Origin of the sequence: Streptomyces sp. NPDC015220 (assembly GCF_043079345.1) — a bacterium.
Classification (GTDB): domain Bacteria; phylum Actinomycetota; class Actinomycetes; order Streptomycetales; family Streptomycetaceae; genus Streptomyces.
The window spans coordinates 1-230,686 of record NZ_JBIBUK010000004.1 but is presented as its reverse complement, the minus strand read 5'-3'; the positions used below and the strand labels follow the sequence as shown (position 1 = coordinate 230,686).

General features: G+C 72.3%; 192 protein-coding genes and 5 pseudogenes (1 of these 197 cut by a window edge). 94 read left to right on the top strand and 103 right to left on the bottom strand.

What is annotated here, in order from left to right; all coding sequences use genetic code 11:
- Window positions 1-283, bottom strand: partial view of a diaminopimelate decarboxylase family protein gene (locus ACF061_RS12560; protein ID WP_392266827.1) — the beginning only. 1,382 nt of this gene lie to the left of the window's left edge; 283 of the gene's 1,665 nt are visible here — the first part of the coding sequence; its start codon is at window positions 281-283; the stop codon falls past the left edge of the window.
- Window positions 284-827: 544 nt separating this feature from the next.
- On the opposite strand from ACF061_RS12560, the gene ACF061_RS12555 reads away from it, so the two are divergent.
- Window positions 828-2,060 carry a GNAT family N-acetyltransferase gene (locus ACF061_RS12555; protein WP_392266826.1) on the top strand — a complete coding sequence of 411 codons (1,233 nt, stop codon included), beginning with the start codon at window positions 828-830 and terminating at the stop codon, window positions 2,058-2,060.
- Window positions 2,061-2,182: 122 nt separating this feature from the next.
- Window positions 2,183-2,347, top strand: coding sequence for a hypothetical protein (locus ACF061_RS12550; protein ID WP_392266825.1), 165 nt, complete (start codon window positions 2,183-2,185; stop codon window positions 2,345-2,347).
- 50 nt (window positions 2,348-2,397) lie between these two features.
- Here the strand turns inward: ACF061_RS12550 and ACF061_RS12545 are convergent, their stop codons facing one another.
- Window positions 2,398-3,234 (bottom strand): EamA family transporter, encoded by an 837-nt coding sequence (locus ACF061_RS12545; protein ID WP_392266824.1) that lies wholly within the window; start codon window positions 3,232-3,234, stop codon window positions 2,398-2,400.
- 119 nt (window positions 3,235-3,353) lie between these two features.
- Between ACF061_RS12545 and ACF061_RS12540 the strand changes: the two genes are divergently transcribed.
- A complete protein-coding gene (locus ACF061_RS12540; RefSeq protein ID WP_392266823.1) occupies window positions 3,354-3,938 on the top strand; it encodes a helix-turn-helix domain-containing protein in 585 nt (194 codons plus the stop codon).
- A gap of 182 nt (window positions 3,939-4,120) precedes the next feature.
- On the opposite strand, the gene ACF061_RS12535 is transcribed toward ACF061_RS12540, so the two are convergent.
- Window positions 4,121-4,696 carry a TetR/AcrR family transcriptional regulator gene (locus ACF061_RS12535; protein WP_392266822.1) on the bottom strand — a complete coding sequence of 192 codons (576 nt, stop codon included), beginning with the start codon at window positions 4,694-4,696 and terminating at the stop codon, window positions 4,121-4,123.
- A gap of 77 nt (window positions 4,697-4,773) precedes the next feature.
- Between ACF061_RS12535 and ACF061_RS12530 the strand changes: the two genes are divergently transcribed.
- Together ACF061_RS12530 and ACF061_RS12525 are read left to right on the top strand one after the other, a co-directional pair.
- Entirely contained in the window at window positions 4,774-5,970 is a 1,197-nt protein-coding gene (locus ACF061_RS12530) for an FAD-dependent monooxygenase (protein WP_392266821.1), read from the top strand.
- A gap of 294 nt (window positions 5,971-6,264) precedes the next feature.
- Window positions 6,265-7,212, top strand: coding sequence for an SDR family NAD(P)-dependent oxidoreductase (locus ACF061_RS12525; RefSeq protein ID WP_392266820.1), 948 nt, complete (start codon window positions 6,265-6,267; stop codon window positions 7,210-7,212).
- Window positions 7,213-7,385: 173 nt separating this feature from the next.
- On the opposite strand, the gene ACF061_RS12520 is transcribed toward ACF061_RS12525, so the two are convergent.
- Window positions 7,386-9,458 (bottom strand): HelD family protein, encoded by a 2,073-nt coding sequence (locus ACF061_RS12520; RefSeq protein ID WP_392267038.1) that lies wholly within the window; start codon window positions 9,456-9,458, stop codon window positions 7,386-7,388.
- A 717-nt stretch (window positions 9,459-10,175) separates the two neighbouring features.
- A complete protein-coding gene (locus ACF061_RS12515; RefSeq protein WP_392266819.1) occupies window positions 10,176-10,799 on the bottom strand; it encodes a TetR/AcrR family transcriptional regulator in 624 nt (207 codons plus the stop codon).
- Between the two features lie 166 nt (window positions 10,800-10,965).
- On the opposite strand from ACF061_RS12515, the gene ACF061_RS12510 reads away from it, so the two are divergent.
- The 3 genes from ACF061_RS12510 to bla all read left to right on the top strand — a co-directional run bounded on the left by ACF061_RS12510 (window position 10,966) and on the right by bla (window position 13,858).
- A complete protein-coding gene (locus ACF061_RS12510; RefSeq protein ID WP_392266818.1) occupies window positions 10,966-11,751 on the top strand; it encodes an SDR family NAD(P)-dependent oxidoreductase in 786 nt (261 codons plus the stop codon).
- Between the two features lie 232 nt (window positions 11,752-11,983).
- Entirely contained in the window at window positions 11,984-12,748 is a 765-nt protein-coding gene (locus ACF061_RS12505) for a glucose 1-dehydrogenase (RefSeq protein ID WP_392266817.1), read from the top strand.
- Window positions 12,749-12,898: 150 nt separating this feature from the next.
- Window positions 12,899-13,858, top strand: coding sequence for a class A beta-lactamase (bla, locus tag ACF061_RS12500; protein ID WP_392266816.1), 960 nt, complete (start codon window positions 12,899-12,901; stop codon window positions 13,856-13,858).
- 241 nt (window positions 13,859-14,099) lie between these two features.
- Here bla and ACF061_RS12495 read toward each other — a convergent pair whose 3' ends face one another.
- Entirely contained in the window at window positions 14,100-15,518 is a 1,419-nt protein-coding gene (locus ACF061_RS12495; protein ID WP_392266815.1) for a sulfatase, read from the bottom strand.
- 185 nt (window positions 15,519-15,703) lie between these two features.
- Entirely contained in the window at window positions 15,704-15,799 is a 96-nt protein-coding gene (locus ACF061_RS12490; RefSeq protein ID WP_392267037.1) for a putative leader peptide, read from the bottom strand.
- A gap of 358 nt (window positions 15,800-16,157) precedes the next feature.
- Between ACF061_RS12490 and ACF061_RS12485 the strand changes: the two genes are divergently transcribed.
- Entirely contained in the window at window positions 16,158-17,135 is a 978-nt protein-coding gene (locus ACF061_RS12485; protein WP_392266814.1) for an intradiol ring-cleavage dioxygenase, read from the top strand.
- 417 nt (window positions 17,136-17,552) lie between these two features.
- Window positions 17,553-19,355 (top strand): bifunctional metallophosphatase/5'-nucleotidase, encoded by a 1,803-nt coding sequence (locus ACF061_RS12480; protein ID WP_392266813.1) that lies wholly within the window; start codon window positions 17,553-17,555, stop codon window positions 19,353-19,355.
- 330 nt (window positions 19,356-19,685) lie between these two features.
- Here ACF061_RS12480 and ACF061_RS12475 read toward each other — a convergent pair whose 3' ends face one another.
- The 5 genes from ACF061_RS12475 to ACF061_RS12455 all read right to left on the bottom strand — a co-directional run bounded on the left by ACF061_RS12475 (window position 19,686) and on the right by ACF061_RS12455 (window position 25,458).
- Window positions 19,686-19,976, bottom strand: a complete 291-nt coding sequence (locus ACF061_RS12475) for a hypothetical protein (RefSeq protein ID WP_392266812.1) — start codon at window positions 19,974-19,976, stop codon at window positions 19,686-19,688.
- Window positions 19,977-20,144: 168 nt separating this feature from the next.
- Window positions 20,145-21,446 carry a hypothetical protein gene (locus ACF061_RS12470; protein ID WP_392266811.1) on the bottom strand — a complete coding sequence of 434 codons (1,302 nt, stop codon included), beginning with the start codon at window positions 21,444-21,446 and terminating at the stop codon, window positions 20,145-20,147.
- A 357-nt stretch (window positions 21,447-21,803) separates the two neighbouring features.
- Window positions 21,804-22,565, bottom strand: a complete 762-nt coding sequence (locus tag ACF061_RS12465) for a GNAT family N-acetyltransferase (protein WP_392266810.1) — start codon at window positions 22,563-22,565, stop codon at window positions 21,804-21,806.
- 303 nt (window positions 22,566-22,868) lie between these two features.
- Window positions 22,869-24,701, bottom strand: a complete 1,833-nt coding sequence (locus ACF061_RS12460) for a cholesterol oxidase substrate-binding domain-containing protein (RefSeq protein ID WP_392266809.1) — start codon at window positions 24,699-24,701, stop codon at window positions 22,869-22,871.
- Window positions 24,702-24,984: 283 nt separating this feature from the next.
- The gene (locus ACF061_RS12455) at window positions 24,985-25,458 is read right to left on the bottom strand and encodes a GNAT family N-acetyltransferase (RefSeq protein WP_392266808.1); all 474 of its coding nucleotides are present in this window, start codon (window positions 25,456-25,458) and stop codon (window positions 24,985-24,987) included.
- A 265-nt stretch (window positions 25,459-25,723) separates the two neighbouring features.
- Here ACF061_RS12455 and ACF061_RS12450 point away from each other — a divergent pair, with 265 nt between their 5' ends.
- Entirely contained in the window at window positions 25,724-26,215 is a 492-nt protein-coding gene (locus ACF061_RS12450) for a response regulator transcription factor (RefSeq protein ID WP_392266807.1), read from the top strand.
- 172 nt (window positions 26,216-26,387) lie between these two features.
- On the opposite strand, the gene ACF061_RS12445 is transcribed toward ACF061_RS12450, so the two are convergent.
- The 4 genes from ACF061_RS12445 to ACF061_RS12430 all read right to left on the bottom strand — a co-directional run bounded on the left by ACF061_RS12445 (window position 26,388) and on the right by ACF061_RS12430 (window position 31,150).
- The gene (locus ACF061_RS12445) at window positions 26,388-27,026 is read right to left on the bottom strand and encodes an ABC transporter ATP-binding protein (RefSeq protein WP_392266806.1); all 639 of its coding nucleotides are present in this window, start codon (window positions 27,024-27,026) and stop codon (window positions 26,388-26,390) included.
- A 51-nt stretch (window positions 27,027-27,077) separates the two neighbouring features.
- Window positions 27,078-29,183 (bottom strand): hypothetical protein, encoded by a 2,106-nt coding sequence (locus ACF061_RS12440; RefSeq protein WP_392266805.1) that lies wholly within the window; start codon window positions 29,181-29,183, stop codon window positions 27,078-27,080.
- A gap of 156 nt (window positions 29,184-29,339) precedes the next feature.
- A complete protein-coding gene (locus tag ACF061_RS12435) occupies window positions 29,340-29,627 on the bottom strand; it encodes a lactococcin 972 family bacteriocin (protein ID WP_392266804.1) in 288 nt (95 codons plus the stop codon).
- 470 nt (window positions 29,628-30,097) lie between these two features.
- Window positions 30,098-31,150 (bottom strand): hypothetical protein, encoded by a 1,053-nt coding sequence (locus ACF061_RS12430; RefSeq protein WP_392266803.1) that lies wholly within the window; start codon window positions 31,148-31,150, stop codon window positions 30,098-30,100.
- A 374-nt stretch (window positions 31,151-31,524) separates the two neighbouring features.
- On the opposite strand from ACF061_RS12430, the gene ACF061_RS12425 reads away from it, so the two are divergent.
- The 3 genes from ACF061_RS12425 to ACF061_RS12415 all read left to right on the top strand — a co-directional run bounded on the left by ACF061_RS12425 (window position 31,525) and on the right by ACF061_RS12415 (window position 34,613).
- Window positions 31,525-32,604 carry an alkene reductase gene (locus tag ACF061_RS12425; protein WP_392267036.1) on the top strand — a complete coding sequence of 360 codons (1,080 nt, stop codon included), beginning with the start codon at window positions 31,525-31,527 and terminating at the stop codon, window positions 32,602-32,604.
- 477 nt (window positions 32,605-33,081) lie between these two features.
- Window positions 33,082-33,678: a DinB family protein gene (locus ACF061_RS12420; RefSeq protein ID WP_392266802.1), complete on the top strand. Its 597-nt coding sequence runs from the start codon at window positions 33,082-33,084 to the stop codon at window positions 33,676-33,678.
- A gap of 254 nt (window positions 33,679-33,932) precedes the next feature.
- Window positions 33,933-34,613, top strand: coding sequence for a phosphatase PAP2 family protein (locus ACF061_RS12415; RefSeq protein ID WP_392266801.1), 681 nt, complete (start codon window positions 33,933-33,935; stop codon window positions 34,611-34,613).
- Window positions 34,614-34,625: 12 nt separating this feature from the next.
- Here the strand turns inward: ACF061_RS12415 and ACF061_RS12410 are convergent, their stop codons facing one another.
- From ACF061_RS12410 to ACF061_RS12280, 27 genes are all read right to left on the bottom strand, one after another.
- A complete protein-coding gene (locus ACF061_RS12410; protein ID WP_392266800.1) occupies window positions 34,626-35,960 on the bottom strand; it encodes a glutamate-1-semialdehyde 2,1-aminomutase in 1,335 nt (444 codons plus the stop codon).
- Between the two features lie 7 nt (window positions 35,961-35,967).
- Window positions 35,968-36,519 (bottom strand): dTDP-4-dehydrorhamnose 3,5-epimerase, encoded by a 552-nt coding sequence (gene rfbC, locus ACF061_RS12405; protein WP_392267035.1) that lies wholly within the window; start codon window positions 36,517-36,519, stop codon window positions 35,968-35,970.
- 11 nt (window positions 36,520-36,530) lie between these two features.
- Window positions 36,531-37,805 (bottom strand): polysaccharide pyruvyl transferase family protein, encoded by a 1,275-nt coding sequence (locus ACF061_RS12400; RefSeq protein WP_392266799.1) that lies wholly within the window; start codon window positions 37,803-37,805, stop codon window positions 36,531-36,533.
- On the bottom strand, window positions 37,802-38,749 hold the full coding sequence (locus tag ACF061_RS12395; RefSeq protein ID WP_392266798.1) for a glycosyltransferase family 2 protein: 948 nt from the start codon (window positions 38,747-38,749) through the stop codon (window positions 37,802-37,804). Before ACF061_RS12395 ends, ACF061_RS12400 begins: the two co-directional genes overlap by 4 nt.
- Window positions 38,746-40,056, bottom strand: coding sequence for a hypothetical protein (locus tag ACF061_RS12390; RefSeq protein ID WP_392266797.1), 1,311 nt, complete (start codon window positions 40,054-40,056; stop codon window positions 38,746-38,748). The genes ACF061_RS12395 and ACF061_RS12390 overlap by 4 nt, the downstream gene beginning before the upstream one ends.
- 5 nt (window positions 40,057-40,061) lie before the next feature.
- Window positions 40,062-41,345, bottom strand: a complete 1,284-nt coding sequence (locus tag ACF061_RS12385) for a DUF4910 domain-containing protein (protein WP_392266796.1) — start codon at window positions 41,343-41,345, stop codon at window positions 40,062-40,064.
- Window positions 41,333-42,358: an NAD-dependent epimerase/dehydratase family protein gene (locus tag ACF061_RS12380; RefSeq protein WP_392266795.1), complete on the bottom strand. Its 1,026-nt coding sequence runs from the start codon at window positions 42,356-42,358 to the stop codon at window positions 41,333-41,335. The genes ACF061_RS12385 and ACF061_RS12380 overlap by 13 nt, the downstream gene beginning before the upstream one ends.
- Before the next feature lie 3 nt (window positions 42,359-42,361).
- A complete protein-coding gene (locus tag ACF061_RS12375) occupies window positions 42,362-43,009 on the bottom strand; it encodes a PIG-L deacetylase family protein (protein ID WP_392266794.1) in 648 nt (215 codons plus the stop codon).
- Entirely contained in the window at window positions 43,006-43,833 is an 828-nt protein-coding gene (locus ACF061_RS12370; protein ID WP_392266793.1) for a glucose-1-phosphate cytidylyltransferase, read from the bottom strand. The genes ACF061_RS12375 and ACF061_RS12370 overlap by 4 nt, the downstream gene beginning before the upstream one ends.
- Complete coding sequence (locus ACF061_RS12365) at window positions 43,830-45,065, bottom strand: class I SAM-dependent methyltransferase (RefSeq protein WP_392266792.1); 1,236 nt, start codon at window positions 45,063-45,065, stop codon at window positions 43,830-43,832. Before ACF061_RS12365 ends, ACF061_RS12370 begins: the two co-directional genes overlap by 4 nt.
- Entirely contained in the window at window positions 45,062-46,306 is a 1,245-nt protein-coding gene (locus ACF061_RS12360) for a glycosyltransferase (RefSeq protein ID WP_392266791.1), read from the bottom strand. Before ACF061_RS12360 ends, ACF061_RS12365 begins: the two co-directional genes overlap by 4 nt.
- Window positions 46,307-46,313: 7 nt before the next feature.
- Window positions 46,314-47,540 (bottom strand): O-antigen ligase domain-containing protein, encoded by a 1,227-nt coding sequence (locus ACF061_RS12355; RefSeq protein ID WP_392266790.1) that lies wholly within the window; start codon window positions 47,538-47,540, stop codon window positions 46,314-46,316.
- Between the two features lies 1 nt (window position 47,541).
- Window positions 47,542-49,062 (bottom strand): right-handed parallel beta-helix repeat-containing protein, encoded by a 1,521-nt coding sequence (locus tag ACF061_RS12350; RefSeq protein WP_392266789.1) that lies wholly within the window; start codon window positions 49,060-49,062, stop codon window positions 47,542-47,544.
- 179 nt (window positions 49,063-49,241) lie between these two features.
- Window positions 49,242-51,263 (bottom strand): alginate lyase family protein, encoded by a 2,022-nt coding sequence (locus ACF061_RS12345; RefSeq protein WP_392266788.1) that lies wholly within the window; start codon window positions 51,261-51,263, stop codon window positions 49,242-49,244.
- Window positions 51,260-53,449 (bottom strand): bi-domain-containing oxidoreductase, encoded by a 2,190-nt coding sequence (locus ACF061_RS12340; RefSeq protein WP_392266787.1) that lies wholly within the window; start codon window positions 53,447-53,449, stop codon window positions 51,260-51,262. The genes ACF061_RS12345 and ACF061_RS12340 overlap by 4 nt, the downstream gene beginning before the upstream one ends.
- A gap of 16 nt (window positions 53,450-53,465) precedes the next feature.
- Window positions 53,466-55,400 (bottom strand): asparagine synthase (glutamine-hydrolyzing), encoded by a 1,935-nt coding sequence (gene asnB / locus ACF061_RS12335; protein WP_392266786.1) that lies wholly within the window; start codon window positions 55,398-55,400, stop codon window positions 53,466-53,468.
- 3 nt (window positions 55,401-55,403) lie between these two features.
- The gene (locus tag ACF061_RS12330) at window positions 55,404-56,957 is read right to left on the bottom strand and encodes a Wzz/FepE/Etk N-terminal domain-containing protein (protein WP_392266785.1); all 1,554 of its coding nucleotides are present in this window, start codon (window positions 56,955-56,957) and stop codon (window positions 55,404-55,406) included.
- Entirely contained in the window at window positions 56,954-58,321 is a 1,368-nt protein-coding gene (locus tag ACF061_RS12325) for a Wzz/FepE/Etk N-terminal domain-containing protein (protein ID WP_392266784.1), read from the bottom strand. The genes ACF061_RS12330 and ACF061_RS12325 overlap by 4 nt, the downstream gene beginning before the upstream one ends.
- Window positions 58,318-59,580, bottom strand: a complete 1,263-nt coding sequence (locus tag ACF061_RS12320) for a glycosyltransferase family 4 protein (RefSeq protein WP_392266783.1) — start codon at window positions 59,578-59,580, stop codon at window positions 58,318-58,320. Before ACF061_RS12320 ends, ACF061_RS12325 begins: the two co-directional genes overlap by 4 nt.
- Window positions 59,570-60,889: a nucleotide sugar dehydrogenase gene (locus ACF061_RS12315; protein WP_392266782.1), complete on the bottom strand. Its 1,320-nt coding sequence runs from the start codon at window positions 60,887-60,889 to the stop codon at window positions 59,570-59,572. Before ACF061_RS12315 ends, ACF061_RS12320 begins: the two co-directional genes overlap by 11 nt.
- A 73-nt stretch (window positions 60,890-60,962) precedes the next feature.
- A complete protein-coding gene (locus ACF061_RS12310; RefSeq protein ID WP_392266781.1) occupies window positions 60,963-62,441 on the bottom strand; it encodes a sugar transferase in 1,479 nt (492 codons plus the stop codon).
- Between the two features lie 619 nt (window positions 62,442-63,060).
- The gene (gene tatC, locus ACF061_RS12305; protein ID WP_392266780.1) at window positions 63,061-63,999 is read right to left on the bottom strand and encodes a twin-arginine translocase subunit TatC; all 939 of its coding nucleotides are present in this window, start codon (window positions 63,997-63,999) and stop codon (window positions 63,061-63,063) included.
- Window positions 64,000-64,176: 177 nt separating this feature from the next.
- Window positions 64,177-64,458: a Sec-independent protein translocase subunit TatA gene (tatA, locus tag ACF061_RS12300; protein ID WP_392266779.1), complete on the bottom strand. Its 282-nt coding sequence runs from the start codon at window positions 64,456-64,458 to the stop codon at window positions 64,177-64,179.
- A gap of 637 nt (window positions 64,459-65,095) precedes the next feature.
- Window positions 65,096-65,548, bottom strand: coding sequence for a hypothetical protein (locus ACF061_RS12295; RefSeq protein ID WP_392266778.1), 453 nt, complete (start codon window positions 65,546-65,548; stop codon window positions 65,096-65,098).
- 118 nt (window positions 65,549-65,666) lie between these two features.
- Window positions 65,667-66,095, bottom strand: a complete 429-nt coding sequence (locus ACF061_RS12290; RefSeq protein ID WP_392266777.1) for an ATP-binding protein — start codon at window positions 66,093-66,095, stop codon at window positions 65,667-65,669.
- 870 nt (window positions 66,096-66,965) lie between these two features.
- The gene (locus ACF061_RS12285; protein ID WP_392266776.1) at window positions 66,966-67,754 is read right to left on the bottom strand and encodes an anti-sigma factor family protein; all 789 of its coding nucleotides are present in this window, start codon (window positions 67,752-67,754) and stop codon (window positions 66,966-66,968) included.
- Window positions 67,755-67,779: 25 nt separating this feature from the next.
- Window positions 67,780-68,382 carry a sigma-70 family RNA polymerase sigma factor gene (locus ACF061_RS12280; protein ID WP_392266775.1) on the bottom strand — a complete coding sequence of 201 codons (603 nt, stop codon included), beginning with the start codon at window positions 68,380-68,382 and terminating at the stop codon, window positions 67,780-67,782.
- Window positions 68,383-69,421: 1,039 nt separating this feature from the next.
- Here ACF061_RS12280 and ACF061_RS12275 point away from each other — a divergent pair.
- Genes ACF061_RS12275 through ACF061_RS12260 form a run of 4 tightly spaced genes read left to right on the top strand, consistent with a single transcriptional unit; the run spans window position 69,422 to window position 71,468 of the window.
- The gene (locus ACF061_RS12275; RefSeq protein ID WP_392266774.1) at window positions 69,422-69,739 is read left to right on the top strand and encodes a plastocyanin/azurin family copper-binding protein; all 318 of its coding nucleotides are present in this window, start codon (window positions 69,422-69,424) and stop codon (window positions 69,737-69,739) included.
- Window positions 69,736-70,737, top strand: a complete 1,002-nt coding sequence (locus ACF061_RS12270) for a metallophosphoesterase family protein (protein WP_392266773.1) — start codon at window positions 69,736-69,738, stop codon at window positions 70,735-70,737. Before ACF061_RS12275 ends, ACF061_RS12270 begins: the two co-directional genes overlap by 4 nt.
- A complete protein-coding gene (locus tag ACF061_RS12265; RefSeq protein ID WP_392266772.1) occupies window positions 70,734-71,186 on the top strand; it encodes a hypothetical protein in 453 nt (150 codons plus the stop codon). Before ACF061_RS12270 ends, ACF061_RS12265 begins: the two co-directional genes overlap by 4 nt.
- Before the next feature lie 9 nt (window positions 71,187-71,195).
- Window positions 71,196-71,468 carry a hypothetical protein gene (locus ACF061_RS12260; RefSeq protein ID WP_392266771.1) on the top strand — a complete coding sequence of 91 codons (273 nt, stop codon included), beginning with the start codon at window positions 71,196-71,198 and terminating at the stop codon, window positions 71,466-71,468.
- 144 nt (window positions 71,469-71,612) lie between these two features.
- On the opposite strand, the pseudogene ACF061_RS12255 reads toward ACF061_RS12260, so the two are convergent.
- From ACF061_RS12255 to ACF061_RS12245, 3 genes and pseudogenes are all read right to left on the bottom strand, one after another.
- Window positions 71,613-71,826, bottom strand: a pseudogene (locus tag ACF061_RS12255) (GNAT family N-acetyltransferase); the annotation flags it as partial.
- Window positions 71,827-71,908: 82 nt separating this feature from the next.
- The gene (locus tag ACF061_RS12250) at window positions 71,909-72,913 is read right to left on the bottom strand and encodes an amidohydrolase family protein (protein ID WP_392266770.1); all 1,005 of its coding nucleotides are present in this window, start codon (window positions 72,911-72,913) and stop codon (window positions 71,909-71,911) included.
- Between the two features lie 69 nt (window positions 72,914-72,982).
- Entirely contained in the window at window positions 72,983-74,707 is a 1,725-nt protein-coding gene (locus ACF061_RS12245; protein WP_392266769.1) for an FAD-dependent oxidoreductase, read from the bottom strand.
- A 224-nt stretch (window positions 74,708-74,931) separates the two neighbouring features.
- Between ACF061_RS12245 and ACF061_RS12240 the strand changes: the two genes are divergently transcribed.
- The 3 genes from ACF061_RS12240 (at window position 74,932) to ACF061_RS12230 (ending at window position 78,506) form a co-directional block, all read left to right on the top strand.
- The gene (locus ACF061_RS12240; protein WP_392266768.1) at window positions 74,932-76,200 is read left to right on the top strand and encodes a cytochrome P450; all 1,269 of its coding nucleotides are present in this window, start codon (window positions 74,932-74,934) and stop codon (window positions 76,198-76,200) included.
- A 634-nt stretch (window positions 76,201-76,834) separates the two neighbouring features.
- Entirely contained in the window at window positions 76,835-77,380 is a 546-nt protein-coding gene (locus ACF061_RS12235) for an EF-hand domain-containing protein (RefSeq protein WP_392266767.1), read from the top strand.
- A gap of 454 nt (window positions 77,381-77,834) precedes the next feature.
- Entirely contained in the window at window positions 77,835-78,506 is a 672-nt protein-coding gene (locus ACF061_RS12230) for a hypothetical protein (RefSeq protein WP_392266766.1), read from the top strand.
- A 249-nt stretch (window positions 78,507-78,755) separates the two neighbouring features.
- Here the strand turns inward: ACF061_RS12230 and ACF061_RS12225 are convergent, their stop codons facing one another.
- Both ACF061_RS12225 and ACF061_RS12220 read right to left on the bottom strand, forming a co-directional pair.
- Complete coding sequence (locus ACF061_RS12225; RefSeq protein WP_392266765.1) at window positions 78,756-80,342, bottom strand: multicopper oxidase family protein; 1,587 nt, start codon at window positions 80,340-80,342, stop codon at window positions 78,756-78,758.
- Entirely contained in the window at window positions 80,339-80,749 is a 411-nt protein-coding gene (locus ACF061_RS12220; protein WP_392266764.1) for a hypothetical protein, read from the bottom strand. Before ACF061_RS12220 ends, ACF061_RS12225 begins: the two co-directional genes overlap by 4 nt.
- 68 nt (window positions 80,750-80,817) lie before the next feature.
- Here ACF061_RS12220 and ACF061_RS12215 point away from each other — a divergent pair, with 68 nt between their 5' ends.
- The 8 genes from ACF061_RS12215 to ACF061_RS12180 all read left to right on the top strand — a co-directional run bounded on the left by ACF061_RS12215 (window position 80,818) and on the right by ACF061_RS12180 (window position 87,720).
- Window positions 80,818-81,273: a MarR family winged helix-turn-helix transcriptional regulator gene (locus ACF061_RS12215; RefSeq protein WP_392266763.1), complete on the top strand. Its 456-nt coding sequence runs from the start codon at window positions 80,818-80,820 to the stop codon at window positions 81,271-81,273.
- 260 nt (window positions 81,274-81,533) lie between these two features.
- A complete protein-coding gene (locus ACF061_RS12210) occupies window positions 81,534-81,956 on the top strand; it encodes a hypothetical protein (RefSeq protein ID WP_392266762.1) in 423 nt (140 codons plus the stop codon).
- A 447-nt stretch (window positions 81,957-82,403) separates the two neighbouring features.
- Complete coding sequence (locus ACF061_RS12205) at window positions 82,404-83,075, top strand: TetR/AcrR family transcriptional regulator (RefSeq protein ID WP_392266761.1); 672 nt, start codon at window positions 82,404-82,406, stop codon at window positions 83,073-83,075.
- 7 nt (window positions 83,076-83,082) lie between these two features.
- Complete coding sequence (locus ACF061_RS12200; RefSeq protein WP_392266760.1) at window positions 83,083-83,862, top strand: SDR family NAD(P)-dependent oxidoreductase; 780 nt, start codon at window positions 83,083-83,085, stop codon at window positions 83,860-83,862.
- 24 nt (window positions 83,863-83,886) lie between these two features.
- Window positions 83,887-84,927: an NAD(P)-dependent alcohol dehydrogenase gene (locus tag ACF061_RS12195; RefSeq protein ID WP_392266759.1), complete on the top strand. Its 1,041-nt coding sequence runs from the start codon at window positions 83,887-83,889 to the stop codon at window positions 84,925-84,927.
- A gap of 635 nt (window positions 84,928-85,562) precedes the next feature.
- Window positions 85,563-85,904, top strand: a complete 342-nt coding sequence (locus ACF061_RS12190) for a YciI family protein (RefSeq protein ID WP_392266758.1) — start codon at window positions 85,563-85,565, stop codon at window positions 85,902-85,904.
- Between the two features lie 22 nt (window positions 85,905-85,926).
- Window positions 85,927-87,147, top strand: coding sequence for an RNA polymerase sigma factor (locus tag ACF061_RS12185; protein WP_392266757.1), 1,221 nt, complete (start codon window positions 85,927-85,929; stop codon window positions 87,145-87,147).
- A 96-nt stretch (window positions 87,148-87,243) separates the two neighbouring features.
- A complete protein-coding gene (locus ACF061_RS12180) occupies window positions 87,244-87,720 on the top strand; it encodes a hypothetical protein (RefSeq protein ID WP_392266756.1) in 477 nt (158 codons plus the stop codon).
- Between the two features lie 82 nt (window positions 87,721-87,802).
- Here the strand turns inward: ACF061_RS12180 and ACF061_RS12175 are convergent, their stop codons facing one another.
- Together ACF061_RS12175 and ACF061_RS12170 are read right to left on the bottom strand one after the other, a co-directional pair.
- A complete protein-coding gene (locus ACF061_RS12175) occupies window positions 87,803-88,720 on the bottom strand; it encodes a GNAT family N-acetyltransferase (RefSeq protein WP_392266755.1) in 918 nt (305 codons plus the stop codon).
- A 698-nt stretch (window positions 88,721-89,418) separates the two neighbouring features.
- Complete coding sequence (locus ACF061_RS12170) at window positions 89,419-90,171, bottom strand: SDR family oxidoreductase (protein ID WP_392266754.1); 753 nt, start codon at window positions 90,169-90,171, stop codon at window positions 89,419-89,421.
- Window positions 90,172-90,319: 148 nt separating this feature from the next.
- Here ACF061_RS12170 and ACF061_RS12165 point away from each other — a divergent pair, with 148 nt between their 5' ends.
- Complete coding sequence (locus ACF061_RS12165) at window positions 90,320-90,898, top strand: TetR/AcrR family transcriptional regulator (RefSeq protein ID WP_392266753.1); 579 nt, start codon at window positions 90,320-90,322, stop codon at window positions 90,896-90,898.
- Between the two features lie 229 nt (window positions 90,899-91,127).
- Window positions 91,128-92,342 (top strand): MFS transporter, encoded by a 1,215-nt coding sequence (locus tag ACF061_RS12160; RefSeq protein ID WP_392266752.1) that lies wholly within the window; start codon window positions 91,128-91,130, stop codon window positions 92,340-92,342.
- Window positions 92,343-92,476: 134 nt separating this feature from the next.
- Here ACF061_RS12160 and ACF061_RS12155 read toward each other — a convergent pair whose 3' ends face one another.
- Window positions 92,477-93,082 carry a TetR/AcrR family transcriptional regulator gene (locus ACF061_RS12155; protein ID WP_392266751.1) on the bottom strand — a complete coding sequence of 202 codons (606 nt, stop codon included), beginning with the start codon at window positions 93,080-93,082 and terminating at the stop codon, window positions 92,477-92,479.
- Between the two features lie 86 nt (window positions 93,083-93,168).
- Here ACF061_RS12155 and ACF061_RS12150 point away from each other — a divergent pair, with 86 nt between their 5' ends.
- The 8 genes from ACF061_RS12150 (at window position 93,169) to ACF061_RS12115 (ending at window position 103,825) form a co-directional block, all read left to right on the top strand.
- Window positions 93,169-94,098 (top strand): NADP-dependent oxidoreductase, encoded by a 930-nt coding sequence (locus ACF061_RS12150; RefSeq protein ID WP_392266750.1) that lies wholly within the window; start codon window positions 93,169-93,171, stop codon window positions 94,096-94,098.
- A gap of 811 nt (window positions 94,099-94,909) precedes the next feature.
- On the top strand, window positions 94,910-96,385 hold the full coding sequence (locus ACF061_RS12145) for an MFS transporter (protein ID WP_392266749.1): 1,476 nt from the start codon (window positions 94,910-94,912) through the stop codon (window positions 96,383-96,385).
- On the top strand, window positions 96,378-98,369 hold the full coding sequence (locus ACF061_RS12140) for an alpha/beta fold hydrolase (RefSeq protein WP_392266748.1): 1,992 nt from the start codon (window positions 96,378-96,380) through the stop codon (window positions 98,367-98,369). Before ACF061_RS12145 ends, ACF061_RS12140 begins: the two co-directional genes overlap by 8 nt.
- A 73-nt stretch (window positions 98,370-98,442) precedes the next feature.
- Entirely contained in the window at window positions 98,443-98,565 is a 123-nt protein-coding gene (locus ACF061_RS12135; RefSeq protein WP_256257095.1) for a hypothetical protein, read from the top strand.
- A 109-nt stretch (window positions 98,566-98,674) separates the two neighbouring features.
- Window positions 98,675-100,639 (top strand): RiPP maturation radical SAM C-methyltransferase, encoded by a 1,965-nt coding sequence (locus ACF061_RS12130; protein ID WP_392266747.1) that lies wholly within the window; start codon window positions 98,675-98,677, stop codon window positions 100,637-100,639.
- Between the two features lie 33 nt (window positions 100,640-100,672).
- Complete coding sequence (locus ACF061_RS12125) at window positions 100,673-101,341, top strand: DUF5825 family protein (RefSeq protein ID WP_392266746.1); 669 nt, start codon at window positions 100,673-100,675, stop codon at window positions 101,339-101,341.
- A 512-nt stretch (window positions 101,342-101,853) separates the two neighbouring features.
- The gene (locus tag ACF061_RS12120; protein WP_392266745.1) at window positions 101,854-102,990 is read left to right on the top strand and encodes a hypothetical protein; all 1,137 of its coding nucleotides are present in this window, start codon (window positions 101,854-101,856) and stop codon (window positions 102,988-102,990) included.
- A 310-nt stretch (window positions 102,991-103,300) separates the two neighbouring features.
- Window positions 103,301-103,825, top strand: a complete 525-nt coding sequence (locus ACF061_RS12115; RefSeq protein ID WP_392266744.1) for a hypothetical protein — start codon at window positions 103,301-103,303, stop codon at window positions 103,823-103,825.
- Between the two features lie 455 nt (window positions 103,826-104,280).
- Here the strand turns inward: ACF061_RS12115 and ACF061_RS12110 are convergent, their stop codons facing one another.
- The gene (locus tag ACF061_RS12110; protein ID WP_392266743.1) at window positions 104,281-106,593 is read right to left on the bottom strand and encodes a discoidin domain-containing protein; all 2,313 of its coding nucleotides are present in this window, start codon (window positions 106,591-106,593) and stop codon (window positions 104,281-104,283) included.
- Window positions 106,594-107,387: 794 nt separating this feature from the next.
- Between ACF061_RS12110 and ACF061_RS12105 the strand changes: the two genes are divergently transcribed.
- The 8 genes from ACF061_RS12105 to ACF061_RS12070 all read left to right on the top strand — a co-directional run bounded on the left by ACF061_RS12105 (window position 107,388) and on the right by ACF061_RS12070 (window position 120,225).
- The gene (locus ACF061_RS12105; protein WP_392266742.1) at window positions 107,388-108,803 is read left to right on the top strand and encodes an ABC transporter substrate-binding protein; all 1,416 of its coding nucleotides are present in this window, start codon (window positions 107,388-107,390) and stop codon (window positions 108,801-108,803) included.
- A gap of 91 nt (window positions 108,804-108,894) precedes the next feature.
- Window positions 108,895-109,854: a carbohydrate ABC transporter permease gene (locus ACF061_RS12100; protein WP_392266741.1), complete on the top strand. Its 960-nt coding sequence runs from the start codon at window positions 108,895-108,897 to the stop codon at window positions 109,852-109,854.
- Window positions 109,855-109,870: 16 nt separating this feature from the next.
- The gene (locus ACF061_RS12095; RefSeq protein ID WP_392266740.1) at window positions 109,871-110,746 is read left to right on the top strand and encodes a carbohydrate ABC transporter permease; all 876 of its coding nucleotides are present in this window, start codon (window positions 109,871-109,873) and stop codon (window positions 110,744-110,746) included.
- A 110-nt stretch (window positions 110,747-110,856) separates the two neighbouring features.
- Window positions 110,857-112,461 carry a glycoside hydrolase family 13 protein gene (locus ACF061_RS12090; RefSeq protein ID WP_392266739.1) on the top strand — a complete coding sequence of 535 codons (1,605 nt, stop codon included), beginning with the start codon at window positions 110,857-110,859 and terminating at the stop codon, window positions 112,459-112,461.
- A gap of 382 nt (window positions 112,462-112,843) precedes the next feature.
- Window positions 112,844-113,854, top strand: a complete 1,011-nt coding sequence (locus ACF061_RS12085) for a LacI family DNA-binding transcriptional regulator (protein ID WP_392266738.1) — start codon at window positions 112,844-112,846, stop codon at window positions 113,852-113,854.
- A 705-nt stretch (window positions 113,855-114,559) separates the two neighbouring features.
- Window positions 114,560-118,843 carry a discoidin domain-containing protein gene (locus ACF061_RS12080; protein WP_392266737.1) on the top strand — a complete coding sequence of 1,428 codons (4,284 nt, stop codon included), beginning with the start codon at window positions 114,560-114,562 and terminating at the stop codon, window positions 118,841-118,843.
- Between the two features lie 365 nt (window positions 118,844-119,208).
- Complete coding sequence (locus tag ACF061_RS12075; RefSeq protein ID WP_392266736.1) at window positions 119,209-119,907, top strand: class I SAM-dependent methyltransferase; 699 nt, start codon at window positions 119,209-119,211, stop codon at window positions 119,905-119,907.
- 36 nt (window positions 119,908-119,943) lie between these two features.
- Window positions 119,944-120,225, top strand: coding sequence for a hypothetical protein (locus ACF061_RS12070; RefSeq protein WP_392266735.1), 282 nt, complete (start codon window positions 119,944-119,946; stop codon window positions 120,223-120,225).
- A 119-nt stretch (window positions 120,226-120,344) separates the two neighbouring features.
- Here the strand turns inward: ACF061_RS12070 and ACF061_RS12065 are convergent, their stop codons facing one another.
- The 4 genes from ACF061_RS12065 to ACF061_RS12050 all read right to left on the bottom strand — a co-directional run bounded on the left by ACF061_RS12065 (window position 120,345) and on the right by ACF061_RS12050 (window position 125,591).
- Entirely contained in the window at window positions 120,345-120,986 is a 642-nt protein-coding gene (locus ACF061_RS12065) for a class I SAM-dependent methyltransferase (protein WP_392266734.1), read from the bottom strand.
- A 385-nt stretch (window positions 120,987-121,371) separates the two neighbouring features.
- Window positions 121,372-122,169, bottom strand: coding sequence for a methyltransferase domain-containing protein (locus ACF061_RS12060; protein WP_392266733.1), 798 nt, complete (start codon window positions 122,167-122,169; stop codon window positions 121,372-121,374).
- Window positions 122,166-124,064, bottom strand: coding sequence for a prenyltransferase/squalene oxidase repeat-containing protein (locus ACF061_RS12055; protein ID WP_392266732.1), 1,899 nt, complete (start codon window positions 124,062-124,064; stop codon window positions 122,166-122,168). Before ACF061_RS12055 ends, ACF061_RS12060 begins: the two co-directional genes overlap by 4 nt.
- Before the next feature lie 264 nt (window positions 124,065-124,328).
- Window positions 124,329-125,591: a cytochrome P450 gene (locus ACF061_RS12050; protein ID WP_392266731.1), complete on the bottom strand. Its 1,263-nt coding sequence runs from the start codon at window positions 125,589-125,591 to the stop codon at window positions 124,329-124,331.
- A gap of 293 nt (window positions 125,592-125,884) precedes the next feature.
- On the opposite strand from ACF061_RS12050, the gene ACF061_RS12045 reads away from it, so the two are divergent.
- The 6 genes from ACF061_RS12045 (at window position 125,885) to ACF061_RS12020 (ending at window position 131,695) form a co-directional block, all read left to right on the top strand.
- The gene (locus ACF061_RS12045; RefSeq protein WP_392266730.1) at window positions 125,885-126,820 is read left to right on the top strand and encodes a prenyltransferase; all 936 of its coding nucleotides are present in this window, start codon (window positions 125,885-125,887) and stop codon (window positions 126,818-126,820) included.
- Between the two features lie 43 nt (window positions 126,821-126,863).
- Window positions 126,864-127,907 (top strand): type III polyketide synthase, encoded by a 1,044-nt coding sequence (locus tag ACF061_RS12040; RefSeq protein WP_392266729.1) that lies wholly within the window; start codon window positions 126,864-126,866, stop codon window positions 127,905-127,907.
- Window positions 127,904-128,815, top strand: coding sequence for an SDR family NAD(P)-dependent oxidoreductase (locus ACF061_RS12035; RefSeq protein ID WP_392266728.1), 912 nt, complete (start codon window positions 127,904-127,906; stop codon window positions 128,813-128,815). The genes ACF061_RS12040 and ACF061_RS12035 overlap by 4 nt, the downstream gene beginning before the upstream one ends.
- A complete protein-coding gene (locus ACF061_RS12030; RefSeq protein WP_392266727.1) occupies window positions 128,812-130,101 on the top strand; it encodes a nitroreductase/quinone reductase family protein in 1,290 nt (429 codons plus the stop codon). The genes ACF061_RS12035 and ACF061_RS12030 overlap by 4 nt, the downstream gene beginning before the upstream one ends.
- A gap of 1 nt (window position 130,102) precedes the next feature.
- Window positions 130,103-130,771, top strand: a complete 669-nt coding sequence (locus ACF061_RS12025) for a class I SAM-dependent methyltransferase (protein WP_392266726.1) — start codon at window positions 130,103-130,105, stop codon at window positions 130,769-130,771.
- 474 nt (window positions 130,772-131,245) lie between these two features.
- Window positions 131,246-131,695, top strand: coding sequence for a winged helix-turn-helix transcriptional regulator (locus ACF061_RS12020; protein ID WP_392266725.1), 450 nt, complete (start codon window positions 131,246-131,248; stop codon window positions 131,693-131,695).
- Window positions 131,696-131,770: 75 nt separating this feature from the next.
- Here ACF061_RS12020 and ACF061_RS12015 read toward each other — a convergent pair whose 3' ends face one another.
- Window positions 131,771-131,953 (bottom strand): hypothetical protein, encoded by a 183-nt coding sequence (locus tag ACF061_RS12015; protein WP_392266724.1) that lies wholly within the window; start codon window positions 131,951-131,953, stop codon window positions 131,771-131,773.
- Window positions 131,954-132,459: 506 nt separating this feature from the next.
- Between ACF061_RS12015 and ACF061_RS12010 the strand changes: the two genes are divergently transcribed.
- From ACF061_RS12010 to ACF061_RS11990, 5 genes are all read left to right on the top strand, one after another.
- Complete coding sequence (locus ACF061_RS12010) at window positions 132,460-133,260, top strand: alpha/beta fold hydrolase (RefSeq protein WP_392266723.1); 801 nt, start codon at window positions 132,460-132,462, stop codon at window positions 133,258-133,260.
- 152 nt (window positions 133,261-133,412) lie between these two features.
- Window positions 133,413-133,913, top strand: a complete 501-nt coding sequence (locus tag ACF061_RS12005; RefSeq protein ID WP_392266722.1) for an SRPBCC family protein — start codon at window positions 133,413-133,415, stop codon at window positions 133,911-133,913.
- 392 nt (window positions 133,914-134,305) lie between these two features.
- Window positions 134,306-135,457, top strand: a complete 1,152-nt coding sequence (locus ACF061_RS12000; RefSeq protein ID WP_392266721.1) for a serine hydrolase domain-containing protein — start codon at window positions 134,306-134,308, stop codon at window positions 135,455-135,457.
- Window positions 135,458-135,859: 402 nt separating this feature from the next.
- Window positions 135,860-135,973 (top strand): hypothetical protein, encoded by a 114-nt coding sequence (locus tag ACF061_RS11995; protein WP_392266720.1) that lies wholly within the window; start codon window positions 135,860-135,862, stop codon window positions 135,971-135,973.
- Window positions 135,974-136,368: 395 nt separating this feature from the next.
- On the top strand, window positions 136,369-137,598 hold the full coding sequence (locus ACF061_RS11990; protein WP_392266719.1) for an MFS transporter: 1,230 nt from the start codon (window positions 136,369-136,371) through the stop codon (window positions 137,596-137,598).
- 219 nt (window positions 137,599-137,817) lie between these two features.
- On the opposite strand, the gene ACF061_RS11985 is transcribed toward ACF061_RS11990, so the two are convergent.
- The 5 genes from ACF061_RS11985 to ACF061_RS11965 all read right to left on the bottom strand — a co-directional run bounded on the left by ACF061_RS11985 (window position 137,818) and on the right by ACF061_RS11965 (window position 142,748).
- The gene (locus ACF061_RS11985; RefSeq protein WP_392266718.1) at window positions 137,818-138,387 is read right to left on the bottom strand and encodes a rhodanese-like domain-containing protein; all 570 of its coding nucleotides are present in this window, start codon (window positions 138,385-138,387) and stop codon (window positions 137,818-137,820) included.
- A 294-nt stretch (window positions 138,388-138,681) separates the two neighbouring features.
- Complete coding sequence (locus ACF061_RS11980; RefSeq protein WP_392266717.1) at window positions 138,682-139,425, bottom strand: sulfite exporter TauE/SafE family protein; 744 nt, start codon at window positions 139,423-139,425, stop codon at window positions 138,682-138,684.
- Window positions 139,422-139,805 (bottom strand): rhodanese-like domain-containing protein, encoded by a 384-nt coding sequence (locus tag ACF061_RS11975; protein ID WP_392266716.1) that lies wholly within the window; start codon window positions 139,803-139,805, stop codon window positions 139,422-139,424. The genes ACF061_RS11980 and ACF061_RS11975 overlap by 4 nt, the downstream gene beginning before the upstream one ends.
- A gap of 44 nt (window positions 139,806-139,849) precedes the next feature.
- Window positions 139,850-141,208 (bottom strand): rhodanese-like domain-containing protein, encoded by a 1,359-nt coding sequence (locus tag ACF061_RS11970; RefSeq protein ID WP_392266715.1) that lies wholly within the window; start codon window positions 141,206-141,208, stop codon window positions 139,850-139,852.
- A gap of 1,105 nt (window positions 141,209-142,313) precedes the next feature.
- Window positions 142,314-142,748: a VOC family protein gene (locus tag ACF061_RS11965; RefSeq protein ID WP_392266714.1), complete on the bottom strand. Its 435-nt coding sequence runs from the start codon at window positions 142,746-142,748 to the stop codon at window positions 142,314-142,316.
- A 153-nt stretch (window positions 142,749-142,901) separates the two neighbouring features.
- Between ACF061_RS11965 and ACF061_RS11960 the strand changes: the two genes are divergently transcribed.
- Window positions 142,902-143,792, top strand: a complete 891-nt coding sequence (locus ACF061_RS11960; protein WP_392266713.1) for a N,N-dimethylformamidase beta subunit family domain-containing protein — start codon at window positions 142,902-142,904, stop codon at window positions 143,790-143,792.
- On the opposite strand, the gene ACF061_RS11955 is transcribed toward ACF061_RS11960, so the two are convergent.
- On the bottom strand, window positions 143,773-144,957 hold the full coding sequence (locus ACF061_RS11955) for a hypothetical protein (protein WP_392266712.1): 1,185 nt from the start codon (window positions 144,955-144,957) through the stop codon (window positions 143,773-143,775). The genes ACF061_RS11960 and ACF061_RS11955 overlap by 20 nt on opposite strands.
- 254 nt (window positions 144,958-145,211) lie before the next feature.
- On the opposite strand from ACF061_RS11955, the gene ACF061_RS11950 reads away from it, so the two are divergent.
- Complete coding sequence (locus ACF061_RS11950; protein ID WP_392266711.1) at window positions 145,212-145,643, top strand: ASCH domain-containing protein; 432 nt, start codon at window positions 145,212-145,214, stop codon at window positions 145,641-145,643.
- A gap of 268 nt (window positions 145,644-145,911) precedes the next feature.
- Here the strand turns inward: ACF061_RS11950 and ACF061_RS11945 are convergent, their stop codons facing one another.
- Window positions 145,912-146,538, bottom strand: a complete 627-nt coding sequence (locus tag ACF061_RS11945; RefSeq protein ID WP_392266710.1) for a CGNR zinc finger domain-containing protein — start codon at window positions 146,536-146,538, stop codon at window positions 145,912-145,914.
- A 21-nt stretch (window positions 146,539-146,559) separates the two neighbouring features.
- Between ACF061_RS11945 and ACF061_RS11940 the strand changes: the two genes are divergently transcribed.
- The 9 genes from ACF061_RS11940 to ACF061_RS11900 all read left to right on the top strand — a co-directional run bounded on the left by ACF061_RS11940 (window position 146,560) and on the right by ACF061_RS11900 (window position 155,535).
- Complete coding sequence (locus ACF061_RS11940) at window positions 146,560-147,546, top strand: VOC family protein (RefSeq protein ID WP_392266709.1); 987 nt, start codon at window positions 146,560-146,562, stop codon at window positions 147,544-147,546.
- Between the two features lie 312 nt (window positions 147,547-147,858).
- Complete coding sequence (locus ACF061_RS11935; protein WP_392266708.1) at window positions 147,859-148,797, top strand: ketopantoate reductase family protein; 939 nt, start codon at window positions 147,859-147,861, stop codon at window positions 148,795-148,797.
- Window positions 148,798-149,406: 609 nt separating this feature from the next.
- A complete protein-coding gene (locus tag ACF061_RS11930; RefSeq protein ID WP_392266707.1) occupies window positions 149,407-150,597 on the top strand; it encodes an ATP-binding protein in 1,191 nt (396 codons plus the stop codon).
- Window positions 150,594-150,992: a roadblock/LC7 domain-containing protein gene (locus ACF061_RS11925; RefSeq protein ID WP_392266706.1), complete on the top strand. Its 399-nt coding sequence runs from the start codon at window positions 150,594-150,596 to the stop codon at window positions 150,990-150,992. The genes ACF061_RS11930 and ACF061_RS11925 overlap by 4 nt, the downstream gene beginning before the upstream one ends.
- Window positions 150,989-151,360, top strand: a complete 372-nt coding sequence (locus tag ACF061_RS11920; RefSeq protein WP_392266705.1) for a DUF742 domain-containing protein — start codon at window positions 150,989-150,991, stop codon at window positions 151,358-151,360. The genes ACF061_RS11925 and ACF061_RS11920 overlap by 4 nt, the downstream gene beginning before the upstream one ends.
- Window positions 151,338-151,931: an ATP/GTP-binding protein gene (locus tag ACF061_RS11915; protein ID WP_392266704.1), complete on the top strand. Its 594-nt coding sequence runs from the start codon at window positions 151,338-151,340 to the stop codon at window positions 151,929-151,931. Before ACF061_RS11920 ends, ACF061_RS11915 begins: the two co-directional genes overlap by 23 nt.
- Window positions 151,932-152,051: 120 nt before the next feature.
- Window positions 152,052-153,362, top strand: coding sequence for a cytochrome P450 (locus ACF061_RS11910; RefSeq protein ID WP_392266703.1), 1,311 nt, complete (start codon window positions 152,052-152,054; stop codon window positions 153,360-153,362).
- Between the two features lie 101 nt (window positions 153,363-153,463).
- The gene (locus ACF061_RS11905) at window positions 153,464-154,723 is read left to right on the top strand and encodes a cytochrome P450 (protein WP_392266702.1); all 1,260 of its coding nucleotides are present in this window, start codon (window positions 153,464-153,466) and stop codon (window positions 154,721-154,723) included.
- Window positions 154,720-155,535 (top strand): enoyl-CoA hydratase/isomerase family protein, encoded by an 816-nt coding sequence (locus ACF061_RS11900; RefSeq protein WP_392266701.1) that lies wholly within the window; start codon window positions 154,720-154,722, stop codon window positions 155,533-155,535. Before ACF061_RS11905 ends, ACF061_RS11900 begins: the two co-directional genes overlap by 4 nt.
- A 98-nt stretch (window positions 155,536-155,633) precedes the next feature.
- Here the strand turns inward: ACF061_RS11900 and ACF061_RS11895 are convergent, their stop codons facing one another.
- The 3 genes from ACF061_RS11895 to ACF061_RS11885 all read right to left on the bottom strand — a co-directional run bounded on the left by ACF061_RS11895 (window position 155,634) and on the right by ACF061_RS11885 (window position 159,618).
- The gene (locus ACF061_RS11895; RefSeq protein ID WP_392267034.1) at window positions 155,634-157,379 is read right to left on the bottom strand and encodes a SpoIIE family protein phosphatase; all 1,746 of its coding nucleotides are present in this window, start codon (window positions 157,377-157,379) and stop codon (window positions 155,634-155,636) included.
- A gap of 422 nt (window positions 157,380-157,801) precedes the next feature.
- Window positions 157,802-158,722 carry an NADP-dependent oxidoreductase gene (locus ACF061_RS11890; RefSeq protein ID WP_392266700.1) on the bottom strand — a complete coding sequence of 307 codons (921 nt, stop codon included), beginning with the start codon at window positions 158,720-158,722 and terminating at the stop codon, window positions 157,802-157,804.
- 257 nt (window positions 158,723-158,979) lie between these two features.
- A complete protein-coding gene (locus tag ACF061_RS11885; RefSeq protein ID WP_392266699.1) occupies window positions 158,980-159,618 on the bottom strand; it encodes an HD domain-containing protein in 639 nt (212 codons plus the stop codon).
- Between the two features lie 458 nt (window positions 159,619-160,076).
- Between ACF061_RS11885 and ACF061_RS11880 the strand changes: the two genes are divergently transcribed.
- Window positions 160,077-160,880, top strand: coding sequence for an aminoglycoside 3'-phosphotransferase (locus tag ACF061_RS11880; RefSeq protein WP_392266698.1), 804 nt, complete (start codon window positions 160,077-160,079; stop codon window positions 160,878-160,880).
- 399 nt (window positions 160,881-161,279) lie between these two features.
- On the opposite strand, the gene ACF061_RS11875 is transcribed toward ACF061_RS11880, so the two are convergent.
- On the bottom strand, window positions 161,280-161,861 hold the full coding sequence (locus ACF061_RS11875; RefSeq protein ID WP_392266697.1) for a helix-turn-helix domain-containing protein: 582 nt from the start codon (window positions 161,859-161,861) through the stop codon (window positions 161,280-161,282).
- Window positions 161,862-162,186: 325 nt separating this feature from the next.
- Here ACF061_RS11875 and ACF061_RS11870 point away from each other — a divergent pair, with 325 nt between their 5' ends.
- The 5 genes from ACF061_RS11870 (at window position 162,187) to ACF061_RS11850 (ending at window position 167,774) form a co-directional block, all read left to right on the top strand.
- Window positions 162,187-162,984, top strand: coding sequence for an aldolase (locus tag ACF061_RS11870; RefSeq protein WP_392266696.1), 798 nt, complete (start codon window positions 162,187-162,189; stop codon window positions 162,982-162,984).
- The gene (locus tag ACF061_RS11865) at window positions 162,984-163,937 is read left to right on the top strand and encodes a dihydrodipicolinate synthase family protein (RefSeq protein ID WP_392266695.1); all 954 of its coding nucleotides are present in this window, start codon (window positions 162,984-162,986) and stop codon (window positions 163,935-163,937) included. Before ACF061_RS11870 ends, ACF061_RS11865 begins: the two co-directional genes overlap by 1 nt.
- Before the next feature lie 656 nt (window positions 163,938-164,593).
- On the top strand, window positions 164,594-165,772 hold the full coding sequence (locus ACF061_RS11860) for a Cmx/CmrA family chloramphenicol efflux MFS transporter (protein ID WP_392266694.1): 1,179 nt from the start codon (window positions 164,594-164,596) through the stop codon (window positions 165,770-165,772).
- 459 nt (window positions 165,773-166,231) lie between these two features.
- Entirely contained in the window at window positions 166,232-166,798 is a 567-nt protein-coding gene (locus ACF061_RS11855) for a DUF4097 family beta strand repeat-containing protein (protein ID WP_392266693.1), read from the top strand.
- 325 nt (window positions 166,799-167,123) lie between these two features.
- Complete coding sequence (locus ACF061_RS11850; RefSeq protein ID WP_392266692.1) at window positions 167,124-167,774, top strand: HAD family hydrolase; 651 nt, start codon at window positions 167,124-167,126, stop codon at window positions 167,772-167,774.
- A gap of 273 nt (window positions 167,775-168,047) precedes the next feature.
- Here the strand turns inward: ACF061_RS11850 and ACF061_RS11845 are convergent, their stop codons facing one another.
- Together ACF061_RS11845 and ACF061_RS11840 are read right to left on the bottom strand one after the other, a co-directional pair.
- Window positions 168,048-169,034 (bottom strand): NAD-dependent epimerase/dehydratase family protein, encoded by a 987-nt coding sequence (locus tag ACF061_RS11845; protein WP_392267033.1) that lies wholly within the window; start codon window positions 169,032-169,034, stop codon window positions 168,048-168,050.
- A gap of 303 nt (window positions 169,035-169,337) precedes the next feature.
- Window positions 169,338-170,255: an SDR family oxidoreductase gene (locus tag ACF061_RS11840; protein ID WP_392266691.1), complete on the bottom strand. Its 918-nt coding sequence runs from the start codon at window positions 170,253-170,255 to the stop codon at window positions 169,338-169,340.
- A 283-nt stretch (window positions 170,256-170,538) separates the two neighbouring features.
- Between ACF061_RS11840 and ACF061_RS11835 the strand changes: the two genes are divergently transcribed.
- A complete protein-coding gene (locus ACF061_RS11835; RefSeq protein ID WP_392266690.1) occupies window positions 170,539-171,513 on the top strand; it encodes a LysR family transcriptional regulator in 975 nt (324 codons plus the stop codon).
- 330 nt (window positions 171,514-171,843) lie between these two features.
- Here ACF061_RS11835 and ACF061_RS11830 read toward each other — a convergent pair whose 3' ends face one another.
- The 5 genes from ACF061_RS11830 to ACF061_RS11810 all read right to left on the bottom strand — a co-directional run bounded on the left by ACF061_RS11830 (window position 171,844) and on the right by ACF061_RS11810 (window position 179,370).
- Complete coding sequence (locus ACF061_RS11830) at window positions 171,844-172,740, bottom strand: RNA polymerase sigma-70 factor (protein WP_392266689.1); 897 nt, start codon at window positions 172,738-172,740, stop codon at window positions 171,844-171,846.
- 260 nt (window positions 172,741-173,000) lie between these two features.
- Window positions 173,001-174,191, bottom strand: a complete 1,191-nt coding sequence (locus tag ACF061_RS11825; RefSeq protein WP_392266688.1) for an NAD(P)/FAD-dependent oxidoreductase — start codon at window positions 174,189-174,191, stop codon at window positions 173,001-173,003.
- A 289-nt stretch (window positions 174,192-174,480) separates the two neighbouring features.
- Window positions 174,481-175,893, bottom strand: coding sequence for a hypothetical protein (locus ACF061_RS11820; protein WP_392266687.1), 1,413 nt, complete (start codon window positions 175,891-175,893; stop codon window positions 174,481-174,483).
- 1,511 nt (window positions 175,894-177,404) lie between these two features.
- Entirely contained in the window at window positions 177,405-178,592 is a 1,188-nt protein-coding gene (locus tag ACF061_RS11815) for an FG-GAP-like repeat-containing protein (RefSeq protein WP_392266686.1), read from the bottom strand.
- A 211-nt stretch (window positions 178,593-178,803) separates the two neighbouring features.
- Window positions 178,804-179,370 (bottom strand): CGNR zinc finger domain-containing protein, encoded by a 567-nt coding sequence (locus ACF061_RS11810; protein ID WP_392266685.1) that lies wholly within the window; start codon window positions 179,368-179,370, stop codon window positions 178,804-178,806.
- A gap of 88 nt (window positions 179,371-179,458) precedes the next feature.
- Here ACF061_RS11810 and ACF061_RS11805 point away from each other — a divergent pair, with 88 nt between their 5' ends.
- Window positions 179,459-180,373, top strand: a complete 915-nt coding sequence (locus ACF061_RS11805; protein WP_392266684.1) for an alpha/beta fold hydrolase — start codon at window positions 179,459-179,461, stop codon at window positions 180,371-180,373.
- Window positions 180,374-180,619: 246 nt separating this feature from the next.
- On the opposite strand, the pseudogene ACF061_RS11800 reads toward ACF061_RS11805, so the two are convergent.
- Window positions 180,620-180,766: pseudogene (locus tag ACF061_RS11800) on the bottom strand (AraC family transcriptional regulator); the annotation flags it as partial.
- A gap of 60 nt (window positions 180,767-180,826) precedes the next feature.
- Window positions 180,827-181,402 carry a hemerythrin domain-containing protein gene (locus ACF061_RS11795; RefSeq protein WP_392266683.1) on the bottom strand — a complete coding sequence of 192 codons (576 nt, stop codon included), beginning with the start codon at window positions 181,400-181,402 and terminating at the stop codon, window positions 180,827-180,829.
- A gap of 915 nt (window positions 181,403-182,317) precedes the next feature.
- On the opposite strand from ACF061_RS11795, the gene ACF061_RS11790 reads away from it, so the two are divergent.
- The 3 genes from ACF061_RS11790 to ACF061_RS11780 all read left to right on the top strand — a co-directional run bounded on the left by ACF061_RS11790 (window position 182,318) and on the right by ACF061_RS11780 (window position 187,347).
- Window positions 182,318-182,485, top strand: a complete 168-nt coding sequence (locus tag ACF061_RS11790) for a hypothetical protein (protein ID WP_199808327.1) — start codon at window positions 182,318-182,320, stop codon at window positions 182,483-182,485.
- 1,159 nt (window positions 182,486-183,644) lie between these two features.
- A complete protein-coding gene (locus ACF061_RS11785) occupies window positions 183,645-185,741 on the top strand; it encodes a DUF4157 domain-containing protein (RefSeq protein ID WP_392266682.1) in 2,097 nt (698 codons plus the stop codon).
- 178 nt (window positions 185,742-185,919) lie between these two features.
- Window positions 185,920-187,347 (top strand): NAD(P)/FAD-dependent oxidoreductase, encoded by a 1,428-nt coding sequence (locus ACF061_RS11780; RefSeq protein WP_392266681.1) that lies wholly within the window; start codon window positions 185,920-185,922, stop codon window positions 187,345-187,347.
- A 249-nt stretch (window positions 187,348-187,596) separates the two neighbouring features.
- On the opposite strand, the gene ACF061_RS11775 is transcribed toward ACF061_RS11780, so the two are convergent.
- From ACF061_RS11775 to ACF061_RS11745, 7 genes are all read right to left on the bottom strand, one after another.
- On the bottom strand, window positions 187,597-188,907 hold the full coding sequence (locus ACF061_RS11775; RefSeq protein WP_392266680.1) for an alpha-glucosidase/alpha-galactosidase: 1,311 nt from the start codon (window positions 188,905-188,907) through the stop codon (window positions 187,597-187,599).
- Window positions 188,904-189,860, bottom strand: a complete 957-nt coding sequence (locus ACF061_RS11770) for a carbohydrate kinase family protein (RefSeq protein WP_392266679.1) — start codon at window positions 189,858-189,860, stop codon at window positions 188,904-188,906. Before ACF061_RS11770 ends, ACF061_RS11775 begins: the two co-directional genes overlap by 4 nt.
- Window positions 189,861-189,905: 45 nt before the next feature.
- The gene (locus tag ACF061_RS11765) at window positions 189,906-190,799 is read right to left on the bottom strand and encodes a carbohydrate ABC transporter permease (RefSeq protein WP_392266678.1); all 894 of its coding nucleotides are present in this window, start codon (window positions 190,797-190,799) and stop codon (window positions 189,906-189,908) included.
- Window positions 190,796-191,734 (bottom strand): carbohydrate ABC transporter permease, encoded by a 939-nt coding sequence (locus ACF061_RS11760; RefSeq protein WP_392266677.1) that lies wholly within the window; start codon window positions 191,732-191,734, stop codon window positions 190,796-190,798. The genes ACF061_RS11765 and ACF061_RS11760 overlap by 4 nt, the downstream gene beginning before the upstream one ends.
- Before the next feature lie 12 nt (window positions 191,735-191,746).
- The gene (locus tag ACF061_RS11755) at window positions 191,747-193,075 is read right to left on the bottom strand and encodes an ABC transporter substrate-binding protein (protein ID WP_392266676.1); all 1,329 of its coding nucleotides are present in this window, start codon (window positions 193,073-193,075) and stop codon (window positions 191,747-191,749) included.
- Between the two features lie 754 nt (window positions 193,076-193,829).
- Window positions 193,830-194,072 (bottom strand): hypothetical protein, encoded by a 243-nt coding sequence (locus ACF061_RS11750; RefSeq protein WP_392266675.1) that lies wholly within the window; start codon window positions 194,070-194,072, stop codon window positions 193,830-193,832.
- A gap of 3 nt (window positions 194,073-194,075) precedes the next feature.
- The gene (locus ACF061_RS11745) at window positions 194,076-194,390 is read right to left on the bottom strand and encodes a PfkB family carbohydrate kinase (RefSeq protein WP_392266674.1); all 315 of its coding nucleotides are present in this window, start codon (window positions 194,388-194,390) and stop codon (window positions 194,076-194,078) included.
- On the opposite strand from ACF061_RS11745, the pseudogene ACF061_RS11740 reads away from it, so the two are divergent.
- From ACF061_RS11740 to ACF061_RS11730, 3 genes and pseudogenes are all read left to right on the top strand, one after another.
- Window positions 194,356-196,652: pseudogene (locus ACF061_RS11740) on the top strand (DUF4158 domain-containing protein); the annotation flags it as partial. The gene ACF061_RS11745 and the pseudogene ACF061_RS11740 overlap by 35 nt on opposite strands.
- Before the next feature lie 163 nt (window positions 196,653-196,815).
- Window positions 196,816-197,895 carry a tyrosine-type recombinase/integrase gene (locus ACF061_RS11735; protein WP_392267032.1) on the top strand — a complete coding sequence of 360 codons (1,080 nt, stop codon included), beginning with the start codon at window positions 196,816-196,818 and terminating at the stop codon, window positions 197,893-197,895.
- Window positions 197,896-197,921: 26 nt separating this feature from the next.
- Complete coding sequence (locus ACF061_RS11730) at window positions 197,922-199,994, top strand: tyrosine-type recombinase/integrase (protein ID WP_392266673.1); 2,073 nt, start codon at window positions 197,922-197,924, stop codon at window positions 199,992-199,994.
- On the opposite strand, the gene ACF061_RS11725 is transcribed toward ACF061_RS11730, so the two are convergent.
- Window positions 199,995-200,477, bottom strand: a complete 483-nt coding sequence (locus ACF061_RS11725; protein WP_392266672.1) for a hypothetical protein — start codon at window positions 200,475-200,477, stop codon at window positions 199,995-199,997.
- A 126-nt stretch (window positions 200,478-200,603) separates the two neighbouring features.
- Here ACF061_RS11725 and ACF061_RS11720 point away from each other — a divergent pair.
- A pseudogene (locus ACF061_RS11720) lies at window positions 200,604-201,219 on the top strand (Tn3 family transposase); the annotation flags it as partial.
- A gap of 730 nt (window positions 201,220-201,949) precedes the next feature.
- On the opposite strand, the gene ACF061_RS11715 reads toward ACF061_RS11720, so the two are convergent.
- The 3 genes from ACF061_RS11715 to ACF061_RS11705 are packed head-to-tail and all read right to left on the bottom strand — an operon-like array spanning window position 201,950 to window position 205,196.
- Window positions 201,950-202,882 carry a tyrosine-type recombinase/integrase gene (locus ACF061_RS11715; RefSeq protein WP_392266671.1) on the bottom strand — a complete coding sequence of 311 codons (933 nt, stop codon included), beginning with the start codon at window positions 202,880-202,882 and terminating at the stop codon, window positions 201,950-201,952.
- Entirely contained in the window at window positions 202,786-204,063 is a 1,278-nt protein-coding gene (locus tag ACF061_RS11710; RefSeq protein WP_392266670.1) for a hypothetical protein, read from the bottom strand. The genes ACF061_RS11715 and ACF061_RS11710 overlap by 97 nt, the downstream gene beginning before the upstream one ends.
- Complete coding sequence (locus tag ACF061_RS11705) at window positions 204,060-205,196, bottom strand: tyrosine-type recombinase/integrase (RefSeq protein WP_392266669.1); 1,137 nt, start codon at window positions 205,194-205,196, stop codon at window positions 204,060-204,062. The genes ACF061_RS11710 and ACF061_RS11705 overlap by 4 nt, the downstream gene beginning before the upstream one ends.
- Before the next feature lie 26 nt (window positions 205,197-205,222).
- Here ACF061_RS11705 and ACF061_RS11700 point away from each other — a divergent pair, with 26 nt between their 5' ends.
- The 3 genes from ACF061_RS11700 (at window position 205,223) to ACF061_RS11690 (ending at window position 207,254) form a co-directional block, all read left to right on the top strand.
- A complete protein-coding gene (locus ACF061_RS11700) occupies window positions 205,223-205,384 on the top strand; it encodes a hypothetical protein (protein ID WP_392267050.1) in 162 nt (53 codons plus the stop codon).
- 322 nt (window positions 205,385-205,706) lie between these two features.
- Complete coding sequence (locus ACF061_RS11695; protein WP_392266668.1) at window positions 205,707-206,357, top strand: LysE family translocator; 651 nt, start codon at window positions 205,707-205,709, stop codon at window positions 206,355-206,357.
- Between the two features lie 48 nt (window positions 206,358-206,405).
- Window positions 206,406-207,254 carry a PhzF family phenazine biosynthesis protein gene (locus ACF061_RS11690; protein ID WP_392266667.1) on the top strand — a complete coding sequence of 283 codons (849 nt, stop codon included), beginning with the start codon at window positions 206,406-206,408 and terminating at the stop codon, window positions 207,252-207,254.
- Window positions 207,255-207,281: 27 nt separating this feature from the next.
- On the opposite strand, the gene ACF061_RS11685 is transcribed toward ACF061_RS11690, so the two are convergent.
- Window positions 207,282-208,256: a tyrosine-type recombinase/integrase gene (locus ACF061_RS11685; protein ID WP_392266666.1), complete on the bottom strand. Its 975-nt coding sequence runs from the start codon at window positions 208,254-208,256 to the stop codon at window positions 207,282-207,284.
- Between the two features lie 269 nt (window positions 208,257-208,525).
- On the opposite strand from ACF061_RS11685, the gene ACF061_RS11680 reads away from it, so the two are divergent.
- Window positions 208,526-209,125: a hypothetical protein gene (locus ACF061_RS11680; RefSeq protein WP_392266665.1), complete on the top strand. Its 600-nt coding sequence runs from the start codon at window positions 208,526-208,528 to the stop codon at window positions 209,123-209,125.
- 12 nt (window positions 209,126-209,137) lie between these two features.
- On the opposite strand, the gene ACF061_RS11675 is transcribed toward ACF061_RS11680, so the two are convergent.
- The 4 genes from ACF061_RS11675 to ACF061_RS11660 all read right to left on the bottom strand — a co-directional run bounded on the left by ACF061_RS11675 (window position 209,138) and on the right by ACF061_RS11660 (window position 211,469).
- Window positions 209,138-209,833 (bottom strand): hypothetical protein, encoded by a 696-nt coding sequence (locus ACF061_RS11675; protein WP_392266664.1) that lies wholly within the window; start codon window positions 209,831-209,833, stop codon window positions 209,138-209,140.
- Between the two features lie 227 nt (window positions 209,834-210,060).
- Window positions 210,061-210,387 carry a helix-turn-helix domain-containing protein gene (locus ACF061_RS11670; RefSeq protein WP_392266663.1) on the bottom strand — a complete coding sequence of 109 codons (327 nt, stop codon included), beginning with the start codon at window positions 210,385-210,387 and terminating at the stop codon, window positions 210,061-210,063.
- Window positions 210,384-210,755 carry a tyrosine-type recombinase/integrase gene (locus ACF061_RS11665; protein ID WP_392266662.1) on the bottom strand — a complete coding sequence of 124 codons (372 nt, stop codon included), beginning with the start codon at window positions 210,753-210,755 and terminating at the stop codon, window positions 210,384-210,386. Before ACF061_RS11665 ends, ACF061_RS11670 begins: the two co-directional genes overlap by 4 nt.
- Before the next feature lie 105 nt (window positions 210,756-210,860).
- Window positions 210,861-211,469 carry a hypothetical protein gene (locus ACF061_RS11660; protein WP_392266661.1) on the bottom strand — a complete coding sequence of 203 codons (609 nt, stop codon included), beginning with the start codon at window positions 211,467-211,469 and terminating at the stop codon, window positions 210,861-210,863.
- An 874-nt stretch (window positions 211,470-212,343) separates the two neighbouring features.
- On the opposite strand from ACF061_RS11660, the pseudogene ACF061_RS11655 reads away from it, so the two are divergent.
- From ACF061_RS11655 to ACF061_RS11645, 3 genes and pseudogenes are all read left to right on the top strand, one after another.
- Window positions 212,344-213,570: pseudogene (locus ACF061_RS11655) on the top strand (Gfo/Idh/MocA family protein); the annotation flags it as partial.
- Between the two features lie 90 nt (window positions 213,571-213,660).
- Window positions 213,661-214,551, top strand: coding sequence for an SIS domain-containing protein (locus ACF061_RS11650; protein ID WP_392267031.1), 891 nt, complete (start codon window positions 213,661-213,663; stop codon window positions 214,549-214,551).
- Window positions 214,552-214,682: 131 nt separating this feature from the next.
- The gene (locus ACF061_RS11645) at window positions 214,683-215,528 is read left to right on the top strand and encodes a ketose-bisphosphate aldolase (RefSeq protein ID WP_392266660.1); all 846 of its coding nucleotides are present in this window, start codon (window positions 214,683-214,685) and stop codon (window positions 215,526-215,528) included.
- A gap of 234 nt (window positions 215,529-215,762) precedes the next feature.
- Here the strand turns inward: ACF061_RS11645 and ACF061_RS11640 are convergent, their stop codons facing one another.
- From ACF061_RS11640 to ACF061_RS11605, 8 genes are all read right to left on the bottom strand, one after another.
- Window positions 215,763-216,674 (bottom strand): NAD-dependent epimerase/dehydratase family protein, encoded by a 912-nt coding sequence (locus ACF061_RS11640; RefSeq protein WP_392266659.1) that lies wholly within the window; start codon window positions 216,672-216,674, stop codon window positions 215,763-215,765.
- Window positions 216,671-217,807 carry a cytochrome P450 gene (locus tag ACF061_RS11635; protein WP_392266658.1) on the bottom strand — a complete coding sequence of 379 codons (1,137 nt, stop codon included), beginning with the start codon at window positions 217,805-217,807 and terminating at the stop codon, window positions 216,671-216,673. Before ACF061_RS11635 ends, ACF061_RS11640 begins: the two co-directional genes overlap by 4 nt.
- Window positions 217,804-218,007: a hypothetical protein gene (locus ACF061_RS11630; protein ID WP_392266657.1), complete on the bottom strand. Its 204-nt coding sequence runs from the start codon at window positions 218,005-218,007 to the stop codon at window positions 217,804-217,806. The genes ACF061_RS11635 and ACF061_RS11630 overlap by 4 nt, the downstream gene beginning before the upstream one ends.
- Complete coding sequence (locus ACF061_RS11625) at window positions 218,004-219,482, bottom strand: class I adenylate-forming enzyme family protein (protein ID WP_392266656.1); 1,479 nt, start codon at window positions 219,480-219,482, stop codon at window positions 218,004-218,006. Before ACF061_RS11625 ends, ACF061_RS11630 begins: the two co-directional genes overlap by 4 nt.
- Complete coding sequence (locus tag ACF061_RS11620; RefSeq protein WP_392266655.1) at window positions 219,482-220,222, bottom strand: glycosyltransferase family A protein; 741 nt, start codon at window positions 220,220-220,222, stop codon at window positions 219,482-219,484. The genes ACF061_RS11625 and ACF061_RS11620 overlap by 1 nt, the downstream gene beginning before the upstream one ends.
- Window positions 220,219-221,247 carry a 3-oxoacyl-ACP synthase III family protein gene (locus ACF061_RS11615; RefSeq protein ID WP_392266654.1) on the bottom strand — a complete coding sequence of 343 codons (1,029 nt, stop codon included), beginning with the start codon at window positions 221,245-221,247 and terminating at the stop codon, window positions 220,219-220,221. The genes ACF061_RS11620 and ACF061_RS11615 overlap by 4 nt, the downstream gene beginning before the upstream one ends.
- Window positions 221,244-221,933 (bottom strand): alpha/beta fold hydrolase, encoded by a 690-nt coding sequence (locus ACF061_RS11610; protein WP_392266653.1) that lies wholly within the window; start codon window positions 221,931-221,933, stop codon window positions 221,244-221,246. The genes ACF061_RS11615 and ACF061_RS11610 overlap by 4 nt, the downstream gene beginning before the upstream one ends.
- Window positions 221,934-222,323: 390 nt before the next feature.
- Complete coding sequence (locus ACF061_RS11605) at window positions 222,324-223,442, bottom strand: DUF1152 domain-containing protein (protein ID WP_392266652.1); 1,119 nt, start codon at window positions 223,440-223,442, stop codon at window positions 222,324-222,326.
- Window positions 223,443-223,687: 245 nt separating this feature from the next.
- On the opposite strand from ACF061_RS11605, the gene ACF061_RS11600 reads away from it, so the two are divergent.
- Window positions 223,688-225,070, top strand: a complete 1,383-nt coding sequence (locus ACF061_RS11600; protein WP_392266651.1) for an STM4012 family radical SAM protein — start codon at window positions 223,688-223,690, stop codon at window positions 225,068-225,070.
- Window positions 225,071-225,159: 89 nt separating this feature from the next.
- On the opposite strand, the gene ACF061_RS11595 is transcribed toward ACF061_RS11600, so the two are convergent.
- Window positions 225,160-226,086, bottom strand: coding sequence for a DMT family transporter (locus ACF061_RS11595; protein WP_392266650.1), 927 nt, complete (start codon window positions 226,084-226,086; stop codon window positions 225,160-225,162).
- Between the two features lie 521 nt (window positions 226,087-226,607).
- Here ACF061_RS11595 and ACF061_RS11590 point away from each other — a divergent pair.
- Window positions 226,608-227,270 (top strand): hypothetical protein, encoded by a 663-nt coding sequence (locus ACF061_RS11590; RefSeq protein ID WP_392266649.1) that lies wholly within the window; start codon window positions 226,608-226,610, stop codon window positions 227,268-227,270.
- A 970-nt stretch (window positions 227,271-228,240) separates the two neighbouring features.
- Window positions 228,241-228,627: a DUF4267 domain-containing protein gene (locus tag ACF061_RS11585; RefSeq protein WP_392266648.1), complete on the top strand. Its 387-nt coding sequence runs from the start codon at window positions 228,241-228,243 to the stop codon at window positions 228,625-228,627.
- A gap of 362 nt (window positions 228,628-228,989) precedes the next feature.
- Here ACF061_RS11585 and ACF061_RS11580 read toward each other — a convergent pair whose 3' ends face one another.
- The gene (locus ACF061_RS11580; RefSeq protein ID WP_392266647.1) at window positions 228,990-229,712 is read right to left on the bottom strand and encodes a dienelactone hydrolase family protein; all 723 of its coding nucleotides are present in this window, start codon (window positions 229,710-229,712) and stop codon (window positions 228,990-228,992) included.
- Between the last annotated feature and the right edge of the window lie 974 nt (window positions 229,713-230,686).

The following is a 230,686-nucleotide window of genomic DNA, read 5'->3' as shown; positions in this document are numbered from 1 at the left end:
CGCTGCCGGAGCCGGTCCCTGCTGCCTCGGGGCGGAGGTGTTCGCGCGAGGTGCGGGGTCCGGACACGGACCCGGCGATCCGCCGCGGCACCGCATCGGCTTCGGCGCTGTCGGCGCCGGTGGTGCGGGGAGGCCGGCCGGCCTCGATCGGCTCCCGGCGCCGCCAGGCGCGGACCGTCCGGTCGCCGATGCCGAGATCCGCGGCGGTCCGTGCGGCACGACGGCCCGCGGCGATCAGGTCGAGCACCTTCCGCCGGAACTCCGGCGGGTACTGCTTGGGCATGGGCAGCGGCCCTCCGTGCGACTGGGACCAGTAATCCTCCAGCAACCCGACTCCGGGCAACAACGGGAACATCCGTGCGGCCCGGGACCGGCTGCGAGCCCTGTGGCGGCGGGGTCGCAGCCGGCCACCGGTACGCCCAGGCGCCGACGCAGCCTCCCGAACCCGCCGGTCTCCGACCGCCGCGCCGTCGGACTCCGTACGCCGCACGGCTCGGCGCGGATGATGCCGGCGCCGGGGAGTCGCGGCGCCGTCGACGTCGGCGCCGGCGAGGTTCGCGTGGAGGAGGTGAGCGTGGGTGAGGCCGGCGCCGGTGACGTCGGCGCCGCGCGCGTCGGCCTCACGGGTCCGGACACCGCCCACCGCCCACCGCGACCCGCCCCCGCCCCCGGGGCCGGGCCGGCACCGGGCTGTGCGTGACCGGGCCGTGCCGTGACCCGGCCACGGGCTGGGCCGTTATTCGTTTGACCGGGCCTCGGGTCGACGCTGCACTGTGGCGGGCGCCATGGATCGTGAGTGCCGGTATCCCGGGGAGGCAGCGGCAGCGATGGAGATCCGTCCCACGACCGATGAGGACCTCGACGTCTTCGTCGGCACACTTCATACCGCGTTCGGGCGCTTCCCGGAGACCCCGGCCGAGGACGGCGGCGGGGTCTGGTGGGCGGCGCTCGAAATGGACCGCGGCCTGCTCGCCCTGTCGGAGGACGGGCGGCCGGTCGGCACCGCCGTGGCGTACTCCTTCGAACTCACCCTGCCCGGTGAGGTCCTCGTCCCGGCCGCGGGGGTGAGCGCCGTCGGCGTCCTGCCCTCGCACCGGCGCCAGGGCGTGCTCAGCGCGATGATGCGGCATCAGCTGGCCGAGTTGCGGGCCCGAGGAGAACTCCTCTCCGTACTGCTGGCCTCCGAGGCCCCGATCTACGGCAGGTTCGGCTACGGACCGGCGACCGGCACGCGGCGGCTGACGGTGCCGCGCCACCAGGCCGCCCTCGCCCTCCCCCGGGCGCGCGGAACGGCCGCCCCGGCGGCCGGGTCGGACACGGGCTCGGTCGAGGTGCTGCGGCGTGCCGAGTGCGGCGAGATCCTGGAAGAGGTCTACGACCGGTACCGCCGCGCGCGGCCCGGCGCACTGTCCCGGCCGCACCGCTGGTGGGCCTCGCGCGCGGGGCAGCCCCCGATCTCGTCGGCGCCGCGCCACATCGCCGTCCACCGGGACGCCGACGGCGTCCCGGACGGGTACGCCAGCTACTCGATCGACGAGCCCGACACCTTGACGGTCGACGAGACCGTCGCCATCGACGACGCCGTCTTCACGGCCCTGGCCCGGTTCGTGCTCGGACACGACCTGGTCACCCGGGTCGTGTTCAAGCACGTCCCGCCCGAGGACCCGCTGCGCTGGCAGTTCGCGGACTTCCGCGCCGGCCAGGTGAGCGGCGAGACCGACTGGCTCTGGGTACGGCTGCTGGACGTCCCGCGTGCGCTGACCACGCGCGGCTGGTTCACGGACGGCGAACTGGTCCTCGACGTCGACGACCCGTTCCTCGGCGAACACGGCCGCTACCTGCTGACCGTCCGGGACGGCAAGGCCGGCTGCGTCCCGACGGACCGGGAGCCCGACCTGTCCCTGGACGTGCGCGACCTGGGCGCGGTCTACCTCGGCGGCACCGCCCCGAGCACGCTCGTACGCGCCGGACACATCCGGGCCCACCGCCCGGGCGCGGCTCCCCTCGCCGACGCCCTCTTCCGCGCCGACCGCCCCCCGCACTGCCTGCACTGGTTCTGACCGCGCGCTCGCGGCCCCCGCCCGGGCCGCCCCTCTGCCGGGACGCCGGCCGATCGCCCTCCGGGTGCGGTGCTCCACCCGGCGAGGGTGAGTCCACCGTCGGACGACGTGCTCTCCCACACGTGTCCGTCGTTTCCGACGCAGGAGATCAGGACGCGCTGCTGGTCGGCGTATCGCGGTGGGCGCGTCTCGCCCTTGCCGCGGCCGGCGAGCCGGCGGGCGACGCCGGTGCGCCGCTCGACGCCGTCGCGGTCGTCGTTCCGGGTCTCGCCCGCGCACCTCGGTGACGTCCGGGCGCGGACCGCGGAGACGGCGGACACCGGTGCGGTGACGGGGGTCAGCTCAGGGCGAGGAGACTGACGGCGACGGCGGCGGTGCCCAGGCCGATGAGCTGGCCGAGGTGGATGCGCTCGGCGAGGACGCCGCGGGCGAGCAGGACGGTGCCGGCCGGGTAGAGGGCGGTGATCACGGCGACCACGGCCAGGTCGCCGCTGCGGGCGGCGAGCAGGAACAGCAGGTTGGCCACCGAGTCCAGTACGCCGGCCGTCGCCGACATCGCGTACGCGGGCTTCTCCGCGCCCAGCCGCCGGTACATCAGCCCGGCCGCGGCGAGGGTGACCGCGGAGGAGACGGCGCGGCCGGTGACCAGCGGACCCACGCCGCTGTCCGCCGGCGCCTGGTGCAGGCAGACCAACTGCAGGGCGATGGCGGCCCCGGCACCGAGGGCCAGCAGCAGCGCGGTGCGCGAGGGGCGGGCCGACTTCGCCCCGTGCCCGGCGCTGACCAGCACCACCGCCGCCAGTGCCAGCGGCAGGCCGATCATCCCGGCCGGACCCAGGTGTTCGCCCTGCAGCAGCCCGACGCCCACCGGCAGCATCGCCGAGATCAGCGCGGTGATGGGCGAGAGGACGTTCATCGGGCCGATCGCCAGCGTGCGGTAGAGCATGGCGAACGCGGCCGCCGAAGCGACGCCGGACGCCGCGCCCCAGCCCAGGGTCGCGGGGGCGAAGGAGGCGCCGAGGAAGGGCCACAGCAGCAGCTCCACGGTGAGCGAGGCCGGGGCGGCGATCATCACGGTGCGCAGGACGTGGGCCTTGCGGGCGCCGAGGCCGCCGAGGAAGTCGGCGCATCCGTAGGCCAGGGAGCTGCCCAGGGCCAGCAGCAGAGCGATCACGGGTACATCCCTTACTATCAGTAGAACGACTGAACCGTACAACGCACCGACCGGGGTTCGTCAACCGAACGACCGTGTGGTGCACTGCACTGGTCCACCTGACTGGAGGGGAGAAACCGATGGCCGAGACCGAAGCGGCGCTGCGGACGCTCGCGCACAACGTCAGGGCGGCCCGTACCCGCGCCGGGCTGTCCCTGGACGAACTCGGCCGCCGCGCGAAGGTCAGCAAGGGCGCCCTGGTAGCGCTGGAGAAGGCCCAGGGAAACCCGAACTTCGCGACCCTGGTCCGTCTCGCCGACACCCTCGGCGTCTCCGTCTCCGCCCTGATGGAGGGCCGCTCCGAGGAACGCGTCCGGGTCGTGGGCGCCGATGCCGTCGTGCCCCTGTGGAAGGGGGAGCACGGCAGCGAGGCCCGGCTCATGCTGACCACCGGCGGTCCGGCGGCCACCGAGGTCTGGCGCTGGACGCTGGAGCCCGGCGAGGAGTACCCCAGCCACCCCCACCAGGCCGGTGTGGTCGAGACCGTCAGTGTCACCGCCGGACGGATGGTGCTCGTGGTCGACGGCGCCGAGTACCCGGTCAGCGCCCAGGAGACGGCCACCTTCGACGCGGACACCGCCCACACCTACCGCGGCGCCGGTGACGAGACCTGCCACCTGATCATGACCGTCCACCTGCCGCCCGGCCCCGGCTCCGCGGGCTGACCCGCGCGGTCGGGCGGTCCCGGAGCGGCCGCGACCGCGGCGAGGCGGCGGGTCCGGCCGTCATCGGCGTGCTTCGCCCACATCCGGGCGGTGGCGGGGCGGAGGCCGGACCGGCCGGCGACGGCAGCGAGCGGCGGTGCGGTGGCGGTGGTGCCCTTCCGTGCCGGTCGGGGCGGCGCCGGTCAGGGCGTCCAGGTGCGGATCAGGCCGAGGAGGGTCCGGCGTAGCTGCCCGGGGGTGAGCCGATGCGGCGCCGCCGCGGTGAGCTGGTTGAAGAGTATGCCGTCCAGGAGGGCCGCGAACGCGTTGGCGTGTGCCTCGGGGTCGGGGGCGCCCGCCGCGGCGAGCACGTTCTCGGCCACGGCCCGGTGGCGACTGCCCGCGGTGTGCAGGGCGGCACGGAGCTCTGGACGGCGGGGTGCTTCCAGGGCGAGTTCGTAGCGGGCGAGCATGCGTTCGCGTCCGGTGGTGGTCCAGTGCTCGATGAGGTTCGCGGTGGCCTCGACGATCTGGTCGAGGCTCGCGGGTCCGGTGAGGGCGGGGCGTTCGTCGATCTCGGTGATGTCCAGTTCGGCCAGACGCTCCACGGTGGCCCGCAGGAGCTCTTGGCGCGTCCGGAAGTAGTACGAGCAGGAACCCGCCGGGACTTCGGCGGTCTGGTCGACCGCGCGGTGGGTGAGTCCGCGCATGCCGGAGCGGGCCAGGGTGCTGATCGCCGCGTCGGTCAGCAGCCGCCGTCGGTGGGTGGTCCGGGTCACTGGTTTCCTTCCTCGTCCCCCTCTGCCTCTACAAGTGTAGAGTCGAGCTGTCCACTACAGGTGTAGAGGGAGTTCCGATGGCCAAGTCACAACACGTCGGCGGTGCCGGTGAACGCTCCGCGCTCGTGGTCGGCGGCGGGATCGGCGGTCTGGCCGCCGGCCTCGCGCTGGCTCGGAGCGGCTGGCGGGTGAAAGTACTGGAGCGCGCCGCCGCCTTCGGCGAGGTGGGAGCGGGGCTGTCACTGTGGCCCAACGGAGTGCGCGCGCTGGACGCGCTCGGCGTGGGAGACCAGGTTCGCGAGCAGGCCCTGGTCGAGACCCGGGCGGGAATCCGGAACAGGTCCGGCCGCTGGCTGTCGCGCACCGACACCCAGGAGCTGGCAGACCGGTTCGGGCCGGTGGTGATGATCCACCGTGCCCGGCTGTTCGACATCCTGCGTACGGCCCTTCCGGCAGGGGTGCTGTGCGGGGACTCCGCGGTCACGAGGGCCGACCTGCGCGGCGGGCGGGTAGAGGTCGAGCACGGCAGGGGCGTCTCGCGGGCCGATCTGCTGGTGGCCGCCGACGGGATCGGTTCCACCGTGCGGCACTCGCTGTGGCCGCAGGCTCCGGCGCCTCGGTACGCCGGGTACACCACATGGCGCGTCGTCGTCGACACGGGTGAGCGCCTGTCGGCCGGCGGCGAGAGCTGGGGGCGTGGTGAGCGAGTGGGGATCGCCCCGCTCGCAGACGGTCGCACCTACCTCTTCTGCGTCGCCAACGCCCCCGAAGGACAGCGCAGCCCCGGCGGGGAACTCGCCGAGCTGCGCCGGCGCTTCGGACGCTGGCACGACCCGATTCCCCGGTTGCTGGCGGCCGCCGACGAGGAGGCGGTGATGCGCCACGACATCCATGCTCTGCCGCCGTTGGCCAGTTTCGTCAACGGGCGCGCGGCGCTGCTCGGTGACGCCGCGCACGCCATGACCCCGAATTTGGGCCAGGGGGCCAACCAGGCGTTGGAGGACGCGGTCACCCTGGCCGTGCTCCTGGAGGCGCATCCGGACGTGGAGTCCGCGCTGAGCGCCTACGACCGGCTCCGACGCCCCCGCACCCGACTGATCGCCCGGCGCTCCCACCGGATCGGCGTCGTCGCCCAGTGGCACTGGGCCCCCGCCACCGCCCTGCGCGACCTGACGCTCCGCATGATGCCCGGCCCGGCCGTCCTCGACGCGCTCACTGCGATCCTCGGCTGGCGGCCGCCCGACCGAGAGGACCTCATCGCTCACACCGGCTGAGGCCCGCGGCGGCGAGGACGCCCAGGGGCGGCGGCCGGACGAGGCTCACACGGGTGCACACGCCCCCCGGGGCCGCCCCTGCCGCACCGCGCGATCCCCATGACCGTGACCCGACACCGGGGGAGCGGGCCGGCCCCGCGGGAGGCGAACGGGCGGAGCGCAGGGACGACACCCGGCTGTCGGTGATCCGTAGGTGATGTGTCGGTTCCCGCTGGAACCGTGGGCGACCAGCCGTTCCTCCCCGGGGAGCGGCCATGACCGTCTCCTCCGTCCAGAACAAGGGAGCCTGCCGCCATGTCACCCACCTCCTCCACGCCCTGGGACGTTCACCGGCTACCGCGTGCGCGGGGCAGCGTCTTCCTGGTCACCGGCGGCAACGCGGGCATCGGGTACTTCATCGCGGAGCAGCTCTGCGCGACCGGAGCCACCGTCGTGCTGGGCAGCCGGGTTCCGGCGAGAGCCGAAGCCGCCATGACGTCGATCCGCTCGCGCGTGCCCGGCGCGCGGGTACGTGCCGTACGGCTGGACCTCGCCGACCTGTCGTCGCTCGGCGCGGCGGTGGAATCCCTCGGGGTGACCGCTCTCGACGCGGTGGTCCACAATGCCGGCGTCGCGCTCGACGACCCGCCACGTCGCGAGACAGGGGACGGTCATGAACTCATGTTCGGCACGAATCATCTCGGGCACTTCGCGCTGACCGGCCGGCTGATGCCGCTGCTGTCGGCCGCACCCGCGGCACGCGTCGTGACCGTCGGCAGTTTCGCGGCGAAGTCGGAACGGCTGGACCTGGACGACCTCCAGTCCCGTCGGGACTACCGGGCCAAGCGCACCTACGGACGATCCAAGCTGGCACAGATGTACTTCGGGCTGGAACTCGACCGCCGACTGCGCCGCCTCGGCAGCCCGGTGCAGAGCGTGGTGGTCCATCCCGGCGGAGCCCTGGACTCCCTCACCCCCTCACGACCGCCGGTCCATGTGCGAAGCCTCGGCGCGCGGCTGCGCGCGGCACCCGCCGCACTGCTCGTCCAGGGCAAGCACGCCGGCGCGTGGCCCGCGGTCCGGGCGGTGCTCGACCCGGCCGTGCGAGGCGGACAGTTGTGGGGACCGCGCCTTTGGAGTCTGCGCGGCGCACCCCGACGAGAAGCGGTGTGGAGCCAGCTCGCCGACACCGCCGTCGCGGCGCGGCTGTGGGACGCCGGCCGCGACCTGACCGATATCGACCCCGGCGGACCGCGCGGATAGACCGGGCGGGCAGGCCCGCGGCCGACCGGTCCGCTCGCGACGGCCGGCCGGGAGGCTCGGGTGATCCCCGCCGCCACGGCGTCCGAGGGGAGACGGCGAGCGGCCCCGGGCGCGCGGGCCGGTGTCCGTACCGTGCCGGGTGCGCCCGCGGCGACGACGCGGGCGCCGAGTCGTCAGGCGGGCTGGACGGTGATGGTGCACAGGCGCTTGGTGGCCCGGGTCAGGGCTACGTACAAGTCCCTTTCCCCACCGGGGCGGTTCGTGATGATCTCCTCGGGGTTCAGGACGACGACCCCGTCGAATTCCAGGCCGCGTGCTTCGGACGCCGGCACGATGCGCGCGTGGTGAGCGATGCCCTGGGCCGTCAGCTCGCTCACCCTGGTGTCCGCGCAGATCACTCCCAGGAGTTCGCCCGGGTGCGCGGTGCTCTGGGCGCGGAGTTCCCGGAGGACGGCGGTGACCAACCCGTCCGCAGGCGCGGTCACAGTGCGAGGGCTCTCACCGCTTCGCAGTGACCGTGTGGGCTTCTGGTCCGGAGCGATCCGCGTGAGCAGGTCCCGGACGCTCTCCAGGATCTCCTGCGTGGTGCGGTAGCTGACGGTCAGGTCGTGCAGTTTGAACCGCGGTCCGACGTGGGGGCCCAGTGCCTCCTTCCAGTCGCGTGCTGTCGCGACCGGGCCCGCCTGGGCGAAGTCACCCACCAGCGTCATCGACCTCGACGGGCAGCGGCGGACGATCATCCGCCACTGCATGGCGGTCAGTTCCTGCGCCTCGTCGACGACGACGTGCCCGTACGTCCGCTCGGGTGGGCCGTCGACCAGGCTCGCCGCCTCGTCCAGCAACGGCACATCGGCTTCGGTCCACGGGTCGTCCGGACCGCGCAGCAGGAGGGACCGCTCCTGCGCGGTCAGGCGGGGAAGGCGCTCGGCGAGAGCGCCGGCGTTCGTCAGCAGCGCCTTCACGAGGTCACCGGGTACCAGACGCGGCCACAACACCTCGACCGCTCGGTCGACGCCGGCGTCGTCGAGGAGATCGGCTCGGATGGCGTCCAGGTCCAGCTCGTGGACCGGTCCCGGCTCGGCCGCACCTTCGACGCGGCGCTGGGCGGCTCCCGTGAACCGGTCGAGGTCGATGCCCGTCATCCTTTCGGCGTCGGCGTCGATCTGTTCCAGGAGGTCGCCCATGTCTCGTTGCATCGCGTCGGTGACGGCGTCGACCAGGAGCTCTTTGAACACCTGGCGCGCGGGGTTGTGCCCCTGTACGGCCGCCACGGCGGCGTCGCGTGCCGTGGCGACCTCCCCGTCGGACAGGTGAACCAGTTCCTGTCCGACCCGCACGGTGAGGTCACCGGTGGGGGCTTGGTGGACGCGCAGCAGGCCGGCCAGGGCGTCGGCGAGGTCGGAGCTGCCCTTGAGACGCGCCGTGTCGAACGGGTCCACCGCGTCCGTGGACACTCCGGCCAGTTCCCGGCAGGTCGCCAGAACGACGTCGTTCTCTCCCAGCGAGGGAAGGACCTGGGAGATGTAGTCGAGGAACCGGGCGTTCGGGCCCACCACCAGGACCCCCTCCTCCGTGGCGCGCGGGAACGCGTACAGGACGTAGGCCGCCCGGTGCAGCGCGACCACCGTCTTGCCGGTGCCGGGGCCGCCCTGCACCACGGTCACGCCGCGGTGGGCGGAGCGGACGATCTCGTCCTGCTCGGCCTGCAGCGTCGCGACGGCCGCGTGCATCCTGCCCGTACGCCGTGCCGACAGAGCCTCGGTCAACGGGCCGTCCCCCACGACGTCCTCGTCGGTCGGGGCGGTTCCGTCCAGCAGTTCGTCGCTCACCGAGACGACCGTGCGCTCCTCGAGGCGCAGGTGCCGGCGCCGCCGCAGGCCCATCGGGTGGACCGGTGTCGCCTCGTAGAAGGGCCGCGCCGCGTTCGCGCGCCAGTCCAGGAGGAGAGGCAGGTCGTCCTCCTCCGTGTGCAGTCCGATCCGCCCGATGCGCAGGGCCGTGCCGTCCGTCCAGTCGATGCGCCCGAAGACCAGCCCCTTTTCGGCGCCCTCCAGCCGGCCGATTTCCTTGGCCAGACGCTCGGCGGTGATTTCCCTCTCGTATGCCTCACCGGCGCTTTCAGCCGGGGCCTTCAGCACACTCGCTCGGTGCACTCGCGCCTCGGAAATCCGCTTGGTGAGCAACGCGTACAAGGAGGACACATAATCCTGCTCCGACGCAACCGCACGCGCGGCGGGATCATTCATCTTCGACAACGGTGGACTCCTTCGATTCGGGCCACACCATACGGTCACAGTTCCCTGAAGGTAAGTCTTGACTTGCCTGGTGAAGCCATGTCCTTACGACTGGATCCATGGCGGCCGAACGTGTGGCGTAGCGCGAATTCCGCCGTTTCGTAAATCGCTGGTTGCGCTCCCGATGACCGCCTGCCTCATGGGCCGGCCCGCCCTTGGGCGCCGGCGATATTCGCCGCGCTCGGGAAAAGCGGGGGAATATTCGGCGGGGCGACCGGCGCCGTCGAACCCACCGCCAGGGGGCATCTGGTCGATTCATCCGGCGACCCGACCGAGGGGACGAGCACAGAATGGCTCACGCCCTCGACCGGTCCACCACTGTCCGACCCGTGCCGACGACCCCACCTCAGGACCGCAGCACCACGTAGCCGTCGGTCGCGGCCGACCCGGAGAACGGATCGGAGGATCGTTCGACGACGGGCGGCCGACACGTTCGATGAAACCGTGCGTTCCCGGGGTTCGCGGCGCCTCGAATCCCATCAGATCCGATGGTGATCGCTGACAGGGTTTCCCCGGGCACACGGACGGTGTGCCGGCGGGGGAGCGCGGCGGACGGACGACGCGGCTGCCCGGCAACGAGTCGGTACGCGTACTCGGTCGTTCCGCCGCCCTCCGGCGAGACGGCGTGCCGCGGGGTGCGAGCGTCGCCGGAGGGGTGGACCCGGGTGGCTACGGGCCGGTCGTGCCGGCGAGCCGGCGCAGGCAGCGCACGGCGAGCGCGGCGGGGGAGTCGGGTCCATCGGTCCCCGCGTCGGTCGCGGCCCAGGTCTCCAGTGCGATACGGATCGCGTCTGTCGCGGCGGCCGCGGCGAGCCTTACCTCCAGCGGTTCCATGTCCGCGCCCGCGAGCCGGGTGATCACCGGAACGAGCCGTTCCTCCGATTCCTGGTTCACCCGGTACCAGACCGCCCGCAGCGCGGGGTCGTCCGCCGCGGCCCGCAGCAGCCCGCGGGTGCGCAGCAGCCCCTGGACGGCCTCCTCGTCCGGAGTGGCCAGCGCCTGCTCGACCGCGGTCTCCAGCGCCCGGGGCAGTGCCGTGCCCGGCTCGGTGGCCTCCAGCAGCGCCCGCCAGCGGTCGGCGCCGGTGGCCAGCAGCGGGCTCACCGCGTCCTGCTTGGAGCGGAAGTAGCGGTAGAAGGTCCGCAGCGCGACCCCCGCCCGTCCCGCGATCTCCTCGGCCGTCGTGCCGTGCGGACCCCGGGTGGCGAAGAGTTCGGCCGCCGCGTGGGCGATGTCGAGCTGTGTGGCGGCCTTGCGGCGCTCGGTCAGGGATGGGGGCGGCTTGGTGCTCACCAGCAGAAGGGTACGCTCCGCGACCCCGGTGAGGCATGCAGTGACAATGTGGCAAAACGTGCCACCCGGGCGTAACGTGAAGGCCGTCGAGAACGCCGGCGGATCAGAGAGCCGGCGTCACACGGCCGCGCCGCGGCAGAACGGCCGGCCGGGTCTGGAGTTACGAATGAACCGTTATGAAGGCCGGCGCACACTGATCACGGGCGGTGGCTCGGGCATCGGTCAGGCCACCGTGCTGCGCATCCTCGCCGAGGGCGGCGCCGTCGTGGCCGCGGACGTCAGCGAGCAGGGGCTGCGGGACACGGTGGAGAAGGCCGGGGCCCACGCCGACCGGCTCACCACGCTCGTCGTCGACATCGCCGACGAGACCTCGGTGCGCGAGGGGGTCGCCGCCGCGGTCACCGCGCTCGGTGGTCTCGACGTACTGGTCAACGCGGCCGGGATCCTGCGTTCCTCGCACACCCACGAGACGAGCCTGGAGGCGTTCACCCGCGTCATCCAGGTCAACCTGGTCGGCACCTTCCTGGTGATCCGCGAGGCCCTGCCCGCCCTGCTCGAAGGCCGGGACGCGGCGGTCGTCAACTTCAGCTCGACCTCGGCGATGTTCGCGCACCCCTACATGGCGGCGTACGCCGCGAGCAAGGGCGGCATCCAGTCCATGACGCACGCGCTCGCCGCCGAGTACGCGAAGCGGGGCATACGCTTCACCGCCGTGCAGCCCGGATCCATCTCCTCCGGCATGACCGACGGCAGCGGCGCCAGTGGGCAGAGCACGGGCCCGGGGCTGCCCGAGGACGCGGACATGAGCCTGTTCATGAAGCTCTCCCCGGCGCTCGGGCAGGGCTTCGCGGGCCCCGAGACGGTGGCGTCCGTGGTCGCGATGCTCGGCAGCGAGGACGGCAGGTTCGTCACCGGCACCGAGATCCGGATCGACGGCGGCACCCACTTCTGACGGCGCCGCGCACGGCGTGCCGCCCCTGCCGGTGGGCGGACGCCGACGGCCGTCCGAGGGCGCACGCCGCCCACGCCGGGCACCGAGGCGGCCGCCAAGCCGCGGGAGCCGCCCGGCGGAGGAACCGGCACACCGGCCGGGAGCCGGCCGGCGGGGCGCGGCGCCCCGCCGGCCGCGTGGCCCACGACCACCCGGCGTCCAGCACGCCGACTCGACACCCAGGGAGCGAGACATGAACGACCTGACCGGCAAGACCGTCGTCATCACCGGCGGGGCCCGCGGCCTCGGAGCCGAAGCGGCCCGGCAGGCGATCGAGGCCGGAGCCAAGGTGATGATCACCGATGTCCTGGAGGACGAGGGCGAGGACACCGCCGCCGCGCTCGGCGCCAACGCCCGCTTCCTGCGCCACGACGTCACCTCCGAGGAGGACTGGCGACAGGTCGCCGACGCCACCGTCGCCGAGTTCGGCGGCCTGCACGGCCTCGTGAACAACGCCGGCATCTCGACCGGCCGGCTCCTGGAGTCGGAGTCCGTGGAGTACTTCCGCAAGGTGCTCGACATCAACCTCACCGGTGTCTTCATCGGCATGAAGACCGTGATTCCCGCGATGCGGGAGAACGGCGGAGGGTCGATCGTCAACGTCTCCTCCGCGGCGGGGCTGATGGGTCTGGCGCTGACGGCCGGTTACGGCGCCTCCAAGTGGGGCGTACGGGGCCTGACGAAGATCGGCGCGGTGGAGCTGGGCACCGCCCGGATCCGGGTGAACTCGGTCCACCCGGGCATGACGTACACCCCGATGACCGCCTCCGTCGGCATCGAGAAGGGCGAGGGCAAGTACCCCAACACGCCCATGGGCCGGGTCGGCGAGCCGCACGAGATCGCGAGCGCCGTCGTGTACCTGCTCTCCGACGCGGCCTCTTACGTCACCGGCGCCGAACTCGCGGTGGACGGCGGCTGGACCACCGGTCCGACCGTCAAGTACGTCATGGGGCAGTGAGCGCCGACGGCCGGGCGAGCCGACTCGGCGGGCGGTCCGCTCGCCGTCCCGGCGGCGCGGGGGGCCCGGCCAGGTGACATATCAATTGGTTATGGGCCGTTGACGGTTCACTCTTGGACATGAGCGGGATCCTCTTGTTTGTCTCTGCGCATGACCACTGCGAATCCCCTGCCGCGGCGCGGCCTGTTCAAGGCCGGCGCCGCCCTGTCCACCGTCGTTCTCACGCCCGTCGCGGCGGGCTCGGCCGCCGCCGCGACGAACACGTCCGCCACGACCGGTGCCGCGACGGCCGGGCCGACGGAGTCCGCCGGATCGAGTGCCGCCGAAGCCGAACTGCGCGCGCTCGAACAGCGGTACACCGCGCGTCTCGGTGTGTACGCCCGCAACGTCCGCACCGGCCAGGTCGTGTCCCACCGGGCGCGGGAGCGGTTCGCGATGTGCTCAACCTTCAAGACGTTCGCCGCCGCGGCGATCCTCCGCGGGGAGGGCGGCTCGGCCTCCTTGGAGGAGGTGGTCCCCTATCCGCCGGCCGAACTGGTGCCGAACTCCCCGGTCACCGAACAGCACGTGAGCACCGGCATGTCCGTGGGCGACCTGTGCGCGGCCGCGATCCAGCGCAGCGACAACGCGGCCGGCAACCTGCTGCTGCGCCGGATCGGCGGGCCGGCCGGTCTGACCCGCTTCTTCCGTTCGATCGGCGACTCGGTGAGCCGGCTCGACCGCTGGGAGCCCGAGCTGAACACCGCCGCTCCCGGCGACGTGCGCGACACCACGACCCCCCAGGCGCTCGGCACCGGCTTCGAACAGCTGACGCTGGGCCGGGTGCTGGCCGATGCCGACCGGGAGCAGCTCGTCACCTGGCTCAAGGGCAACACCACGAGCGCCGAACGCTTCCGGGCCGGCCTGCCGCACGACTGGGTCGTGGGCGACAAGACGGGCACCGGCGACTACGCGTCCGCCAACGACATCGGCGTCGCCTGGACCACCCGCGGGACACCGCTCGTCGTGACGGTGCTGACGTCGAAGCCGACTCCGGACGCCTCCGTGGACAACGCGCTGATCGCCGATGCGGCCCGTGTCGTGGCGCGCACACTCGCTCCGGGCGAGTGAGACCGGCCCAGCCGTGAGTCGCACACCGGGGCACGCCCTCGAAGGGGGTGACGGACCCCGGACCGGGAGGTGGTGACGCCCGGCGACCGGGAGGTGTGGTGACGCCCGGCGTCCGCGCCACCGACGCATGCGCGAGGCGCCGCTCCACGCCCACCGCCGGTGGGCGCGGGGCCGGCTCCGCTCATGGGGGGCGGTGCGCCGGGCCGGCGCACCGCCCCCCGCGGCCGTTCCCGCGGTCCGGTCAGGTCGCCGAGTAAGGCAGCAGTGTGCCGTTGATCCGCTCCCAGGCCGACTTCAGTTCGGCGAGCAGCGCCGGCCGGTCGGCGGCGAGGTCGGCCTGCTCGCGGGCGTCCGCGGCGAGGTCGTAGAGGTGGTCCCTGCCGTTGGCGTCCTGGTAGTACTTCCAGTCGCCGCGCCGCAGCGCGCGGTTGCCGCGCACCCGCCAGAACAGGTCGCGCTCCGGGAGCCGCTCCCCGCGCAGCAGGTAACCGGCGAGACTCTGCCCGTCCAGTGGGTACGCCGGGTCCGGCCGGGCACCGCCCAACTCCAGGAGGGTGGCGGTCCAGTCGGGGGAGTAGACGGGCTCGTGACTGACCTGGCGCCCGTCGACCGCGGCCGGCCACCGCAGGACGGTCGGCACCCGGATGCCGCCCTCCAGCAGCTCGGACTTGCCGCCGCTGAGCGGCCACTGGTAGGAGAAGCGCTCGCCGCCGTTGTCGCTGGCGAAGACGACGACGGTGTTCTCCTCCTGTCCGGAGCGGCGCAGCGCGGTGAGCACCTCGCCGATCGACGCGTCCAGGTTCTCCACCATCTCCCGGTACTTCTCCACCGAGCCGCCGTCGGTGTGCTGGAGGCCGCCGAGCACGTTCCCGGCGCGGATCTTCGCGGCGATCCGGGCGGCCGTCTCCTCGTCGTCCTCGGTGAGCCACGGCCAGTGCGGGGTGGTGAAGTTGAGGTTCAGCAGCCAGGGCCCCTCGTGGTGGCGGCCCACGTAGTCCACCGCCCGCTCGGTCAGCACCGTGGTGTAGTAGCGGAGGTCCTTGTAGGCGGCGTCGCCCTCGTACAGGTCGTAGTCGCCGAGCTGCCCCAGTTTCGAGAAGTACTCCAGCGCGCCGCCGAAGTTGCCGAAGAACTCGTCCCAGCCGGACTTGGTGGGGCTGTAGTCCGGGAGCCAGCCGCAGTGCCACTTGCCGATCAGCGCGGTCGCGTATCCGGCCCGCTTCAGCAGCGAGGCCAGGGTGGGGTGGTTCGGGTCGAGGCCCTGCGTCCTGCTGCCGATGGGCTCGGCCAGGCCGCCCCTGGTACGGCCGGGATAGCGGCCGGTGTAGAGGCTGAACCGGGTGGGGGAGCAGGTAGCCGAGCCGGAGTAGGCGTCGGTGAAGCGCACCCCCTGGGCGGCCAGCCGGTCCAGGTTCGGTGTCCGGATGTGCGGAGCGCCGTAGGAGGAGAGGTCGGCCCAGCCCAGGTCGTCGCCGAGGATGAAGAGGAAGTTGGGCCGTCGGCCGGGCCTGCTCCCCGTCCTGGCCCTGAAGGGCCGCTCGGCCTTGCCCTGGGCGGCCGCGGGCGACGCCGCCGCGGCGGGGCCGGCGACGGCGGTGACCGCGCCGCCGCCCACCAGGCCACCGAAGGTACGACGGGGAATTCTTGATATGTCGGGCATGCGAAATCCTTGCTCGGGCGGCCCCCGTGGCGGGGCGCGGGTCAGCAGGCGGAACAGCAGCGCGCACACCGCACGGCGGGCACGGCGACGGGGCCGCGTGCGCGCGGGGCGTGCGGAGACGGTGTGCGGAAGGACCCCCGGTGGACGGGGAGTTGGATCACCGGTGGGTGAAAGGCCCGGTGGGCTCAGCGACAGAGGGCGCTGGACTGCCGGCACAGATCGACGTGCCGCCGCGCCACGAGCGCGGTGCACGCACTTCGACGATCGGTGGACGGCCTCATGACCAGGGAGGCTGCCAGTGCGGCAACCGGCGCGTCAAGCGATGTCCGCATCGCGGGAAGCCCGGCCGGAGTCCGCGCCGCGCCGGTGCGGCCGCCCGGACGGCGTGCGGGATTCGCCGCGACGCTCGCCGCAGTCCGAGCCGCACCGGTTACGTCGGAGCGTCGGCGGGGTGTGTCGCGCGGACGCCGCCGTTCGCGTCCCCACAGATCGGACGGCGCCCGGGACGGGAGGCGTTCACCGAGGAGCGGCCGGGTGCTCCGCGGCCGGCCGGCGTCGTCGGCAACCGGCCAGAGGTTGACCGGATCGGGGCGGCTGATTCACAGCACCGTCACAGGAGAGGTCCCTAGTGTCGTGCGCATGACCAATTTGGCTCATGACGAACCCGACAACGCCGCCGTCTCCCAGCTGTTGTCGCGCCGCCGGATGCTCGCCCTCGGCGGCGCCGGCGCCGTCGCACTCACCGGCATCGGCGCCGTCGCACACGCCGCCGGCCAGGGCGCCTCCACCGGCTCCGGCGTCCTCGACGCCGCGAAGGCCGCCGCCACGGCCTCCGGCACGTGCATGCAGCTGACCACCGAGCAGATCGAGGGCCCCTACTACATCGACTACGAACTCTTCCGCAGGAACGTCGTCGAGGACCGCACCGGCGTACCGCTCATCCTCGTCCTGCGCGCGGTGGACGCCGCGACCTGCGAGCCCATCCGCGACTCCGCCATCGAGATCTGGCACTGCGACGCGTCCGGCGTCTACTCCGGCTACACCGGGACCGGCAACGGCGGCGGCGGTACGCCTCCCGGCCCGCCCCCGGGCACCCCGCCCACCGACCCGCCGACGGGCCCGCCCCCGGGCGGCGGCGGTGGCCACGCCACCCCGACGGACGACCTCACCTGGCTGCGTGGCATACAGATGACCGACCACCAGGGCTTCGTCACCTTCCGGACCGTCCTGCCCGGCTGGTACACCGGGCGCGCCGTCCACGTCCACACCAAGGTGCACACGGGCGGCACCCGGACCTCCGCCGGCTACACCGGCGGGCGCACCTGCCACACCGGGCAGTTCTACTTCGCCGAGGACGCGGTGAAGGCCACCGAAAGCATCGCGCCCTACTCGGCGAACACCGCGACGCGGGTCACCCTCGAACAGGACGGCATCTACCCGAAGACCGGCACGAAGGGCGGCCTGCTCCACCTGCTCTACGACCACCGGCACATCGAGCGCGGCGTCGTCGGCAGCATCACCATGGCCGTGGACCCCGCCGCCACCAACGAAGGCGGCGGTCTGCCGGGCGGTGGCACGCCTCCCGGTCCCGGTCCCTCCCCGTCCCCCAGTGCCTGACGGCCCGTAACGCGGGCCCGCTCGACGTACGGGCCGCCGGCGGACGGGACACCCCTCGTGCCGACGGCCCGTACGGCCAACCACCCTCCTCCCGCGGTCGGTCGATCACCGACCGCGGGACCGGCCGGCGACCGGTACGCGTGTCATCGCGTGCTCCTGGCCGCGCCGAGGACCGGCCTCGCCGCAGCGCTCCCCCCGGGTCCCGCCGGGTCCCCTCGGGCGGATCGCGCAGGCGAAATCCCCGCCCCGGCCTGCCCCGCACCGCACCGCCCTGCTCCATGCCGTGCGGGGCGGGTCTCTTCACTTCGGACACGAGTGCAACCTGCTCGTAACCCGCTACCCCCTGTTCGTGCTACGCGCGTTGACCATAGGCTCCGCACAGCCCCTCAACCGCCTCGTACTCATACAGGGAGACCCATGACCCACCCGACCACGCCAAGACGGCGCGCCTACCGTGTCCTTGGGGCCGTCGCTGCTTTGGCCACGGCCGGTGCACTGACCGCCGCCGCTGCGCCGGCGAGCGGAGCCCCGGTGGCCCAGCAGGGGCACAACGGGCCCACGGTCGACGTCCAACTGCTGTCGTTCAACGACTTCCACGGGAACCTCGAGCCGCCGGCCGGTTCCTCCGGGCAGGTCACCGAGACCCAGCCGGACGGTACGACGAAGAAGATCGACGCGGGCGGCGTCGAGTACCTCGCGACCTCGCTGCGCACGGCGCGCAAGGGCCACCCGTACAGCGTCACGGCCGCGGCCGGCGACCTGATCGGTGCGAGCCCGCTGCTCTCGGGCCTGTTCCACGACGAGCCGACCGTCGAGGCGATGAACAAGCTCGACCTGGACGTGACGAGCGTCGGCAACCACGAGTTCGACGAGGGCGCGACCGAACTCGCCCGCATCCAGAACGGCGGCTGCCACCCCAAGGACGGCTGCTACGAGCCCGGCCGGACCTTCAAGGGCGCCGACTACCCGTATCTCGCCGCCAACGTGACGGACGAGAAGACCGGGAAGCCGATCCTCAAGCCCTACTGGGTGTGGAAGCACAACGGCGTGAAGATCGGCTTCATCGGCGTGACGCTGGAGGGCACGCCCGACATCGTCACCGCCGAGGGCGTCAAGGGACTGAAGTTCCACGACGAGGTCGAGACCGTCAACAAGTACGCCGACATCCTCGACAAGCAGGGCGTGAAGTCGATCGTCGCGCTCATCCACGAGGGCGGCGAGCCCGCCTCCGCCTCGTACAACTACGACTGCGACTCCCCGGGCGCCGGCGCCGGCATCTCCGGGCCGATCGTCGACATCGCCAAGAACATCACGCCCAAGGTCGACGCGCTGGTCACGGGCCACACGCACCAGGCGTACGTCTGCACGATCCCGGACCCGTCGGGCCGGCCGCGCATGGTCACCTCCGCGTCCTCGTACGGGAAGCTGTACACCGACACCACGCTGACCTACGACCGCCGTACGCAGGACATCGTCCGCACCAGCGTGAAGTCCGCGAACCACGTGGTGAGCCGTACCCAGCCGAAGGCCGCCGACATGACGGCGCTGATCTCGCGCTGGAACGCGCTGGCCGCGCCGGTGGCCAACAAGCCCGTCGGGTACATCTCCGGTGACATCAACGGACGCGGGGCGACCACTCCCGAATCCCCGCTCGGCGACCTGATCGCGGACGCCCAGCTCGCGCACGCCAAGAGCCTCGACCCCAAGGCCGTCCTGGCGCTGATGAACCCCGGCGGCATTCGCTCCGACCTGGTCTACAAGGCGAGCGGCGGCGAGGGCGACGGCGTCGTGACGTACGGCGAGGCGTTCACGATCCAGCCGTTCAGCAACACGGTGAACCTGGTGGACCTCACCGGGGCGCAGCTGATCACGGCGCTCCAACAGCAGGTCAGCGGTCCGAACGAAGCCTCGCCGAAGATCCTCCAGATATCCGGCGGCCTGACGTACACCCTGGACCTCACCAAGTCGGGCGCGGCCCGCGTCGTCACCGACTCCGTTCGGCTGAACGGGGCGGCGATCGACCCGGCCGCCACGTACCGGGTCGCGATGAACTCCTTCCTCGCGGGCGGCGGCGACGGCTTCACCGAGCTCGGCAAGGGCAAGAACCCCCTGGTCGGCGCGGACGACCTGAAGGCGTTCAACGACTACCTGACGGCCACCTCCTCGGCGACGAGCCCGATCGCGCCTCCGGCGGCCGACCGCATCACGATCGTGAGGTAACGGCGGAAGCGGGACGGGCGCCCCGTCGCGTCCGTGGGGGTGCGCCCGATACCGCGCCCGTGACGCACACCGCGCCGGCCCGGCCCCAGCCGGGCCGGCGCATTCGCGCGGCCGGGAACGACTGATTCACGCGAAGTCGCCGCGCCGCGGCTCCCCGCCGCCACCGCCCGGGAGCCGCCGGTCGCCGTCGTCAGTGTCCTGGGAGGGGCCGAGGCCGCGGGCCAGGCCGTCCGCGGTGAGGTAACGACTGCGGACGGGGGCCATCGGCCGGCGCGCCTGATCCGTCGTACGGAACGCCCCACTTCATGCCCCAGGTCCGTCGGGTCCCGATCAGGATTGATCGGGACCCGACGGACTCGTTCGCGCGTTCGTGTCGTCCCCGCCCTCGCCCCCGCCCTCGCCCTCGCCTCCGCCCTGGCGGTCCCGGCCGTTCTCCGGTGGCCCGGTGAGCCGGGTCGCGAGGCGGTAGGTGACCGACGCGTCGCGGTACTCCTCGCCGGCGACGACCTTGTCGGGAAGGTTCCCGCGCTCGCTGCGGGACGTCGAGGTCCGCTTCCCGGTGCCGGGGAAGCCGACGGCTGTCAACGGGTCCTCCACGAAGCGGAGGCGGTCGGAACGCACCGTCGCCTGGAACTCGATGTCCGGGTGCGGGTGCGGGTGCGGGTGCGGGTGCGGGTGCGGGTGCGAGGTCGGGTCTGGGGCCGGGGTCGGGTGTGTTGGGCCGGGGGCCGGGGTCGGTCTCGGTTTCGACGCCGGCCCCGTGGCGTCCGGCGCCGGCCGGCGGGCCGTTCATGGCGGCTCGTCCGACTCCTCGGCCGCGCGGCGGCGACCGGGCCGGGGCGGCAGCTTGCCGTCCTCGCCGCGCACTCGGCGTCCGCGGGTGCCGCCGTGACTCCGGACGGCCGGGTCCCGGTGCTCGTCGTCGGGCCCCCGCGCCCCGCTCCGTCCGGGGCGCGCGGTCCGGCGTGCGGTGCCCCTCGCCGTATCCGGCACCTCCGCGACGTCCGTGACATCCGCGACGTCGGGTACGTCCGTGACCTTCGGTACGTCCTCAACGGCTCCGGCGCCTCGTCCCGCCGTAGTCCCCACCACGTCGCCGCCGCCACGCGCTACCTGCCCGGCCGTGCTCGCCGCGACGTCACCGGCCGCCTCGCCGGTATCGGCGACGACCCCGCTCACCCCGCCCGCGGCATCCTCCACGGTGCGCCCCGCGCCGCGGCCCACGTCACCCACGGCACCCCCGGCGCCCCGCCCGACGTCCCTCACCGCCCGACCGGCACCGCGGCCCACGCCCTCCACCGCCTGGCCGGCGCCGCGGCCCACGTCCTCGACCCCACGGCCGACCCCGCGGCCCACGTCCCGCACCCCCTCGCCCGCTCCGCGGCCCACGTCCCGCACGGCGGAGCCGGCTCCCCGGCCGATGTCGCCGACGGCTCTCCCCGTGCCCGCGCCCAGCTCACCGACGGCCTGCCGCGCCCCGCCGCCGATGTCCTGCACGGCCGCACCGACTCCCCGGGTCAGGTCCTCCAGGATCTGCGGGTTGCGGTCGAGCGTGGTGAGGACCCGGTTGATGATCAGCGCCACGTTGTCGAGACGTACCTTGAGCTGGGCCTGTGCCTCCACTCCCGAGATGCCCAGGTGCACCCGGCCCAGTGCGACGTCGGCGCCGACGTTCAGCTTCAGCAGGTCCAGCACCTCGGCCTGGAGCGATACATGCGCCCGCAGGTTCTCGACGTCCAGGTCGATCTCGTCGACCTTGAGCAACGGGACATCGAGGTACACGTCGGGCTCGGCGTCGCCGGCCCTCCTGCTGACCACGGCCTCGTCCTCCGGGACGGCCGCCGCCTCGTAGGTCTCGTCGCCAGGGGCTGCCGCTTCCTCGTCGGCGTAGGCGGCGGCCGCGCGGTCCTCGTCGGGGAGGCCGGGCTGCTCGGGGTAGTCGTCCCGATGTTCCTCGTAGTACTCGGGCTCCTCGTCGTCGTATCCCCCGGACCCGGTGTACTCGACGGCGCCCTCGGCGTCGTCGGGTTCACCGTCGCGCACGTCGTGCTCCTCGAGGGGACCCTCATCGTCCTCGGCGCTGTCACGCATCACCGAGCCTCCGCTGGTTCGCCGGACGTTTCGTCCATTCTGAGGCGGTATGCGGATCGGTGCACGGGCGGTACGACACGTCCGGGTACGACCGGGTACGACCGGGTACGGCGCGTCCGGCGTCCGAGCCCTGTCCGCGCCGTCGGGGACGCGCCTCCGGCTCCGCCGACCCGGCCGACCCGGCCGACCCGGCCGCCCCGGCCGCCCCGGCCGCGCTCCGCCCTCCGCCCGTCTCGTTCGGTGGCCCCCCGGGCTCCTCCTCACGGCGCCCGTCAGGAGTCACTCGACAGGTCCGTCGGCCTGTCCCCACGATCGTCGCCGGAGACGGCGGTGCGTGAACGGCGGGTCCTCTCGTGATCACCCGCGTTCGAAGCAGTGCGAGCGCCCGATGACGGAGAAGCCGCGACGCTCGTACCAGTGGCGCGGCCAGTCCGTCGCATCGGCGGTCAGGAAGCGGATACCGCAGTTCTCATCGGCAGCCGAGCGCAGCGCGGTGGCCAGGACGGCATCGGCATGACCGCGCCTGAGGTGGTCCTCCGAGGTGACCAGGTCCTCGATCTGTGCTGTGCCCGATCCGGCGTCCACATAGAGGTCGGCCCATGAGGCGACCTCCCCCTCCTTCGTGCGGGCACCGATGAAGCGGACGATGTCGGCCCCGCGCCTGCGAGCCTCGCGCCGGTCGACAAGGTGGCGTACGACCTCGTCGTCGACGTCCGGAAGGAGATCCCGCCATCGCCGGGTGAGGGGGGCGCGTATCGCGTCGAGGTCCACCTCCTCAGCGGGCCCTCCGGCCGGAACCGGGCCCGTGTGCAGCATGACCAGATGGGTGGAGTGGGTGTATCCGGCCCGGATCAGCGGCTTTGCGCACGCCCTTCCGACTTCGTCGTCCAGGACCGAGACCATTCGGTGTGGGAGATGGCCCAGCGCTTCCTCCACGACGGTGGGCAACGCCTCGGGATGCACCGCCGTGTCGATGACGACCTGGTTGTTCGCGCGGGAATGGGAGAAGGCGTCGTCATATACGGCGAACCCGCCCGGTAGGTCGACGAGGCGCCCGGCCTGTCGGCGGGCGAAGGCTGACAGGAAGGCGTTGATCCGCTGAAGTTCCGGGCTCTGCATGCGGGGAGCCTATGCAGCCGTGACCGTGGCCGCCTGCGAATTGCCTCAGCCGGAACGCTGCCCGGAGGCCCCGGAGGCCCCGGAGGCCCCGGAGGCCCCGGAGGCCGCTCGGCCACCTCGCCCTCGTGACCCGCATGGAGATCGAGCCGCCGTCACCCGCCGTCGGAACGAAGACCGCGTGTGATCGGCCGGACGAGTCCTGGTCGGAACCCGGACGGCTGCCTGTCGCGGGGGCGCCGGCGCGGGTGGCCGTCACCGCGCCGACGCCGGGGGGCCGCGCCGGGAGTCCCGCCGCCCGCCCGCTCAGCGCAGCAGCGCGTCGAGGAACGGGCTGGACAGTACGCGGTGCGGGTCGAGCCGGTCGAGCGTCGCGACCGCCTCGTCCCAGCCCGGGCCGCCTCCGGCGCGCTGGCTGGCGGGGATGGCGCGGGTGAGGACGTCCGGGTCGGACCAGGCGGCGGTGTCGCTGTAGGCCCAGCCCTTGGACCACTCCACGCGAACCGTCGCCCGGTCCCCGTCCAGGGTCAGGAGGAACTGCTCGATGTCGCGGTAGAAGCGGTGCAGGGCGGGTGTCGTCGGCAGGGACAGGACGTCGATCCACACGGCGGTGTCGACGTCCGGCCGGTCGGGACGCGGCCGCAGGGCGGACAGCAGCGGGGGCCGCGCGCCGGGGACGCCGCACACGGACGGATCCTCCAGACCGGTCACCCGGATCTCCACCTGGCCGTTGACCGGGTACTCGCCGCGCGCCGCGTACTGCGCGAGCAGCGTGCGGTAGAAGTCGGCGAACCGGCTGACCACCCACTGCAGATCGGCGCGGCGGGTGAGGACGGCGTAGCCGTTGGCGGTCTCGCGCAGCGTGGTGGGCCGCACGTACTGCAGCAGGTTGCGCGAGGCGCCCCACAGGTCCGAGCGCAGGCCGCCTGCCAGCAGGTGGGTGAGCACGTCGCCGGTCAGCACGTCCCGCACGAGGGTCCCCGAGAGCAGGACGTCGGTGATGTCGCCGGTCAACGCGACCTTGGCCAGCAGGTACTGGACCTGTCCGAAGAGCGGCGCACTCGCCCACGCCCCGGAGACCAGGTCCCCGGCCAGCCGGGCCACCGGTTCGGGGAGGGAGTCGGAGAACGGGTAGTTGTACGGCTCGTCGACCGCTCGGGCGGCGAGCGGCCGTTTGGGGGCGACGCTCCAGACCTTGAGCCAGGGGCGGTCGGTGAAGGCGAACCAGATCGCCTCCACCCGGCCGGTGCGGTCCACGAAGCCGGCCAGGGTCCGCGTGCCGGCCGGAGCACCGGGGGCGGCGAACAGTTCGGTGGCGGGGATGTCCAGGAAGGACTGGCAGCGCAGATTGTCGTCGGTGCCCACCCGCAGGACGGCCTCGGTGACGAACGAGCGGCCGAGGTGGGTGAGGAGCGCGTCACAGTCGGGCTCGGCCCGGCCGACGGTCCGCAGGACGTAGCGGCCGGCGTCGTGGTCCCAGACGACCGCGGTCAGTTCGGTGACCAGGTTGCTCAGCGAGCCGTGGCCGTGGCCGGATGACGGGTCCTCGCCGACGGCGGGGATGGCCGTGCCGTGCGCGCCGATGGCGAGCGCGCCACCGACCGAGAGATCGCCGGGTGCGGGCGCGGAGGCGACCCCGTAGCCGCTCGCGCCGGCGAACGCGAGCAGTGTCTCCAGCGAGGCGCCGGCCTGCACCCGGACCACGGCCGACCCGTCGGCGGCCTGCTGCTCCAGCGACATCGCGGTGAGGTGTGCGGTGGTGTCCAGCAGGACGACCCGGGTCGCGGCGGGCGTGCCGTCGGCCACCGTGAGCGGGGCCCAGCCGTGCCGCTGCCCTTGCGCGCGTACCGTCCAGCCCGCGCCGTGGGCCCAGTTGACGACGTCGACGACCTCGCGAGGGCTGCCCGGCGCGCACGTCCACAGCTGATCGGTACGGATCTCACCGGCCCAGTTCTGGTAGGCGCGCTGATAGACGTCGATCCCGGCCGGGAAGCCCGGCGGCGGTGCCGAGGCCGCGTAGGCGCTGCCCGGCCGGACCAGCCCGCGCAGCAACCAGACCGCGCCGCCCGCGGCTGCCGACGACGCGAGCAGCCTGCGCCGTGACAGCCCGCCGCCCTGGTTCGAAGGACTGTCCGTCATCCTCACACCCCCTGACCCGCTCGGAACCGGCCTTGCCCGGCCGGTCGAACACGCACGCTATCCAGCGCGGAACGCCTCGCAGCCGTACAGTCGGATGATTCACTTGAACGGGTGAATGATCCGCGAACCAGCTTCTCCCGGGAGGCCCCGCGATGTAAAAGCCCTGCCCGGCCCGCCCGTTGAGCGCGAAGGGCAGCGACGACCCGGCCCGCACGGCCCGCAGCTCGCCCTCGGGCGCCTGCTCCTGGCCGCCCTTCGTCGGCTCCCGTCCGGGCGGCCCGGCTCACCGTGTGCCGCTCGGTGTCCAGCGGAGCGTCATGTCGGGCAGGTTCTCCATGTTGCGCTCACCGTCGCTGGTGTCGACGACGGAGAAACCGTGGCGCTCGTAGAACGCGCGGGCATCGGTGTTCTGCTGGAAGACGTGCAGGGACACCCCGTCAGGGCTGTGCCGCCTGACCTCGTCGAGCAGGAGCGTGCCGATTCCCCGGCGGCGGACGTCCGGGCGCAGATAGAGGTGGTCGAGCATGTCGTCGTCAAGGGCCGCGTAGCCGACGATCCCGGCATCACGCACCGCGACCCAGGTGCGGCACCGCTTGAGCAGGACGTCCCGGATCCATCGGGTCACCTGCTCGTGACTGTGCTGCTGCGGGGGCAGATAGGGCATGGTCGCCGACCGGGAGGTCAGGTGGATGCGCGCGATCACGGCTGCGTCCGCCTCCTGCGCGCACCGGATCCGAGTCCCGCCGTCATCACTCACACCGGGAACCTACAGGCCGGCAGGGGCTCGATCCAGTGGTTGACCGACCCGGTGAACAGCGCCGGTCACGGCACCGGACGGAGCACCATGGGGTGGCTGCGGTCACCGGACCGGCCCCGCAGGAGGCACGTCCTGGGCGGTCCGCGGGACCACCGGTGTGTGGACGCCGCCCGCCAACGCGTCGGAGCGGGGCAGCCGTTGGTGGGTCGTCGCCGGTCAGCCGGACGCTGCTCCGGCGGGGTCCGGCAGGAAGTCCGGCACCCGGGTGCCCCGTCCGCCCGAGGCGGCCGGACGCGCCGCACTCCTCGCCCAGGAGACCGGCGCGCCCTACCCCACCGCCCGCCACCTCGGACAGCGGCTGGTCGCGGAGGAGGCCCAGGCGCTGGGCTGGGGCGATCCGGAGAGGTGGCTGCGGGAAGCCGAGCACCACTTCCACGAGACCTCCGCCACCGCGGTGGTCGGCGCCTGCCGGACCCTCCGCGCGATCGGCACGCCGGTGCGCCGGCACCGCACCGGCAGCGACCTGATCCCGCCGGAGCTGCGCCTGAGGGGCATGACGGTCCGTGAGTACGAGATCTTCCGGCTGCTGGCCGACCGCCCCAGCAACAAGGACATCGCCGCCCGGCTCTACGTATCGCCGCGCACCGTCGAGAAGCACGTCGCCGGCCTGATCGCCAAGACCGGGCTGCTCAACCGCTCGCAGCTCTGCGCCCTGGCGGCGGCGGGCACTCCTGACGGCCCGGCGGGTCCCCGCTAGGGTCTGTGCGATGTGGTGATCGTTCGGCTGCTGGTAGGAGGCCCCCGTGCGGAGTCGGCCACCGGCAGCTTCGTTCAGCACGGGGACGAACTGCGGGCTGTCCGCGACCCTCTCCGCGGCCGGGCACGTCTGATCACGACATCACCAGACCCCTCGCCTCGACCGCGTGTTCTCACTGAGCCCCTACCTGGAACTCGGTGTCGCACTGATCGCGCACATAGTCGTCATGAGTGGCGATGACGACCGCGCAGCCCGAGCTGCTCAACTCGCGCAGGATCTTCACGACGGTGGCTGTGTTGTCGTGGTCGAGGGCTCCGGTCGGTTCGTCGGCGAGTATCAGCGACGCCTGTTTGACCATGAGCCGGGCGAGGGCGACACGCTGCTGTTCGCCCCCGCTGAGACGGGAGACCCTCTCCCCTTCGAAGCCTGTGAGACCGACGCGATCCAGCGCCTCGGCGACGGCGGCCTCGAGCGCGCGGCGTTCCCCGTGCCGTGCCTTCGCGGCGACTTCCAGATTGGCGAGGACGGTGGCGTTGTCGATCAAGGCGTAGTTCTGGAAGAGGTAACCGAGGATGTCGCGACGGAACAGCCGGGCCTGCCGGGGGCCGAGACGGGTGATGTCTCTGCCCAGGTGGCGGATGGCCCCGGAGGTGGGGGTGTCCAGCAGTCCGAGGCAGTTGAGCAGCGTCGATTTGCCCGATCCGCTGGGACCGGTCAGGGCGAGCATCCGACCACTGTGAATGGTGAGATCGATCCCCGACCAGAGGGCACGCGGACCGAAGGACTTGGACAGATCCTCGATGTCGATCACTGTGGCGCTCCTAGCCGGACGCGGGGAGGGTGACGGATGTGTCTGCCGGCCTCAGGCCTCACTGCTGCCCGCTCTGACGATGCGGCGGTGGAAAACGGTGAGCATCAGGAGGACGACGCCGAGTGTGACGGCAGCGATGCCCGTCGCGGCCGCCATGTCCAGGCCCGTGACTTCCGCCGGAGGCCAGGGGGCGGGGATGTCCCGGGCCGTGTACCGGGATCGGTCCTGGTTCCGCCACCAGGCCCGCGCCGGGAGCCAGGCGAGGATGAGCGCGGCGACGGCGGCCTCGGCCACCAGGAGCATTCGATGGGTCGCGGTGAAGGACCAGCCGCTGATGTGCCGGACGAAGACGGCCTGCGCGTTCTTGCGCGTGTGGATGACGCACACGCCAGTGGCGGTGATCAGCAGCACGGCCAGGCCGGCGGCGAGTTCCCAGACCTGGAGACGGAATGAACGAGCGGCGTCCCGCATGGCGACCGCGGCCTTCTGCCTGACCGGTAGGAGTGCGGCGACATAGGTCCGCATCCTGTCGTCCTTCCGCAGGATGTCATGGACGTCTTGCGGATCGGGGAAGACCACCTGGTTCCGGGTGGCGAAGGCGTAGTAGTTGATCTCGGTGAGGTAGTCGGAGCCGTTGGGTACGACGAGGAGGACCGGATCGCGCACGAACGAGCGGTCCTCAGCGGTGCGGCTGCGACTGGTTTCCTCTCCGGGTGTGTAGGCGAAGATCCGCTGGCCGTCCATCATGGGGTGGGTCTCGATATCGCCCTGTGCGATGCGTCGGGGGTCTTCCGGGCGCAGGATGCCGGGTGCCGCCTTCCGTAAGAGCGGCAGTCGAGCCGCGAGATGTTCGGGGACGAGGAGGCGTGCCGGCCTGTCGGAGGCGCCTCTCCCTTGCCCGCTTCCGGGTAGGTAACGCTGCCCGTTCGGTCCGAGGACGGGCTGCTTGGCGAGGAAGGTCTCGTTCACGACGAGCAGCTCTCCTGGGAGCTCCGTACGGAAGAGGTCACGCAACCAGAGCCGCCCGGCCATGATGATCTTTCCTTCCTTGTCCGCCTGGTGCAGCCGGCGCCCCACCGTCCGTTCCATCTCCGGAATCTCGTCCATCCCCACGCTGCCGGTGATTCGTATTCCGGTTGCGTCACCCACCTGTGCGTATGTTCGCCAGGTCCGCTGCCGTTCGAGGAGGTCCTGACCCTCCGCGACGACCGAAGCGAGGAGCCCGACCGTGAGCAACAGCGCCGGAAGCCGCACGGCGTAGGCGCTCCAGGAAGCCGCCCGGGCGGGAACCTCTCCTTTGAGCGCCGCCGGCAGGGCGGTTCGGAAGGCGAGCGTGAGCACGGCGGCGTGCGTCGTCAGGACGATCAGCTCCAGTGCGATGGCCACGGCGGCGGCGACGGCCGCGTACAGCCCCAGACGTGCCCAGCCGTTGAAGATACCGAGCGATGCCGCTGCGACCGCGGCGAGCGCCCCTGTCGCGATCATCCAGAAGCGGGACAGGTGTCGAAGGTCCCGCAGGAACGCCCCGGCGAAGGACGCGCCTTGGAGCCTGAGCACCGCGTAGGCCCTGGCGTTCAGGAGCACACTCGCGCCGGTGAGCGTCACCAATGCCAGGGCCGTGATCAAGAAGGCGTCGAGCAGCGAGTCGTCCGCGTACCGAGTCCGCAACTCGGAGAAGGACAGGGGGTGGCTGACGGTGGTCCTCAGCCCGAGGGAGGCGAACTCGGCGATGGCATCCCGCTCCGCCGGTCGGGAGCCGAAGAGATAATAGATCCCCCGCGGGTCGCGGTTGCCGAGTTCAGCCAGTGGATGAACCTCGGTGACGACCCGTCGGCCGAAGTCCGGATAACCGTCCCTCAGCCAGGAAGCCGCGGCGGATCGTGAGTCGCCCACCGCGAGGTACAGATGGCGGCGCCCTTCCGAGTCTTCCAGGTCCGGAAGCTCACGCCCGATCACGGCCCCTCGTTCGGCGGCGAATTCCGTGAGCGCCCGCACGACCTGTTCACCGCTTGCCGACCTGTCCGACTCGTCGACGACCAGCACCGCCCGGTTGCCCAGGATCATTTTCTCGTCGAGGTTCGAGACGACGAGGAATGCCAGCAGCGCGGCGAAGGCGAGGGCCGCGGCATGGACGAACTTGATGCCTCTGTGCAACATCGCCTGACTCTTCTCTCGTCGAAGCGCCCGGAGTTCGGTGAGGCGGGGCAGTGCTGAGCGGGGAGGGAGTTTCCGGTGCTCGTGGGGAGCGGCTGTAGTGGCGCTCCCCACAAGCTGATATCTGCGAGGTCGCCGGGTCGGTGACCGGCGCTCGGGTCAGCAGATGCGGTAGTACGCCTTGTTGCCGCTGAGCGATGCCGTGGCACTGGTGATCGACCAGGTGCCGGCCGCGGTGTTGGCGCTGCGGTCGGTGTAGGCGCCCACCGAAGTCGACCCGTGGCACTTGCTGTTGTGGAGGTAGTCGGACCAGACGTAGGAAGTCCCCGCTCCGTGGTCCCACGTCCCGCCCTCGGACGGGTAGGTGATGGTGGCGAGAGCAGGTGTGGCGGTGGCGATGACGAGGGCGCCCACGGCGATCCCCAGTTTCGCGATGTTCTTTCTCACTGTTGAGCCCTCCTTGTGCTCCTTTTCCTCGGTGCCCGTTCACCCTAGGAAGGGCCCGAGATCACCCGACAGCACCTATCAAGGCAACATCTGTGCTACGAAAACCAGTTCGCCCGTCACATTGCGCCGCCACCTCGACAGGGTTTCGTACGCGGAGCGAGAGATCATTCATGGGTCACGGCCGGAAAGCGGAGGAAGTATGGAGTCGGGACGCGCCGCACTTTGCCGTCGGCTCCTTACTGGTGATAGGTGATGCGCAGTCCGCTCCGGTTTCGACCCGCTGCTCTGAGCGGTGTATTCCGCGCTCTGGCGGGGGAGAGCCGGGCGACCCACGGAGAGTGTCGTGGTGCGGCCGGTTTCGGACGTGGCGGGAAAATGTCGTGACGCGATATCGGCCCGGAACGGCAGGGGTACCGCGTCGCTGACCCTGACGTGAGTGAACCGGTGCGGGACGCGGAGCAGTTGTCGCCTCACGTGGCGGACAGGCTCCACGCTCCCGCCGAGCGCACCTGGTAGTAGCCGCGGCCCGGCCACTGGAACGTATGCGCCCCGGCGCGTCCCTCGGCCACCGTCACCCAGTAGGCCAGGCGGTCGTCCAGCGCCTCCAACTGGATCAGGCTCGGCCCCGCGTAGTGCAGGACCCCCGAGCCTGGTTCCCCTCGGTAGTGCACGACATCCGATCCGGTCCCGTTGATCTCGTCGTGGAAGCGGGGGACCTCTCGCAGCGGGGCCGCGGTCGCCGTCCACGCCTCCTGTTCGCCGGCGAACACGCGGAAGGCGATCGCCCTGTTCCCTTCCGGCAGCGGAATCCGGGCGGTGAGGGGGATGCCGTCGCCGGACAGCCGGTACAGGCGTGAGGAACGCCCCTTCCTGCCGCCCTCGAAGCGTAGGTGGACCCGCGCCTGCCCGTCGGTCGAGAAGACCATCACGGCCGGGCGGTACGGCGGCATCTTCAGCCGGTGGGTCTGCTCGCCGCTGCTTCCCTTCCCGCTGACCCGCGGCTGGGGGACACGCGCGGGCGTCGTCGGGCGAGGCGTGGCCCCGCGTGGCCGTGTGCGGACTTCGCCGCCCGGGCCCGGCTGTCTCGGAGTGCTCGGACTCGGGTTGTCGATCAGGCGGACCGCGTCCGCCGCGCATACGGCGATGTCGCGGGCGGCGCCCTCGGGAGGCGCCCAGCTGACCCGCCGGGTGGCCCGACCGTGCCGGGCGTCGAAGAAGCACAGCGGCATGTGGTCCGGCAGAGGCCGGCCGGCGATCAGGGCATCCAGACGAGCCAGCGCGTGCCTGCCCTCGTCCAGCGTGCGCAGGACATCGAGTCTGTCCGCCCGCGACCGGTCGCCGGCGACGTCCCGCTTCGCCTGGTCGTACGCGTCGAGAGCACGCGTCAGCTCGGCCCGCATCTCATCGGTGGCGCCGGGCTGGCCGGGGCTGAAGGAATGGACGTCCAGGGCCTCACCGAAGGCGGTGATCTCGGCCTCGATCTCAAAGAGCGCCGACTCGTCGCGTCCACGCCATGGCCACAAGCGGCGGAACCCCCCGCCCACCCCTCTACGCATGGCCGCCATCATGCCGCACGGCCCGGCAGGCACGTCCTGAGACCGGCGGCCGGGTACGGAGCGGCGAGCCGAGGCACTCAAGGGCCGCCCGAGGCGCTCAGTCACAAGAACCCTTCGAGCTCTCCGATCGACAGGACGCCCGAGAGCCGCCTCGCCGGCCTCGAACGCCGCGGGGGAGGGGAGCGGACGGGGCCGTCCCGCGGCAGCGGCCACCGCGGAGGGCGTCGTCGTCGTTGTCCGCTGTCCGTACGCAAAGGAGAGAATCATGATCGGGAAGTGACGTCCGTCGCAGTCGGCGCCATCCAGGAATCTTGATCATTCAGATTCTGTTGCACACGCACATGAATATCTTCACGCCCGTCTCGCTGGGAGACCTCGAACTCGACAACCGGGTCGTCATGGCCCCGCTGACCCGGATGCGGTCCGGTTCCTCCGGCGTTCCCGGGGACCTGGTGGTGGAACACTACCGGCAGCGGGCGAGCATCGGGCTGATCGTCACCGAGGGCACCTACCCGAACCACGAGTCGCAGGCCTTCGTCGGCCAGCCCGGCATCGTCACCGACGAGCAGGTGGCCGGCTGGCGGCGGGTGGCCGAGGCGGTGCACGCCCGCGGCGGCCGCGTCGTGATGCAGGTCATGCACGGTGGCCGGGTCACCCACCCCGACGTCAACGGCGGCCGTCGGGTCGTCGCCCCCAGCGCGGTCGCGATCGACGGCGAAGGCCACACGGAGAAGGGCAAGCAGCCCTACCCGGTGCCGCACGCGCTGACCGTCCAGGAGGCGCGGGCGGCCCTCGACGACTTCGTCACCGCCTCCCGCCGGGCGGTCGAGGAGGCGGGCCTGGACGGCGTGGAGATCCACGGCGCCAACGGCTACCTGCTGCACGAGTTCCTCTCCCCGGCGTCCAACCGGCGCACCGACGAGTACGGCGGCTCTCCGGAGAACCGGGCCCGCTTCGTCGTCGAGGTGGTCACGGCGGTGGCCGAGGCCGTCGGCCCCGGACGGGTCGGGCTGCGGATCTCGCCGGAGCACAACATCCAGGACGCCCTGGAGACCGACCGCGACGACGTACTGGCCACCTACGGCCACCTGATGGACCGGCTGCGCCCGCTGGGCCTCGCGTACCTCTCCGTCCTGCACCGGGAGCCTGCCGGCGAACTGGTCCAGGAGCTGCGCCGCCGCTTCGGCGGCAACCTGATCGTCAACAGCGGCTTCTCCTCGCCGACCACGCGCGAGGAGGCGGTGGAGCTGATCGAGGCCGCCCACGCCGACGCCGTGGCCGTGGGCCGCGCGGTCATCGCCAACCCCGACCTGGTCGAGCGATGGCAGGGCGAGCACCCGGAGAACACGCCGCGGCCGGAACTGTTCTACGCGCCGGGCGCCGAGGGCTACACCGACTACCCGTTCCTCCGGGCGAGCTGAGCCCCGCGGCCGTACGCCCGTCCTCCCGCCCGCGCCGCAGGACGCGGGGACGGGCGCGCCAGGGCCCGGCCCGACCTCGGTCGGGGACCTCGGTGTCCTTCCGGTGCGGCAGTGCGACCGGAGGGCATGCCGGGGGCCGTCCCGAAGGGCTCCGCCGTCGTCGAGGTGTGCGTCGTCCCTCCGTCCCCGATCCGGCGCGCAGGCTCGGGGACGGGGGAGGCCGGGAGAACCACCGCGACGACCGCCGTCGGCACCGTGGCCCCCGCCCGCGGTCCCGGTCACGGAGACCCCGCCCGCGGTCCCGGTCACGGAGACCCGGACCTCGGTCCCGGACACGGAGACCCGGACCTCGGCGCCGCGCGCGACCGCCGGCCTGCCGGCCGGATGGGACCGGGGAACGTCGGCCGGTGTCCGAGCACGACTACCGGAACCTGAGCATCGGCATCGATGTCAGTGCCGAGTGGGAAACTGCCCGGCATGATCGAACCGAACCCGAAAGCGGAGCTTCTCCGATACCTGCGGCAGGCGCGTGACGCCCTGGTGTGGAAGCTCGACGGGCTCCCGGAGTACGACGTCCGCCGTCCGCTGACTCCCACGGGCACCAACCTGCTGGGGCTGGTCAAGCACGCCGCGGGCGTGGAGCTCGGGTACTTCGGCGACACGTTCGGACGGCCGTTCTTCGGCACGGAGCCGCCGTCCTGGTGGTACACCGAGGAATCCGAACCCAACTCGGACATGTGGGCCACCGCGGACGAATCGCGGGAGCAGATCGTCGGGCTCTACCGCCAGGCGTGGGAGCACTCCGACAGCACGATCGCGACGCTGACGCTCGACGCGGTCGGTCACGTCCCGTGGTGGCCGGAGGGACGTCGGGAGGCGACGCTGCACCACATCATGGTCCGCGTGATCTCCGACACCCAGCGGCATGCCGGCCACGCCGACATCGTGCGCGAGCTCATCGACGGATCCGTCGGGTGCTCGCGAGGCGAGGACGCCATGCCGCCAGGGGACCAGGAGTGGTGGGAGGGCCACCGGAGCCGACTGGAGCGCGTGGCGCGGGAAGTCAGGGGCTGAGCGGGAACGATCCGGAACCCTCCACTCGCGCGGGGCCGGCACGTGGACTTCGCGACGGCGGTTTGCCGCGGCCCATCGCCGGTTAGGGTGGCGGGTGGAGACTGGTTCCGACACCCTCGACCAGGGTGACGGACAGGCCGGCGAGTTCGGGCCCGTGCAGGACGACGGCTCGCGCGCGGGCCACGTCGGACACGACAGGGGGCTCGGTGGGGGGAGTTGACGCCGGCCGGAGCCGAAGGCCACGTCGGCCGGCGGTGACCTGCCGGTCGGCGCCCGCGGTGCTGCCCCCGTCGCTGCGCGGGTGGCTCGGGCTGATCGCGGCCCTCGCCGCGCTGGTGGTCGTCCTGCTCGGGGTCCGGTACGCCGGCGACAGCGGGCCCGGCACGGTGGACGCGCGGATCCTGGCGTCGGTGGACGGCGTGCGGCCGCCGTGGCGGCAGGTGGCTCTGGCCGCGGACTTCCTGGGGGAGCCCGTGGGAGCGGTGACGCTGGTCGTGGCCGTCGTGACGGGCTGCCTGCTGCTCCGGCGTCCTCGCGCGGCGGTGCTCGTCGTGGCCGGCGCCGGCACGGCCGTCGGGACGGCGACGCTGCTCAAGTCCCTGGTGGGCCGCACCATCCACGGCGGAAACCTGTCCTACCCGAGCGGGCACACCGCCTTCCTCACCGCGCTCGCCCTGGTGGTGGCGCTGCTCGCCACCGGCCGGCTCGGCCTCGGCAGGACGGCCGGCACATCACTGGTGCTCGCCGCGGCGCTGGTCGCCGGCGCCGTCATGGGCTGGGCGGAGGTCGCCCTCGGCGCGCACTACCCGACCGACGCCCTCGGCGGCTGGTGCACGGCGCTGGCGGTGACACCGGCGACCGCGTGGCTGGTCGACCGGACGGCCGACCGGCCGGCCTACCGGACGGCCGACGCCGGTCGGCGGGAGCGTCGCTGACACGGCCTCACCTCAGGCCGAGCGGCGGAACACGGGCTTCACCGGTCGTCCGGCCAGCCAGGGGGTGGGATCGCCGGCGTCCAGTGCCTTCCGGTACTCCGCGCACGCCTGGGCCACCACGTCGACGGTGTGGTCGATGTCGGCGTCGTCGAGCGCGCTGCTCACCACGAACGACGGGGCCAGCACCCCGCCCTGGAGGAGCCGGCGCAGGAACAGGGTGCGGTACCGCTGCGACGGCTGCCGGTTCTCGTCGAGGGTGGCGAAGACCAGGTTGCTGGCCCGGCCCCGGACCACGACGTGGTCGCCGACGCCCATGGCGGCCGCGGCCTCGCGGACACCGGCGGCCAACCGCTCGCCGAGGGAGTGCAGCCGCGCGGTGACGCCCTCTTCGACGTAGGTGGTGAGCACGGCCGTCGCGGCCGCCAGGGAGTGCGTTTCCGCGCCGTGCGTGGTGGACAGCAGGAACACCCGGTCGCCGGAGTGACGCAGCCCGCCCCGCTCCATCAGATCGCGGCGCCCGGCCAGCGCGGAGACGGCGAATCCGTTGCCCAGCGCCTTGCCGAACGTCGAGAGGTCGGGGACGACGCCGTACAGGCCCTGGGCGCCCGCCTCGGACCAGCGGAAGCCGGTGATCATCTCGTCGAAGACCAGTACGCAGCCGTGCCGGTCGGCCAGCTCGCGCAGGCCGGCGAGGTACCCGGGCGGGGGCTCGGTGTGGGTGGCGGGTTCGAGGATCAGACAGGCGATCTCGTCCGGGTACCGGGTGAGCAGCTCCTCCGTGGCGGCCAGGTCCCCGTAGGGGAACGCCACGGTGAGCTCGCTGGTCGCCGCCGGGACACCGGCGGACATCGGCGTGGTGCCGATGAACCAGTCGTCGACGGAGAAGAACGGATGGTCGGCGCAGAGGGCCACCCGCGGGCGCCCGGTGGCGGCGCGGGCGAGGCGCACCGCGGCGGTGGTGGCGTCGGAGCCGTTCTTCGCGAACTTCACCATCTCGGCGGTCGGCACCGTGGCCAGGAAGCGTTCCGCGGCTTCGACCTCCACGACGGACGGCCGGACGAAGTTGCTGCCGCGGTCGAGTTCCCGCCGCGCCGCCTCCACCACGCGCGGGTGGGCGTGGCCGAGGCTGACCGACCGCAGTCCGGAGCCGTACTCGACGTAGCGGTTGCCGTCGACGTCCCACACATGGGCGCCGCGGCCGTGGCTGATGACCGGGGCCAGGTCCTCGGGGTACTGGTCGTCGCCCTTGGCGTAGGTGTGCGCGCCCCCGGGGATCATGGCGTGCAGCCGCTCGTTCGCCGCCCGCGACCGGGGCAGCCGGAGCTTCGCGGTCTCTTCGGTGTCCACGCCGGCCTCAACCCTCCCTCTGCTTCAGGACCTCGGCGAGGCTCGGCGCCTCCCGGTCCCGCTGCGACATCGATGTGACCGGCAGCGGCCAGTCAATGGCGAGCTCCGGGTCGTCGAAGGCGATCGTCACGTCCTCGGCCGGATCGTGCGGGCGGTCGATCCGGTAGGAGACGTCGGCCGTATCGGTCAGGGCCTGGAAGCCGTGCGCGCAGCCCGCCGGGACGTAGAGGGTCACCTGCGTCTCGTCGGACAGCTCGAAGAACGCCCGGTTGCGGTAGGTCGGCGAGTCCGTCCGCAGGTCCACGACGACGTCGAAGATCCTCCCGAACGAGCACCGCACCAGCTTGGCCTCGCCGGCGCCGGAGCGCAGGTGCAGGCCGCGCAGCACGCCCCCCGCCGAGCGGGAGAGGCTGTCCTGGACGAAGGCGCCCGGGTCGAGGCCCACCGAGCGGACCACGTCGGCGTCGAAGGTGCGGCAGAAGAAGCCGCGCTCGTCGGCGTAAGGGGTCGGCTCGAACAGGTACGCGCCGGCGATCGCCGGGACCCCGGTCGCTTTCATTCCGGACGCGTTCATGGAGCCTCCCGCAGGTCGTGGGCGTGGTCGGCCGCCGGGAACAGGGCCGCTGTCAAGGCGGTGAACTGGTCCTCGAGGCGCCGGGCGGCGGCGGCGTTCCGCTCGGCGAGGGTCTGCCGCAGCTCGGCCGATCGCTTCTCCAGCGCCCGGAACTGTTCGAGCAGCCGGTCGGCGTCGACCTCGCGCGCCGGATGGCAGAACGCGTCCAACCCCATCTGCGCCATCAGCGCGTCGCTCTTCGCCGCGTAGCAGAGCGCGAGCACCGGAGTGCCGGTCTTCAGCGCGCAGACCAGGTTGTGGTACCGGATCGCCACCACGGTGTCGGCGGCCGCCATCTCCTTCATCAGGTCGGCCAGCGAGGCCGGCTCGGCAGCGGTGACCAGCGGCGAGTCCACCGCGTCGAGGATCGCGGCGACCACCGACGCGTCGCACTCGTCGCCGGTGAGCAGCCGGACCGGCCTGCCGTCCTCGGCCAGCGCGCGGACGAACCGGATCGTCCCGTCGAGGTAGCGACGGTGGATCTCCCCGGCCCGGGCGCGGTCGTCGTTGCCGCCGTGGAAGTCCATGACACCGACGCAGACCCGGCCCGGCGGGCCCGTGGGCGGCGCTTCCCCGAGCTCTCCGACAGCCTCCGAGCGGGGGACACCCCGTTCCGGCGGTGTCGGCAGGGCGAACGCGAGGTCCGGGTAGACCTCGTCGCGCCGGGTGTCCACGCCCATCGCCCGCATCGCGTCGCGGGACTGGGCGTCCCGGTACGACCGGTACGCGGCCAGCCGCGCCGACCAGCGCACCAGGATCCGGGTCGGCCGGTCGCCGATCGGGGCGGCGCCGACGCCGGCCAGCGCGACCCGGGTGCCGAACAGCCGGCCACTGGCGCAGAGCAGGAACAGCGAGTACGGGAAGCCCCACGGCCGCAGCGGCAGCGTGGCCTCCAGGACGCCCATGCCCGGGACGATCACCACGTCGTGCCGGCGCACCCAGGCGGCGGTGCGGACGGCGTCGACGAGTTTGCCCAGCCCCTTGGCCGCGACCGCGCCCGCACGCGACGCGGTCCGGTACTCCCCGCGGTACCAGTGCAGCCGTGTCGCGGGGATCCCGAACCGGGCCGTGACGGCCTCGGGTCCGCCGCACAGCGCGTCCACGGACGCCTCCGGGTGCTCACGCCGGAGGTATCCGAGCACGGCCTCCAGCGACCCGTCGTTGCCGAGGTTGCCGGAGCCGAGCAGGCCGAACACCCCGACGCGCGCCAAAGGCCCGTGCGCGGGCGTCATGCCCGCCTCCCCTCACGGCCGGCGACCAGGGCGTCGACGCGGACGGTGAGCCGGCCCGGGTCGACCGGAGCGCGGTCCTCGACCCGCTCGCCGGCGCCCGGCCGGGCCCGGCTGGCCGCCCACGCGGCCAGGTGGCGGTAGCACGCGCGCCGGTCGGCCGGGGACAGCGGCGCCCGCCGGATCGCCGCGACGAAACCCCACACGTACTCGGCGAGCAGCCGGGGCGTCGGATGCAGCGGGCCCGCCCGGCGCGGGTCCAGGTTGACGCACCGGGAGCGCTTGGAGGGGTTCGCCCGCTCGGCGCGGGTGGGGTGGTCGCGGCGGAAGTACAGCAGCTCCGGCACCTGGTGGAAGGGGCCGTGCAGGCCGATCTCGGCGACGAACGTGCGGTCCGCGTGGTGGTAGCTGTCGAGCGGCTTCACCCGGCGCAGCACGTCGGCCCGTATCACCCCGTAGAAGTCGTCGCCGCCGGGCTCGAACAGCATGCTGCGGAAACGCACCGGCGGGTGCGGCGAGTCGGTGGCGAGCCCGTACTCGTACGGGACCTTCACCTGGCCGTCGCCGTCGATGACCGCCTGGTCGGCGTGGGCGAGGATCACCTCCGGCCGCTCGTCCAGCGCCGACACGCAGCGCCGCAGCAGGTCCCGGGCGTACAGGTCGTCGTGCGAGGCCCACTTGAACAGCTCGCCGCGGCACTCGGTGAACACACGGTTGTGGTTCGGCGAGGCGCCGATGTTCCGGGGCAGCCGCAGGTAGCGGATGCGCGGGTCCAGTGCGGCGTACCGGCGGCAGATGTCCTGCGTCCCGTCGGTCGAGGCGTTGTCGGAGATGACCAGCTCGAAGTCCTCGTAGGTCTGGCCGAGCAGGGCGTCGAGCGACTCGGCCAGGTACTCCTCGCCGTTGTACACGGGCAAACCGATGCTCAGCCTGGGGCGGGCGGTCATGAGGTCCTCACTTCGGGGACGGGGTTGTGGAGTCGCTCGCGCAGGGCGGAGCGCAGCTGCATCCACCACACGGCGGAGCCGCTGACGGTCGCGGCGGCGACGCCGCAGGCCGAGCCGACCGTGCCGGCGACGACCGCCCCGCCGAGCCCGCCGCCGACGTAGCAGACGGAGGCGAACAGCTGGCAGCGCAGGCTGCGCCGGGCCGCGGCGAGTGCGCGCAGCCCGGCCGCCGCGCCGGTGCCGAGGCCCGCGCCCGCCACGCTGAGGGTGATCGGCACGATGAGCTGCGAGGCGGAGTGCCAGACGCTGCCGAGCAGCAGTTCGCCGAGCCGGTCAGGCATCAGCAGCAGCGCCCCGCCCCAGAGCAGCGCGGCGGCGGCCTGCCCGCCGCCCAGCATGAGGCAGAACGGGCCGAGGCGGTGCGGGGCCTGCCGCAGCACCCGTGCCGCCTCCGGGACGGTGACCAGCGAAAGGCCCATCAGCACCGCGAGGAACGGGCCCATCAGGAGCTCGGCGCCCCGGACCGCGCCCACCGCGCCGAGCCCGACGATCGCGCCGAGCCCGTACGCCCTCAGCTGGCTCGCGCCGCTGAGGGCGACGTTCTCGACCAGGTACCGGTAGCCGAGGTCGCGCTGCGCGCGGAGCCACCCGCCCGCCTGCGGCGTCCGGGGCCGGATGCCGGACTGGAGAGAGCCGTACGCCGCGGCCACCGCGGCGGACGCGCCCCAGGCGAGCACGAAGGCGGCCACGCTGCCCACCCGGGCCGCCACCACCATGGCCGGGACGAGCGCGACAGCCCACACGAGGTCGTTCACGAACGCCTTGCGCCCGCTGCCGGCGGCGAAGAACGCGAACCGCCAGGCGTCCTGAAGCAGCAGCGCCGGCAGCACGACGCCGAGGCAGGCGAACGCGGGCCCCACACTGCCCCCGAGAGCGAGGCCGACCAGCAGGCACGCCGCGCCGAGGGCGGCGCCGAGGCCGAGCGCGGTACCCGAGGAGCGGGCCACCGCCGCGCGCCAGGACGTCTCCGGTACGCCGCTGAAACGCACCACGAGCGGGTCGGTGGCCAGCCCGCGGGAGACGTTGAGCACCACGCCGTAGGTCACCCAGGCCAGGCTGAACACGCCGAACGCGGCCGGCCCCAGCGAGCGGGCCACGTAGATCCCGACCACGAAGTTGGACAGGCTGGAGGCCGCCTGGTCGGCCAGTCCCCAGGACAGCCGGCCGAGGACGGCCCGCTTGGCGGTCCCCCGGCCGGAGCCGGCCGGGACCGCCGGTGTCGTCGTCTTCTCCCCCTCGGTGGTCATCGGCGTCATGCCTTGATCAGCCCGGCGCCGTGCAGGGCGTCGGCCGCCGCGGCGACGGTGTCGAACGGCAGCCCGGACCGCTCGGCCACGTCCAGCAGACCGTGCTCGCCGTCGGAGAGGCTGAGCACCCAGAGCATGGCCATCTGGGCCTGCTTGGTGTCGCTGCGGCCGCCGAGCGCGTCGTACAGCCCGCGCCGGCCGAGCTGCGGCTCGCCGTAGGGACTGAGGTTGACGTACCGCCGGTTGCGGTCCAGCACGGCGAACGCCTCACGGCAGACGGCGAGCGTGTCCGCCATCGCGTCCGGGGAGACGAAGTCCAGGTTGTCCGCCGAGGTGTGGTACTCGGGGTAGCCGGCGTACGGGGTCCGGCTGAGCGAGCCCACGCCGAGGTCGAACCCGGGCGAGCAGAACTGCCGTTCGTCGTAGCCGTACGGAGTGAACTCGGTGACGTGGTGCGGGCGTTCGGAGGCGGCCAGGACATGCCGCATCACCCGGTCGATCTCCGCGTCGCCGCGCCTGCTCTGCTTGTACGTCAGCCGTCCCGGGTCGCCGGCGCAGGCCAGCACCAGCCCGTGCCTGACCCGGTCGATCCGCTCCGCGTTGCGGGCCAGCCAGGTGATCGCCCCGATGGTGCCGGGCGCGAAGATGAACCGGTAGGTGTGGTACGGCGTCCGCTCCGCCAGCGCCCGGGCCAGGAACGTCGCCACCGCGATGCCGGCCAGGTTGTCGTTGGCCAGCGACGGGTGGCAGACATGGCAGGAGACGATCACCTCGTCGGGGACCTGCCCGGGGACCACGTGCTCGGCGTAGGTGAGGTGGCCGTCGGCGAGCGTGGAGTCGATGCGCACCTCGTACTCGCCGTCCGGCAGCGCGTCCAGGGTCTCCTGGGCCAGGCAGAACCCCCAGTCCGGCTTGTAGTAGCTGGTGCGGTACGGCACCCAGGCCGGGTGGTCCGGCAGGGTGTGCAGGTGTCCGCGCAGCTCGGCCAGCGGCATGGTCGCCGACACCGGCACGCTGTAGCCGAGCACGTGCAGGCTGGACGCGGCGAAGTCGACGACCCGGTTGCCGGCGGCGTCGGCGATGTACGCGTCCCGGATGTTCCACTCCTGCGGCACCGTCCAGTCCAGCACCTGGGTCCCGGTCGGCACCTCGTGCACCCGCAGCGGGACGTACTCGCCGACGATCTCCAGGGTGGCGCGCACACCGTCGCCGGTGATGCTCCGGCACAGCGGGTACAACCGCTCCACCAGCGCGTACATCTGCTCGCCCGGCGCGGTCACCGGCGCCACCGCAGGGTGTCGTCGACTGCGCCCGCCTCGGACGCGGCGCGCAGCACGGCAAGGCGGGTGAAGCGTCGTGCGAAGTCCTCCTCGGTCAGCCCGTGCTCCCGGTAGGCGTCGGCGAGTTCGAGGGCGCCCTGCTTCACCGTCCACTCGCAGTCGAAGCCGGGCACCGCGGCGCGGAACCGGGAGAAGTCCACCCGGTAGGACCGCGGATCGGCACCGGTCTCCCCGGTGATCACCACCCGCGATCCGGACACCGCCTCGGCGACCTGCTCGGCGATCTCGGCGACCGTGACGTTGTTGGTCTCGCTGCCGATGTTGAACGCCCGGTCGTGCACCGCTTCCCGAGGGGCGAGAAGCGCGGCGGCGAAGGCCCGTGCGATGTCGGCGGCGTGCACCAGCGGGCGCCAGGGGGTGCCGTCGGAGAGCACCAGCACCTCGCCGGACAGCAGGGCGTGGCCCACCAGGTTGTTCAGCACGATGTCGGCGCGCAGCCGGGGCGAGTAGCCGAAGGCGGTGGCGTTGCGCATGTACACCGGGCTGAAGTCGCCGTCGGCCAGCGCGTGCAGGTCGTCCTCCACCCGCACCTTGGACTCCGCGTACGGCGTCACCGGGCGCAGCGGGGCGTCCTCGGCCACCAGGTCGTCGCCGCCGGCGGCGCCGTAGACCGAGCAGGTCGACGCGTACAGGAAGCGCCGCACCCCGGCGTCGCGGGCCAGCCGGGCCAGCCGCACGGACGCGTGGTGGTTGATGTCGTAGGTGAGTTCCGGCGCCAGCGCTCCCAGCGGGTCGTTGGACAGGGCGGCCAGGTGGATCACGGCGTCCACCCCGGCCACGTGCTCGGCCGTGATGTCGCGCAGGTCCACCTGCGGCCCCGGCGGGTCCGCGGGCGGCGGGCCCAGCACGCAGTCGGCGAACAGGCCGGCGTCCAGCCCGACGACCTCGTGCCCGGCGGCCGCGAGGACCGGGGCCATCACGGTGCCCAGGTAGCCCAGGTGCCCGGTCAGCAGTACGCGCAAGGTTCATTCCCCCAGGTTCAGAGTGAGCTTGGTGACGGCGAACGCCTCGGCGTAGCGCTCGTGGCATTCGATGCCGCGGATCCGTGCGAGACCGAGGAATGCCTCCCGGTCGTACCAGGGCCGGTGCCGCTGCGAGGGGTAGTGCTCCTGCAGCAGCCGCGCCTTTCGTTCCGCGGTCTTTGGCGACAGCGGCTGGTACGCCGCCGGACGGCCGAGATCGCCGTCCCACTTGACGATCTCGTAGCCGAGGACCAGGTGGTCGCGGAAGGCGGTGGGCACCAGCTTCGCCAGGCCGCGGTGGTCCTGGTGCGCGTCGTCGGCGCGCGGGGCCAGGATCACATCCGGCTCGGTCCGCCCGCGCAGCTCCTCGACCGCGGCCTTGGCCTCGTCCCAGTGCACGGGCAGCCGTCCGTCCGGCAGCTTGTGCACGGTCAGCCGCAGGTCGGCGCCCGGGCAGAAGGCGGCGAGCGCGGCCCGCTCCTCCTGCTCGCGCTCGGTGCCGCCGCCGGAGAGCACCAGCGCGTCGACGCGGATGCCCGGCCGCGCCAGGCACAGCGTCAGCAGCGTGCCGCCGGCGCCGATGGCGATGTCGTCGCAGTGCGCGCCCAGCGCGACGATCCGGTCCGGGCGCCCGGCCCCGAGCCGGATCACGCCCTCGCTCCGGAGCCGTCCCTGCCGCCGGTCCCGCTCGCCCCCGCGCCGTCCCGTTCCCACACGGCCCACGGGCGGTGGCCCCGGGCGTAGGCGTCGTCGAGCGCGGCCCGCTCCTTCACGGTGTCGGTCGGTTTCCAGAAGCCGCGGTGCCGGTGCGCCACCAGCCGGCCGCGCTTGGCCAGCCGGGCGCATCCGTCGGCGACCAGGTCCCCGTTCTCCGGGATGTGGTCGAAGACCTCCTGGCGGAGCACGAAGTAGCCGCCGTTCTCCCACAGCGGCAGTTCGCTCACCGCGGTGATGCCCCCCACCAGGCCGTCCTCGCCCAGGTCCACGCAGTGGAAGGAGGACTGCGGCGGCACCACCATCATCGAGGCGCCGGCGTCGCGCCGGGCGAAGGAGTCGATCATCTGCGGCAGCGGGGCGTCGGTGAGCACGTCGGCGTAGTTGGCGAGGAACATCTCGTCGCCGTCCAGGTGGTGCCGCACCCGGCGCAGCCGCTCCCCGATCGGCGACTCGATGCCGGTCTGCGCGAACGTGATCGTCCAGGAGGCGATGTCGGTGGAGAGCAGCTCGGTCCGCCCGCCCCGCAGCACGAAGTCGTTGGACGTCGTCTCCTCGTAGTTGAGGAAGAAGTCCTTGATGTGGTGGGCCCCGTACCCGAGGCACAGGATGAACTCGGTGTGCCCGAAGTGCGCGTAGTAGCGCATGACGTGCCAGATCAGCGGCCGCGGTCCGACCATCGCCATCGGCTTGGGCACGTCGTCGGAGGCTCCGTTGCGCATGCGCAGCCCGTAGCCGCCGCAGAACAGTACGACCTTCATGGCTTGACCTCGACAATGCTCAGTGCCGGGACGGGAAAGACCAGCCGGCCGCCCCAGGCGTGCACGAAGGACAGCTGCTCGACCAGCTCGGCCCGCAGGTTCCACGGCAGGACCAGGACGTAGTCCGGCCGGTCGGCGGATATCCGCTCGGGCGGCAGGATCGGGATGCGGGTGCCCGGGGTGAACCTGCCGTGCTTGTAGGGGTTGCGGTCGACCGTGTACGGGAGCAGGTCGGGCCGGATGCCGCAGTGGTTGAGCAGGGTGTTGCCCTTGCCCGGGGCGCCGTAGCCGACGACCGTCTCGCCGCGCTCGGCCGCCTCGATGAGGAACCGCAGCAGGTCCCGGCGCACCTTGGCCACCCGGGCGGAGAACTCGGCGTAGCCGGACAGCTCCTGGAGCCCGGCCGCCTTCTCCCGGTCGAGGACCTCGGCCACCCGGCCGGCGGGTTCGCCGGCCGCCTCGGCCGGCCGGGCCCACAGCCGGATGGAGCCGCCGTGCGTGGGCAGCAGCTCGACGTCCACGAGCGCGAGTCCGCCGCTCGCCAGCGCCCGGGCCGCGGACGCGACCGTGTAGTACTGGAAGTGCTCGTGGTAGATCGTGTCGTACTGGTTCTCCTCGATCAGGGTCAGCAGGTGCTGCACCTCGATGGAGACCCAGCCGTCGTCGGCGACCAGGGCGCGCAGCCCCTGGGTGAACCCGACCACGTCGGGGATGTGCGCGTACACGTTGTTGGCCACGACCAGGTCCGCCGGGCCGTGCTCGGCGCGGACGCCGGCGCCGGTGGCCGGGTCCAGGAACTCCGTGAGCGTGGGCACGCCCGCCTCCCGGGCCGCGGCGCCGACGTTCACCGAGGGCTCGATGCCGAGGCAGCGGATCCCGCGGTCCACCATGTGCCTGAGCAGGTACCCGTCGTTGCTCGCCACCTCGACCACGAAGGAGTCGGCGCCGAGGCCCAGCCGTTGTACGGCGTCGGCGACGAACGTGCGCGCGTGCTCCACCCAGGAGGTCGAGTAGGAGGAGAAGTACGCGTACTCGCTGAACGTCTCCTCCGGCGTGATCAGCGGAGGGATCTGCGCGAGCCAGCAGTCGGTGCAGACCCGCAGGTGCAGCGGGTACGCCGGCTCCGGCTCGTCCAGTCGGTCCGCGGCGAGGAAGCTCTCACAAGGTGGCGTCGCCCCGAGGTCGACGACGCTCGCCATCGCCTCCGAGCCGCAGAGTCGGCATCGTGTCATCTTCCGTCCCCATCCCCCCCGCCCGCGCGGGTGTCCCCGCCGCGAGCCAGTGTCGACCGACCCGCGATCGCGGTTCGGTACCCCTCCACCAGGCGCTCCAGCCCGACGACCGGGCTGAAGTCCCGCTCGTAACGGCGCCGGGCCGCCCGGCCCATCTCCCGGTTGCGGGCCGGGTCGGCGGTGATCCGGCGCAGGCAGGACGCGAGCGAGGCCCGCTCGCCCGGCCGGTGCAGCAGCCCGGTCACCCCGTCCTCGACGAGTTCGACGAAGGCGCCGTGACCGGCGGCGACGGCCGGGACCCCCGCCGCCATGCCCTCCGCGACCACCAGGCCGAACGTCTCCAGGGACATCGAGGGGGCCACCACGGCGACCGACCGCGCGACGGCCCGCCGGCACTGGGCCGGGTCGAGCAGGCCGACGTACCGCACGTCGTCCCGGCCCGCCGCCCAGGCGGCCACCTCCCGCTCCAGCGGCCCCGCGCCGGCGATCACGAGCGGCACGCCCACACCGCCCTCCGCGGCGATCCCGTCCCACGCGGCCATGAGCAGCCGCACGCCCTTGGCCTCCGCGAGCCGGCCGAGGAAGAGCAGCTGCTCGCCGTCGCCCGCCCGGCGGGCGTCCGGGTCGGGTACGAAGTTGTGCTTCACCGCCAGCCGCTCGGTCGGCATGCCGGAGCGCACCAGGATGTCGCGCTGTGCCGCGGAGATGCAGAAGAACCGCTCCACGCCGGACCACCACCGCCGCCGGTTGACCGACAGGCTGACCGCGAGCGGCACCGTCGCCAGCCGGGAGCCGCGGTAGCAGCCGTGCCGGACGGCGGGCAGCGGCGCCGCCGAGCCGACGCACTCGGTGCACAGCCGGCCGTTCCGCTGCAGCGTGCCGGGCGGGCAGATCTGGGTGTAGTTGTGCAGCGTGGCGACGGCGGGCACGCCGGCGTCGGCGCAGGCGGCCAGCACCGCGGGCGACAGGAGCGGGAAGACGTTGTGGACGTGCACCACCTCCGGCCGGTCGGCGCGCAGCCGGGCGGCGAGCTCGGCGCGGACCGCCGGGTTCCACGGCACCAGCAGCGGCACCGCGGCCTTGCCCAGCAGCGACCGGGCGGCGATGTCGTCACTGCGCCGCTCGAACACCTCGACCCGGTGGCCGGCCGCGCGCAGCAGCTCCACCTCCTGGTCGACGACCCTGTTCTCCCCGCTCGGCTGCGCCGAGGCGTAGCGGTTGTGCACCACGAGGACGTGCATGGTCAGATCACCTCCGGTCCAGCGCCCAGCGCGGGACACGTCGTCGGGGGGCTGCGGGCGCCGGGACGGGCGTGGCCGCGGCGGGTGCCGCCAGCAGCGAGGCGGCCAGCGCCAGATGCAGCAGATACGCCGAGGCGTCGCCGAGCCCGGCCTCGGTGTACGACGAGATCGCGCAGAAGCTGATCAGGAAGATCGCGCAGGCCCTCGGCAGCGACGGTGGCCGCAGCAACGCGACGCCGCCCAGCACGACGATGATCGCCGCCACCAGGGCGACGCCGGTCAGACCCTGCTCGTTGTAGACGGCCAGCCAGCTGTTGTCGATCGGCAGCCCGTCGAACGACTTGTCGCCCAGACCGGTGCCGAACAGCTGCTCCAAGGTCGTCCGGGGTTCCGCCAGCAGGGCCTGCCAGACCTTGGCGCGACCGGTGAGGCTGGAGAAGTTCTCCTGGCTCTGCCCGCGCAGGAACCACGCCCGCAGCGCGGGGGCGAACCCCACCGCGGCCACCGTGACCACCAGGACGGCCCAGGTGAAGAACCGGCGGGCGGCGGCGTTGGTCAGCAGGAGCGAGCCGATCGCCAACGCCAGCCCGACGAGCAGGCCGACCGTGGCCGTCCGGGTATGGCTCAGCGCGAGCAGGACGAGTGAGGGCACGATGACCGCCGCCGCGCCGGCCTTGTCGGTCCGCCGGCCCAGTACGAGCAGCACGGTGAGCCCGATGATCACCGCGGTGTACTGTCCGATCTGCGGCGGGGTGAGCGGCCACAACGCGCCGACCAGCCGCCCGCCGTACAGCTCGGGCATGGCCGCGCCCGGCGAGACGGCCAGGCCGGCGACGACCGACACGAGCACCGCGAAGTACATGCGGATGTGGTAGCGGACGAACGTCAGGCTGCCGTCCCACCAGCGGCTGAGCAGCCACAGCGTGCAGACGAAGAGAGCCAGCCGGGCGCAGCGGAACAGCCCGCCGTACCCGGAGCCCAGGTGCACGCTGGAGATCACGCTCGGCAACAGCAGCAGGGTGAGCAGGAGCACGAAGGCGCTGGCTCTGATGCGCAGCCGCAGGTTCACCGCGAGCGCCAGCGCGAACGCGACGCCCAGCGCGCCCATGGTGACCAACTGGATGAGGGAGCGGGGCAGCGGAACGATGGTCTTCGCCCCGGCGGAGCCGAGCGTGTTCAGGCCCAGCAGCGCCCAGGCGATGCCGACGGCCTTCGGTGTGCGCTCCCCGTCCATCTCAACCACCGGCCCGTGGGGCGAAGGTGCTGCCCGCGTCCTGCCGGTAGGGCGCGCCCCGCCACTGCTCGGAGTCGAGCACCCGGCTCGGGTCGTGGGCGACGAACTCCCACGGTCCGCGGTAGACGTTGTCGTGCCAGCGGTTGTGCTGCGTGCGGACGATCGCCTCGGCCACCCGGTCGCCCCGGTACGGCGACCAGTCCGGATAGGTGCCGTAGTTGGCCAGCACCGCCATCCGGCCGCACTTCTGCGCGCACCCGACGACGGACGTGTCCAGCACGAAGCGGTTGCCGTGGATGTCCACCCGCTGGGTCTTCCACCGGCAGTCGGCGTAGAGCGGTGCGGTGGCGATCGCCGGTTTCGCGCAGCGGTCCTCGTCCTTCACCAGCAACGTGCAGTCGCCGGACGAGGTGTTGGCCGGGCTGTTGCAGAACCGGTCGGCGTTCTCCCACAGGGTGATCCCGTTCCAGTTGTTCTCCAGTACGTTCCGGTAGACCTCGATCTTGTCGGTGCGGGCCCGGACCCGTGGTTCGCCGCCGGCCTCGGACAGGTAGATGGTCGCGTACGGGAAGTCGTCGCCGCGGTCGGCGGACCCGCGGCCCTCCACCCAGTTGTTCCGCCGGACCGTGTTGCCCCGGATGACCGCGTTGTAGCTGATCTCGTAGATCAGCGCGGCGCCGTCGTTGGCCTCCAGCACGTTGTCCTCGATGCGGAAGTCGTTGTTGTTGGTGTCCGCCCACAACCCGGCTCCGCGGTTGTCGTGCACCCAGTTGCCGCGTACGTCGGCTCCGTCGACGGCCCAGAACTTGACGCCCCCGGTGCACCCGCAGCCCGGCTGCCGCCGCTCCCAGTCGTCGGTGTTGTTGCCCACGATCTCGTTGCCCTCGACCACCAGGCCGGTGATGGAGTCGCCTGCCTTGTACGCGTTCATCCCGTACTGTCCGTTGCCGCGCAGGCAGCTCGCGCGGACCTTCTGGTGGGCGCCGGCCATCAGCCCGGCGCCGGAGTTGTACTGGATCTTCGCGTGCTCGATCACCCACCCGTCGGCCGAGTCGTGGTTGACCACGCCCTCGTCGTGCGGTGCGACGAAACCCCGCACGGTCAGGTGGCCGATGGTGACGTTCCGGGCGGTGCCGCCGAACGCGTACTGGTTGGTCTTCCGGCCGTCGAGCACCGCGCCCGGCGCGCCGAGGTAGCTGTCCCCCTCCTTGGGGACGACCTGGGCGTAGCGGTCCGGTTCGAGCCTGTGCCTGCCCGGCCGTAGCCAGAACGTGGTGTTCGGGGGGCTGTTCCTGGTCTTCGCGGCCAGGTCGCCGACGACCTCGGGGTCGACCGTCACCGCGCCCGCCGGCGCCTTCGCCGGACCGGCCGAGGGCTCGGCGCACACCCGGGCCGGGGACGTGGACGGCGCGGCGGCCGGCTTCGGCCGCGCGCTCGGTGTGCTCTCACAGCCGGTCGCCGCCAGCAGGGCCAGCGCCAGTGGTGCCGCCGGCAACGCCCAGTGCCGCCACTCGATCCCCACACGTCCCCGGCCGGAGGACGTCCGACGGGTCTCCGCGGCGTCGCGACGCCCGGCACGCGCCCCCGGGCTCCCGGCACCGCCCGAGCAGGGGGCGCCCCCGGGGAGCGGGCACCGGCCGCGCTCCCCGGCCGCCGGGCGGCGGGCGCTGCTTCCTTCACGGAGATCCATCCGAAGCCCCCCTAGCCGCGGAACCCGAGTACGGTGGTGAACCCCTGCCCGCCGTCGGCGAAGCCGGTGCCGACCAGCGTCGTGGCGGGTTCCTTGCGCCCGAAGCCGGCGGAGTACCAGCCCAGCGGCGGGTCGCTCTCGCCGCGATGCGCCCGCCAGCGCAGCTCTCCGGGCAGGTCGAGCGCCGCGGAGCGGTGCTCGCCGTCCCGGGCCCAGGTGAGCACCGCCCGGTTCCCCACCAGGTCCGCGGTGATCGCCGGGCCGAGGTGGAACGCCAGGCGCACGGCCCGGCGCGGGCCGCGCACCTCGTCGACCACCCTCAGCTCCCGGCTCGCGGCCGTCAGCTCCACCCGGCGGCGGTGCACGGAGCGCTGGTAGCCGTCGTGCTCGGCGCACCAGCGGGCCACCGACTCGCCGGAGGGGTCCGCGACCAGCACGCGGCTGCGGGCATGCCGGGTCCACAGGAACGGGCCGCCGGAGAGGGACTGGTCAGCGCCGTCCAGTTCCAGGGTGTTGTGGCCGAGGGTGGACCGGAAGTACCGCCGCCACTCGGGCTGCCCGTGATAGCAGAACGTCCCCGGGTCGGCGAGTACGTCCACCCCGTCGTGCCGGACCTCCACGGACAGCGCGTCCGCGTGAGCGTGCGCGGCGATGGACAGGAATCCGTGCGGGCCACCGTCGCAGCGGCACCAGATCTCCGCCGGACCCCGCAGGATGGTCATGCCCGCGTCGGCGAAATGGGCCGGTCGGCTCGCCGGGCGGGACACGGCCGGGGCAGCGCCGGTCCGGGGCCCGTCGCCGTCCGCCGCGGGCGCCGGGGCGCGGACGGGGGAGCCGGGACCGGCCCCGGGCCGGATGAGCGCGGCCAGCAGCGGGGTGCGCACATCGGTGCCGGTCACCTCCGGCCACCAGGCGAGCCGGCCGAACACGGCGTCCCCGGTGGCCAGCAGCGAGCCCCAGCGGTCGGTGCCCGCGCCGTCCACGACCAGACCGTGCCCGTCGTCCGCGTCCCCCTGGCGCGGCGGCCGCAGCCGGTTGTCCACGACGGCCGCGAGCGCGTCGGTCATCCGCAGCAGCACCAGCCGGACCGTCGCGGGGACCGGCACACCGGCGGCATCCGCCTCGGCCACCGCGGCCAGGCCGAGCTCCAGCACCAGCCCGTGGTACTCGGTGGCCAGCTCGCGGTTGAGGCCGGAGGCGAAGGTGTTGCCGCGCAGATGGCGCTCCAGCGACCGCAGCGCGCCGGCCCGCCAGCGCGCCGAGGAGGGGAACCAGCCGAACGCGCAGGCCGCCGCGAACTGCCCGGCGGCCTCCGCGATGACGTGGTTGTTGGCCGAGGAACCCCGGCTGGGGAAGGCGGCCAGCCAGCGCTGGTGGTGCCAGATCTGGCGGAGCGCCACCGGGTTGCCCTCGAACAGGGCGGCCGCGCCCGGCCAGCCGTCGAGCAGCCGGCGGATCCACACCCAGGACAGCAGCCGGATCCCCAGTTCGATGCCGCTGGTCCAGTGCACCCCGCGCAGCGGCGCGTTGACCGCCCACCACGACCGCAGGTGACCGGCCACCCGCTCGGCGTACCGCTCGTCCCCGGTGATCGCGTAGGCGGCGGCGAGCACGGTGAGGTACTGGTGCCGGGACGGCTCCCAGATCTGCTTGATGTCCCCGACCGCGTCCTCGTCCCGGTACGGCACGTCGAAGGCGTGGACCCGCGGCGCCCGGCGCCCGGTCCTCGGGTCGTACGACCAGTCCGGGTCGGCGAGGTCGTCGCGCTCCACCCCGAAGAACTCGGCGTGCCCGGCCATCAGCCGGTCCGCCTCGGCGAGGAGGCGTTTCGCGGCGTCCGGCGGCACCGAGGCGATCGTCCCCGCGGGCAGGACCGCGGTGAACCGGGCGCCGGTCACGCGCGGGCAGTGCGGCCGCGCCGACCGCCACCGCCGCCTGCGCACCGCGTCGCCCACCCGGCCGCCGACCTCCCGCGGTCCCATCCGGGACAGCCGCCGCAGGTACCAGCCCGCACTCCCCGAGCTCACCGTCATCGGGACCCCGCCAACGTCACCGGCGCGCCGCCGGCCAGGCCGGCCCGCACGGCGAGGGTGGCCGCCGTGGTGGCGACCAGCGACTCCAGCGGCACCGGCATCGGACCACCGGTCCGCACCGCCTTGACGAACGCGGCCAGTTCGGAGGACTGGCCCTTGTCCCGGGCCTTGGGCAGCCGCGAACCGACCCACCGCCTGCGGCGGCCGTCGTAGACGGCGGCGCGGACGAAGTCGTCGAGCCGCAGCACCTTGCCGTCCGCGACGAGGTCCAGCGTCTCCTTGGGGAAGCCGGGCGCGCCGGTGGTGACGTAGCTGACGGTGGCGGTGGACCCGTCCGGGTAGCGCAGCACGACCTGGAGGTCCTCGTTGCCGGCCGGGGCGACCGCGTACACCGAGACCGGATCGGCGTCGAGCAGCCAGCTCGCCGTGTCGATGAAGTGCCCGCCCTCGCCGGCGAACCGCGAGCCCTCGGTGCCCTGTCGGAGGTACCAGCTCCCGGGCGCCAGCCGGCCGGCGTTGACCAGGTAGCGCAGGCTCGCCGGACCGCTCCGGGCGCCGAACCGCTGCTTGGCCTCCCGCAGCAGCGGTGCGAACCGGCGGTTGAAGCCCACCTGAAGCCGGTCGTTGCCGGACTCCTCCACCGCCGCGAGCACCGAGGCCAGCTCGTCCTCGGTGAGCGCCAGCGGCTTCTCCACGAACACCGCCTTGCCGGCCAGCAGCGCCCTGCGGGTCAGTTCGGCGTGCGAGCTGTGCCGGGTGACCACGAACACCGCGTCGACGGACTTGTCGTCGAGCACGGCGTCGATGTCGGTGGTCGCCTGGGCGAAGCCGAACTTCCGCCCCGCGTTGGCCGCGGACAGCGCCGTCGTGGTGACGACCGTCGACAGCTCGACGCCGTCGCGCTGTGCCAGGTGCGGCAGCAGCATCGACGTCGCGTAGTTCCCCGCGCCGACGAACGCCAGCCGCACCGGCGTCCCGGCGGCCCGGCCCGGGGCGGTCGCCCGGCCGCCGGACAGCCTCACCTCGGGCACCGCCACCGCCGGGGCCTCCGCCTCGACAACGTGTTCGGGGTAGCGGAACAGCACGGCCACGGCCTTCAGACCGCCGTCCTCCAGGCTCCGGTACGTCTCGACGGCGTCGTCGAAGTCGGCGACGTGGGAGACCAGCGGCTCCACGTCGACGCTGCCGCGGGCGACCAGGTCGAGGAAGCAGGCCAGGTTGCGGCGCTCGGTCCAGCGCACGTAGCCGATCGGGTAGTCGCGCCCTTCCAGCTCGTACTCCGGGTCGTAACGCCCGGGGCCGTAACTGCGGGAGAACCTGACGTCGAGCTCTTTCTCGTAGTACGCGTTCCACGGCAGGTCCAGGCGGCACTTGCCGATGTCGACGACCCGGCCGCGGTCCCGGGCCAGCCGCGCGGCCAGCTCGACGGGCTGGTTGCTGCCGCCGCCGGCGGCCAGGTACACCTGGTCCACGCCGTGACCGCCGGTCAGTTCGGCGACGGCCCTCTCCACGGCCGCCGAGGCGGGATCACCGCAGGCCGCCGCGCCCAGCCGCCCGGCCAGCTCGCAGCGCACCGGGTCGGGGTCGGCGCCGACGACGCGGACTCCCGAGGCGGCCAGCAACTGCACCACGAGCTGCCCGATCAGCCCGAGGCCGACGACCAGCGCCACCTCGCCGAGCCGCGGCTCGCCCTGGCGGACGCCCTGCAACGCGATCGAGCCCACCGTGCCGAAGGCCGCGTGCCGCGGCGCGAGGCCGTCCGGCACCGGGGCGTAGAGGTTCTTCGGCACCCAGTTCAGCTCGGCGTGCAACGCGTGCTCGTTGCCCGCGCAGGCCACGAGGTCGCCGACCGCCACGTCGTCGATCCCGGCGCCGACCTGCTCGACCACCCCGCACAGCGAGTAGCCCAGCGGCGTGTAGGAGTCCAGCTTGCCCATCACCTTGCGGTAGGTGGCGGGCACCCCGTTGACGGCCACGCTCTGCACGACCTTGGCCACCTGGTCCGGCCGGGAGCGGGCCTTGCCCAGCATCGACATGCCGGCCTCGGACACCTTCATGAGCTCGGTCCCGGTGGAGATCAGCGAGTAGGCGCTGCGGACCAGCACACCGCCCGGCCCGCACCCCGGCACCGGCACGTCGAGCAGCGCCAGTTCGCCGCTCTTGTAGTTCTGCACAACCTGTTTCACCGAAGTCCTCTTGTCTCTACGCCGTCAAGGGGGTGGTCCGGCCGGCCCCGGAGGTCGCGCCGCGGTACCAGTGTTCGAGGGTCAGCACATGCCACAGATGCTTGGAGAAGTCCCGCTGCCCGGCCGCGTCCTCGGCGACCATGCGCGCCAGGGCGTCCCGCCGCAGGAGCCCGGAACGGACCAGCTCGCCGTCGTGCACCACCTCGCGCACCAGCGGTGCCAGGTCCCGGCTCATCCAGGCCCGCAGCGGCGCGCTGAACAGGCCCTTGGGCCGGTACACGATCTCCCGGGGCAGGACCGAGCAGGCCGCCTCCTTGAGGACGGCCTTCCCCTGCCGTCCGACGATCTTGCGGTCACCGGGCACCGCGAACGCCGCCCTGACCACCTCGACGTCCACGTACGGCACCCGCACCTCGGTCGACGCGGCCATGCTCGACCGGTCGGTGTACGTGAGGTTCAGGCCCGGCAGGAACATCCGGGCGTCGCCCAGGCACATGCGGTTGACGAAGTCGTCGAGGTCGTTGTCCCGGTAGACGTCCGCGTGCTCGGTCAGCACGTCCTCGACCGCCCCGGCCAGGTCCGGATCGACCAGGGCGAGCAGCTCGTCCCGGTCGTACATGGTGTAGCTGCGCCGGAACGCGGTCTCCTCCGGCAGATCGGCGAAGGAGAGGAACCGCTTGGCGAAGCGCACCGACCGGTACCCCCGGCGGGCCGTGGCGACCGGCAGCCGGTCCACGGCCCTGGACATCCCGCGCCGCAGGGGCCGCGGGACGCGCTGGTAACGCAGCGCGATCAGGTTGGCCAGGTGCTTGCGGTAACCGGCGAACAGCTCGTCGGCGCCCATCCCCGAGAGCATCACCTTGACGCCGGCCTCCCGCGCGGCCGAGCAGATCAGGAAGGTGTTGATCGCGGCGGGGTCGCCGATCGGCTCGTCCAGGTGGTACGTCATCCGCGGCAGCAGGTCGAGCACGTTCGGAGCGATCTCGATCTCGTGCAGGTCCACGCCGAACCGTTCGGCCACCTGCCGGGCGTAGCGCAGGTCGTCCGGCATCGCCTCGAACCTGGCGTCCTCGGCGCGGAACCCGATCGTGTAGGCGGAGATCCCGGGTCGGTCGCGGGCCGCCAGCGCGGTCAGATAGCTGGAGTCCAGCCCGCCGGAGAGGAAGGTCGCCACGGGTACGTCGGAGATCAGGTGGCGCCGGGTCGACTCCTCGACCACGGCCGCGACATCCGGCACGTCACCGGCCCGGGCCCGCTCCCGGGCCTCGGCGGCTACGTCCTTCAGGTGCCAGTACCGGCCGCGCTCCACCCGGCCGTCGGGCCGGCACCGCAGCCAGCTCCCCGGCGGCAGCTTCTCCGCCTCACGGAACGCACACCGTGAGTCCGGCACCCAGTAGTACAGCAGCGAGGCCACCAGCGCCGCACGGTCCACCTCCAGCGACCCACCGGTCACGGCGGCCAGCGCCTTCAGCTCGGAGGCGAACACCAGACCCTCGCCGCGCCGGAGCAGGAACAGCGGTTTGATGCCCAACTGGTCCCGCGCCAGGACCAGTTCGCCGGTCCGCTCGTCGAAGACGCCGAACGCGAACATGCCGCGCAGCCGGGGCAGGCAGTCCGTGCCCCAGCGCCGCCAGGCCTCCAGCAGCACCTCGGTGTCGGAGGTACCGCGGAAGCGCACCCCGGCGGCCGCCAGCTCGGCACGCAGCTCGGGCGCGTTGTAGAGCTCGCCGTTGTACGTCAGCACGAGACCACCCGAGGCCATCGGCTGGGCGCCGGTCCCGGACAGGTCGACGACGGCCAGCCGGCGGTGCCCGAGGTGCACTTCGCCGTCACCGACGGGGTGGCTGTACCGGCCCGCCCCGTCCGGGCCGCGGTGGGCGAGGGTATCGGTGAGCCGGTCGGCCACGGCCTTCCCGTCCGGCCACCGGTAAGCGCCTGCGATGCCACACATGTCCTACCGCGCCTCCTGGTCGCTGTCCGGGATCCGTGCCGCCCACATCGGCAGCCGCTCCGTCCGCCGCCCGCCCTCCCCCACTGCCTGAACGGCGCGGGCGGCACCCCCACCGTTCTGCCGGGCCGGCCGCTCGTCCCGGCCGCGCGGCGCGGTGTGCGGTCCTTCCCACTGGGTGCCGTCGGTCCGGTCACGCGGATCGGGGTCGATCAGCACCACACCGATCACCGGGATCCGTTGCTCCGCGAGCCGCCGCGCCACGGTGTGCAGCCATGCGGTGCTGCCGTGCCCGGCACGCACGACGAGCACGGTCCGGGTGCCGAGGTACCGCAGGTCGGTCCACGCCGTGCCGGGCGCCACCGAGCCGACGCCGATCCGGCGCCCGTGGTGCGGGTCGGCCGCGGCACGCTCGCCGCTGACCACGGTCAGGTCCCCGGACCCGGGGCGGCGGTCCGCGAGCTGCGCGCCGGGCAGCCCGTCGACGACGACCACCGGCCCCTGGGCCGCCAGTGCCCCGGCGAGGTCCAGGGCGATCGCGCTCGTGCTGCGCGCACAGCCCAGCTCCAGCAGCGACACCGGTTCCGCGGAGCCGCGTACGGTGCGGGCCAGGGACACGGTGAGCCGTTCGCGTGCCGCCCGCACCCGCCGGCGCCGCCACGGCCCGACCGGGCGGCGGGGCAGCTCCGCGATGACCGAGGCGCCGAGGTTCGCCGCGATCTCCCGGCGCAGCACGGGGCGGTCCGCCACCACCGAGCCGACCGCGGCCACCGCGAGTCCGAGGACGAGCCCGAGGACGAGCCCGATCCCGGCGTCGGTGGCGGCGGTCCTGGGCAGGGAGTACCGCACCGGGCGCGGGGCGTCCACGATCTGTGTGCCGGCGATGAGCTGGGGCGTGCCGACGCGTGCCTCCGCGGCGCGCTGGCCGAAGTCGGCGATCCGCGAGGAGAGCTCGGCCCGACGGGCGTAGAGCGACTCCATGTCCGCCGACGCCTTCGGTCCGCTCCGGGACGATCCTTCCCCGATCGCCCGGTCGACGTCGGCGAGGTCGTCCCGTATGCGGTCACGCTGGTCGAGCAGGGCCTTGGCCTCGGCGTTCGCGGCTTCCTGTATCCGCCTCACATGGTCCGCGACGAACGCGTCGGCCACCGCCTTGGCACGGGCCACCGCCTCCGCGTCGCTGTCACCGGTGGCACTGATCTGCAGCAGGTTGTTGGTCAGGCCCACACCCGTGTAGGCCCGCATGAAGTCCTCCGGTTTCTCCGGGGAGCCGAGGGACCGCAGGGCCTGGCCGGCGATCCGCGTGGTGTGCAGCAGCGCGACGTCGGTGCGGATCAGCGTTCCGGGGTCGGTCGGCTGGTCCTGCTGGTGCGCGACCAGCACCTTGGTGGCCGCGGTCGGCGGTGGCGGCAGCAGGACCGCCACCGCCACACCGGCGAGCAGCCCCAGCAGCGCCAGGGAGCCCCAGAGGCGGCGGCGCCGCCGCACCGCCACCACCAGCGCGTGCAGGTCCAGCAGCGGAGCGGCGGCCGGCGACTGGGAAGTCGTGCTCGTCGTCATCTCGAACCTCCCCCGGCGTCGTCGCCGACCGCGAGCGCCGGCCTGGCGGCACCCGGGGAACGGCCGGCGGACCGCGACGGACGGGCCAGGACCGGGCCGGCGAGGACGACGCCGACGACCTCCTGCTTGGCGTCCGCACAGGCCTCGGCGATGCCGGCGAGCTCCCCCGCGGTCCAGCTGCCCGCGCTGAGCACGACCAGTGCGCCGGACTCGGTGTCGCGGTCCGGCACCATCGGCCGGGGCACCGAGACCCCCACCACCCGCAGCAGCGGATCGCCGTCGGCCTCGGCGACGAGCAGCCCGGCGGCCCGGCGGGCGATCTCGTCGCCGTCCGGGACGACGACCAGCAGCCGCCGGGGGGCCGGCAGCCGGTCCCGGAGGCGGGCGCACACCCGCCGGTAGCGGATCCGCCTGCCCGCCTCGTCGCCGGACTTCTGCGGCGTGGGTGTGTCCCACCGGACGTCGACACCCAGCAGCCGGCGGATCCGGGCCCGCGCGCCACGGCCTTCCGGCCGGTGCGCGGCCCGTTCAGCGGGCACGTCGACGGTGCCCAGCAGCGCCGAGCCCAGCGCCGCGGCGATCTCCGGCTCGGTGCGCGGCCGGCGGCTCATCCGCGCGGCGGTGAGATGGCCGACGACCGAGAGCAGGAAGAACAGCAGCGCCCCGCCGCCGATGAGCTGCACCCGCGTCGGCGGCGCCTCGCCGGCCGGCCGGGCCGCCGGCCCCATGACGACCATGTCGGCCCGGTGGGCGGCGGGGTCGGCCTGGTCCAGCTTGTCGATGGCCTCCTGCAGCTCGGTGCGCAGCTTCGCGAGCTCGGTGCGGGTCTGCACGCTCTCCACGGTCTGTCCCGGACCGGCCGCGTCGGCAAGCTCGGTGATGCGGCGGCTGGTCCGCACCACGAGCTGCCGCAGAGCCTCGGGCCGGGTCGCCGAGTCGGGGTCGGAGTTGTCGCCGGTGATCCGGGTGGCGAACGCGACGAACTCCTTGGCCACCTGGTCGGAGAGCTGCTGTGCGCGCTTCGGGGTGTCGGCCGTGCCCGTGATCTTGATGATGTTGCCGTCGGCGGCCTTGGCGCTCACCCGGTCCCGCAGCCCGCCGGCGCCGGCCCCGGACCAGCCGAGCGCGGCGGCCGCGCGGTCCAGCACCACCGAACTGGTCGCGATCTCCGTCTGGGTCAGCAGCTCGCGCTCCTCCCACGCCCCCGGCAGCAGGACCGATGCCGACGTCGTGTACCGCGGTGGGAACAGCAAGGAGGCGCCGTAGCCGACGAGCGCGCCCACCACGGCGAGGACGGCGAGGAGCCGGCGGCGCCGTCGGATAATCCGCCCGATCGTGACCAGGCGTATCGTGTCATCGCTCAACGGCGCGGCCTCTTCCCAGCCCGGTCCGGGGAGCCCGCCGACCAAGCGTGGTCCCGGCGGGCGGCGGCGTAGGCGGCGAGCAGCGACGCTTGCGAGTTCCGCCAGGCGAGCGGCCCGTTGATCCGCTCCTGGCCGATCTTGCCCATCCGGGCCCGCTTCTCCGGATCGTCCAGCAGCGTCGCGATGAGCCCGGCGAACTCGGCCTCGTCGTCGGCGGGCGCGTAGAGGGCGGCGTCACCGGCGGAGACCCGGGCCTCCCGGAGGTCGAACGAGACGATCGGCCGGCCCATCACCATGTACTCCAGGACCTTGTTCATGGTCGACACGTCGTTGAGCGGATTGCGCGGGTCGGGGGAGAGGCACACGTCCGCGGTGGACAGGTAGCGCACCAGATCGGCGTCCGGAACACGTCCGGTGAACTGCACCTGCTCCGAGAGCCCGAGCCGCCGGGACAGCTCCACCATCGCGTCGAAGGTGTCGCCGGCGCCGACGAACACCGCGTGCCAGTCGGACCGACCGAGCTCGTCGCGCAGCTTCGCCAGGGCCCGCAAGGCGTAGTCGACGCCGTCCTGCGGGCCCATGACGCCGAGGTAGCACAGCAGATGGGGCTTGCCGCGCTTCAGCTCCGGCTCGGGCGGCACGGGGTGGAACCGGCCGGTGTCGGGCGCGCTGCGCACCACGAAGACGTCCGCCGGCCGCCGACCGCCACGGCGCACCGCGACGTCCCGGTAGCTCTCGTTGGTGGCGAGCACGATGTCCGCGGCCCGGTAGGTCAGCTTCTCCAGCGCGCACACGGCGCGGTAGAGCAGGTCCTCGCCGCGGCCGAACCGGGAGAGGTACAGCTCGGGCACCAGGTCGTGCTGGTCGAAGACGAACCGCGCTCCGCGCCGCTTCAGCCACAGCGCGGGCAGGAACAGCAGGTCGGGCGGGTTGCAGGCGTGGACCACGTCGACCGGTCCGACCTTGCGGGCCAGCCGGAGCGTGTGCCACAACGCCGATCCGTACTCCCGCAGATAGCCGGCCGGTCCTCCGGTGGCCGCGCGCAACGGGTAGCGGTGGATCCGCACCCCGTCGATCTCCGCCTCCGGCTCCGTGTCCCGCTTGCTCCCCCGGGGGCAGATGACGTGCACCTCCCAGCCCGCGTCGCGCAGCGTCGTGCACTCCTGCCACACCCGCCGGTCGAACGGCACCGACAGGTTCTCCACCAGGATCAGCGCGCGCCCCTCCGGCCGGTCGCCGCCGGTCGTGTCACCAGGCAAGGCCCATGTACCCCGGTTCGGCCCGGCGCGCCTCGGCGTCGGGAAGGCGGACGAGGTCGACGATCACCGGGCCGTCCCCGTGGGGCAGCGCCGACAGCACGGCCGGATCCCTGGTCCCGACCAGGCACACCTCGGCATGGTCGAGCACCTCCTCGACGGAATCCGCGAGCAGCTGCGCGAGGTGCGGCAACCGGGTCTCGATGTACTCGCGGTTCGCGCCGAGCAGCCGGGACAGGCTCACGTTGGCGTCGTAGATCCGCAGGTCGTAACCCTTGCCGAAGAGCCTCTCCGCCAGCTCGACGAGCGGGCTCTCGCGCAGGTCGTCGGTGCCGGGTTTGAAGGACAGGCCGAACAGGCCCGCCCGGCGCTTGCCGGTGCGCTCGACCAGCTCCACCGCGCGCTGCAGGTGGTCGGAGTTGGAGGGCAGCACATGGGCGAGGATGGGCACCGAGACGTCGGCCCGCTGCGCCGCGTGGACCAGGCTGCGCAGGTCCTTGGGCAGGCAGGAGCCGCCGAAGGCGAAGCCGGGCCGCAGGTAGGCGGGGCTGATGTTCAGCTTGCGGTCGGCCAGGAACACATCCATCACCTGGTGCGAGTCGACCCCGAGCGCCTGGCACACCGCGCCCAGTTCGTTCGCGAAGCCGATCTTGAGGCCGTGGAACGCGTTGTCCGCGTACTTGATCGCCTCGGCCGTCGGGACCGGCACCCGGAACACCTCGCCGGGCAAGCCGTCGTACAGCGCCGTCACCGTGTCGCCGCTCGCCGGGTCGAGCTCGCCGATGACCGTCTTGGGCGGGTCGAAGAAGTCCCGCACACTCGTGCCCTCGCGCAGGAACTCCGGGTTGACCGCGACCCCGAGGTCCACCCCGGCCGTGCCGCCGACGTACTTCTCCAGGATCGGTACCAGCAGGTTGAGGCAGGTGCCCGGGAGCATGGTGCTGCGGAACACGACGGTGTGCCGCCGCCCACCCCGCTCGGCCAGCGCGGCGCCGATCTGCTCGGTGACCCGCTCCAGGTACGTGGTGCACAGGCTGCCGTTGGGCTCCGACGGCGTGCCCACGCAGACCAGCGACACCTCGCTGCCCGTGATCGCCTCGTGGACGTCTCCGGTGGCGCGTAACGCTCCGGTCCGCACGACCTCGGCGATCAGCTCGCCGATCCGCTCCTCCACCACCGGGGCCCTGCCGTCGTTGACCAGGTCGACCTTCACCTGGTTCACGTCCACCCCGATGACCTCGTGCCCCATGCCGGCCAGGCACGCGGCCGACACGCAGCCCACGTAGCCGAGCCCGAAAACGCTGACCCTCATGACCCGTTCCTCCCCCCAGGCAGGCCCTGACGGCCTGCGGTCCACGCGCCGGCCGGACGACGACCCCCGCGCATCAGTAGGCGCCCTGCCCGTAGAGCACCGCACGCAGCGTCTTCCACAAGATCACTGTGTCCAGGGCGAGCGACCAGTCCTCCACGTACCGCAGGTCCAGCCGGACCGCCTCCTCCCACGACAGGTCGCTGCGTCCGCTGATCTGCCACAGGCCGGTGAGTCCGGGCTTGACCAGCAGCCGACGCCGGATGTCCGGGCCGTACGCGGCGGACTCCTCCGGCAGCGGAGGCCGCGGACCGACCAGCGACATCGATCCGGTGAGCACGTTGAAGAGCTGCGGGAGCTCGTCGATCGAGTACCGGCGCAGCACCGATCCCACCCGGGTCACCCGCGGATCCCGGCGGAGCTTGAACAGCGGACCGGCGCCCTCGTTGCGGTCGGCCAGCTCGGCAAGTGCCCGGTCGGCCCCGGCGACCATGGTGCGGAACTTCAAGATGGTGAACTCCTGGCCGTCCTTGCCGACCCTGCGCTGGCGGTAGAACGCCCCACCCCGGCTGTCCACCAGCACGAGCAGCGCGACGAACACCATCAGCGGCGCGAACAGCATCAGGAGGGCCGCCGCGCCCATCCGGTCGACGGCTCCCTTGACCGCCCTGCGGCCCCCGGTGAAGGTCGGCATGCTGACCCGCAGCAGCGGGATCCCGAGCACCGCGTCGACGTGCAGCCGCGGGCCGGCCACCTCCATCAGCACGGGGGCCACGACCATCTCGGCGTCGCTGCCCTCGAGGTTCCAGGCCAGCCGCTGCAGCCGGTCCGGTGACCAGTGCGGGTCCGGTGTGACCGCGACGACACGGTAGCCGTCGCGGCGGACGTGGCCCGCGACGTCCGCCAGCCGGCCGACGACCGGCACTCCGTCCAGTCGGTCACCGTCGAGCCCCGGGCCGTCCGTCGTGCACACCGCGTCCACCCGCCAGCCGAGGTGCGGGAACTTGCGGGTCCGGTTGATCAGGTCGCGCACGGTGGCCAGGCTCCCGGCGGCGAGCACCGGTCTCAGGCACCGTCCTTCCTTCCGCTGTTTGTGCAGCCAGAGGCGCAGTACATACCGCGCGGTCATGACGACGAGCGCGATCGCGGGTATCGCGACGAAGATCCAGAGTTTGATGTTGCGCGAGGTGAGGGCGATTCCGCCGAGCGCCAGTACGACGGTCGCCATGAACAGTGAACGTCCGAGCCGGCGGAATTCCTCGGCGCCCTGGCCGAGCACGGCCGGAGCCCACGACCTGCTCACCGCGAGCGCCCCCAGCACCAGCAGCTCGGTGCCGAATGCGAGAATTCCCCATTTCTCGTGCCAGTTGGCCGCGTCCCGGGCTCCGAAAAAGTTGCCGATCGCCGCCACCACGAAGGCGGTGGTTACGGTGTCGCTGGTGATCACGGTACGGCGGTACCGCTGCTCCCATTCGATCGCGGGCCGGCTGACCGCCTCGGTGGCCAGACGCCCGCGTGCCGACGGAAACGTGCTGACTGATCCCCCTTGCCGCACAGAACCCCCCAGGTTCCCAGTGATTCGACGTGTTCGCCTAACACTGTTGCTCCCCCCGGGAGGCCCCCGCCCCCCGTACTGGTCCTCCCCCCGGGAGGCCCCCGCCCCCCGCGCACGCCGTCCCGGCTAATTCGGAACTGTTCGAACACCCACCCCGTCGGCAGCGGCGTATGTCGTGCCGGACTTCCGGGGTGTGCGGGAACCCGTCGAAACCTCGGGTGCTCCCCGCACTCGAAGTCCCCCCTCGGGCTCCAAGAATTGATCACCCCCACGTCCGGCGCCGGGGACGCGACTACCGGCTTTCCGTAGCGCCGCACCTATAGATCGTTTATTGGTCGCCTCGTGTCCGAACCGCTGAAGCACGGTCAATCTAGACCATCGGGGCCGATATGAAGAGGGGGTGTGTGTAATTTGTGCCCGAGCCGCGAGAATGGGTTCATCGGCCGTTGATCGCCCACAGGTGCTTTTACGCCGTCGCGCTCCGGCGGCCCGCACCGGTCGCGGTGGCGTCGGGGACGACGGGACCGAGCCCGCGGCAGTCACCGCGGGCGACGCGGGCCCGGTGCCCGAACCGCGTGCCCATCAGCACGAACGCCGTACCGGGACGGGGCACGCCGTCTCACCCGTCGGCGCGGTCGTCCTCGGCGTCCGGCCGCGCGGGCAGGACCCGGCCGGCGGACACCGGCTCCGCTTCGCCGATGTGCTGCGGCGTGAGGTCGAGGTCGGAGCTCTCGTCGTCGCCGGGTCCCGCTGCCTCCCTTCGGGCCTTGCGCCGGTCGCAGAGAAGCGAGAAGACGACGGCGGCGAAATAGAGCGCCCAGATCGGCGCGGCCAGCGCCAGCATGGTCAGCGGGTCCGTGCTGGGTGTCGCCACGGCCGAGAAGACCGCGATCCCCACGATCACGCCGCGCCACCGGCTGAGCATCCGCCGGCCGGACAGCACTCCGGTGAGGTTCAGCATCACCAGCAGCAGCGGCATTTCGAAGGAGAGACCGAAGACGACCACCATGCGGGTGACCAGGTCGAGCAGATCGTCCAGCGGCAGCAGGTTGTCCACCCCGTGCGGGGTGAGGCCGATCAACACCTTGGCGGTCGTGGGCAGCACCTCGTAGGCGAAGAAGGCGCCGCCGAGGAACAGCGGGGCGCCCGCGCCGACGAACGCGTAGGCGTATTTCCGCTCGTGCCTGTGCAGGCCGGGGGCGACGAACGCCCACAACTGGTACAGCCATACCGGGGAGGCCAGCACGACGCCGGCCATCAGGGACACCTTCAGCGCCAGGGTGAAGGGGGCGAGCAGACCGTTGATCGTGATCCGCGCGCAGGTGGTGTCCGAGGTCCGCTCGGCCAGATCGGCGAAGGACGTCGGGCAGCCGACCGATCTCAGCACCGGCCCTGTGAAGACGTCGACGACGCCCTTGTAGTGGAAGGCCGCGGCGATGGTGACGACCAGGACGGCAAGGACGGCCTTGGCGAGCCGGTTGCGGAGTTCACGAAGGTGCTCGGCGAGCGGCATCCGCCCCGCGGAGTCCTTCTTCTTGTCGCGGGCCGACTGGGGCACGCCACATCCTCATCTCGTGCGGCGGACCGGAGACCGGCCCGCGTCTGTACTTGATCGTCTCCGTCACCCGGTGGGGCGCGGGTTCGCCGGGCGCTCCGGCGGCGCGAGAGGTGAGCCGGCCGGAGAGGTTTCGTGCAGCGTCCGTGCGGGGATGCGCCGGGGCGCGCACGACCCGGCTCAGTCTCGGCGGCCGCTCGCGCTGTCCGTGGGCGCGGTACGCCCGGTGGCGGTGTCTTCGGCGGCGTCCGTCCCCGGCCCTGGTGCCGGTGCGGGATCGGGCCCGGGGCGTGGCTCGCTCGAGACGCCGTCGTCCTTCATGGCCTGGGTCTCGCTCTTGAGGATCCGCATGGACTTGCCCAATGCCCGGGCGGTGTCGGGCAGTTTCTTCGAGCCGAAGATCAAAACCACCACCGCGACCACGATCAGCAGGTGCCAGGGCTCCAGCGCGTTGCGGAACATCGTCACATCATCCTTTCGAACATTTCGGCCCTCTGGACGCGGCCGATGCGCACGACCCGCCGAGGTTCTTCACCGGCGGACGACCGGCACCCGTCGTCGCAGAGGGGGATCGGCGGGAGGCGGCCGGGCGGACCGGCGTCCGCGCCCGCGGCCTGCCGCGCGGGCGCCTGGGGGGAGGTTTCCCGGTGCACTCGGCACGGTGGTTCCACAGGCGCCCGCCACCTGCGCCGTCGGGAGACCACGGCATCGTCCGGCCGGGCCCCACGGGTGGGTTCGGCGTCCGTCGCCGTCGGGCCTGTGCGGGGTTCGACCGGCACCAGGCATCCGGCGGATCGTGGCCGGCCGCCTGCGACCCGCACGGTCAGTCGAGTCGGCTGCCCGGCCGGCCATGTGTGCGGGGGCGCTTGGGCCGGATGGACGCCCAGCCGCTGCCCCTGGGAGCGACCGGATTCGAACGCCGGGAACAGCCGATGGGTTCTCGTGTTCGGCCACGGCGCGCTCATCGGCTCTCCCCGGAGTGACCGTTCCCGCCGTCGGCCGGTGCGATGCGCACACATGACGGTCAGGTGTGGGAGGCGGGGGGAGTGGAGCGGGCCGGCTGCCGCGGGGGCCTGCCGGGTGCCGATGTTCTCGCGGGTCATGTGTCCTTCTCCTCGTCGGGTCGGGGCCGATTCGGGTTCCGGTGCGCCCCGGCAGCCGTCCAGGCGGCGTACTCCTGGCGGACGTAGGGGCGGTGGCCGGGGGCGGGGGTGATCACGTCGGGATGTCGCGGACCGGCCACCAGGTAGGGATGGCGGCGGTCGTGCAGGACGAGTTGTTCGGCGGTCTCCGCGGCGGCGGCGACCGGGCCGGGGCCGGGGGAGTCGAAGGCCATCCGGTCCATGAGGGCGGCCCGGCGCAGCAGCCAGGCGCGTTCGGCGGCCGTCGCGTCGACCTGGGGACCGGCGACGGGCCTGGCCTGGCGGCCGTCGCGCTCGGCCCCGAGAGCGAGCACCTGGTGCATCTCGCGGCGCAGGTCCGGCGCATTCGCGTACGCCTGGTGCGGGGGCGGGGCACCGATGCCCTCGTCGCGGTGGGGGGTGACGTCCATGTTCACACCTCCGTCGGTTGGCGGGAGTCGGCGCCGCGGCCGTCTGCGGTGATCCGTCGCCGTGCCGCGGTGCCGGCCCTGGCGAGTGGCCGCGGTTCGTGCGCGACGGCCGGCCCGGTCATGGCGAGCACCTCAGGCAGGCGCGGACTTCGCGGCCGCCGTGTGTCTGGTGGGCCTCGGTCGACTGGGCGAGGTACTGGACGATGCCGGTGCCGCGGCCGTGTTCGTCGGAGGCGATGTCGGGGCGGGGGCGCTCCACCGCCATGCCGGAGTCGGTGACCACGATGTGCAGGGTGCCGTCGTCGAGGACGAGCCGCAGGGTCATGCGTTCGCGCCCGTACTGGGCGGCGTTGGCGGCGAGTTCGTCGACGATGAGAACGGCGGAGTCCCGCTCGCTCGCGGGCACGTTCCAGGCTTCCAACAGGTCGGCCGTGAAGTGACGGGTGGCGGAGACGTGCGCCTCCTGCGCGGGCAGGGTGAGCAGCGCCTCGTGGCGGCAGGGCCGGCCGAGCGGTGCACTCGGGCGGGGGGAGTCGGTCACGAACATGGTCTTCTGGCTCTTCTGTGGATGTGCGGAGACCGGAAAGGGGAGACCACCAGCAACTTTCGGGTTGTCGGTAGGCCGGGTCCTGCATGGGCGCGCTCATTCGGTTCCACGGGCGACGCACGCTGAACGGTTCGAGTTCTTCGCCCCTTTTTGTGACTTCTCGCGGGTCACGTCGGTGCCGCCGACCCGGCCGGGCCGCTCGCCCCCGCGCCGGAGCCCGATGCCGTACCCGGGCGGACCGGGCGCCGGCAGGTGGTTCCCTCGCCCGTGGTCGTCCGGACGGCTCCGCGGGAGCGTCGTGCCGAACTCGACGATCGTCCCCGCCCGGGTCTCGGCTCGGTCGCGGTTTGCGGCGTGCGGACACCCTGGACGGTCTTCCCAGGTCAGCTCGGACCTCGGTGGAGACACGAGCCGAGGTCGCCGGCCGCTCGGCGCACCGCGCCGTCGCCCCCCGGACGGCCATCGCCTCGATCAGCCCGGCCGTACAGGTGACCTTCTCCGGTCGGTGGCAGCCGCTTCGGCCACGATCCGCCTCCGCGCGTGGCGCCGATCGGCCCCTCGGCCACGCGGGTGCCGGTGGCCGGCCTCCGAGGCCGCCGCGCTCGTCCGCCGGGCGGCGCTGCCGGACGATCTCGCCGACTGCGGAGCCGTACGGCATGGGGGCGTCGGTCGGTGGCGGTGGTCACGAGTGTGGCCGCGCAGGCGGTGTCACGGACGCGCGTCCCCCGACGGCCCTCGGCTGGGCGTCCCGTGTGCGCTTTCCCCCGGTCCGGTCCACCGGCCTTGAGGCGGCTCACCTCTCGTCGACTGCCCGGCCCCCACCCGACTTTCCGTGCCGCCGTGCGCTCGCATCCGGCGGCCGTCGCCGTGTCACGCCCGGACGGTGACCAGCTTCTGGCCGTTGTCCGCGAGGATCTCGAAGTGCTTGATGGCCCCCGGGGCCATGGCGACCGCTCCCGGAATCGTGGTGCCGGGAGGGTACTGGCCCGCCCGCCAGGTGGCGCCGTCCGCCCTGGCTCCGCCGGGCCCGACCGCCTGCAACCGGCAGGTCATTCCGGCGGGCGCCCCCTTGGCGGAGACCTGTAGGACACTGCCCCAGGCAGAGGGCGAGACCTTCACCGAGGCGGAGACGCCGGTGGAGGGATCGCTTCCGGAGAAGGTGCGCCAGGCCACGGGCGCGCTCGGCGCGGGCGGCGTCGCCACGCTGCCCACGGTGCCGACGGCGGCCAGCCATGTGCCGCCGGCCGCTGCCGCGACGAACGCCAGCGAGGCGGCCGCACCGGCCAGTTGCAGACGCCAGGTCCTGCGGCGCCGGGTCGCGGCCTGCTGGAGCAGTCTCTCCAGCACACCACCCTCCGGTGCCCGCGGTACCGCGGGCACGGTGGGCCGTTCGGGAGAGACGCCCCGCGCGCTCTCGCCTGCCCGTGCCACCAGCCGGTCGGCCAGGTCCCCGTCGGCCGACGGCACCGTCTGGCCCGAGGCCTCCGCCGGGGTCACGGTCGCCAGCAGCGCGGGCAGTCCCGTCAGCTGGGCGTGTTCGGCCCGGCACTCGGCGCATTGCGCGAGGTGGGCGCGGACCCGCTCCGCTTCCGCCGGAGGAAGCATGTCCAGGACGTATGCTCCCAGCGCCAGCCGGAGGTCGTCGTGCTCCGCACTCATGGTCGCCGCCTCCCGCACACCACGGTCATGGTTCGATCCCCCGTTCCCGCAGCGCCAGGCGCAGGGCGTGCAGGGCGTAGTACGTCCGAGACTTCACGGTGCCCAGCGGGATGCCCAGCACCCGTGCCGCCTCCGTCATGGTCCGGCCCCGGTAGTAGGTCTCCAGCAGGACGGCGCGGTGGTCCGGGGACAGCGACCGGACGGCGTCGGCGACCGCCCAGCTCCGCAGTGCCTGATCGATCTCGTCCTCGCCCGTCCTCTGCTCGGCGGCCCGCTCCAGCGCCTCGCCGCCGACCTCGGCCGGCCTGGCCTGCCGGGCCCGGTGGGCATCGATGACCAGGTGCCGGGCGACCGTGCACAGCCATGCCCGGGCCGGGCCGCGTGCGGGGTCGAACGCGGCGGGATGCTGCCACGCCCGCAGCAGGGTCTCCTGCACCACATCCTCCGCCCATTGCCAGTCTCCCGAAGTCAGTCGCAGCACGTAGTGGAACAGGGCTCCCGCGTGCTCCGCGTACAGGGTGCGCAGCAGTTCCTCGTCCGCGGTGGAGAGGGTCCCTCTACCAGAGACACGGTCCGCGGAGCCATCCGGATTGGTCCGCGGGCCACGTTTTCGGGAACTCCAGGGCATGAGCCGATCATCGCGCACATGTACCGCTTTGTCCTGTAACACACGGAAGGGTGCGGGCGCGGCTCTGCGAGCGTCGTGTCACGGCACTCCCGCCGGGTCCTGTGGCACCGCCGGGGCCAAGCGTGCGCGACGCCCGGACCGGCCGCTGATCCGCGGCGACGCCAGGCGGCGCCGAGAAATCTCACAAAAAGGGCATACCCGCCGAACCGTGGAGCCCCCGCCGTCCGTGGAGCCGGACAAGAGCCGACTCACGCGCGATTCCTCACCGATTCCCCAGGAGACACCATGAGACAGGACGTGTCCGAGGTGACCGGGACACGCCGTGCGACGGACGCGGAACCGGCGCCGTCCACGCTCACCCCGCCCCCTCCTCGCGCCGCAGCCGTCGCCACCGAGCGGCCCCGGTCCGTGCCCGGGCCGCACCACGGCGACGGCTCCGCGCGCACAGCGATCGAGGGCCGCCCGACCACCGGGAGGGGACGCCACCCGGCCCGGCACGCACACCACCCGGCCCGGCACGCACACCACCCCCGGGGGCGCCGCCGGCCCGACCCGAGTCACTCGCGGCTTTCCCCGGAGGGGAACTGCCGCCCGCCGTGCGCACCTTCGCGGCGCGCGAGGGCGGATGCGCGGTGCGGGGCGCGTCGGGGCGAGCGGCCGGCACGGGGCGGCACCCATGCCCGTTCGCCGGCCGGTGCGGAGCACGCGCCCCCGAACACCGCACCCATCACACCTTCCCGCGGACGCGTGCGCCGAGCCGGCGCGGTCACCGTCTCCGCCTGATCGAAGAGGAACGGACACCATGCACCTGAACCTTCGCACACCGGGCCGACGATCACGCGCTGCGGCCGGGCTGGCCGTCGCCGGCGTCGCCACCGCGGGCGCGCTCGGACTCCTCAGCGCATGCGGCCAGTCGTCGCACTCATCGGCCACCGGAGCCGGCGCCATCACACCTGGTCCGGGTCAGCACCAGATGGCGGGGATGCCCGGCGCCACGCGGCCGGGGAACGCGACGGGCCCCGCTCCCGGAGCCTCGCCCATGCCCAGCATGACCATGCCCATGAGCCCGTCGCACACGGGCGCGCCGGCCGCGCCGGTGGCCGGCGACGCGGTGGCGATCAAGAACTTCGCGTTCTCCCCGGCCGCCCTGAAGGTCAAGGTGGGCACGACGGTGACGTGGACCAATCAGGACACCGACGCCCACACCGTCACCAGCGCCGGATCGGGCGGTCCGCTGCGTTCGGCCGCCCTGGCCACCCACGCCACCTACCGCTACACGTTCACCAAGCCCGGCGCCTATGCCTACCTCTGCACCATCCATCCGTTCATGACCGCCACCGTGGAGGTGACCCGATGACCGACCACTGGGACAATCACGATGGAGCACCGGCCGACGACGCCGGTCGACCCGATTCCGAGAACGACATGACGCGGCGTCAGCTCATGCGTCACGCGGCCTGGTTCGGCGGCGCCGTGGTACTGACCGTGGCCAGTGGCGAGGTGATCAGCCATATCGCCGACTCCCGGGAGAGCGGCGCCGGGAGCGTCGCACCGGCCGCCGCCGCGGAAAGCGGGGCGCTGCGGTTCGTGCAGGTCTCCGACAGCCACATCGGGTTCCAGGGCCCGGCCAACATGGATGTGGCCGGCTCGTTCACCGAAGCGATCAACCAGGTCAACGCCCTGGGATTCAGGCCCGACTTCGTGATGCACAGCGGAGACCTGACCCACCTGTCCACGGCGGGGCAGTTCGACCAGGTCAGGCAGATGATGACCGGTATGAGGACGGACCGCGTCTTCACCGTGCCGGGCGAGCACGACTCCATCGGCGACGCGGGCCGCGCCTACCGGCGGACCTTCGGCACGGGAACGCTGGGCGACGGCTGGTACAGCTTCGACACCCACGGCGTGCACTTCATCGCCCTGGTCAACACCCTGAGCCTGGAGAAGCTCGGCCACCTCGGCAACGCCCAGATCGACTTCGTCCGCAAGGACACCGCCGGACTGCCGTCGGACACCCCCATCGTGGTCTTCAGCCACATCCCGCTGTTCGCCATGTACCCGCGGTGGGGCTGGAGCACCGACGACGCCCTCAAGGTCATCGCCCTCCTGCGCCGCTTCTCCTCCGTCACCTGTCTCAACGGGCACGTCCACCAGCTCTTCACCAAGACGGAGGGCAACATCACCTTCCACTCCGCCACCACCACCGCCTACCCCCTGCCCAAACCGGGCCGCGCTCCCGCCCCCACCCCGCAGGTCGTCCCTGCCCGGCAGCTCAAGGAGGCGCTCGGCATCCGCAGCGTCGGCTACCGCCAGGGCGACCGCGAACTGGCCATCAAGGACCAGAGGCTGCCATGAACACCCGAAGACTCCTCGTCCCCGCCCTGCGGTGGGCGACCGCGGCGACCCTCGCCGCCGGCGGATACATACACGCCCGGCTCTACATCGACGAGTACCGCTTCATCCACATCATCGGTCCCCTGTTCCTGCTCCAGGCCGGCGCTTCCTTCGCCCTCGCCGCCCTGCTGCTGATCGGGACACCACCCCTGCTGCTGAGGATCGGCGCGGCAGGCGTCGCGCTCGGCGCGCTCGGCGGCTTCACCGCTTCGCGCACCGTAGGAGTGTTCGGATTCACCGAGCACGGTCTGCAGCCCGCGCCACAGGCCCTGCTCAGCCTCCTCGCCGAAACCGGCACGCTGCTGCTCCTCGCCCTCTGGCAGGTGACCGTGACCGGACGACGACCCCGCGCTGTCCGACCGCCGGTCAGGACGCCCGCTTGGGCGACCACCCGCACACCACCCGACTAGGGAACCCCCATGTACCTGGAACCACGCCCGGGAATCGCCTGGCCGAGCCCGCAGCTGCGCGAACTGAAGGACGCCGTACGCGCCCTGCTCGGCCTGGACGACGACACCGCCGTCATGATCCGCCAACTCGTCTGTGGCGAGGTCGGCCACCCACCGCTGGAGACCGTCGTCGAGGTGCTGCCCATGGACGGCGGGTCCCACCGCTGGAGGCTCCACCGTCCCGCGGAGCAGATCACCGAGATCGAGCTTCGGGCCGCCCTGCTCCACCACCGGCCGAGCTGACCGGAAACCGACCTGACCGCCCACGCGCCCCGGGAACCGCGCGGCGGACGGCTCGCGGGCACCGCGCCGACCGGGGCCGTCGGCGAGATCGCGGACGCCCTGTCACACAACGTGACGCTCCGAGATGCGGTGTCCGCGCCTGGCTGTCGAGGAGGAAGGCATGGGATCCGCCGTCCCGGACGACGTTGACGAAGCCGATCAGCAAGCCGTCTTCCCATGCGCAGACCCAGCCGAGGCTGTGGCGCCGCAGTCGTTCTCGCCAGTCGGTCCGGGCGATCGGGTGTCCGAAGCCGTCGGCGTGCAGCGCGTTGAGGGAGACGTTGTCGAAGTCCCCCTGCCAGTCGTACCTGATCGTCACGTCCCGATGGTAAGTCCGTACCGGGCCCGCGGGCCTGATGCCGACCGGATCACGCGGTGGCGAGAACCCGCTCGCGGACGGCTCAAGCCGGTGCGAGGGCCGGTAGCAGGCGGAGCGCGTTGTCCCGGTTGATGCCGCGGAGCTGATGGTCGGTGATGGCCGGGTCGCTGTCCAGGGCCGGTGCCGCGACGTCGGAGACGATGTGGGCGGGGGTGGGCGGCCAGTCGGTGCCGTAGAGGATCCGGGCGGGGTCGACCGTGGACATGAGGGTGGGGGTCGAGGACGGGGACATGGGGCCCGCCGTGTCGTAGTAGAAGCGGTGCAGGTAGTCGCGTACGCGGGACGGTTCGACCTCGGGGGTGAGGTGGTTGCCGAAGAGCTCCAGTCGAGTGGCCATGTAGGGGAGGAAGCCGCCGCCGTGCGGAAGGACGAAGGTGAGGTCGGGGTAGCGGTCCAGGGTCCCGTTGAGGATGAGGTTGATCGCCGCGCGGGTCGTGTCCATGAGGAAGTCGCACATGAACGGCGGCAGGCCCGGGACCCCCGCCCCGTCGGCGTTGCCGCCGGGCACGTCCATCGGATGCGTGCTGATCACCGCGGAGCGGTCGTTCAGCTCGGCGAGGAGGCGCTCGTGGGAGGGGTCGCCGAGATAGACGCCGCCCGCGCTGGTGCGCGTGCTCACTCCGGCGGCGCCGAGATCGTCGAGGCCGTACTTCAGCGACCAGCTCGACAGGTCGAGGTCGTCGAGGAAGACCGGCGTGAAGAAGGAGAAGCGGCCGGGATGGCTTTCGGCGACCTCGGCCGCCGCCTCCAGCGCGACCCGTGCGCTCTCCTCGCGCTTGCCGCGCTCCTGGATGCGGCCGAGCATGGCCACGGTCATGACGGTGGTGCGGATCCCCGTACGGTCCATGAGGGCGAGCGCGGAGTCGAGGTCCCAGCGGGTCCACCAGGGCAGCTTGTCGCGCCGGACCAGGCCCTGTGCCTCGGCCCAGTCGAGCCAGGAGGGTGCGGTGAAGTGGTGGTGGACGTCCACGCGGGAGGTTCGGGCGTCGTCGGCCGGGCCGGACGTCGAGGTGTGGGGTGATATCATCACGGGCTCTTTCTTCGTTCAAAAGCAGCGTTCGAGCTTTGTTCGGAAGCGGTGTTCGAGGTGGGGTGTTCAGACGCGCCCGTCCGGTGCCGCCGCCAGCGGCCGCTCCGTCGCGCTCGTCCGCCGCGGCTCGGCCACGGCGTTCGGTGGCGTCTCGCGGCGAAGCAGCGTCATCAGCGTCTCCGTGAGGGCCCGTTCCGGGTCCGGGACGAGCCTGGGGGACCGCCATGCCACGAAACCGTCGGGGCGGACCAGGACGGCACCGGACTCCGTGGTGCCGTGCGGCACCGTCCAGTCGGCCCCGTCCTCGGGGGCCAGGTCGTGGTCCGCGCCGACGACGTAGCCTTCCACCGGGATGCCCAGGTGCGCGGTGACACCGCGGGCCGCGGTGCGCCAGGCCTCGCCCCCGGGGCCGGTGAGGACGACGAAGGACCGTTCGTAGAGGTCCAGGGTGGAGATCCGCCGGCCGTCCCGGGTGGTCACCCACATGTGGGGGGCCCGGCTCCCGGGGACGCCGCCCAGTTGGAACCGCTCGGGCACGATCGGGGCGTCCGGGTCGGTGCCGACCACGGCGCCCGACGGGTAGCGGTAGCACAGGGCGACCGTCAGCGCGTCGGCCGGATCGTCCTTGCGCTTCTTCGGGGTGTACCCCGGGTGCTGTTCCTCTCCCGCCTGGAACAGGGCGCGGGCGGTCGTCGCGAGCGCGACCGGCCGGCGTTCCGTCTGGTAGGTGTCGAGCAGGCCCGGTCCGGCCCAGCCGCGCAGGACGGCCGCGATCTTCCAGGCGAGGTTGTGGGCGTCCTGGATACCGGTGTTGGAACCGAAGGCGCCGGTCGGAGGCATCTCGTGCGCCGAGTCACCGGCCAGGAAGACCCGGCCCTCGCCGTAGCTGTCGGCCACGCGGTCCGCCGCGTGCCAGGGGGCCTTGCCGGTGACCTCGACGTCGAGGTCGGGGACGCCCGCCGCGGCGCGGATGTGGGCCACGATGCGCGCGTCGGTGAAGGCGTCCAGCCCCTCGCCGCGGTCCGGGGCCCAGGGGGCGTGGAAGACCCACCGCTCGCGGTTGTCCACCGGCAGCAGGGCGCCCTCGCCGGCGGGATCGGTGATGTAGCAGACGACGAAGCGCCTGTCGCCCACCACGTCCTTCAGCCTCTTGCTGCGGAACGTGATGCTCACGTTGTGGAACAGCGCGCCCGGACCCGACTGCGTGATGCCCAGCCGCTCACGCACCGGACTGCGGGGCCCGTCGGCGGCCACGAGGTACTGGGCGTGGATGACGCGCGTCTCGCCGCTGTCGCGGTTCCTCACCTCCGCGTGCACCCCTTCGGCGTCCTGGGTGAAGGAGACCAGCTCGGTGCCGAACCGGATGTCGCCGCCGAGGGCGCGGGCCTCGCGCAGGAGAACGGGCTCGAGGTCGTTCTGACTGCACAGGCACCAGCCGGACGAGGTGATCCGCGACAGGGGCGTGTCCTTGCCGAGGGGCGTGTCCGTGTCGATGGCCTTGACGATCCACCGACGGTCGCCGGCGCAGAGCGTGCTCACCTGGAGGACGCCGTCGTTTCCGGACAGGGCGCCCGCCGCGGCGCGGATGCCCTGCTCGACGCCCGCGGTCCGGAACAGCTCCATGGTGCGCAGGTTGTTCCCACGGCCGCGGGGGTGGGTGGACGTCGCGGCGTGGCGCTCGACGAGCAGGTGCTCGACGCCGAGGCGGCCGAGAAAGACTGACGTGGACAGGCCCACCAAGGAACCGCCTACCACCAGAACTGGTACGGATTCCACGGCTCGTCTGCTCATCGGCTGATCCCCTAACATCTGTCGTCAACATCTGTCGTCCCGGACCGAGAGCCTCGAAACCGCAAGGAACGGTGACTCGGGGCGTTTCCATTCGGCACCAACTCTTCGCCCGCTCCACGGGCTTCGCATCTCCTGTTGCTCCGATCGCGACGCCGCGTCCCGGCGGCGGCTCGGACGGGCTAAGGACGTTTGCTGGCGGCCGCCCGCCGGGAACCGTCGAGGCCATGACGCGAACACCCATGCAGACCGAACCCGGATCCGCGGACGCCGTGGCCGCCGCCTCCCGATGCACCCCCGACTTCCGCGCCGACCCGCATCCCGTGTACGCGGAGTTGAGGGAGACCGCACCGGTGTGCCCGCTGCAGCCGCCGCACGGCGTGGGGACCTATCTGATCACGCGCTACGACGACGCGCGCGCGGCGCTGTCCGACCCGCGGCTGAGCAAGGACATGTACGGCGCCCTCGACGCGTACCACCGCATCTTCGGCGACTCCTCCATCGCGCTCGACGACAACATGCTGTTCTCCGACCCGCCCAAGCACACCCGGCTCCGGCGGATCGTGCAGGGCGCCTTCACCCCGCGCCGCGTGGAGTCGCTGCGCCCGCGTATCCAGCAGGTCACCGAGGAACTGCTGGAGCGCTGCCCGACCGACGCGTCCGTCGACCTGCTCCCGAACTTCGCGTTCCCGCTGCCGCTCCAGGTCATCTGCGAACTCCTCGGCGTGCCGGAGGACGAGCGCGAGCGCGCCCACCAGTGGGCGGTGACCGTCGCGAGGACCGGGTTCGGCCCGGAGGCGAAGAAGGCCCTGGAGGAGGCCGAGGGGAAGCTGCGCGACCTCCTGGTCGATCTTGTGGCGCGCAAGCGCAGCGCTCCCGGCGACGACCTGATGAGCGCGCTCATCGCGGCCCAGGACCAGGACGGCGCCCTGACGGACCACGAGCTGGTCTCGACGGCGTGGGTGCTGTTCTTCGCGGGTCACAAGACCACCGCGTACCTCATCGGCAACGCCGTGTACCACCTGCTCTCGAAGCCGGACCAGCAGCGCGCGGCCCTCGCGAGCCCCGAGGCGCTGAAGCAGGCCGTCGAGGAACTGCTGCGCTACGAGGGGTCGGTGGAGAGCTCCACCTTCCGCCACGCCACCGAGGACATCCCGATGCGCGGGGTGGTGATCCCCAAGGGCTCCCTCGTCCAGATCGCCATCACCTCCGCGAACCGCGACCCGCGGGCGTACGCCGAACCCGACCGGCTCGACGTCACGCGCGCCGGAGGCCAGCCCCACCTGGCGTTCGGGCACGGCCCCCACTACTGCATCGGGGCGCCGCTGGCCCGTCTGGAGATGCACATCGCGCTCACCACGCTGTTCCGCAGGTATCCCGAGATCACGCTGGCCGTACCCCCGCACGAGGTGCGCTGGCTGACCGTGCCCTTCCCCGCGTTCCGCGGACTCGTCGAGCTGCCCGTGGCGCTCGACCCGGAGCGGATCGCCGACTGAGGGCGTCGCCGGCCGGACTCGTTCCGTGCGTGAGCCGACGGTGTTCCCGTGCCGTCCGGGAGACGGACGACCGGCCTCCCGAGGCGGCGGCCGACGAGCCGCCGTTCGTCCGTCGGCCGGCCGCGGACTCGGAGGCCGGGCCGCCCGCGGCAGCCGAGGCGATCCTGGCCGATCAGGACACCGACCGGGGCTCGGCGAGCAGTCGGCGAGCGCGCCTTCCGGCAGTGCGCTCGCCGTCTCCCCGGGCCTGCCCGCGCTCCGCCTTCGAGTCCGGCGGGTCACGGATCGAAGGGGCGGCGGGACGTGCGGCTCCGTGCGAGACGGACCGTGCTCGAACTGCTGGGACGACACGGACGGCACCATGAGCCACCGCGCGGACGACCCACGAGGCAACCGGCCGACCGCGTCGGCGGGGACGCCGTCAGGACCGGAGCCCGGCTCGCGCGAGGCACGACGAAGGTCCCGTCGGGATTCGTGTGTCACCCCTGCGGGTGAACCCATGCGGTCAAACGGGGCGCACGGGGCGCCGGGCACACGGGCGGGGCCTGGGCAGGCCCTTCCGCGCCACCGGGCGCCGTTGGGGCGCGGCCGATCGCGGGCAGGATCGCCCGGACCCCGACAGAAAGGGCCGACCGTGGCAAGTGAGTTCCAGCGGGACAAGCTCGTCGACATGTTCCGCGCGTTCGACGCCGACGACGACGGCTACCTCGACCAGCGCGACTTCCAGGCCCTCGCGGAACGCTGGAAGGGCCTGCCCCGGGTGCGACCGGGATCCGAACTGGCCGCACGGGTGGACACGATCATGCTGGGCTGGTGGGACAACCTCGCGGCCCACGTGGACACGGACAAGGACGGCAGGGTCGGCCTGGACGAGATCCTCGCCATGGTGGACCGGCTGCCCACGATGCGCGAGGTCGTCGCCGCGACCGCCGAGACCGTCTTCGACGCCGTCGACGAGAACGGCGACGGCCGTATCTCGCCCGCCGAGCACCGGCGGCTGGTCGACACGTGGCACGGCGAGAGCGTCGACGTCGCCGATGTCTTCGACCACCTCGACCAGGACGGGGACGGTTACCTCAGCCGCCCCGAGTTCACCGAGCTCTGGATCCAGTTCTGGATCAGCGACGACCCGGCCGAACCGGGCAACCAGCTGTGCGGCCCGGTGCCGACCAGGACCTGACGACCACGTCCGGACCTCACCGCAGGCCGGCATGCCGGGGCCCGCGCAGTCGGGGTGAGGAAACGGCATCACCTCGGCACGGTGCCCCGGCGGCCGGCCCGCGGCGCGGCCGCCCGACCGGCCTCGCCCCGGAGGGCGGGGCCCGCGTCGACGTCGGCCGGGTGGCCCAGCGGATCAGGTCGCAGACCGGCGACACCTCCGCCCGGGCCGGCGGGACCACCCGATCGAAGCGTGGCCCGGCGTCGACGAGTTCCTCGCGGTCCTGCGGCGGTTCGGTGCCAGCCGTTGGTTGTACCGGCGGAGGGACCGATTCGGTAACCGTCCGGCGCACGCTCGATCACGCCGCCTCCCCCCGCACGCCGCCCGCTCCGTCGCGGCAGGGAAGGATGGGCCCGCCATCCGACCTGCGGCCCGGGACGCGCTCCGTCCGGGCCTCGTACTTCAGAGGACACCCGTGACACACCACCGGACGGTCACCCTGATCCTGGCGCTCTCCGGACTGATGCTCTCGGCATGCGCCTCGGGCTCACCCGCGCGACCGAAAACCGGCCGGCAGGTGGTCCTCGACCGGCTGGCCGCAGCCGACGGCACCCCCTATTCGGCCGCGATCAGAGCCGTCACGCAGTCCGGATCCGAACGACTGCAACTCGTCGTCGGACGAATCAACCTCAACGCTCCCTTGACGGGGCGTACGACGGACAAGACCCAGCAGTACACCGAAGACGTCGTGATCACCCGGCAGAAGGTGTACCGGCGCGCGAGCGGCTCACACGGCACGTGGCAGCAGTTCCCCGCGTCGGCGGCCAAGGGCGGCATTCCCATCGACCGGCTCCCGCGGTACGCGCACCTCGTACTCGATCACGGCGGCTCCGTTCACCGAGGCGGCGAACCGGTCCGTGTGTCGGCCCGCCTCGCCCCCGAAGACGTCGAATCGGTCGACAGGACCGTCGGACGCAATCTGAGCCCCGCCACCGCGATCGACACGGACGTGTGGATCGACAAGGAGGGCCGAGTCGTGCGCGTACGCCAGGCCGTCCATTTCGCGTCCGGCCCCGACATGCGAAGCACGCTCACGCTCACCGGTTTCAAGAGCACCGTTGCGGTGAGCGCACCGGCCGCGAGGTGAACCTCGTCGAGGCTGCTTCCTCAGCCATGCCGGTGGAACCCGACACAGCGGGAGTGTGCCCCGGAAGCCTGCTCCCGCAGGCGCCGGGTGCCGCCCGTGCGTGAGCGAGCCGGTCTGGACGGCAGGGGTCGTCCGTGCAGGCGCGGGTACGAGGGGGAGCGCCCGTCGTCGCTTCCCGGGGTACGGCCGTGCTCCCGCGCCTTCGCCGCGTCGTCCGCCGTCGGTGTCGTACCGCCGGGACGGTCTGACTCATTCGGTGACGAAGTCGGCCATCATGGCCATGTCCTCGTGCTCGAGGTTGTGGCAGTGCAGCATGAACCGGCCCGGGTAGTCGGTGAAACGGGTGAGGATCTCCACGGATTCGGCGGGGCGCAGGTCCACGGTGTCCTTCCAGCCCGCGTCATAGGGGCCGGGGGAGCGGCCGTTGCGGGCGGTCACCTGGAAGTGGTCGAGGTGGACGTGGACCGGGTGGTGGAAGTCGGTGACGAACCGCCACAGCTCGGTGGTGCCGAGCCGGACGGTGGCCAGGGGCCTGCCGGGTTCGTAGGGGCGGCCGTTGATGGTCCAGCCGCCTGCTCCGGCCTGCCGCTGGAAGTGGAAGGTACGCGTCGTCGCGGCCCGCTCCGGCCGTGGGGTGGGTATCGTGGACAACCTGTCCGGTATGCGTGAGTCGTCGGCCGGTGGCCGGCCGGTGGAGATGTCGAAGCGCATGACGTTCGCGGTGCTGCCGCTGCCGAGCCGGTTCACCAGGCGCACCCGGGTGCCGGGCCGGTAGCGGGAGAAGTCGACGATCACGTCGAAGCGTTCGGCCGGGGCGATGTCCAGGGTGTCGTGCGCCAGTGGTCTTTCCAGCAGCCCGCCGTCGCCGCCGATCTGCACGAGACCGTCCCCGCCCGGCGGCGGGGGCTCGAGTGCCAGACGGTAGCGGCGGGCGTTGGAGGCGTTGAGCAGCCGGAGGCGGTAGCGCAGCCGCTGTGTCTCCAGCACGGGCCAGGGCGCCCCGTTGACCAGGAGGACGTCGCCGAGGACGCCGTCCATGTACGGGTCGGTGACACCCGGTGTGCGTTGTGCCGTGTCCAGCGCGGGGTAGCGGAAGGACCCGTCGGCGGCGAAGGCCCGGTCGGCGATCATCAAGGGGATGTCTCGTTCACGGCGGGGCAGGGGCAACGCCTCTTCCTCGTCGTCGTGGACGAGGTGGAAACCGGCGAGGCCGTGCCAGACGTTCGGGCCGGTGAAGCCCATGCGGTGGTCGTGGTACCAGAGGGTGGAGGCCCGCTGCTCCATCGGGTAGGTGTAGGTCCGTCCGACCGAGGCGTGGTCCCGTGCACCGCTGGCCTCCGGCATGCCCGGCATCCCCGCCATGCCGTCGGAGTGGTGGGCCGTGCCGTCGCGCGGCAGGATCAGGGCGGTCGGGTAGCCGTCGCTGCCGTCGGGGGTGTGGCCGCCGTGCAGGTGGACCACTGTTGGATGCGGCAGTTCGTTGCGGTGGCGTACCACCGTTCGGCGGCCGGAACGGGAGACCAGGGTCGGCCCGGGGAAGGTGCCGCCGTACGTCCAGGCCGTGGTCTCGAGCCCGGCGAGGATCCGCAGGCGCGCCGGCTTCTGGACGATCTCGTACACGTCCGTGGTGTCGCCGGGGCGCGTCGGCGTGAGGACCGGCGGGACGGGCAGTGGTACCGCGTACGGCTGCGGCAGGGGTGTCTGGCTGCGCAGCAGCAGCCCGGGCTGACCCGGCGTCAGTGACCCTCCCGCCAGGGCCCAACCGCCCGCGGTGAGCGCGCTGCCGCCCAGGGCGGTGGCGGCGAGCAGACGACGTCTGGTGATGCCCCCGGTCATGCGCTCTCCCCACGGGCACGGTCCGGGCCCGCCGCCGGGCGCCAGGCCCAGACGAGCATGAGGAAGGTGCAGGCGATGATCGCCACTCCCAGCGGGATGTGAGCGGCGAGCGTGCGGTCGTAGCCCATGGTGATCTGTCCCGCCTCTGCGGCGAAGAGCGCGATGCCGGCCAGGGCGGGCCAGCCCGGCCCGCCGCCGGGCCGCCACAGCAGCAGCGCGGCCACGATCTGGGCCACTGCGGTCAGTCCGGTGGCCGTGGCGTTGAGGGCATGGAGGTCGAGGGCGCGGTAATGGCCGGACAGGAAGCTGCCGGCCAGTACGGCCTGCCCGAGCGCGAGGGCGGCCTCACAGGTCACCGACGCCCGGAAGAGCGCGAGGGCCCAGGGGCGGACGATCGAATTAGGCATGGGCGAGATAGTGCCACATGGAACTGTCTCAATGGAACCAATCTCGGCTTGCCCTATGCTGGGCGGTGATGAACGCGCCCGACTCCCCTTCCTCCGCACTCGGCACCGGCCCTGCCCGCATCGGCCCACTGCTGCGTCTCGCCCAACGCCGTGCCGCGCGGACGTTCACCGAGGCGCTGCGCCCACTGGGCATCGAGGGCCGGCACTACGGAGTCCTGCTCAATCTCGGCAAGCACGGACCGCTCAGCCAGCGACAACTCATCGATCTCACCGGCAGCGACAAGTCCGCCATGGTGCGCACGGTCGACGACCTGGAGGCTCGCGGCCTGGCCGTGCGGCGGCCGTCCCCTGCCGACCGGCGCGCCTACGCGGTGGAGATGACCGACGAGGGCAGGGCGCTCTTCGCCGACGCCGCACGGATCGGTGACGAGGTGGGCGCCCGGCTCCTCGCCTGCCTGGAGAGCGATGACCAGAGGCTGCTGTGCGTCCTCCTGGAACGCTTCGTCGCGGCCCCGGGAGACTAGCGCCGACAGGACCCCGTCGGGGTCCGTCCCGTTCCGGACGTCGTGCGTAACCCGCATCCTTCACTGCCGGACGACCGGCCGGCCGGCCGTGCAGCGCCGAAACCGGCTCGCTCGGTCATGTCCCGCACCAGCGCCGTGAGTTCCGGTCGGCCGTCCGGTCGTCCGGTCGTCCGGCCGTACCGCCCTGCCCGGCAGGGCGTCGGCGGCTCCTGCCATAGTCGGATCAAGCGAACGCACGGGTGGTCGGGAAGGAGCGGGCGATGGGTGAACGGTCTCGCCGGGGTTCTCTCTCGGGTGCCGAGGCCGAGGCCATGGCTCACTACCGGGAGGCGCGTCGCAAGGGCCGGCCGCCCCGCGAGTTGCGGACCGTGAACGGTGCGAGGATCCGCTCCAAGGCCGAACGCGGGTGGAAGGGCGCCCGGTTCCGCTGGGTGATCGTGGGCGCTGGCACGCTGTGCTGCCTGGCGGGCGTCGCCGTGCTGGTGGTGGCGGCGGCATGGGCGCCGGCGCCACGGGTGGTCCTGAGCGGTGTCTACTTCGTCGGGCTGGGTGTGGCCGTCGTGACCGGCCACCCTGTGTCCGTGTTCCTCGCCCGTCGGCGGTGGGCGGCCCGGGCGACCGTGGTGGAGCAACGGGAAGCCGGTGACGGCGAGGTTCCGGACGGGCCCCGGTCAGGCGCGTAGCCGCGGTCACCGGGGCCACGACTACGACAAGTGCCGCCGCCTGCTGAGGAGACGCGGCGGCAAGCCCCCGATCGCGCGGTGCGGATCTTCGCGGGGCTCGCGGTCGCAGGAGTGTCCCTGACCCCCGGCGCCGACCCGACGCCCGGTCCGACACGCGTCCGAGGTGACACCCGGCCCGTGCCCCGACACGCGCCTGCCCCGACACGCGCCTGCCCCGACACGCGCCTGCCCCGACACGCGCCTGCCCCGACACGCGCCTGCCCCGACACGCGCCTGCCCCGGCACGCGCCCTGGCTCCGACACGGACCCGCCGTCCCGAACACACCGGGACCGGCGGGTCCGTCGCATGCCCTGGCGTCGGAGCGCCGCTCCCACTGACGTCCCAGCGGGACAAGAGTCCCGAGGGGACAGGTGTCCCATTGGGACATGACCGGGTATCGTGAAGCCATGAAGGCGACGGAGCCCCTCACCACGACGACGGAGGACCGGCGGCAGCGCAAGGCGCGGAAGACGCGTGACGCGCTGGCCACCGCCGCGGTCGATCTGATACTCGAACGCGGTCTCGCCGCCACCACCGTGGAGGCCATCGCGGAGCGGGCCGATGTGACACGCCGGACCTTCAGCCGGCATTTCGCCGGTAAGGAGGACGCGGCCCTCGACTTCGTCCGCGGTGACGGCGACCGCATCAACGCCATGCTGCGTGCGCGCCCCGCCGCCGAACCTCCCCTGCTGGCCTACCGCAGGGCCGTACGCGACTGGCTCGCCGACCGGGAGAACCCGGCCTGGCACATCCGGCCCCGGATGCGCCGGCTGCTGGCCCTGGTGGACGGCGAACCCGCCCTGTTCGCCGCCTACGAACGCATCCGGGTCGACGCCCAGGAGGAGTCGATCCGCATCATCGCCGAACGGCTCGACACCGACGAGGTACGGGACGTACGCCCCGCCGTCGTGGTCGACGCCGCCGCCGGAGTCCTCACCGCCGCGCTGCGCCTGTGGGCGCGGGGCGCGTCGGGCGAGGACCCCGCCGCCGCAGACCTCGCCGCCCTGGTGGAGCAGGCCTACGACGCCCTGACCTCGGAGGCCGCCGCAGCGGCCGCCGACCCCGATAGCGAAGAGTGAAGGCACCATGAGCACCACCCCGAACACCGACTACGCGACCGAGTTCGCCGGTCGTACCGCCCTCGTGACCGGTTCCGCCTCCGGCATAGGCCTGGCCACCGCCCGCCGGCTGGGCGCCGGCGGCGCCGACGTCGTGATAGCCGACTACAACGAGGAGGGCGCCGAGAAGGCCGCCGCCGAACTGAAGGCCGAGGGCGTCAAGGCCGCCGCGGTCCGGCTGGACGTCACCGACCCCGAGTCCGTCGCCGCCGCCGTCGCCTTCGCCGTCGACACCTTCGGCGGCCTCGACCTGGCCGTGAACAACGCCGGTATCGGCGGACCGAGCGCGCCCACCGGCGAGTACGACATCGAGGCGTACGGCCGCGTGGTGCGCACCAACCTCGACGGCGTCTTCTACTCCCTGCGGTACGAGTTGCCCGCCATCGAGGCCACCGGCAACGGCGGTGCGATCGTCAACGTCGCCTCCATCCTGGGCTCGGTCGGCTTCGCCGGTTCCGCCGCCTATGTCGCCGCCAAGCACGGCGTGGTCGGTCTGACCAAGACCGCCGCCTCCGAGTACGCGGCCAGGAACATCCGCATCAACTCGGTCGGCCCCGGCTTCATCGAGACCCCGCTGCTCCAGGGCATGGACAAGGCCGCGTACGACGGCCTGGTCGGGCTGCACCCGGCCGGCCGCCTCGGCCGCTCCGAGGAGGTCGCGGAGCTGGTCGTGTTCCTGCTGTCCGACCGCGCCTCGTTCGTGGCCGGCGGCTACCACCTCGTCGACGGCGCCTACACCGCCCTCTGAGCCCCGGGAAAGGAGCCACGCATCATGAAGGCACTGCAGTACCGCACCATCGGCGCCGCCCCCGAGGTCGTCACCGTCCCCGACCCCGAGCCCGGTCCCGGACAGGTCCTGCTGAAGGTCACCGCGGCGGGCGTCTGCCACTCCGACATCGCGGTGATGAGCTGGCCCGCCGAGAACTTCCCCTACCCGCTGCCGCTGACCCTCGGCCACGAGGGCGTGGGCACCGTCGCCGCCCTGGGCGCCGGCGTCACCGGGCTCAGCGAAGGGGAAGCCGTCGCCGTCTACGGTCCCTGGGGCTGCGGCACCTGCGCCAAGTGCGCGGAGGGCAAGGAGAACTACTGCCCGCGCGCCGCCGAGCTGGGCATCATGCCGCCCGGCCTCGGCTCCCCCGGCTCGATGGCCGAGTACATGATCGTCGACGACCCCCGGCACCTGGTGCCGCTGGAGGGCCTGGACCCGGTGGCGGCCGTGCCGTTGACCGACGCCGGTCTGACGCCGTACCACGCGATCAAGCGGTCGCTGCCCAAGCTGGTCGCCGGCTCCACCGCCGTCGTCATCGGTACCGGCGGTCTCGGCCACGTCGCCATCCAGTTGCTGCGCGCCATGACCCCGGCCCGGGTCATCGCCCTGGACGTCACCGAGGACAAGCTCGAACTGGCCCGCGCCGTCGGCGCCCACGAGGCCGTCCTCTCCGACGCCCAGGCCGCCGGCAAGGTCCGTGACCTCACCGCCGGCGACGGCGCGCAGGCGGTCTTCGACTTCGTCGGCGTCGAGCCCACCGTCCGCACCGCCGCCGCCGTGGCCGGTGTCGAGGCGGACGTCACCATCGTCGGCATCGGCGGCGCCGCGCTGCCCGTCGGCTTCGGCCTGCTGCCCTTCGAGGTCTCGGTCACCGCCCCCTACTGGGGCACCCGCGCCGAGCTGATCGAGGTGCTCGCGCTGGCCCGTTCGGGTGCCGTGTCGGTGCACACCGAGACGTTCTCCCTGGACGACGCCCCGCTCGCCTACGAGCGGCTGCACGCCGGCACCGTCAACGGCCGCGCGGTGATCCTGCCCCACGGCTGATCCGCCGCCGCGCCCCGGCCGGGCCACCGCATCCTCACCCGCGGTGGCCCGGCGGCCGCATGCCCGCCGGAGAAGCGGCTCACGACCGCGGCGCGGGCGGAATCCGGTCGCCCCGCAGACGGCCTGCCGTCCAGCCGTGCGGCGCACCGACCCGTCCGGCTGCGACGCCGTCCTCGTCCCCGAACCGGGTGCCACCGCACGGTCGGCGCACCAAGAAAGCACCACCGACGAAGGCAGCGAGGCGACCCGGAACGCCGAAACGCGGCCCGGTCCACTGCCCGGAGCGGACGAGCGGGGCGCGCCGCCCGCCCCAGGTGCCCGGCGCCGAGGAGTCCCGGAACGCGGGTGAGGACGGCGGGCGCAGCGCGGCGCCTGGGCTACCGGCCCCGCGGCGATGACTTCACGCGAGCCTGTAGTAGAACGGCATGCCCGTTCGTCATCCATCCGACGAACGGGAAAGGAGACCGCTCATGGACGTCGGCACTCGTGCCGGGCAGCGACCGCGCCGGCCGGCCGGACGCCGCGCGAGCGGGTCCACCGCCCACGACCACCGTGCCGGTGGTCCTGTCGGTACGGTGACCGGCCCGGCCACCGGACTCCCACACGCTGCCGGTACCCGCGAACGGAGCAAGGCGATGAAGTACCTGATGTTGGTGTGCACGGACCCGGACCACACTCCCGGGCAGGACGACGGCGCCCCGGATGTCGAGGACTGGGTCGAGGAGATGGACGGCAGGGGGATCCGGCTGATGGGCAACCGCACCCGGCCGGCGAGCGACGCCACGACGGTTCGCGTCCGTGACCGTGAGGTGCTGCTCACCGACGGCCCCTACGCGGAGACCAAGGACCTGATGGCCGGCTTCGACGTCCTCGACTGCGCCGACCTCGATGAAGCCATCGAGGTCGCGTCCAAGCACCCGATGGCGTGGCGAGGGGTGATCGAGCTGCGGCCGTTCTGGCCCGACCAGGACGCGTGAGAGCACCTGACGGAGAGGGTCGGTGGAATCCCAGGTGAAGGACCGCATCGCCGGGATCTACGCCGACGGGTGGAGCCGGATCGTGGCGACCATGATCCGGTTCACCGGCGGCGACTGGGACCTGGCCGAGGAGTGCGCGCAGGACGCGTTCACGCAGGCACTACGGAAGTGGCCGGAATCAGGCGTACCGAACCAACCACTGGCCTGGCTGACCACCGCCGCACGCAACCGCGCCGTCGACCGGATGCGCCGTGCGACGACCGAGGCGGCGAAGCTGCGAGAGGTGGCGGCGATGGAACCGGAACAGGCACCGTCGTACGCGAGCGACAGCGACATCCCGGACGAGCGCCTTGAGCTGATGTTCACATGCTGCCATCCGGCGCTGAATCTCCACGCTCAGGTGGCGCTGACCCTGCGGAGCCTGACCGGCATGAGCACGGCCGAGATCGCGCGTGCGTTCCTGGTGACGGAACGCACCATGGGCCAACGCCTCTTCCGGGCCAGACAGAGGGTCGCCCACGCGGGCATCCCGTTCCGCGTGCCACCGGCGCACCTGCTGCCGGAACGCCTCCCCGCCGTCCTCCACGTGCTCTATCTGCTGTTCAACGACGGATACGGAGACCCGCACAAGGCCCGGCTGGCCCAGGAGGCCATCCGTCTCGCCCGTGTGCTCGCCGCGTTGATGCCCGACGAACCCGAAGCGCACGGCATGCTCGCGCTGATGTTGCTGCACGACGCCAGGCGACCCGCGCGCATCGACGCGTGCGGCGATCTGGTCACCCTCGAGGAGCAGGACCGCTCGCTGTGGGACCGGGCTCGGATCGCGGAGGGCCTCACGATCCTGGAGGGAACGCTGCGACGGCGCAGGGCCGGACCGTTCCAGATCCAGGCAGCCATCGCCGCATGTCACGCCACCGCCCCGGCGGCGGCGCAGACCGACTGGCCGCAGATCGCCGGTCTGTACGCGCAACTCGCCCTGGTGGCACCGAGCGCCGTCGTCGACCTGAACCACGCCGTCGCGATCGGCATGGCGCAAGGCCCCCAGGCGGCGCTGCCACTGATCGACGCGATCACCGAGACCGGGCATCTGAAGGGGTACCACCTGCTGCATGCGGCACATGCCGAACTGCTGCGCCGCGCCGGCCGTGCGGCCGAAGCCCGTGACAGCTATCGGGCGGCCCTCGACCTCGCGCCCACCGAGGCCGAGCGCCGCCACCTCCGCAAGCGGCTGAGAACCCTGTGACGGCGGCCGTCCATTCCGCGTCCGGGACGAGGGGATCGAGGAAGGCGCGGGGGAGCGGATCGCCTCGGCGGGGCGTCGCCGCTCTCCCTCGACGCGATGGCCGAGCGGGTGGGCGTGGGCGGTCCGGCGCTCCACACCTGCGAGGGTTGGCCCATGGCCGTCGTCCTCATACCGATCCTCCTCCCCCTCCTGGCCGCAGTGTGGTTCTGGAGCCGTCCGCTGCTCTCGGGGACGTGGCTGCGCAGCCCCGCCTGGTTCACCTGGAGCGCGGTGCTCCTCCTGCTGGGAGCCGGCGTCACCTACCTCATCGGCTCCCTCGCCGGGGCGTCGCTGGACCCGGAGGAGGCATGCCACCGAGCGGGCGAGACCTACGACCGGTCCTACCGCGGGGCGAACCCGGAGGAGTACACGCGGTGGTTCCCGCTGCACGACAAGTGTCACGCGGGGTACGACCTGGTACCGGCCTGGGTGAACCCGACCCTGGTCGTGCTCCCGGCCCTGGCGCTCCTCTGCCTGGCCGGCGTCGTGTACCTGGCCGCCGACCGACGCCGTACCGGGAAGGGCGTGTTGTGAGAGATCCGACCGCGAGGACGCGCCCACTGTCCGTCGGCCGACGGCACCTCGGGGCAGGCGTCGGCCGTCCGGACGAGCCGGCTCATGCCGTCCGCAGGCTCTTCCGGTAGACCGTGGAGCTGTGCCGGACCCCCATGCCCACGCGTAGGTAGAGGTCCAGTGCCCCGGTGTCGGAGTGCGTGCCGAGGACGCACGTCCGCCGGCCTTGCCGGTGGAAGGCGCGGAAGGAGTGACGCAGCAGCAGGCGGGCGATGCCCCGATGCCGGTGGTCGCGGCGGACCGCGACCTGCTCGACGTAGCCCTCACCGGCCTCGGGGAGGTTCAGCGCGACCACGGCGCCGATCAGTTGATCGCCGTGGAACGCCAGGGAGGACATCTCGGGGGCGAATGTGGGACGTTCGACGGTGTGCCGGGCCCACTCCTGGTAGGACTCGCGCCGCTGCTGCCACTCGTCGAACGCGTCCTCGATGAGTCGGTGGGCGTCGTGCTCGTCGCCCGGGCGGAAGGCCCGGACCGTGACGCCCGCGGGAGGTTCCGGTACCGCCGGCTCCTCGGGCATGGGGAACTCCAGCAGCCATTCGGTCACCATCGGCGCGTACCCGCGGCAGCGCAGCAGCGCGACGGCACCGGTGTCGTCGTCGGGCACGGTCTGGACGATCTGTTCGCTCCCTGCCCGGCGGGCACGTACTTCGGCCCAGTCCAGGAGCGCGGCGCCGAGGCCCCGGCCGCGGTGCCGGGGGTGGACGTCGACCTCGGAACGCCGGTTCACCCAAGCGCGAGCGGCCAGACGCCCCGTCGGATCGTGGACCAGCAGGGTGTCCAGCTCCGGCACCAGCCCCGGTCGGGCGAGGACGGCGGCGATGCCGCCGGGGTCGCTCCGCACCCGGCCGTGGAGCTCACGCTCGCAAGCCGAGACGAGGTGATGGATGGTGCTGGTGTCGTCGGCTGTCGCGGGGCGGGCCCGGTAGCCGGCAGGCAGTGGTGGCACGAGCTCTGGCACAGGAAGGCACTCCCAGGACGTCGAATCCGCCGCGGCCCGGCGACGGCACGGACGCGGCACCGCGACAGTCTTCCGGTCGGTGTGGGGCCGGAGCAAGGGAGTTGAACGCACGGCCGTCCGCTCCCCGGGCCGACCGGCGGAGCCACTCCGGCCGACGTGGTCCCATGGCCGGGTTCGTCTCCCCGGTCAGCCCTGTGCGGCGCCCTTCGGGGTATCCGGTCCAGATCGCACGGTGTTGCTCGTACCGAGGGGAGAGGATTTCGATGGCCGGCGGAGACTGGGTCATGATGGCAGTGGGGGGACGGGCACCCGATTTCGTGCCCTTGTGGGTGGAGGTACTGATAGTCGTGCTGGCCTTCGGGCTCGCTGCGGTGGGGATGCGCCGGCGGAACAAGCGCTGACCCCATCTGCGAACCGGCGGCGCACTTGCCCGTCCCGACCCGACCCGTCGATTCCGGGAAGGGCGGACCCGAGGTCTCCGGGCAGCGGTGGCGAGGCCGACGCGGGGCGAGGCCGCCGTCGGCCGAGGCGGTCCACGCCGGAGCCCGACCACGTCCCGGGCCCACTCGACGTCGAGGCGGTCCGCCCGGGCCGCGGGCCCCGGTCGGCGTCGGTCCCGCAGCCCTCGCGGCGCCGCTCGCTCCGAGCGGGCCTCGTCCTGGGGCGCCGGAAGGACGGCTGGTCGCCCGGCCGGTGTCTCAGCGCCCCGTCGCCAGAGTCGCTCCGCCCGTCGCCTCCAGGACCACTCCGGTCACGAAGCCGTTGGCCGTGAGCAGGTGGATCGCGCGGGCGATGTCCTCGGGCCGGCCCACCCGGCCCACGGGCGTGGCGGCCGCGATGCCTTCGAAGACGGACTGGCGCTGCTCCGCCGGTACGGCGTCCCACCAGGGGGTGTCCACGACACCGGGCGACACCGCGTTGACCCGCAGGGGCGCCAGCTCCACGGCGAGCGGCGGGACCATCGCCTCCAGGGCGCCGTTGATCGCGGCGAGGCCGCTCGTGCCGGGCAGGGCGGCGCGGGCGGAAGCAGCGGTGACCAGGGTGACCGAGCCGTCACGGCGCAGGGCCGGCAGGGCCGCCTGGAGGGCGTTCGTGTGCGGCCAGAACTTGCCGTCGAAGCCCTCCGCCAGTGCCGTGAGGTCCAGTTGGGCGAAGGGGCCGCCGCCCTTGGCGCCGCTGAGCGCGAGCACCAGGTGGTCGATCGGGCCGGACCCGGCGAAGAAGGCGTCCAGGGCCGGTCGGTCGGACGCGTCCAGGCGCTGGGTGGTGACCTTGCCGTCGAGACGGGACGCGGCCGCGTCGAGACGGTCCTGGCTGCGCCCGGTGATGACCACCTCCGCGCCGTCCGCCGCCAGGAACGCGGCGGTCGCCTCGCCGATCCCGGAGCTGCCGCCCATGACGACGACGCGCTGCCCGGCCAGGGCGTTCAGAGGGACGTTCGGAGTGCTCATGAGTGGCTTCTCCCCAGATGTCCGCCCAGGTTCCGGCCTCTTGCCGAGAACACTGGTCTCGTCAAATAATTGCCGAGACCGGCGGTCTCGTCAAGGGGGAAGGGGGGCCGAGCGGAGCGGAAACCGGGAACTCGTGGAGGATGTGGCCGTGAACAGCAAGGAAGCCCGCCCGCACACCGGCCGGCGCCGCAACGAGGCCGCCCGCCGGGCGATCCTGGACGCCGCCCTGCACCTGCTCGCCGACTCCGACGGCGCCCCGGTGAGCGTGGAGACCATCGCGCGCGCGGCCGGAGTCGGCAAACAGACGCTGTACCGGTGGTGGCCGTCCAAGGGCGCCGTCCTGCTGGAGGCGCTCACCGAGCGTGCCGCGCAGGACGTGCCCTCGCCGGACACCGGCAGCCTGCCGGGAGACCTGCGGGCGCTGGCCACGGCCACCTTCCAGGCGGCCCAGGGGCCGCCGACCGCCCCGGCGCTGCGCACCCTCGTCCGGGAGGCGGCCCGCGACCCGCATCTGGCCGAGCTGATGGCGACCTTCACGGAGACCCGCCGGGCCGCCGTACGCCTGATCCTCGAACGCGGCCGGGACCGCGGCGAACTCCCGGCCGACCGGGACATCGACCTCATGATCGACCAGTTCTACGGCTTCTTCTGGTACCGCTTCCTGCTGGGCCACGCGCCCCTGGACGCGACCACGGCGCAGGACATCACCGACTCGCTGCTCGGCTGAACACCGGACTCCGGCGTCCACGCCTGGGCCGCCCGGCCGGACCCGACCACCCGCACGGCGCGTGTCATCCACGGCGGCAGGCAGCCGCGCACATGCCGCTCGCCGTCGTCCCACCACGGCGCCCGGCGTTCACCCGGTACCGTGATTCCGGCGCCGAACCGGCCCACGCGACGGGCATGGAACCGGAATCGGGGCCTTCGGGCGGAGGCTGCACCCATAGGTTTCACCCATGGTCCCATCCGTCGGTCCCGAACACCGCGCCGCCGAGGCGCGGCCGCGCCTGGTGACCCGCCCGCTGCTGCTGCGCTTCGTGACGGTCGTCGGCTCCTCGGCGAGCTTCCACCTGCTGCTGTCGGTCGTCCCGGCGTACGCGCAGAGCGGGCCGGGCCGGGGCAGTGACAAGGCGGGTCTGGTCACCGGTGTGCTGATGCTGGCCACCGTGGCCGGCGAGCTGGTGGGGCCCTGGCTGGCCGCACGCTGTGGCCATCGCACGATGCTGGGAGCGGGGTTGTTGTTGCTGGGCGCCCCGGCGCTGGCCCTGGCGGTGTCGCGGAGCATGGGCTGCATCGTGGCCGTGTGCCTCGTCCGGGGGCTCGGCTTCGCGTTCACCCTGGTGGCGGGCGGGGCGCTGACGGCGTCGCTGATCCCGCCCGAACGCCGCGGCGAGGGGCTGGCCCTGATCGGCGTCGTGGCCGGCGTGCCCTCGCTGGTGGGCCTGCCGCTCGGGGCCTGGTTGGCATCGCACACGGGGTACGGTCCCGTCTGCTCGGCGGCGGCACTGATCGCCCTGGTCTCCATCGCCGCGGTCCCGGGCCTGCCCGGCAGGGAAGCGGAGCAGGGACCGCCCCTGGGGATCCTCACCGGGGCCCGTTCCGGCACGCTCGGCCGCCCCACGGCCGTGTTCGCGGTGACGGCGGTGGGCGCGGGGATCGTGGTCACCTTTCTGCCGCTGGCCGTGGGGCCGGGCCGTTCCGGCGTGGTCGCCGCGGCTCTCTTCGTGCAACCGGCCGCCGCGACCGCGTCCCGCTGGTTCGCCGGCCGGCGCGCCGACCGACGCGGAGCCGCCGGGCTGGTCGTGCCGGGTCTGGTCGCCTCGGTCGCCGGCATCCTCGCCGTCGCGCTGACGGACTCTCCCGTCGCGGTCGTCGTGGGCGCGGCCGTGTTCGGGACCGGCTTCGGCATCACCCAGAGCGCGACCATCACACTGATGTACTCCCGGGTCGCGGCTTCCGGTTACGGGACGGTGAGCGCCCTGTGGAATGCCGCCTACGACGCGGGTATGGGCATCGGCGCGGTCGCCTTCGGCACGGTGGCCGGCTCGATGGGCTACCCCTGGGCATTCGTCCTGACCGCGCTCGTGATGCTGACGGCCCTCGTCCCGGCCTGGTGGGACCGGACAGCAGCGCGCGGGCAGCGTGCGACGACGGGGAGGGACAGGCGGTGACGGCCGAGGGGCACTGATGAGGAGCGCCCGCACCCTCGGCCAACGCCCGGCCGCCGACCCCGTCACGGGGCGAGGGCGTCGGGGCCGGCGACGGTCCGTGCGGGCCGGGGGCACCGGGCGGGGTCGGGTCCTGACTATCGTCCGGCGGTGCCGGCGGGGTTCTCGGAGGGGCAGGCGACCTCCCAGGCCGCCTCGATCATCCGGAAGACCTCGTCCACCGCGGCCTGTGGATCGGCCGCCTCCCGGGCCAGCGAATAGGCGTCGATCGCGAACCTGGCGATCGCCCGGGCGGCCGTCGTGGTCCGCGGCAGGCCGGGATCGGCGGCGATGGCCGTTGCCAGCGACTCCGCATGACGCAGCCTCATCGACTCCTCGTACTGCCGCAGGGCGGGCGACGCGTCGATCAGGCCCCAGATCGGGGCGGCGCCGTCCGCGGTGCAATGTCGCACCAGGGCCTGGATCTCGCGGCGCAGCGCGGGGATCAGCGGCTCGTGCGGCGCCCGTCCGGTGACCGCCTGGACGAGGCGCTGCTCGAAGCCCTCGTCCTGCTCGAACACCAGGGCCTCTTTGGAGGCGAAGTGGGAGAAGACCGTGGTGACGGCCACGTCGGCCTCGGCGGCCACGTCACGGATGCCCACGGCGTCGTAACCGCGGTCCAGGAAGAGCCGCAGGGCGGTCTCAGCGATCTTCTGGCGGGTCGCGGCCTTCTTGCGCTCACGACGCCCGGGCGGCACGGTCATGCCGTCACGCTACCAGATTCGTGATCATAATCGTTCCGAAAACCTACTCGTATTGAAAAGCTAACCGTTAGTGTTACGGTCCTGGCATGAAGAAAATCAGCTTCGCCGAGTTCGGCGGTCCGGACGTCCTACGACTCATCGACGCCGAGGAGCCCCACGCGGGCCCCGGCCGGATACGCGTCGCCGTGCGGGCGGCGGGCGTGAACCCCGTCGACTGGAGGATCCGTGAAGGCCAGATCCTCGGGGCCCATCCGATCGAGTTGCCCTCCGGAGTCGGGCTGGACGCCGCCGGGGTGGTGGACGAGGTCGGCGCGGGCGTCGAAGGGGTCGAGGTCGGCGACCACGTGTTCGGCGAGGGGTCGAGCACCTATGCCGAGTTCGCCGTGCTGTCGGCCTGGGCCCGTATGCCCGACGGCCTGACCTTCGAAGAGGCGGCCGGATACCCCTCCGTGGTGGAGACCGCGCTGCGCATCATCCGCGAGGTCGGTGTGCGGCCCGGGCAGACGCTGCTGGTCAGTGGTGCGTCCGGGGGAGTCGGATCGGCGGTGCTGCAGATCGCCCGCGACCGCGGCATCAAGGTGATCGGCACCGCCGGGGCCGCGAACCAGGACTATCTGCGCGGCCTGGGCGCCCTCGCCACGACGTACGGCGAGGGGTGGGTCGAGCGGGTGCGGCGGCTCGGCCGGGTCGACGCGGCTCTCGATCTGGCCGGCTCCGGTGTGATCCGCGAACTCGTCGAGCTGACCGGGGATCCGCACAGGGTGATCTCCATCGCCGATCTCGGTGCCCCGGAGTTCGGTGTCCGCTTCTCCGGCGTGGCCGGGAGCGTGCCGGAAGCGCTCGCCGAGGCCGTCGGCCTCATCTCGCGGGGAAGGCTGCACATCCCGGTCGAGAAGTCGTACCCGCTCGCCGAGGCCGCGGCGGCGCACGTCGACAGCCGAGCCGGTCACACCCGCGGGCGTCGGGTCCTGGTCGTCCCGAGGCCGGCCGCGCCTGGTCCACGAGCAGGGATCTGAACGTGCCCGTCCGGGGCGCCACGGACTGAGCGGCCCTCCGGTCGGTCCTCCACGGCCCTCCTGACTCTCCAGGCCCTCCAGCCGCTACGGCCCTCCACGGCCGTCACGGCTCCGGAGGGCCTGGCGGTCTTCCGCCCCGACATCGCCGACGGCCGCTTCCTCCGGGCCCGTCCGCGTGCCGCGGGGACGGGCCGAGCTGAGCGGACGACTCCCGTTCGACCGACGGCAGGTGTGTGTTGTCGGCCAATGCGCGGCGCTCCCGTCACCGGTCCGGAGGGTGGCGGGGGGCGGTGCGCCGCGGGGTACGGAGATCGCTGCGGGGGGCGGGCGACGCGGTCGCGGTGCTCCGCGTTCCGTCGTGCAACGATTGCCCCGGACGGCGCCGGCCCGCCCGGCCGCGCCGAGGGCGGTGCGCGGGGCGAGGTGTCGTGCTCTGGACACCGCGAACCGGACATGACGATGCGTCAGGCGTGCCGTGCCCCCGATGTGCGGGCGTGAAGAGCGACGCCGTGTGCGGGAGCGGGGCGGCGCCGGCCGGCGCACCCGGCGCCGGTGCACGGCCCGCCGTCCCGGGCCAGACGACTGTCGGCCATGTCCGGCCGTTGCGCCGGAAGGCCCACGCCGACCGACCCTTGTCCCGGAAGACCCGTGGTGGCTAGGCTCCGGCTCACTTTCACGCTTCACACACGTTTTCGGCACATCCCGTTCCGGTCGCGCGGCGGTCCGAACGGCGAACGGCGTACGTACGTGTGGGTGACTCCACCGGGAGTCCCCGTCGTCCAGGGGGGTGGGGAAGGTCGACGCGTCTGCGATGCGGCAACACGCCGACGAGCCCCCTCCTGGGTCCGACGAGGAGGACCACGGGCCCGCCGAGGCCGAACTCCCGCACTCCGGCCCGCCCGCCGGCCCCGGCACCGCCCCGAGCGCCGGTCCGGGCACGGCTTTCGGCACCGCCCCGCTCACCGGTACACCGAACGGACGGCCCGCACCGGCGAAGGGCGATCTGCGGATCCTGTGGTGGATCAACGCGGTCGACGGACTCGGCAGCCAGGCGTCCGGGGTCGTCTTCCCGCTCCTGCTGCTGCGACTCGGTCACAGCCCCGGCGTCGCGGGCGCGTTCGCCGGCGCCGCCGCGCTCACCGGTGTCGTGCTCGGGCCGCTCGTCGCCGTACCGGCCGACCGCGGGAAACGGCGCCGGATCATGATCACGTCGGCCGTGCTGGCGGCCCTGTCCATGGGAACGCTGGCGCTGGTCAGCCCGGGCCGCCCCGCACTGTGGCTCCTGGTCTCGCTCGCCCTGCTGGAGCGGCTGTGCGCCGTGTCCTACGAGGCCGCCGCGCGCGGGGCGCTCGTCCGGCTGGCCCCCGTCGACGAACTGCCCCGGGCGGCCGCCGGACTCCAGGCGGGCGACCAGGCGGCGCTCGTGGTGGGACCGGCGCTGGGCGGGGCCCTGTTCCAACTCGCCCGGCCCGTGCCCTTCCTGGCCGACGCCCTGTCCTACGCGGCGGCGGCCCTGGGCGTACGGGCCATCCGCACCCCGCTCGACCCGCCGCCGCTCGCTCCCCCGCCGTCCCCCGCCGGCGCGGCCCTGGCGGCGGGCGCGCCGGGCCGACGCCGGCGGCCCGGCGCGGGGGCCAGGTCCTGGCGCGGGTGGGCCGGCGACGCGAGGGACGGTCTGACCACGGTCGCCGGCTCCCCGGTCCTGCGTATGGTCCTGGTGTGGACGTCGACCGCCGGCGGCACGCTGGCGCTGCTGTTCTACACCGCGCTGTTCCGGCTGGGCCGCGACGGGCACAGTGCCGCGACCGGGCTGGTGCTCACCGCCTCCGGCGCGGCGGGCCTGCTGGGTTCGCTGCTCGCGGCGCCCGTGATACGACGGCTCGGCGCGGCCCGGGTGCTGACTTCGGCGGCCTGGCTGCTGCCCGTGCCCTGCGCCTCGCTGCTGTGGGCCGACGGGGCCTGGGGCTGGGGCACGGCGTTCGCCGGGCTGTCCCTGCTGCTGCCGCTGATCACCGTCGTCCTGTCCAGCCTCGCTGTCGCCCGCACTCCGGCGGGTGTCCAGTCGCGGGTGGCGGGCGTGCTCGGCTCGGTGTCCGCGCTGGCCGCCGCCGGCGCGCCGGCCGCGGCGGCGGCGCTGGTCACCGTCTGGGACACCCGGGCGCCCGTGCTGCTGTGCACCGCGCTCACCGGCGTGCTCGCCCTGTACACCAGGGCCAGGGCCCGCACGGTGTTCCGCACCGGAACGGCGGCCACGGCCGCGTCCGGGACGGGAGAGAGCGATGAGTGAGACCTTCAAGGTCTTCCTCGGCGCCCTGCCCGAGGTGTGCCCGCGCGACGCGCGGCGCATGGTGCTCACGGCGGACGCCGGCGGCCGGTGCGAGGTGTTCACCTGGGACGCGGTCACACGCACCACCCGGCAGGTCACCGACCGGCCCACGGGCACGGTGCACTGCGCGATCGACGCCGACGCACACGTGTGGTGGTTCGAGGAGGACCCGGAAGGCCGGGGGCAGTGGTGGTACGAGCCGTTCGACGGCGGCTCCCGGCGGCCCGGCCTGCCGGGAGCCCCGGCCGGACTGCCGCGTGGGCTGGCGGTGACGGAGGACGGCACGGTCGCCGCGGCGGTCACGACCCGGGAGGGCGCGACGAGCGTCCTGGTGGGCAGGCGCGGCCACGCCCCCCGGGAGATCCTCGCCGTGCCGGGGGAGTGCCGCCTGGGCGGCCTCGCCCCGCGGGGCGATCTCGTGGCGCTGGCGGCGGCGCCCGACGCCGAGGCGGCGGTCACCGTCGTCACCGCCGCGGGCCGGGCGGTCGCCGCCCTGCCCGGCCCCGGCGGCGCGGGCGGCAGGCTGTGGTGCCGCGGCTTCTCCCCCCGGCACGACGGGCCCGAACTGCTGCTGGTCCAGCAGACCGAGGACCGCTACCGACTGGCGACCTGGACCCCGGACGGCGGGCTGGTCACCCACCACTGGTGCGCCTTCGACACCGAGGTCACCGCGCGCTGGTACCCCGACGCCCGCGAGGTGCTGGTGCGTCAGGACCGCCACGGCCGCTCGCTGCTGCACCGGGTGTCCCTGCACACCGGCACCCGGCGTGTCATCCCCACGCCCCCCGGCAGCCTGCTGGACGCCGCGCCCCGCCCCGGCGGGAAGCTGCACTACCTGTGGACCGGCACCGCCCACCCGCCCGTCCCGCACGCGACCGACGGCGTCGCCCTGCCGACGCCCGGTCTGCTGCCCCGGGTGCCGGGCCGGCACACCGAACTGTGGACACCGACGCCCGACGGCCCCGTCCACACACTGCTCAGCCTCCCGGACCCGGGCCCCGGCGGGCCCCCGTACGGCCCGGACGGTCCCCTGTACGACCCGGAGGGGTCGCCGTACGGTCCGGACGGCTCCCCGTACGGCCCCGGCGGGTCCCCACGGGCCCTGCCGGAGCACGCCGCGGCCGCGTACGGCCCGCCGGACCCCGGCGGACGGCCACGGCACGGACCGTCGGCCCCCGACCCGGCCTCCGGCGACGCCGCACCCCCGCCCGCCGTCTTCCTGGTGCACGGCGGCCCCGCCGACCAGGACCGGGACGCCTACGACGCCACGGTGCACTCCCTGGTGGCCTCCGGCTACGCCGTGGCGAGGGTCAACTACCGCGGCTCCACCGGCTACGGCCCCCACTGGCAGCGTGCCTTCACCGCAGGTGTCGGCCACACCCAGGTGGAGGACCTCGCCGCCGTCCGCGCCGACCTCGTCCGCCGCCGCCTCGTCGACGACCGGGCGACCGCCCTGTGGGGCGTGTCCTGGGGCGCGTACCTGGTGCTGCTGGCACTCGGCACCCGCCCCGGACTGTGGCAGGCCGGCATCGCCGTCAAACCCCTCGCCGACTGGGTCGCCGCCCACCACACGACCACCCCCGCACTGCGGGCCCTGGACGTCCGCTGGTTCGGCGGCACCCCCGAACAGGCCCCCGAACGGTACGCCCTCAGCTCGCCGTTGACCTACGCGGCGCACGTGACGGCACCGCTGCTCGTGGTCGGCGCCCACCACGACCTCAAGTGCCCGCCCGAGCAGATCCGCAGCTACCTCGGCGCCCTGACCGCCGCGGGCGTCCCACATGAGGAGATGTGGCTCGACACCGGACACGACGGCTACGACGGCGCCACGCACGTCGCCGTCCTGCGCCGCTCCCTGACCTTCCTGCACGCCCGTCTGCCCGTGCCGGCCCCGGCCGGCCCCCCGCGTCCCCCGGCCCGTCCGGGAGGACCCCGGCCCCGCTGAGGCAGACAGCGGGACCGGGTCGCACAGCACCACCCACTCGAAGAGCACGAAGAACCCGACAAGGAGGATCGCCATGCAGAAGGACATCATCCACAACGACCCGCTCGCGGGCGACGAGGAGAACCGCAAGCCCGGCATCGGCATCACCATCACCGTTCCGTTCCGCAACGCGGACGAGGGCGGCGACGAGGAGTGATTCCCCGGCCCGGCCGGCCCGCCCGTGCGGGCCGGCCGGGCTCCTCCCCCTTCCGCCGGGGACCCGTGTCCCCGGCGCCCGCCGCCCGCCCGTGCGCAAGGAGCCCACCGTGCGCGTTCTTCTCGTGAACATGCCCTGGTCGCCGATCGACCTCCCCTCGCTGGCCCTCGGCATCCTGAAACGCAGCGTCGACGAACGCGTCCAGAGCGCGACGTGCGAAGTGCTGCACGCCAACCTGGAGTTCACCGACTGGATCACCGGCCGCACCGAGTTCTCCGCCGAGGACTACGAGTACTACGCCCTGTCCTCCTACTTCCTAGGCTGCGGCGACTGGGTCTTCTCCTCCGCCCTCTACGACGACCCGGACTGGAAGGAGCCCGAGTTCGTCGCCGTGATGTCGGACAAGCTGCGCCGCGAACGGATGCGGATGACCCGGGAACTGCACCGGATCGTCCCCGAGTTCGTCGCCGACGTCGCCCGCCGGGTGGCGGAGAGCGGACCCGACGTCGTCGGCTTCACCTCCACCTTCCAGCAGAACACCGCCGCGCTGGCCGCCGCCCGGCAGATCAAGCGGCTCGCCCCGCACATCGTGACCGTGATGGGCGGCGCCAACTGCGACGCCGAACAGGGCGCCGCCGTCCACCGCAACTTCCCCTTCGTCGACTACGTGGTCCGCGGTGAGGGCGAGGACGCCTTCCCCCGGCTGCTGACCGCCCTGGGAAGCGGCGACGGGACGGCGGCGGCGTCGATCCCCGGACTGTGCCACCGCACACCCGACGGCGCGCACACCGCCAACCCGATGCCGACCGGCCCACTGCCGCCGGCGGCGATCCTGCCCCCCGACTACAGCGGCTACTTCGAGCGGCTGGCCGCCTCGGTCGCCCGCAACTGGGTGGAGCCCAAACTCGTCGTCGAGGGCGCGCGCGGCTGCTGGTGGGGGGAGAAGCACCACTGCACCTTCTGCGGGCTGAACGGCTCCTTCATGGAGTTCCGCAGCAAGAGCCCGGACACGTTCTACCAGGAGATCATGGACCTGGCCGAACGCCACCAGGTGCTCGACATGTACGTCGTGGACAACATCCTGGACATGCGCTACCTCTCCACCGTCCTGCCCCGCATCATCGACAGCGGGCACGACCTGCGCATGCACATCGAGATCAAGGCCAACATGCGCCGCCCCCAGCTCCAGGTCCTGGCGGACGCCGGCCTCGTCTACGTGCAGCCCGGCATCGAAAGCCTCAACAGCCGGGTCCTCGACCTCATGGACAAAGGTGTGAGCGGCTGCCAGAACGTGCGCATGCTCCGCGACGCGGCCGAGACCGGTCTGTCGGTGTCGTGGAACTACCTGCACGGCTTCCCCGGCGAGACGGCCGAGGACTACGACCCCGTCATCCGCCAGCTCCCCGCCCTGGAACACCTCGACCCACCGGTCGACCTGTCCGCCCGCATCGCCATCGAGCGCTTCAGCCCCTACTTCAAACGGCCCGAACTGGGTTTCACCGGGCTGCGGCCCGAGGAGCACTACCTGTTCACCTACGACCTGCCCGAGCCGGAACTGCACGACCTCGCCTACGTGTTCTCCGCGCCCGAGCGCGGCGTCACCGAACCGACGGTCGGCCTCCTCAACGACGGCATCGCCGCCTGGAAGAAGCACCACGCCGACGCCCGCCTCACCCACACCGACCTGGGCGAGCGGATCGTGCTCGTCAGCAGGCGCCGGTCGTTCCAGTGGCGGACCCTGGAGCTCACCGACCCGTTCGAGACGGCGCTCTTCCGCCTCCTCGACCAGCCGCACGGTCCCGCGGCCCTGCACCGCAAACTCACCTCACGCGCGGACCTCGCGGACGGCGCCGCACGCACCCCAAAGGACGTCGAGGACCTGTTGCGGCGGTGGGTCGACCTCGGCGTGGTGTTCACCGACGCGGGCCAGTACGTCCACATCGCCCCCGCGGCCGTCAACCAGGACCTGCTGCGCCTGGACTACATGCGCCACGTCCACACCCGCCCGGGGTCGGGTGTGCCCACCGCTCCCGCGCCCGAGGCGCCGGCCGCGCCGGCGCCGGCCCTGTCCTGACCCTCGTCCGACCGGAACCGAGAAGGACCACACATGACAGCCATCGCACCGGAACCGGCCATACGCGCCTGGCGCGACCACGACCCGCAGGCCCGCCGGCTGCCGGGCATGTCCCTGGGGCCGCTCCCGGGCACGGCGGGGACCCAGGACGTCGACCGGCTCTGGGCCCTGGGCGTCCGCCACGTCGAACTGGACGCTCCCGTCGACCTCTCCGCCGACCACCCGACGGCGCAGCGCGCGGCGATCGACCGGCTGCGGCTGGTGCGCGACCTCACCGCACGCGCCGTCTCCGTCGACTGGGACCTGGAGGTGTCGGCGCAGTCGGCGCAGCGCTCCGCGCGGGAGTGGAAGGTGCTGTCACACCTGCACCCGCCGCGCACCCTGACCGGCCTCGCGGACGCCCCGCAGGCCCTGCACGCCTGGCGCACCCGGCACTACGTGTGCAAGCTCGTCTGGCGCCGGGGCCCCGGTTTCGTCCAGATCCGGGACCGGCGCTGGGGGGACCTGCGCCGGTTCACCGCGGACGAACCCCGCTACCAGGACGCCATCGCCCTCCTCGACGCGGGCGCGCACAGCGGCGACGTACCCGCCGACGTACTGGAGGAGTTCACCTCCGAACACCTCGTCCTGTGCCTCGGCGACCTGGCCTGGTGGCTGCCGTACCGGGTCTCCCGCTGGCTCCAGGAGGCCATGGCGGTATGACAGGAGTGCCGGTTCGAAGCGGGGCGCGGCGGCACCGCGCGACCCGGCGCACGAGTCCGGGACCGGCGGACCGGGGCGGCGGCGGGTCCGATGGGACGGCCGATGCCGACGGGATCGCCGTCGCACGGTGGGAGGACCCGGTCGACACCGCGAGGGGCAGCCGGCTCCCGGCCGTCCCTCGCGGTCACTCCCGCGGTGGGATGGGCGTCCGTCAGGCCGGCCGGCGGCGGATCCACCAGGCGCAGAACCCGGTCAGGGCCAGCGCGAGGCCGAGGTAGAGCCCGGTCTCCGTCCGCCGGGACTCAAGCCCGTGATGACGGGGCCGCAGGTGGCCGGCGTCGACAACCGGTTCTGCCGCCGCCTACCGAGGCCGGTGCCCCTTGGCGCCGCCGGCTCGGACGTCGTGAGGCCCGCGCCGTGGTGGCCGCGCACGGGCTGAGGAGCCGCCGCGGGATGCCGGGACCAGGTCGAGAACGCCGCCCGGCGGCCCGGCCGTACAACCAATCGCGGGGTTGGTCGGTCTTCTCGGTGACCGACACCTTGGTCGCGCCTCAGAGGAGACCGTCATTTCCGCCATACGCAACACCCTGGCCGCCACCGCCGTCGCCACCGCGGTCCTCGCCGGGACCGCCGCCTGCGGCACCGTGGAGAACCTGACCGCGGGCCAGAAGCTCGACCGGGCCTTCGACAAGCTCGGCGAGCAGCACTCGCTCACCTTGGAACTGGGCCTGGACACCGACGCGGCGACCCTGAAGGCGCTGGACGCCGACGCGAAGCCCGAGGACAAGATGCCCGACGGGATCGCCGAGCTGTTCAGCGGCGCCCGGATCTCGGTCTCGGTGGAGTCGAAGAAGCCGCTCAAGGACTCCGACGACAAGGACTTCAGCGCCATGGCCCTGAAGTTCAGCGGCCCGAAGGAGGACCTGTTCGAGTACCGGCTGATCGGGGACGACGCCTACGTCCGCGCCGACGTGAACGCGTTCGCGAAGATCTCCGGCAGCCCGATGCCCGGCACCGACGAACTGCCCCCCGAGGCCGGAGCGTTCAAGAAGGTGCTCGCCGGTGAGTGGATCAAGGTCTCCGCCAAGGACCTGCGCAAGACCGGCGAGGAGATGGCCCAGCAGGAGGCCGCCGGGGGCGGGAAGCCCTCCGCGAGCCCCACGCTCGACGCCCAGGCGCAGAAGAAGCTCATGAACGACCTGCGCCAGGTCATCGTCAAGGAGGTCGAGTTCAAGACCGCCGGCGGCACGGACGGCACCGAGCACGTCAAGGCCACGGCTCCCTTCCGCACGCTGCTGACCGAACTGCTGGACGAGATCCGCCCGCTGGCCGGGCAACTGGCGCCGGGCGGCGGCGGACTGCCCACGGCCGACGACCTCAAGGACGCGCCGAACAAGAAGGTCACGGCCGACTTCGCGCTGAAGAACGGCGCCCTGAGCGACGTGTCCGTGGACCTCGCGCCGCTGGCGGAGGAGGCGAAGGGCAAGAAGCTCGCGCTGGTGCTGCGCACCGTGAAGGGCGCCAGGACCACGGCTCCGTCCGGAGCCACCGAGGTCCGGGTGGACCAGCTCATGGAGGGCTTCTTCGGCGGCCTCATGGGCGGCGGCACGCTCGGAGAGGGAACGCTGTCGGAGGACGACGAGAGCTGAGCCGTACGCCGGGACGATGACGGCCCGGCGGTGCGCCGCGCCGCAGCCGGATGTCGTCGGCCGGATCCACCGTGCCGGACGTGACTCCCCCACCGATGTCGGCCACGCCCAAGAGAGGCGTGGCCGGCATCAACTGCGAGCGCTACACCGCGAGAAGCACGAGGGCGCACGCCATGTAACGATCTTGTTCACGCCAGGCCACCGAAGCTCAACAGTCACTCAAATCTCTTAACACCCACACAATCCGGCCAACATAATGAAGGTGTTCCTGACAACCCTTTAGGTACGGGGGATCTACGTGAAGCGTGTCATGAGCGCTGCGCTCTCCACCGCTCTGCTGAGCGCCGGAGCCGTGGCGGTCTCGACCACTCCCGCCGCGGCCGGTGCCATGTGCGACACGTCGCCGATCTACTCGATCGGCGACAAGAAGACCGTCTGGCGTGCGACCAACGTGCACAGCGACTGGGCGAAGCCGGGCGTGACCATCAGTTACGCGAAGAACAAGACCGGCTCCTGGACGGCCACCGGCACCGCCACGGTCGGCGCCGAGGCGGGCGTCATCTTCGCCAAGGCGTCGACGTCGTTCAGCGTCTCCTTGGGCAAGACCTGGTCGAAGTCCGACACCTGGACGTACTCGGCCACGGTCAAGAAGAAGAAGGGCAAGAGCCGGGGCCGCCTGATGATGTACCACGAGGCCAGGGGCTTCAGCGTCACCAAGTACCGCTTCGAGCCGAAGGCCGGCGGCACCTGCAAGAAGGTGAAGCTCTGGAAGAAGTCCAACAACGTCGCCCCGGTCAAGAAGAACAGCAACCTGTGGGGCATCCAGTACGCGTGACCCCGCGTACCGCCCTGCTCGTCCTGTCACACCCCCTCCGGCCCAGTCGGAGGGGGTGTTCCCGCTGCTGTTCGGCTCCGGGGTCGAATCGAGTGGGCAGACCGTTCCATGGGTCGGCTCGTCTTCGCGCCACGGTGGTTCGCCTCGTCGCGCCGGAGGGTTTCACACCGTTCACACCTGCGGTGCGGTCGGCATCAAGTCCCACATCGTCGCCGTGCGGCCGCGTGGCCTTCGGACGACCCGGCCGGCTCGACGGCCGGGTTCGCGCGTTGTCGGAAACGCCGCGCGCCCGGCCCGTGGCCGTATCCGGGAACGGGCCATCCGACGGCATGGGCTTTCCCGAAGGCCGGCCCGTTTCCGTCACAGGATTTCGATGGCGTTGACCTTCGGCGGACCCGCACGCCACGTCGGCACAGTGCTCGGGGTGCTCGCTCCCCGCTTCCGGCGTGCCCGGGTCAGGAGGTGTAGGCCTCGAGTTCGGAGAGCTGGGCGGCGGGCCAGCCGGTGTTGCCGGTGAAGGTCAGCCGCAGATAGCGGGTGGTGGCAGGACCCAGTGTGAGGGTGACGGTGTTGCCCGTGGCCGGATCGAAGGTGTAGCCCGCTGCGGGCTTCAGCGTCGCCCAGCCGCTGTTGTCGGTGGAGCCGAGCACGGACAGCGTCTGGGTGCGTCTCGCCCAGGCGGTCGCGGGCGGGAGTTTCAGTACCAGCCGGCCCACCGTCCTGGCGGAGCCGAGGTCGACGGTCAGGGACTGCGGGAAGGCGTTGTTGGTGCTCTCCCAGTAGGTGCCGGCGTTGCCGTCCACCGCGTTGCCCGCCGTGTAGACGTCGGCGTGGCCGGTGTCGACGACGGGCCGGCCCTTGGCGAGGTTGTCGCCGGACGGGGTGGTGGGCGGGGTGGTCGGGGGAGTGGTGGGCGGGGTGGTGCCGCCGCCGGTCGGCACGCCGCCGTTGGTCCAGATCGGGGCCGGCCAGGTGCCGGTGCAGACCTGACCGGTGTTCCAGCCGGAGTTGCCGCCGCCGTCGGTGATCCTCAGGTCGCCGCCGACGCACGAGTGGACCGGGGTGGCGGCCTGGCCGAGGTGTTTGGCGGTGACGTTGACGAACGTCATGGTCGCCGCGGCCTGCGCCTGGATGGCGTAGGTGCCGGCTCCGTCGATGTTGACGTTCTTCATCGTGACGCCGGTGACGCCGCTCTCGATGGACTGGATGGCCTCGTAGGAGCTGTCGAGGACGTCGGTGTCACTGATCCGGATGTCGGCGTCGACCTTGCCCTGCAGACCGTCGAACCAGATGGCGCCGACGCCGAAGTTCCAGTTGTAGTCGCTGTTCCCCGTCCTGATCAGCGTGTTGCGGGCCGCGGTGATGGTGCCGGAGACGGCGGTGCCGGCGGCAGCGCTGACGCCCGGGTAGCGGTTGGCGATGTGCAGGCCGCCGCCGTTGGTGATGGTGTCCGCCATGACGTTGTCGGACAGATTGAAGTCCTTGCCGCCGTAGGTGACGATGTTGTTCGCCAGGATGGGCAGCACCACGGTGTTGTGGTCGAAGCTGTCGTTCACGTTCGGCTTGTCCTGCGGCCAGCTCGCCAGGCCGTCGTCACCGGTGTCGCGCACGAAGGTGTTGGTGACCGTCGAGTCGGTGACCCCGGTGTGGAAGTTCACTCCGTCCGCGGTGGTGTCCAGGATGCGGCTGTTCTTGATGGTGAAGTGGTCCATGGGACCGTCCATCCAGGCGCCGACCTTCACGTGCTGGATCCAGAGGTTGTCCACGGTCGAGTTGGACATCGCGCCGCCGAGGGCGTTGACCTGGTCGTTGTCGTTGCGCTCCCGGATGTCGCCGATGACGGCGAAGTCCTTGAGGCCCACGTTCCTGCTGGGGCCGCCGTTCGACACGTACTTGCCGTAGAAACCCGCCGCACGGCTGCGATCGACCGGGTCGCGGCCACCGAAGACGGTGTACCAGGGGCCCGCGCCCTGGACGGTCACGCCGTCGACGATCACATGGCCGTAGAGCGTGTAGTCGCCCTTGGGGACGTAGACGACCCTGCCCTGTACGTGGCCCGCGTCGACCGCCGCCTGCATCCTCGCGGTGGAGTCGGTGGCGCCGGTGGGGTCGGCTCCGTAGTCGGCGACGGCGTCGATGGCTCCGGCCGGCTTGGCGACCGGAGCGCCCACCTGCTCGAAGTCGGCCAGGTCGATGGTGAAGCTCGGCGACTGGGCGGTCGACGTCACCTGCACCCGGATCCTGGTGCCCGCCGGGTAGGTGGTCCCGAACATCGTCCGGGCCTCGTCGTAGAAGTGGTGCGGGTTGGAGTCACCGGGGTTGTTGTTGAACGGGTAACCCCCGTAGTACCAGCTGTACCTGGAGGTCACCGGCAGGGTCTTCACGGACTTGCCGTCGGCCCGCACGTCGAGCGAGGCGTCGCGGCCCCTGCCGTCGGCGGAGTCGGGCAGGCTGTAGCGCAGGGACATCGCGTTCGCGGGCGCGGTCAGCGTGAACTCCACGTACTGACCCACCGCGTTGAGCGTGACCGCCTGGCGTCCGGACGCCTCCGAGGGGAGGTGGCCGTAGAGCCGGTCGGGGCCGATCAGGGTGCCGTCGGTGTTGGCGTACTCGGCCTCCAGCTCCTTGAACGGGACGTTCGCGCCGCGACCGGAGATGCCGACGGGGGACGGGGCGGGGACGCCGCCCACCGCCTGGGCGGTGGGCGCGCTCGTCAGGGTGAGCGCTGTGAGCGCGGCGGCGGCGGCCACCGCGAGGGAGGTGATCACGGCGATGCCTCCTCTTCCCGTCCGGCGGTGGGGACGGGAAGGAGGCTCATGGCTGCGGGGCGTGTGCGACACGGGCACGCTTCCTTCGGGTTGGGGAGAGTCGGGGAGGAGAGGAGCACCCGGCCGGGCGGGGGAGACACTACGAGCGCCGCCGCAGTAAGTCCATAAGTGTGCGCAAAATATCGATGAGTGACCGCAACTAGTCTGCATTCATCTTCGTCGGTGTGGTGCGGCTCGGCCGTGCGCTCTGGTCGACGACGGCGGAGATGGACGTGATGGTGCGGCCGGCCGGCCGTGCCGTCACTCCGGCGTGGACCGTCGCGGGGCCTGGAGACGACCGTTCGCGCACTCCTCGCTTCGGGCCGCTCGCCGGTGCGCGGCCCCAAGCACGGCCAGGCGTCGCGGACTTCGCGAGGCGTTGCCGGGCTCCCGCTCGGTCAGGTGCGCCGGAATGCCGTGCGGACGCGAAGGGACGCCGTGGACGTCCGGCCGGCCGCGGGGCGGGGACGGAACGAGGCGTATGCGCCCCGTGGGCCGCCCACGCGCCGGAGTCGTCGCCGTCCTCGCTCCCGGTCCGGTGGGCCGGGCAGCGCGTCGGCGGTGGCGGATGCGTACCGAACGGCGTCCACGACAACACCGCCCAGCACTCAGCCGACTTCCCCCTGTCAGAGAATTACGAAACGAACGCGAGATATTGCGTTCATCTGGGCGGGGTGGTTGAGTGTGCCGAACCCCACAACGCATCCTCCGCCTGGTGGGGCGACTTCCACGTTCATGCCCGAAGGGGACCACCCATGAGAAGTGCCCGGTTCCGCCGTACTCGCCGCGCCAGCGCGGTCGCCCTCGTCTCCGCTCTCACGCTGAGCGCGCTCGCCGCGTGCGGCACGAGCAGCAGCGACAACGACGGCGGCGCTTCCCAGGGGAGCGGCTCGTCAGATCCGTCCGCACCGCTGGATCCCAAGACGAAGGTGACGATCACCATCGACTGCATGCCGCCCAAGACGAAGGCGGCCGAGCTGAAGGAGTGGAAGGAGGACGTCGCGGAGTTCAACAAGACCTATCCCAACGTGACCATCGACGGCCGCTCCACCCCGGGCCAGTGCCTGGAACCGCCGCGCTTCACGGCCATGCTGAAGGCGAAGTCGCAGCCGGACGTCTTCTACACCTACTTCACCGACCTGCCGCAGGTGCTCGACAACGACGGCGCGGAGGACATCACCGCGTACGTCAACGACAGGACGGTGCCGCTGCTGAAGGACATCGACCCCAACGTCCTGGGCTCCCTCAAGCAGGACGGCAAGCTGTACGGTCTGCCCACCAGCAACTACACGATGGGCCTGCTGATCAACCGCAAGCTCTTCCGGCAGGCCGGTCTCGACCCCGACACTCCCCCGCGCACCTGGCCGGAGGTCCGGTCCGCGGCGAAGAAGATCGCCGGCCTCGGCAACGGCATCGCCGGCTTCGGCGAGTACAGCGCCGGCAACCAGGGCGGCTGGCACTTCACCGCCCAGATGTACAGCGTCGGCGGCGAGATCGTCGACTCGAGCGGCGAGAAGGCGGCCTTCGACAACGCGTTGGGCAAGCAGGTCGCCGAGAACCTCCACGCCATGCGTTGGGAGGACGACAGCATGGGCAAGACTCAGCTGCTGAAGTGGGGCGACCTGCAGAAGCAGATCGCCACCGACAAGCTGGGCATGTTCCTCGCCGCCCCGGACGACATCGCGTACATGGCCCAGCAACTCGGCGCCAAGTACGAGAACTTCGGTATGGGGCCGATCCCCGGCGGCAAGAACACCCTGGCCGGCGGCAACAACTACATGATCAAGAAGGGCATTTCAGCTGACAAGATCAAGGCCGCGATCGCCTGGCTGAACTTCAAGGACCTCACCGTGGGCAAGGGCCAGTTCGACTGGGCGCGCACCAAGGCCGACGGCCTGCCGGTCGGTGTCCCCCAGCCCAACTTCTGGCTGAACGGGTCCAAGACCAAGGACAACGCCGCCCGGGCCGAGAACGCCACGATGCCGGTCGAGAACTTCAGGACCTTCATGGCCGACCCCGTCGCGGGCAAGGCCGAGCCGCCGAAGGCACAGGAGATCTACAAGGTCCTCGACAACGTGATGTCCGGCATCCTCACCGACAAGGACGCCGACGTCGACAAGCTCCTCGGCACCGCGGAGTCGCAGGTGAACCAGATCCTGGCCAACCAGTGACCGGACCGGGCGGGGCGGATAGCCAAGGGCCGCCCCGCCCGGCGGACTGTCCCCGGCAACAGACCCGGCAGACCAGTACCGAGGAGCGACGATGTCGGCCCCCAGCCTGACCCCGAGCAAGGCGGAACCCTCCCGCCCTCCCACGGCCCGCGGAGCATCCCGCGCGGCATCCGGCGGCTCCTTCGCCAAGAGCCTTCGGCGCAATCTGACGGCTCACGGATTCCTCATCGGCGCGGTCGTCTGTTTCGCCGTGTTCTCGTGGTATCCGATGGTCAGGGAGTTCTTCCTGGCCTTCCAGAAGACCGAGGGCGGCGAGGTCACCTGGGTCGGCCTGGACAACCTGACCACGGTGTTCAACGACCCGGCGTTCTGGCAGGCGTGGCGCAACACGCTCCTGTTCACCGTGCTCGCACTGGTCTTCGGGTTCGCCGTGCCGTTCGTCGTGGCGATCGTCATCAACGAGTTCCGCCACGGCAAGGGCTACCTGCGTCTCCTGGTCTACCTGCCCGTGATGCTGCCGCCGGTCGCCTCCGTCCTGCTCTTCAAGTACCTCTACGACCCCGGATACGGACTCCTCAACGAGCTGCTGGGCTTCCTCCATCTGCCCGAACAGCAATGGCTCCAGGACGCGGACCTCTCGATGTTCTCCGTCGTCCTCGCCTCCACCTGGATGAACATGGGCGGCGCCGCTCTCATCTACCTCGCCGCCCTCCAGGGCATCCCGGGCGAGTTGTACGAGGCGGCCGAACTCGACGGAGCCGGCCTGTTCCGGAAGATCTGGCACGTCACCGTCCCGCAGACGCGCCTCGTCCTCTCGCTGATGCTGCTCATGCAGATCATCTCGACGATGCAGGTCTTCGTCGAGCCGTTCCTGCTGACCGGCGGCGCCGGCCCCGAGGGCTCCACCACGACGGTCGTCTACCTCATCTACCAGTACGCCTTCAACTTCAACAACTACGGCGCCGCGGCGGCGCTCGGCCTGCTGCTGCTCGTACTGCTCGCCGGATTCTCGGCGGTGTACGTGAAGCTCAGCCGCGCCGAGGACGAGTAGGCCAGGAGGGACCATCATGTCCACGCGTACGCTCATCCCGCCGGCCCAGCTGGCCAGACCCCGCGGCAAGGCCCTCTACTGGACCGTGTTCACCCTCGTCGTCGGCGGTTTCACACTGGTCTTCCTCGGGCCGCTGTACTGGATGATCTCCGGCGGCTTCAAGGACGCGCAGGAGGTCATCCGGACACCGCCGACCCTGGTGCCCGCAACCTTCGCACCCGAGAACTACAGCCACGCCTGGGAGGTCATGGACCTCGCCAAGCTGCTCGGCAACACCCTCTACTACGCCTTCGGCGCCCTGGCCTTCCAACTCGTACTCGACGTGGCCGCCGCCTACTCGCTCTCCAAGCTCCGCCCGGTGTTCGGCAAGGCCGTCCTCGGCATGATGCTGGCCACCCTGATGATCCCCGCCACGGTGCTCGTCGTGCCGCAGTACCTGACGGTCCTCGACGTACCGGTCGTCGAGCGGAACCTGCTGAACACACCCTGGGCGATCTGGCTGCCCTCGGTGACCAACGCCTTCAACATCTTCCTGCTGAAGCGGTTCTTCGACTCCATCCCGAAGGAACTCCTGGACGCCGCCTCGATGGACGGCGCGAGCCCGGTGCGCACCCTGTGCTCCATCGTGCTGCCCATCTCCCGGCCGATCCTCGGCGTGGTGTCGATCTTCGCGATCGTCGGGGTCTGGAAGGACTTCCTGTGGCCGATGCTCACCCTGCCCGACCCGGCGAAGCAGACCCTCAACGTCGGGATCTACTCACTGTCCAACGGGGTGCCGGTCAACGTCCTGATCGCCGCGCTGACGATCGCCTCCCTGCCCACCCTGCTGATCTTCCTGATCTTCCAGCGCAACATCATGAGCGGCCTCACCGCGGGCAGCCTCAAGGGCTGACCGCCCCGCCGCCCGGCCTCCCACCTCCCGAAGCCTTCGCCGCCGGCCCGTCCGACGCCCCGCTGTACGCGCCGACGGCGAAGATCCACCCTGCCCGAAAGGACGCACCCGTGGCAGCCCCCGTACCGCACCGCACCGACGACTGGTGGCGCGACGCCGTCATCTACCAGGTGTACCCGCGCAGTTTCGCCGACGGCGACGGCGACGGCACCGGGGACCTCGCGGGCGTGCGCGCCCGACTGCCCTACCTCGCGGAACTCGGCGTCGACGCCGTCTGGTTCACCCCCTGGTACCTCTCACCACTGGTCGACGGCGGCTACGACGTGGCCGACTACCGCACCATCGACCCGGCCTTCGGCACTCTGGCCGAGGCCGAGAAGCTGATCGCCGAGGCCCGCGAACTCGGCATCCGCACCATCGTCGACATCGTCCCCAACCACGTCTCCGACCAGCACCCCTGGTTCCGGGCCGCCCTCGCCGCGGACCCGGGCAGCCCCGAGCGGGAGCTGTTCCACTTCCGGCCCGGACGCGGGGAGAACGGGGAACTGCCGCCCAACGACTGGCCGTCGCAGTTCTCCGGCACCACCTGGACCCGCGTCCCCGACGGCGAGTGGTACCTGCACCTGTTCACCCCCGAACAGCCCGACCTGAACTGGGACCACCCGGCGGTGCGGCAGGAGCACGAGGACGTCCTGCGTTTCTGGTTCGAACGCGGCGTCGCCGGCGTACGCATCGACTCCGCGGCCCTGCTGGTCAAGGACCCCGCGCTGCCCGACTTCGTGGAGGGAGCCGACCCGTCCCCCTTCATCGACCAGGACGGGATCCACGACGTCTACCGCTCCTGGCGAGCGGTCGCCGACGAGTACGGCGGTGTGTTCGTCGGAGAGGTCTGGCTGCCCGACGCCGAACGCTTCGCCCGCTATCTGCGGCCCGACGAACTGCACACGGCGTTCAACTTCAACTTCCTCACCTGTCCCTGGGACGCCGGCCGGCTGCGCCGCGCCATCGACGACACCCTCGCCGAGCACGCCCCGGTCGGCGCCCCCGCCACCTGGGTCCTGTGCAATCACGACGTCACCCGCACCGTGACCCGCTACGGCCGCGCCGACACCGCCTTCGACTTCGCCCGCAAGCGCTTCGGCACCCCGACCGACCTCGACGTGGGCACCCGGCGCGCCCGCGCGGCCGCCCTGCTCACCCTCGCCCTGCCCGGCTCCGTCTACCTCTACCAGGGCGAGGAACTCGGGCTGCCCGAGGCCGACATCCCACTGGACCGCATCCAGGACCCGATGCACTACCGCTCCGGCGGCACGGACCCCGGCCGCGACGGCTGCCGCGTCCCCCTGCCCTGGGAGGCCGACGCACCGTCATACGGGTTCGGTACGCGGTCCGAGCCCTGGCTGCCTCAGCCCGCCAACTGGTCCCGTTACGCCGTCGACCAGCAGCGCACCGATCCCGACTCGATGCTCGCCCTCTACCGCGAGGCCATCCTCCTGCGCCGCACCGAGCCGGGCTTCGGCGACGGCCCCCTGACCTGGCTTCCCACCGAGGACGACGTGCTGGCCTTCCGCCGGGCCCACGGCCTGGTCTGCGTCGTCAACCACTCCGACGCGCCCATCGCCCTGCCGCCGCACCAGCGGCTCCTCCTCGCCAGCGGCCCGCTGCCCGCGGACCGAACGCTGCCGAAGGACACCGCCGTGTGGCTGCGGGTCTGACCCGTCGGCCGACCCCCGCCCTGTTCCGCACCGAGCGACGCGGAACAGGGCGGCGCCCCCCCCCGCAATCCACGCAACGGTCTCCCGGCCCCCGTGCCCGCCGTCGCCCCGGTACGGGCGCCACCCTGCCGAGACGGGACCGGGCCCGAGGCCACCGAGCCGCGCACGCATCACGGGGGCAACGCCCCCGCCCCCGCCCCCGCCCCCGCCTGCGCCGGCGACCGGAGCAGGGAACAGGACGGACTTGCGTCCGCTTGCGCACGAGCGGCGAAGACCTCCCTCGCCAGGCCGGCCCGCACGGAGCAGTCACGGGCCTGACCTGACGGTGATGGACGGAAAGACAGACGCAACAGCTTGCGAGACTTGCGTTACTCTTGCAGGTATGACGCGACGACTGGCCCAGGTGGCGAAGAAGGTAGGGGTCAGCGAGGCCACGGTCAGCCGTGTCCTCAATGGCAAGCCCGGTGTCTCCGAAGCGACGCGGCAGTCCGTGCTCACCGCGCTGGACGTCCTCGGGTACGAACGCCCGACGCAATTGCGCGGGGAGCGCGCAAGACTCGTGGGCCTTGTGCTGCCGGAACTCCAGAACCCGATCTTCCCCGCGTTCGCGGAGGTCATCGGAAGCGCGCTCGCGCAGCAGGGGCTCACCCCCGTGCTCTGCACACAGACGAAGGGAGGCGTGGCCGAGGCCGAATACGTCGATCTGCTGCTCCAGCAGCAGGTCTCCGGGGTGGTCTTCGCCGGCGGCCTCTTCGCGCAGGCCGACGCGCCGCACGAGCACTACCACCTGCTGGCGGAGCGCAAGGTCCCGGTCGTCCTCGTCAACGCGTCGATCGAGGGCCTTGACTTCCCCTGCGTGGCGTGCGACGACGCGGTCGCCGTCGAGCAGGCGTGGCGCCACCTCGCCTCCCTCGGCCACGAACGGATCGGCTTGGTCATCGGGCCCGCCGACCACATGCCGTCGCGGCGCAAGCTGGACGCCGCGCGAGTGGCCGCGAAGGCCATGGGCATGACGCTGCCGGACGAGTTCGTGCAGCGGTCGATCTTCTCGCTGGAGGGCGGGCAGGCCGTGACCGCGCGGCTCCTGGAGCAAGGCGTCACCGGCATCGTCTGCGGCAGTGACCCGATCGCTCTCGGCGCCATCAGGGCCGCGCGCAGACGCGGGCTCTCCGTTCCCGGGGACGTGTCGGTCGTGGGCTTCGACGACTCCGCCTTCATGACGTGCACGGAGCCGCCCCTGTCGACCGTGCGCCAGCCCATCGAGGCGATGGGCCGCGCGGCGGTCGACCTGCTGTGCGCCCAGATCCACGGCTCGCATCCGCACCCCGGGGAGCTGCTCTTCGAGCCCGAACTCGTCGTCCGCGGATCGACCGCGCCGCCCCCGGCGCGCTGACCGTTTCCCCTGGATCCGGGCCCGGGATCGCCCGTTGCGCCAGCCTTCGCGGCACGTGATCCTCCGTCCTCGTGCCGGCCCGCCGGTGCTGGTGGTGCCACCGCCTTGAGCGATGGCACCACCAGCACCGGCGGGCTTTTCGTTGCGTGATCCCTGCCGGGTTCGGGACGGAGTCGCTCGCGAAAACGTCAAGGAGCGGAAACTCGACGCCCCAACGGTGCAAGCAGCTCACTCAGTGACTCAACAAGTGGGACCGCCGCTCTCATTTTTTGTCAGGGTCATGCGACGATCCCGAGTGCGCCGGGCGGACACCCTCACCTCCGACCGGTCTTCCGAGCGCTGATCGCACACCCTGCGCCGACTGCCCCGGCCCACCGCTCGGGGTGGCCGCGCCATGGGCCGTTCCGGCCGGAGCCCCCGCGGTCCGCTGCGCGCATCTGCCGAGGCCGGCTGCGTCGGAGTGACGGCGAGACCCCGTGGGCGGGGGCCACGGCGGCGCCGTGCCCGATGCGTCGATCCACGCCCCACAGGTCGGGCAACTTCGCGGGAAGCGCAACGTTCCTTGTGTGTGCTGTAGACGAGTTGACAAGTTTCTGGAACTCTCTGAGCCCGCGACGCAAGAAGCGGCGCGACCCCGCTTTTTTGTGGACGAACCCATGAGCCGCGTCGCGCGGTGGTTCACCCGAGACCAAGATCGAGGGGCTGATGAGAATCCATAGATGGCAGTCGCGGACCTTGAGTGCCGTGATAGTGAGCAGTCTTCTGGCCCTGGCCGGTCCGGTGGCGGCCGCACGGGCCACAGGAGGAGCGAACGTCGCGCTGGGGGACAAGGCCTCCGCCAGCAGCGCTCTGAGCGAGTACGCCGCCGCGAACATCACCGACGGCGACCAGGGCACCTACTGGGAGAGCTCCGGCGGCGGTCTTCCCCAGTGGGTGCAGGCCGACCTGGGCACCGCACAGAACGTGGACGAGGTGGTGCTGAGGCTGCCGGCGGGGTGGGAGAGCCGCAGCGAGACCCTCTCCGTGCAGGGGAGCGCCGATGGAACCAGCTTCAACACGCTCAAGTCCTCCGCCTCGTACACCTTCGGCCCGGGTTCGGGCAACACCGTCACGGTGGGCTTCCCGGCGGCCCGGACGCGCTTCGTGCGCATCGTCATCACCGGCAACACGGGGTGGAAGGCGGCGCAGCTGTCGGAGCTGGAAGTGCACACCGCCGGCCAGTCGACGGCCAACCTCGCCGCGGGCAGGACCCTCACCGCCAGCAGCACCACCCAGGTCTACACCGCCGCGAACGCCAACGACGGCAACCGGGCCTCGTACTGGGAGAGCGGTGGCGCCTTCCCGCAGTGGCTCCAGGCCGACCTCGGATCCTCCGTCCGCGTCGACCGCGTCGTCCTGCGGCTGCCGGCCGGCTGGGAGAAGCGCGCGCAGACGTTGAAGATCCAGGGCAGCACCAGCGGCAGCGACTTCACCGACCTGACCGCGTCGCAGGCCTACACCTTCGACCCCGACAGCGGGAACTCGGCCGTGGTGGCCTTCGACGCCACCACGACCCGCTACGTGCGCGTCCTGGTCACGGCGAACACCGTGCAGCTGGCCGCCCAGGTGTCCGAGCTGGAGATCTACGGCCCGGGCACCGGCGACACCCAGGCCCCCGGCGCCCCGGCCCGGCTGGCGTTCACCGAGCCCACCACCGGCCGGATCAAGCTGACCTGGGACGCGGCGAGCGACGACGTCGGTGTGGCGGGGTACGACATCTACGCCAACGGGTCACTGCTGAGCAGCGTCGCCGGTGACGTCACCACCTACACCGACACCCGGCCGACCGGCGAGACCGTCTCGTACTACGTGCGGGCGAGGGACGCGGCCGGCAACCAGTCGCCGAACAGCAACACCGTCACCCGCACCGGCGACAAGGGCGACACGCAGGCTCCGACCGCACCCTCGAACCTGGCGTACACCGAGCCGTCCGACGGGAAGATCAGACTGACCTGGACCGCCTCCTCGGACGACACCAAGGTCACCGGGTACGACATCTACGCCAACGGGTCACTGCTGAGCAGTGTGGCCGGTGACGTCACCACCTACACCGACACCCGCCCGTCGACCGCCACGGTGACCTACTACGCGCGGGCGAGGGACGCGGCCGGCAACCAGTCCGTGCCCAGCAACAGCGTGACCCGCAACGGCCGCGGAGGCAACGGCTCCGACCTCGCCGTCGGCAAGCCCGTCGTCGCCTCCTCCAACGTGGGCGCCTTCGTCGCGGCGAACGCCGACGACAACGATGTGACGACCTACTGGGAGGGCGCGGGCGGAAGCTACCCCAACACGCTCACCGTCAAGCTGGGCGCCAACGCCGACCTGGACCACCTCGTGGTGAGACTGAACCCGGACGCCGCCTGGTCGAAGCGCACGCAGACCATCGAGGTGCTGGGCCGGGAGCAGAGCGCCGGCGGCTTCAAGTCCCTGGTGGACGCGAAGAGCTACACGTTCGATCCGGCCGGCGGCAACACCGTCACCGTCCCGGTCTCCGCACGAGTGGCCGACGTACAGCTGAGGTTCACCGCCAACTCCGGCGCTCCGGCAGGCCAGGTGGCCGAGTTGCAGGTGGTCGGCGTTCCGGCGCCCAACCCCGACCTGGAGGTCACCGAGCTGACCGTGTCGCCGTCCGCCCCGGTGGAGTCGGACCGCGTCGACGTGGCCGCCACGGTACGCAACAGCGGCCCGGCCGCCGCTGCCGCCAGCACCCTGGCCGTGAACCTAGGCGGGTCCAAGGCCGCCACCGCGAAGGTGGGCGCGCTGGCGGCCGGTGAGCAGACCACCGTCACCGCCTCCCTCGGACAGCTCGACGCCGGCAGCTACCAGCTCGGCGCCGTGGCCGACGACGGTGACGCGGTGATCGAGCAGAACGAGTCCAACAACACCTACACCAGCCCCGACCCGCTCGTGGTCGAGCCGGTCGACACCTCCGACCTCGTCGTGTCCTCGGTGACCACGTCGCCGTCCAGCCCGACGGCCGGGCAGGACGTCACCTTCAAGGTGGCGCTGAGGAACCAGGGCAACCAGGCCGCCGCGGCGGGCGACCACGGGGTCACCCTCACGCTGACCGACTCCACGGGCGGCACGGTCAGGACCCTGACCGGCACCTACAAGGGGACGCTGGCCGCCGGGTCCTCCGCCGACGTGGCGCTCGGTCCCTGGACGGCGGCCAACGGCTCCTACACGGTGAAGACCGTCGTCGCCGCCGACGCCAACGAAGTGCCGGTCAAGCGCGAGAACAACACCGCCACCCGTCCGCTGTTCATCGGACGCGGCGCCCACATGCCGTACGACACGTACGAGGCGGAGGACGGCACACTGGGCGGCGGCGCCGGCGTGGTCGGCCCCAACCGCACCGTCGGTGACCTCGCGGGCGAGGCCTCCGGCCGCAGGGCCGTGAAACTGGACGCGACGGGGGAGTACGTCGAGTTCACCACCCGCGCCCCCACCAACACCCTGGTGACCCGCTTCTCCATCCCCGACGCGCCCGGCGGCGGGGGCGCCGACTCCACGATCGACGTCTACGTGGACGGCGTCTTCAAGAAGGCGCTGCCGCTGACGTCGAAGTACGCCTGGCTCTACGGGGCCGAAACCGCACCCGGCAACTCCCCGGGTGCGGGAGCCCCACGGCACATCTACGACGAGGCCCACCTCCTGCTGGGCGAGACCGTCCCGAAGGGAAGCAGGATCCGGCTGCAGAAGGACACCGCGAACACCTCGACCTACGCGATCGACTTCGTCGACCTCGAACAGGTCTCACCCGTCGCCGACCCCGACGCCTCGACGTACGCCGTCCCCGCCGGGTTCACCCAGCAGGACGTGCAGAACGCGCTCGACAAGGTCCGCATGGACACTTCGGGCAAGCTCGTCGGCGTCTACCTGCCGCCCGGCGACTACGAGACCTCGGGCAAGTTCCAGATCTACGGCAGGGCCGTGAACGTGGTCGGCGCGGGCCCCTGGTACACGACGTTCCACGCGCCCTCGACGCAGGAGAACACCGACGTCGGCTTCCGGGTCGACGCGACTGCCAAGGGATCGAGGTTCAAGGGTTTCTCCTACTTCGGCAACTACACCTCGCGCATCGACGGACCGGGCAAGGTGTTCGACTTCTCCAACGTGTCGGACATCGTCATCGACGACATCTGGGCCGAGCACATGGTCTGCCTGTACTGGGGTGCCAACACCGATCGCATCACCATCGAGAACTCCCGGATCCGCGACACCTTCGCCGACGGCGTCAACATGACCAACGGCTCCACGGACAACCTGGTGACGAACAACGACGCGCGCGCCACCGGCGACGACAGCTTCGCGCTGTTCTCGGCGATCGACGCGGGCGGCGCTGACGAGAAGAACAACGTCTACGAGAACCTGACCAGCACCCTGACCTGGCGGGCCGCGGGGGTGGCCGTGTACGGCGGCTACAACAACACCTTCCGTAACATCCGCATCGCGGACACACTGGTCTACTCCGGCATCACCATCTCCTCCCTGGACTTCGGCTACCCGATGAACGGCTTCGGGACCGACCCGACGACCTTCGACAACGTCACGATCGAGCGGGCCGGCGGGCACTTCTGGGGGGCGCAGACCTTCCCGGGCATCTGGCTCTTCTCCGCGTCCAAGGTGTTCCAGGGCATTCGGGTCAACCATGTGGACATCGTCGATCCCACCTACAGCGGGGTGATGTTCCAGACCAACTACTCGGGAGGGCAGCCGCAGTACCCCATCAGGGACACGATCCTCACCGACATCTCGATCTCAGGCGCCCGCAGGAGCGGGGACGCCTACGACGCCAAGTCCGGCTTCGGTCTGTGGGCCAACGAGAAGCCCGAGGAGGGCCAGGGCCCGGCCGTCGGCGAGGTGACGTTCAACGGGCTGAAGCTGAGCGGCAACGCCGTCGACATCCGGAACACCACCTCCACGTTCAAGATCAACGTCAACCCCTGACGGCCACGGCCACCGGGGCCACCGGTCGGACGTCGTGCCCGAGAGCCTTCCGCGTGCGGCTGTGACGGCCTCGCGCGTCGGATCGGTGGACGTGGAACACGTGCGGCCCGCCTCGTGATGCCGCGAGGCGGGCCGCACGCCGCACGGGCCGCTGTCGTACGCCGGCGCGACGCACCCGCGCCGCATCGACGGCGGGGCGGCTCGGAAGGGAGGCTCGGGCGGGATGCCGGTCTCCATGACGCACTGCCGCTTCGTGGTCACCGGACGCGGCCCGGAGGGCGACCGGCGACGGTCCGCACCGTGCGGACGAGCGACCGTACGCCGACTTGCCGGACCGGCAACGGAAGTGGCGTGAGCGGGAGACGATGGGCGACGGTGGGCCGGTGACCGAGAACACCGAAGCAGATTCGCCCGCGCCCGACGCTCCCCGGCCCGCCGACGGGTACCTGGGAGACCCAGCGGTGCGCGCCGAGTGGGACAACCGGTACGCCGAGCGACAACAGCTGTGGAGCGGCCGGCCCAACGGCGCGCTCGTGGCCGAGGTCGCCGGGCTGGCCCCCGGACGGGTGCTCGACGTCGGCTGTGGCGAGGGCGCGGACGCCATCTGGCTCGCGGCCGCCGGCTGGGACGTGACAGCGCTCGAGGTCTCGGGCGTGGCGCTGGAACGGGCGGTAGGGCACGCGCGGGACGCCGGGCTCACCGTTCGATGGGTGCACGCCGCACTGACCGAGGCGCCGCTCCCGCCGGCCTCCTTCGACCTGGTCTCCGCGCAGTACCCGGCCCTGCTGCGCACCCCCGACGCCGCGGCCGAACGAGCGCTGCTCGCGGCCGTCGCGCCCGGCGGGGTGCTGCTGCTCGTCCACCACGCGGGGATGGAGACCCGGCACGCGCACGACGACGGTTTCGACCCGGCCGACTACGTCTGGCCCTCGATGGTCGCCGCTCTGCTCGACGAGGACTGGGAAGTGGAGGTGGACGAGCAGCGGCCACGCGCGGTGCCCGACGGCGGCGCGGGCGCGCACCACACCGACGACGTGGTGCTGCGCGCGCGCCGGCTGCGCTGATCCCCCTCCGACACCGGACTGCGGCCGACGACCACCGTGAGGCCCCGGGAGACCGGCACAGCCGTCGGCGAGGAGTGGGACCACCTCGCCGACCCCGTCGACCTCCGCGACCACGACGTCGTCGACCTCCGCGCCCACGCCCGCGTCCGACAGCGGCCGGAGCAGAACCGCGCCCGCACCACCGCCGAACGCGCCGCCCTCCTGCCCTGCGGTGTCCGGAAACCGCCGATCGTCCACCACCCCCCGGCCGCGGACGACACGAGGCGCGCCGAGTCCTGCCCGACACCGGCTCGAACGCCGCCGGGGCAGGTACGTTGACGGGTGCGACTCCCGGATGCCGCTTCCCCCCGTGAGCGGCATCCGGGAGCACGCTCCAGCTTCACCCCGCGGACCACTTCGGAGATCTCCGCGATGCCGGAGGCGTCCCGGTACGCGGCTCACTTCTCCGAGCGCATCAGCAGATGCCCCCGTCGGAACCGTTCCTCCTCCAGGGGCTCACGCAGCATCCGGCCGATCTCGGTGAAGCCGGCCGCTCCTGCCAGGCCCGCCAGGTCGTCGATCGGCCATCGATAGGCTGTCGCCACCTTGTGGTCGAACGCCGTGGTCGGCTCGCCTTCCGACTCGAAGAAGGCGAGCAGAAGCGTTCCGCCGGGCGCGAGCACCCGACGGAACTCGTCGAAGTACGAGGGCACGTCCCGCGGTGGGACGTGGATGACCGAATACCAGGACACGATGCCGTGCAGCCGACCGTCGGCCAGGTCCAGGGCCTCCATGGGACCGACCTCGAACCGCAGGTCCGGGTACGCCTCACGGGCGAGGTCGATCATCACGGGCGACAAGTCGACGCCGAAGACGTCCAGCCCCAGATCCCGCAGGTGCGCGGTGACGGATCCAGGGCCGCACCCCAGTTCGGCGACGGGGCCGGAGCCGGCGGCCCGCACGGTCTCGGCGAACGCGGCGAGCACCGCGCGATCCAGTGGAAGCGCGTCGAGCGCGTCGCGGAAGAGTTCGGCGTAGAGGACGGCGACGGCATCGTAGGCATCAGCTGTCGCACGGTGGTACGAGGAGAGTCCAGTCACAAGCCAGGACCCTAGAGCTTCTCTCCCAGCCGACGGCCGACTATCGGACAGGCTCCCGCTCGCCGCTCGCCGCTCGCCGCTCGCCGCTCGCCGCTCGCCGCTCGCCGCTCGCCGCTCGCCGCTCGCCGCTCGCCGCGGCGGTTGCGCCACGCGTGTCGTACGCGACGGGGCAGAGACCGAAGTGACCCGGGCTTCGAACAGCCATCGCGCGTGGCCGGCTCGTCCCCACAGACGGAGCGCCGGCCGCCGTCCACGCGCCGCCGACGGACCCGATCCCGCTGCCCGCCCGTGTCACCGAGGAGCACGAGCGATCGGGACGCGAGCGGGACGGCACTGCCGTGGCCAGGGCCATCGAGGCCAGTGCGTGGGTGCTGCTCGCCGTCGGCTATCGCTGCTCCGGCACCCCCACGGCGTCCATGTGCGCGGCTGCCCGGGCGGCGCCCTCCAGCGGCTTCACCCCGGCCACCCCGTACAGGATCTTCGTGAACGTCCCACTGCGCATGCGCACGTCGTACCCGCGTCCCAGGGACCAGGAGACGAGGTCGCGGACGTGCGGCACGACGCCGAAGACGTCGACGGGCACGCCGTGGGCCGCGCACGCCTCGGCGAGCCGGTGCGGGGCGATGAAGAAGCGGTGATCGTGGGTGCCCTTGGGCGCGGCCCAGGTCAGCGGGAGGCCCTCGCCCAGGGTGATGACCGACAGCCGCGCCAGGAGGGTGTTCGAGATGGTGTCCATCACGAGGGTGCCGCCGGGCTTGAGCAGGCGGCAGCACTCGGCCACCACGTCGAAGGGGCGGGCGACGTGTTCCAGGCAGTATCCGGCCACCACGACGTCCGCGCACCCGTCGGGCAGCGGGATGTCGTGGATGTCATGGAGCAGGACCTCGTCGACACCGTGCCGCAGGGCCACCTCCGCGCTCTTGCTGGACACGTCCACGCCGATGTGGCGGTAGCCCTTGTCCCTGATGTGCGGGTGGAGCAGCCCTCCGCCGCAGGCCACGTCGAGGAGCACGGCGCCGGGACGGCCCGCCGGGGGAACGTGCTCGGCGCGGGCGCGCGCTCCCCAGTGCAGGATGGCGAGCGGGCCCCGGCGCTGCCACCACAAGGCCGACCAGGTGTCGTACTCCGCGGGCTCGGGCGCATCGGGAGCTCCGGTGGGAGTGCGCGTCTGGGAGGCGGTCACCGTCGTTCCTCCTGTTCCGCGGATACGGCCGTGGACGGCACGAGCCGGCTGCGGCCCGTGGGCCCGGCGGCGCCCGGCAGGTCGCCACCGGGCACGGAGTCCGCACGGCTCGCCGACTCGGCGTGGCGTGCGTGCAGGGCGATCGCCCAGAGCGCGTACGCGTCGGTGCGGACGTCCGGCGGCGGGTGCGCCCCGGCCGGTGCGGAGGCCGTACGCGCCGCCGGACGGGCCCAGCCGCCGTCCTCGCCCTGGTGGCGCAGCAGGAAGGCCACGGCCGCGTCGACGCGCGGGGCGTCGAGGAGGCCGGTGGTGTGCGCGGCGAGGACGCACCGGGCGGTCTGCGCCACCGTGCTCGGGCCGCTCGCCCGTCGGGCGGTGCCCGGGGCGGGCTCGGCCTCGTCGCCCCAGCCGCCGTCCTGGTTCTGCCGCTGGTACATCCACTCCATGGCCCCCTCCACGGCGAGGTGCCCGGCACCCACTCCCGCCGCGTCGAGCGCGAGCAGGACCTCGGTGGTGGCGTGGAGCCGTCCGCCGCGGCGGTCCTCCCAGAATCCCTCGATGTCCTGGTCGGCCAGCAGCAGCCGCAGGGCACGGCGTACGCAGGGGTGCCAGGCGTATCCCTCGGCGCACAGCGCCTCCATGACGTGGGCCGTCGCAACCGGCGAGGGAGGTTCGACGAGGCCCGGTCCGGTCAGGGCCCGCTGACCCGGCAGGGAGCGGTGGCGGACACCGTGGCGCGACCAGCCGCCGTTCGCGGACTGCCGCTCCAGGAGCCACCGGACACCTCGGGCGACGGCGGCGCCCGCCTCGCGGGACAGTGGTGCGCCGATCCGGTGCAGGGCGGTGAGGGACAGCGCGGTGCCTTCCACGTCCGGGGCGGGGGCGGGGGCACCCGGGCCGGCACTGATTCCGGTGAGGTCGCTCAGGTGGGGCAGCAGCCGGTCGACCGCGCGGTCCACCACGGGATCGCAGCCGGCCCGGTCACCCGCCGCGGCCAGGGCGCGCAGAGCGAGGGCGGTGTCCGCGGCGGTGGCGGGCAGGGCGGGCACGCGGCCTGTGCCGTCCCGGCCGGCGGGGTGCAGCGCGGCGCCGACGGCGGGGTGCCGGGTGCTGTGGCCCAGCGCCCACAGGGCCAGCACGCAGACCGCCGCGGCGGACGGGTCTTCGCTCCACGTCCCGTCGGCGCCCAGCCCGTTGAGCAGCACGTGCTCCGCCTCGCGCAGCGCCTTGCGGCGCAGCGGGCCGGGGGAGCGTCTGCCCAGGACGTGCGCGGCACGCAGCACGGCGGTGGTCGCGGCCGCGCGGAGGGCGGGACGCGTGCTCCTCGGGACGTGCAACGGAGCGGTGTCGATGGGGAGTTCCCGTACGGGACGCACGGAGCCGAGCACGCCGACGGCGGCGGCGACCGCGCGGGCCGCGGGGCCGGGGCGGGTGACGGCGCCGGAGGCCCGGGGCAGCAGGAGCAGTTCCGGGAAGAGGGGCACGGTCGCGTCCCAGGCGACGGCTCCGGTGAACGCCAGCCAGAAGCGCGCGGGTTCCGCGCCGGCGGCGTCGACACCGCCGTGCCGCCGGGCGAACCGCGCGGCCCGGTCGAGGCGTTCGCGGTCCTCGGCGTGGCCGGTCAGTTGCAGTGCGACGTGGGAGAGCACGGTGCAGGACAGGTCGGACGGCCCGTCCGCGCGGAGGGCGAAACCTCCGTCGTCGTTCTGCCCCAGGACGATCCGGGCGCGCTGCTCGGAGCTCCGGCCCGGGTCGACGGCGTCGAGCAGGTGGTGCAGGAGGACATCGACAGCCGTGCACCAGATGCCGTCCGCCGTGGCGTCCGCCGTCCAGCCGCCCTCCTTGTCCTGCTGGTCGGCGAGTGCGGCGCGGGCGGCGGCGAGGGCCGTGTGCACGCTCGCTCCGGCCCCGTCCCGTTCCGTGCGCTTCCCCGTCACCGGACACCGCCGTTCTTCGTCTTCCGGGGGAGCCCGGGCGCACGGCGGGTCCACGTTTCGTCGGAGTGGGGAGCGACGACCCGCGGGGCCGCCGGGGGGTGTGCGGGACGTGCGTCGGCGGGCTGGTTCGCGGTGTCCTCGGTGGCGGAGTCCACAGGCGGGCGGCCTTCCTGTCGTCGGGACGGCGGTGGTCTCACGGGGTGCTGTGCCGGGAGCGGAGGCTCACCAGATGACGGGCAGCCGCTCCGGTCCGCGGAAGAGCAGTTCGGTCTTCCATTCCACGGTCTTTGGAGCGCAGGCGAGCCGGATGCCGGGCAGCCGTGCCGACAACCGGCCGAGCGCGACCTGGAGTTCCATGCGGGCGAGGGGCGCGCCGGCGCAGTGGTGCGGGCCGTGGCCGAAGGCCAGGTGGCGGGGAGCGGGGCGGGTGAGGTCGAGGCGGTCCGGTTCGGCGAACGCGTCGGGGTCGCGGTTGGCCGCGTTGGTCGAGGTGAGCACGGGCGAGCCGGCGGGTACGGTGCCGCCGCCGAGCTCGACGTCGGCCGTGGCGTAGCGCGGGTAGGCGGCCGAGACGGTCAGCGGGGTGAATCTGAGCAGTTCCTCGACGGCGTTGGGAAGCAGCGAGGGCCGCTCCTTGAGCAGCGCCAGCTGGTCGGGGTGGGTGAACAGGACGTAGGCGAAGTCGGCGATCTCGTTGGCGGTGGTCTCGTATCCGGCGATGAGCAGCACCATGCAGAGGAAGACCAGTTCGTCCTCGGACAGCCGGTCGCCCTCGTCGCGGGCCGTGACCAGCTCGCCGATGAGGTCGTCGGTCGGCTCGACGCGCCTGCGCTGGACCAACTCGGCCATGTAGGCGAGGAGTTCGGACATGCTGTCGGTCCGGGCCTGTCCGCCGTCGCCGCCGACGAGCCGGTTGACCTCCGTGATCCAGTGGTGGAACCGGTGGCGGTCCTCGTAGGGGACGCCGAGGAGGTCGCAGATGACGCCGATGGGCAGTGGCACGGCGAAGTCCCGGACGAGGTCGGCGGGCGGCCCGGCGGCGATCATCGCGTCGAGGAGCGTGTCGGCCAGCCGTTCGGTCGCCGGGCGCAGCCGCTCGGCGCGCTGGGCGGTGAACGAGGCCGCGATGAGGCGGCGGATGCGGGTGTGGCCGGGCGGATCCATGTCCATCAGGCCGAGCGGCACCAGGTCGGGGGTGACCCGCGGCTGGTCGAGGCCCTCCGGCACGGAGCGGCGGAAGCGCGGGTCGGCGAACACCGACTTGACGTCCTCGTAGCGGGTGACGAGAAGGCTCGGGTCGCCGTAGGGCATGCGCACCGGGCACACGGGTTCGTTCTTCCGGACATGCTCGTAGAGGGGGTGCATGGCGAGCGCGTCGCACGGTGCGAACGGATAGGGCCTTTCCTGCCCCGCGTGCTTCGGTGCGGGTTTCTCCCGGCCGGTCGTCCTCCCCGCACGGGCCGCGTCGTGCCTTTCTCCGCTCATGCCCCAACCCCCATTGTCCGCAGGCGCGTTTCTCGTGTCCGTGGGCCCACTTCTCGGTTTCACCGGGACGATCGCGGCGGACATTAGCAGCCTGGTGCGAGGCGTCCAAAGGGACACGGATGTCCCCACCGGACACGGATGTCTCTGGACGTGGACACGACACACCACTTGAATCGGCACGGTCGTCCGGAAGTCGGCAGGGTCGCCGCCGTCACCGCTTTCGCCGCGCTCGCCGACATGTCGTGACGGATGCGTTTCCCATGGCCGTCCGCCGTAAAGGGAGAGAATCTGGCATGCCGGAATTCCGGTCGGAACAGTCCGCGTTCCCGTCCGCGCCCGTCGCGTCGGTGCCGGCGCGCCGGCCCGCACCGGTGCGGGCCTGGATATCGGCGATGGGCCTGCAGATGACCGTGGTGGTGTTGCTGCAGGTGGCGTTCGCGCTCGCGGTGGCCCGCCAGGTCGGCACGCTCTCGACGGGCCGGGCGCTGCTGACTCTGGCCCTGTTCGTGCCGGAGTCCATCGCCCGGCGCCTGCTCAACGACTACGACGACTACAAACGCGGCGTGGACGTCCCGGAGACGGCCCGCAAGGGCGGCGCACTGGCGCTGGGACTGTCCATGGAGCGGGTACGGGCGGTCGGTCTGGTGTGCTTCACGGCGGGGATCGCGGCACTGGGCTGGCTGCTCTGGACGGCGAATCCGTGGTCGCTGCTGGTCCTTCCGCTCTCCTTCGGGATGCTGGTGTATTCCGGCGGCCCCGTTCCGCTCGGGCACCGCGGGCTCGGCGAGGTCATGGATTTCGTCATCAACGGTTTCTATGTGGTGGCGGTCGTCGTCTGGGTCAATGTGCGCGCACTGCCCTTCGAGGCCGTGATGGCGGCCACGGCGGCCGGATTCCTCTTCACCGCGACGATGTTCCACAACGATCTGCGGGACAGCGCGGAGGACCTGCGAGCGGGAAAGCGGACCCTCGCCCACGCGCTCTCGCCGCGCGCCTCCAAGGTGTGGTACGCGCTGTTCGTGCTGACGCCCTATCCGTGCGTCGCCCTGATCGCGTACACGTTTGACTCGCTGCGTTTCGCGGCGCCCCTGCTCACCCTTCCCCACGCGCTCTGGCTGGTGGCCGGGGTGACGCGGTCGCGACTGGGGGGCACGATGCCGTCGTGGATGCACCTGCCACGACTCCTGGCCTCGTTCTTCGCCCTCCTCGCGCTCGCCGCGTGGATCTGACGTCCCGCCATATGTCCGCGACCGAGGTCGAGGTGGTTACCGCATGTCCGTCCTGTGCCGTCCCGCGGTGCGGTTCCCGGAGCACGAGATCACACTCGAGGACACACTGGAGGCGGCACGCCGACTGCATCCCGGGCATCCACGGCTGGACACGGCGCTGCGTCTCATCGAGAACACCGGGGTGCGCGCCCGACGCGTCCTGCAGCCCCTCGAGTTGACGCTCCGTCACCCGGGAGTGGCCGCGCGCACCGACCTGTACTGGGAGGCGGTCCGCACCCATCTGCCGGGCCTGGTCACCGAGGCGCTGGAGCGGGCGGAGGTGTCCCGGGACCGGATCGACGCGGTCACCTTCGTGTCGTGCACCGGCTTCACCATGCCGTCGCCGATCGTCTGGATGATCAACGAGCTGGGATTCTCCGCCCACCTCGACCAGATCCCGCTCGCCCAGCTCGGCTGCGCCGCCGGCAGCGGCGCGATCAGCGCGGCCGCCCGGTACTGCCGGGCTCACCCGGACCGCAACATCCTGATCGTCGCCTTCGAGCTGTGCTCACTGTGCTACCAGCCCACCGACACCGACGTCGGCGCACTGCTCTCGGCGGGCCTCTTCGGCGACGGCTTCGCCGCGGCGGTGATGCGCGGCACGGCCCGCAACGGCCTCAGGATCGAGCGGTCGGCCTCGGAGACCATCTCGAACACGGCGCGGTGGATCTCCTACGACGTCCGGGAGACCGGCTTCCACTTCCGGCTGGACAGCCGGGTGCGGCACACCATGCGCGGCGTCACCCCGGCGATCACGAAACTCGTGGAGGAGGCGGGCTGGAGCACCGGGGAACTGGACTTCGTACTCGCCCACGCCGGCGGTCCCCGCATCCTGGACGACCTCACCCGGTTCCTGAACATCGACCCGGCGCTGCACCGCTTCAGCCGGGCGGCGCTCGCGGAGCACGGCAACACCGCGAGCGTCCTGATCTTCGATTCGCTGGCACGGTTCTGGGACGACGCGACGGCCCGGCCGGGCGCGCGCGGCGTCGTCGCCGGGTTCGGTCCCGGGGTCAGCGCCGATTTCTCCCTGGGAGTGGTCCTGTGAAGGATGTGCGAGGTTCCTCCGACTCCACGCGCGCGTGGGGCGTGCCGCCGGTCGTGCTGATCACCGGCTGCTCCTCCGGCATCGGCCGGGCCGTCGCCCGGCAGGCGGTGAGCGCGGGCTTCACCACCGTGGCGACGGCCCGCGACCCGCGCACACTGCGGGAACTCCAGGCCGCGGGCTGCGTGGTGCGCCCCCTGGACGTCACCGACGACGCGGCGCGCCGCGGTCTCGTCGCGGAGCTCGACGAGACGTACGGCGGAGTCGACGCGCTCGTCAACAACGCAGGCTACGGCGAGCTGGGGCCCTTCGAGGAGGTCCCGCCGGACCGCTGGGAGCGGCAGTTCCGGACCAACGTCTTCGGGCCGGTGGCGCTCGCCCAGCTCGTCCTGCCCGGGATGCGGGCACGCGGACACGGCCGCATCGTGAGCGTCAGCTCCATGGCCGGCGAGCTCGTGCTCCCGGTGGGCGCCGCCTACCACGGGAGCAAGTTCGCCCTGGAGGCCGCGATGGAGGGGCTCTGGCTGGAGGCCCGGCGCTTCGGGATCGAGGTCAGCCTGGTACAGCCGGGCGCGGTCAACTCGAACTGGGGCGACAACGTCCCGGCGCTGAAGGAGTACGCCAGCGGTGTCTACGGCGAGCTGGTGGCCGAGATGACCGAGCAGATGGCCAGGCGGCTGCCGCGCGGCTCCTCCGTGGAGCACGCGGCCTCGGTGGTGCTGCGCGCGCTCACCGACCGCCGTCCGCGCCTGCGGTACCGGGTCGGCGTCGACGCGCACGTCCTGCTGCCGCTGAGCCGGGTACTGCCCGCCCGCGTGTGGACCGCGTGGGTCCGCAAACAGTTCCCCTCGATGCGCCGCCCCGCGCCCCGGCCCGCGCACACCCCGGTGCCCGACGGGGCCCGCCCATGACGGCGGCGCCGCGATCGGCGGGAGGGACCGGAGGGCCGGGAGCCGGGGCCGCGCGGCTCGTCTCCCTGGTACGGCGGGGGGACACGGCCTCCCGGGTGGCGGTGGCCGGGGTGCCGCTGTGCGCGGCGGGGCTGGCAGTGGCGTTCCGCGGACCCGGGCGGGCGCACTGGCGCACCCTGGCGCTGACGCACGGCGCGCTGGGACTGGCCGCGTCCGTCGTGGAACCGGCCGCCCGGCACCGGCCGGTGACCAAGGACGACCTCGCGACGGCCTTCCGCATCGGCGCGGGCATGTTCCTGGCGGGCGCGCTCCTCGACATGCCGGCACGGCGCGCCGTGCCCCGGCTCGCGGCCGACGCCACGGCCCTGCGCGCGCTGACCGCCACCACGGACCCGGTACGGATGTGCGCCCACCTGCTGCTGGTGGTCGCCCCCGCCGAGGAACTCTTCTGGCGGGGCCTGGTGCAAGGCCGCCTCACCCGGCGGCTGGGCGCCGGCCGGGCCGCGGCGATGACCACCGTGCTCTACGCGCTGGCCCACCTGCCGACCGGCAACGCGGCCGTGACGGGAGCCGCCACGGGCCTGGGCGGCGGCCTGTCCCTGCTGCGCGCCCGGGGAGCGGGCCTCGAACGCCTCGCGCTCGTCCACGCGTTCTGGGTCGTGCCGACACTGCTGGCGGAGCGGGTACGAGGCACCGACGCGGTGCCACGCCGACGTGACGACGAAGGGGACGGCGCCGCGTCCGGCGGCCGTACCGCACCACCGGCCCCGTACGACCACACCGCCGCGGACCAGGAGGGACGCAGCATGAGGACGACGCCACGCGAGGGGCGCACCGGACGGACCGTCACCCGGTGGAGCCGGTTCGTGCAGCTCGCGAACAACGCCGCGCACATCGCCCTGTACGAGGGGACCGGAGGCCGGCTGGGCACGCGCATGCTGGGCAACCGGGTCGGCATCCTGACCACCCGGCGTCCCCGCGACGGGCAGCCGTACTCCGTGCCCCTGTTCACCTTCGCCGACGGGCCCGACGTCATCGTCGTCGCGTCGTACCGGGGGTCGGCCGGCCACCCCAGGTGGTACCGCAATCTGCTCGCCGACCCGGACGCGGTCCTGCGCGTCGGCGACCGGGTGCGGCCGGTGCGGGCACGCGTACTGGACGCGGACGAACGGGCCGCGGCGTGGCGGCACGTCGTACGCCGCTTCCAGGGCTACGAGGAGTACCAGCGCCGCACCACCCGGGAGATCCCCCTGGTACGGCTGTCCCCGCGGCCGGAGCACGACTGAGGTGCCCGCCCCGGCGAAACCCCGCGTCCCGTCCGTCCACACGGGCCAGGCGCTGTACACGCGCTCGTTCCTGCGCGCCTACGACACACTCGTGTACGGCGTCAACTCCCCGCTCACCTGGCGCTGTACCAAGGACCGGCTCGTCGCGCTGTACGACCGGCACGTCTCACGGCGCCACCTCGACATCGGCGTCGCCACCGGAGTGCTGCTCGACGAGTGCCGCTTCCCCGTGCCCATGCCGGACCTCACGCTGATGGACCTCAACCCCCACTCGCTCGCCGCCGCCTCCCACCGCCTGCGCCGCTACGCCCCGCGGGTCCACCGGGCCGACGTGCTGCGACCGTGGGGACTGCCGGACGGACTCGTGGACTCCATCGGCATGTTCCACCTGCTGCACTGCCTGCCGGGGACGCTTGCCGACAAGGCCGTGGTCTTCGAGCACGCCCGGCGGGCGCTGCTCCCGGGCGGCACGCTGTTCGGGGCGACGATCCTCGGGGCGGGCGTCCGGCACAACCGGTCGGCGCGGTGGCAACTCGCCGTGGCCAACCGGCGCGGCGTCATGTGCAACCGGCAGGACCGGCTGGAAGACCTGCACGCGGCCCTGACCGGGGTCTTCACCGACCACGAGGTGACGGTCGTCGGGTCGGTCGCCCTGTTCCGGGCATGCTGACGGACACCCGCCGGCGAGTGGACGAAGTCCCCGCCGCCGCCGTCCCGCGGGACGAGGAACACCACCCGGAAACAGGGATTCGGCAGACGGCGATTTTCAAAATGGGCGTCGGGACACAGCTTCGCGCGTGCACCGCTCGATTCCGGTCGAAACCAGGAGTCACACTGGACCGTCGACCCACGATTGTCTACCGTGATCAGACCGGCGGCCCCAATTCTCCATGTTCCACGGCAATTCCCGATCTTCCCGTCGCGGTATCTCCACGACGGCTGCGGTCCAGGATGTCACCGCCCGAGGAAGGGGAACCCTGTGTCTTGGCCTAGCAGGACGGACGTGCCGAGCGCGCTTCCGGCATCGAAGGAGGGCACGCGCACGGCGGACCCGCGCCCCGCACCACCGTTCCTGCGGAAACAAGCGAACCGAATCCCCCTGTCCGGATCACGGAATACGAGAACGGCGTCGGATACCGGAGGCGTGCCCCGTCCCGCGCGATTACCGGATTCCGGCGGCAGCACGGATTGCACGGCACGGAAACACGCGGAACGCGGTGCGCCGGGCGGAAGAGAGCCCGTTTCGACCGCGGGCCCCGACGCCCGGCCCGAGGAGCACGACCGTTTCGAGGACGCCTACGAGGCCGCGCGGATCCTGTCGGGCAAATGGGTGTTCGCCGTCCTGGTTCACCTCGCCGAGGGGCCGCGCTACCACAATGACCTGGCCCGCTCGGCGGGCATGGCGGAGAACAAGCCCCTGGACCGGGCCCTGCACCGCCTGCTCCACGTGCGCATGGTCGACCGCACGGTCCACACCGGCGACGGTTCCGCACCCCGGGTGCGCTACCGTCTGACCCCGCGCGGCTACTCCGTACTGCCGATCATCGACGAACTGGCGGACTGGTGGCGGGCGACCGAGAGCCCCGACCGCTGACCCGTTCGGCCGGAGGCCCCGACCGGCCCGCACGACGTGCGTCGCCGCGGGCGGCGCCGGCCGGCGCATCTGTCATCACTGCCGCCCGTCCGAAGCCGCCCGCGACTCCACCGTCCTTCCCCGCATCAGGACGGAAAGAGTGCTGCGCGCTTCACGGCGCAGCGTGCGGCGTCGAGCGAAGGTCGCGGTGAGAGCGAGGACCGAGACCGTGCTCCCGTAGAACACGGCGGCGATCGCGGAGAGGAGCCCGACCGTCATCGGGCACGCACCTTTCTTCCCCCGTTCGGCCCGCCCGGCTCACAGCCGAGGGGCGGGCGTTGATGCGTTTCCACTTCACCATACGAGTCAACTCCGCTTGCTTTCAAGCCCGTTACCGCCTCCTCCTGGCCGGCGAGGTCGTCCGGGAAGGCACGGGGAGGGCTGCCGGCGGCGGGCCTCGCGGCCGAAGTGGCCCTTGTGTGCGGCCGAGTCGTCCGACCAGCGAGACGGGACCGACCGCCGCCCCGTTCTCCCGTCCCGGGAACCGGACCGTCCCCACGCCGGCCACCCGAGGACACCTCGCTCGATGACCGGTTGCCGATGACCGATGCCGATGCCGATGCCGATGCCGATGACCGATGCCGGCGCCCGCGACTCCGGTCGGTGGACGCACCCACAGCGTCGCCCCCGTCCGGGCGGGCGCCCGCTTCGAACGCGGCCGGCTCGTCGGACGCCCTGGGGCGGCTGCGGCATGATCAGGAGCAGCCGATTCCCTGGGGGCCCGAGTGGCATGGTCCGAACACGTGGTGGTGCGAGACGGCGTCCGGCTCGTCTGCCGGGACTGGGGCGGGCCCGGACAGCCCGTCGTGCTGCTGCACGGCCTGGCCGGTCACGCGGGTGAATGGGACGTGTTGGCGGACGGTCTGAGTTCCGGACATCGGGTCGTCGCGGTCGACCAGCGGGGGCACGGCGCCAGCGAGCGCCACCCGCGGGACGTCTCCCGCGCCGCCTACGTCGCCGATGTCGTCGCCGTTGTCGATCAGCTTGCGCTGCGGCGGCCCGTCCTGGTCGGCCAGTCGTTGGGCGGGCACACGGCCATGCTCACCGCGGCCGCGCATCCCGGACTCGTCCGCGGGCTCGTGCTCGTCGAGTCCGGCCCGGGCGGTCCGAACCCGAACGGCCCCGCGGACATCGGCGGATGGCTCGACTCGTGGCCGACACCGTTTCCCTCACGCGAAGCGGCAGCCGCGTTCCTCGGCGGCGGACCGGTCGGCGCGGGCTGGGCGGCCGGGCTGGAGGAACGCGACGGTGGGTGGTGGCCTCGCTTCGACCGGGACGTCATGGTCCGGTCGCTGGCGGAGAACGCCCACCGTTCCTTCCGGCAGGAGTGGGAGCAGGTCGCGTGCCCCACCCTGGTCGTCCTGGCCCAGTCCGGCTTCATCTCCGCGCGGGAAGCCGACGAGATGCTCCGGCAGCGCCCCCTCACCATGGCCATGAGCATCCCCGGCACCGGCCACGACCTGCACATGGAACGGCCCGGAATCCTGTGCGCCGCGCTCTCGGACTTCCTCCAGGGCCTCGCCTGAGACTCCCGCGCGGTCACCACCACTTCGGTGGTACTGCTTCGGCGGGCGTCCGCGTCGATGGGCCCGTAGGTGCGGCCGGGCGTTGTCGTATCCCTGGTGTAGCGTCCGGGCCGCGGTCAGGCTCATGCTCTGCGGTCGACGGAGGCGAGTGGATGACGAGTACGACGGGCGAGCCCGTGGTGGTGGTGTCGCGGCGTGTCGAGGCTCCGGCAAAGGACGTCTTTAGGATCCTGGCCGACCCCGGACGGCACCCGGACCTCGACGGCTCGGGGATGCTGCGCGGCGTCGTCCTCGGCGCCGTGCTCTCGGGCGTCGGGGACGTCTTCGTGATGCGGATGCACCATGCGCGCCTCGGTGACTACGAGATGGACAACCACGTCGTCGAGTACCAGCCGGACCGCCGCATCGGCTGGGAGCCGAGGCCCGGTCGCGGGCACCCGGACGCCACCGGGCCCGGCGGGGACGCGTGGGGCCACCGGTGGATCTTCGAGCTGAGCCCGGACGGGGCCGGGGCGACGGTCGTGACCGAGATCTTCGACGGTTCGCGCCTGCCGGAGGACAAACGCGTGGAAGTGGACAGCGGGCGCACCTGGTGGCAGACACAGATGGCGAGCACCCTCGAACGCCTCGCCGAACTGTGCGCCCCCCGGTGAACACCGAACTCGACGCCCCCAGAGCGCCCCGGACCGCCGGCGCGAGCACGTCCCCGCCGCCCCTCGCAGGCGGTGCGCGAACTGATCGACGGCACCACCCGGCCCGGTGGCGGACCTGCGCCGGCCGGCTCTGTGAACGGACACTCCCGCCGCGGGTCGTGATCCTGCTGGGCGGGGCGGCCGGGGGGAAGCGTCAGCGTCCCCACGGGTGATAACCCCCGGCAGCGCCCTGAGGGCAGCACATCGGCAGGTCGGGGGGAAGCGGGATGGGCCGATGGCCCCTGCGCTGGTGAGATGGTCGCCGACCAGCGACTCCGAGGGCGGGACGGCGGCAGGCCACAGCCCGAGGGGTTCGTGAACGCGCAGGCGAACCGAACGGGAAAGGGGTCATCATGTTTGTGTCAGGAAGGCGTCGGCGGGGCCCGCTCGTCCTGACCGGCCTGGCGGCGCTCCTCCTCACCGCGTCGACCGGGCTGACGGCGGCGGCGGCGAAGCCGCAGCGAGCCGATCCGCTCCGGCAGCGGGTGGACGCGATCCACGGCACCGGGACAGTCGGCGTGTCCGCCGAGGCGACGTCACCGGACACCCGTGACAGGGCGAGCGCCGGGACGGCCGAGGTGGGCACCAGGAGGCCGATGCCACAGAACGGCAGGTTCCGGATCGGCAGCGCCACCAAGACCTTCACCGCCACGGTCGTGCTGCAACTCGTCGGCGAGGGGCGCATGTCGCTGGAGGACACCGTCGAGCGGTGGCTGCCGGGAGTGGTTCGGGGCAACGGCAACGACGGACGCCGGATCACCGTGCGACAACTGCTGCAGCACACCAGCGGCATCCCCGACGTCCTGCCGGAGATCCCCGCCCTGAACAGCGCGGACGGCTATCGGGCCGAACGATTGCGGACCTACGGCCCCGAGGAGTTGGTCGGGCTGGCGATGCGGCACCGCCGCGAATTCCGCCCGGGCAGAGGCTGGGCGTACTCCAACACCAACTACGTCCTCGCCGCGATGATCGTCAACAAGGTCACCGGCCGGAGCTGGGCACAGGAGGTGAACGACCGGATCATCCGCCCGCTGGACCTGAGCGACACCAGCACGCCCGGCGCCTCCCCGTTCATCCCGGGCCCGCACGCCCGGAGCTACGCCGCGTGGCACACCGACACCAGCGTCGACGTCACGGCGCTCGATCCCAGCATGGCTGTCGGCTCCGGCTCGATCATCAGCACCACGCACGATCTGAACCGGTTCTACGCCGCACTGCTCGGCGGCCGTCTGCTGGGTCCGGCACAGCTCGACGAGATGACGACCACCGTGCCCGCGCCCAAGCTGGGCGTGCGGTACGGACTCGGTCTGGGCGAGATCCCGTTGCCCTGCGGCGGCAGCTACTTCGGTCACCCGGGCGAACTGCTCGGCTATCACGTCTGGGGCGGCGTCACCCGGGACGGGACCCGGACCGCCGTGGTGTACGTCACCAGTGACGGCGGCCAGGGTACCCAGGACGCCATGAGCGCACTCGTGGGCCAGGAGCTGTGCCGCACCCGCTCCTAGCGGGCCTGTCCGGCGGGTCTCGTGACGGAAGTGGTCTCGGGGCCGTTGGCTCGATCACGGGGCGGGGCGTCCGCACCGCGCCGGCGGCCTCGGGACCGGTGCCGTCGCCTCCGGGGACCTTCCGCCCCGGCGGGGCGACGTCCTGTGGCGGTACGGCGTGCGGCGACGGTGACGTGCCGCCTGGTGGCGTGGCGGCAGCGGTGACAAGGTTGATGGGCAGGTCCTCCCGGTGACGGCCCTCACCGGTGGGAACGACCGCGGCACCGCAGGCCCTGTGCGGCGGGATCGTGCGCCGTGCGCACGGGACCGGGCCGGCCTGCGCCGTTCTCCGGGGTGGGGAGGGTGCCGGGGTTTCCCCGCCGATCCGCACTTCGCGACTGCTCGCCGGGCGAGGACCTGCCGGTGGCGATCGTGGTCGTGGACACCGAGGACCGGGTGCGGGATCTCCCGCCGCGGTGGGACGAGCCGGTCCGGGAGGCGGCGGTGACCCTGGGGGAGTGTGAGGGCGTCGGATAGGCACGTGGGCAGGGAGAGGAAGTCGTGAACCGGCCGCTCGTGATCCGCGGTGCCGTGGTCGGTGCGCCGCCGCGGCATCCGGCCGACCGGGCGGCGCGCAAGCGGCACGACACGGTGTCGTCGTGGGGAACGTTCACCGTGGACGTGGCCGGCCGTCCGAGTCCGGGGCCGCCGCCGGAGGCCGGTGCGGCTGGGGCAGCGTCGTCGCGGAGGCGGCTGCGGCTCGGCACCGGGCCGTGCGCGGCGTCGACGACGTGCCCGGCGTACTCCCGCGAGACTGCGCGGCCGGCTCCGGACGCGACGGGGTGCTGCTCCGGCGCCCGTGTCGAGGCGCGTACGGCGGCCGGTACGGGCGCGGGGTTCGCCGGGGCCCCGTTCGCGCGGGCGGTGCGGGCATGAGCCGACCGGTGCCCGGGGAACGGGGGGAGGCGGAGCGGCCGTCGGCGCGCATGGGGCCGTGGCGGTTCGTGGTGTGGTTCGGCACGGTCAGCCTGCTCGCGGACGTCGTCTACGAGGGCGCCCGCTCGATCACCGGCCCGCTGCTGGCCTCGCTGGGAGCGTCCTCCCTGGTCGTCGGTGTGGTCACGGGCGCGGGGGAGGCGGCGGCGCTGGGCCTGCGGGTGGTCTCCGGGCCGGTGACGGACCGCACCCGCCGCTTCTGGGGCCTGGCGATCGCCGGGTACGCGCTGACGGTCGTCTCGGTGCCGCTGCTGGGCGTGGCCGGGGTGCTGTGGGCCGCGTGCGTGCTGGTGATCGCGGAGCGGGTCGGCAAGGCGGTGCGCTCACCCGCGAAGGACACGCTCCTCTCGCACGCCACCGCCGCGACCGGGCGAGGCCGTGGCTTCGCCGTCCACGAGGCGCTGGACCAGACCGGCGCCATCGCCGGTCCGCTGCTGGTGGCGGGCGTGCTCGCGCTCACCGGCAACGACTACGGTCCCGCTCTCGGCGTGCTCGCCGTCCCCGGCGTCGCCGTACTGCTGTTGTTGTTCCGGCTCCGTGCCCGGGTGCCCGACCCCGAGGCCTACGAACGCGAGGTGGCAGGCGGAGCGTCCGGGCCCGCGACGCCGAGGAGGCCGGATGCCCGGCTCCCGAGGGCGTTCTGGACCTACGCCGGCTTCACGGCGGCCACCACGACCGGGTTCGCGACCTTCGGCGTGCTCTCCTACCACCTGGTCCAGCGGCACCTGCTGACCGCGGCGTGGGTGCCGGTGCTCTACGCCGCGGCGATGGCCGTGGACGCGGTCGCGGCGCTGGCCACGGGCTGGCTCTACGACCGGATCGGCCCGCGCGTGCTGGTGGCTCTGCCGGTACTGACCGCGGGCGTCGTGGTGCTGGCGTTCACCGACACGGTCGCGATCGCGTTGGCCGGGTCGCTGGTGTGGGGCGCGGTCATGGGCATTCAGGAGTCCACCCTGCGGGCGACGGTCGCGGACCTGGTGCCCAGCGGGCGGCGGGCGACCGCGTACGGCCTGTTCGCCGGCGTGCTCGGCGCGGCGAGCCTGGCGGGCGGTGCGCTGACGGGCGGCCTGTACGGATACTCGATCCCCGTGCTGATCACGGTGGTCGTCGCGATCCAGGCCCTCGCCGTCGTGCTGCTGGCCGTCACGCGGGCCGGTCGGCGCTGAGACGCCGACGCGACGCGGTTGCCGTCACCGGCTCCGGACGTGCGACAGGGACGGACCGGCCGCCGCGATTCCAAAGCGGCGTCGGTCGCCCGGCGGGCTTCTGTGCCGGCCCCGTAGCCGGGGCGCGTCCTTTGAGCGCGAGATCGGCGGCTTCTCGGCCTGGACGGACGGAGACGCCCCGTGCGCCGCGGGGCACACGGGGCGTTCCACGAGCCTCGGTCAGCGGGCGCGCAGCTGGGCCAGCGTCGCGTCCAGGTCCGCCTGGCGGGGCCGGTTGTGGGGGAGCTTGGCCAGCATGGCCGCCATGCCGCAGGTGTTGGTCACCGCGGAGAAGACCAGGCCGCCGGCGATGCCCGCGGACAGCAGCCGGAAAGCGGGGTGGACGAACTCGCCCAGCGCCAGCCCGAGCAGGACGACCGAGCCGGCGGTCAGGCGGACCTGGCGCTCCATGCCCCAGGTGGCCTTCGTGCTCCCCTGCGGACGCTCGAGCTCGTTGCCCTGCGCCGCCCAGGCCCCGGTCCCGCCCACGAGGGTGGCGGCGGGGACGCCGTTCTCGGCGAGTGTCCGGCAGGCGTTCTCGGAGCGCGCGCCGGAGGCGCAGACGAGGAGGACCTCGCCGCGCTCGGCTGCGCCGCGGATGTCGGGCAGGGCGCGGCCGAGCTGGTCGAGGGGGATGTTCAGGGCGCTCGGGATGTGTCCGGCGGCGTACTCGCCGGGGGTGCGCACGTCGATGACGGTCAGCTCGTGCAGGCGGGAGCGGGCCTGGTCGGTCGCGAGGGCGGTGATCATGGTGGAGGTGTTCCTTGTGTGTCGATGGCGCCCCGGTCGGGGGAGCGTTCGCGGGGTGTCGGTGAGAAGTGGTCGAGGATCGTGGTCTTCGAGGGCGTGGTCCGTGCTGAACCGCTGCGGCGGGCTCCGGGGCGGATGGCCGGGGTGGCCCGGGAGGATCCCGCGCCGTGCACGGGGACGGCGGCCGGGAGGCCGGTGCGGGCCGTGGGCGGATGCCGGGCGGGCCGGGGCGAACCGGTCCGTCCCCCGGCCTGACGCCTCTTCTTCCCGCCCGGGGCCGCCGGGCGGGTGTGGTCAGACGAGCGCGTCGATCAGCATGAAGGCGGCGACCGCGAGCAGCACATAGGCGAAGAGGCGCTGCAGCGTGCGGCCCTTGAGCTTGTGCGACAGGCGCTTTCCGTCCCAGGCGCCCAGGACCGCCGCCGCGGTGAACGGCGCGATGACGGCCCAGTCCAGAGGGGTTCCGGTGCCGGCCCGGGCACCGAGCGCGGCCAGCGAGTTCACGGTGATGACCAGCAGGCTGGTGCCGACGGCCCGACGCATGGGCAGGCTCAGTACGCCCACCAGCGCGGGGACGGCGAGGAAGCCGCCGCCCACGCCCAGGAATCCGGTCACCGCGCCGAGCCCGGCGCCGGCGGCACCGGCCTTGCCCGGGCGCACCGGGCCGGCGCTCTTGGCGGGCGAGGGCCGCAGCATGCGCACCGCCGCGACCGCCGCGATGGCGGCGAAGGCGATGGTCAGCGCGGTCTGGGGAAGGTGGCCGGCGGCGGCCCCGGCGAGCATCGCGGGCACGATGCCCGCCGCGGCGAACAGCAGCCCCGTCCGCCAGGCCACATTGCCGTCCCTGGCGTGTCCGACGAGCGCCGTGACCGACGTCAGGGTGACGATGACCAGGCTGGCCGTGGTCGCCTGCGCCGGGGTGGAACCGAGCAGGTAGATCAGGGCGGGCACCGCCAGGACGCTGCCACCGCCGCCGAGGCCGCCCAGGGCCAGGCCGACGACGGCACCGGCGAAGAGCGCGAGGATCGAAGCGGTCATGCTATCGAGCCGTGGTTCCCGCGTCCGTCGACGACCTGCTGTCCGGCGGCGGCCCGTGCCCGGATGCCGCCCTTCGCGTCCACCGCCCGGGCGCCGCGCCCGGCCGGCAGCCCGGCGGCCCGCCGGGAGTGGCGCCCGCTGCGGCGGATCAGCACCGGCGGCCGGCCCTGGGCCGGGCCCGGCAGGTACCGGGGCCGGGCCCGGCCCGGCAGGGCCGCCCCTGCCGTCAGCCGGGACAGCGGTGCGTGGACGGCGCCGGGCGTGTGCCCGGCGGTCCACCCCCTCTGCTCGCGCACGTCCAGCAGGACGGCCGGGGCGCCGGAGCGCCGGTGGGCCTCGTCGACGGTGACGCGGTCCCCGCCGTCGCGGAAGAGGAACATCACACAACCTCTCGGGAAGTCGGGAAGGGGTACGGCCGGGCCGTTCAGCCGGCGACGACGGTCAGTTCGGCGTCGGCGGCGGCGTCGAAGCCGTCGTCGACGGCGACCACGTCACGGCCCGCGGCGTCGAGCAGGGAGGCGGCGATGGCGGCCCGCATACCGCCGGCGCAGTGCACCCACACGGTGCCCGCCGGGACCTCGCCGAGCCGAGCGTGCAGCTCGTGGACCGGAATGTGCACCGAGCCGGCGATGTGTCCGCCGGCCCGCTCGGAGTCGCGGCGCACGTCCAGGACGACGATGCCGTCCGTGCCGTTCTCGGCCAGGCCGGCGAAGGTGGAGCGGGGGAAGGAGGCGAGCGGCGCGCCCTCGGCCACCCACTCCTCGGGCGTGCCGGTCGCGGCGGCCGCGGGCCGGTCGATACCGACGCGCACCAGCTCCCGCTGGGCGGCGGCCAGCTGCTCGGGGGACTCGGCGAGCAGGGTCACCGGCTTGCCCCACGGGATCAGCCAGGCCAGGTAGGTGGCGATCTTTCCGTCCGCCTCGAAGTTGAACGAACCGGCGACATGCCCCTCGGCGAACGCGACCCGGTTGCGCAGGTCCACCACCCACTCGCCGGCGGCCAGCCGGGCGGCGATCTCGCCGGCGTCCGCGACGGCGGGGGGCGTCAGGTCCACCGGGGCGGGGCCGGCGAGGTTGGCCGGCCCCATGTGCGCGTAGTAGGCGGGCGCGTCGTCGAGGTCGGCCAGCAGGCGGGCGACGAAGGAGTCCACGTCGGTGGTGAGCGCCGCGTTGACGGTCTTCTCCCGGCCGATCGTGGTGGCGTCCCCCTCGGCCTGTGCCGAGGAGCAGAAGCTCCCGAAGCCGTGGGTGGGCAGCACGGACGTCTCGTCCGGCAGCTCGGCCGCCAGGCGGTGGGCGGAGGCGTGCTGGGCGCGGGCCAGCCGCTCGGTCAGCCGGGGCTCGACCAGGTCCGGGCGGCCCACCGTGCCGATCAACAGCGAACCGCCGGTGAACGCGGCCACCGGCTCGCCCTGCTCCCGCAGGACATAGGAGGTGTGGTGCGGCGTGTGGCCCGGGGTGGCGACCGCGCGCAGTTCGAGCCCGCTGTCGAGGGCCACGACGTCGCCGTCGGCCACCGGCACCCGTGCGAACGACACGTGTGCCCCGGCCGGTACCAGGTAGGCGGCGCCCGTCACCCGCGCCAGCTCCAGACCACCGGTGACGTAGTCGTTGTGGATGTGCGTCTCCACCACGTGCGTGATCCGCACCCCCCTCCGGGCCGCCGCGGCCAGCACCTGGTCGAAGTCGCGCGGCGGGTCCACCGCCACGGCCGTCCGTGTGCCGCCGGCCAGGTAGTGGCGGTTGCCCAGGCCCTCGAGCTCGATGGTGTCGATGAAGAACACGGAGACGTTCCCTTCTGCTTATTACCCCCCGGGGTATGTGTGTCACCGTAGCACGGGTACCCCCCGGGGTATTCCACACACCTGTCGGCGCCCACTCGCGCGGGCGCGGTCGCGGATGCCGCGACCTGTGCGGGCGGGAAGAGGAGGTCGCCGGACGCGATCGTGGGCTCGCCCCTGGTCAGGCCCGCCGTATCTCCGAAGGGCGGCCGGGAGCGCCTTGCCGCGAGGTGGTGCGAGCGAACCCGGGCACCGTGCGGCCGAGGGTGAGCGTAGGTACGTGACAATCCGCCGACGGGCCGTGGCCGGTGGGTGCCGTCGGCGGCCGCGTTCGCCCCGGCATCGGGTTCTGATCCGGTCCCGCGGCCGTTGCTCTCGCATATCGCGCCGAGCGGAGGGCCGACCCTCGACAAAACTCCGATCGCCCGTCGCGGTCGGACGGCGGGGAGCCCGGCCGCGACCGAGCGGGCGCGGACGATCAACTCGCTGACGTCGAGGACCAGGTCGCCGGTGCCGGTGCGCCGCGGAGTCTTCGGACACGTCAGTGGTGCTGGTGCGCCGCGGGGTCTTCGGCCACGTCAGTGGTGCTGGTGCGCCGCGGGGTCTTCGGCCACGTCAGTGGTGCTGGTGCGCCGCGGGGTCTTCGGCCACGTCAGCAGTGCTGGTGCGCCGCGGGGTCTTCGGCTGTGTCGCGGCGCAGGCCGGGAGCGTCCGGCTCGGAGATCGCGTCCGCGGTGGCGACCCACGGTCCGACGGGGGAGAAGCGTCGGACGACTCCACGATGGAGCTCCCTCGCCGGAGCGGACGCTGATGTCCGGCATCCGGGTGTGGCCGAGGACGTGGGCGGGCGCAGATGTCCGGCACGCGGGTGTGGCCGAGGACGTGGTCCGGGCTCAAGGCGTCATCGGCGCCGACGCGGGTGGCGGTCCGGATGTCCCTGGGGCGGCGGCGCGATGGGCCGGGCCCGCCCGCTGGGGGCCGGCGCGCCGGCGCGGTGCCCGGTCAGCAGGCCGCGGTCATGCCGGCCGGGCGTGGAGCGGCGCTGGTGCGTGCGGTTGAGAGCCACCGAGAGGGGGACGGCTCGCCTCCTCGCCGTCCCCGGGGATGCTCAGTCGAGACAGAACTCGTTGCCCTCGACGTCCTGCATCACGATGCACGACTCATTGTGTTCGTCGGCGAGCAGCACTTGCACGCGTACCGCGCCGAGCGCGACCAGTCGCGCGCACTCGGCCTCGAGCGTGGCGAGGCGTTCCTCACCCACGAGCCCGGTGCCGACTCGCACGTCGAGATGCACCCGGTTCTTGACGACCTTCCCCTCGGGAACGCGCTGGAAGTACAGGCGCGGGCCCACACCCGAGGGGTCACCGCAGGCGAACGCCGAGCCCTGCCGCTCAGGGGGCAGGGAGCGATCGAAATCGTCCCAAGTGGCGAACCCCTCCGGCGGCGGCGGCACCACGTACCCCAACACCTCGCACCAGAAGCGAGCGACGCGCTCGGGTTCCGCGCAGTCGAAGGTGACCTGGACCTGCCTGACCGATGCCATCGGCCCACCGTAGCAGGGGACTTCACCTGGACCTCCCCCTTTTTTTCCTGGCACACGTTGTCCGGCGTCCGGCCACCGGTCCCGGGCCGAGGACGCGTCAGCCGGCCCACCATAGGATGATCGCTCCATGACAACCGGCCCGGAGGTCGCCCCATGTCGGAGCTGTCCCGTCGTACGGTTCTGCGCGCCGCCGGAACCGGAGCCGTCGCCGTCGCCGGAAGCCAGTGGGCGGCGGCCGGGGTCGCGCGGGCGCGGCCCCTCGCCGCCCACCGGACCGGCGACAATCCCGTGGTGCTGGAGAACCGGGCCTCCGGTTCCGACGCCTGGGGCCTCGGCCACGGCGAGTGCCGCGGTGTGGACCCGAAGCGGCCCCGGATCCAGGGTTACGCGGCGACGGCCTCCGTCGCCCCCGGCGAGACCCTCGGTCTGCGTCTTACCTCCCGTACGTCCCGCGCCTGCACGGTGGAGATCTACCGGCTCGGCCACTACGGCGGCGTACGCGCCCGCCACCTGCTGACCGCCGCCGACGTCCCGGTCGACAGGGTCTGGAGAGCGACGGTTCCCGGCACCTGGGTCTCCGGCGTCTTCCTCGCCGTCCTCACCTCCGACGGCCACCGGGCCTACGCCCCCTTCGTCGTGCGCGACCCGGCCCGCTCCTCCGACGTCCTGATGGTCGTGCCGCTGAGCACGGCCCACGGCCCGTACGCCGGCCTCGGCCTGCCCGCGGGCTTCGGAACGGACACGAGCGCGTCCCGGTGGCTGGAGGAGGCCGGCTACGACGTCACGTACGCCACCGAACAGGACCTCCACGAGGGGCGCGTCGAGCCCGCCCGGCACACCGCCGTCGTCCTTCCCGGCGCCGCCGGGGACGCCCGCTGGTCGCGGCGGACCCGCGCCGTGGTGGACCGCGCGCCCGGACGCACGGTCCTGCCGGCGCCGTTCGCGCTGGGCGAGCCCGGCCGCGCCGACGAGGAGGTACGGCGGAAGGCGGCCGAGTGGCTCGACCGCCTCCTGACGGACCCGGTCAGCACCTCCAGAAGCTGACGTCCCCGCCGACCCAGCCGATCAGGTTCCGCTCGTCCCAGACGCTCACCTTGCCGTCGGTCGTGACCTCGAACCGCACGGTCATCGTGTCCGCCGTGACGGCCGCCCCGCTCACCACGCCGAGCAGCCGCTGGGTCCGGTCGGGGCGGGCCCGCAACGGCAGTTGGAAGAGCGTCTCGCCCTGTGCCCAGGCCGTGCCGTCCACCTTGGACAGCGAGAAGTGCAGGAACACCTGGTCACCGGCGAGCCGGTACTGGGGGCTGTAGTTGTCGCTGTTCGGCCTGTACAGCGAGGTGCTGTACGGGACCGGCACCCACGGGTCGGTGCCGGGGTGCGGGAAGCGCGCGAGGTTGAGGTGCCGCACCCCCGCGTCGGTCCGCGCGGCGATGCCGAAGGCCACGGTCGCGGCCGGGTCGCCAGGGCTGTTCTCGAAGACGCACATGCCCTCGGGCTCCCGGTAGGGCAAGGCGGCGAAGGCGGTGATGTGCTCCGACTGGAGCACCGCTCCCGAGGCCCAGTCCGTGCACGTCACCGTCACGTTGTCCTGCGCCTGGTCGCCGTACAGGTGGTACACGTGGTCGCCCAGACTCGTGTACCCCTGAAGGGTCTTGCCGGACGCGCCGTACGACAGCGTCTGGAGCGGAGTGAACGTTCCGGCAGCGGCGGCGGCCAGGTCGTAGCGGTCGATGCCACCGGTCGCCTGCGGGGAGGCGGCGTCGTTCGACTGCCAACGGAAGATCAGCTGCCGCCGGGTCGGGTCGATCGTCGCCGACACCCGGTACACCCCGGTGCGCGGGGTGCGGACCACGGACGACGCGGAGGCGTCGGCGGTGCCGTTCGGCACGTACGCCATCCGGGCGAGGGCCGTGGCCCAGCCGCCGCTCGGCACGGCGTCGGTCCACAGGTGGATCCCGGTGGCGTCGCGCTCGACGCCCAGGTTCGCCCCGTGCCCGGCCCGGCCGATGAACATCTTGTCCACCAGGGCCCCGTCGGCGGTGAGCCGCGAGACGGTGACGCGGTCCAGGTCCTCCGGCGTGCTGTCGGGCTGGCACACGTACCAGAGCTGGTCCACGGACTCCCAGTACACCGACTGCGCGACGCTGGCGGCGGAGGCGAGGGTGGCGCCCGCGACGAGCGGAGGCGTGACGGCGGCGAGCTTGATCAAGTGACAACTCCTCAGCAGAAGCGGAACGGGCCGAGCCTAACGAGGTCGCACGTGGTCGGCGGCGGGGCGTCGAGATCCCGGTCCGGGGTGAGGAGGCCGGTGAACTGCGCGTGGCGGAGCCGTCGTCGGTGCGCCGGGGTACGGGGCCGGGGCTCCTGCTCGCGTAGCGGTGGGGTCGTGCGCGCTGCGTGGTGCCAACGGCGCGTGGGGCGGCGGCTGTTGAGTGGCGGGGTCGGGCTCCGTATGCTCATCCGATGGGACATGACGATCTCCCGACCCTCGAACTCGCCTTCCCCGGCCCCGAACGCGACCGGGGCGTGGCGGCCATCCTGAGCGGTCGGAAGACCGCGCTCACCGGCCTGCTGGAGATTCACGAGCACGCCGGAGAACCGGTGCCGACGGCCGGTCAGCGTTTCTCGGTGCTCGACTCCGAAGGGCGTCCGGCCGTCACGATCGAGCTCGTCGAGGTACGCGTCGTCCCCATGAAGGAGATCGACGACGACTTCGCGAGAGCCGAGGGACGCGGCTACTCCGACGTCGCACAGTGGCGTGCGGCCCACGAGGTGTTCTTCCGGAGCGATGGCGTGAGCGAGTTCCTGGGGCGTACACCGGTCGTCGACGGCGACACGCTCGTCGTCGCCGAGCGCTTCCGGGTGGTGGCCCCTGACACCCCGGGGCGTGCGTGACCTGCGTCGGAGCGGGGCTCACCCAAGAGCCGTAGGCCCCGCCGGGTTCGTGCGGAGGCGGCCCGGGCCGAAGCGGGGCACTGGGACGGCTTCCGGTACGGGGCGGCGCCTCGGTTCGCCCACCGGGCGAAAGACCCTTGAACACGGCGCGCCCGCCGGGCCGCTCGCCGGCCGAGGCCGGCGGGCGGGTCCAACCGCCCGCCGGGTCGGCGGCGCACTCGGCCGTGTCGTCCGCCGGTGCCGGCCGGGCGTCGCGCTTTCGCCTCCCTCAACACCTTTCGGGGCCGTCGGCGGAGTTGATGTTCGCGGCACGTCTGCGGCGGTAGGCGGCGGCTCGGTCCTTGCCGCCGCAGGCCGAACTGGAACACCAGCGGCGTCGGCCGGGGCGGCTGGTGTCGACGAACAGCAGGCCGCACGTGGGACTGGCGCACTCCCGGATGCGGTCGGCGCCGGTTCCGGTGAACAGGCCGATGGCATCGCGTGCCACCGTGCTGAGCGCCGCCCCTTGGCCGTCGGCGGAAGGCAAGGTGAGCCTTCTGGTCCCGGCGTGGAGGACCGGGACCAGTGGGGGAGCGGCGGCGGCGGCGTTGACGACGGCTTCGTCCGTGCCGACCTGTATGTGTCCGGCGATCAGAGTCCGTGCGATGCGGTGGATCGCCTCACGGAGCTCTCGGGCCGAGTCGAGTCCGGCCGGCGTGATCGCGGGCGGGTCGTCGAGCAGACCCACCTCCCGGTACCAGCGCGCGAGGTCGGCGGGCTCCCGCAGCCGTTCGTAGTTGCCACGCCAGCGCTCGCCCACCGTGGCCACGAAGGCCAGACAGAGCCGACCGGAGCGGAAGTTGAACCGCAGTTCCTCGGCGGGAACGTCGCTCGAAGGGGTTGCCTCGCCGTTCACGTCACGACTATAACCTGTGACGTGACGACACGTCGGAGTGAAGCCGCGTCCCCCTGGGCCCACATCGAGGACTTCCTGCGCGATCGGGGCGCCGACCGCCTGCCCCACCCCGGTGGCACCCTGCTGGCCCATCTGATCCGAGTGGCGCGAACGCTGGCCGAGTGGGGCGCCGATCCCGTCGTACAGTCCGCGGGGTTGTGCCACGCCGCCTACGGAACCGACGGATTCGACGAGGTTCTGCTCGGGATCACCGAGCGCGGGACTCTGGCCGAGCTCATCGGCGATCGAGCCGAAGCGCTCGTCCACCTCTACGCGAGCTGCGACCGCAGCGCCGTGTACCCGCTGCTCGGACGCGACCGGCCGGTGGTCTTCCGCGACCGCTTCACCGGCGGCGAGCACACTCCCGCCGACGCCGACCTGCGCGCCTTCCTGGAGATCACCGCCGCCAACGAACTGGACGTGATCACGCACAACGAGGACCTGGCAGCCCGGCACGGCGCCGCCCTGTACCGGCTCTTCGCCCGCTCGCGCGACCTGTTGTCCTCCAGCGCGTGGGCCGCCTGCACCCGAGGGCTCGGCCGGTACGCCCCGGAACCGGCACCAGGACTTCGGATCACCGGTGTGGACCATCTGGTGCTGACCGTCGAGGACGTCGAACGGACCGTCACTTTCTACCGGCGCGTCCTGGGCATGGAACCGGTCACCTTCGACCACGGCCGTCGCGCGCTGGCCTTCGGCACCAGCAAGATCAACCTTCACCGGGCCGGCCGCGAACTCCTGCCGCACGCCGCTCGCCCGACCCCCGGCAGCGCGGACCTGTGCCTGGTCACCGACACACCCCAGGCGCAGGTCCTGGAGCACCTGGCGGCCTGCGGCATCACGCCGGAAGAAGGCCCGGTCAGGCGCACCGGCGCCGTCGGCACCCTCATCAGCACCTACCTGCGCGACCCCGACGGCAACCTGATCGAGATCAGCACCTACCGGCGCGACCCCGACGCGGACGGCTGACCACCGACGCTTCCCGTAACGCCCCCTGGCCGTCGCGGGCGAGGGCTTCGCGCCCAGCGCACGGCAGGACGAGTGCCTGACGAGGCCGTCCGTGTCGCCGGCCGCGCCGGCGTGGACGGCTCGCGGCCACGAATCCCCGAGGACCCGAGGAGAGGACACCCGAGGACACTTCGTCCGGCCCGGGACGGCACGCTGGTCCACGGACGCCGCCACCCGGTGGCAGCCGGCGGACCGCTCGGGTGAATGATCAAGCCTTGCCCAGGGCGGCAAACCGTTCCGGATGCCGACCCGCCGAGTGAGAGGAACCCGTCCATGTCCGACACCGGACGACTCGCCATCGAACCCATCCCGCTCCCGTCCCGTCCGGCCGTCGCCGTACTGGGCCCCGGCGGAGTCGGCGGTCTGCTCGCCGCGCTGCTCTCCCGCGCCGGACACCGCGTGATCTGCATCGCCGGGCAGGAGACCGCCGATGCCCTGCGTCGGGACGGCATTCACGTCCGCAGCAGGCAGTTCGGCGACCTCACCGCGACGGTCGAGGCGGACACCGAGCTGCGCGAGCCCGTCGACGTGTGCCTGGTGACGGTCAAGAGCACCGCACTCGACGCGGCGCTCGACCGCGTCCCGACCCGGCCGCTCGCCGACGGAGTGCTCCTGCCGCTGCTCAACGGCGTCGACCACACCGAAACCCTGCGGGCACGTTACGGCGAACGGCGAGTGGTGCCGGCCGTGATCCGCGTCGAGTCCACCCGCACCGCGCCGGGCGTCATCGAGCAGGGCAGTCCGTTCACGGAGGTGGACCTGGCCGGCCGGCAGGAGCGGCTCGCCCCGCTCGCCGCCCTGCTCGCCGATGCGGGCACGGCCACGCGCATCGTGCCGGACGAGCGCCAACTCCTGTGGGGAAAGCTGGCCTTCCTCGCCCCCTTCGCCCTGCTCACCACACGGCACCAGGCGCCCATCGGCGTCATCCGGTCCGAACGGCGGGAGGAACTGACCGCCTGTGTCCAGGAGACCGTGGCGGTCGGCCGAGCCTGCGGCGGGCGGACGGTGGCCGCCGAGGTCCTGGAGCGCTACGACGCGTTCCCCGCCGGCAGCAAGTCGTCCATGCAGCGCGACGCGGAGGCGGGCCGTCCGCTGGAGCTCGACGCGATCGGGGGAGCCGTGCTGCGCGCGGCCGGACGCCACGGCATCCCCGTGCCGCTCACGACGCGGCTCGTGGCCGAACTCGAGGCAGTCACCGGCCCACCGAGGTGATGGACCACTGCGGGCGGGGCCGAAGCCATGACGTCGTCGCCGAGCAGTACGGGTGACGGGTCATCACCGGACTGACACATGAATCACCGAATCCTTTCTTCTCCGCCGCGTCGCCCGCCGGACGGTCCCTGTCCGGCGGCGCGATCGCGGTGCCCGTACGGGGGACAGGAGCAGTCGAGCCGGTAGGTGTGCCGTGCGGCGGCGAGGGTGACGGGCCGCCTTGTAGCGGGCCGCCTCGCCGCCGCACGGTGATCTCTCCGGTGCGCTCGTGGACCGGGCCCGTGGTGTTCGGACGCGGGCCGACGGCGAGCCGTGCCGGCGGTTCGGGCATCGGGGACTCGGATCCCGCTCCCCCGGGACATACCGATCGCGCCGGTTTCGGACGTCAACTCCGCTTTTGACGGCGCGGTTTGCATCCCGCCGCCGCTGATAAGATCAACAGACTTTCAAAAGGCTGACGCTGCGTCATGCGCGCGTCACGGGGGACAGTCCGGACGGCCCACCGCGAAGGAGTAGTTGCCGTTGGTCCGCGAGTGAGGCCGCAGCACGACCGCGGCCACCGCTGTGCGGCCTGCCCACACCCTCGCGATGCGACTCGAAGAGATTCCCATGACGTCTTTGATCAAGGATCCGCTTGGGTGGATCTTGCTAGGAGTGCTCATCGCTGCGGTCGCCGCAGTGGTGCGTGCTCGGAGAACCAACATGGCGCTCCGGAGGCAGAGCGCCAAAGTACGCGCGGACAAGGACCAGGTCGAGGCGGAGCAGCGTAGGCTGCACGCCGAGTACGCGAACTTCCGGGCCCAGCACGACCAGGCCCTGGCGGAGGTCCGCAGTGAGGCCGAGGCGGAGACGAAGGACGTTCTGCGGGCCTGGATGCGCAGCCTGCAGGTCCTGGCGGACGAGCAGCAGCGGTCCATCAGCGACCTGGCCCGCCTGAAGTACGGCAACGATCCGACGATCCTCGCCGACTTCATGACGATCGACCACACCAACTCGCAGTTCGGCCGGCGGGCCCAGGGCATCGCCGCGCTGTGCGGCGGCTGGCTCGGCCGCCGGGAGATCGCGGCCTCCGTCTACGACGTGGCGCGCAGCGCACAGGGCCGGATCAAGCACTTCGACCGGGTGCAGATCCACAGCCAGGTGAACGTGGCGGTCTCCAGTACCGCCGTGGAGCCCGTCGCCGTCGTCCTCGCGGAACTCCTCGACAACGCCACCAGCTACAGCGCGCCCGACACGCCCGTCGAGGTCAACATCCAGTCCGTGCCCACCGGCGTGTGCCTGATCGTCGACGACGCGGGCCTCGGCATCAGCCAGGAGGAGAAGGACCGGGCCGCCGCGCTGCTCAACACGCAGGGCCCCATCTCGATCACCAGCCTGGGAAGCCCTCCGCGGGTCGGGTTCGCCGTCGCCGGCGTGCTCGCCGCCCGTTACGGCTTCAAGGTCTCCGTCGATTCCGTCTCGCCGTACGGAGGCGTCCGCGCGGTCATCCTCCTCCCGGAGAGTCTCTTGACCCACGAAGTTCCCGTGCCCGCCGAGATCAGAACGACAGCGGAGGAGCCGGCGTCGAACGGCGGCTCGGGACCGGCGCCGGTGACGATCGTGGGGAAGACGGCCGGAGGACTGCCCAAGCGTCGTCGTGCGGTCGCGGCGGTGCCGCAGCTGTCCGCCACGGCGTCCACCGGGACGGAGCCGGACCCCGAGCACGACAGCCAGGTGACCGCGTCGCGCCTCGGCGCCTATGCGCGCGGGACGTTTCGGGGGCGGGACACGTCCATCACGGAAGGATCACAAGAGCAGTGAAGCCCGATCTGTCCTGGGTTCTGAACGACGTGCTGAACGTACGTGGTGCCCGCCATGCCATCCTCGTCTCCGCCGACGGCCTGCTCATGGAGCGCTCCAGCGAGATAGGCCGGGACGAGGCGGAGACCAACGCGGCGGCGATGAGTTCGATGCAGTCGCTCAGCCGCGCGGTGGCCGGCTTCGTGGGAGGCGGCAAGGGGGTCTGGAAGCAGACCCTGCTGGAGTACGACGGCGGGTGGATCTTCCTGATCGCGGCGGGCAGCGGGGCGTACCTCGCGGTCTCGGCGGCTCTGGACGTCGACATGGAGCTCATGTCGATCCGCATGCAGCAGCAGGTGGCGGCGCTGGGCCGGGCGCTGAGCGCGCAGCCCCGCCAGACCGGTGCCGACGCATGACAGCGCCCGACGAGGACGCCACGGTCTCCAACGAACTCGTCCGCTCCTACGTCATCACCGGCGGTCGGCAACTGCCCTCCGCCGAAGAGCTCTCGCTGCACACCCTGGTCACCCTGGCCCCCGATCGGCAGATGCCTCTGAACGCCGGCCCGGAAGTACGCGCCATCTGGGAGTTGTGCTCGGGGGGCTACCTGGCAGTGGTGGAAGTGGCCGCCCACCTGGGTCTGCCGGTGGGGGTCGCCCGGCTGCTGCTGACCGATTTAGCGGAACAGGGGCATCTGCTGCGCCGTGCCGCGCCACCGCGTGCCAAGCCACAAGAGAGAGCCGTCATCGAGAAGGTGTTGCATGGACTACTCAAAGCCCTCTAGGCCAGCGTCCCGCTACGTCTCGGACGCGGTGACGATCGCCGCGAAGATCCTCGTGGTGGGGCACTTCGCCGTGGGCAAGACCACGTTCATCGGCTCGCTCTCCGAGATCGCCCCGCTGCGCACCGAGGAGAGGATGACGCAGGCGTCCGCGCACGTGGACGACCTGCGGGGCGCCCCGGGCAAGGTGACGACCACCGTCGCCCTCGACTTCGGGCGCCTCACCCTCAGCGACGACGTCGTGCTGTACCTCTTCGGCACGCCCGGGCAGCAGCGGTTCGTCCAGCTCTGGGAGGACATGGCCCGCGGTGCGCTGGGCGCCCTGATCCTCGTCGACCCAGTGCGGCTGGCCGAGTCGTTCCCGGTGATCGAGCTGGTCGAGAAGTACGGCCTCGAGTACTCCATCGCTGTCAACTCCTTCACCCCGGACGTGAACTACGAGGAGACCGAGATCCGGGAGGCCCTCGACCTGCTTCCCGACACCCCCGTCTCGTACTGCGACGCCCGCAGCCGCGAGTCGTCGGGCCAGGCGCTGATCACCCTGGTGAAGCACCTCCTCGCCCGTACGGCCTGATCCGCCGGGCGCTCTCAGCCACCCCCACCCGGGCCGCGAGGACGCCGGGTACATGAAGGATCCGAACCCATGGAATTTCAGCAACCGGCTGCGACGCCGGGTATTCCGTCCAGATGCCCCATGCACGGCCAGGACTTCGCCGCCGACCCCCACGGCGCCTACGACCGGATGCGGAGTACCGGACCCGCCGCTCCGGTCGAACTGGCCCCGGGCGTGGACGCCACGCTGGTCGTCGGCTACCAGGCCGCGCGGAGCGTGCTGCAGAACACCAACGACTTCAGCCGGGACCCCCGCCGCTGGAAGGCGCTCAACCAGGGCCTCATCGCACTGGACAACCCGGTCCTGCCGATGATGGGGTACCGCCCCAACTGCCTGTTCACCGACGGTGCCGTGCACCTGCGGCTGCGCAAGGCCGTCACCGACAGCCTCGACCGGCTCAACATCAGCAGGGTCCGCCGGGACGTCGAGCCCATCGCCGCGTTCCTGATCGACCAGTTCAGCGAACGCGGACGCGCCGACCTGCTCAACGACTACGCGAAGCTGCTGCCGCTGCTCCTCTTCAACCGGCTGTTCGGCTGCCCGGCCGGGATCGGGGACCGGCTCACCAGCTCCATGTCGGCGATCTTCGACGGCCGGGACGCGCTGAAGGCCAACGAGGAACTCACCGCCTGCCTGATGGAGCTGATCGCGCTCAAGCGGCGCGAACCGGGCGACGACGTCACCTCCTGGCTCATCCAGCACCCCGCCGGTCTGAACGACGAAGAACTCAAGGACCAGCTCGTCATGCTGATGGGCGCCGGCGTCGAGCCCGAACGGAACCTGATCGGCAACGCCCTGCTCCTGCTGCTGTCCCACGGCTCCTCGGGCCGGGGCGCGGGCATGCTGATCGAGGAAGCCCTCGACCACGTCCTGTGGAACAACCCGCCCATCGCCAACTACGCCACGCACTACCCCCTGCACGACATCGACCTCGGCGGCGTCCGCGTCGAGGCGGACACCCCCCTGGTCATCAGTTTCGGCGGCGCCAACACCGACCCCTCGCTGAGGACGGCCCGGCAGTCCCTGAGCAAGGGGGCTCACCTGGCCTGGGGCGCCGGCCCGCACGCGTGCCCGGCGAAGTCGTCGGCGACGGTGATCGCTCTGACCGCCATCGAGGCGGTTCTCAACGCACTGCCCGACCTGACGCTCGACGCGCCGGCGGACGAGCTGCAGTGGCGGCCCGGCCCCTTCCACCGGGCCCTGGCCGCCCTGCCGGTCCGCTTCACGCCCACGCCCGGCACCCGGGTGGCCGCCCTGTCCCCGTCGACGCCCGGTGCGGCACCGACGGCGGCACCCTCCCATGTGCCGGCATCACCCGCATCCCGGCACCAAGAGGCCATACCGAGGAAGAAGGGATTTTGGAGCACGTTCCTCGACATCTTCCGTGTGTAGAGCAACGCATGTGACAGGGGCAACACACCGCGAGGCATGATCCACAGGAGAGGAGGGGTAGCTTCCGCCGGTAACGCTCGGCACAGACGAAGGAGCTTCGCGTGACGGCAGTGGGCGACATAGGCGACAGAACAGATCGGCGAGCCGTCATCTCCGTTCTCCGGCGCCTGCTCTCTCCCGAAGGGCAGGCCAACCCTCTGCCCGTCTGGGAAGAGCTGCGCGGCATGGGCGACGTCGTCCCCGCCCCGTGGGGCGGGTACTTCGTCACCGGATACGAGGCGTGCAGTCAGGTCCTGCGCGGCAGGACCTGGCTCGTACCCGACATCGCCTGGCAGGAACGCCAGCCCGACCCCGAACGGTGGCACGCCCCGGCCACCCAGGAGATGAGCAACGCCCTCTCGCGGCTCAACGCCCCGGCCCACACCTGCCAAAGACGCGGTCTCGGCAACCTCTTCGACCGACGGACCCTGCAGGAGATGCAACCGGACATCGAGGACCATGTCCGCGGGCTCCTCGACCAACTGGAAGCCGGTCTCCGCGACCGCGGCGTCGCCGACCTGGTCGCCACGGTCAGCGAGCAACTGCCCGTCCGGACCGTCGGGCACTGGCTCGACATCCCCGCCGAGCACCACGCGCACATCCTGGACTTCACCCACCGCCAGGTCTTCGCCCAGGAACTGCTGCCCACCAGAAGCGACCTCGCGGTCTCCGCCGAGGCCACGCGCGAGATGCGGACCTTCTTCACCGATCTCGTCCGGCAACGCCGGGCCCGCCCCGGCAACGATGTCGTCTCCGGCTGGATCCGCCACTGGGACGCCCGGTTCCCCGACGACCGGGCAGCCGCCGACCGCACCCTCTACCACCTGATCATGTTCATCACCATCGCGTCGCTGGAGACCACCGCGACCCTGCTCTCCAACGCCGTCTGGTTCCTCCTGCGGGACCCGGGCCGATGGAACTGGCTGCGCCACCACCCCGAACACATCGACGACGCGGTCAACGAGGTCCTGCGCTACGACCCGCCGATCCACCTCAACTCACGGATCGCCGCGGAACACACCATCCTGGCCGGCGTGCCCATCGCCAAGGACACGATGGTCCACGTCCTGTACGGCGCCGCCAACCACGACCCCCGCCGCAACCCGGACCCGCACACCTTCAGCATCCTCCGGCGGGGCGACCACCTCACCTTCGGCGGCGGAGCCCACTACTGTCTCGGGGCGGCCCTGGCCCGCCTCGAGGCCCGAATCCTCCTCACCCACCTGCTGAAACGATTCCCCACCCTCGAACCCGCCGGCGGCCCCACCTACGCACCCCGTATGGTCTTCCGCCGCATGACCTCCCTGAAAGTGACGGCATGAGAGCCCTGCCGACCCCGGCCACCCACACCGTCCAGTCCCACAAAACCCTTCGGACCGACCGGCGGGGCCCCCTGCTGTCCATCGAGCTGAACACCCCCGACCAGGGCAACACGGTCACCGAGACACTCCTCGACGAACTGCTGGCCGTCCTCGACCAGCAGGCCCCTGACATCAGGGTCATCGTGCTCTCCGGCGCCGGCGCGGACTTCTGCCTGGGCGGCGACCGCTCCGAGTACGCGGAGCAACTGGCACACGACCCCGACGGCAGCGGCGTCCGCATCTCCGGCGCCAAGGCCCGCCGCGTCTGCGAGGCCCTCTCCGCCAACCCGGCCGTCACCATCGCCCGCGTCCAGGGCAAGGCCATCGGCGCCGGGCTCGCCCTGGCGCTCGCCTGCGACCTCCGGGTCGCCGCCGAGACCGCCACCTTCCGGCTCCCCGAGCTGGCCCTCGGCCTGCCCACCGCGTGGGGAGGCCTTCTCCCCCGCCTCCTCAACGAGGTCGGTGCGGCCCGCGTCCGTGAACTGGTACTGACCTGCCGGTCCTTCGACGCTCAGGAAGCCCGAGCCCTCTCGATCCTTCAGCGCGTCGTACCCGAACAGGATCTCGATGCGGCAGTGCACGCCTGGGCCGCACCCGTCATCCGCCGCTCACCCACCGCTCTGAGAGTCACCAAGCAGCTGTTCCACGCCTACTCGAGTGCGACGCGGCTGGCCGACATCACCGCCCTGGACGCCGAGTTGATGGCCTCCGTGCTCCTCGAACGTGAGCACGCGCCCACCGCGGACGGTCGGCGCACCGGGCTGTACGGCTAGTCAGTCAGTCAGTCAGTCAGCCGGGCCGGGACCGGCGGCCGCACCGTGCCGGGCGCGGCAGGGACATGTCGCATCCATGACGGCCGAGGCCCGAGGGCTCAGGGCTCAACGGGGTCCGGGCCCGTGCGCTCCCGCGCGGGTGTGCGCAGCGCGAGGAGGGCGACGTCGTCGTGTCCGGGTGGCTGGACGCGGCGCAGGAGCTGGTCGGTGAAGGACGGCAGGGGGCGGTGGGCGAGAGCGGCGGCGTGTTGGCGCAGTCGGTCCAGGCCCTCGTCGAGGGTGCGGCCGGGCGCTTCGACGAGGCCGTCGGTGTACAGCAGGAGGGTGCACCCCGGCGGCAGCAGCACCGTGGCGTCGGGGCGGACTGTGCGGACTCCGGTGCCGAGCAGGAGGCCGTGGCCGGCGGTGAGGTACTGGGCCAGTCCGTCGCGGGTGATGAGCAGGGGCGGGGGGTGGCCGGCGTTGGTCCAGGAAAGCTGCCAGTGGCCGTCGCCGGTCCGGGTCACCCGGGCGAGGACGAGGGTGGCCATGGCGACGTCGGTGATCGGCATGATCGCCTCGTCGAGGCGGTCGACGATCCGGCTGGGGGGCTGCTGCTGGGACCAGGCGTAGGCGCGGAGCATGTTGCGCAACTGGGCCATGCCGGCGGCGGCCTCCAGGTCGTGGCCGACGACGTCCCCGATGGCGAGCGCCGTGGCGCCGTCGGGCAGGGTGAAGGCGTCGTACCAGTCACCGCCGACCTGCGAGGCGTCGGGGGCGGGCAGGTAGCGGACGGTCATCTCCAGGCCGGGCACGCTCGGCACCTGGGGCAGCAGGTGGTTCTGCATGGTCTCGGCGACCTTGCGCTGGCGCTGGTAGAGGCGGGCGTTGTCCAGTGCCAGGCCGGCGCGGCGCGCGATGTCCTCCAGCAGGGGCAGGTCGGCGACGGTGAAGGCGCCCGGTTTCCCGGCCCGGCCGAGAGTGAGGGCTCCCAGGACGTCACGGGTGCTGCGCAGGGGCGCGATGGCCGCGGAGTGGATGCCCGTGGTCTCGAACAGGCGGCGCTGCTCGGCCATGATGCCGGAATCCGGGACGCCCCGGTAGGTGTCCGGGCCGGCCAGGGTGGAGGCGATGCCCCGCAGGGCGCGTGACAGGGGCATCAGGGACGTCTCCGGCACCGGCGGCATCGGCCCTTCGAGCTCCTCGTGGTGAACCAGGGTGCCGCCGTCGGCCTGGACCACGGCGGTGCGCCACACCTCGTCGCGTTCGGTGATCAGGTCGATGACGGCCCAGTCCGCCAGGCGCGGCAGGACCAGGCCCACCAGCCGGTGCAGCGCCTCCTCGACGTCGAACGTGGACGTGAGCTGCGTAGTGGTCTCGGCGAGCAGGGCGAGCCGCTCGAAGTCGGTCAGCGTCCCCGCGGTCTGCTCCGGACGCGTTCCGCTGTCAGGGTGCTGCCCGCGGACGTAGAAGATGACGAGCGTGCCGGTGCGCAGGTCGCCGATGTCGTACGGCGTGATCGTCCAGGAGATGGGGAGCAGGGAGCCGTCGGCGTGGGCGAAGTACTCGTCGCCGCCCTGCGCGGGGCTCCCGGCGTGGAACGCCTGCCGCATGCCGCACTGCGACGCGGGCAACTGCTGGCCCTGCGGCCCGCGGTGCAGCAGGTCGTGGGCGTCCTGCCCCACGAGTTCGCCGGCAGGGCGGCCCAGCAGGTCCTCGGCGCGGTGGTTGGCGCCGATGACGCGGCCCAGCTCGTCCACGACGTAGGCTCCCGCCCCGACGGCCTCCAAGGACGGGGCGAGGTGAGCAGCGGCCACTGCCGCGGACTGTTTCTTCCCGGTCGGTGTGCTTTCCGGTCCCACCATGCCCTCGTTTCCCCTGGGGATCACGCTTGTCACCCTCGGCGCCGCTTCCGCTCGCGCGACGGAGTACCCGAGTCTTCCCTATCCGTATGCCCCACCGGCGGGAAGGGCCAGTCGCCCGTCCGGCAGACTCCGTGTGGGCTGTTCCCCACCGCCGCCGCCGGCGCGGAGCCGAGCACCTTCGCGTCCTCGTCGACATCGCCGGCGCTCTCGTCCGGCACCGCCGCACCATCGTGGAGACGACCCGGTGGGCCGCCCTCAAGGCGTCCGCGGCCGGCCTCACCGGAAGCACCCAGACGGACGCTGACGAGCGGGTCGGACCATTCCTGCGCACAGTCGCGGCCGGACCGTGTCGGATGGGCGCGTGAGCCGGACAGCCGCCCTGCGCCGCGGCAGGCGATCGCCCGGACCGGGGCCTTTCGCCCTCAGTCCTCGGCGACGCGAATGATCGTGCGGCCGGGGACGCGCTGTCGCTGGGCGAAGGCGGCGGCTGCCTCGGCGAGCGGCCGCACCGCGCCGACCCGTACCCGGAGCCTGCCGTCCCGCAGACGCTGGGCGAGCTCGACCAGGCGTGCGCGGTCGGGTTCCACGACGAAGAAGAGGGCCCGCCCGTCGTCGGGGCGCACGGTGGGCCGGTGGGCGATGGTGACGAGCGTGCCGCCGGGGCGCACGAGGGCGGCAGAGCGGTCGAGGACGTCGCCGCCGATCACGTCGAACACGACGTCGACCCGGTTGACGTCCTCCCACAGGTCGGCCTCCAGATCGAGGAACGTGTGCGCGCCCAGGTCGAGGACGGCGTTCCGGTCGGCGGAGCGGCCCGTGCCGACCACGCGGGCTCCCGCTTGGTGAGCGAGCTGGACGGCGATCGAGCCGACGCCGCCGGCGGCGCCGTGGATCAGAACGGTCTGGCCGCTGGTGAGACGGGCGTGGTCGAACAGGCCCTGCCAGGCGGTCAGCCCGGAGACCGGCAGCGCGGCTGCCACCGTGTGATCGACGTCGGCGGGGAGCGGGGCGAGGTTGCGGGCCTCCACGGCGACGTACTCGGCGAGCGAGCCGTCGCGGGTCCAGTCGGTCGGTCCGAAGACCCGCTGGCCGACGGTGAGGCCGGTCGTTCCGTATCCGAGTTCCGCCACCACCCCGGAGACCTCGTGGCCGGGCACGCTCGGGGTGCGGTCACGGCCGGCGCGGTCGACCCAGGTCGCGGGCCAGCCGAGCTCGCCTCGGGTGAAGCCCGCGGCATGCACCCGCACGATGACGTCGTTCTCGGCGGCGTGGGGATGGGGAAGGTCCTCGAGGGCCAGCCCCGTGATCCCGGCATCGCGATCCCGGACAGTGATGGCTCGCACGCGCGTTCCTTTCTTGGCGAGTGGGGTGCGGGATGCCGGACGCGGACACGTCAGTGGATCCTCGACGGGAGGCCGTCGCCGCTCGATGGTGAGCGTCCCGGGTCGGCTCGCGATCCGGGCGCGAAGGACGGATCGCGCTCGCCATCGGTACGACGGTGGTGACCCTGCGCAACCCGAAGGCGGCGCGTCGGCTCGGACGAGGAGGGGTACGGCGAGAGCGCGACGGTCGAATCGACTCGGTCCCGGCGGTCGCCGGGTCACCGCGGCCAGGGGGCATCGAGGATGCGCTCCACCATCGACGTACGGCGGAAACCGGGAACGAAGTGTTCCAGGACGTCCGCGTTGACGGTTCCATAAGTGGTTTCCGGGCGGTCTTCGAGGCCGTCGACGAATGCCCGGAGGAATTCCTTCTTGAAATCACCGCGCGGATGGGCGGCGACGATCTCGTCCAGTTCATCGCCGTCCAGCCGGTCCAGCCCCCAGCCGACCGCGTCGGTCAGCACGCCGTAGTTCGTGGCGGCGACCTCGGGATCCATCCGGCCGGGAATCCCCGGCGTCGTGTGCAGCGCGATCGCCCTCCAGACCACCTCGGCGGCGCTTCCGGAGAACCCGCGGTCGAGCAGGAACTTCCGTGCGTGGTCGGCGCCGTCCAGCTCGAAACGCTGCCGCGTCTCGGAGAAGGGGATCAAAAGGCCCGCGTCATGGAACATCGCCGAGATGTAGAGCAACTCGGGATCGGGCCGGAAGCCGAGTTCACGCGCATGGAGGGAACCGAAGAGGAACACTCGCCGGGAGTGGTGGAATATCAGGGGGCCGGTCCTCTCCCGGAGAAAGTCCGTGGCCTCCGCGACAGCCGAGGTCCCGGGTATCTCCACCCCTGCGATGATGTCGGTCATGATGTCGGTGCTTTCCGGTGCGTTGCGCTACGAGTGGACCGCGCGTCCGTTCTCCACGGTGCCGACCACGCGGCCCCGGCGCCGCCTCGGCCCGGCCATGAACCACTCGGATCCAGTCACCCCAGGATGGGCCCAGGAGCGCCGGCACGCATGGGGAGACGATCCTCGTCCGGTCGAAGCGCTGGACGTCGCCGGCCCCGCCGAGGTGTGCCATGCGAACTCACCTCCCTCACCCGGCCCCGCTGACCCACCGGCGGGCGGCCGTGGTCGACGCGCCCGCCAAGGCCCTACCGCGACACCGCCTCCCCGACAGCAACCCCCGGCCCGGGAATCGACACCGGACCGCGCCCGGAATCGGCGCATCCTCGGCCGGACGTGGCTCCGGCTCGGCAGGGTCACCGCCGGCAGCGTCCGAAAGTGGATGGCCGACTGCCCGACGGCCCGGTGAGAATGAGCGGATGATCGCCACGTCGCCCCAAGGCCCCGTAGAGCTTCCGAGTGTCGTCACCGAGCTCGCGGCGGGCCGGCCGACGCGGGCCGTGTGGCAGAACGAGCTCGGCGGACTGACGTTCCAGGTCGGCCTCGGCGACCAGCGGGAGTTCGTGAAGTGGACACCGGCCGGCAGCGGCATCGACCTCGCGGCCGAGGTGGCGCGCCTGCGCTGGGCGGCGAGGTTCACCGCGGTGCCGCACGTACTCGACGAGGGCGCTGACGAAGCGGGGTCCTGGATCGTCACACGTGGCCTGCCCGGGCGCATGGCGGTGGACGAGCGCTGGAAGCGCGATCCCGGCACAGCGGTACGCGCGATCGGAGCAGGGCTGCGCGCACTCCATGCCGCGCTGCCCGTCGCGACCTGCCCGTTCGAGTGGTCCGCCGAGAAGCGCCTTCAAGCGGTACTGTCACGAGCCGCGGCGAACCGGATCGATCCGGCGCACTGGCACGAGGACCTTCGGCACTTCGGCACCGTCGAGCGCGCGCTCGGCGTGCTCACCGACATTCCGCCGGTCGACGAGCTCGTCGTCTGCCACGGCGACGCCTGCGCTCCCAACACACTGGTCGGCGACGACGGCACATGCACCGGACACGTGGACCTCGGCACGCTCGGTGTCGCCGACCGCTGGGCCGACCTCGCCGTCGCCACATGGAGCACGCGGTGGAACTACGGTCCGGGATGGGAGGAGCCGCTGCTCGAAGCCTACGGAGTCGAGCCGGACCGGGGGCGGATCAGCTACTACCGGCTGCTGTGGGAACTGTCGGAGTGACCACCGCGTGACGCGCTGCCGCGGTTCGGGCCGCCCGAGCCCCGGAGCACTCGACGGGACGGCCGCGTTCGCAGCGGGCTCCGGCCCGGACAGGGCGACGAGGTGGCACCCGCACGCCGCGCGAGATCACCGACCGATCCGACCGATCCGACCGATTCGACCGATCCGACCGATCCGACCGATCCGACCGATACGACAGGGCGGGCCCTTCCAGCGGCGCCGACCCCCTGCCGTCCACCTACTTCCCGCTGTCCACCCACGGCCTCACCCACCCAGTCCTCGACCGTGGCACCCCTTCGCGCCGCGCGGTGACGTCGCGCACGGGCCGACCGGGCCCTCGCCGCTGACCTCGACGGCGGCGCCACGGCATCGTGCCCTCGGCAGCCCGTCCCGCCGGTCTCAGGGCAGGCGGGAGTGCGGGGGCCGGGTGTCGCCCGGGGTGTCGTGGTCGCTGGAGACCAGGAGCAGGACGGTGGCGCGCCGGGTTCCCAGGGAGCGGAGCTTGTGGGGTGTGGTGGCCTTGAAGTAGGCGCAGTCTCCGGGGTCGAGCGTGATCGTGCGGGAGGGGAGGACCAGTTCGGCCTGTCCCTGGTGGACGAAGACGAACTCCTCGCCGGGGTGGTCCCGGAAGGGGACGGGACCGTCGTCCAGCGGCGGGTAGAGCATGAACGGGGTCATGCTCTTGGTGCCGGCGTGGAGCGCCATGCCCTCGTAGCGGGTGCCGGGCTCGTCCTGGGAGGTCAGCGCCTGACGTTCCGCGGCCCGGGTGACGGTGACCTCGCTCAGCTCCTCGGCCTCGGCGAAGAGACGGTCCAAGGGGACTTCGAGGGCCTTGGCGAGCGAGGCGCACACGGCGATCGAGGGAACGCTTCGGCCGCGTTCGACCTTCGACAGGTAGCTCTTGGTGACACCGGACCGCTCGGCCAGCACGTCCAGGGTCATCAGCCGTTCCCTGCGCAGCTGGCGTACCCGGTTGATCACTGACGTCTTCCTCCCCCGTGCCCCGTCGGCGGGGTTCCTCGGTACGACGCGTGCCGCCCGCGTCCGACGACACGGCGTGTCCCGCAGCGCACATGCTACGCCGCGGCTCCGCGGGCGGGCCCGGAAGGTGTCGCCGGCCCGCTGCGGCCCGAGCGGCCCGCCCCGGGCGCGTCCGGGCTGCGCCGTGTGCGTTCGGTGGAGACGGAGCCGCCCTTGTCGTAGGACACGTCGTGTCCTATGGTGAACGAGGTTTCCTGAGGGGTCGGTGCACGGCCTCCGGGCGCGGGCCCAGCCGCCGGGGCGGGGCCGGAACTGGAGCGGACACATGGCGACATCGATGCGGGACTCGAAGGACTTACTCGTCGGCCGCGCCGAGCGGCAGATGGACCAGCACTTCGCGGCCTCGGAACTGACCACACGTCAGAAACTGGCGCTCACCTGCCGGATCGCTTACGACGGCGGCCACGACTCGGGGCTCGCCGGACAGATCAGCTCCCGTGGACAGGAGCCGGGCACCTACTACACCCAGCGCCTGGGGCTGGGCTTCGACGAGATCACCGAGGACAACCTCCTGCTGGTGAACGAGGACCTGGAGGTCCTGGAGGGGGAGGGCATGGCCAACCCGGCCAACCGCTTCCACTCCTGGATCTACCGGGAGCGCGCGGACGTCAACTGCATCATCCACACGCACTCGCTGCACACGGCCGCGCTCGCCATGCTGGAAGTGCCGCTGGTGGTCTCCCAGATGGACACGACACCGCTGTACGACGACTGCGCCTTCCTGAAGGACTGGCCGGGTGTGCCGGTGGGCAACGAGGAGGGCGAGATCATCTCCGCCGCCCTCGGTGACAAGCGGGCCATCCTGCTGGCCCACCACGGCCAGATCGTCACCGGCTCCACGATCGAGGAGGCGTGCACCCTGGCGCTGCTGATCGAACGGGCGGCCCGTCTGCAACTGCTGGCGATGTCGGCGGGGACCATCCGGCCCCTGGACCCGGCTCTGGCCCGTGAGGCCCACGACTGGACCTCCACCGACCGGCGCAGCGAGGCGAACTTCGCCTACTACGCGCGCAAGGCGCTGCGCGATCACCCCGACTGCGTGACGGGACAGGTGGATCTGTGATGACGAAGCCGCCGCTGAAGGGGATCATCTCCTACCCGGTCACCCCCTTCGAACCCGTCACCGGCGAGGTCGATCTGCCCGCGCTGCGGAAGCTGACCGACGACCTGGTCGCAGCCGGCAGCCACGCCGTCGCCCCCCTGGGCAGCACCGGTGAGAGCGCCTATCTGACCGACAAGGAGTGGGACGCGGTCTGCGAGACCACCTTGAACACGGTGGCCGGACGGGTGCCGACCCTGGTCGGAGTCTCGCACTGGAGCACCGAGGGCACGGTTCGCCGCGCCCGCGTGGCCGCCCGCCACGGCGCCACCGCGCTCATGGTGCTGCCCCTGGTGTACTGGAAGCTGACCGAGGCCGAACTCGCCCGGCACTACGGCGAGGTGGCCCGTGCCACCGACCTGCCGATGATGCTCTACAACAACCCGGGCACCAGCGGTGTGGACCTGCGGCCGGAGACAGTGGTCGCGCTCGCCCGGAAGATCCCCAACCTCACCATGGTCAAGGAGAGTTCGGGCGAGGTGTCGCGCTTCCGCGCCCTGCGGGAGCTCTCCGACGGGCAACTGTCGGTCTACAACGGCAACAACCCGGTCGCGCTCGACGCCTTCCGTGCCGGAGCCGCCGGCTGGTGCACGGCCGCCCCCTGCCTCGTGGCGCCGTGGGTGCTGGAGCTCCACACCGCGGTCGTCGGCGGACACGACGACCGCGCGGACGAGATCCTGAGGAATCTGCTGCCGTTCCTGCGGTTCATCGTCCACCACGGCCTCCCCCGGGCCATCAAGGCGGGGCTCGAGATCCAGGACCGCCCGGCAGGGCCGCCGCGCCCGCCGCTGCTGCCCCTGCCGCGGCACGAGACACAGCAACTGCGGGAGATGCTCACCCACCTCCTGGCCGGCCCGCTCCCGCCTTCCGCCGCCCAGGACCCGTCTTTGAACGGATCGCGCCCGGAGCGGGAATGAGGCGAGAGGGACCGCCGCCTCGAATGGAGGCGGCGTTCCCTCTCGCACGCATCGGGTGGTGGTGCCGCGGAGGCCCTTGAGCCGGTCGAAGCGGCGTCCGACAGCCCATCCGGCTCCTCCAGCGGCAGGCTCCGGGACCGGCCTATGGGCACACGGGGTGCGCATCGACCCGCCGGAGACGCCTGAAGTCGTAGGGCGCTTCGACCGAGACGACGCCGCCCCGGTCCGCCCCTGTCAGGGCCACCCGGTTGTAGATGGTGTTCACCTCGTCGGCGCGGCACGCCAGCGGGAAGTGGACGGCTACGGACCGTACGACGCCGGTGCAGCGGCGGCAGCACACCCCTCCGAGGGCGATCACCCGCCGGCCGCGTCCCCAACCCCACCGAGCGACACACCTGTTGAGGGACATGACGTCGGTGACACGGATCAGTGCCGGTGAAACCGGGGTGCCTCGACGGACACCGGTCGGGTAGCGTGCGGGCCATGTCGAGTCCTGAGTCAGACGAGGTGGGGGCTTTCGGTCACGCCGTCAGCCCCCACCCCTGAGTTCACAGCCCTTCCGTCGCGCCGCGTTCCGCGGTGGGACGAGTGTGCCCCGGGGCCGGCAGCGGTGACGAGACGACCTCCTCGTGCTTCTCCTCACCTCGGAGCCTTCGATGCCTCTCCCGCTGTATCCGCTCGCCCTGGCGGTCTTCGCCATGGGCACCTCGGAGTTCATGCTCGCCGGCCTGTTGCCGGACATCGCCTCGGAGTTCGACGTCACCGTCGGGACGGCGGGCGTGCTCACCTCGGCCTTCGCGATCGGCATGATCGTCGGTGCCCCCCTGGTGGCCGCGCTTGCCCGCAACTGGCCCAGGCGCTCCGGCCTCCTGGGCTTCACCCTCGCTTTCGCGGCAGCTCACGCCGTGGGCGCCGTCACCGCCGACTTCCCGGTCCTGTTCGTCACCCGGGTCGTCGCCGCGCTCGCGAACGCCGGGTTCCTCGCCCTCGCTCTGACCGCTGCCGCCGCGCTGGTCCCGCCCGACAAGAAGGGACGTGCGCTGGCCGTGCTGCTGTCGGGCACGACGGCGGCGACGATCGCCGGTGTCCCCGGCGGGTCGGTACTCGGTACGTTGCTCGGCTGGCGGGCCACCTTCTGGGCCGTCGCCGCTCTCTGCCTGCCCGCGGCTCTCGGCATCCTGAAGGGGATCCCCACGGGAGGCGCGAAGGAAGAGGCGACTGGCGGGCCGGCCTTGCGAGCGGAACTCGCCCGGCTCAAGAGCCCCCGGTTGATCCTGGTGATGCTGCTCGGCGCGCTGGTGAACGCAGCCACGTTCGGAAGCTTCACCTTCCTCGCCCCCGTGGTGACCGGCACCGCCGGGCTGGACGAGGTGTGGATCACCGTCGTCCTGGTGCTCTTCGGCGCCGGTTCCTTCGCCGGCGTCACCGTCGCCGGCCGGCTGTCCGACCGGCGTCCCGGTCCGGTCGTCGCGGTCGGTGGTCCGTTGCTGCTCCTCGGCTGGCCGGCGCTGGCGGTGCTGGCCGACGAGCCGGTCGCCCTGTTCGTCCTCGTGTTCGCGCAGGGCGCGTTGTCGTTCGCGCTGGGCAGCACGCTGATCACCCGGGTCCTCTACGAGGCCGCGGGAGCCCCGACCATGGCCGGCTCGTATGCGACCGCGGCCCTCAACATCGGCGCCGCCGCCGGTCCCCTCATCGCCGCGACCACCCTGCGCACCGAGGCCGGGAACCTCGGGCCGCTGTGGGCGAGCGGGCTCCTGGTCGCTGTCGCACTGCTCATCGCGTTCCCCTTCCGCACCGTCGTCACGGCCGGCCGAGGCGCCGAGGCGCTCCAGTGACACACGCGAACGCGCCCTCGGACATCGAGGGACGCCGAAGGCTCGTGGAGCGCGGCCGCGGCCGTCCGACCGCCCACCTGCGGCGTCCCTGACGGCGCAGCCCGGCCTCCCGGCCGGCCCACGGGCCTCGTCGGGCGGCCGGGAGGGAACTGGTCCCGGCCCCTTGATGAACTCGCCCCTCCCGGGCATACGCATCCCATGACGTCATCGTGGAGCGGACCGAGCCGCCCGAACCCCGGTAGGGAGTCCCGTCATGGCGGCCGTGCGGCCTGGGCCGGGTGCGCGCTGCTTCCGCTCCTCGCGCTGACGGCCTGCGACCACGGCGGAGACCGACCACCCCCCGGGGCCGTCCGCAGCGAACGCGCGGGGGAGTTCCGGAGAACCGCTCTCGCGGACGGCAGCCGTCTCGTCATCACCACTCAGGGCGGTGTGCGGGTCGTCGGGACGGACGACGACAGCGTGACGGTGGATGACGCGACCCTCGCCCGTTGGGACGGGGACGGAGGCACGCACACCCTCGACCTGCCCTGCGACGAGGGCGATGACCGGGCCAGGGACAACTGCGGCGGGATGCCGCTCGTCCACGTGCCCGCCGGTGTCACCCTCACCGTGCGGGCCCGCGATGCCGGAATCGACGTGAGCGATGTGCGGGGCGAGCTGAGCCTGAGCACCGTCAACGGCGACGTCACCGTGCGGGACTCGGGCACGCAGGGGGCCCGCCAGCACCTGGTGACCCGTAACGGCTCCGTGCGCGCGACCGGCCTGGAGGCCCGTGGCGTGGGCGCCGAGACGGTCAACGGCGACGTCGACCTGCTGTGCACGACCTCGCCCGACACCCTCGACGGCGTGACCCGCAACGGCTCCGTGCGCGTGACCCTCCCGGCGGACGCCCCGCCGTACGCGACCGACGCGAGCACCGTCAACGGCCGCTCCGTCGTGGACGTTCCGGCCGCCGACTCGGCGGACCACCGGCACCGGCTGACCCTGCGCACCGTCAACGGCGACACCGAGGCCCACCGGGGCTGAGGGCGGAGCGGCCGAGCAGGAGCCCCGTCGGAGTGGTGGGCGCGAGCGGGCCCGCCGGGACGGTGAGCGCGGCGGCCCCGGGGACGCGGGGCGGCGGGGCCCAACCACCCCCGCCGGTCGGGCGGGTGAGAGGTGCGACGCGGCATGCGTACGGGCCAGGCGGGACACGGGGAGCAGGCCGGTCCCGGCTGCGCGGCAACCGTGACACCGCGCATCCCACCTCGCCGCACCGAGCCGTTCCGGCGCCGGGTTCGCCGACGGCGTCCTGGCCGGACGCCTCGAAAACAGCCCAGCCGCCTGACTGGTGAGGCCCTATGCTGCGGGGGTGATCAAGCCCATTGAACTCGTCATATTCGACTGCGACGGCGTACTGGTCGACAGCGAGCGCATCGCCGCACGCGTGCAGGTCACCCTCGGAGCCGAGTTGGGCTGGCCGCTGACCGAGGAGGAGGTCGTGGACCGGTTCATCGGACGCTCGCACGCCGCCATCCGCGAACAGGTCGCGGCCAGGCTCGGCGAGGCAACGGCGGCGACCTGGTCGGACAGGTTCGAGCAGCTTCACCGCGAGGCCGTGGACGCCGAACTCGCCCCGGTCGAGGGCCTGCCGGAAGCTCTCGACGCGCTCACCCTGCCGACCTGTGTCGCCTCCAGTGGCTCCCACGACAAGATGCGTCACACCCTCGGCCGCACCGGACTCTACGAACGCTTCTCGGGCCGCATCTACAGCGCCACCGAGGTCTCCCACGGCAAGCCCGCCCCCGACCTGTTCCTGCACGCCGCCCGACGGATGGGCGTCGATCCCGCGGCCTGCGCGGTGGTCGAGGACAGCGGGCCCGGCGTCCGCGCCGCACGCGCGGCCGGCATGCGATCCTTCGGTTATGCCGGCGGGCTGACCCCGGCCGAACGCCTCGAAGGCCCCGGCACCACCGTCTTCCACGACATGCGTGAACTACCCGCACTCATCGCCGGGCGATAGTCACCCCGTACTGTCTCGTCCACGAGTACGGCCGACTGCTCACGCACATCGGCCGGCTGCCCATCGACTCCACGAGCGCACGGGCCCACCGGCACGCCGCCGGGGGCCGGGCGCGGAGGGCGGACGGGTGGGGCGGGACGTGCCCACGGACGGACCATAGGAGCCGCAACCACTGGGTACCCAGGCGGAGTTGACCCGGTCGTGCCCGTCGATCGGGCGACCCTGCCGGGAAACACCGACGTCCCCGACAGGGTCGAGCTCGAGCAGGGTCGCTCAGCCGAGAGCCGCCAGGAGTTCGCGCTCCCTGTCCGGGGCGAGTCCCGCACGGCGGGGCCGGTCAAGTCCCTGCTCGCGTTCCCAGCGCAGGATGTCGGTCAGGAGCTCGGTGCGGGAGCGGTGGCGCAGCCCGGCGGCAGCGGCGGCGGATCCGTCGCGCGTCGCCCAGCCCTCCCATCCGGCTTCGACCAGCCACATGGGCAGTGAGTCGGGCCCCATGTACTGGGCCACTCCGTGCGAGAGGAGCCGCTGGGACGCGACGGTGACGACCGGCCCGGTGTGTCCGCCGACGCTTCGGGACAGCTCGATCCACTCGGCGAACGGCACGGTCGGACCGACCGTGTTGTAGACGCCCGTGGTCCGGTGTTCCGCGGCGTCGAGGAGCCATGTGGCCAGGTCGCGTACGTCGACGGTCTGCGTCGACATCTCGGGTGTGTCGGGGACGAGCAGCGGCGCCTGGGGGGCGCGGGCGGCGCGGGCGACCCAGTAGCCGGAGCGGTCGCTGTGGTCACCGGGTCCCCCGATGAGTCCGGCGCGTGCGACCAGGAGACGGTCGGCCAAGGCCGTCCGGGTGAGCGTTTCGCAGGCGGACTTGGCCTCGCCGTACAGCTCACGCCCGGCCTCCTCCTGGTCCGTGGCGGGCAGCAGGGCGGCGGACTCGTCCGCGCCGGGCTCGCCGTGCGAGGCGTACGCGCTGACTGAGGAGACGTAGATCCAGTGACGTGCTCGCGCGCCCAGGGCCTCGACCGCCTGCCGGACGAAGCCGGGTTGCCAGGACACCTCGAGCACGGCGTCCCATTCCCGGTCGGGCAGGGACGCGTACGCGGCGGGGTCGCGCCGATCCGCGGCCACCATGTCCGCACCTTCCGCCACGGGTCCGCTGTCACCACGGGCCAGGCACGTCACGCGGTGGCCCCGGTCGAGGGCCTGACGGGAAACCTCACGTCCCAGCCAGGCCGTACCGCCGAGGACCAGGATCTCCATGCGTTTCATGACTGAATGCAAGCAGCGCGGCGCGGCAGCGCCAATAGGCTTCTGCCACGGGCAGAGCGCGCGGAGGGATCAGCGACAGGGGGCAGCCCCCCTCTCGTGGTGGTCGGGGGCGACAGCGGCGACAGCCCTGAGCTCCCCGCACATGACCAATGCTCCCGCCGTCGGCATCGCCGCCGCCCGGGCGGGCCGTCGCACCGGCGAGCTCTTCCACGCAGTCGCCGACAAGGCGGGCCGGGGTGTGCCCCGGACGGCTGTACCGGGCCGGCCGGGGCATGCCCTCGCGCCCGCCACGTCTCAGGAAGCCTGGAGGGACTCCTCGAAGTAGTGCCCGGCCTCCATGTCCTCGATCAGCCCCGGGTGCTCCGGCCGCCAGTCCAGCAGCTCCCGGGTCCGGCTGCTCGACGTCGGGTTGTCCAGTGCCGCCATGGCTCCCAGGAAGCCGAAGTGGGCCTCGGCCTCCTCACGGGAGACGCCGACCACCGGTACGCCCACATGGCGGCCGATGGTCTGCGCGATGTCCCGGAACGGCACCCCCTCGTCGGCCGCGCCGTGCAGCCGCGACCCGGCCGGCGCCTTCTCCAGCGCCAGCCGGAACAGCCGTGCCGCATCCAGGGTGTGCACGGCGGGCCAGCGGTTGGCGCCGTCCGCGACGTAGGCCGACACGCCCTTGTCCCGGGCGATCCGCACCAGGCGCGGGACGAAGCCGTGCAGATCGAGCCGGCTGTGCACGGACGGGGAGAGCCGCACGACCGACGACCGCACACCACGCTCGGCCAGCGCGACCGCGGCGTTCTCGGACTCGGCGCGCGGGACCGGGGGCGAGGCCACGTCCGCCTCGGTGCCGAGCTGTCCCGGCGGAAGGGCGATCGCGAGCATCAGCGTGCCGGAGGTGACGACGAGGGGCTTGCCGGACCCCTCCAGCGCGGCCCCCATGGTCTCGACGGCGCGCAGATCGGTGGCGATCGCGCCCTGGTAGTCGGAGAAGTCGTGCTTGAAGGCCAGGTGGATGACGCCGTCGGCCGCCGCGGCGGCGTCGCGGAGGGCGCCGAGGTCGTCGAGGGAGCCACGGTACGCCTCGGCCCCGGCGGCCGTCAGAGCGGCGGCGGACCGGTCCGAACGGGCGAGACCGACGACCTGGTGCCCGGCGTCGAGGAGGTCGGAGACGACGGCGGACCCGATGTGGCCCGTGGCGCCGGTGACGAATACACGCATGGTGCGGTCCTTAGGAGGAGGAGAAGTGGTGATGAGGCCCCGGGGCGGCGCCGGCCGACGCCGACACCGGTGCCCGCCGTCCGCGGCTGCGCCGACACCGGTGCCGGTATCGGAGAGGCGACGGCAGCGGCCCGAAGCTGTCTCCATCGTCCGGACGAACCCGGCGGCACGTCCAAGGCTTGTTGTGCATCGCGCAATACGTTCGAGGCATCACCGCAGCTCAAGGAGTGTATGGGGCGGTGGCGCACGAGGCCGACCGGCCGCCCTGCGTTACGCTTCGGGCATGTCCGAGAAGCCCGCCGACCCCGGCCCGGCAGTGCCCGCTCCCGACCTCGATCTGCGGTTGGTGCGGTACTTCACCGTCGTCGCCGACCACCGGCACTTCGGACGTGCCGCCGAGGCCCTGCACATCACACAGCCGTCCCTGAGCCGCCAGATCCGCCGCCTGGAACAACTGCTGGGCGCCCGGCTGCTGGACCGCACCGCGCAGGGCGCTCGGCTGTCCGGGGCGGGGGAGGTGTTCCTGCCCCGCGCGAAGGCGCTGCTGCGCTCCGCCGCCCAGGCCGCGGCACTCACCCGCGCAGCGGCGCGTCCCGACCGGATCACCATCGGATACACCTCGGGACTCATCGCCACCCCGGCGGTACGCCGGCTGCGCGGCCGCCACCCGGACGCCGACGTGCGGACCCTGCATCTGAGCTACGACGACGCGCGGGCGGCCCTGCTCGACCACCGGGTGGACGCGGTGGTGACCCGGTTGCCGCTGGCCACCGACCGGCTGCACGTGACCGTCCTGTACGACGAACCCAGGGTTCTGGTGGTGCCCCTCGACCACCGTCTGGCCGGCCGGGAGTCCGTCACCCTCGACGATATCGCCGACGAACCCCTGCCCCGGATCAGGCGTTCCGATCCGGCCTGGAGCGCCTACTGGCGCATCGACCCCCGCCCGGACGGCCGACCGGCCCCCGACGGGCCGGTCGTCGACGCGGTCGAGGACAAGTTCGAGGTGATCGCCGCCGGTGAGGCGGTGGCGATCGCGGCCGGAGTCCGCGGTCACGGCTTCCGCCCCGATCTCACCACCGTGCCGCTCGAAGGCGTGGAGCCGAGCCATGTCGTCCTGGCCACCCGCGCCGAAGGCAACAGCCAACTGGTCGCGGACTTCCGCAAGCTGGCCCGGGCCCACCTCACGGCGCCCGGCGGCGCGCGAGACGGCGACAACGCGTCTGCGGCGAGTCGATCGAAGGGATCGACGACATGACCACTTCGCTGCCGCCGCGCCCGGCATCCGTGGCGGAGACCGCGTGGACCGGCCGGGCGACGAACCGGGCGGACCAGCGGTCCCGGACCGCCCGCCGCGGACGACTCCGGCAGGAACGCGGCCCGGCCCACCGGGCCTCCACGGAGGTGAACGGGTCGCTCCGGTCGGCGCGGTCACACCGACTCGCCGCGCTGCCGGGGCACCGAGAACCACCGGGCCAGGGTGGCCGCGAGGTCGAAGCGGAAGCCGGCGACGGGCAAGGCCGCTCGCCGCGCCCCACGAGGAGCGCCCCGGCGGCGTGAGCCGACCGCCGGCCGGTCCCAGTGGACGTCATCGCAGGGTGAGGGGGGTCTCGGACGCGACGCGGGTCAGCTTCTCCGGGTTGCGCACGTAGTACAGGCCGGTGACGCGGCCGTCCTCGACGCGGGCCGTCATGACGCCGTCGATCTCGTCGTCCAGGCGGAACAGGAGCCCCGGGCTGCCGTTGACCGTGGTCGGACCGAGGGTGATCGTGGCATCGGTCTTGCCGAGGCCACCGGCCAGGAAGCGGACCACCTTCTCGGCGCCGACGATCGGCCGCAGCGCGGCCTGCTTGATGCCGCCGCCGTCACTGACGACGACGACTTGGGGCGCGAGCACGTCGAACAGCCCTTGCAGGTCCCTGGTTTCCAGCGCACGCTGGAACGATGCCAGAGCCGCCCGGGTCTCGCTCACCGAGACCACGGAGCGGGGGCGGCGGGCGCCGATGTGCCGACGGGCGCGATGCGCGATCTGGCGGACGGCCACCGGGCTCTTGCCGACGGCGGCCGCGATCTCGTCGTAGCCGACGTCGAAGACCTCGCGCAGCACGAAGACCGCGCGCTCGGTCGGTGACAACGTCTCCAGGAGGAGCATCATCGCCGTCGACATGCTCTCGGCGAGTTCGAGGTTCTCGGCCACGTCCGGTGCAGTGATCAGCGGCTCGGGCAACCAGGGGCCCACGTATGTCTCCTTGCGGCGGCTCATGGTGCGCAGCCGGTTGAGCGACTGGCGGGTCGTGATCCGGACCAGGTAGGCACGCTGGTCGCGCACCGTCTCCAGGTCGACCCTCACCCACCGCAGCCAGGTCTCCTGTAGGACGTCCTCGGCGTCGGCCGCGGATCCGAGCATCTCGTACGCGACGGTGAAGAGCAGGTTTCGGTGGGCGATGAACGTCCCGGTCGCCGCCTCGGTGGCATGGTCGCTCATGTCTCGCTCTCTCCCTTCCGGGCGGCCCCGATCACCGAAGGCTTTCGAGGCGCGTGTTCACAGCGCAAGTCCCATTGGCCGGCAGCGGTTCGGCCGGCTCACCCGCGGCACACCATTTCTCGCTCATGGGACCGTGGAAGAAGCCAGGTGTGTCCGCGCCCGCGTTCAGGGCGCCGCCCCACGCGTGCGGTCCGATCCGTTCACGGCCGACCCGACCGGCCACCGTGGCCCAGGCCGGGCCGCAAGGCACGGCTGCCCGTTTATCGTGTCGCCGGAGCCGGGCGCTGCCCGGCCCGCAGCAGCCGTCCGCGCTTGTCGTCCTTGAACCCCCAGGTGAACGATCCGGGTCTGCGGGCCTCGTCCACCAGCTCCCTGACGACACCCTTGCAAGCGCGCTCCTTGATCGCCGCGGCAAGGCGTCCGCCGATGTAGTACCTGTTCGCGGTGTCGTCCTTGGCGGCGATCTGCACGGTGGCGGCCCGACGGCCCAGCGCGACGCACTGGCCGAAGTAACCCACATTGATCTCCTCGGGCAGCGCACCCGCGATCCGGGCCAGCACCGTGTCGGCGGCATGCGCTCCCAGCGGACGAGCGGTCTGGCAGCTCATTCGCAACGGCATGTCAGACGGCGCCGCCGAATCCCCGGCCGCGACGATGCGCACGTCATCCACGCTCGTCAGGGTCTCGTCCGTGAGCAGGCGGCCCAGGGCGTCGGCGCTCAGCCCACTGCGCGCCGCCAGGTCCGGCACACCGAACCCGGCGGCCCAGACGGTCACCGCGCTCGGCAGCGCGCGGCCGACACCGAGCCGCACGGTGTCGCGCGTCACCGCCGTCACCTTCGTGTCCGGGCCTTCGAGCACGTTCACACCCAGCGCCGCCAGCCGCTTGGCCACGGAACGCCGCACCCGCGGATGCAGATACGGGCCGAGCACCCCGCCGCACACGAGGGTCACGGAGCGGCCGGCCTCCGCCAGCTCGGCGGCGAACTCGATGCCGGTCGAACCGGCTCCCACCACCGTCACCGTGGCCGTCGCGGGAGCGCTGTCGACGGCTGCCCGCAGCCGCTGTGCCTCCTCCAGAGTGGCGACCGGGTAGGCGAACTCCGCCGCTCCTGTGGGCAGGCGCCGGTCGTCGCTGCCACTGCCCACCGCGTAGATCAGGTAGTCGTAGCCGATCGCGTCGCCGCTCGCCAGTGCCACGTCGCGCCCGGGAGCGTCGATCCGTACCGCGGTGTCGACCACCAGTTGGACGCGCTCGCTCAGGACCTCCCGGTAGTCGACGACGGCCGGGTGCGATCCGCCCACCACCTGATGCAGACGGACCCGCTCGACGAAGGCCGCACGCGGGTTGATCAGAGTCACTGTCACGTCGTCGCGCTTCGTCAGGCGATTGGCGGCCATGACGCCGGCGTACCCGCCGCCGATCACGACCACTTCGGTGTTCTGGGTCATGGTGTCCCCTCTCGTTCCACGCGGTTCGGGCACAGGACACCGGCTGATCCACGCGTGTGACGGCATGTGAGGCAGGTCACTCCGCGGGGTGCGGGCACGGCAACGGAACGCTTCGGTCGAAGGGGATGCGACGGAGTGCGGCGGAGATTGTCGGCATCGCGCCGCGGCGGCCGGTGGCGTGGCTCGCGGACCGGCGCGGTGGGCCCCGTTCCCGCCCCGGCCGACGGCGGCGGTCGGCGGGGTGGTCCGGTGCCCGCATCGCAGGGACCGGACCAGCCGTGTGCCGGGGTCAGCCGAGGTTGAAGGTGTGGCGGTATTCGAGGTGGGGCTCGAGGGCGCTGTCTATGCCGCTGAGGCCCAGTCGCTCGTCGACGGTGACTTCCGTGACGTCGGAGGGGACGGCGAAGGTGGCGGTTCCCCGCAAGAGGTTCTGGTGCATGACGGGCGGTGCGTCGAAGACGGGTGTGGCGGCGGGGGTGTAGGCGGTGCCGTCGGGGCCGGTGAGGGTGATGGTCACGTCGCTGGTGGGGTTGGCGGGCGGGTCCAGCAGGGCGTCGGGGAAGTCGATGTAGGGCTCGACGGCGATCCAGCGCTGTCCGGCGGGGGCCAGGCCCAGGGCGCCGTCCGCGGTGCCGTCGCCGTCCTTGTCGTGGCCGTCGTCGATGAGGGAGACGGTCAGTGTGGCGCCGACGGCGGGCTTGTAGTAGTCCCTGTCGCCGTAGTCCGCGTCGTAGGCCTTGACCCGCCGGCTGTCCTCGAGGCTGAGGTCCTTCAGGGCGAATCGGGCGTCGGTCTTGCCGATGTGGGCGCCACGACGCAGGTCGTACGAGCTGGTGGTGTGGAAGCTGTCGGTGAGGGTGAGGGTGACCGGGGCGCTCTCGTCGGGTACGTCGACGGCGATGACGGAGCCGGAGGTGTCCTCGCGCTCGGTGTCGATGACGGGAACCGGTTCGGCGCTGCCCACGGTCACGGCCGCCTTCACGGTCGCGCCGTGGGTCGTGGTGAGGTCCAGGGAGGTGAGCAGGAGCTGGTGTCCCTTGGCCGGCTGGACGCGGACGCCTTCGAGAGTGATCTCCTTGGCGGTTCTTATCCCGTTGTCGTGCGCGGTCGCTGCGGCGGTACGGAGCGTGGGCTCCGCGGCCGCGGTCAGGCCGGTCAGCTCGCTGTCACTGGAGAGGGTTCCGTGGACGGCCTGGCCGGAGCCGAGGGTGCCACTCTTCGTGGTCGGGGGCAGAGGATGCGCCCGCCCCTTGGCGTCGATCAGCGAGGACGCCGTCGCCAGCACGTCGTCCGCGTCCTTGAAGCGCAGGCCGTCCTTGGGCAGGGGAGTGGCGGTGAGCCCGGAGGCGGCATCCGTGGCGTCGGTGGTCGTGTCGACGGACTCGGTGAGGTAGGCGACGCCGTTCTCGTGGAGGTAGGGGCCGCAGGCCACGGTCGGCTGGACCGCGACCTTGTCCGCCCCGTCGGCGGAGCCGTCGTGGGAGCCGAGGAGACCGCAGGTGACGGGACCGAGGGCGTTCGCCGCGGCCCGGGCGTCCTTGACCGCCGGGTCGAAGTACGTGGCGGGAAGGGACAAGGGCTTGCCGTCGAGCACCAGGCTGCGCGGCGGGGCTTCGGATTCCCCGTGCCCGGAGGAGCACGCGGCGCAACTCAGGGCCAGGGCGGCGGTGAGGGCTGCTGCACGGATGGTGGTGGTGCGCATGGAGATCGGCTCTCTTGGTTCTCGCGGACGTTGCCGCGGGGGTGGGGATGGACTCGCCTGGTGGAACAGGACCTCGTGACGGACCGAGGCGCTGCCGACGGCAGGGCCGGGCCGTGAAGAGGCGCCGAGTGAGGCGCGGAGCCCTTGAAGGGGGAGGCGTCGGACGGCCCTGGCCCGGGCGCGGGTCCGTGAGGTCACGTCCCCCGAGCACGTGCGGTTGGCCTGACCGGCCGTCCGCCGCCTTCGCGGACGGGACTCCACGGTGGTTGCCGCCGCGGACGACGCGCCTTTGCCGGTCGCCGTCGGCTCCGTGGCTCAGGGGGACTTGGCGGTGCCGTCGCCTCTGGCGCCGTCGCCGTCCCGCGTGACCGTCGGCGTGGCCGGGGTCGTGTCGCCGTCGGTCGTGTAGCGGGTGACGTCGTAGCTCACGTGAGCGCTCTGTCGAGTCGCCGACGTCGGGCCACGTGTCGGCGTCCGCGGCGTAAGCGCGCACCGGGGCGCACATCGCCCGGAGTTCGCGGTCGGCGTGGACAGCCGCTTGGGGCATCGCCGGGGCGGGCCGCGTCGGATCCGCTCGCCGCGGTGGCCGACGCCGCTACGGCGGCGCCCGCACCCGTGGCGGGCAGGGCGAGGGGACCACGGAACGCACGAGGACGCACGGCACTCCCCCAATGAGGCGACGAGGGTGAACGAAAGACCGGGGCACCGACGAGACGCACGGGGTCGGTGGGGCTCAGCCGTAGGGCGGTGAGCTTCGAACGGTGATCTTCACCGGACATGACCGGTCGCGCAAGGGCCGTGCCCGGTAAGCGACCCAAGGTCCATAATGTGCAACAGACGTGGAGCAGTTGTGCTCATAATGTGAAACCCGCAGGTGGTCGACGTGGAGCGGATTGCCGCTCCACGGCCGTGGAAGTCGACTGCCGGTTGTCCGACCGTCCGGGCAGGGGTACGTGGCATACGGATCCGGGATCCGCGCACGCGGCGGCTCACGCTCTTCCCGCCTGGCCGGGGAAGCCGATGGCGGACGGCACGTCGGCTGTGGCCGGCCCGGTCGGCCGCGCTCCCGCGTCGCCGACGCCCCAGGACGGCATCAGGTTGTGGGACGTGCGGGCCGCGCGGGTGACGAGGACACGCGCCGAGATTCGACCACCGACGCCATGGGCTCGGGCACCACGCCGGGCAATGTCACCGATCACGCTTTCCGCAACCGCAGCAATCTCGAGTCGGTGATCCGGACCCCGACTTCGTGCTCTCCAACCACACCCGCGCCGCAAGTCCCACGCCCCCCAGAGACACCGGCGCGCTCACAGGCGGTCCCGCAGTCGACCATCGGCAGACGGTCGCCGGTGGCGAGGCGTCGTCCGACGCCACCGACGCCGACGGCGAGAAGACCACCTTCACGCACGGCACCGCCGGCGACACCGGCACGGTCGCCCAGACCGGGCGGCGGCAAACGACCACGGCCCCTCCGAGGGCCTTCGCCCGGAAGCGAAGGCCCTCGGGGTGGATCAGAAGGCGCCGCTGTCCAGGCCCCACCAGGTGGCGTTGTTCCGCTCACCCGGCCGCAGACCGCCCGTGCCCAGCCCCTGGTACTGGACCAGCCAGTCGCCGCTCGTCGCGAGAAGGTCCGCACGGCCGTCGGCCGACCAGTCGCCGACGGCAGTGAGAGAACTCATGGCGTTCCAGCCGCCGTTGCCGATGAGCACGCGTGACCCGATGGACCCGGTCCTGCCGGGGTAGAGCCACAGCTTGCCGGTGGACGCCTCGCGGCCGATCAGATCAGGGCGGCCGTCACTGTTCATGTCCCCGGCGCCGACCAGGGCGTTCATGCCGTTCCAGCCGCCGTTGCCGATCAGCTTGCGCGTGCCGAGACCACCGGAACCGGTACCCGGGTAGAGCCACAGCCTGCCCGTGGACTTCTCCACGGCGACGAGGTCGGCTCGGCCGTCCCCTGAGAGGTCGCCGAACGCGGTGATCTTGGACATGCCGTTCCAGCCGCCGCTGCCGATCAGCTTGCGCGCGCCGAGACCGCCCGAACCGGTGCCGGGGTAGAGCCACAGCCTCCCGGTGGACGCCTCACGGGCGATGACGTCCTCGCGGCCGTCGCGGCTGAAGTCACCGTGCCGGGTGAGGGCGTTCATCCCGTTCCAGCCACCGGAGCCGACCAGACGGCCGGTGTCGTCACCGGGCAGGAACCACAGGCGCCCGACTCTGTCGCGGACCAGGAGGTCCGGCCTCCGGTCGGCGTTCATATCGCCGAAGCCGGACGACTTGGGCGCGGTCGCCGCGTACCAGTAGGGGTAGGCGGGCCCTTCGCACTCCCGCACGGTGCGGACGAGCTTCAGCGAGCTGAAGTCCGGGTCCATGCTGGTGGGGTAGGTCTCCCGGGGCTGGAAGGTGCTGTACCCGTGCTTGAGACCGTAGTCGGGCTCGTCGTAGAGACAGGCGATCAAGGATGAGCGGTTGATGACCGTGCGGAAGCTGTTGTCCCACGTGCCCAGCGTCGCCTTGCTCGTGTTCGCCTTGAACATCTTCGAGCCTGTGCCGTAGTCGTCCTTCCAGGCGCAGAAGTACCCCGAAGGGCAGTCGCTGACCGCGGCTTGCGCAGGTGCGGCGCCCGCACTGACCAGGCCGAGCGAGGCAAGCCCCAACGTCGTGGCCACGGAAGCCAGGCGCCGGAGCAGTGTTGTGCGCATTCATTCCCTCCCTGTCGCGGCGCACCGAGCTTTGGAGTCGCGCCGCGAGGTGGACCGTATCCGCACCCCTGGTCCACCTGCCGCGCGGGTCAGCCCTTCCGGAGCGATTCCACCGGTCGGCCAGAACCTGAGTGCCGGTCGCGACGCGCCGTCACAACGGTGACCGGGCGTCTCGGGGGAAGTGGGCCATGGCCCAAGTCGACCGAGGCGGTCAGGCGGAGCGGTGGCGCCGGTAGTGGCGGGCGACGCGGACGCGGTTGCCGCAGCGGGCGGCTGAGCACCAGCGACGGCGTGGATGCGCGGGCAGGAACAGCAGGACACAATCCTCGGCCGCGCACTGGCGGACCGTGGCGACCGACGGATCGGTGAGCAGGTCGGCGGCGGCCTCAGCCAGCCAGGCCGTCAACTGCGCGACGGTCGGTCCGGTGCGGCGGCGGGTGGCGGTGACCGTGGTGCCGTTCCAGTGCAGTTCGCGGACGGCGGGCGCGGCGCCCTGGGCTCGGGTGAGCGCGTCCAGTGCTCCTGACGGGGGCCGTTCGCCGCGGCGGACGCGGTCGAGCGCGTGGGCCGTGTGCGCGCGGACTCCGCGCACGGCTTCCAGGGCGGCGTCGGTGAGTTCTGCGGCGGCGAACTCTCGTGCCTCGGGAGACCGGTCCGCCTCCAGGAGCAGCCAGGCACGCAGCTCGTCCGGGCCGGTCAGCAGGTCACCGACGGAGGGATGGGTGTTGACCAGATCCAGAGCCAGCGGCTCCCCGGTCAAGTGAACGGGACCACTCATGTCTCTAATGGTATCCAAAGAACTTGACCCGTTAGTCAATCGGACGGTACATCTAATGCATCATCAGCATGTGAAGGGATTAGCTGTGATGGCTTTACCGGTCGCCCGCACCGTCCACCGACATCTCGAGGTCGATGGCGTCCGTGTCTTCTACCGCGAGTCGGTTCCCGACCGCCCGGACGCACCTGTGCTTCTCCTGCTGCACGGCTTCCCCTCGGCCTCGCACCAGTTCCGCCGTCTGATCGACGTCCTGGGCTCCCACTACCGCCTGATCGCCCCTGACTACCCGGGTTTCGGCCACACCCAGGCCCCGCCCGGCTTCGTCCACACCTTCGACCGCCTCGCCGGCATCACCGAAGGCCTCGTGCGCCGACTGGGCCTGACCCGCTTCGCGATGTACGTGTTCGACTTCGGCGCCCCGGTCGGCTTCCGCCTCGCCGAGCGGCACCCCGAATGGATCGCGGGCCTGGTCGTGCAGAACGGAAACGCCTACCAGCAGGGCCTGTCGGACGCGGCCCGCGCCTTCATCGCGCTGCGTCCCGACACCCCGGGCGCCGAGAAGACCGTCCGCGACCTGCTCACCCTGCCCGGCACCCGCCGCCAATACGAGACCGGTGTCCCCGCCCCGGAACTGCTGGCCCCCGACGGCTGGACCCTCGACCAGCACTTCCTGGACCTTCCCGGCCGCAAGGACGCTCAGGTGGCGCTGGCCTTCGACTACCGGTCCAACCTGGAGCGCTACGACCAGTGGCAGTCCTGGCTGCGTACGCGCATCCCGCCCACCCTCATCACCTGGGGCGTCGGCGACCCGTTCTTCACCGAGGCCGGAGCCCGCGCCTACCTGCGCGACCTCCCCGACGCCGAACTCCACCTCTTCGACACCGGCCACTTCGCCCTGGAGACACACCTGGCCGAGATCGCCCCGCTCATCGCCGACTTCCTCGACCGCACCTGGAGCACCGGCTATTCCGCCGTCGCCCACCGGAGTGAGGACCGGAAGTGAGCGCCACGCAGCCGTCCACCCCCGGGGACCGGACGAGCCACCCGCCCCAGGAACCGGCCGAGCCACCCGTTTCCGGACGGAGGATGACGGGCGTCCGCATCACCCGGCCCTCACACGACCTCGCCGCCGCGGAACGCCTCTACGCTGGCGACCAACAGCGTCGTCCACGCCGTCCCGCCCCCCGGGTATCACCGCGCCATGCCAGATGAACGCGGACACGGTACGCACCTGAGGGCAGCGGGACGCCCTCGATGAGATCGCCGCGTGCTGGGCGAGGCAGTCGAGACAGGGGCTCGCCGAGCCGGCGCAGGCCCGTTCGGGGGTGGCGGCGAACCGTGCACCGAGCGGCTCGGGCACACTGCCCGGCGGGTACTGGGCCTGGCCGTCGCTGCGGGCGTACCTCAAGGCCGACGGGCTGCCGTTCTGCCACCGGACGAGGCCCATCGTGCCGCGTCAGCTCTTGCTGAGCGCGTCCTTGACCCGGTCGACCATGGAGGCGAAGGGACCGGTCATCCACTGCGCGGTGGGGGAGCCGGCAGCCATGGGGTGCGGATGCGTCGGCGCCACCTTCTCCACCGCCAGCAGCCGTCGGCCCATCTTCTCCAACTGGTCCTCGGAACAACCGGCGCGTACGGCCGGGAACTCCTCCGTCTCCTCCTTCTCCGCGTGCTGGAGGACGGACTGCTCGAACCGCTCCAGAAGCGATTCGAACTCGGCGCTGCTGACATCCATCTTCTCCAGCTGGGCGAGGACCTTGTTGGCCTCGGCCTCCTCCGCGTTGCGGGCGTCGGCCACCGCCTTGCCCGCGGTGTCGGCGGAAACCGGTCGCACGATCATCTCCTCGGCGGTCTCATGGACCGCGAGCAGCGACCTCAGCTCGTCGAACGCGTTCTTCCTGGCCTCCCCACCGGACTGTTTCACCTGGCCGAAGAGCTCCTTGATCCGGCCGTGCTGCCCCAGCAGGACCGCCACCACGTCGCCCTCGGGCAGGCGCGCGGCCTGCTCATGGTCGTTCTGCGCGTCACCCATGGTCACCATTTCCGTTCTCTCGGCGGATCACCTCATGAGTGACCCGGTCAAGGTCGGCGCTAACGGCGCATGCGCCGATTGCGTCCAGTCGCATGCCGGGCTCGCCCTGTCGAGGGCGCGAACCGCTTCCTGCGCAGAGGTGCGGGAAGGCCGGCCCGGCGCTGCACACGACCCGGCCCCCCGACACGACCGGGCGGCGAGGTCTTCGCCTGACCGGGCCCGGCAGCGGGACGAGGTGGTCGCCGGTCGTTGCACACTTTCGGGTGACGGCCGGGACACCTGTGAGGTGGCAGGGACCGGCGCACGCGGGAGGGGGTCCGGCCGGCGGGCTGTGACCGTGAAAGCAGCGGCGAAATGTGTCATGCCGACTGCCGGCGGGCCGAACCAAGAAGCCGGCACCGGACGTGTAGATGAACGCGTCGACCCTCCCGCCGAACGCCTGCCGGATCCGCTCGGCCACGCCCTCCCCGTACACGACGGGGACGACACCGCGATCCTTCGACCAGGCGTGGTCCCGTTCGCTCGCCGGCCCGATCACGGTGGGGCCGCACCGCCGCGCGAGCTGCACCGCGAGCGATCGACGCCGCCCGCAGCGCGTCGATCCCGCCGTCTTCGTGGGAGCGCACCGCCTTCACCGCGTGATCACCACACCTCACCGTTGGGACGAGTCTCGGACGGCCGAGCGCTGGATGGCCACACATCGACCGTGCCGGCGCAGTCAACGGTGCGGAAACGAGACTGTGTTCCCTGCGGCTCCGTCGGCAGTGACGACGCCCGCGCCGGCTTCGGCCTCGCCGACGACGATCCGCCCCGGTCCGCGCCGACGGGCCCAGTGGCGCTGGAGGCGCGGTCGTACGTCTGCCGGGGCCGTGGCGGGGCATACGGGCTTCACCCTTCGTGAGAGGAGCTTGGCTCATGCTCGGCATAGTCGCGGCAGTGCTGTTCTTCGTTTCATTCCTGATCAACGCCGCAGATCTCAGTACCAATGATGTGTTCTCTTCGACGAACGTCATGCTGCTCGGACTGACCGCTCTGGCCCTGCACGTGGCCGGCATCGGCTCCGGCTGGGCCCGCAGACGCTGATCCCGTGCCGCGGACCTGGTGACAGTTGGTCACCAGGTCCGCTCACGCCTCGACAGCACGCGGTCCTGGACGCGGACCGGATCCCTCGCCCGGCCGTGCCTGACCAGGCTTTCGGCTCGGGCTGCCGACCGTGCGCCGGCTCCGAAGAACGACGGCAGGGACGCCGAGGGCTGCCACGAGGGCGTCGAGGATCCGGGCGGGCGTGGGCAGGTGGCCGGCGAGCGAGGTGAGGGACGACATCCTGGGCACCCTCCGCAGGGTCCTGCTGGACCACCCCGAAGCTGCCCGCCTGATGAAGATGTCCATGTGTCTGGATGGTCCACGGTGACGTGTTCCGCGAACCAGACATCGGCCATCACCGGCCACGTCGAGACCGAACTCGGTGATTGAGCCGCCCCGTCAATTCTTGACGGAGCGGTATGCGCATACTGGGAATGGCCCGCCGATCCAATGGCGGGCCATTCCCATGCACGGGGCCGGTCGCGCCGCGAAGCGGCGCCACGCCCGTGCGCGATGCCCCCGCGATAACCGCCCGGTGTGCGGGGGCGAGCTGCGCGATCACCTGCCGCCGGGGGCCCGCCGTTGCTGCCCGCGGCGCCGCAGCGCCGGGGCGGTGTCGAAGGCGGGCCGGTCCGCCTCCCACGCGACCGGTTCATCGGCCAAGGGGTTCCGCCCCTTCCTCCGGGGCGCGGATTCGCCTACAACGGGTAGGCGGCGCATCCTGGTCGGCAAGCGGGCCGACCAGGCGCCACAGGGTGGGCGCGGCACGGTGGGGGCGCGGTGGAGGGCAGGGCGATGGAGGGTTCGACGGCCAGGACCGGGGCGCGGCATGAGGGCCCGGCCGGTGCACACAGGACGATCACGCGGCCCGCTCCGGAGGTCTCCGTGGCCGCGCGCCTGGCCCATCTCCAGTGCGCAGTGGGCAACGCCGCCGTCGTACGACTGCTGGGAAAGCCAGCGGCTCCCGGGGACGAGGCCCCGGGGACACCGGATCCTGCCCCTTAGGCCCTTCCTCCGGGACGCGGTCTTCGCCTACAACGGGTGGGCAAGGCAGCCTAGTCGCCAGGGAGGACCGCCTGTGCACTCCGTCGATCGGGAGCACCGGAAGGCCGGCGAACGGACATCGGGCACTACGCGCCGGACACAACCACCGACGACCATGAGCAGTGCGTGGGTGCGGCATCTGCAGCGCGTGGCCGCGGACGGGGCCACCTCCTCGTCCGCCGGAGCCGGCCGGGAAACCGAGGCCGCCGGCCAGGCCCAGGCGCAGCGGGCCGCGGTGGACGAGGGCCTGCGGTCGCCGGCGCGGCCCCTCGACCCCACGCTGCGCGGCGAGATGGAAGAGCGGTTCGGCGGCGCCGACTTCAGCGGCGTACAGGTGCACGACGGTCCCGTGGCGCAGCGGGCGGCCGCCGCGGTCGAGGCCAGGGCGTTCACCAGTGGCGCGCACATCGTCGACGGCGGGGGGATGTCCAAGAAGGACTGGGCGCACGAACTGGCGCACACCCTCGACCAGGCGGCGGGACCCGTACCGGCCACCGACAACGGCGCGGGCCTGCGCATCTCGCACCCGAGTGACCAGGGCGAACGCCGGGCGGAGACCGCGGCCGAGCGGGTCATGGGCGCCCCGGCGCCCGTCCAGCGCCTGCCCGCCGAGCACGGACACCCGCATGAGGACGCGGAGCACGGTCACGCGCGCCCGCACGCCGGCCCGGCGTCCGTCCAGCGGGCGCGCCAGAGCGCGTCGACCGAGGACGGCGCCGCCGAGCAGCAGGCCACGGGGGCGGAGGCCATCGCCCGCCTGAGCCAGTCGATCGAACAGCACACGGTCCAGAACAAGATGAAGAAGAACGTCTTCGCACCGGGCACCTGGTGGCCCGAGCAGTGGATGGTCATGGGGCCGGCCCGGCTCAGGAAGACCCTGGACCGGCGGGTCATGCGCGGCGAGGTGTTCAGCAACCAGGACCTGGACGACATCAAGCACCTCTCCGAGGCGAACCAGCGGTGGCTCGAAGAGGTGGGCATCGGCACCTACGAGCAGGCCGAGAGCTATACCAAGGGCCGGTTCGACGACTGGCTGACGCTTCCCGCGGGCAAGCGCGTGCTCACGGCCACCCTGGCCGTCCGCGCCAACCACCCGGCCGTGCGTGAGGCGGGCCGGGCCACGCCGATCTCGCCGGACTACACGCTCGGCCGGTTCATGCTCACCCAGTCGCCCGGTACCTCCGCGGAGGAGAAGCGGGACCTGGAGCGGGAGCGCGACCAGCAGATCCGGGAGACGGCCGTCGACACCCTGCACCCCGCCGGGATACCACCTGAGCGCCTGCACCCGGACGGCATCCCCGCGACGGGCCCCACGACGGCCAAGGGCAAGGGCAGGAGCACCGCGCCGGACTACGCGGCGCAGGACGTGCGGGCCCGCGAGATGCTCACCAAGGTGCTGCTCATCCTGCAGAACGGGCTGAAGCTGTACGACCCGAAGGCCGGCGCGCACGTGGCCGACTACGAGAAGGACGTCATCCGTGCCCTCGCCCATGGGGGACGGGTCAACATCCGTATCCCCGCGCTGAGTTCCGCGGACGCACCGGCCTACTCGCTGCCGGAGTTCCTGGGCGTGACCCAGGACGACCGCACCAACGCCCGAGCGGGGGACGTCGTCGACCGCGGCTTCGCCACGCACCGTACCTCCATCGGGACCAACAAGGAGGGCAAGCCCGGCGCGTTCAAGGAGAAGGGCGGACCCTTGGCGTCGCTCACCAACATGGTGTCCGTCGGCGCCGACCGCCCGGACCTGTGGGGACAGAACATCTCCGGCGGCGGCCTCGGCTCCAAGGACTGGAACGGGGACGTGGTGCTGCCGAACGGGTCGCACGGCCACATGCTGCTGGTCCACCACCGGCCGACCACGAGGAAGGACGGTTCGCTGCAGATCGGCATCGAGACCCTCGCGCCGCACGCCACCAGTCCGGTGGGCTACCAGCACGACTTCCGCTCCACCGAGGCCACCGCCAACCCGGAGTCGGTCCTGCACGGCCACAAGGGCGACAAGGTCGGCTCGGGCGGACTGGGCAAGAACGAACGCCTGGTCGAGCTGGGGGAGATGGGCAGGTCCCACGCCAGCGGGGACTGGCGCGTCTTCCTGGACGAGATCAAAGCGCAGTGGGACGCCGCGCTGGCCGAGACCGAGGACGGCTCCCAGGAACGGCGGGCCCTGTACCAAGGTCTCGTGGGCCCGCGGACACGGCCGGGATCCTGACCCGGCCCCGACGTACTGGCGGACCTCCCGGGCCGGGCAGCGCCCGAGGCAGCGGACGGTCACCGCTGTGCCTGCGGCGTGCGCCGGGTGACGTAGTCGATCGCGGGCTGGTGGAAACGCACACCGTGCGCCGGGGTCGGTGATCTCCGGCGCGTGTGCAGACTTTTTGGAGGAGACCGTGCGGTTACACCCCGCCCGTGTTGTCGTCATCGGTGGCAGCGTCGCCGGCATGCTGGCCGCGGCAGCCGTCAGGCCTCATGCCGCGTCAGTGGAAATCATCGAGGCCCACGAACTGGGTGAAGGCCCCGTGCCTCGCACCGGCGTCCCCCAGGCCGCACACATCCACTTCCTTCAGACCGGCGGCGCCGAGGCGATCGATGCCCTCCTGCCCGGCACCACGCACCGGCTGCTGGCCGTGGGAGCACATCGCATACCGGTGACCACCAACATGGTCATCCACGCTCCCGAGGGCTGGTACCGCCGCTGGCAGCGCGCCACCCACCACGTGATCACGGCGAGCCGGGACCTGATCGACTCCATCGTCCGCGAGCAACTGCTCGAGAGCGACCCCAGGATCACGGTCCGCCCCCACACCAGAGTCGTGGGCCTGCTCGGCGACCGCCACACCATCACCGGCGTGCGTCTGCGCACCGCCGACGGCACCCGAGCGGAACGCCACGCGGACCTGGTCATCGACGCCTCGGGCCGCACCTCCCGGCTGCCCCGGTGGCTGGCCACCCTGGGCATCAGCGACCTGGCCCGGGACGTCATCGACTCCGGCCTCGCCTACGCCAGCCGCATCTACCGGGCCCCCGTCCCCACCCACCACTGGCCAGTGGTCGGAGTGCAGGCCGATCCCCGCCTTCCTCGCCCCGGCAACGCCGGCGGCATCCTGCCGATCGAGAACGACCGCTGGCACGTCAGCCTCATGGGAGCCCCCGGCGCACACCCCACTCGCGACGCGGACGCCTTCGAACCCTTCGCCCGCACCCTGCGCCACCCCGTCATCGCCGACCTGATCGCCCGCGCCGAACCCCTCAGCGACGTCCGCGTCACCCACAGCACCGCCAACCGGCGCCACTACTACGAGCGCCTCCCCTCCTGGCCCGAAGGCCTGCTGGCCCTGGGAGACTCCGCCGCGGTCTTCAACCCCGTCTACGCGCAAGGCATATCGGTGGCCGCCCAAAGCGCCCTCGCCCTGCGCGAAGCCCTCGCCACCGGCTCAACCTCAGGATCGGCCCGCCGCGCTCAGCGGGCCATCGCCCGTCCGGTCGACAGCGCGTGGGCCCTCAGCACCGGCCAGGACATCCACTTCTCCACCACGAAAGGCAAAGCGCCCAGTCCTCTCGACCGACTCCTCCACCGCTACGTCAGCCGCCTGTCCCGTACCGCCACCGGTTCCTTCCACGCGGCCACCGCCCTGACCGACGTCCTGGCACTGAAGACGCCGCCCACGTCCCTCGTCAGGCCGGGCGTACTCCTGACAGCCCTCATCGGCCCCCTGCGTCCGCACCTGGACGGTCCCCCGTTCACCCCCGCCGAACGCGCCCTCCTCGCCCTTCTCGACGAGCCAGGCGCGTCCACCGGGCACACGGCCGCTCGTTGACCGGGGCGGCACCGACCCGGCCGGCGGCGTCCGGGCCCGCGGGAACGGCGAGGTCCACCACACGCGGCGGCCGGTATCGCGCGGGGGAAGGCCCGTGCCGCACCGGGGCAGCCGTGCGGCACGGGACTACGCCTTCGGACCCGGAGGCCGATGTGGCGGACGGAGGCGGAACGCCCCCCTCTCGTCTTTGGGCGCGGCGACCGCGCCGGCCCGGCGGCGGCCGGGGCCCGCTGCCCGGCCGGCGGCCGGTCAGGGTTCCAGGCGGCCGCGCAGGCCCGGCTGGAGGCGGTCGCCGTGGGCGGTGACCATGTCGTCGCACAGGCGCCAGATCTCATCCACCGTCAGCGTCGCCGCCGTGGCCGGGTCGGTCATCGCGGCGTGCCTGATGTGCCGGGGCTCGTCCTCGATCGCCGCCCGCACCACCAGGTCGTTGGCGCTGAGGTACGTGCGGTTGAGCGCCGCCAGCTGGGGCGGCAGGGAACCGACGCGGGTGGGCTGTACGCCCAGCGAGTCCACCAGGCACGGCACCTCGACCACGCCGTGCGCGGGAAGGTTGTCGATCAGACCGCGGTTGGGGACGTTGCCGTAGATCGTGCGCGGGGTGCCGGTGACCATGCTGTGGATGACCTGGGGCGCGTACTCCATCGTGCCCTCGACGGGGATCGGGGCCCCGGCGGCCAGCGCGTCGCGGGTCTTCTCGTACTCGGCCACGTTCTCGTCGACGATCCTGAGGTACTCCCCGATCGGCAGCCGCAGGCGCTCGACCTCGCTGGTGTGGTGCAGGTACCAGGGGACGTACTCGGAGGAGTGCTCGCTGGTCTCGGTCGGGTAGTGGCCGAGCCTGCGGTACATGTCGACGCGGACCCTGCGCCGCAGCTGCTCGTCGCCCGCGATCAGCTCGTCCAGCTTGGGGTAGAGGCTCTTCCCCTGGTGCTCGAAGCGCAGCACCCACGCCTGGTGGTTGACGCCGGCCGCGTGGTAGCTGATCTCCTCGTAGGGGACCTCGACCAGTTCGGCGAGGTCGCGCATGGTCCAGTAGACCGAGTGGCACAGGCCCACCACCCGGGTCAGGCCGGTGGCCTGCGTCAGGTACTGGACGTTCATGGCCATGGGGTTGGTGTAGTTGAGCAGCCAGGCCTGCGGGCAGACCTCGGAGATGTCGCGGCCCAGCTCCTCGAGGAAGGGGAAGGTGCGCAGGGCGCGGAAGATGCCGCCGATGCCGAGGGTGTCGCCGATGGTCTGGCGCACTCCGTGGCGGGCCGGTACCTCGAAGTCGGTGCGGGTGGCCTCGCCCATGCCGATCTGCACGATGTTGATGACGAAGTCGGCGTCCGCCAGGGCCTCGCGGCGGTCGGTGTGCGCGGTGACGGTGGGGCGGGCGCCGAGGGTTTCGGCGATGCGGGCGGCGGCGGCGTGCGCGGTGGCCAGGCGCTCGTCGTCGATGTCGTGCAGCGCGATGTGCGCGCACTTCAGCTCGTCGAACGCGAAGAGGTCGGCGAGCAGTCCCTGGGTGAAGACGACGCTGCCGGCGCCGACGAAGACGATCTTGGGTGTGGTCATGCCGGGATCTCCTCGGTCTCGGGAAGGCGGGTGAGGGCTTCGTCCCACATGGGCTGTGCGGCGGTGCCGCCGTGGGCTCGGGTGGACAGGGCGCCGCACACCGCGGCGAAGCGCAGCGCGCGCGGCAGGGGCATCTCGTGGAGGAGACCGGCGATGAATCCGGCGTCGAAACTGTCGCCGGCGCCCACCGCGTCGAGCGGCTCGACCGTGATGCCCCGGGTGGTGAAGAGGCGTTCGCCGTCGTGGCACAGCGCGCCGTCGGCGCCGTTCTTGACGACGGTGACCGGGCCTCGGGCGGCGAGCCGCGCGGCGGCCTCGGCCGGGTCGGCGGTGTCGGTACGGGCCAGCCGCCGGGCCTCCGCGGCGTTGGGCAGCAGGAAGTCGGTGTGGGCCAGGACGGCGTCGAGACCGGTGGGCTCCCACTGTCCGGCCGGGTCGTCGTTGGTGTCCACGGAGGTGGTGGCGCCGTGGTGGCGCGCGGTGCGCAGGAGTTCCGGGAGCGCGGTCGCGAGCCGGGGCATCAGGAAGTAGGAGGCGGAGTGGACGTGCCGGGCGGCGCCCAGCAGGGCCGGCGGCACATCGTCGGCCGTGGTCGCGGCCAGGGTGCCGGGGGAGGTGACGACGGCCCGGTCGTCACCGCGGGTCAGCGCGACGGTCAGGGGCGTGGCCAGGCCGGTGTCGAGCGTCAGCGCCCCGGTGTCGACGCCGTGGGCGGCGAGCTGGTCGCGCATGTAGCGGCCGGCGTCGTCGTCGCCCACCCGTCCGGCGAAGGCGACCTTCAGGCCGAGGCGCGCGGCCCCGCAGGCGACGATCGCGCCGGATCCCCCGATGGTGAGGGTGCCGCTGGGCACCAGCTGTTCGCGCTGGCCGAAGGCGAGCGGGGTGTCGAGCGGGCCGATGATGACGTCGGGGTTGGCGTCACCTATGACGAGCAGGTCGAAGGTGTGCGGCATCGCGGAGTTTCCTGCCTGGGTGGGGTGTCGGGGCGGCGAACGGGGTCAGCCCTTGAGGCCGGTGGAGGTGATGGACTGGATGAACGCCTTCTGCGCGCCGAGGAAGGCGAGCAGGACCGGCAGTACGGTGATGACGTTGCCGGCCATCACGGCGGCCCACTGGGTGTGGTGCTGTCCCTGGAAGGTCGTCAGGCCGAGCTGGAGCGTGTACTGGGTGTCGTGGTTGATGGCGATCAGGGGCCAGGTCAGGTCGTTCCAGGTGCTCAGGAAGGTGAGGACGGCGACCGTGCTGAGGGCGGGCCGGGACAGCGGGAGCACGATCTTCCACAGCAGGCGCAGCCGTGAGCAGCCGTCGATCCAGGCGGCCTCCTCCAGTTCGCGCGGCAGGGAGAGGAAGAACTGGCGCAGGAGGAACACCGAGAAGGGCGTGACCAGGGAGGGCACGATCAGCGCGCCGAGGGTGTCGATGAGGCCGAGCTGCTTCATGACCAGGAACGTGGGGATCATCGTGAGCTGGAACGGGACCGCCATCGTGGCCAGCATCAGGCCCATCAGCAGCCGGGAGCCGGCGAACCGCATCCGGGCGAAGGCGTAGCCGCCGAGGGTGCCGAGCACGAGGTTCGCGGTGACGGTGACCAGGCTGACGATGGCGGAGTTGGCCAGCCAGCGGGGGAACATCGCGTTGCCGAGCACATAGCGGTAGCCGCCCAGGTCGATGTGGGAGGGCCACAGCGCCGGCGGGAAGCGGTTGATCTCCGCGTTGCTCATCACCGAGCTGAGGACCAGCCAGATCAGCGGCACCGCGAAGAGCAGGGCCATCGGCGCGAGCAGCAGGTGCCAGGGACTGAACGGCAGCCGCCGGCGGTGTCGCCGCACGTCGGGCTCGGTGGTGGAGGGTGCCGCCTGCGCGGCGCCGGGCGGGGCGGAGACGACGGTCATGCGGAGGCTCCCTGCGGGCGGCGGCGGACGATCCGGAGGACCAGGCCGATCACTCCCAGGGCCACGGCCAGGACGTAGGCGGAGGCGGCCCCGTATCCGGCGGTGGCGTTCTTGAAGGCCTGCTCCCAGATGAAGTAGACGATCACCGTGGTGGAACCGAGGGGTCCGCCCTTGGTGGTGACGTACACGAGGTCGAACGTCTGGAGGGACTGGATGGTCTGCCACAGCAGCAGGAACACCGTGACGGGCGTGAGCGTGGGCAGGGTGACGTGGCGCAGGAGCTGGAGGCGGCCGGCGCCGTCCAGCCGGGCCGCCTCGACCAGCGAGGCCGGCACGTCCTGGAGCGCCGCGAGGTAGATGACCAGGCAGAAGCCCGTGCCGCTCCACAGGCTGACCGCGACCAGCAGGGGCAGTGCCTGGGACGGGTCGGAGAGGAACCCCTGGGAGGGGATGCCGAGGTGGTGCAGCACGGCGTTGGCCGCGCCGAACTGCGGGTCCAGGATGAAGGAGAACAGCACGCCCTGCGCGGTCGCGGAGATCACGAACGGGACGAAGAACAGGGTGCGGTAGAGGCCGACGACGCGTATGCGCCGGTTCAGGGCGAGAGCGAGGAACAGCCCGATCGCCATGCTCGCGGGCACGTACAGCACGGTGTAGAGCAGGGTGTTGCGCAGGGCCTGCCTGAAGTGCGGGTCCTGGGCGAGGGCGCGGTAGTTGTCCAGTCCCACCCAACGGCTCGGGGTGACGAGGTCGCTGGCCTGGAAGGAGAGCAGCAGCGACCAGACGATGGGCACCACGCTGAGGCCGAGGATGATCAGGACGGCGGGCGAGACGAACGTCCATGCCATGGCGCCTTCACGGACGCGTCGGCGGCGCAGGGCACGCCGGTTGTCCGGCGGCTGGGACACGGTGATCGGAGTGGGCAGTCGTGACATGAGGGGCGCTCCTCAACGCGGGATGAGCAGTGCGGCGTTGGCGTCGGCGGCGCAGGCGCGCAGTGCCTTGGCGGGACTGCTCCGTCCCAGCAGCACGGCGACCACGGCCTGTCCGAGGGCCCGGGAGATCTGCGGGTAGGCGGCGTGCACGGGGCGTACCCGGGCGGAGTCGAGAGCCTTGGTGAACACGCCCAGGCCCTCGGTGCCGCTCTCCTTGCGTCGCCAGTCGGGCAGGTCCTGGGTCTGCCGGCTGAGCGGCAGGCTGCCCGCCTCGATGTCCCAGCGCACGTCCTGCCGGGGTTGCATGAGCCAACTGACGAACGTCCTGGCGGCCTTGGCGCGGGCGTCGCCGTTGTCGAACACCGTCCAGGTGTCGGGTCCGCTGATCGTCATCGGCCGGCCGGAGAAGCTGGGCAGCGGCACGACGTGGTAGTCGACCCCCGCCTGCTGGATGTCGGGCAACTGCCAGGGACCGGTGAGGGTCATGGCCATGCGGCCGGACATGAAGACCTGGTACATCTGCTCGGTGCCGGGCTTGGGATCGACGTAGACGCTCTTGTCGCGGGCGAGTGCGGCCAGCACCTCCAGGGCGCGGGTCCCGGTGTCGCCGAACCCGATGTGCTTGCCGTCGTCGGCGACCACGTCCCCGCCGAGGTCCCAGATCATGGGCCACAGCCGCCAGACGGTGTCCTCGTCGCCGACGCCGGGCCAGCCGGTGCCGAAGCGGCCGCCGCCGGCGTCGGTGAGAGCCTTGGCGGTGGCGACGAAGTCGTCCCACCGCCAGCCCGCCTCGGGCAGCGGCAGACCGGCCTGCCGGAAGAGCTTCTTGTTGCAGACCACGGCGAGGGAGTCCAGCAGGGCGGGCGCGGCGCGCACCCGGCCGTTGACGGTGACGGCCTTGCGTGCCGGAAGCCAGTAGCTCGTCCAGGGGGTGGCGGCGCTCTTCACCGTGTCGGTGAGGTCCACGATCTGGGGGCTGCGGGCGACGCTCGCCAGGTCGGAGCCGAAGACGTAGGCGATGTCCGGGTAGGAGCCGGCGGCGAGGGCGGCGGTCACCTTCTGGAGCATCGAGTCGGCGAGAACCCCACCGCCCAGCTCGACCCGGATGCGGGGGTGGCTGCGCATGAAGGAGGCGACCAGGGATTCCAGGGCCTTCTTGCCGGTGTCGGTCTGGCCGTGCCACATCTCGATGGTGACGGTGCCGTCGGCGCCGACGCCGTCGTCGCGGCCTGCCGCGCAGCCGGAGGCCGTTGTGCCCGCGGCCGCTGCCGTGGCCAGGCCTGCGCCGGCGCGCAGCACGACACGGCGGCCGGGCCGCGTGCTGCGGGGGACCGCTTGCATGGTTACCTCCGGTTGGAGCTGTGGGACAGGCGTTGTCCGTGCGAGGGGTGGGGCCGGTGTACGGCGTATCGGCCGCGGAGTGGGTGGACGGCCCGGGCGGTCCGGGTGCGCCGCCGTCCTGCGTCGGCCGAGTGGTCGCGGCGGGGGCGGCCGAGTCCTGGGCTCGGGGCGCGGGGGGAGGGGGCGCCGTACCGCCGCCCGCACCTGGCGGGGCGCGGGCGGCCGGGCGCGGGCGCCCTCGGGACCGTCGTCCGGTGAGGCCGTCGGCCGCCCGGCGGGCGACGTCCCGGGCGCGGCCGTCGACGAGCGGGCGCGCGACCTGCTCGACGGAGCCGCCGGGGACCCGCACCCGCCGGTCGAGGCGCCGGGAACCGGGGAGGTGCGGTCCGTACGGGCGGTGCGTCCCGGAGCGTCGGCCGTACCCGGCCGTCCGCGGTGGGCCACACGGAAACGGATCACGAACGGGCTCCAGAGCCTGGTGGGCACGTCCCCGCCTCGGACGCCTGAGGGGTCCTGGCGACTCGGGCCGGACTCCTGGCGCGTGGTCAGCTACCGGCTGGGCGTACCTCTGACGCCGAGTGCTTCGACTGCGGCGTTGGCCAGGAGTTAAACGACCGGTTCTGGTACCTGTCAAGAGGGATGCGTGCTTGGAGCTGCGTGAAAATCCCGGGAAACGCGCATGTTCGATCATCGGTTGCCTGTGGGGATGTCGACACGATCGCCAAGTCCCGCTGGGACGGGGGGCGTCGGAGCGTCACGTACGGCGGGGCGGAACCGGGCGGACGATCACCGAGCCGAGCAGGGCGCGATGCGTGTCGGGGCCGAAGTCCCCGGCGAGCGGGGCGGCCACGGCTGCGGCCGACAGGGCCACGACCTCGGCGAGCCGCCGCGGCCAGGGCACTGTGGTGGTGAGACGGAGGGCGAGGGCCGCCACCGCGGCGTCTCCCGCGCCCGTGGGGTTGCCGGCGACGAGGGCGGGCGGTCGAGCCCGCCACACCCCCTACAAGGTGTGGGTGAGGAGTCCTTCGGGGCCGAGCGAGGCGACCACCGCCCGGGCGCCCGCGGCGGCCAGCGCGGCCGCGCCCGCCTCGGGGTCGTCGCCACCGGTGGCCGCGGCGAGTTCACGGGCGTTCGGCTTGACGACGTCCGGCGCCTCGGCGAGCGCGGCCGTCAGCGCCTCGCCGGGTGTGGACAGGGGGCCGTGGGCGTGGGTGGGTCGCCGGGAGGGGGCTTCGCCGGATCGCCCCGGGGGGACGCGGCCGGCGCGGGCGCGGCGGCTGATGTGCCCGCACCGGAGTCGGGGGTCGAGGAACATCGGAACGGAAACCGGCGCTAAGCCGGTCCGGCCCCTGACGGATGAGCAGGCTGCCGCGTACGCGGCTATCGCGGGGCGCCGTCCCGTACGGAGTTGGAGCGTTTCTTCTTCCTGGATGACGTGGACCGGGAGCTGATCGAGTCCAAGAGGCGGGCGCACAACCGGCTGGGGTTCGCGGCCCAACTCACGACCGCGCGGTATCTCGGGGTGTTCCTGGACGACCCGGCCGACGTGCCGCCGGAGGTCGTGGACTACCTCGCCGAGCAGCTGGACATCGGGGACCGTCGGTGCTCAAGGCGTACGACGAGCGGGAGAACACTCGGCTGGAGCACGTACGTGAGCTGCGGCGGGTGCTGGAGTACCGGGAGTTCGCCGAGGCGGAGGGCGAGCTGCGGGAGTGGGTGGACGCGCGGGCCTGGACGACGGGCGAGGGGCCGAAGGCGTTGTTCGACGCGGCGGCGGGGTGGCTGCGTGAGCGGCGGGTGCTGCTGCCGGGGGTGACGACGCTGACGAGGCTGGTGGCCTCGGTGCGGGAGGCTGCGAACCAGCGGTTGTGGGACACCCTGTACGGGATGCTCGGGGTGGGGCAGCGGGCGGTGCTGGACTCGCTGCTAACGGTTCCGCCGGGTGAGCGGGTCTCGGAGCTGGACCGGCTGCGCCGGGGGCCGGCGGTGCGGGTCTCGGGCCCGCAGATGAAGCGGGCCCTGGAGCGGGCGGAGGAGATCGCCGCACTGGGGATGGACGCCGTGGACGTGTCCGGGATACCGCCGCGGCGTCTGGCGGAGCTGTCGCGGTACGGGGCGGACGGGAAGGCGTCGCTGCTGCGCCGGCACTCCGATGCCCGGCGGCTGGCGACGCTGCTGGCCACCATGGTGTATCTGACCGCGCGGGCGGTGGACGACGCGCTGGACCTGCTGGAGGTGCTGATTGCGACGAAGCTACTGGCGAGGGCGGAGCGGGAGAGCGCGAAGGAAAAGCTGAAGACGCTGCCGCGGGTGGAGCGGGCGTCGGCGAAGCTGGCGACCGCGTTCCAGGTCGTGTTCGACACCACCAGCGAGCAGGTCGACACCGACACCGGGGAGATCACTCGGCCGAAGGTGGAGATCCTGGACGCGATGTGGGCGGCGATCGAGCAGGTGGTGCCCCGCCACGAGCTGGCCGCGGCGATCGCCGCGCTGTTTGAGCTGACCCCGCCCCTGGACTCCGACGCGGACGAGGCATGGCGGGCCATGCTGGTCAACCGGTTCGGCACCGTGCGGCCGTTCCTCAAGCTGCTGATCACCGTGGTGGACTTCGACGCCACCCCGGAGGGCGAGCCGGTGCTGTCCGCGTTGCTGTCGCTGCCGGAAGGCGTACACGTTCTGCGTGCTGGAGCAGCTGCACCGGATGCTGCGCAGCAAGCAGGTCTTCGCCCGCAACTCCTCGAAGTGGGGTGACCCGCGGGCGAAGCTGCTGGCGGGCGAGGCGTGGCAGCAGGCGAGGCCGACCGTGCTGGCCTCGCTGAACCTGCCCGGGGAGGCGGGCGCCCACCTGGCGGCGCGGGCGGCGCTGCTGGACGGCACCTACCGGGAGGTCGCCGCCCGGGTCCCGGACAACGCGCAGATCGTCTTCGACGACGACGGCCGGCTGCACTTCGCGGCCCTGGAGCCGGAGCCCGAACCGGCCTCCTTGCTCGACCTGCGCGCGGCGGTGAACGCGATGCTGCCGCGCGTGGACCTGCCGGAGGTGCTGCTGGAGGTGATGTCCTGGACCGGCGCCGACCAGGCGTTCACCTCGGTCACCGGCGGCGAGGCACGGCTGAAGGACCTGCACGTCACGATCGCCGGGCTGCTGGTCGCCCACGGCTGCAACGTCGGCTACACCCCGGTGATGGGCGGCGCGGACGCCCTGAAGTACGGCAGGTTGTCCCACGTGGACCAGACGTACCTGCGGCTGGCGACCTACCGGGCAGCGAACGCGGCGCTCATCGCGCACCAGGCGTCCATCCCGCTCGCCCAGGCGTGGGGCGGGGGCCTGGTCGCCTCGGTGGACGGGATGCGGTTCGTCGTCCCCGCACCCAGCGTGTACGCGCGGCCGAACCCGAAGTACTTCGGCCGCCGGGGCGGCGCCACGTGGCTGAACATGATCAACGACCAGGCGGCCGGGCTGGGCGGGAAGGTCGTGGCCGGCACCCCGCGCGACTCCCTGTACGTGCTGGACGTCCTCTACGACCGCGACGGCGGCCGCCGCCCGGAGATGATCGTCACCGACACCGCCTCCTATGTTGTTACCTGGACACCTCACACCCCGTTAGCCCGGATGAGCGGTCGGACGGGCCGTCAGACGGGACTGTTCCGGAGGTTCCTGTGCGGGTCCTGCACCAACGTCGAGACGACGGGTCGCACCTGGTCGAGCTGCTCGACGACGCGGACGAGCCCCGATCGAGGTGGTTTCCGGGTTCCTGCGGTTCCTCGCAGCCCGGGATTGCTCGCCGAACACGCTCGTGTCCTACGCCTACGACCTCCGTCACCTGTGGCGGTTCTTCGGCGAGCAGGGCCTGACCTGGGACGTGTTCGCCCCGCCGCACGCGATCCCGCTGCTGGAGTACCTGCGCTCGGTGCCGTCGCGCCGGCCGCGGCACCGCATGGTGCTCACCGTCGCCACGGTCACCCCGGACGGGCCGGCCACCAAGCTCGCGGCGACCACGGTGAACCGGATCCTCGCGGCGGTGTCCTCGTTCTACGAGTACGTGATTCTCGCCGGGCTGCTGGATCGGGCCAACCCGATCGAGAAGCGGCCGGATCCGGCTCTGCAGCGAGTGTCCGAGCGGCACCAGCCGTTCATGGGACGGGCCAGCCGGCAGCGGCCGGTGCGCCGCGCGGTCCGGGTCAAGACCGTCCAGCAACTGCCCCGCCCGCTGGACGAGGTCCAAGTCAGGTCCTTGCTCGGCGAGCTGCGGTCGGTGCGGGACCGGGCCTTGGTCCTGCTGATGCTCCAGGGCGGCTTGCGGCCCGGGGAGGTCCTCGGTCTGCACCTGGAGGACATCGCCTACGGCAGGCGGCGGGTGGTGATCCGCCACCGCGATGACCACCCGAAGGGTGCGCGATCGAAGTCGCGCTACGAGCGGGTGGTGGACCTGCACGAGCCCGAGGCCCTGGCTGCGCTCAGTGCCTACGTGATGGGCGACCGGCCCACGGACGCGGCGACGCCGCTGGTGTTCCTGATCGGAGGCCGCGGTTCCCGGCGGCTGGAGCCGCTCGGCTACGACGGCTTGGTGCGGATGTTCTCCCGCGCCTGCACCCGGGCCGGAATCCGCGAGCCCTGGGTGACTCCGCACGCTTTGCGACACACTCACGCCACGCGCATGTGGGAGGGCGGGATGCGGGAGCTGACGCTGCAGAAGCGACTCGGTCACGCCTCTCCGGAGTCGACTCGTATCTACACCCGGGTCTCCGATCCGGCCGTCGTGGCCGAGTACAACCGCGCCCTCGGCGGGCACAACTCAGCTGCTGGGGAGGCGAAGTGAGGGCGCGGGCCGTCTCCACGGCAGCCATGCTGGCAAACCCCGGATCCATTCCGCACCAGCGCCGAAGCCGACGGCACTGCCCGGAGGAGGAGTGGCGCGCCCACGTCCAGGGCCAAGAGGGCAACCGCCAGTACCAGCTGATGAAGCTGCGGTTCCGCCGGCAGTTCGTCGAACGCTGGCCCAAGCTGTCCGGCTGGTTCGGCGCCCCGCTGGTTGAGCGGGTCGGCCGCTTGCACGGCGAGTCGTATCACAGCCCGTCCTACCCAGTGTCCTTCCGGGCCCGCACCTACCTGGTCTACCTCGGACTGCGCGGCTACACGACGTTCGACTACCCATGGCTGTTCGCCCCCGGGCAGCTCGCGATCATCGAGCCGGCCGCCACGCTCCGCATCGACCTCGGTGCCAAGCAGCTCGTCGACGACGCCATCGGCCTGGGCTTCAACCCGAACTCGGCCCGTCAGGCGATGCACTGGTCGGTCAGTCGCATCGCCCTGCACACCGGCATCTTCGACGTCACCGCGATCACCGAGGACCACATCGCCGAGGCCCTGCAGGCGATCCGGTTCTTCGCCGACCACCCGGACCTGGAGCGGTTCTACCCGTCGCGGCAGCGCTACCTGGAGGGTGCCGCGAAGAACTGGATCACCCACCTCCACCAGCTGCAGGTCGTGCTCTACCACCGCGGCCAGGTCGCGATGGAGCCCCGCAAGCTGATGCCGTCCTGGAAGCCACCGCTGGCACTGCCCCCGCAGATGCAGGCCGTCGCGGAGAAGTGGCTCGCCGCCCGGCGGCTGACCGACCGTCCGTCGACCGTGGACAAGCTGGAGCTCGCGATCCGCCGCTTCGGGGACTGGCTCGGGGAACACCATCCCGAGGTCGACTCGTTCGCCGACGTGACCCGCGACCACTGCCTGGGCTGGCTTCAGCACATCGCCGAGACACCGACTGAGCAGACCGGCAAGCCCCTCGGCGTCGTCTCCCGGATCCAGCGGACCTCCGGTCTGGGCCAGTTCTTCCGCGACACCGCTGCCTGGCAGTGGGAGGGCGTCCCCGGCCACAGCCTGATCGGCCCCGGCGACTCGCCGAAGTCACCGATCAAGGTCCCGCGGTTCATCCCCGACAACGAGCTGGACCGGTTGATGCCGGTGGTCGAGCAGATCGCCTGTCCTTTCCAGCGTGCCGCGCTGCTGGTCGCCCGCTGGTCCGGCGCCCGCCGGGACGAGATCCGTCGGCTGCCGATCGACTGCCTGGACCGCTACCCCGACGGCACCGCCCGGCTGCGGCTGCCTGCCCGCAAGACCTACAAGGAACGCGTCGTCCCCCTGCACGCAGATGCGGCCGCCGCCCTGCAGAGGGTCATCGACCTGCGCAAGAACGGACCGGAGCGACCCTTCACCGACGAGCTCACCGGGCAGCCGGTGCGCTACCTGTTCATGCAGCACGGCAAGCTGCTGTCGACGTACTACCTGTTCGACACCCCGATCCAGGCCGCCTGCAAGGCCGTCGGCCTGGTCCAGCCCGGCGGTCGAGGAGGCACCGGACGCGGCACCGTCACCGCTCACCGGTTCCGGCACACCGTCGGCACTCAGCTCGCCGAGCGCGGCGCCAAGCTCCACACGATCATGAAGGTCCTCGGACACTCCAGCGTCTCGATGGCGCTGGTCTATGCGCAGATCAGCGACCAGGAAGTCCTCCGGGACTACAGGGCCGTCCTGGAACCCGGTGCCAGCATCGCCGGCCCCGCCGCCGAGGAGCTGAAGTCCGGCGCTTTGCCCGAGGCGGCCGTCGACTGGCTGAAGACGAACTTCTTCAAGACCGAACTCGAACTCGGCCACTGCCTGCGGCTGCCGGCCGAAGGCCCCTGCGAGTGCGACCTCTACCTGACCTGCGCGAAGTTCGTCACGACACCCGCCTATGCGCCGCGGCTACGGGCTCGGCGCAAGGTCGAGCACGCCCTCGCCGCCGACGCCGCCAACCACGGCTGGGCTCGCGAGGTCGAACGCCATCACTGCACGGCCAGTCGCATCGAGAAGCTGCTGACCGACCTTGGCCAGCCACTCGACGACCCGACCGACCCACCGGAGCAGGATCACCGCTGATCAGCGGGTCGGGAAGGAAACCAGCGCAAGATCCCATCGGTCAGCAGCGTGAAGCAGCGCAGCCGTATCCAGCCGCACCTCCACGACGTACTGGTAGATGTCCGCCCCGTCATCGCCCTGCTGCCATGGGGGAGCCGCCTCCAAGGACAAGTGAACGCGAATCACCGCCCCACTGCCGCTCTGGTCGGCGAGGCTAAGGGCCAGCACCGGCTCGACGAACCACGTGTCCGGATCCAACCAGCCTTCGGCATCGGGTCCGGTCACAGCCACGGTCCCCGCGGCCACCGCGCGCAACCAAGCGGACACCTCACGGGCTTCACCGGTCAACAGGCACGGATCGGCGAAGGACCAGCTGCCCTCGGGAGTTGTCGCCGTTCCAGCAACGACCAGCCAGTTGTCGTCGTATGAGTCACCCCGGACCTCGGGGAACTGATACCGCAGCAGGCGGAGCTCGACACTGCTCGCGTGATCACTCAAAAGCACAGCCACAGGATGTCACGGGCCCTCCCGGCTCCCAGGGGCCAGCCCCGCCTGAGCGGTCACCGGCCAGCTCGTCGACGCTCTCAAAGACACACCGAAGGATGATCAACTTGAACTGTCCACATAAACAGCGACATCGTGTTCGGGCTGCTCACCCTGGCCGGGTTCGCCTACGCTCCGCAGCTCGCCGATTTGCCGGACCAGAAGATGTGGCGCATCGACCGCACCGCGGACTACGGCGCCTTCCAGGACGCGGCCCGCGGCCGGATCGACCTGGCCCGCATCGAGCGGCACTGGGAGGACATTCTGCGGATCATCGGTTCCATCCACACCGGCGCCGTCCGTGCCTACGACGTCATCCGGATGCTGTCCCGCGACGGACGTCCCACGCCTCTCGGTGACGCGATCGCGCACTGTGGGCGGATTGCGAAGAGCCTGCACATCCTGCGCATGGCCGACGAGCCCGGCTACCGCAGGCAGATCAAAGTGCAGGCCAACCTCCAGGAAGGCCGCCACGCCCCTCGCCCGGAAGATCTTCCACGGCCGCGCCGGGCAACTCCACCAGCGCTACCAGGACGGCATGGAGGACCAGATCGGAGCGCTGGGCCTGGTGCTGAACGCGCTCGTGCTGTTCAACACCCGCTACATGGACGCCGCCGTCACCGAACTGCGGGCCGACGGCTTCGAGGTCCGCGACGAGGACGTCGCCCGGCTCTCCCCGTTCGTGCGGCACCACATCAATGTTTATCTGGACGAATTTCCGTGTGTGGGACCGGTTCGGTCACCGGCCCGACGGGTCTCCATCGTCGCGCTGATCCTCGAGGCGGACAGTCAGGGCGGGCCAGTGTTCGGAGCATCGCGCCAGATCATCCGAGTTAAACGACCACCGCGAACGCAGAGCTTTGTCCGGCAGGAAGCGGACGCAGGTTCCCATGGTCCCGTCGGCCTCGACGGGCTCCAGATCGGTTACCGGGATGCCGTGCTCATAGCGCTGGGTCCAGGATCCGTTGAGACGGCGGTTGGTATGAATCAGCCACTCGCTCAGCGCTGCGACGACGGACATGCCGCGACGCGGATGTCCGTCCGAAAGCCGTTCCGCCTCTGGGAGGTCGAAGAACCGAAGATCCTTCGTGGCCATGACCGGTTTCTTCACCACCCGGCCATGCTCGTCGGCCCGAGTGTCGGTGCCCCGTCCGTCATCTTTCACCGACACGGAGCCGTCGGGATGCAGCGTGACCACGCACTGTCCGCCGCCCCGGCTCGCTGCCTCGTCAACGGCATAAGCAACGACCTCAAGAACAAGGTGTCCCGGCCCACCCGGAGCGAACCGTGCTGGTTCCTGGCGGATCTGAGCGAGATGGTCCGCGTCCACGGTGGCGGCCCAGTCGTGCGTGGTGTTGACCCAAGAGGCACTTGATCCATGCATCTGATCAGTATCCGTCGGGGCTCTCGTTCAGGCAGCCGAAGCCCACTGCTCAGCAGTGATCGTCAGGGCAAAGCTCGGCGCTCTCGCCGAGCTCTCCGAGGAGGCCACGAATCCGGTCGGCGATGGCGTTGTGTCGCTCGACCTCGCGGGGCCAGCCGCGTTCGAGAGCGTCCTGGGCGAGTTGCTGCTCTCGGGCGAGCCGGGATCGCAGGCGTGGGGCGTACTCGCTGGTGGTGAGGAACTTCGAGCAGCGGAGGTAGAGGTCGCACTCGCAGGGCCCTTCGGCGGGTGCCCGCAGGCAGTGGCCGAGTTCGAGTTCAGTCTTGAAGAAGTTGGTCTTGAGCCAGTTCAGGGTGTCTTCGCCGATCCTTCTGTTCAGGAGCTCCTCGGCGGCCGGTCCCGCGATCCGTCCGCCGGCGGCGATGACTTTCTCGTACTGCTCCTTCAGGACGGGGTCGCTGATGTGGGAGTACGTTGCCGACATCTGCGCGTTGCGGTGCCCGAGGATCGCCATGATGGTCTGGATCTGGGCGCCGCCTTCGGCGAGCTGGGTGCCGACCGTGTGGCGAAACCGGTGGGCGGTCACGCTGGGGTTGCCGTCGCCGTCGACGAGTCCGGCCTTGCGGCAGGCGATCTCCAGGGCGTCTTCGAAGAGGAAGTGCCGGCCCATGGGCTTGCCTCGTCGCATGAACACGTAGCGGACCGGCCGTTGGGCCCATGCATCGTGGCGGGCCGCGGCGTTCGCGGCCTTGGCCGCGTCGATCAGCTCCCGCAGGGCGTCCGCCGCCTGGGGATGCAGGGGGACCACGCGCTCGGTGTAGGTCTTGCCGACCGGGATCCGCAGACGCGGATAGCCGTCGAGGTAGGCGTCCAGGCAGTCCAGGGTCAGCCGTGCGATCTCCCCGCGCCGGGCACCGCTCCAGCGCAGCAGGAGCAGAGCGGCTCGTTGGTGCGGGTCTTCGAGTTGTTCGACCGTGTCCATGAGGCGGTCCAGCTCGGCCCGGCGAATGAACCGCGGCAGCGCGGAGGGAGTTTGGGCATGTCCGAGCGGCTGAGCAGGGGTCGGCCCGGGACATCGCTCCAGCCCCATTGGCTGGTCTCGCGGAAGAACTGAAGCAGGGGGCTGAGGTAGGTGTAGCGGGACCGTGCCGTCAGCGGCCGTCCGGTCCGGGCATTGACGTGTTCGTGGAGGTGGGCCATGAAGCCCTCGACGTGCCGCCGCTCCAGCTGGGTCATTGCGTCGACTTCGGGGTGGGCCCTGGCGAGCCAGCGCAGGAAGGAGCGGAAGGCATCGCGTGAGTGGCGGACGGACTCCGCGCGGTCGCTGGTCTGCAACCGACCCGAAAGCCAGCGCGTCACCGGGGCGGCGAGCGCCGGCGGCGTCTCGGGAGGGGTGAGTTCGGTCCGCCAGAGTTCGGCGGTCTTCAGGCCGTTGAACGGCGGCTCGGGGACCTGTCCGATGTTGAACAGCAGCACATGGACGCCGTGCAGCCTGGTCAGACATGCCTTCTGGTAGATCTCGGCGAGCTGGTCCATGGGCATGCGGCGGCGTGCGTTGGAGACATGGCTGGCTCGCACGAACCCGGCCTCCGGCCGGGCGCAGTAGCGCTTGATCTCTTCAGCAAGCGCGGTGAGGTCGTCGAGCCGGATCGCGCGCAGATCGGGATCACCGCGCATCAGGAGAAGGCGGGTGAAGGTCCAGGTAAGGACGGACCGCCCGCTGACGGGCGCGTAGCCGAGCTGGAGCATGCGGGCAGAGAACGAATCGAGTAGATCCAGGTCCAGCCCGAGCCCGGCGGCGACTTTGGGGACGAACAGGCTGTCGAAGTTCCGGCTGAGGACGTAGTCGGCGTCCAGTCGGAGGCCGTGCACCAGCGAGAGGTAGGCGAGGTAGGGGCCTGCGTCGTGGGACGGCCCGATGCGTTTGCCGGGTTCGTGCGCGACGCGTCCGTGCAGGTCCAGGCGGACCAGCAGGGGCTCGGCGAACCAGTCCTCCAGGTCCGGCCAGTGTTTGAGGAAGCGGTTGTATAAGTAGCGGCGGGATTTGATCGACGCTGGAGCGTCGGCGAACGTCGCACGGACCCAGGCGAAGTACTCCTCCCTCGGCGCGTGGCACCGGAGGTGGTCCGGTTCCGGTGCGGGCGCCAGGACGAGCGCGGTCACCGGTTGTTCTCCAGTGCGCGGGTGTAGTCAGCCAGCACGGCCTCGTCGGAGACCCGGGTGTAAACCTTCGTCGACTCTGGCGACGCGTGTCCCAATCGCTTTTGCAGCGACAGCTCCCGCATGCCGCCCTCCCACATCGCCGTGGCGTGGGTGTGCCGCAGCGCGTGCGGCGTGGTCTCCGGCGTGCGCAGGCCGAGCTTGTCCAGCCGCCGCGCGAACAGCCGCACCACCGCGTCGTAGCCCAGCGGCTCCAAGCGGCGGGTGCCCTTCCCACCGACCAGGAACACGAATGGGCTCGTTGCGTCGAGGGGACGCTCGTGCATCACGTAGCGGCTGACCGCCTCCAGGGTGCGAGGCTCGTGCAGGTCCACCACCCGCTCGGTGCGGGACTTGCCGCGGACCCCGCCCGGGTGGTCGTCGCGCTTGCGGACCGTCACCCGGCGCCGGCCGTAGGAGACGTCGTCCAGGTGCAGCGAGAGCACCTCGCCCGGCCGCAGCCCGCCGTCCAGCATCAGCAGGAACAGCGCCAGGTCCCGCAGCCGCTTCAGGCTGCTGATGAACTGCTCCAGCACCGCCTCATCGACAGGGCGCGGTAGTCGCCGCGGCTGCTTGACCGTCACCGTGCGGCGCGTCGGCTGCTGACGGCTCGCGCGGCCCATGAACGGCTGATGCCGGTCCGGCACCCGGGCGAGTGCCGGGTCGAGGCGCTTTTGCATCGGGGAATCGCCGTCGTACTCCTCGGCGACCACCGCCCAGTCGTAGAAGCTGGAGACGGCAGCCAGGATCCGGTTCACGGTCGCCGGCGAAAGCAGGCTACCCGGCGCCTCCGGACCGCCGACCACGACCGTCAGGCCGAGCCGCTGGTCGGACCGACGCGACGGCGCCCGCCTCAGGAACGCCAGCAGCCGGAGGGCGTCCGGGCCCCGGACCTGGCGCCAGTCCATGCCCTCAGCAGGGAGGAAGGTGAACAGGCGCCGCAGGTCGTACGCGTACGCACAGATCGTGTGCGGCGAGAACCCCCGGTCGACCAGGTGATCCAGGAACCGGCAGGCCGCTGCGATCGGTTCACCGTCACCGTCGACCAACCGCACCCGGCGTACGACACCGCCGTCGCGTTCCTTGACCACCCGCACACCGGCCTCCCCAAGACTGCATTCGGATGGCCCAACGAGACCTGAACCTCCACCGCCACGGCACCGGTTCAAGCGTCACTCGAAGGTGTCCAGATAAGGAGATGCTCGGCCGGTACTCCTTCCAGCTTCCGGACCTGCCCGGCGGGATGCGGCCCCTGCGCGCCCCGGATGCCGCCGACGAGGGATGAGCAAGGCGGCTCAGTCGGCTGCAGCGGGCGGGCGGCGCCGGTAAGTGCTGCTCCGACCGGCACCTGCCGTGGCAGCGCGCGGATCGGTGCGGCTTTCCGGCGCTTGCTGATGGCCCAGTGATGGCGACCAGACTTCCCAGCGTTCTGTGGTCCGGCACGCCCAGCCTGCGCAAGTCAGTCCAAATCTTTGCAATTGGCCCTGTCCGGTCATGGTGGCATCCGCTGGGATGGCCAGGTTGCCACCGACGGGCACGGCACCCAGCAACCGCTCCCTTTTGTTGTGCGGTCGATCCGGGGTTACACGCACGCTGAAGGGATCCTCATGTCAGAACTGATCGGCTTCATCGCCGCGTCCTTGGTCGTCATCGTCGTGCCCGGCCCGGATTTGACCCTGCTGCTGGCCAACACGGCCCGATCGGGGCGGCGTGCGGGGATCGCGACCGCGACGGGGATCATGCTGGGACATGCCATATTGGCCACGGCCGCGGTGGCCGGCTTGACGGCCCTGCTGACGGCCTCGGAGTTCGGCTACACAGCCGTGCGCATAGTCGGCGCCCTCTACCTCATCTACCTTGGCGTTCACGCCCTGGCCGACTTCGTTCGCCTGCGCCGAAGCGGCGCCGAGGACGCTCCGGCGCACCGCCGCGCCCAGCACACTGAACCTGCCGCGGGAAGCGTCACGCGCGTCTGCCTGCGCCAGGGCCTGGTCAGCAACCTGCTGAACCCCAAAGTGGCGGCCTTCTACCTCTCCCTTTTCCCCCAGTTCGCTCTGCCGGGCCTGACGACCACGGCCGCGCACACCGTGCTCGCCGGGACTTTCTGGCTCCTGTCCCTCCTCTGGTTCGTGCTGGTGCTCGCGCTCCTGGCCCGCGTCGAGGTCCTGCTGCGCCGCCCCCGCGTCCGGCAGGGCCTCGCCGGAGTGTCCGGCGTAGGCCTGGTCGGCCTGGGAACCACGCTGGCGCTACGTGGTTGACGCCCCGCAGATGCGACGTCCGTTTGTCGTGCTCGTGAAAGGCTCCCGATGACCGTGCCGCGCCCGCGTCCCTTCGTGCAGGTCGACGTGTTCTCCTCGACCCCCTACCTCGGCAACCCGGTGGCCGTCGTGCTCGACGCGACAGAGCTGGACGAGGAAGCGATGCGGCGCCTCGCCAGCTGGACGAACCTGTCGGAGACGACCTTCGTACTCCCGCCGTCCGGCCCGGAAGCGGACTACCGGCTGCGGATCTTCACCCCCGGCGGCGAGCTGCCGTTCGCCGGGCATCCCACCCTCGGCTCCGCGCATGCCTGGCTGGAGCACGGCGGCACCCCCCGCCGCAACGACCGCATCGTGCAGGAGTGCCAGGCCGGCCTGGTGGAGGTACGCCGCGGCGAGGGAATCCTGTCCTTCGCCGCCCCGCCCACCCAGCGCACCGGTGACCTGGAGGAGGAGTACCTGGAACAGGTCGTGGCCGCGTTCGGCATCGGCCGCGACCGGGTGCTGGCCCACCAGTGGGTCGACAACGGCCCCGGCTGGGCGGTCCTGCAGCTCGCCACGGCCCAGGAGGTCCTGGATCTGGAACCCGACCTGTCGCAAATCCCGGCAGCCATGGTGGGCGCCATCGGCGCGTACCCGCCGGGCTCAGAGCACGCCTTCGAGCTGCGCACCTTCGCCCCCGGTGTCGGCGTCGCCGAAGACCCGGTCTGCGGCAGCATGAACGCCTCGGTCGGCCAGTGGCTGACCCGGTCGGGCGCTGCATCCGCCGGCTACACAGTCTCCCAGGGCACCCGGCTCGGTCGGGCGGGAGAGATCACCGTCACCGCTGACGTGGACGGGGCCGTCTGGGTCGGCGGAGCAACAACCACCTGCTTCCGGGGCACCGCCACCCTGTAACGATGACGAGAGCAGACGTACCCGTACTCAGCGCCGGCTGTCCCCAGGAGCCAGCAGGCTGGTGAGCTCGGCGATCGCCTCCGGGGACGGCTTGAAGTAGCGGCGCACGTTCTCCGGCTTCTTATGCCGGGACTTCGCCATCAGCATCAGCAGGGAAGCGCCCTGCTCACCGAGGTGCGTCAGCGCAGAGTGGCGGTACTCGTGCAGATCCCACCCCGTTCCAGGCCCGCGCACCGCGGTGTGCTCGTCCAGCAGGGCGCGGGCCTGCCCGTAGGAGAGCCGGGCCAGCCCGGTGTCAGGGCACACGTCACGGTGGCTGACGACCTTGCCCGGCCCCGGGCGGCGGTGGGTGACGAACACAGGCCCGCGGGTACGGCCTCGCAGCAGCCGGGGCAGAAGCCGGGCGGTGCCGGCGTCCCAGTAGACGGTCTCCAACACGAAGTCCTCACGCACCTGCCCACGGCGGCGGGCCCTGCTCCGGGCGCCCTTGGCCTTGACCGGGCAGCGGCGCGCGGCGAGGTCCAGGTCCTCGATGTTCACCCCGAGGATCTCCTCCGACCGCCCAGCGGTCTCGTAGAGCATCCGCCACAGCGTCTTCTCCCGCAGGTGGACCTCTCGGCGGGCGATGAGCCGGTCCACGGCCATCTTCGAGCGGGCGGGGGTCTCGGAGTCCGGCACCGCCAGCCGTTTCGTCCAAGCTGGAACCTGCGGGCCGTCGTACCCGTACTCCTCGCACCAGCCCAGCCACGACAGCACCGCCGCCCGGCGGGCGTTCCAGGTATTGACCGCCGCGGTGCCCCACAGCAGTTCCAGGGCCTCGCCGATCTCGTCGTCCGCGACCGACCCCAGCGGGCGGGCCTCCCCGATCCGCGCGGCGGTCTTGCCGACGCCGACCCCGTAGCTGCGGACGGTGTTCGGGTTGCGCAGCGAGTCGAGGAAGGCGTCGGCCGCCGCGCGGACGGTCAACGCCTTCCCGGCCGGCAGTTGCACCACGGTGGGCACCGCTTCCCCCTTGCCACGGATAACAGGGCCGCTTCATGCGCGGCCCGGAGAACGTCACCGCAGGCGACGAACCAAGCTGTTGGTAAGGACGGCTGTTGGCGAGGGGTGAATAGCCCTCGTAGGTATCGCCGCGGGGTGAGACCCGCCAGGCTGGCGTACGGAAGCTTGGGCGGTCGCGTCGTGACCCTCGGGGCTCCCGGATGCGTTCTGGGTCTCCGTTGTCAGTGGACGGTCGTAGTTTGTCCCCACGAACTCGGAGGGGAGAAACGATGGGGTTCTCGGGAGAACTGGTTTTCGGTCGCAGCGACCAGTCCTTGCTTGGTGCGCCAGTATTCGACGGGATCGATCAGAGCAGGGAAACAGCCCACGTCGGTTGGCCGCGTGCGGGGGGCTGGCAGACGCTGCAGTTTCACGGGGACGTCATCAAGAACCCGGAAACAACGCTGCAGGCGCTGGTCGAGTGGACGGGTGCCCCAGTCTGCGTGGCCTCCGTCTATGACAGCGACGTGGCGATAGTGATGGGCCTGGGGCCAGACGTGGAGCTTTGGGAGGCGTGCCTGAACCTGGAGAAGGCGGCCGGGTTGTGGGCGGAAGTTCCCGATGACGTTGATGACATGAGCGAGTGGATCAGCACGCCGGCGTTCGCCGAGGCCGTCGACCGTAAGCGCGCAGAACTGGACGCACATGTGCCTGGCGATGCTCAGGCGGCATTGGACTGGGCCCGTTCCGCGGGATTTGGGCACTCGGTCACTGCGGCTTCGATCCAAGAGGTCCTCCGCTCAGGGGAGGTCTTCGTGGAGGAGCTGTTCGACGCGCTGCTCGACCGGCTTGGCTTCCCGGAGGCTGTTGACCCTGAAAGCCAGCGCTGATGGCGTCTCCGGTCATTCCTTCTGGATCCGGGGGAGGTTTGCGTATCCCAGGTAGTCCGTTCCTGCTTGCTCGGCGTAACGCATCGCCGTCTTAGGACTCACCCCAAGGGCGTCTGCCAGGACGGCCGGCGGTGCTTCTCGGACCATCTGGATCCAGGCTCTGGAGCGGGTGGCCATTGCCGGGATTCCGGTTTCACGGAGAATCGTCGCAACGCTGGGTTGTTGGTCGGAGTCGTCTCGGCGCATACGTCTCATCACGTGCCACCGCGTGTAGCGCTCGATGAGGCGCCGCTGATCAATATCGGCGATCGTGTCGAGCTTCGAAGTGAGCCAGCGGCCGTAAGCGATCAGGTGCTCGTCGCGCCAGGGGAGGCAGCCGTGAGCGACGAGCAGGCCCCTCAGGTATTCGATCGTTCTGGATCTCGGCAATGAGTCGAGTGCGTCGTGACTGAGTTCGATGTCTCCAGTAGACAGACCACGTAAGAGTTCTGGCACGCGCCGGTTCATGTGGATCCAGGCCCATCCGCTGTTCGGCCGGGGCATCCCGATGATCGCCTCCGCGAGCGGACGCAGCCTCTCGGGTATCTCCCCGTCCGGACCCGCCAGGAGCTTGTTGATCCTGTCCGTGAGCAGGCAGTGCCAGCAGATGTTGGAATCGCTGGCCAGGCTCTCCTCGCCGCATCGCTTGCAACGCACGTCGAGCGGCACGTCGCAGCAGCGGACGCAGAGGGGACGTGCTTCGGTGTCGAGTCCCGGGAGGATGCCCTCGTGACCGCAGGCAGCGCAGCTGCCCTGGCGGTTCCGCGCCGCGCGCACGCAGTAGAAGCAGACGATGCCCTCGGGCCAGCGCCGACTGGCGGGGTAGCAGGAGCCACAGCGCACACAGGCTGGGTACTTGCTCGGATCGGAGGTGTACTTCCGGGGTGCGGGCATGTTCAGTCCTCGATGATGCGAGCACGCTCGGGACGGAAGTTGGCATTGATTTCGATGACGGCCGCCTCACCGGCTGTGCGCTTGCGCCGGTCTGCCTCGACGTACGGTTCGATGAGGTCGGCGGGCGAACAGGCGAGGATGTCGCAGAGCGCGGCCAGGACCGGCAGAGACAGGCGCTCAGGCCGGTCGGTTACCAGGCGGTAGACCTGCGCAGTGGACAGGTTGATGCCTCGCTCGCGCAGGAGGGGAATGAGTTCGGTGGTCTTCCAGATGTTGTGCGCGGCCATGATCCGTCGCAGGTGCCAGTGGTAGCCGAGTCGCCTGATCATCGCGGTCCTTCCCCGGTCGCAGTGCTGATCGTTCGGCCGATCGTGCCGTCCAGGACTTTGCGCAGCGTGCGGGTGCGGAAGTCCGACGACACGGAGGTGTAGAGCGCGGTGGTGGACGCATAGGAGTGCCCGACCTGCTGCTGGACGAACAGCGGGTCGTAGCCGGCTTCGATCAGGTGCGTCACGTAGGAGTGGCGCAAACAGTGCAGTGTGAGCTCCTGCGGCAGCCCCAACGCATCCCGGTAGGAGGCGAACCGGTCGCCCAGAGCCCCCATGCCCAGGCGCGGTGACCGCTCACTCGGCCAGAGGGCGTCGCTCTTCGCGGCGGTGTCGAACACGGTGCGGTAGCTGCCGAGCCATTGCTCCATCACCTTCACCGACCAGGAAAGACGGTCAGCACGCTGCGGCGCTTGGGAGCGGAGCCCTTGGACGCCTTGCCCCAACGGACGTAGACCACGCCAAGATCGCCGAACTCAGGAGCGTGCGGATTGTGTCCAAAGTCCGCCAGATCGAGCTTTCACCTCGCGGCGGCGCAGCCCCCAGGCGTAGGTTGCCTTCATCGCGGTCGCGTCTCGCATGGCCGGGAGCCAGCCCTTGCGGCCCGAGGTTCGAGCGGCAGCCACCTGGTCGTCGGCGTAGTCGAAGAAGCGCTGAAGCTCGGCCTTGGTCAGAGCACGGCGGCCGGGCCGGCCTTCGTACTCGGCAGCGTGCACGGCGGTGTTCCACTCGAAGAACACCTGGGCTGGATGGCTGCCGAAGAGACGCTCGCTGACCGCTGTCCACTCGTAGCGAGGGTCAGCGACGTACTCCAGGAACATGCGGACGTGACCGTGATAGCCGCGGATCGTGGAGTGGGACCGTTCCCGTCCGTCGCTCCGCAGGTGGGCGGTGTACTCCTCGACGTCCGTAGGGCGCCACGTCCACGGCCACTCGCTGGTGAAGCGCTGGAACCGCCGTACCGCCAGGAGCCGGTCCGCGATCGTGTCCTTGCTCAGATTCCGGGCCAGCTGCTGATCACGCCACCCCGCCAGCATGCCCTCGAAGACCTGGGTCTCCGGGTGCAGCAGCGGAGCGCCACCCACGATGAACAGCGACGGTGCCGCCCCGGCACATTCCAAGAGGAACCGCCCACACCAACCCCCAACACCCTGCGAGAAGGGCGAATGAATCGTTCATTAGATGAGAACGAGCGGGGTTGCCGCAGGTCACGCGGGCGGCCGACCTGTGGTCCAGGGCAGGTCGTCGGCGCGACCGGGCTGTGACCAGCCGATGCCTGCCTGTTCAGGCGCCCCTACCGGCAAGGGGCGAGTCATCGCACCTGATGAAATTCACGGCTCTTTCCCGCAGATAATAGGGCGTTATCTGTGGAACGACTTCAGCCCGGTCCACCTGCCGACGCTCCGTCAGCCGCCCACCAGGGGCGACGGGGGCTTAGCGCCGGTTTTCGTTCCGATGTTCCTCAACCCCCGAGTCGGCGCGGCCTCTCGCCGAGACCCGGCCGTGACCCTCGCGACCGGTCGGATCGTAACCAGAATGCTTGAAGTTGCTCGATAGATTGCTTGATAGAGCACTTTCGAGCATCTATGGTCAAGGGCGTCACGGTGGGACCCGAGGCGCGATCCCGGCCCCGGGCCGGACGTGACACATGCCCGCCGCCTGGTGCGGGTCCGACCTCACGGCGGTCGTTCCGGGACACGGCGGGACCGCCGGCCACCACCGACCGCTGCCACCGCCCGTAGGCCTGACGATCCGACGACCTGAAGGCCCGACAGCCCGACGACCGGACGATCTGACGGCCGGATGACCTGACGGCCGGATGACCTGAAGGCCCGACAGCCGGATGACCTGAAGGCCCGACAGCCGGATGACCTGAAGGCCCGACAGCCCGTCGGCCCGACGGCCCTGCGACGCCGTGGCGTCGTGCGCGTCTTCCTGTCCGCGACGAAGGGGTGCTCCATGACCAACCAGCCGCCCGCGCCCGAACTGCGCGTCGGTGTCGTCGGCGTCGGCCAGCGCGCCGGGCTCGCCACCCTGGCCGACCGGCCCCCGGCGGCCCGCGTGGTCTCCTGCGCCGATCCGGCCGAACGCGGCCGCGCCGACGCCCGGGCGCTCTTCGGCGCCGACGTCCGTCTCCACGAGCGCTACGAGGACATGCTCGCGGACGACCTCGACGCCGTGTTCGTGCTCACCCCCGACGACCTCCACACCGCTCCCGCCCTGTTCTTCCTCGAAGCGGGCGTCGCCGTGTTCGTCGAGAAGCCGCTGGCCATCGACCTCGACGACTGCGACCGGGTCCTGGCCACCGCCGCCCGCACCGGCACCCGGCTCTACGTGGGGCACAACCTCCGGCACCTGCCGGTCCTGCGCACCATGCGCCGGCTCGTCGACGAGGGCGCGATCGGAACCGTGCGCGCTGTGTGGTGCCGGCACTTCGTCGGCCACGGCGGCGACTACTACTTCAAGGACTGGCACGCCGAACGCGCCCGGACCACCGGCCTGCTGCTCCAGAAGGGCGCGCACGACCTGGACGCCATCCACTGGCTGGCGGGCGGCAGTGCCCGCACCGTCACCGCGCTGGGCGACCTGGCCGTCTACGGCGCCAACGAACACCGCGGCACCGGGCCACAGGGCCAACGGCGGGTGCAGGACTGGTTCGACGAGGGCGTCTGGCCGCCGTCCGCGCTGCGCGACCTCAACCACGTCGTCGACGTGGAGGACATCAGCATGGTGCTGACCCGTCTCGACAACGGGGTGCTCACCAGCTACCAGCAGTGCCACTTCACCCCCGACTACTGGCGCAACTACACGGTCATCGGCGACGAGGGCCGCATCGAGAACCTCGGGGACGGCATCGAGGGCGACGCCCCCGTGGTCAAGGTGTGGAACCGGCGCCGCTCCGGATACCGCCCCGGAGCCGACCTGACCCTGACCCCCGCCGAGACGGCCGACGACCGCCACGGGGGCGCGGACCGGGCCCTCGTCGAGGAGTTCCTGCGCTTCGTCGCACACGGCGGCGCCACCGACACCTCGCCCCTCGCCGCCCGTGAGGCCGTCGCGACGGGAATCGCCGCCACCACCTCGCTGCGCTCGGGCGGCGCCCCGGTCCAGGTCCCCGCCCTCGACCCGCCTCTCGCCGACTACTTCGCGCGCCACCAGCCCGGTTCGCGCGGCCCGGCCCCCCGGGCCGCCCGAGCCCTCCCCATCGACCGTCACCCCGAGCCGTGCCGCGCCCCCATCCGCGGCGCACGACCCGCCACATCAAGGAGCACACGCATGTCTTTCATAGGCGAGGAAATCGCCCGCCAGCCCCAGAGCTGGCTCAAGGCCGCGAGCACGGCGGCCGAGTCGGCGGATCTGCTGCCCCGGCCGGGAGAGCGGGTGGCCGTCGTCGGCTGCGGCACCTCCTGGTTCATGGCCGAGGCGTACGCCGCACTGCGCGAACGGCGCGGCCTGGGCGAGACGGACCACTTCGCGGCCTCCGAGTTCCCCCACGAGCGCACCTACGACCGGCTGGTGGCGATCTCCCGCTCCGGCACCACCACCGAGATCCTGGAGCTGCTGGAGCGCCGGCGCGGCCGCTTTCCGGCCGTCGCCCTGACCGCCGACACCTCCACCCCGATCGTCGACGCCGCCGAGCACGTCCTCGACCTGTCCTTCGCGGACGAGCGTTCGGTCGTGCAGACGGTCTTCGCGACCACCGCGCTGACCGCCCTGCGCGCGGGCCTGGGCGAGTCGGCCGAGCCGCTGGCGGAGGCCGCGCGGACGGCCATCGAGGCGCCGCTGCCCGAGGAGTGGCTCGCCGCCGACCAGATCACCTTCCTCGGCCGGGGCTGGGCGCACGGCATCGCCCGCGAGGCATCCCTGAAGATGCGTGAGGCCACTCAGAGCTGGACGGAGTCCTACCCGTCCCTGGAGTACCGGCACGGTCCGATCGCCATCGCCGCGCCCGGCCGTCTGGTCTGGCACTTCGGCCCGGACGAGGACGGGCTGCGGGCGGACGTCGCCGCCACGGGCGCGCACTTCGTGGACCACCCCGAGGACCCGCAGGCCGACCTGGTGCGCGTGCAGCGGCTCGCCGCGGCCGGCGCCGTACGCAAGGGGCTGGACCCGGACCGGCCGCGCGCCCTGAGCCGCTCCGTGATCCTGGACCGCCCCGGTTCCTGACCGCACGCCCGGCACGCACCGCACAACCGGTACCGCCCCTCACGCGAGGCGGCCGGAGACCCCCCGCCCGCGCCCCGGCGCCGGGCCCCCGGTCCCGGCCGCCCGCGACCGCTCCTTCACGAAAGGACGCCATGCTCTGCCGCAGCGCGGACCTGATGGCCGAAGCCCACGCGTCGGGCTCAGGCATAGCCGCCTTCAACGTCATCACCCTGGAGCACGTCCAGGCCGTCGCCGACGCCGCGCGGCGCACCGGCCTGCCGGCGATCGTCCAGATCAGCCAGAACGCCGTACGCCACCACGGCGGCGACGTCATGCCCCTGGCGGCCGCCGCGGCCGCCGCGGCCACGAGCGGCCGGGCCCGGCTCGCGCTGCACCTCGACCACGTGGATGACGTCGACCTGCTGCACCGCGCCGCCGAGTGCGGGGCCAGTTCGGTGATGTACGACGCGTCGAGGCTGCCGGACGAGGAGAACATCGCCGCGACCCGGTCGGCCGCCCGGTGGGCGCACGACCACGGTCTGTTCGTCGAGGCGGAACTGGGCGAGATCGGCGGCAAGGGCTCGGCGCACGTGCCCGGGGTGCGCACCGATCCGCAGGACGCCGCCCGGTTCGTCGCCGAGACCGGCGTGGACGCCCTCGCCGTCGCCGTGGGCAGCAGTCACGCGATGGTCTCCCGCACCGCCGCGCTGGACCTGGAACTGATCTCCCGCATACGGGACGAGGTGCCCGTGCCGCTGGTCCTGCACGGCTCGTCCGGCGTACCGCACCCGACGCTGCGGGCCGCCGTCGAGCACGGCATGACAAAGATCAACATCGGGACGCTGCTCAACGTCGCCTTCACCCGAGCGGTCCGTCGGACGCTGGCCGAAGGGCCGGACCTGGTCGACCCGCGCCGCTATCTGGCGCCGGCCCGGGCCGCGATGACCGACGCGATCGCCGACTGCCTCGCGGCGCTGACCCCGCCCGGCACGCCCTGACACCGAAGCGGTTCAGGAGCCCGTCCGCAGCCTCCCCACAAAGAAGTCGGCACGGGCGCACGCCACTGCCGAGCGGAGACGGGCGCTCCCTCCTCCCGGGCGGCGAACCGACCGTGCCGGTCCCACCGCGAGCCCGGGTCGGCGGACTCGCCCCGCGCGTGGGGCACGGCACCGGGCGGGCGCACGGGTCCCACGGGCGCAGGACCGCGGACGTCCCGGTGAACGGCCCTCCGCTCACCTGGCCGACACAGCAGTCGTGTAGTCCAGCAGGGCGCACCGCGCCGTCCACCCCCGCGACGTCGCCTTCGTCACGTCCAGGACCACGGAGCGCGCCAGTTGCTCGACGGCGTAACGGGTGAGCGCCGGCTTCGCGTGCGGGCGCAGCCGCGCCGACGTCCGGGCGGCGCCCGACAGGGCGAGGGCGACCGGCAGCGGCAGGTGCCCGATCCGCGCCCGTACGCCGTGGGCACGAAGGACCCGCCGTAGCGCATCGTCCCGCTCGTACGGCTCCGGGTCGGCGATGTTGTAGGCGCCCGGCGGCCAGCCGGCGGCCAGGAGGCAGGCGTCGGTGAGGTTCTCGACGGCGGTCAGGCTGAGGGGGACGCTCGGCCCCGGCAGCAGGAGCAGCCCCCGACGGACCCGGTCCAGCAGCCGGGGCACCAAGTGCGGGTCCCCGGCGCCGTACACCGCCCGCGGGCGCAGCACCACGGCGCCCGCCGCGAGCGCCAGCGCCTCACCGGCGGCCTTGGTGCGGCCGTACGCGTTCACCTGCCCGCGCACCGGATGGCTCTCGGTGATCGGGGAGCGCCCGGAGCCGGGCGCGTAGACGCTGGCACTGCTCACCCACACCACCGGCCGGCCGGCCGCCGCCTCCAGCAGCCGCGCCGTGCCGTCGACGTTCACCGCCCGCATGGTGGCTTCGGCCGGGGAGCCCGGCACCGGGTCGCCGACGGCCGCCGCGCAGTGCACGACGAGGTCGGCGCCGGAAAGGTCCGGCACCTCGCGCGCGGCGTCCCAGGGGACGTGCCGGCCGGCCGGGCCGGGACGTCGTCCGACGCACAGGACGTCGGCGCCCCGCGCGGCGGCGGCGGCGGCGACGTGGGAGCCGCAGAAGCCGCTCGCCCCGGTGACGGCGATCGTGGTCATCGATCCTCCCGAGGACCGGTCGTGGCACGGACGGTGAGGGAGCGCCAGCCGGGCAGGGCCGCGCCCCGGTCCACCCGGGCCCGCACCACGGCGGGACGGTACGGGGCGAGCGCGGAGAGGGTGTCGTCGAGCTGCGCGCGGGCCAGCCGTGCCCCGGGACAGGCATGGCCGCCGGCGCCGAAGACGAGCTGGGCCACCGCGGGCGGAGCGGGGTGGTGGGCGTCCGGAGGGTCGGCGTGGGCTCGCGCGGCGTGCCGTGCCACCAGGATCAGGCGGTCTCCGGCCCGTACCGGGCAACCGCTCAGCTCGGCGTCGGCCGCCGCCGAGCGGGGCAGGAGCGGGGAGGGGGCGGTCACCCGCAGCAGTTCGCCCACCAGGGCCGGGCGCAGCCGGTCGTCGGCCGCCTGGTCCCACAGCCGTGCGTCGGCGCACCAGGCGGCGGCGCGAGGAAGGGCGGCGACGGTGGTGTTGACGGCGGCGACCGCGAGCACGGCCCGCAGGGCCGTGTCCGCTGTCGCGCCGGGAGCGCCGGCCGGGGCGAGCAGGGCCTCCAGCCGCGCCGTCGCCGCGGCGGCCGCCCGTGCGGTGCCGGACGGCCGGGGCCCGGGCAGGTGGTCGCGCACGGCGGCGGCCGCCGCCCCGGCGGCCGCTTCGGCGACGGCTTCCGGGCCGCCGACGGCGTCCAGGAGCGCGCGGACGGTGGCCCCGGCCAGTTCGCGGGCCAGCGGTACGAGGTCGACGTCGCGGCCCTCGGCGAGCGGAGCGAGGCGACGGGTCAGGACGCCCCGCCACACCGGGCGCAGCCGTTCCACCCCGGTCGCGCCGAGGTCGTCGGCGACCGCCCGACGGGTGGCGCGGTGACCGGAGCCCTCCTGGTCGAACAGGGTCTCGCCCGTGGACAGTCGCCGGGCGGCGCCGCCGGTGGTGCCGGCGGCGGTGCGGTCCAGCGGGACGCGGGTGAGGGCCTGCCGGTACGGCTCGGTGCCGTGCACCAGCACCGCCCCGCCGAGACGGGTGACCGCCCGGCGGCGAGTGACGGCGAGGAGCGCGAACAGCACGGGGTGGGAGCGGGTGTACACGCGCCGGTCGCGGCGGCGGGCGCGGGCCATGGCGGAGGACGGCCGGCCGGTCAACGGAGGCTCACCGCCCCCGGATCGGCGGGGCGGTGACGGCGGCCCCAGCCCCACAGCGGGGCCCGGGCGCCCTCGGCGACGGCCAGGGCGAAGCCGGTGCCGGCCCGGCAGGCGGGTGTGGCAGGGGTGCCCACCGTCCCGGCCTCTTCGCTGTGGGCCGGCACCACCACCCTCAGGGGCCCGGCGCCCAGTGCGCTCACCCCCGGCCCCCGTCCGCGAGCCGGGCGGCGGCGAGTTCCGCGGCGGCGCCGCGGTCCGGCTTCCGGGAGCGGCCGGACAACGGCACCTCCGCCAGCAGCACGGCGTCCGGCCGTGCCGACCCCATCCGCTCCAGCGGGCCGGCCAGCGCGGCACGCAACGCCGTACGGTCGGCGCCCGGGCGCGGCTGCACCACGGCGACCAGGCGCTCGTCGCCGTCCCCGGCCGGCACGCCGACCAGCAGCGCCAACTCCACACCCGGCACGTGCAGCGAGGGCTCGTACAGCCCGGGGTAGATGTTCTCCGCCTCGCGCAGGACCATGTCCTTGCAGCGCCCCTCCAGCACGATCCGGCCGCCGTCGAGGTGGGCCCGGTCACCGGTGGCGACCCACGGGTCCGGCTCCTCGCCCAGGTAGCGGTCGCGGACGGCGGGACCGGACAACAGCAGCTCACCGGAGGCGTCGCTCTTCGCCGTCACCCCGGGGAGCGGGGCGCCCACCAGGTCGCCGCGCCCGGTGAACGCGGCCTTGTCTGCCTCCTCGACCGCGGCGGCGGGAAACATCTCGGTCAGGGCGTACACCCCCCAGGCCTCCTCGGCTCCCGCCCGTTTGACACGGGTGAGCAGATCGGCGCTCGCCGGCGCCGATCCCGTCCACACCCGCCCGGTGAAGCGGGCGCCCGTCGCCAGCGCCGACCGCAGCCGCGGCGGCGTCAGATACGTGGCCTGCGGGCGGAGTCGGCGCAACTGCCGGGCCAGGACACGCGGCGAGCGGGCGGGCAGCGCGACCGGCGCGCCGCTCGCGAGGGACGGCACGAGAACGAAGAACGTGCCGCCGAGGACGGGCCGCCCGGCCTTCGGCCCGACGAGACCGGTCACCGCCGTCATCCCGGCGGCGAGCGAGGAACGGGTGTGCACCACGGCGCGGGGCCGCGAGGTCGTGCCCGAGGTGAAGACGACGACCGCGTCACCGTCCTCGTCCACCGCACGCGGCAGCGCCCCGCTCCTGGCCGCGCCGTCGAGTGCGGGCGCGCAGCCGGGGGTCCGGGGACCGACCGTGGCGACGGGACCCAGCTCCGCGAGGTCGGGCAGGGCCAGGCACGCCCGGTGGGCGAGCGGGCGGGCCCACCCGGCGACCGCCTGGGCGGTGGCGTCGGCGAGGACGACATCGGGGCGGGCGAGGGCGAGGCGGGCACGCAGCACCTCCGGCCCGGCGCCGGGGTCGAGCACCGCGGCCCGTGCCCCCAGCCGGTGTACGGCGAGCATCACGGCCAGCGCCCGGGGCCCGGGCCGTACGGCGACACCGACGGTGCCGCCTCGTGCGATGCCGCGAGCGTGCAGGGCGGCCGCGTACCGGTCGGCGAGGCCGGCCAGCTCCCCGCAGGTGGCCCTGACCCGGACGGTCCCGGCGCGGGTGGAGCCGAGGACGGCCGGCCGGTCGGGGGTCAGACACAGGGTGTGGGCGAGAGCGTCGAGCATCAGCGCGGGTCCTCCTGGTTGCGGCCCGGACCCCTGTCCAGGTACCAGCGGGCGGTGCCGACCAGACCGTAGGCGCGCAACCGCCGGGTGGAGTTCTCCACGACCATGGCGCGGGAATGGACGATGGCGGTGGTGCGGCGCCGGACGCGGTTCAGGAACAGCCGGTCGGTGGGGGAGGGGCGGCGCGGCATACCGCCGACCGCCTCGTACAGAGCGGCCGTGACGGCCATGTTGTTGCCGGCGTGCATCCGGTACGGGGCGAGGTAGCCGTGCCGCCGCCGGTGGGCCGGGCGCACCCGGCCGAAGAACGCGGCGAGGCGCACCAGGGCCCGGAAGGCGGCACGCCCGAGCGGCCCGTGCTCGTCGCGACGCGCCTCGATCCGCCCGCACACCAGGCCCGCACCGTGCCGCAGGGCGTCGCGGGCGGCGGCCGTCCAGCCCGGGTGCGGCAGACAGTCGGCGTCGGTCCGGGCGAGCAGCGTCGCGCCGTTGCGGATCGCGTACCGGAAGCCGGTGTCCACCGCGCAGCCCACGCCCTTCTCCGGCTCGCCGAGGACATGGACCGGGAAGGGCGCCCAGCGGGCGAAGTCGCAGGCGAGCGCGGCGGTGCCGTCGCCGGAGGCGTTGTCCACGACCACGAGCGTGAAGTCGCGGTCCCGCTGGGCCGCGAGCGCGTCCAGCGTGGCGCCGATCCGCGTGGCCTCCTCGTGCGCGGGCACCACCACCCACAGGGCGCTCATGCCTTCTCCCACACCATCGTCATGATGCTCACGCCGCCGCCCAACCCCACGAACAGCACCCGGTCGCCGGGGAGCAGACCCTCGTGGACGCGGTCGAGCTGTACCCCCAGCGTGGCGCTGGCCATGTTGCCGAGCTCGGGGACCGTGACGACGAGCCGGTCCCGCGGAACACCGGTGACCTCCACGAACCGGTCCAGGTACGGCACGGTGACCTGGTGGACCAGGACGTGCCGGAAGTCGTGCCAGGCCAGACCGGTGCGCTGCCTCATGCGGTCCAGCACGGACGTGCCGACCTTCTCGAACACCTCGCGCAGCTCGGCCCCGTCGCCGCGGAAGTACGTGTGCTCGTCACCGCGGGGGTGGCGCGAACCGCCGCCGAAGACGCCGCCGACGCGCCAGTGCTCGGAGTGCGTCTCGGTGTCCACGTCGAGGATGCCGCCCCGGTCCACGGACTCCAGCACCACCGCCGCTCCCGCGTCTCCGAAGGTGTAGCCCGCGAAGCCGTCCCGGAGCTGGTCGGGGCCGGACGGGGCCTGCCGCACCGCCCGGCTCGGGGTCTCACCGGTGACCACCAGCGCCCGGCGGGCCCGGCCGGCGAGGATCAACGCCCGTGCCGTGTCGATGCCGTTGATGAAGCTGTTGCAGGCGTTGGTCACGTCCAGCGCGTGCGCCCGGGACCCGAGTTCGGCCTGGACGATGTGCGCGGTCGCCGGTTCGGCCACGTCACGTGTGGCGGAGGCGAACACCAGCAGGTCCACTTCGTGCGGGTCGAGCCCGGCCCGGTCCAGCGCGACACGCGCCGCCCGCACCGCGAGCGTCGAGGCGTACTCGTCCTCCGCCGCCGCCCGGCGCGAGGCGATGCCGGTGACCCGTTCGAGCATCCGCGCCGGCAGGGGCAGCCCACAGGACGCGGTGATGCGCTCCTGCAACTGCTCTGAGGTCACTTCGAGTTCAGGGAGGCAGGAGGCCACCGCGGTGATGCCCGCCTGGCGCACCGGCTCGGGAGCGGCGTGGTCCGTGGTCATGGGCTGAACGCTATGAGCGCGTCGGGACAGCCCGCCTGAGTGCCGGTACTCAACTCGAATAGGTGATCGGACGGGGCCGCCACCTCCCCGCGATGGCCGAGCCGGTATCCGCGTGGCGTCGACCACGGACGAACCGGCCCGGTCAAGAGGCACGTCGGGCCGAAACGGGCACCACGGGCCCCGGAATCATGGGCGAGGAACCGCACGCCCCGCGGCGCGCCGATCCGGGCGAGCAGGTCGTGGACGTGGCCCGCGAGCTGGGACTTGGTGTGCCCGGCGGGGCGTCCGGTGGAATCGCCCATCCCCGGCAGGTCGATCGCGACGACCGTCCGTCCGGGCAGGAGCCGCGGCATCACCTGGCGGTACTCGAACCAGCTCTCCGGCCAACCGTGCAGTGGAACCATCGCCTGCGGCCCCGTGCCGCCGACGACGTAGTGCATCTGCACACCGCGGACGGTGGTGAGGCAGTGCCGGAAATCCCGGTTGAAGGCCGTGTCGTGCTCCGTCGCGGCGTCGTGGTGCCTGCTCCTGGGCGCCTCCGGGGCGACGCAGGGTGGCGCCGAGGACGGGGAGGACGATCCGGCGGCCGTTTCGGTCAGGGCGGTTGTGCTCACCAGTAGCGCCAGGAGCAGCACGCGCAGCGTTCGCAGCAGCGCGGCCGAGCGTGGTGTCAACGGACGTGCCATGGAGGAGGACTCCTTCCGGGCCGGCGCGAGGCCGCGACCAGGACCATGGCCGTCCTCAGCGACGAACCACCGCGCCGACGTTCCCCGACGTTCCCCGAGGCCGGTCTCCTGGCAGGAGGGGAACCCGGCTCGACGGACAGACGCGCGTCGGAGACGGAGCACGGCTTCCGCCGACGACGAGAGCCCGGTGGGCCCGTAAGGGCCCACCGGGCGGGGCGTCACACGCGGCCGCCGTCCTCGTCCAGCCGACCGGCGGGGTCCGCTGTCCGGGCAGGCCCGGCCGGCTGGGCGAGGGAGCCGCTCTCACACCCGGCGACCCGCGCATGACGCATGCCGCCGGCCGCACGAGTGGTCGACTCCGGCGTCGACGTGGAGCCCCGGCCGACCCGGTCACCGGTCGGCCGGGGCGAGCCGCCAGAGCGGTGGAGCGTGCCGGGCCGGGGACGCCGTGAGGAGGTGCCGGCGAAGCTCCGCCAGCTCCGCCCTGTCGAGGCTCAGCTCCTCGGCGATGCGGCGCGTGGTGACGTAGGCGATGCCGCTGCGCGCGGTCCGGCGCTCCCAGTACGCGAATCGCTCGCGAAGGGGCGGGAGTTCGGCGGGGGAGGGCCGGGAAGCGGCCGGTGGGGTGACCTCCTGGGCGGACCCGGCCGCGCGAGCGCGTTCCCGGGCGATCTCGGAGAAGCCGCACACCTGCCGGCTCGCCCGCTCCGCATCGGCGAGGTCGGTGCTGTCGGCCAGGGCCCGTGCCAAGGGGTTGAGCCCGAGGGCTCGGTCCAGGGTGAGCCGGTAGACGTTGGGGCTGGCTGCGGTGAGTGTGACGGGCTGGGGGGCGTCCCGGGTTCCGCAGACGCCGCGTATGCCCCGGGCCGCGGCGACCAGCAGGGCGCTCGCCTCCGAAGGGTGCCAGTCGAAGACGTGCTGCACGGCCAGGGTGTCGACATCGGTCAGGGCGAGCAGGGGAGCGCCGAGCCGAGGCAGCAGGGCGGCCTCGGGAACCTCCGAGTCGAGCCCCGGGCCGGCGACATGCACCGAGGTGGGAATCGCGGTGTGGGCGCAGGCGGCGAGTACGAGGGCGTCGCCGAGCGGACTGCGCAGGGTTGGCTCGGTGCCGTCGGCCAGGACGTCACCCCCGACGTCGACGACGTCGACGTGATCGGCACCGCAGTACGCGGCGGCCTCCGTGATCTGCCGTGCGAGCCCCGACGCCCCTTCGTACGGGTCGAGCATCCCCAGTTCGGGCCGTAGATCGGCCGCGAGTCGAGGCAGCAGCGAGCCGGCGGGCGGCCGGGGCGCGGAGCCCCGCGTCACCAGCCGCAGCGTGGGACCCGCGGGAACGGTACCGGTGAAGTCGGACGGTCGCCGCGGGCCCGGTACCGGATCGACGACCAGCCGTTCCCAGGCGTAGGTCAGGATGAGCGCGGGCTCGTCGGCGCCGTTGAGAGCGGCGTGCACCATGGCCGTCGTGATGGCGTCACCGCCGCCCCCGGCGGCTATGAGAAGTCGCTTCATGAACGACATGGGTATCCCATGAGGCGCGCCGATTCCAGGTGTTTCGACGTGTTCCCGCTCCCCGAGGGTCGTCCCATGTCATGGGCGCAGGCGTGCGGACAAGCCACGGAAGATGCCAACTTGGGTAAAGGGGAACCCAGTTACTTTGGCGGTTCGGCTCATGTCGCCGGTAACCCTGAGTCGAAGAAGCTGTCACTTGGCGCGACCAACGGATGTGATCGACCCCGGAAGGAAGCATCGCTGCAGTGGCAACCTCGTTACCGCTTCACATATCCCCCCGCTCTGTTCCCGAGCCGACGACGCCGTACAAGCAGTACGTGTACGCCTACCCGCACCAGAAGGCGTACCGGCTGGGCGTGGACCGGCCGCTCCTCACCGACGTGTGGGCCGGTGAGAGGCTCGATCGGCTCTCCCTCTACGTGCATGTCCCGTTCTGCGAGATGCGCTGCGGCTTCTGCAACCTCTTCACCCGCACGGGGGCGCCGGAAGAGGTCACCCGCGACTTCCTGAGCACGCTGGAGCGGCAGGCGGCCGTGACACGGGAGGCGCTGGAGGCCAACGGCACGCCGCGCTTCACCCTCGCGGCGTTCGGCGGCGGCACCCCGACCTATCTCACGGCCGACGAACTGGTCCGGCTCTGCGACATCTGCGAGAACGTGATGGGCGCGGACCTCGAGGCCGTTCCGTGGTCGGTCGAGACCTCGCCCGCCACCGCGACCGCCGACCGCATCGCGGTCCTCGCGGAACGCGGCGCCACCCGGCTCAGCATCGGTGTGCAGAGCTTCGTCGAGGAGGAGGCGCGAGCCGCCATCCGGCCGCAGAAACGCGCGGAGGTGGAGGCCGCGCTCTCCCGGCTGAAGGAGGCGGCCTTCCCGATCCTCAACATCGACCTGATCTACGGCATCGACGGCCAGACCGAACAGTCCTTCAAGGTGTCGCTGGACGCGGCGCTGAGCTGGGAGCCCGAGGAGATCTACCTCTACCCGCTGTATGTGCGGCCGCTGACCGGACTCATGGCACGGCACGACAAGGCCGACGAGAGCTGGGACGAGCAGAGGCTGCGGCTGTACCGCTTCGGACGGGACCAGCTGCTCGCCGCCGGTTACCGGCAGACGTCCATGCGGGTCTTCAGCCGCATCGGCACCGCCGCGGTCGAAGGCGCGGACGACAGCAACATCAGCGAGTACAACCAGCAGGCCGGGATGGTCGGCCTGGGCGTCGGCGCCCGGTCGTTCACGACGGATCTCCACTACACGACCGACTACGCCGTCGCAGTGCCGGAGGTCAGGCGCATCATCGACGACTACATCGCCACGCCGACCGAGGAGTTCCGGCGCGCGCAGTGGTCCTTCCGGATGGACGACGACGAGCGCCGCCGCATGTTCGTGCTGGGCATGCTGCTGGAAGCGGACGGCCTGCGGGTGGAGCGCTATCGGAGCCTCTTCGGCAGCCTTCCGCAGGACGATTTCCCCGCCCAGCTCGCCCTGGTCGCCGAGCGCGGCTGGCTGGAGCAGGACGGCGGGTTGCTGCGACTGACCCCCGAGGGAATGGCCTGGGCCGACGCCATCGGCCCGCTCTTCTTCTCCCCACGGGTGAACGAGGCCATGACGTCCTATCAGGAACGCTGAGCAACCCCGCCAGCCCCGTGCGCCCCCTCCGTCCGGGTGGCGCGCGGGCGCAGCCCACGCGCCGCCGGGTCACCCCGGCGGGCGGGCGATCACGGCCGAGAGGACTGCACCGGGCGGCCTGCGCGCCGGGCCGGAACGGAGACCAGGACGAGCCCGCCGAGGAGGAGCACCGCTCCGGACACGGCCGGCGCGCCGAGCCGTTCCCCCAGCAGCAGGACTCCGAGCACGGTGGCGACCAGGGGTTCCGCCAAGCTGAGGGTGCCGACGGTCGCCCCGCTGATCCGTGTCACACCCCAGGTGAACAGGAGATAGCCCAGAGCGGTCGTGCCCAGGGCCAGCCAGCCGACCAGGACCAGCGTCCGCGGTTCGGCGAGCCCGCCGGGGTGGGCCAGGACCCATGGCAGTACCAGGATCCCCGCGCCGAACACACTCGTCGGGGCAGCGGCGGAGGTGTCCGCACCACGCTGCGCCAGTTGCCTGGTCGCCGCTATGTACACGCCGAAGCTGGCTCCGGCCACCATCCCGAGCAGCACGCCCGCGCTGCCGGTCGGTCCCCCGTCGGCCGGAACGAGGAGCAGAGCGATGCCGCCGACCGCGCACGCGGTCCCGCAGACCCACACCCCGCTGAGCCGCTCACCCGCCAGGACGCGCCCGCACACACCCGACACGACCGGGACGGTTCCGAAGGTGACCGCGGTCGCCAGGGCGGCGCCACTGCGGTCCACCGCCTCCAGGAAGCACGCCTGGAAGGCCGCGGTGACCAGGACGCTCACCAGCATCCACCAACGGGCCGGCCGCTGCCACAGGGAGAGGAACCCGGCCCGCCGAGCGGTGAACAGCCCCAGGACGAAACCGCCGAGAAGCATCCGGCACCCGCCGATCGCCACCGGTGACGCGCTGCTTTCGGCCAGGAGCTGCGCAGGTCCGACCGTGCCCCAGAGGAAGGCGGCGGTCAGCACCGGCGCCACTCCGCCCCCGCGCACGGCATTCCCGGCCTTGCCCGCTGTGCTTGTCACACTCACTCTCATTCTGCAGAGCCGGGCAGGATCCCGTGGTACAGCGCGCACCTCGGTGGCACACCCGGCGGTTCCTGGGCCCGACGCTAGCCAGCTTCGAGGGGCCGTCCCCATTGGGAGAAACCACCAACTCGCCGTCCGGCACTTGGAGGAGCTCACGGACCGGCTGTGGCCTGCCCGGGCGGGGCCGAACACCCCTCCTGCGCGATCCGCACGTCCCCGAGCGTCGGTCCGGGGGAGATCCCTACGGACCGGCCACGTCGAGCAGGGACGTGTCCTCGGAGAGGATGACGCACCGCCATGCCCAGGTGCCTCCACGGCGGCACGGCTCCGCCGCCCGCACCGGCGGGCGGTCGGCGGACGTTCGGCAGCCCGTGCGCGGTCACCTGCTCCGCGGTGACCACCAGGGGTACGACTTCGATGGGTGCGCCGTACATGGCTGTACCGCCGCTGCTCGACCCGCACGGGCCGTCCCGAGGCTCGGTAACGTGTGCGCGGAGTCAGGGGGAGAGGCCGGCACGATGACGGACGGCTTGGCGTGGATCGGCGAGCACTGGTACAGCGGTGCGATCGCCGAGGACGGGATGCTCTCGGACATCTGCCTCACGGCGGTGCGGGGGGTGGACCAGGTGGACTTCGTGGTCCGCCTCGGTGCCGACCGCCGCATGGCCGAACGGCCCGCGCTGTTCGAGGACTTCGACAGGCTGAGTGTGGGCCCGGGCGACAGTGTGGCGATGTTCGGCCGCAGCGGCGAGTGGGCGTACGTCCTGGAGGCCGAGTGGTCCACCTGGCACCTCGTCTTCCTCGACCGGCTGGGCCAGGACACCCTGGTGGGTCAGGGCGACGAACTCGTCCGCCTGGATCGCTTCCTGCACGAGCAGCCGCGGGTGTGCTACGTCGGCGCGGTCGGCGAAGTGAGTGCCGTCGAGCCCGGTGACAGCCTGCTGGGGACCACGGTGCCGCCCGAGGACCGGCTCGGGACGTTCGCCGCACTGGATACGGCCATGCGCCGGGCCGGGGCGGTGCGGGACACCTTCCCCGGCTGCGAGGACCGCGAGGACGAGGAAGAGGATTCGGCCAGGCGGCTGTTCGGGGCGGTGGGCGAGCATCTCGGGCTGTCGCTGCCGCGTCGGGAGATCGAGCAGGGGCTGCTGCCCGCCGTGCACCTGCCCTCGCCGCTGTGATCCGGCAGCACATGGGAGCGAGCGCCGCAGGCGGGCCGCCGTCGGACGCGGCCCCCTGGTCGTCAACCGGCCCTGGACGCTGGCATGATGACATCCATGACCACGCCCCGAAAGGCCGATGCCACGTAGACGGCCCGGCGCGCTCCGCGCCGAACAGTCTTCCCGCGCCCCGTGGAGCTCGCCTCCGGACCGCATCCACGGCCTGTCTGCCCGGACCAGCGTCGCGATAGACCGGATGGAGAGGCTTCCGGGCAGCTACCACATCTACCCCGGTGCCACCGACCGTGCGCTGCGTCGGTACCAGGCGTTTCTGCGAGCACCGGGGCGACGGCCCCTCTATCCGCAGGATGCGGAGTGTTCGTGCCGTGGCTGTTCCTTCGATGACGTCCGGCATGCCCGCGACGTCATCGAGGAAGTCCTGCGGCAGCTCCCTCCCAGACCCCGTACGGAGCTGAGACACCGAGTGCGTGTCCTGGACACCAGGTACAGGAGACGCACACTGCCGGATCCGTTCGCCGCTCGTCGGCAGTGGCGTTCTGACCTGTGGTGGAGGCGCCGTCTGGCCGGCGGCCGGGAAGCCGGGTGAGCAGCCTGCCCCGGCGTCGAGGCCGGAGTCGAATGATCGGTGCTGGTGTGAACACGGCGTCGCAGCCGTCCGGCACAGGCCCGATCACCGTACCGGGCCGCGCGGTTTCGGCAAGCTGCTGACCGCCTCGCGCCGGGAGACAGTGGACACGGTCCGCGGAGGCACGCCGTGGAGCCCGAGGACCGCGTCCGCCTGGTCGCGGACCGTTGGCGTAGCCACTTGACGCCGCGTCGACTCCTCCCGCCCGTCGGGATCTCGAAGCCCGCAGCCGACCCACAAAATTTCTAGCACTGCTAGAAATTCAGACAGCGCTACGGCTAGCATTGCTAGAAGTCGGAGCGGCGCTCGACAGGGGGTCGGTGCCGCGAGAAGGGGAGTCTCGTCATGCCTAACGCCGCCACCGCTGCCGCCACCGTCATCACCTGGGCGATCGCCGTAGGGATCATCCTCATCGGCGCCCGCTACCTGTGGGCCCCGCAGGCCGCGGCGGACTTCGGCATCCCCGGCACCCGCACCGAGGACCCCAACTTCCGCGCCTGGCTGTCCGTCCTGGCCCTCCGCGACATCGGCTACGGGCTCTTCCTGCTGATCGCGCTGCTCGGCGCCGGCCTCCACCTGCGCGGCTGGATGATGCTGGCCGGATCGGTCATCACACTCGGAGACGGGATCATCACGAAGCTCAGCGGCGGACCGGCCAAGGCGTACTACGGCATCCACGGCGGCACCACCGTGCTCATGGCCGCCGCCGGCGCTGTGCTGCTGCTGTCCTGACCGCGGCCACCGACGTTCCTGTCGTTCGTGATCCAGGTTTGGTGATACCGGCCCCGGAGGCATCGACGGACCGCTGACAAGGGGTTGAGCACCGGCTTCACCCGCGCCGCGCTCAGCGGCCCACCAGCCGTCGGATCCTGGAACGCCACATGGGACCAGCACCAGCGGGACCCTCACCGGTGTCGATCCGGAGACGCGCCGCCCCGACCGGCCGGTACCGCTGATGGCCGGTACCGCCGCGACCGGGGCGGTTGTGCATCCACCGGGTACCGCCATCGAGGAGGACCGGCCCCGGTCCTCCTCGATGAGCGGCATCCCGGCCGACACCGTTTACCGTCTGCCGCCGGACCGACGGCCCGGCCTCACTTCAGGTGCCGGCCGAAGAACCGGTCCCCGTCGTCCACCTCGAACCACGGGGTGCCGGCGTGCCCGCCCAGATTGGCGTGGAGTGTCTTCTCCTTGGTGCCGAAGGCGTCGAACAGCTCCAGGGCCCGCTGCCGGGGGTTCCCTTCGTCGTCCCACTGCAGCAGGAACAGCAGCGGAATGGTGACCTGCCGGGCCTCCTCGCGCTGGGCACGGGGCACGTAACCCCCGGCGAAGAAACCGGCGGCCGCGATACGCGGTTCGACCACGGCCAGGCGAATGCCTATGGCGGCCATCCCCGAGTACCCGACCGGGCCGCCGACCTCGGGCAGCGACAGGAGGGCGTCCAGAGTGGTCTGCCATTCCGGGACCGCCTTCTCCACCAGCGGGCCGACGAAGGACTCGAAGATCTCGTCGACCGGCTCGCCGGCCCGCATCGCCCGGCGGAGGTCGGAGCGGGCCTGCTCGTCGACGGCGGAACGGGGCCGGTCGCCGTGCCCGGGGTGGTCGATGGCGGCCACCGCGTAGCCAGAGGCCGCGGATTGCCGGGCCCGGGCCACCAGCCGCGGTTCCCGTCTGTGCAAGCCGCCGTTGTGGCCGATCAGGATCAACGGGACCGGTGCGGCGGATCCGGGCGTCCACAGGGTGCCCGGTATCTCGCCGAGGGTGAATTCGCGTTCGAGGACGCCGTCGTCGAGGCGCCGTTCGGAAGTGAAACGCATGGTCGTGCCTTTCGGGAGTGCGCTGGAACGGCGCTCCCGGACGACCTACCGCCCGACCGTGACCTCGGAGGGGAGCACCCATGTCGATACCGCGTTCACGGGTACCACCTCCTCGTTCTCTCGCACGGCCTGCGCGAAGGTAGCAGTGGCCACCGTGGTCCGCCAACAGGTTCTCGCGGACACCTGCCAGGAAGGGTCAGCCGGGCGTCAGAACCCACCGACCCGTCACCGTGCCACGGGCGGTCGAGCCGTGAGCAGCGGACCGTCTTCCGGGAACTCGGGACCGGTGAAGCCGACAACCGCTGTCCGTTCGTGAGTTGCGACGCGCAAGTTGTGGGCAGTCGGACGGGGAGGAGGGAGGACCTGTGACGCGACGTTCTGTTCCTCGTGACCCACCGTCGTGGGCCAAGGCGGGCAACCGGTGGGGGCCACGGTTCTACTGGCCGATGCTCTGCGTCAGCATCGGCTTGCTGGTGTGGCGGTCAGTCGATGGCGACAGGCCGGGCAGCATCGTGGTAGCGGCCGGCCTGGTCCTGATGTACGCCTGGTTGCTGGCCGCCAACCGAGCTGCGCGGCGCAAGAGAACAGACGCTGACCCACCCGGGCCGCCGATCCGGTCATAGTGAGGAACACGGAGCCCCGCGCACAGGCGGCTGGGTGGCCCCTCCCACCCGGCCGCCAGGCGACTTCCGAGGATCAGCGCCGTCCACTGAGGCGGAAGCGGTCACGTACGCGTCGTCATGACGAAGAGGCCACGGCCGCGGGGGCCCGTCCCGCAGCGGGTTTGACACGCCCTTCCGTGATCCGTAGTGTTCTCCGAGTTGTCCGGCGTGAGAGCCGACTCCGGTCGGTCCCCGGACAGCCAATCCGCAAGCACCTCCCTCTGCTCGACGACAGTCGTTCTACCTGTCTGCCGTCGTTTCATTGGCGTGCGTAATTACGGAATGAGGAATCCACGCCCGGAAGGGCACGGC

What these genes read in the sequence shown, in the direction of transcription:
- ACF061_RS12555 (WP_392266826.1), top strand. Translation starts at nt 828, where the DNA reads ATGGAGATCCGTCCCACGACCGATGAGGACCTCGACGTCTTCGTCGGC.
- ACF061_RS12540 (WP_392266823.1), top strand. Translation starts at nt 3,354, where the DNA reads ATGGCCGAGACCGAAGCGGCGCTGCGGACGCTCGCGCACAACGTCAGG.
- ACF061_RS12530 (WP_392266821.1), top strand. Translation starts at nt 4,774, where the DNA reads ATGGCCAAGTCACAACACGTCGGCGGTGCCGGTGAACGCTCCGCGCTC.
- ACF061_RS12525 (WP_392266820.1), top strand. Translation starts at nt 6,265, where the DNA reads ATGTCACCCACCTCCTCCACGCCCTGGGACGTTCACCGGCTACCGCGT.
- ACF061_RS12520 (WP_392267038.1), bottom strand. Translation starts at nt 9,458, where the DNA reads ATGAATGATCCCGCCGCGCGTGCGGTTGCGTCGGAGCAGGATTATGTG.
- ACF061_RS12510 (WP_392266818.1), top strand. Translation starts at nt 10,966, where the DNA reads ATGAACCGTTATGAAGGCCGGCGCACACTGATCACGGGCGGTGGCTCG.
- ACF061_RS12505 (WP_392266817.1), top strand. Translation starts at nt 11,984, where the DNA reads ATGAACGACCTGACCGGCAAGACCGTCGTCATCACCGGCGGGGCCCGC.
- bla (WP_392266816.1), top strand. Translation starts at nt 12,899, where the DNA reads ATGACCACTGCGAATCCCCTGCCGCGGCGCGGCCTGTTCAAGGCCGGC.
- ACF061_RS12495 (WP_392266815.1), bottom strand. Translation starts at nt 15,518, where the DNA reads ATGCCCGACATATCAAGAATTCCCCGTCGTACCTTCGGTGGCCTGGTG.
- ACF061_RS12490 (WP_392267037.1), bottom strand. Translation starts at nt 15,799, where the DNA reads ATGAGGCCGTCCACCGATCGTCGAAGTGCGTGCACCGCGCTCGTGGCG.
- ACF061_RS12485 (WP_392266814.1), top strand. Translation starts at nt 16,158, where the DNA reads ATGACCAATTTGGCTCATGACGAACCCGACAACGCCGCCGTCTCCCAG.
- ACF061_RS12480 (WP_392266813.1), top strand. Translation starts at nt 17,553, where the DNA reads ATGACCCACCCGACCACGCCAAGACGGCGCGCCTACCGTGTCCTTGGG.
- ACF061_RS12470 (WP_392266811.1), bottom strand. Translation starts at nt 21,446, where the DNA reads ATGCGTGACAGCGCCGAGGACGATGAGGGTCCCCTCGAGGAGCACGAC.
- ACF061_RS12465 (WP_392266810.1), bottom strand. Translation starts at nt 22,565, where the DNA reads ATGCAGAGCCCGGAACTTCAGCGGATCAACGCCTTCCTGTCAGCCTTC.
- ACF061_RS12460 (WP_392266809.1), bottom strand. Translation starts at nt 24,701, where the DNA reads ATGACGGACAGTCCTTCGAACCAGGGCGGCGGGCTGTCACGGCGCAGG.
- ACF061_RS12440 (WP_392266805.1), bottom strand. Translation starts at nt 29,183, where the DNA reads ATGTTGCACAGAGGCATCAAGTTCGTCCATGCCGCGGCCCTCGCCTTC.
- ACF061_RS12425 (WP_392267036.1), top strand. Translation starts at nt 31,525, where the DNA reads ATGAATATCTTCACGCCCGTCTCGCTGGGAGACCTCGAACTCGACAAC.
- ACF061_RS12420 (WP_392266802.1), top strand. Translation starts at nt 33,082, where the DNA reads ATGATCGAACCGAACCCGAAAGCGGAGCTTCTCCGATACCTGCGGCAG.
- rfbC (WP_392267035.1), bottom strand. Translation starts at nt 36,519, where the DNA reads ATGAAAGCGACCGGGGTCCCGGCGATCGCCGGCGCGTACCTGTTCGAG.
- ACF061_RS12400 (WP_392266799.1), bottom strand. Translation starts at nt 37,805, where the DNA reads ATGACGCCCGCGCACGGGCCTTTGGCGCGCGTCGGGGTGTTCGGCCTG.
- ACF061_RS12395 (WP_392266798.1), bottom strand. Translation starts at nt 38,749, where the DNA reads ATGACCGCCCGCCCCAGGCTGAGCATCGGTTTGCCCGTGTACAACGGC.
- ACF061_RS12390 (WP_392266797.1), bottom strand. Translation starts at nt 40,056, where the DNA reads ATGACCACCGAGGGGGAGAAGACGACGACACCGGCGGTCCCGGCCGGC.
- ACF061_RS12370 (WP_392266793.1), bottom strand. Translation starts at nt 43,833, where the DNA reads ATGAAGGTCGTACTGTTCTGCGGCGGCTACGGGCTGCGCATGCGCAAC.
- ACF061_RS12365 (WP_392266792.1), bottom strand. Translation starts at nt 45,065, where the DNA reads ATGACACGATGCCGACTCTGCGGCTCGGAGGCGATGGCGAGCGTCGTC.
- ACF061_RS12360 (WP_392266791.1), bottom strand. Translation starts at nt 46,306, where the DNA reads ATGCACGTCCTCGTGGTGCACAACCGCTACGCCTCGGCGCAGCCGAGC.
- ACF061_RS12355 (WP_392266790.1), bottom strand. Translation starts at nt 47,540, where the DNA reads ATGGACGGGGAGCGCACACCGAAGGCCGTCGGCATCGCCTGGGCGCTG.
- ACF061_RS12345 (WP_392266788.1), bottom strand. Translation starts at nt 51,263, where the DNA reads ATGACGGTGAGCTCGGGGAGTGCGGGCTGGTACCTGCGGCGGCTGTCC.
- asnB (WP_392266786.1), bottom strand. Translation starts at nt 55,400, where the DNA reads ATGTGTGGCATCGCAGGCGCTTACCGGTGGCCGGACGGGAAGGCCGTG.
- ACF061_RS12330 (WP_392266785.1), bottom strand. Translation starts at nt 56,957, where the DNA reads ATGACGACGAGCACGACTTCCCAGTCGCCGGCCGCCGCTCCGCTGCTG.
- ACF061_RS12315 (WP_392266782.1), bottom strand. Translation starts at nt 60,889, where the DNA reads ATGAGGGTCAGCGTTTTCGGGCTCGGCTACGTGGGCTGCGTGTCGGCC.
- tatA (WP_392266779.1), bottom strand. Translation starts at nt 64,458, where the DNA reads ATGTTCCGCAACGCGCTGGAGCCCTGGCACCTGCTGATCGTGGTCGCG.
- ACF061_RS12295 (WP_392266778.1), bottom strand. Translation starts at nt 65,548, where the DNA reads ATGGACGTCACCCCCCACCGCGACGAGGGCATCGGTGCCCCGCCCCCG.
- ACF061_RS12290 (WP_392266777.1), bottom strand. Translation starts at nt 66,095, where the DNA reads ATGTTCGTGACCGACTCCCCCCGCCCGAGTGCACCGCTCGGCCGGCCC.
- ACF061_RS12285 (WP_392266776.1), bottom strand. Translation starts at nt 67,754, where the DNA reads ATGAGTGCGGAGCACGACGACCTCCGGCTGGCGCTGGGAGCATACGTC.
- ACF061_RS12280 (WP_392266775.1), bottom strand. Translation starts at nt 68,382, where the DNA reads ATGCCCTGGAGTTCCCGAAAACGTGGCCCGCGGACCAATCCGGATGGC.
- ACF061_RS12275 (WP_392266774.1), top strand. Translation starts at nt 69,422, where the DNA reads ATGCCCAGCATGACCATGCCCATGAGCCCGTCGCACACGGGCGCGCCG.
- ACF061_RS12270 (WP_392266773.1), top strand. Translation starts at nt 69,736, where the DNA reads ATGACCGACCACTGGGACAATCACGATGGAGCACCGGCCGACGACGCC.
- ACF061_RS12265 (WP_392266772.1), top strand. Translation starts at nt 70,734, where the DNA reads ATGAACACCCGAAGACTCCTCGTCCCCGCCCTGCGGTGGGCGACCGCG.
- ACF061_RS12260 (WP_392266771.1), top strand. Translation starts at nt 71,196, where the DNA reads ATGTACCTGGAACCACGCCCGGGAATCGCCTGGCCGAGCCCGCAGCTG.
- ACF061_RS12250 (WP_392266770.1), bottom strand. Translation starts at nt 72,913, where the DNA reads ATGATATCACCCCACACCTCGACGTCCGGCCCGGCCGACGACGCCCGA.
- ACF061_RS12245 (WP_392266769.1), bottom strand. Translation starts at nt 74,707, where the DNA reads ATGAGCAGACGAGCCGTGGAATCCGTACCAGTTCTGGTGGTAGGCGGT.
- ACF061_RS12240 (WP_392266768.1), top strand. Translation starts at nt 74,932, where the DNA reads ATGACGCGAACACCCATGCAGACCGAACCCGGATCCGCGGACGCCGTG.
- ACF061_RS12225 (WP_392266765.1), bottom strand. Translation starts at nt 80,342, where the DNA reads ATGACCGGGGGCATCACCAGACGTCGTCTGCTCGCCGCCACCGCCCTG.
- ACF061_RS12220 (WP_392266764.1), bottom strand. Translation starts at nt 80,749, where the DNA reads ATGCCTAATTCGATCGTCCGCCCCTGGGCCCTCGCGCTCTTCCGGGCG.
- ACF061_RS12215 (WP_392266763.1), top strand. Translation starts at nt 80,818, where the DNA reads ATGAACGCGCCCGACTCCCCTTCCTCCGCACTCGGCACCGGCCCTGCC.
- ACF061_RS12210 (WP_392266762.1), top strand. Translation starts at nt 81,534, where the DNA reads ATGGGTGAACGGTCTCGCCGGGGTTCTCTCTCGGGTGCCGAGGCCGAG.
- ACF061_RS12205 (WP_392266761.1), top strand. Translation starts at nt 82,404, where the DNA reads ATGAAGGCGACGGAGCCCCTCACCACGACGACGGAGGACCGGCGGCAG.
- ACF061_RS12200 (WP_392266760.1), top strand. Translation starts at nt 83,083, where the DNA reads ATGAGCACCACCCCGAACACCGACTACGCGACCGAGTTCGCCGGTCGT.
- ACF061_RS12195 (WP_392266759.1), top strand. Translation starts at nt 83,887, where the DNA reads ATGAAGGCACTGCAGTACCGCACCATCGGCGCCGCCCCCGAGGTCGTC.
- ACF061_RS12190 (WP_392266758.1), top strand. Translation starts at nt 85,563, where the DNA reads ATGAAGTACCTGATGTTGGTGTGCACGGACCCGGACCACACTCCCGGG.
- ACF061_RS12180 (WP_392266756.1), top strand. Translation starts at nt 87,244, where the DNA reads ATGGCCGAGCGGGTGGGCGTGGGCGGTCCGGCGCTCCACACCTGCGAG.
- ACF061_RS12170 (WP_392266754.1), bottom strand. Translation starts at nt 90,171, where the DNA reads ATGAGCACTCCGAACGTCCCTCTGAACGCCCTGGCCGGGCAGCGCGTC.
- ACF061_RS12160 (WP_392266752.1), top strand. Translation starts at nt 91,128, where the DNA reads ATGGTCCCATCCGTCGGTCCCGAACACCGCGCCGCCGAGGCGCGGCCG.
- ACF061_RS12155 (WP_392266751.1), bottom strand. Translation starts at nt 93,082, where the DNA reads ATGACCGTGCCGCCCGGGCGTCGTGAGCGCAAGAAGGCCGCGACCCGC.
- ACF061_RS12150 (WP_392266750.1), top strand. Translation starts at nt 93,169, where the DNA reads ATGAAGAAAATCAGCTTCGCCGAGTTCGGCGGTCCGGACGTCCTACGA.
- ACF061_RS12145 (WP_392266749.1), top strand. Translation starts at nt 94,910, where the DNA reads ATGCGGCAACACGCCGACGAGCCCCCTCCTGGGTCCGACGAGGAGGAC.
- ACF061_RS12140 (WP_392266748.1), top strand. Translation starts at nt 96,378, where the DNA reads ATGAGTGAGACCTTCAAGGTCTTCCTCGGCGCCCTGCCCGAGGTGTGC.
- ACF061_RS12135 (WP_256257095.1), top strand. Translation starts at nt 98,443, where the DNA reads ATGCAGAAGGACATCATCCACAACGACCCGCTCGCGGGCGACGAGGAG.
- ACF061_RS12125 (WP_392266746.1), top strand. Translation starts at nt 100,673, where the DNA reads ATGACAGCCATCGCACCGGAACCGGCCATACGCGCCTGGCGCGACCAC.
- ACF061_RS12115 (WP_392266744.1), top strand. Translation starts at nt 103,301, where the DNA reads ATGAGCGCTGCGCTCTCCACCGCTCTGCTGAGCGCCGGAGCCGTGGCG.
- ACF061_RS12105 (WP_392266742.1), top strand. Translation starts at nt 107,388, where the DNA reads ATGAGAAGTGCCCGGTTCCGCCGTACTCGCCGCGCCAGCGCGGTCGCC.
- ACF061_RS12100 (WP_392266741.1), top strand. Translation starts at nt 108,895, where the DNA reads ATGTCGGCCCCCAGCCTGACCCCGAGCAAGGCGGAACCCTCCCGCCCT.
- ACF061_RS12095 (WP_392266740.1), top strand. Translation starts at nt 109,871, where the DNA reads ATGTCCACGCGTACGCTCATCCCGCCGGCCCAGCTGGCCAGACCCCGC.
- ACF061_RS12085 (WP_392266738.1), top strand. Translation starts at nt 112,844, where the DNA reads ATGACGCGACGACTGGCCCAGGTGGCGAAGAAGGTAGGGGTCAGCGAG.
- ACF061_RS12080 (WP_392266737.1), top strand. Translation starts at nt 114,560, where the DNA reads ATGAGAATCCATAGATGGCAGTCGCGGACCTTGAGTGCCGTGATAGTG.
- ACF061_RS12075 (WP_392266736.1), top strand. Translation starts at nt 119,209, where the DNA reads ATGGGCGACGGTGGGCCGGTGACCGAGAACACCGAAGCAGATTCGCCC.
- ACF061_RS12050 (WP_392266731.1), bottom strand. Translation starts at nt 125,591, where the DNA reads ATGAGCGGAGAAAGGCACGACGCGGCCCGTGCGGGGAGGACGACCGGC.
- ACF061_RS12045 (WP_392266730.1), top strand. Translation starts at nt 125,885, where the DNA reads ATGCCGGAATTCCGGTCGGAACAGTCCGCGTTCCCGTCCGCGCCCGTC.
- ACF061_RS12040 (WP_392266729.1), top strand. Translation starts at nt 126,864, where the DNA reads ATGTCCGTCCTGTGCCGTCCCGCGGTGCGGTTCCCGGAGCACGAGATC.
- ACF061_RS12030 (WP_392266727.1), top strand. Translation starts at nt 128,812, where the DNA reads ATGACGGCGGCGCCGCGATCGGCGGGAGGGACCGGAGGGCCGGGAGCC.
- ACF061_RS12015 (WP_392266724.1), bottom strand. Translation starts at nt 131,953, where the DNA reads ATGACGGTCGGGCTCCTCTCCGCGATCGCCGCCGTGTTCTACGGGAGC.
- ACF061_RS12005 (WP_392266722.1), top strand. Translation starts at nt 133,413, where the DNA reads ATGACGAGTACGACGGGCGAGCCCGTGGTGGTGGTGTCGCGGCGTGTC.
- ACF061_RS12000 (WP_392266721.1), top strand. Translation starts at nt 134,306, where the DNA reads ATGTTTGTGTCAGGAAGGCGTCGGCGGGGCCCGCTCGTCCTGACCGGC.
- ACF061_RS11990 (WP_392266719.1), top strand. Translation starts at nt 136,369, where the DNA reads ATGAGCCGACCGGTGCCCGGGGAACGGGGGGAGGCGGAGCGGCCGTCG.
- ACF061_RS11985 (WP_392266718.1), bottom strand. Translation starts at nt 138,387, where the DNA reads ATGATCACCGCCCTCGCGACCGACCAGGCCCGCTCCCGCCTGCACGAG.
- ACF061_RS11980 (WP_392266717.1), bottom strand. Translation starts at nt 139,425, where the DNA reads ATGACCGCTTCGATCCTCGCGCTCTTCGCCGGTGCCGTCGTCGGCCTG.
- ACF061_RS11975 (WP_392266716.1), bottom strand. Translation starts at nt 139,805, where the DNA reads ATGTTCCTCTTCCGCGACGGCGGGGACCGCGTCACCGTCGACGAGGCC.
- ACF061_RS11965 (WP_392266714.1), bottom strand. Translation starts at nt 142,748, where the DNA reads ATGGCATCGGTCAGGCAGGTCCAGGTCACCTTCGACTGCGCGGAACCC.
- ACF061_RS11960 (WP_392266713.1), top strand. Translation starts at nt 142,902, where the DNA reads ATGTCGGAGCTGTCCCGTCGTACGGTTCTGCGCGCCGCCGGAACCGGA.
- ACF061_RS11950 (WP_392266711.1), top strand. Translation starts at nt 145,212, where the DNA reads ATGGGACATGACGATCTCCCGACCCTCGAACTCGCCTTCCCCGGCCCC.
- ACF061_RS11935 (WP_392266708.1), top strand. Translation starts at nt 147,859, where the DNA reads ATGTCCGACACCGGACGACTCGCCATCGAACCCATCCCGCTCCCGTCC.
- ACF061_RS11930 (WP_392266707.1), top strand. Translation starts at nt 149,407, where the DNA reads ATGACGTCTTTGATCAAGGATCCGCTTGGGTGGATCTTGCTAGGAGTG.
- ACF061_RS11920 (WP_392266705.1), top strand. Translation starts at nt 150,989, where the DNA reads ATGACAGCGCCCGACGAGGACGCCACGGTCTCCAACGAACTCGTCCGC.
- ACF061_RS11915 (WP_392266704.1), top strand. Translation starts at nt 151,338, where the DNA reads ATGGACTACTCAAAGCCCTCTAGGCCAGCGTCCCGCTACGTCTCGGAC.
- ACF061_RS11910 (WP_392266703.1), top strand. Translation starts at nt 152,052, where the DNA reads ATGCACGGCCAGGACTTCGCCGCCGACCCCCACGGCGCCTACGACCGG.
- ACF061_RS11900 (WP_392266701.1), top strand. Translation starts at nt 154,720, where the DNA reads ATGAGAGCCCTGCCGACCCCGGCCACCCACACCGTCCAGTCCCACAAA.
- ACF061_RS11895 (WP_392267034.1), bottom strand. Translation starts at nt 157,379, where the DNA reads ATGGTGGGACCGGAAAGCACACCGACCGGGAAGAAACAGTCCGCGGCA.
- ACF061_RS11885 (WP_392266699.1), bottom strand. Translation starts at nt 159,618, where the DNA reads ATGACCGACATCATCGCAGGGGTGGAGATACCCGGGACCTCGGCTGTC.
- ACF061_RS11880 (WP_392266698.1), top strand. Translation starts at nt 160,077, where the DNA reads ATGATCGCCACGTCGCCCCAAGGCCCCGTAGAGCTTCCGAGTGTCGTC.
- ACF061_RS11870 (WP_392266696.1), top strand. Translation starts at nt 162,187, where the DNA reads ATGGCGACATCGATGCGGGACTCGAAGGACTTACTCGTCGGCCGCGCC.
- ACF061_RS11865 (WP_392266695.1), top strand. Translation starts at nt 162,984, where the DNA reads ATGACGAAGCCGCCGCTGAAGGGGATCATCTCCTACCCGGTCACCCCC.
- ACF061_RS11860 (WP_392266694.1), top strand. Translation starts at nt 164,594, where the DNA reads ATGCCTCTCCCGCTGTATCCGCTCGCCCTGGCGGTCTTCGCCATGGGC.
- ACF061_RS11845 (WP_392267033.1), bottom strand. Translation starts at nt 169,034, where the DNA reads ATGGAGATCCTGGTCCTCGGCGGTACGGCCTGGCTGGGACGTGAGGTT.
- ACF061_RS11840 (WP_392266691.1), bottom strand. Translation starts at nt 170,255, where the DNA reads ATGCGTGTATTCGTCACCGGCGCCACGGGCCACATCGGGTCCGCCGTC.
- ACF061_RS11835 (WP_392266690.1), top strand. Translation starts at nt 170,539, where the DNA reads ATGTCCGAGAAGCCCGCCGACCCCGGCCCGGCAGTGCCCGCTCCCGAC.
- ACF061_RS11830 (WP_392266689.1), bottom strand. Translation starts at nt 172,740, where the DNA reads ATGAGCGACCATGCCACCGAGGCGGCGACCGGGACGTTCATCGCCCAC.
- ACF061_RS11825 (WP_392266688.1), bottom strand. Translation starts at nt 174,191, where the DNA reads ATGACCCAGAACACCGAAGTGGTCGTGATCGGCGGCGGGTACGCCGGC.
- ACF061_RS11820 (WP_392266687.1), bottom strand. Translation starts at nt 175,893, where the DNA reads ATGCGCACCACCACCATCCGTGCAGCAGCCCTCACCGCCGCCCTGGCC.
- ACF061_RS11815 (WP_392266686.1), bottom strand. Translation starts at nt 178,592, where the DNA reads ATGCGCACAACACTGCTCCGGCGCCTGGCTTCCGTGGCCACGACGTTG.
- ACF061_RS11810 (WP_392266685.1), bottom strand. Translation starts at nt 179,370, where the DNA reads ATGAGTGGTCCCGTTCACTTGACCGGGGAGCCGCTGGCTCTGGATCTG.
- ACF061_RS11805 (WP_392266684.1), top strand. Translation starts at nt 179,459, where the DNA reads ATGGCTTTACCGGTCGCCCGCACCGTCCACCGACATCTCGAGGTCGAT.
- ACF061_RS11795 (WP_392266683.1), bottom strand. Translation starts at nt 181,402, where the DNA reads ATGGGTGACGCGCAGAACGACCATGAGCAGGCCGCGCGCCTGCCCGAG.
- ACF061_RS11790 (WP_199808327.1), top strand. Translation starts at nt 182,318, where the DNA reads ATGCTCGGCATAGTCGCGGCAGTGCTGTTCTTCGTTTCATTCCTGATC.
- ACF061_RS11785 (WP_392266682.1), top strand. Translation starts at nt 183,645, where the DNA reads ATGAGCAGTGCGTGGGTGCGGCATCTGCAGCGCGTGGCCGCGGACGGG.
- ACF061_RS11775 (WP_392266680.1), bottom strand. Translation starts at nt 188,907, where the DNA reads ATGACCACACCCAAGATCGTCTTCGTCGGCGCCGGCAGCGTCGTCTTC.
- ACF061_RS11770 (WP_392266679.1), bottom strand. Translation starts at nt 189,860, where the DNA reads ATGCCGCACACCTTCGACCTGCTCGTCATAGGTGACGCCAACCCCGAC.
- ACF061_RS11765 (WP_392266678.1), bottom strand. Translation starts at nt 190,799, where the DNA reads ATGACCGTCGTCTCCGCCCCGCCCGGCGCCGCGCAGGCGGCACCCTCC.
- ACF061_RS11760 (WP_392266677.1), bottom strand. Translation starts at nt 191,734, where the DNA reads ATGTCACGACTGCCCACTCCGATCACCGTGTCCCAGCCGCCGGACAAC.
- ACF061_RS11755 (WP_392266676.1), bottom strand. Translation starts at nt 193,075, where the DNA reads ATGCAAGCGGTCCCCCGCAGCACGCGGCCCGGCCGCCGTGTCGTGCTG.
- ACF061_RS11745 (WP_392266674.1), bottom strand. Translation starts at nt 194,390, where the DNA reads ATGTTCCTCGACCCCCGACTCCGGTGCGGGCACATCAGCCGCCGCGCC.
- ACF061_RS11730 (WP_392266673.1), top strand. Translation starts at nt 197,922, where the DNA reads ATGCTGGCAAACCCCGGATCCATTCCGCACCAGCGCCGAAGCCGACGG.
- ACF061_RS11715 (WP_392266671.1), bottom strand. Translation starts at nt 202,882, where the DNA reads ATGGACACGGTCGAACAACTCGAAGACCCGCACCAACGAGCCGCTCTG.
- ACF061_RS11700 (WP_392267050.1), top strand. Translation starts at nt 205,223, where the DNA reads ATGGCCCAACGAGACCTGAACCTCCACCGCCACGGCACCGGTTCAAGC.
- ACF061_RS11695 (WP_392266668.1), top strand. Translation starts at nt 205,707, where the DNA reads ATGTCAGAACTGATCGGCTTCATCGCCGCGTCCTTGGTCGTCATCGTC.
- ACF061_RS11690 (WP_392266667.1), top strand. Translation starts at nt 206,406, where the DNA reads ATGACCGTGCCGCGCCCGCGTCCCTTCGTGCAGGTCGACGTGTTCTCC.
- ACF061_RS11680 (WP_392266665.1), top strand. Translation starts at nt 208,526, where the DNA reads ATGGGGTTCTCGGGAGAACTGGTTTTCGGTCGCAGCGACCAGTCCTTG.
- ACF061_RS11670 (WP_392266663.1), bottom strand. Translation starts at nt 210,387, where the DNA reads ATGATCAGGCGACTCGGCTACCACTGGCACCTGCGACGGATCATGGCC.
- ACF061_RS11665 (WP_392266662.1), bottom strand. Translation starts at nt 210,755, where the DNA reads ATGGAGCAATGGCTCGGCAGCTACCGCACCGTGTTCGACACCGCCGCG.
- ACF061_RS11650 (WP_392267031.1), top strand. Translation starts at nt 213,661, where the DNA reads ATGTCTTTCATAGGCGAGGAAATCGCCCGCCAGCCCCAGAGCTGGCTC.
- ACF061_RS11645 (WP_392266660.1), top strand. Translation starts at nt 214,683, where the DNA reads ATGCTCTGCCGCAGCGCGGACCTGATGGCCGAAGCCCACGCGTCGGGC.
- ACF061_RS11640 (WP_392266659.1), bottom strand. Translation starts at nt 216,674, where the DNA reads ATGACCACGATCGCCGTCACCGGGGCGAGCGGCTTCTGCGGCTCCCAC.
- ACF061_RS11625 (WP_392266656.1), bottom strand. Translation starts at nt 219,482, where the DNA reads ATGCTCGACGCTCTCGCCCACACCCTGTGTCTGACCCCCGACCGGCCG.
- ACF061_RS11620 (WP_392266655.1), bottom strand. Translation starts at nt 220,222, where the DNA reads ATGAGCGCCCTGTGGGTGGTGGTGCCCGCGCACGAGGAGGCCACGCGG.
- ACF061_RS11615 (WP_392266654.1), bottom strand. Translation starts at nt 221,247, where the DNA reads ATGACCACGGACCACGCCGCTCCCGAGCCGGTGCGCCAGGCGGGCATC.
- ACF061_RS11610 (WP_392266653.1), bottom strand. Translation starts at nt 221,933, where the DNA reads ATGGCACGTCCGTTGACACCACGCTCGGCCGCGCTGCTGCGAACGCTG.
- ACF061_RS11605 (WP_392266652.1), bottom strand. Translation starts at nt 223,442, where the DNA reads ATGAAGCGACTTCTCATAGCCGCCGGGGGCGGCGGTGACGCCATCACG.
- ACF061_RS11590 (WP_392266649.1), top strand. Translation starts at nt 226,608, where the DNA reads ATGACGGACGGCTTGGCGTGGATCGGCGAGCACTGGTACAGCGGTGCG.
- ACF061_RS11585 (WP_392266648.1), top strand. Translation starts at nt 228,241, where the DNA reads ATGCCTAACGCCGCCACCGCTGCCGCCACCGTCATCACCTGGGCGATC.
- ACF061_RS11580 (WP_392266647.1), bottom strand. Translation starts at nt 229,712, where the DNA reads ATGCGTTTCACTTCCGAACGGCGCCTCGACGACGGCGTCCTCGAACGC.